Here is a 226,498-nt window from a genome sequence, read left to right as displayed (position 1 = left end):
CTTCCTGAACCCGGTGCCGCACGCGAGCTACGTCCGCGGCGCCGAACGCGTGGGCTATTTGCGTCGGCGGCGCGAAGCGCTGGCTCACAATCCGCTGTTTGCTCGAACCGAGTTCATCGACGACCCGGACGAGTTCGCCCGCCGACTGCCGCTCATGGCCGCCGAACGCGACTTCGCCGAGCCGGTGGCGCTCAACTGGGCCGCCGACGGCACCGATGTCGACTTCGGTGCCTTGTCTCGACAACTCATCGGCTATGGCGTGCGCCACGGCACCACCGCGCTGTTCGGTCACGAGGTCCGCGACCTGTCCCGTCGGCCCGACGGCAGTTGGGCGCTGACCGTCAGCAACCGTCGTACCGGCAGGAAGCACAAGGTGAATGCCAAATTCGTGTTCGTCGGGGCCGGCGGTGAGACGCTGCCGCTGCTGCAGAGGTCCGGCATCTCGGAGGTCAAGGGCTTCGCCGGCTTTCCGATCGGCGGCCGGTTTCTGCGCGCCCGCAACCCAGGGCTCACCGCCGGGCATCGGGCCAAGGTGTACGGCGTTCCGTCGCCGGGTGCCCCGCCGTTGGGGGCGCTGCACCTGGATCTGCGGTTCGTCAACGGCAAGTCATGGCTGGTGTTCGGGCCATACGCCAGCTGGTCGCCGAAGTTCCTGAAACACGGTCACGTCAGCGATCTGCTCCGGTCGGTCAAGCCCGATAACCTGCTGTCACTGCTCGGCGTCGGTGTCGCCGAAACAACTCTGCTCAATTACCTGATCGGCCAGCTGCGGCTCTCCAGAGCCGACCGGCTGGACGCGCTGCGCGAATTCGCCCCCAGCGCAGTGGATTCGGACTGGGAGCTGACGGTGGCCGGTCAGCGGGTGCAGGTGATCCGGCGTGACAAGCGCAAGGGTGGGGTGCTCGAATTCGACACCACGATCGTGAGCGCCGCCGACGGCAGCATCGCCGGCCTGCTCGGCGGCTCGCCGGGGGCATCGACCGCGGTGCCGGCCATGCTGGCCGTGCTGGAACGCTGCTTTGCCGGCCGATACCAGTCCTGGCTGCCCGTGCTCAAGGAGATGGTGCCATCACTGGGGGCCACGCTGTCCGATGAACCGGCACTCTTCGACGAAGTGTGGTCCTGGGGCACCAAGGCATTGCAGCTGGCGGAGCGTCGCGGATGACCGAGGCGCTACGCCGTGTCTGGGCCAAAGATCTTGACGCGCAAACACTGTACAAACTGCTCAAGTTGCGGGTGGAGGTGTTTGTGGTCGAGCAGGCGTGCCCGTACCCGGAGCTGGACGGTCGCGACCTGCTCGCCGAGACCCGGCATTTCTGGCTGGAAACACCCGACGGTGAGGTGATCTGCACGCTGCGGCTGATGGAGGAACACGCCGGAGGTGAAAAGGCATTCCGGCTGGGGCGGCTGTGCACCAAGCGCAGCGCGCGCGGCCAGGGCCACACCACCCGGCTGCTGCGCGCCGCCCTGGCCGAAGTGGGTGACTATCCGTGCCGGATCAACGCGCAGACCTATCTCGCGGACATGTACGGCCAGCACGGGTTTGTCCGTGACGGAGACGATTTCCTCGACGACGGTATTCCGCACGTGCCGATGCTGCGGCCCGGCTCGGGTCAGGCGGCCCAGCGGTGAAGCCCCGTTGTCGGGCACCAGCGGCTGCGGCGAGCGGTGCGCGGCCCGGCCGGGCCCCCGTTGTCCCCGCGAGCGCGCGTGTTTGACAGCGACACGCCGCATTGCGCGTCATTTCGCGGACGCTCGCGGATCCGGGGCATCACGGTGACGCGCACGCCGCGGCGCACGCCGTAGCACACCACTGAAGCCCCTTGGTGGCGACCCACGGCGCCCGGCTCCGCCGCGCTTGCGACCGTCACTAAGCTTGGCCGGTGACCGAGAACCCCTATCTGGTCGGACTGCGGCTGGCCGGCAAGAAGGTCGTCGTGGTTGGCGGGGGTACGGTCGCCCAGCGTCGCTTGCCCCTGCTGATCGCCAGCGGCGCGGACGTGCACGTCATCGCCCGTACCGTCACCCCGGCCGTCGAGGCGATGCAACACCTCACCCTGGCGCTGCGCGACTATCGTGACGGTGACCTCGACGGCGCCTGGTATGCGATCGCGGCCACCGACGACGCTCAGGTGAACGTGGCCGTCGTCGCCGAGGCCGAGCGCCGCCGCATCTTCTGCGTCCGCGCCGACGTGGCCGTCGAGGGAACCGCCGTCACCCCGGCAACGTTCGGCTACGCCGGGCTGTCGGTGGGGGTGTTGGCCGGCGGTGAGCACCGCCGGTCCGCGGCGATCCGCTCAGCCATCCGGGAAGCGTTGCAGCAAGGTCTGATCGCTGCCGACATCACCGAGAACTCCGACGTCGTGCGCGGCGGCGTGGCGCTGGTGGGCGGCGGCCCCGGCGACCCCGAACTGATCACCGTCCGCGGCCGCCGGCTGCTCGCCCAGGCCGACGTCGTGGTCGCCGACCGGCTCGCGCCGCCGGAATTGCTCGCCGAGTTGCCGCCCCAGGTGGAAGTCATCGACGCCGCCAAGATCCCCTACGGCCGCGCCATGGCCCAGGACGCGATCAACGCCGTCATGATCGAGCGCGCCAGGGCCGGGAAGTTTGTCGTCCGCCTCAAAGGGGGAGACCCCTTCGTGTTCGCCCGGGGTTATGAGGAGCTGTTGGCATGCGCCGACGCCGGAATTCCGGTGACCGTGGTGCCGGGTGTGACCAGCGCCATAGCCGTGCCCGCGTTGGCGGGTGTTCCGGTCACCCATCGGGCCACGAATCACGAATTTGTGGTGGTCAGCGGCCATGTCCCGCCCGATCACCCCGAATCGTTAGTGAATTGGAATGCACTCGCAGCACTGTCGGGCACCATTGTTTTGCTGATGGCGGTCGAACGCATCGAACTTTTCGTCGACGTCCTGCTGAAAGGCGGCCGACCTGCGAATACTCCGGTGCTGGTGGTGCAGCACGGAACGACGGCCGCGCAGCGGACGTTGCGGGCCACCCTCGCCGACACGCCGGAGAAGGTCCGTTCGGAGGGGATTCGACCTCCCGCGATCGTCGTCATCGGGGCCGTAGCAGGCCTGAGCGAGGCTCGGGGTTTAAACAATTCTTAAGAATACTGTAAGGTAGCCCGCTATGACGGCTCTCAACGACACAGAGCGGGCAGTGCGCGACTGGACGTCCGAACGCCCGCACGGTCCGGCCCCGATGCGCCCGACGCGCTCGGTGGAGGCCGCCTCCGAGCGCACGAGCAGGCATTACCCCACCTGGCTGCCGTCTCGCAGCTTCATCGCCGCGGTTATCGCGATCGGCGGGATGCAACTGCTGGCCACCATGGACAGCACGGTCGCCATTGTCGCGCTTCCTAAGATTCAGAACGAGTTGAGCCTGTCCGATGCCGGCCGTAGCTGGGTAATAACGGCCTACGTGCTGACGTTCGGCGGGTTGATGCTGCTCGGCGGCCGGCTCGGCGACACCATCGGGCGCAAGCGCACCTTCATCGTCGGCGTCGCGTTGTTCACCATTTCCTCGGTGCTGTGCGCGGTTGCCTGGGACGAAGCGACCATGGTCATCGCACGGCTATCCCAGGGGGTGGGGTCGGCCATCGCCTCGCCCACCGGATTGGCCTTGGTCGCGACCACGTTCCCCAAGGGGCCGGCGCGTAACGCCGCGACCGCGGTGTTTGCCGCGATGACGGCGATCGGCTCGGTGATGGGCCTGGTGGTCGGCGGAGCGCTGACCGAGGTGTCGTGGCGGTGGGCGTTCCTGGTGAACGTGCCGATCGGGCTGGTGATGATCTACCTGGCCCGCACCGCGCTGCGGGAAACCAGCCGGGAACGGATGAAGCTGGACGCGACCGGGGCCATGTTGGCCACGCTGGCATGCACCGCGGCCGTCTTCGCCTTCTCGATCGGCCCGGAAAGGGGCTGGATGTCCGGCATCACCATCGGCTCGGGCCTGGTGGCGCTGGCGGCCGCCATCGCGTTCGTCGTGGTGGAGCGCACCGCCGAAAATCCGGTCGTCCCGTTCCACCTGTTCCGCGACCGCAACCGGCTGGTCACCTTCAACGCGATCCTGTTGGCCGGCGGCGTGATGTTCAGCCTGACCGTCTGCATCGGCCTGTACGTGCAGGACATCCTGGGCTACAGCGCGCTGCGCGCGGGCGTTGGCTTTATCCCGTTCGTCATCGCAATGGGCATCGGCCTGGGCGTGTCCTCACAGCTGGTGTCACGGTTTTCGCCGCGGGTGTTGACCATCGGCGGTGGCTGGCTGCTGCTGGGCGCCATGCTGTACGGCTCGGTATGCATGCACCGCGGGGTGCCCTACTTTCCCAACCTGGTCGTGCCCATCGTCGTCGGCGGCATCGGCATCGGCATGGTGGTCGTCCCGCTGACGCTGTCGGCGATCGCCGGTGTCGGCTTCGACCAGATCGGCCCGGTGTCGGCGATCGCGCTGATGCTGCAGAGCTTGGGCGGACCGCTGGTGTTGGCCGTGATCCAGGCGGTGATCACCTCGCGCACGTTGTATCTGGGCGGCACCACTGGCCCGGTGAAGTTCATGAACGACTTGCAGTTGCAGGCCCTTGACCACGGCTACACCTACGGCCTGCTGTGGGTGGCCGGAGCGGCCGTCATTGTCGGCTGCGCGGCGCTGTTCATCGGCTACACCCCGGAGCAGGTTGCCCACGCGCAGGAGGTCAAGGAAGCCCTGGACGCCGGCGAGCTGTAAGTCTTCCGCCGAGCTGGGGGCACCTCCCGCTTGCGGGGGAACATAAAAGCCCCCTTTTTCGGGCAGACCTGGGAGCTTTTGCGTCTGCTCGGCGAATTAGGCTTGCCGGCTGTGATCACCCGGATGTCCGAGCTGTTTTTGCGCACCCTGCGCGACGACCCCGCCGACGCCGAGGTGGCCAGCCACAAACTGTTGATCCGGGCCGGATACATCCGACCCGTTGCGCCCGGGCTGTACAGCTGGTTGCCGCTTGGGTTGCGGGTGCTGCGCAACATCGAGCGCGTCATCCGGGACGAGATGAACGCGATCGGCGGGCAGGAGATCCTGTTTCCGGCGCTGCTGCCGCGGGCGCCGTTCGAGACGACGAACCGGTGGACCGAATACGGCGACGGCGTGTTCCGACTCAAGGACCGTCGCGGCAACGACTACCTGCTGGGCCCGACACACGAAGAGCTGTTCACCCTGACCGTGAAGGGCGAATACAACTCCTACAAGGATTTTCCGCTCACGCTGTACCAAATCCAGACCAAGTACCGCGACGAGGCCCGCCCGCGCGCCGCGATCCTGCGCGCCCGGGAGTTTGTCATGAAGGACTCCTACTCCTTCGACGTCGACGCCGCCGGCCTGAAGACGTCCTACCACGCCCACCGGGAGGCCTACCAGCGCATCTTCGATCGGCTGAAGGTGCGCTACGTCATCGTGTCCGCGTTGTCCGGCGCCATGGGCGGCAGCGCCTCCGAAGAGTTCCTGGCCGAGAGCCCGGTCGGTGAGGACACCTTCGTGCGCTGCCTGGAATCGGGCTACGCCGCCAACGTCGAGGCCGTCATCACCGCCCGCCCTGACGCGCTGCCCATCGACGGCCTGCCCGAGGCCGTCGTGCACGACACCGGCGACACCCCGACCATCGCCACCCTGGTGGCCTGGGCCAACAAGGCTGACCTGGGTCGCAGGGTGACCGCCGCGGACACCCTGAAGAACGTCATGCTCAAAGTCCGCCAGCCCGGTGGTGACTGGGAGCTGCTGGCCGTCGGCGTGCCCGGCGACCGCGAGGTCGATGACAAGCGGCTGGCGGCGGCGCTGGAGCCGGCCGAGTACACGCTTCTCGACGACGACGACTTCGCCAAATACCCTTTCCTGGTCAAGGGTTATATCGGACCGAAAGCATTGCGGGACAACAATATTCGCTATCTCGTCGACCCGCGGATAGTCGACGGCAGCAGCTGGATCACCGGCGCCGACGAGCCCGGCCGGCACGTGGTCGGCCTGGTGGCCGGCCGTGATTTCACCGCCGACGGCACCATCGAGGCCGCCGAGGTGCGCGCCGGGGACCCGTCCCCAGACGGCGCCGGCCCGCTGGTCATGGCCCGCGGTATCGAGATCGGGCACATCTTCTCACTCGGCCGCAAATACACCGACGCCTTCACCGCCGACGTGCTCGGCGAGGACGGCAAGCCGGTGCGGCTGACGATGGGCTCCTACGGCATCGGGGTGTCCCGGCTGGTCGCCGTCATCGCCGAACAGCACCACGACGAGCGGGGCCTGCGCTGGCCGTCGGCGGTCGCGCCCTTCGATGTTCACCTGGTGATCGCCACCAAGGATGCCGCGGCTCGCGCCGGGGCCACCGCGCTGGCCGACGAACTGGATCGGTTGGGTGTGCAGGTGTTGCTCGACGACCGGCAGGCGTCGCCCGGGGTCAAGTTCAACGACGCTGAGCTGCTGGGCATGCCCTGGATCGTGGTGGTGGGGCGGGGGTGGGCCGAAGGGATGGTCGAGCTTCGTGACCGCTTCAGTGGTCAGACCCGAGAGCTGGCCGTGGGCGCCGCGCTGGCCTCGGACATCGCCACGGCCCTCAGCGAGCGAAGTTAGCGATTCGTCCTATTCGTCGCTATTCGTCGCCGCCCGGGAAGGGCGCGGTGATGGGCCAGGCGCCCAGCACCTTGCTCCATCGGGCCGCCATGACGGCACTTTGGGTCAGCGCCGTCGCGGCGAAGGCGCGGTCCTCGGCGCTGTTGGCGCGTTCGACCACCGCGCGCCACGCCGTTGCGCCGTCGTTTTCCATCCGCGCGGCCAGCCGGGCGGCATCGGCCGGGCTGGCGACCAGCATGGGCAGTTGGTAACCGGCGGCCGCGACCGGGGCGGTGACCTGGCGGGCGGCCAGCATCGCGATGACATCGTCGCGGCGCTGGCGGTGTTGGTTCAACGCTTCCACCACCAAGTCGTTGACGCTGGGTGGCGATAACGCCGACACGATGCCGTAGCCGTAGATGGTCGCGTGTTCGACGGCAAGCGCGTCGCTGAGCGCCGCGGTGTCGGAATCCTTCCCGGCGGGGGAGCGCTTCGGGCCGCCACCCAATGCGGGTTCAAACGAGGTCATATCGACGGCCCCCCGGGCACCAGCGCAACCGTGTAGGACGCGGTGCAGGAAGCCGCGATGGAGGCCAGCAGCCCGGCCCGATAGCCCGACGAGGTGGCCACCAGGCGACTGGCGCTTTCCGCCGACGCCCGCAACGCGTCGATCACCTCGGGTAGCGGCGGTGGCGGCGTTGCCGCGGGTTCGGCCGGGTTGGGGCTAGAGCTGACCGTGTCGCTGGTCGCGGATACCAGCTTGCCCGCGGCCCGGGCGATCTCGGTGGCCAGCGCTCGGGCATGCGCGGCGCGTTGGCTGGCGACCACGGTGAGGGCGGCGGCGATCTGCGGGGGGCTGCCGACGGCCCCGGCGGCCGCCGACGCCAGCGCGCTGTCGCGTCGGGCCTGCTCCAACGGCCCTTGTAACTCTTCCACCGCGGGCTGCTTGGGTGTCGACTCGCCGCAGGCGGTAACGACCACCCCGAGGGCGGCAAGAGCGGCACCGCCGGCGAGCACACCCCGCCTGGTGATGACGGGTACTGCTCTGGGCACAGCAACATCCTGCCATCAGGAAACACCACCACGACGGTGGGCACGATGCGGCCGGCCCCACGATCGCGCTGTCTTCGGCAGTTCCTGGCGTATCGTTGATAGCTGGGACTCGCGGAGCGCCGGCGGTTGTGCGCCGGAAGGACGCGGGAGCCGCCGTGGCGGTGACATCCCCAGTGACCGGACAACTCAAGATGAGGAGCTCGCCGTGGCCACCGGGCTACCTTCACAGACGCAGGTGATCGAGCTACTCGGTGGGGAGTTCGCGCGTGCCGGCTACGAGATCGAAGACGTGGTCATCGACACTCGGGCCCGCCCGCCGCGCATCACGGTGATCGCCGACGGCGACACCGCCCTCGACTTGGACGCGATAACCGCATTGTCGCGTTCGGCGTCGGCTTTGCTGGACGGCCTGGACACCATTCGCGAGCGCTACGTGCTCGAGGTCAGTTCCCCCGGGGTGGAACGGCCCCTGACCAAGGCAAAGCACTTCCGCCGCGCGCGCGGGCGCAAGGTCGAACTGGCGCTGCGGGACGGATCGCAACTGACCGGCCGAATCGGCGAGACGCGCGCTGACACCGTGGCGCTGGTCGTCCGCCAGGGTGGGCGCTGGGCGGTGCGCCGGATCCCGCTAGTGGACATCGTGAAAGCTGTTGTCCAGGTTGAGTTTTCGTCGCCAGCCCAATCCGAGCTGGAACTGGCGGAATCAACCGAGATGGGTCGGGCCGGTGGGACGGAGGCCGGAGCATGAACATCGACATGGCCGCACTGCACGCGATCGAGGTGGACCGGGGCATCTCGGTCAACGAATTGCTCGAAACGATCAAATCGGCGCTGCTCACCGCGTATCGGCATACCCAAGGCCACCACGCGGACGCCCGCATCGAGATCGACCGCAAGACCGGGGTCGTCCGGGTGATCGCCCGCGAGACCGATGACGACGGCAATCTCCTCAGGGAATGGGATGACACCCCGGAAGGCTTTGGCCGGATCGCCGCCACCACCGCCCGCCAGGTCATGCTGCAGCGCTTCCGGGACGCCGAGAACGAGCGCACCTACGGCGAGTTCTCCACCCGCGAGGGGGAGATCGTCGCCGGGGTGATCCAGCGCGACAGCCGGGCCAACGCCCGCGGTTTGGTCGTCGTCCGGATAGGCACCGAGACCAAAGCCTCCGAGGGTGTGATCCCGGCGGCCGAGCAGGTGCCCGGGGAAAACTACGAGCACGGCAACCGGCTGCGCTGCTATGTGGTCGGGGTGAGCCGCGGCGCCCGCGAGCCGCTGATCACGTTGTCCCGCACCCATCCCAACCTGGTGCGCAAGCTGTTCTCGTTGGAGGTCCCCGAGATCGCCGACGGCTCGGTGGAGATCGTCGCGGTGGCCCGGGAGGCCGGCCATCGCTCCAAGATCGCGGTGCGGTCCAACGTTCCCGGTCTGAACGCCAAGGGTGCCTGCATCGGTCCGATGGGGCAACGGGTCCGCAATGTGATGAGCGAGCTGTCCGGTGAGAAGATCGACATCATCGATTACGACGAGGATCCGGCGCGTTTCGTGGCCAATGCGTTGTCGCCGGCCAAGGTGGTCTCGGTGTCGGTGGTCGACCAGACCACCCGGGCCGCCCGCGTGGTGGTGCCCGATTTCCAGCTGTCGCTGGCGATCGGCAAGGAGGGCCAGAACGCGAGGCTGGCGGCCCGGCTCACCGGATGGCGTATCGACATCCGCGGTGACTCGCCGGGACATCCGGCGGGCCAGCCAGAACACGGTGCCAGCCGCGGGATGGCGCACGAGCGCTAGCGGGTGGCCTCAGCTTTTGGGGCTAGCCGGGACCAACAGGGAGGTGTGGGCGCCATCCAACCCGGGTCGGTGACCCGAATCGGCCAGGCCGACAAGGGCAAAACCCCTCTCACGGCGTTCCGTGTGGCCGCGGATCGGTAACCGAGACCGACGTCTTCCTCGGCGAACGCTGCCGGCGTTACGGCTCGGCAAGGGTATTCCTGGCCGCGGTCGGCCCGGCAGCTAGGTCAACCCGTCGAGGCCGTTTACGCCCAACAGCAACCCGCCGGTGCCGGCGGTGCCGGCACCGGCCGTTGTTGCGCCGGTCCCGCCGTTGCCGCCGTTGCCGCCGTTGCCGATCAGCACGGCGTTGCCGCCGACCCCGCCAACGCCGCCCTCCCCGGCGCCGGCTTCGCCCTGCCCGCCGGTGCCCCCGGCACCGCCGCTGCCCAACAGTTGCCCGCCGGCGCCGCCGTTCCCGCCGGGGCCCCCGTTCGAGTTCGCGCTGTCTCCACCGGCTGCGCCGGTGCCGCCGAAGCCGAGCAGCCCGGCGGCGCCGCCTGCCCCACCGGCCCCGCCCAGCAAGATGGCGAATCCGCCGGTTCCACCGGCCCCACCGCTGGAGAACAGCAGCCCGGCGGTGCCGCCGTTTCCGCCGACCCCGCCGTTGTCGAGGCCGAACCCGCCGGACCCACCAACTCCGCCGGGTCCGAACAGCAGCCCGGCGGTGCCGCCGTTTCCGCCGGCCCCCCCGCTGCCGCCGTTGGAGCCGATCCCGCCGTCGCCGCCGGCGCCGCCGGGACCGAGCAGCAGGCCGGCGGTGCCGCCAGCGCCACCGCTGCCCCCGCCGGTGAAGCCAAACCCGCCGTTGCCGCCGCCGCCACCGCCGGCGCCGATCAGCCCGGCCAGCGGCCCGCCCGCCCCGCCGGCTCCGCCGTTCCCGCCGGTCGCTTCGCCGGAGGGACCGCCGGTCCCGCCGTTCCCACCGGCGCCCAACAGCCCCCCGGCGCCACCGGCCCCGCCGTTCCCGCCGTCCCCGGTCAGGCCCGCGGCCAACCCGCCGTTCCCGCCGACGCCGCCGTCGCCGAACAGCCATCCGCCCGCTCCGCCGGGCCCACCGGCCCGGCCATCGCCGGTCGAGGAGTTCCCGCCGGACCCCCCGGCACCCCCGGTACCGAATAGCCCGGCGGCCCCGCCGGTCCCCCCGGACATATCCGGCGCGCCGGATCCGCCGGCCCCTCCGTCGCCGAGCAGCCACCCGCCGGGCGTGCCGCTGGCGCTGGATCCGGCCGCGCCGGGTGTGCCGTTGCCGATCAGCGGGCGCCCGGTGAGCGCCTGGATGGGCGCGTTGATCGCGCCCAGTGTCTGTTGTTGGAGGGTGTGCAGCGGCGCCAATGGACCAGACGCGCTCGCCGGAGCGTTGAATCCGTCCAGTCCCAGCAGCAGCCCGCTGGTCCCGCCGGCGCCGGTGGCGCCGGCGGTCCCGCCGGTGCCACCGTCGCCGCCGATGCCGGCGTTCCCGCCGTTGCCAATCAGCACACCGTTGCCTCCGGCCCCACCGGTCCCGCCGGTGCTGCCGTCGGGATCGCCGCTTCCGCCGGCGCCGCCGGCGCCGCCGTTGCCCACCAGCAGGCCGGCTCTGCCGCCGGCCCCGCCGGTCCCCCCATCGCCGGCAAAGCTGCTTCCGCCGACGCCGCCGATCCCGCCGTTGCCGAGCAGCCCGGCGTTGCCGCCCGCCCCGCCCACCCCGCCGTCGACACCGCCGGGCCGCCGGCGCCGCCGGCCCGCCGTTGCCGAGCAGCCCGGCGTTGCCGCCGGCCCCGCCGTCGCCCCCCGCGTTGTTACCGAGCCCGCCGTTTCCGCCGGCGCCGCCGGGACCGGCGAGCAGCCCGGCGGTGCCGCCAGCCCCGCCTGCACCGCCGGCCACGGCGCCGTCGCCACCGGCCCCGCCGATCCCGCCGAGGCCGAGCAGCCAGGCGTTGCCGCCGGCCCGCCGGCGCCGCCGGCCTCACCGAGCCCGCCGACGCCGCCGTCGCCGCCGCCGGCGCCGACCAGCCAGCCAGCGGCCCGCCGGCCCCGCCGGCCCCGCCGGCCCCGCCGGTGCCAAGAAGGCTGACTCCACCGGCCCCGCCGCGCCCGCCGGCGCCCAACAGCCCGCCGGCCCCGCCGACCCCGCCGGCCCCGCCGGTAAAGCCGATCCCGCTGCTGGCCCCGCCGGCCCCGCCGATCCCGCCGTCGCCGAGCAGCCAGCCGCCGGCCCCGCCGGCCCCGCCGTCGCCGGTCGAGGAGTTCCCGCCGGCCCCGCCGGCGCCGCCGGTACCGAACAGCCCGGCGGCCCCGCCGGCGCCGCCGGGCATGCCCGCCGCCCCGGACCCGCCGGCCCCGCCGTTGCCGAGCAACCACCCACCCGGCGCCCCGTTTTGCCCCGTCCCCGGCGCTCCGTTGGCGCCGTTGCCGATCAGCGGTCGCCCGGTCAACGCCACACTGTGCGCGTTGACCGCGCCCAGCAGGTCCTGCGGCAGAGCTTGGGCCGAGGCCACCATCGACGCCCCGTTGGCGGCCTCGGCTTCGCCGTAGGAGTCCGCGGCGGCGGTCAACGCCCGCACGAACCGGGCGTGAAACGCCGCCGCCTGCGCGCTGATCGCCTGATACTGCTGGCCGTGGGCACCGAACAGCGCCGCGATCGCCGCCGACACCTCGTCGGCGGCGGCGGCCGCCACCGTGGTGGTCGAACGTGCCACGGCCGCGTTGGCCGCACCGACCGCCGACCCGATCCACGTCGCATCGGCTACCGCTGCGGCCATCAGCTGTGGGGAGACGCGCACAAAAGACATCGGTTACCTCCTTGCGACCAACACGTCCCCGCCCGCGGCTTGGCAACGGGCCGACCGGTCGTGGCGATCCAGCAAACGGCCGCAGGCACACGGGCGCGGGGCAATTTTGGGCACCGCCGGCACCCCAGGCCAAGGGCAAATTCCCCCAACCAGCGCGACCACGCTATGCACAGTGCACACCCGTTGCCGAAAGATCGGGTCCACCGACCGACCGGTGAGCGCCACAGGATCGCGCGCAGTAAACCGGTGAAGTTGCGCGGTCGGCCAGCGCTGGCGTCCACGGGCTGCACGACCCGTGGCCAGGATCGGCGAGGGATCTCCGCGCACGTGGATCCCTCGTCGGGGCCGGCGCGCTCGGCACGTGGGCCAAGCATCACCCGCCAACACACAGATATCGGGATGCTGGCTAGACTGAGCCGTGATCCAGCGCGAGCCTTCGGCCTCGGCGCACAGAGATACCGATGGACCGGTGCGGACGTGTGTCGGGTGTCGGAAGCGAGAGTTGGCCGTCGGACTGCTTCGAGTGGTGGCTGAGTCGACCGGGAACGGCAGCTACGCCGTGATCGTTGACACAACCAGGAGACTGCCGGGGCGGGGTGCGTGGCTGCATCCCGAGCGGCGGTGCGTACAACAAGCGATCCGGCGGCGAGCTTTCACCAGGGCGCTGCGCATCGCCGGTACGCCGGATACGTCCGCGGTGGTCGAGCACATTGGTGGCTTGAGTGAGCTCGCGTCACCGAGCAACAGAACAGGTAGCAACGAATATGAGCACACCGTGAAGTCCCGATGACAATGCGTCATAGCTAAACCCGAGGCGCGGCCCACGACTGTCGCCTCATGGACAGGAGATGTAGTGGCAGGTAAGGCCCGCGTACACGAGTTGGCTAAGGAACTCGGTGTAACCAGCAAGGAAGTCCTCGCCCGGCTCAGTGAACAGGGCGAATTCGTCAAATCGGCATCCTCGACGGTGGAGGCGCCGGTCGCCCGGCGGCTGCGTGAATCGTTTGGTGGCGGCAAACCCGCCCCGGAGAAAGGGCCGGGGCAGGGGGCCGGCAAGGGCGCTGCCAAGGCCCCGGGCAGAGGTCCCGACACGGCGCTCGACCAGGCCCTCGACCAGGCGATCGCCAAGGCCGCGGGCAACGGTGGCCCGACCGGCGCGCCCGCCCGCGCCGACTCGGGCGGGGTGGCCACCCGCACCCCGGCCGCCCCGGGGCCCACGCCTCCGGCGGCGCCGGCGCCCGGCCAGCCGTTGCCGCCCGGGCAGCAGGCGCCCCATCCGGGCATGGCTCCGGGGGCGCGTCCGGGCCCGACGCCCAAGCCGGGGATTCGCACCCCGCGCGTCGGGAACAACCCGTTCTCCTCGGCGCAACCGGTCGATCGGCCCATTCCGCGTCCGCCCGCTCCGCGCCCCGGCGCGGCCCGGCCGGGGGTGCCGCGCCCGGGTGCCTCGCCGGGCAGCATGCCACCCCGTCCGGGAGGCGGTGTCGGTGCCCCCCGCCCGCCGCGCACCGGCGTTCCCCGCCCCGGTGGCCGTCCCGGTGCGCCCGGCGCCGGCCGCGCCGATGTGGGTGGCGGCGGCTACCGCGGCGGTGGCGGTGGTGTGGGGGCCGCCCCGGGCACCGGCTTCCGCGGCCGTCCCGGTGGCGGTGGCGGCGGCGGCCGTCCCGGGCAGCGTGGCGGTGCCGCCGGCGCGTTCGGCCGTCCCGGCGGTGCGCCCCGGCGCGGCCGCAAGTCCAAGCGGCAGAAGCGTCAGGAATTCGACTCGATGCAGGCCCCGGTCGTCGGCGGCGTGCGGCTGCCGCACGGCAACGGCGAGACGATCCGGTTGGCCCGCGGGGCGTCGCTGTCAGACTTCGCCGAAAAGATCGACGCCAACCCCGCCGCGCTGGTGCAGGCGCTGTTCAACCTCGGCGAGATGGTGACGGCCACCCAGTCGGTCGGCGACGAGACGCTGGAGCTGCTGGGCAGCGAGATGAACTACAACGTCCAGGTCGTCAGCCCCGAGGACGAGGACCGCGAGCTGCTGGAATCCTTCGACCTGACCTACGGCGAAGACGAGGGCACCGAGGAAGACCTGCAGACCCGCCCGCCGGTGGTGACGGTGATGGGTCACGTCGACCACGGCAAGACCCGGCTGCTGGACACCATCCGCAAGGCCAACGTCCGCGAGGCCGAGGCCGGCGGGATCACCCAGCACATCGGCGCCTACCAGGTCGCCGTCGACCTCGACGGCGCCCAGCGGCTAATCACCTTCATCGACACCCCGGGGCACGAGGCGTTCACCGCCATGCGTGCCCGCGGCGCCAAGGCCACCGACATCGCCATCCTGGTGGTCGCCGCCGACGACGGCGTGATGCCGCAGACGGTGGAGGCCATCAACCACGCGCAGGCCGCCGACGTGCCGATCGTGGTGGCGGTCAACAAGATCGACAAGGAGGGCGCCGACCCGGCCAAGATTCGCGGGCAGCTCACCGAATATGGTTTGGTGGCTGAGGATTTCGGTGGCGACACGATGTTCGTCGACATCTCGGCGAAGGTGGGCACCAACATCGATCAGCTGCTGGAGGCGGTGCTGCTGACCGCCGACGCCGCCTTGGACCTGCGGGCCAACCCCGACATGGAGGCCCAAGGGGTGGCGATCGAGGCGCACCTGGACCGCGGGCGCGGGCCGGTGGCCACGGTGTTGGTGCAGCGTGGCACGCTGCGGGTGGGCGATTCGGTGGTGGCCGGCGACGCCTACGGCCGGGTTCGCCGCATGGTCGACGAGTACGGCGAGGACGTCGAGGCCGCGCTGCCGTCCCGGCCGGTTCAGGTCATCGGGTTCACCTCGGTGCCCGGCGCCGGTGACAACTTCCTGGTTGTCGACGAGGATCGCATTGCCCGACAGATCGCCGACCGGCGCAGCGCCCGCAAGCGCAACGCGCTGGCGGCGCGTGCCCGCAAGCGGATCAGCCTGGAGGACCTGGACTCGGCGCTGAAGGAAACCAGCCAGTTGAACCTGATCCTCAAGGGCGACAACGCCGGCACCGTCGAGGCGCTGGAGGAGGCCCTGATGGGCATCCAGGTCGACGACGAGGTGGCCCTGCGGGTGATCGACCGCGGCGTCGGCGGCATCACCGAGACCAACGTCAACCTGGCGTCGGCCTCGGACGCGATCATCATCGGGTTCAACGTGCGCGCCGAGGGCAAGGCCACCGAGCTGGCCAACCGCGAAGGCGTGGAGATCCGCTACTACTCGGTCATCTACCAGGCGATCGACGAGATCGAGCAGGCGCTGCGCGGCCTGCTCAAGCCGATCTTCGAGGAAACCCAGCTGGGTCGTGCCGAGATCCGCGCGTTGTTCCGGTCGTCGAAGGTTGGCCTCATCGCCGGCTGCCTGGTCACCTCGGGTGTGATGCGGCGCAACGCCAAGGCGCGGCTGTTGCGGGACAACATCGTCGTCGCCGAGAACCTCTCGATCGCTTCGTTGCGACGGGAGAAGGACGACGTCACCGAGGTGCGCGAGGGCTTCGAGTGCGGGCTGACGCTGGGCTACTCCGACATCAAGGAGGGCGACGTCATCGAGTCCTACGAGCTGGTGCAAAAGGAACGCGGCTGATGGGGCGCGGTCATGGCTGACCCCGCCCGGGCGCGGCGGCTGGCCAAGCGGATCTGCACCATCGTCGCCTCGGCGATCGAGTACGAGATCAAGGATCCCGGGCTGGCCGGGGTGACCGTCACCGAGGCCAAGGTGACCGCCGACCTGCACGATGCGACGGTGTACTACACGGTGATGGGTCGCACGCTGGACGACGAGCCCGACTACGCCGGCGCCGCGGCCGCGCTGGAACGGGCCAAGGGCGTGCTGCGCACCAAGGTCGGGGCGGGCACCGGGGTGCGCTTCACGCCCACCCTGACGTTCGCCCGCGACACCACGTCCGACAGCGTGCACCGGATGGAGGAGTTGCTGGCCCGCGCGCGCGCCGCGGACGCCGATCTGGCCCGGGTTCGGGTGGGCGCCAAGCCGGCGGGGGAGGCCGATCCCTATCGGGTGAGCTGGCCCGGCGACGATGCGGGCCGTGAAGCGGCCCGAGGAGGAGACGGGCAATCGGCCGGGGAACCCGGTGACGATGCCGGCCGGGCAGTTAAGGACACCGGTGACGGCGATCGATCCGAAGGCTGAGCTGGCCGGTAGCCGGCGCCTCGCGGGATCCCGCGTGGACGCCGTCGGCGCCGCCGAGCTGTTGTCGGCCTCGACGTCGATCGCGGTGGTCTGCCATGTCCGTCCCGACGCCGACACCGTTGGCGCCGGGTTGGCGCTGGCTTTGGTGCTGGACGGGTGTGGCAAGCGGGTCGAGGTCAGCTTCGCCGAGCCGGCGACCCTGCCGGAGTCGCTGCAATCGCTGCCGGGCTGCCACCTGTTGGTCGGCCCCGAGGAGATCCGCCGCGATGTGGATCTGGTTGTGACCGTTGATGTTCCGAGTCTCAACCGGCTCGGCGGCCTGAGCGACCTGGCCGGCTCGGGCCGGCAGGTGCTGGTGATCGACCATCACGCCTCCAACGAGCTGTTCGGCTCGGCGAATTTCATCGACCTGTCGGCGGATTCCACCACGATGATGGTCGCCGACATCCTCGACGCGTGGGGGAAACCGATCGACACCGACGTGGCGCACTGCATCTACGCCGGGTTGACCACCGACACGGGATCCTTCCGCTGGGCCAGCGCGCGGGGGTATCGGCTGGCCGCGCGGCTGGTCGAGATCGGTGTGGACAATGCCGCCGTCAGCAGGATTTTGATGGATACCCACCCGTTTGCGTGGCTGCCGATGCTGTCGCGGGTGTTGGGTTCGGCGCGATTGGTGCCCGAGGCGGTCGGCGGCCGCGGTCTGGTCTACGTGGTCGTGGACAACCGGGACTGGGTCCGGTCCCGCTCCGAGGAGGTCGAAAGCATCGTCGATATCGTGCGGACCACGCAGCAGGCCGAGGTGGCGGCGGTGTTCAAGGAGGTCGAGCCGCGGCTGTGGTCGGTGTCGATGCGGGCCAAGGCCGACGTGGATGTGGCGGCGGTCGCGGCCGGGTTCGGCGGGGGCGGGCACCGCCTGGCGGCGGGATACACCACCACCGGTTCGATCGACTCCGCCGTGGCGGCGCTGCGCGCGGCATTGGGTTGATCGCCGTTGAGCGACGCGGGGCCTGACGCGGGCCGACCCGCCGCCGGTGGCCGGCAGATCGCGTCGCTGGCGCTGCCCGCGTTGGGTGCGCTGGTCGCCGAGCCGGTGTACTTGTTGTTCGACACCGCCGTGGTCGGCCGGCTTGGGGCGGTGTCGTTGGCGGGTCTGGCCATCGGCGGCCTGGTGCTGGGCCTGGTCGGTTCGCAAGCGACGTTCCTGGCCTACGGCACGACGGCGCGCGCGGCGCGCCACTTCGGGGCCGGCGACCGGGCGGCGGCGGTCACCGAAGGGGTGCAGGCCAGTTGGCTGGCGTTGGGTCTGGGTGGCCTCGTGATCGTGGTGGTGGAGGCTTCCGCGACGCCGCTGGTGGCGGTCATCGCGTCCGGTCGTGACATCACGGCGGCGGCCTTGCCGTGGCTGCGGATCGCGATTCTGGGCACCCCGGCGATCCTGGTTTCGCTGGCCGGGAACGGCTGGATGCGTGGGGTGCAGGACACCGTGCGGCCGCTGCGTTTCGTGGTTGCCGGCTTCGGGTTGTCGGCGCTGCTGTGTCCCTCGCTGGTCTACGGCTGGCTGGGCTTGCCGCGCCTGGGGTTGGCCGGCTCGGCGGTGGCCAATCTGGTCGGTCAGTGGCTGGCGGCGTTGCTGTTCGGCGGCGCGCTGGTGGCCGAGCGGACGCCGCTGCGGCTCGACCGCGCCGTGCTGGCCGACCAGCTGGTGATGGCCCGTGACCTGATCGTGCGGACGCTGTCCTTCCAGGTCTGCTATGTCTCGGCCGCGGCGGTGGCCGCCCGGTTCGGGGCGGCCGCGCTGGCGGCCCACCAGGTCGTGGTTCAGCTGTGGGGCTGTCTCGCCCTGACGCTTGACTCGCTGGCCATCGCGGCGCAGTCGCTGGTCGGTGCCGCGCTGGGCGCCGGTGACGTGCGGCACGCGAAGTGGGTCGCGCGGCGGGTGACGGTGTTTTCCGGGCTGGCGGCGGGGATGCTGGCCGCCGGGCTGGGGGTCGGCGCTTCGGTGGTGCCTCGCCTGTTCACCGATGATCGAAGCGTGCTGGCCGCCATCGATGTGCCGTGGTGGTTTCTGGTGGCCCAGTTGCCGGCGGCCGGGATCGTGTTTGCGCTCGACGGGGTGCTGCTGGGCGCGGGCGACGCCGCGTTCATGCGCACCGCCACCGTGGTCAGCGCCCTGATCGGATTCTTGCCGCTGATCTGGCTGTCGCTGGCGTTCGGCTGGGGGCTGGCGGGCATCTGGTCGGGACTGAGCACGTTTGTCGCGCTGCGGTTGCTGTTCGTCGGCTGGCGGACGCTGTCCGGACGGTGGGCGGTGATCGGGACGGCGTGACGCGACGGCGATTTCGTCGGAAAACCGGAGCTACACTGCGCCGGTGACGACGACGCGGCCCGCACCGCACCGGCCCTCGCGGCACCGGGTGCGCGATTACGCGCTGTTCGTCGGCCTGGTGGGCCCCAATGTGGCGTTGTTGCTGGTGTTCATCTATCGCCCGCTGGCCGACAACATCCGGCTGTCGTTCTTCGACTGGAACATCTCCGACCCCACGGCCCACTTCGTGGGGTTCTCCAACTACACCGAGTGGTTCACCCGGTCGGATACCCGGCAGATCGTGTCCAACACGGCGGTTTTCACCGGTGCCGCGGTGGTCGGCTCGATGGTGCTGGGGTTGGCGCTGGCCATGCTGCTCGTTCGACCGTTGCGCGGACGAAACCTGGTGCGTTCCACTGTTTTCGCGCCGTTCGTGATCTCCGGGGCCGCCGTCGGCCTGGCGGCCCAGTTCGTCTTCGACCCGCATTTCGGTCTGATTCAAGACCTGTTGCGCCGCATCGGGGTCGGGGTGCCCGACTTCTACCAGGATGCCCGTTGGGCGATGGTCATGGTGACCATCACCTACATCTGGAAGAACCTCGGCTATACCTTCGTCATCTACCTCGCCGCGCTGCAGGGCGTGCGCCGAGACCTATTGGAGGCGGCCGAAATCGACGGCGCCAGCCGCTGGGCCGTGTTCCGTCGAGTGCTGTTGCCCCAGCTGCGGCCCACCACCTTCTTCTTGTCGATCACCGTGCTGATCAACTCGCTGCAGGTGTTCGACGTGATCAACGTGATGACCCGGGGCGGGCCGGAGGGCACCGGCACCACCACCATGGTGTACCAGGTGTATGTGGAGACCTTCCGCAATTTTCGGGCCGGCTATGGCGCTACGGTGGCCACGATCATGTTCCTGGTGCTGCTCGCGGTGACGTATTACCAGGTGCGGGTGATGGATCGGGAGCAACGGTAGTGACGACGGATCGGCTCCGTAGCACGGTTGGCTACGCCGCGATGGTGGTGGTGGTCGCGCTGGTCGCCGGGCCGTTGCTGTTCGTGTTCTTCACCTCGTTCAAGGATCAGCCCGACATCTATGCGCAGCCCACCAGTTGGTGGCCGCCGCGCTGGTACCCGCAGAACTACCGCACGGCCACCGGGCAGATTCCGTTCTGGACGTTTCTGCGCAACTCGCTGATCATCACGTCCGTGCTGGCCGTGGTGAAGTTTGCTCTGGGGGTGCTCAGCGCCTTCGGCTTGGTGTTTGTCCGGTTCCCGGGCCGCACGGCGGTGTTTGTGGTGATCATCGCCGCGTTGATGGTGCCCAACCAGATCACCGTGATTTCCAATTACGCGTTGATCTCACACCTGGGTCTGCGCAACACCTTTGCCGGCATCATCTTGCCCCTTGCTGGGGTGGCGTTCGGAACCTTCTTGATGCGCAACCACTTTCTGTCGCTGCCCGCCGAGATCATCGAGGCGGCCCGGATGGATGGCGCGCGCTGGTGGCAACTGCTGCTGCGGGTGGTGTTGCCGATGTCGCGGCCCACCATGGTGGCCTTCGGCATCATCACCGTCGTCAACGAATGGAACGAATACCTGTGGCCGTTCTTGATGTCCGACGACGAATCGGTGGCGCCGCTGCCGATAGGTCTGACCTTTCTGCAGCAGGCCGAGGGTGTGACGAACTGGGGGCCGGTGATGGCGGTGACGCTGTTGGCGATGCTGCCCATCCTGGTGATCTTCATCGTCTTGCAGCGGCAGATGATCAAGGGCCTCACCTCGGGCGCGGTCAAGGGATAGGCATGGAGCCGTTGAACCGTCGGAAATTCCTGTCCCTGGTGGGCGCGGCGACGGCCGGGGTGGCGGCCGGCTGTGCCGGGATGGGCGGCAGCGTGGCTGTGAAGTCGGGGTCGGGGCCGATGACGTTCTGGTCCAACCATCCCGGCCAGTCCACCACGGTGGAACGCGAGCTGATCAGCCGTTTCGGCAGCCAGTTCCCCGACCTGCCGGTACGGCTGATCGACGCGGGGATGGACTACGACGAGGTGGCGCAGAAGTTCAACGCGGCGCTCATCGGCGCCGACGTGCCCGACGTCGTTGTGCTGGACGACATTTGGTGGTTCCATTTCGCCCTCAGCGGTGTCCTCACCCCCCTTGAAGACCTGTTCGGCCAGGTCGGCGTGGACACAGCGGATTACGTCGACTCGCTGTTGGCCGACTACGAGTTCGACGGCCGACATTACGCTTTGCCGTATGCCCGCTCGACGCCGCTGTTCTACTACAACAAGGCGGTCTGGGAACAGGCCGGCCTGCCCGACCGCGGACCGCGATCCTGGCAAGAGTTCGACGAGTGGGGTCCGCGGCTGCAGCGCGTCGTCGGCGCCGGGAGGTGGGCGCACGGCTGGGCCAATGCCACCCTGATCTCCTGGACGTTCCAAGGGCCCGACTGGGCATTCGGCGGCGCCTACTCGGACGAGTGGACCTTGGCGTTCACCGACCCGGCCACCATCGCGGCCGGCAACTTCTACCGCGACTCCATCCACCGCAAGGGGTACGCCGCGGTCGCCAACGATGTCGCCAACGAGTTCGCCACAGGCATCCTGGCCTCCGCGGTGGCATCGACCGGCTCCCTGGCCGGCATTACCACGTCCGCCCGATTCGACGTCGGGGCGGCGCCGCTGCCCACCGGTCCGAACGGGGCGCCCGCGTGCCCCACCGGTGGGGCCGGGCTGGCGATTCCCAGCAGGCTCTCCGAGGAGCGAAAGCGCAACGCGCTCAAGTTCATCGAGTTCGTCACCAACCCGAGGAACACCGCCTACTTCAGCCAGCAAACCGGCTATCTGCCGGTGCGCAAGTCCGCCGTCGACGACCCCAGCGAACGGCACTACCTGGCCGACAATCCGCGCGCCAAGGTGGCGCTCGACCAGCTGCCCCACACCCGACCGCAGGACTACGCGCGGGTATTCCTGCCCGGCGGTGATCGGATCATCTCCGCCGGCCTGGAATCGATCGGACTGCGGGGAGCCGACGTGACCAAGACGTTCACGAACGTCCACAAGCAGTTGCAGGTCATCCTCGACCGTCAGATCAAACGGAAGCTGCCCGGTCATGGCTAACGTTCAGTACCTTGCGGTCACCCATCGCTATCCCGGTGCCGACGCGCCGGCCGTCGACAACTTGGACCTGGAGATCGCCGACGGCGAATTCCTGGTCCTCGTCGGCCCTTCCGGTTGCGGCAAGTCCACCATGCTGCGCGTGCTGGCCGGGCTGGAATCGGTGGAGAGCGGGCGCATCACCATCGGCGACGTGGATGTGACGCATCTGCCGCCGCGCGAGCGTGACGTGGCGATGGTGTTCCAGAACTACGCGCTGTACCCGAACATGACGGTGGCCGCCAACATGGGGTTCGCGCTGCGAAACGCCGGGATGTCGCGCGCGGACACCCGCCGGCGCGTGCTGGAAGTCGCCGACATGCTGGAGCTGACGGATCTGCTGGACCGCAAGCCCGCCAAGCTCTCCGGCGGGCAGCGGCAGCGGGTGGCGATGGGCCGGGCGATCGTGCGCCGGCCCCGGGTGTTCTGCATGGACGAGCCGCTGTCGAATCTGGACGCCAAGCTGCGGGTGAGCACCCGCTCGCAGATCTCCGGATTGCAGCGTCGGTTGGGCACCACCACCGTCTACGTCACCCACGATCAGGTGGAGGCGATGACGATGGGCGACCGGGTGGCGGTGCTCAAAGACGGTGTGCTGCAACAGGTTGACACGCCGAGGGCGCTGTATGACGACCCGGTCAACACGTTTGTCGCCACGTTCATCGGGGCGCCGGCGATGAACCTCATCGATGCCGCTGTCAGCTACGGAGTGGTGCAGGCACCGGATTTGGCGATACCGGTTCCGGACCCGGCGGCCGACCGGGTGCTGGTCGGCGTGCGGCCGGAGTCCTGGGACGTGGCATCGATCGGCACCCCGGGATCGTTGACCGTGCACGTCGAGTTGGTCGAGGAGCTCGGCTTCGAATCCTTCGTCTACGCAACGCCGGTCGACCAGCGGGGCTGGTCGTCACGCGCGCCGCGCATCGTGTTCCGCACCGACCGGCGCACCGCGGTGCGGGTGGGTGAGTCGTTGGCGATCGTGCCGCACTCGCAGGAGGTGCGCCTTTTCGACAGCCGCACCGAGACCCGGCTTCGCTGAAGGACTTTTGGCGCTAACGGATTTGGGAGCGGCCGCGCTGCAGCACGGCCTCGCGGTTGGCGGCGATGGTATCGCCGCTAGTGCGAAATTGCTTGGCCGCGCAGGCTTCCAGCCACAGCCCGGCGGCGGTCTGAGACTCGTCGATGCGGTGGTAGGACGCCAGCAATGCCCGCACCGCGTTCTGGTTGTTGCCGACGATCGACGCCGCCACCCGGCGGGCGGTGGGCAGCAGCTGGTCGTGGGCCACCACCTCGGTGACCAGGCCGGCCCGCAACGCGTCGGTCGCGGACAGGTAGTCGCCGGTCAGGCTCATCCGCCGGGCCAGGCCGATGCCGACCTTTTGCGGCAAGCGCACGCTGAGTCCCCAGGTGGGCAGCAGGCCCACCCGGGCGTGGGTGTCGGCGAAGCGGGCGTGCTCGGAGGCGATCAGGATGTCGCAGTACAGCGCCAGCTCCAGCCCGCCGGTGACCGCGGCGCCGTTGATCGCGCCGATCACCGGCTTGGTCATGGCCGGCCACCGCGGTGAGATGTCCGGCAGCGCGGTCTGCCCGGCCAGCTCCTTGAGGTCCAGTCCGGCGCAGAACACCGGATCGGCGCCGGTGAGGATGACGACGTCGATGTCGTCGTCGGCCTCGGCGTCGGCCAACGCCGCGAAAAACCGATCCCGTAGCGCCGCCGAGAGCGCGTTGCGGGACTGCGGCCGGTTGAGGGTGAGGGTTCGCACCCGTTCGTCGGTGTCGATCAGCAGGATGTCGTCGGTCATTCGATCACCGTAACAGGACCGGTAGACTGTCCTGATGACCAGAAAAATGACCGCTACGGAGGTGAAGGCGAAGATCCTCTCCTTGCTTGATGAAGTGGCCCAGGGCGAGGAGATCGAGATCACCAAACACGGCCGCACCGTGGCCCGGCTGGTGGCAGCGACGGGGCCGCACGCGCTGAAGGGTCGATTCTCGGGTGTGGCGATGACCGCGGTGGATGACGACGAACTCTTCACCACCGGGGTTTCGTGGAACGTTTCATGACGACGGTGCTGCTCGACTCGCATGTGGCCTACTGGTGGTCGGCCGAGCCGCAGCGTCTCAGCATGGCGGCGAGCCAGGCCATCGAACACGCCGACGAGCTCGCCGTCGCCGCGATTTCGTGGTTCGAGCTGGCTTGGCTTGCCGAACAGGAACGCATCCAACTGGCGATTCCGGTGTTGTCCTGGCTTCAGCAGCTGGCCGAGCACGTTCGCACCGTCGGTATCACGCCCTCGGTCGCCGCCACGACGGTGGCGCTGCCCTCGTCGTTCCCCGGCGATCCGGCCGACCGGTTGATCTACGCCACCGCGATCGAACACGGCTGGCGGCTGGTGACCAAGGACCGGCGGCTACGCAGTCATCGGCACCCACGACCGGTCACCGTCTGGTAGCCGCGCCTATCGTTGAGGGCATGTGCCGCAACATCACCGAACTGCGCGGGCTGCAACCCCCGGCCACGCCCGTCGAGATCGCGGCGGCGGCGCGCCAGTATGTGCGCAAGGTCAGTGGCATCACGCTCCCGTCGGCGGCCACCGCCGAGGCGTTTGAGGCCGCCGTCGCCGAGGTGACCGCGGCGACGACGCGGTTGCTGGACGCCCTGCCGCCCCGGCGGCTGCCGCCGAAGACCGTCCCGCCGTTGCGCCGACCCGACGTGGCGGCCCGGCTCGCGGGATCGCGGTGACGCCAGCGCTGAAGGAGTGGAGCGCGGCGGTGCACGCGCTGCTGGACGGCCGGCAGACGGTGCTGCTGCGCAAGGGCGGGATCGGCGAGAAGCGCTTCGAGGTGGCGGCCCACGAGTTCTTGTTGTTCCCGACGGTCGCGCACAGCCACGCCGAGCGGGTTCGTCCCGAGCACCGCGACCTGCTGGGCCCGGCGGCCGCCGACAGCACCGACGAGTGTGTGCTACTGCGGGCCGCAGCGAAAGTTGTTGCGGCGGTGCCGGTTAACCGGCCAGAGGGTCTGGACGCCATCGAGGATCTGCACATCTGGACCGCCGAGTCGGTGCGCGCCGACCGGCTCGACTTTCGGCCCAAGCACAGGCTGGCCGTGCTGGTGGTCTGCGCGATCCCGCTGGCCGAGCCGGTCTCGCTGACCCGCACCCCCGAGTACGGCGGTTGCACCAGCTGGGTGCGGCTGCCGGTGACGCCGACGTTGGCGGCGCCGGTGCACGACGAGGCCGCGCTGGCCGAGGTCGCCGCCCGGGTCCGCGAGGCCGTGGGTTGAGTTTTGGAGCCGGCCGAGGCGCATCGCCTGGGTGACTGGTCCGAGCAACGCGTCAGTGCATCCTGGTCCCACTTGATTTCAGGGGTGACGTTCGTGGCAACTCTCCGGTGCGCCGTCCGGTCATCCGCGAAGCGCGTTTTGTGCTCTCGCCGTTGCACCGCATCGCCGCCAGCCCGTACAGGGCACTTGAGTTTGGAACGGGTTTCATACTGTCACCGACCGAAGCCCGTTCCTAAATCAAGTGATTTCTTGAGTTTGAACATTGTTGCGTACAGATATAGTATAGTTTCCGGTGTGAATTCAAGTTCGGTGGTGAGCCCAGCCGGCGCCGATCGGCGCATCCCCACGTGGGCGTCACGGGTGGTGTCCGGCCTCGCTCGCGATCGGCCCGTAGTCGTCACGAAAGAGGATCTGACGCAACGGCTTACAGAGGCTGGGTGTGGACGCGACCCCGACTCCGCCATCCGCGAACTGCGCCGCATTGGGTGGCTGGTCCAACTGCCGGTGAAAGGCACCTGGGCATTCATTCCCCCCGGCGAGGCCGCCATCTCGGACCCGTATCTACCGCTGCGGTCGTGGCTGGCCCGTGACCAGAACGCGGGCTTCATGCTGGCCGGCGCATCCGCAGCGTGGCACCTCGGATACCTGGACCGCCAACCCGACGGCCGCATCCCGATCTGGCTGCCGCCGGCCAAAAGGCTGCCCGACGGCCTAGCATCGTATGTGTCCGTCGTGCGCATCCCCTGGAACGCGGCGGACACCGCACTGCTGGCTCCGCGTCCCGCGTTGCTGGTCCGGCGGCGGCTCGACCTCGTCGCGTGGGCGACCGGGTTACCGGCGCTAGGCCCAGAAGCATTACTTGTGCAAATCGCCACGCGCCCGGCCTCGTTCGGGCCGTGGGCCGACCTTGTCCCCCACCTTGACGACCTCGTCGCCGACTGCAGTGACGAGCGCCTGGAGCGTCTACTGTCGGGCCGGCCGACATCGGCCTGGCAGCGTGCAAGCTACCTGCTGGACTCGGGCGGTGAACCGGCACGAGGCCAGGCGCTGCTGGCCAAGCGGCACACCGAAGTGATGCCGGTGACTCGATTCACCACCGCGCACAGCCGCGACCGTGGCGAGAGTGTCTGGGCTCCCGAGTATCAGCTTGTCGACGAGCTCGTCGTACCGCTGCTGCGCGTGATCGGCAAGGCGTGACTGTGGCCGGTCTGACCCGTGCGCTCGTTGCGCGTCACGCTCTTGGTCGGGCCGAGGCATACGACGCCGCTCTGCTCGACGTCGCCCAGGACCACCTGCTGTACCTGCTGTCGCAGACCGTCCAGTTCGGCGATAACCGCCTGGTGTTCAAAGGCGGTACCAGCTTACGGAAGTGCCGGCTGGGCAACGTCGGGCGGTTCTCCACTGATCTGGACTTCAGCGCGCCCGACGATGAGGTCGTGCTGGAGGTGTGCGAGCTGATCGACGGCGCCCGTGTCGGCGGCTTCGAATTCGGCGTGCAGAGCACACGAGGCGACGGCCGGCATTGGCAGTTGCGGGTGCGGCACACGGAATTGGGCGAGCCCCGGATCGTCGCCAGCGTCGAGTTCGCACGGCGGCCGTTGGCTTTGCCGTCTGAGCTGCTCGCATTCATCCAGTTGCCGATCCATAAGGCTTACGGTTTTGGGCTGCCGACACTGCCGGTCGTGGCAGAAGCGGAAGCCTGCGCAGAGAAACTCGCGCGGTACCGCCGCGTTGCGCTGGCACGGGACCTGTACGACCTGAACCACTTCGCCTCGCGAACGATTGACGAACCGCTCGTGCGGCGGCTGTGGGTGCTCAAGGTGTGGGGTGATGTCGTCGATGACCGGCGCGGCACCCGGCCACTACGCGTCGAAGACGTCCTCGCCGCCCGCAGCGAGCACGACTTCCAGCCCGACTCGATCGGCGTGCTGACTCGTCCTGTCGCTATGGCTGCCTGGGAAGCTCGCGTTCGGAAGCGATTTGCGTTCCTCACCGACCTCGACGCCGACGAGCAGCGGTGGGCCGCCTGCGACGAACGGCACCGCCGCGAAGTGGAGAACGCGCTGGCGGTGCTGCGGTCCTGATCAACCTGCCGGCGATCGTGCCGTTCCGCTGGCACGGTTGCGGCTGGACGCGGCTGAATCGACTAGATGAGAGCAGTTGGGCACGAATGCGGCTGTGGTGGTGAGCAAGACACGAGTGTTGACCGGCATTCAGGATGAGCATGATGGCGGCGTTGGCGATGAGAACGTGTGGGCATGAAATGACCCCGCCGGGAGGTGTCCGGCGGGGTCGGTGGTGGTTAGGGTGTCGGTGTGGTGTTCAGTCTGCCGTGACTTCGGCGATGGCTGTGCGGGTGGAGGATTCATCCACGATGGCCTTATCGGCGGCGAACGCGGCAACGAGGGCTTGTAGTGCGAGGTTGTTGACCGCGCGTGGATAGCCTCGGCTTGTCTGATGCACGAGGGTGACCGCGTCGTCGGAGAACAGCGTGTCGTCACGCCCGGCCAGGGCCAGGTGGTGGCGCAGGTAGCTTGCGGTCTCCTTGTCGGTCATGGGCGGCATTGCGTAGCGCAGGCCGATGCGCTGGTCGAGCGCGGCGAGCACGCCAAGTTTCATCCGGCGCCGTAGCGTGGGCTGGCCGATGAGCAGGCACGCGAAGGGGCTCGACGAGTCGAGGTCGTGATTTGTCAAGAGCCGCAACGCTTCCAACTGGTCATAGTCGAGCAGGTGTGCTTCCTCGACGACCACGACAGGGGGTGCGTCCGCGCTCGGCTTGTTCGGCGGCCAGGGCGTCGGCGGCTTGGGGAGCCAAAGTTGCGTGGTGGGTAAGGGGTTGTCCGCCCAACGAGGCGACGATGCGGTGGTGGATGCCGCGCACCCCGACGGTGGGGTCGGGCAGGTAGATGACGGCGTGGCGGCTTCGGTCCAGGGCGGTCAGCGCGGCGCGCACGGCTACCGTCTTGCCGGCGCCGACCTCGCCGGTGACCACACCGATGCGGCGGTCGGCGACACACCAGCCGATGCGAGCGACCGCTTCGTTGTGCGCGCCGTGGCGGTGCAGCATGGAAGGGGGCCAGATCGCGGCCGAAGGGGATGCGCGAAAACCCGTAGTAGGAGATCAGTTTGTCCATCATTTCGGTTGGGCCTCCTGGCCGGTGAGTAGGTCGAGTTGCCCGGGGATCTGGTCGGTGTTGGCGGTGAGGGCGGCGTAGTTGACCCCGCGGGCGAGCTCGGCGGCGTGGGCGGTTTCGATCAACTGCGCGTAGTCGATGCCCGACGGTCGGGGTGGTGCGGAGGGGGGGTTTCGGGTTTGGCCTTGGGGTGTGCATGGCGTCCGATGTGATGCGGGATGGCCAGACCCATCGGTACGCCGCCGGCACGGACCTGGATGCGGGTCAAATCGAACGGGTCGAACACCAGCTCTACCTTGCGCCCGACCAGCGCCGGGTCGACCTCGTAGCTGTTGCCGTGCAGCGAGACGGTGGCGGTCTTGGTGACCCGGCGGTGCTCCTCCCACAGGAATGCCTCGGTGAGCGCCTCTGGGGCGGGCAGCGCGACGGGGCCGGCAGCGCACCAGCGGGCCAGCGGGGTCTGCCCGGTTTCGGAATGCACCTGCCGGTGGTAGACGGTTTCGACCCCGGCCGCGAACAGCCGATTCAATTCGTTCAGGTCGGTCACGTGGTGGCGGCCGACGGTGTCGGGTTCGCCGCTGATCTCAACCAGGAACTGCTCGCGCACCGTCCTGAAGAACCTCTCGATCTTGCCCCGCCCTTCGGGCCGACCTGGTGTGGAATGAACAAGACGCACACCGAGTTTCGCGCATGCCCGCAACAGCCACGTGTCGACGAACGCCGAGCCGCAGTCGACGTAGATCGCCTTGGGGACACCGCGGGACGCCAGCGCCGGGCGCAGCGCGGCGGCCAGCCGCACGGTGTCCTCGGCGTAGCCCCACCGGTAGCCGGGCAGCAGCCGGGAATGGTCGTCTAAGAACGCGAACAGATACGTCTTGTGGACAGTAATTCGTATGCCGTGCAACGCATCTCCAGTCCACAGGTCGTTCGGGTGCTCGGCCTGGAACCGGCCGAACACCGCGGGCGCCGACCCGGTGGCGGCGCCGGTCAGGCCGAGCCAGTGAAAGTTGCGCTGCAGGGTGCGTTCATCGGGCGCCCAGCCCAGCTGGGTGCACAAGATCCGCCGGATCGCCGCCGCGGTGCGCTGCGGGTTTTCCCGACGCAGCGCCACCGCCAACTCCAGCACCTCGACCGGAGTGCGCGGGGTGCACTGGCGGGGGTTGGGCACCAGCGCGTCAAACCCGCCGGCCCGCCAGTCGCGGATCCAGCGGTCGATGGTTTGACGGCTCATCCGCACCCGCCGCCCGAACGGGTCGACGTGCTCCCGGGAAGCCAACTCGCGCACCATCTTCCCGCGCTCCTTGGTAGAAAGCGCCGCATCGGCGGCCTCCCGGATCAACTGGTACCGAAACAACCCGATCGCCCGCGCACGCTCCGCGCGCACCTTCTCCTCATCGCCGCCGACCGCCACCGGGCCGCTCCCTTCTGTTTGCTGTCGTTGAAAAACACACAACAGCGCACAGATTTACGGCGTGATTCGCGCCGCCGGCAGGGTCGACTCGTGTTGCACCGGCTCACCGGGCCAGCCCGGCGCCAACAACCGGCCACCCGAAACCGCTACCGCCACCTCGGCCAGCGACACCCTGGGCAGCGAAAAACGACGCCCGATGGCCGCCGCGAGCGCAACCATCGCACTCACCGCATCGATGAACACCCCGCCGGCCGCATCGGGCATCACCGGATCGGCAGCCACCGCGGCTAGCCACACGGTGAACACCCAACGCACCGCCTCGGCCCGCTCGGCGAAGCGCCGTAGCCAGCCCCGCACCGTCTCGGCCGGCCGCGCCACATCCGCAGCGATCCGGCGAAACCCCACCCGGCTGGCGCCCTTGGCCACCAGCGCCGACACGACCACCGCCGCGGTGTCCGCACGGCGCAGCAACGCCGTCACCGGCAACAACACATGCGTCACCCGCACCCGGTGCACCGCGACCGGCGTGGATGCAGCTCCACCGGCCCATCCACGCCGCGCAACTGCCGCGCCCGCGCCCGCCCCACCCGCCAGCACACCCCGCAGAACGGACAGCTCAGCTCACCAGCCGCCAACCTGCGCTCGACTAGACCGACATCTGCTTCTACGGTGACCACAGCGCCTCCGAGCGCGAAAAGGCGGCCCTCCCGTAGCACTCGGCCAAGAGACGACGGGAGGGCCGTCGCCTACCAATGACTTGATCACCGTGCCGCCCCGGCACCACACACACCAAACCGGGCCCCAACCGGCCGACACGCTCCTCACCGTCAGCGCCGGAACCCTACCCCCGCGTGCTCACCCTGAATGCCCCCGAACACACGAGTACTGTCATCACTATTGGATGCACTGGATGACCGGCCTGATTCAGCAGGACCAATGGAACTGCCCGGGGCAAAACGTCTCGGAGATGATCGGCGTCCCCGTCGGAACCCTGCGGTACTGGCGTCATTCGGACATCGGTCCGGCGAGCTTCACCCTCGGGCGCCGCGTCGTGTACCGGTGCGACGAGGTGTTGCGCTGGATCTCGCAGCGCGAGAGCGTAACCCGATTTAGACGCGGCGACGCCGCGTGAGGCCCGCTCACTAGAAAGACCTCGGGGGCCTAGGCCCAGGCCGTGCTGCGCACTTCGAAAGGCTGCACCGCGGCGAGAACCTAACCGAAGTTCCCCCCTGGTGGGGGTGAATTGTGGGGTTGAGCTGGGGTTTTGTGGTGGTGTACTGCCTACGTGTAGCCCAGTCGGTAAGAGACGTCGAGAAGTTCGAAGGCTCGTCGCTGCACTGCGGTGGGGTTGGTGATCTTGGTGAATGCCGGCAGGTCTTGGGTGGGTTGAATCTGGTTGGCGCAGATGGTGGCTAGGTCGGCCAGCAGGGTGGTGAAGCTGTGCACCGGGTAGTCGTCGCGGGTGCGTTTGCGCGCTGCTTTGCTCAGGGCGGCGTCGGAGCGCTCGGTAGCCGCGACGGGGTTGGCGCGTTTGGCGGCCGCGGCGGGTTTGTCGTGGTCGGCGAACAGGATCGGGGCCAGGGCTTGTTTCATGTGCCAGCTGATGTAGTAGGACAGCATGCGCAAGAGCATGTGGGCGCGCACCCGGTTGGCCAGCCGGCGGCGGATGGGGCGCACGTCCAGTTCGGAATTCATCGCGCGGAAGAACCGCTCGACGTCTTCAAGTCCCTTGTAGCGCAACACCACATCATCGTCGGCGAGGCTGTCCTCGGGCAGGTTGGTGCGCAGCACGTAGATGCCGTCGAGCGCGGCCTCTGCGGCGATCTGATCGGTCTTGCGGGTGTAGGAAAATGACTCGTCAGTGATCTGGAGGTCAAAGTGTTTGGCCATCTTGAACTTGTTGCGCACCGTGCCGACCCGCAGGGCGATCTTGTCTTTGCCGCGCAGTGGGCGGCGGGCGCGGCGGGTGGCCGCGGCGATGGCTTCCAGCTGCTTTTCGGTGGCCGAAAGCAGGTCGTTGCGTTTGCGGGTCCGTTGTTCGGCCAGGACGGGGTTGCGGCAGCACACCAGTCGCTCGCCGGGGTAGTCGGGGTGGGTGATCTGCAACAGGTCGTGCTGGTCGAACAGTGTGAGCTGCAGCGCTTCGGCCTCCACGAGGGCCTTGATGGCCGGGGCGCGCAGCGCGGTGATCCAGTCCAGCGCTGCGGGGCGCACCTCTTTGTCGATGCGCGCGCTGGTGAGCATGCCCCGATCTCCGACCAGCACTACCCGGCCCAAGTTGAACCGGTCTTTGATCTTGGTGATTTGGGTGGCCAGGGTTTTGGGGTCGCCGGTGTTGCCCTCGAACACCTCGATGGCCACCGGCGCTCCGGCGGTGGAACACAGCAGCCCGTAGACGATCTGCAGCCGGCCTTTGACCCCGTCGCGGGCGTGCCCGATCTTGGCTAGCTCGCAGGTACGCCCCTCAAACGCCGCCGAGGACACGTCATAGAGCACCAGGGTGCCATTGGTCAGATGCCGGGCAGCCAAACGATTTTCGATGTCCTCCTTGCGCGTGAGCACCCAGTCCATCGCCGCATACAGGTCGTCCTCGTCGCAGGCTTCGACGCTTAGCACCTGCCCCAGTGAGCTGGTAGCGGTTTCGGTGCGCAGCCCGCAGGCGATCCCCAGTTTGGAGTCTGGATCGATGATCTGCGCTACCAGCATCGCCATCACCAAATCCCGGTTGCGGCACGGTGTTGGGTCGATCAACTCGGCCATGCCCAGCCGTGCCGCGGTGCCCAGCACTGCGGCCACATGCCCGTGCGGCAGGCTGCGGGTGATGTCGAACGCTTGGGCCAAATCCATGTTGGGCGGCAGCCCTTTAAGCACTGCGGCAAGCGCGTCGATTTTGTCGGCGGGCCAGCGGGACAGATTGGCCAGGGTGCGGTTTTTCACTTTGCCGTTCTCGCGGTAGCTTTCCCGCAACAGGATCGCTGGCGGCGACCCCCGGTTGGGCACCCGCGCCACATACATGTCTATAACGATAGCGCATCTTCGTGCTTAAGCCACTCAGAAACACTGATACACGTCTAGATTGTCATCTATTACATGTCTACAGACTGGATGCCCGAACGACATAAACCACCTGTTCACAACGACACCGATCCCTCAGCACCGCCCAACAGGGGGGAACTTCGGACTAATCTGCGGGCCATTGGGCACCGGCAAGACGTTCCTGCTCGAAGTCCCGGACAACAAGGACCAGGATCACCACTGCGTGTGCGAGGAGCAAGGGTGTGGTAGCTGGCGCTGGCCTCGGAGAGCAGGGATCACCCCGGCGTTTGCGGGAGCACGTCGTCGGCGTGAAAATTTGTACCGGCGGTAATTCGCATAATCTTCCGGTGGTGAGGAGGTCCGGAGCGACCGAGACATGCCCTCTGGAGGCTTCGCCTTGTGATAGACCGCCCACGCGACGTAAGAGTGCTCTTGGGTGACCAGGACACGGGTCGGCTCGGCTCGTGGACACGGTGGCGGTCGCCCGTGGTGAAGTGCGCCCACCTCCCCTCTTTGAGGCGTTCAACGTCGATCAATGCTGTCCGCTCGCATAGCGGCGGCGGTCAAGGGATGTGCGATTTCGATTGATCTTGACGCCCGGCGCAGCCGGCGAAATTTGACACATTAGTTGTCGACGAGTCTGGGATGCTGCGGTGCCAAAGCGCGAAGGCGAGCTGCAATTTCATCGCAGGGGACGTGTCGCGTGTTGGCGCCCCAGGACAGTCGAAGCGCTCCAGCGATGCGGTCCTCGGCGAGTCCAGCTGCTGCAAGGACGTGGCTCGGCTCATAGCTCTGGGAGGTGCAGGCGGAGCCATTGGAGAGGGCGACGATGTCCTTGAGAGCGACTATCGCTGCTTCTGAGTCGACTCCTGGTACCGAGAAGTTGAGGGTGCTCGAGATGGTGCGTGCCGGATCACCGTTCAACGCGATGCCGAGTGGTTCGAGAGCTTCTAGCAGTTCGCTCTTCGTAGCTTGGCAAACGCGGGCGCGCTCGGCGGACTCTTCCATTGCTAACCGTGCAGCCGTGCCGAGACCGGCGATGAGAGCCACGGGGAGGGTTCCGGGTCGAAGGCCTCGTTCCTGTCCTCCGCCATGCATCAGTGGTGCCAGCGGCGGGCGCTTGAACCCGCGCCTTCTGGTCAGTAGGGCGCCGATACCTTTGGGTCCGCCGATCTTGTGGCCCGACAGTGCGAGCAGGTCGATGCGCGGCTCACGCAGCAGGTCGATGAGTTTGCCGAAGGCCTGCGCGGCATCGACGTGGAAGAACGTCTCGTGGTCCGCGAGCGCAGCGGCGATCTCCTTGATGGGCTGGATGACACCGGTCTCGTTATTAACAGCCATAACCGACACCAATAGCGTGTCGCGTCGGAGTGCCGCGGCGACGTCATCGGCGGAGACCCAACCACCCTCGTTTGGGGGTATCAACTCGACCTCAAAGCCTCTGTTGCGCAGCACCTCCAGCGGCTCCAGAACGGCCTTGTGCTCGATCTGCGTGGAAATGATGTGGCGTCTACCGGTGGTCTCGCCGTGGGCTGCAAGGCCCAGGATGGCGAGATTGTCGCTTTCGGTGGCGCCGCTGGTGAAGATGACCTCGCCGGGGTTGGCGGCGACGACGCCCGCGACCTCGTCGCGGGCGCGGTTGACGCGATCTTTGGCGATCTGACCGTAGCTGTGGGTGCGGCTGCCGGCGTTGCCGAACTCATACGACATGTAGGTGAGCACCTCGTCTGCTACCCGGGGATCAACTGGCGTGGTGGCGTTGAAGTCCAAGTAAATCGGCCGTGAGAGTGGCCCGAAGGAGGCGTCGTCAGTGCCCATGTCGGTGGGCTTCACTACGTTCATGCGCGGAAGCCTAGCTTCCGGTACGGACGATTGTTCGGAATGAAACCGTGCATTGTTCGGATGTTCCGATCCGTACATGGTAGGACTAGAGACGTGGCGCACAAGGCGACAGGCGAAGCATCTCGGAGCGGTCCGTCCGCCGGTGCCAGTCGTGGCGAGTTCGAGTATGTCTTTCCGGCGATCCGGGGAGTGCAGGCGGGTCGGGAGTACTACGTCACGATGTGTCCGCTGCGGCTCATACCTCGGCTGTTCTTGTTCAATGAGGAGGAGCTGCCGCCAGACATGCGTGCTCAGCGCTTACTCAACAAGGCGCGGGTCCCTGAGATAGCGCGCTACATCGTCGAGAATCCGCAAAGCTATATCTTCTCGGCGCTGACGGCGTCGGTAAATGCTGAGGTGCGGTTCAATTCGCTCGCCGGTGGCGGTGGGCCGTCCGAGCGCATCGGCACGCTTACCATTCCGATGTCTGCCACCTTCGTCATCAACGACGGCCAGCACCGCCGTGCCGCCATCCAGCAGGCGCTCGCGGAGAACCCCGCGCTGGGCGACGAGACCATCGCCATCGTCATGTTTATCGACATTGGCCTGGACCGCTGCCAGCAAATGTTCGCCGACCTGAATCGCTACGCGATCCGTCCGGCCAAGTCGATCGGCGTGCTCTATGACCACCGCGATCCGATGGCTGCGATCTCGCGGCTGGTCGTCTCGCAGAACCCACTCCTGAAGGATCTCACCGACATGGAAACCAGTAACTTGGCGCAGCGGTCGCGCAAGCTGTTCACGTTGTCTGCGCTGCACACCGCAACCACGGCGCTGCTCGAGGAGATCAAGCCGGACTCGCTGACTGACCGCGTCGACCTCGCGACGAAGTTTTGGAGTGTTGTCGCTGACCAGTTCCCTGCCTGGCAGCAGGTCTACCGCGGCGAGATCACCGCAGGTGAGGTGCGGCAGGACTTCATCCATAGCCACAGCATCGCGCTGCACGCACTCGGTAGGGTCGGTAACACGCTGCTGCGAGAAAGTTCCCAACAGTCGGTGTGGCAAAAGCGGCTCAACAAGCTTCGCAGCATCGACTGGCATCGCAACAACGCCGACACCTGGGAAGGCCGCGCAACGACCGCGGGAAAGGTGAACAAGAGCCGCACCAACGTCGAGCTGACGACGGCGTACATCCGACGAACATTGGGCATGCCGCTCCCTCCCGATGAGCAACGCGCCGAGGACCGATTCATCCGGGGAGAGAAATGACGCCCAGCTTGCCTATCCGTCCGCGCTCGGCCTTCGATGACCTCGGATTCGCCGGCACCATCGAGGCGGTGGTAGCCCAGACGCAGCAGCTCTACCTTGCCGACGGGGTGCCGTGGGTGGTCGGATACTCCGGTGGCAAGGACTCGACTGCGGTGTTGCAGATCGTCTGGCTGGCGCTGATGGGTCTGGAGCCGGAGCAGCGGAGCAAACCGGTGCACGTCATCAGCACCGACACCCTTGTGGAGAACCCTGTCGTTGCTGCATGGGTGACGCACTCGCTGGAGGTGATGGCGACGCAGGCGGCAGACCAGGGCATGCCGATCTCGCCGAACCGGCTAACACCCGCGGTGACCGACACGTTTTGGGTGAACCTGATCGGTCGGGGCTACCCAGCGCCTCGGCCGAAGTTCCGTTGGTGCACTGAGCGTTTGAAGATCAAGCCATCGAATGCCTTCATCCGCGAGGTGGTGCGCTCGCACGGTGAGGCGATCCTGGTGCTGGGCATTCGCAAGGCGGAAAGCTCGGTGCGGTCGGCTCGCATGACCGCGCTGCAGTCGCGCCGTGTGCGTGATCTGCTGAGCCCCAATGACTCGCTGCCCAACGCTCTTGTCTACTCGCCGGTCGAGGACTGGTCGAACGATGACGTGTGGACCTTCTTAATGCAGTCGGCGAATCCGTGGGGTTACTCCAACAAGGAGCTGCTCACGATGTACCAGGGCGCCTCGCCGGACGGGGAGTGCCCACTCGTTGTCGATGCGAGCACATCGAGCTGCGGCGACAGTCGGTTTGGCTGCTGGACGTGCACGCTGGTGGACAAGGACAAGTCGATGGCGGCGATGATCCAAAACGACGAGGAGAAGGAGTGGATGCTGCCGCTGCTGGAGCTGCGCAATGCATTGGACATCGGCGATGACCGCCACCTGCGTGATTTTCGGCGGATGAATGGTTCGGTGCAGCTTTTCCATGACAAGCCGATCCCGGGCCCATACACGCAGTCGGCACGTGAGGATTGGTTGAAGCGTCTGCTGGAGGCCCAGGCGTGGATCCGCAACAACGGCCCGGACTACGTCGGCCCGCTGGAGCTGATCACACTCGCTGAACTTGAGGAGATCCGTCGCATCTGGGTGGTCGACAAGCACGAGTTCGAAGACCATCTGCCGGGCATCTATGAGGCAGCCATGGGCGAGCCGTATCCGGGCGGGCCGCTTGACGAGCATCTGCCGCTCGGTGCGGACATGATCGAATCCCTGCACGAGGTCGCCGGCGGGGACCGGCTGCACTTCGAGCTGGTACGCGAGCTGCTTGACGTTGAGCAGCGCTACCGAGCGCAGGTCCGCCGCGCGGGTTTGTTCGAGTCGCTGGAAAAGGCACTCCGCCGCGGCTTCTACGACGACGAGGCCGACGCGACCATGCGAGCCCAGAAGCGCAAAGCTGCGATGGACCGCACGCCGCAGAACTGCGAGCAGCCACCACCGGATCCGCTCGACATCGCCGACGGGTACGTGCATCGGGCGCCGGAGTCGGCATCGTGATCCTCAACAAGCTCGTACTTCACAATGTCGGAACGTTCGCAGGACGTCACGTCATTGACCTGACACCGCCATCCCCGAACAGGCCGATCGTGCTTATCGGCGGACTCAACGGCGCAGGCAAGACCACCATCTTAGAGTCAATTCAACTCGCTTTGTACGGATCGTTGGCGCATACCTCAAAGCGACGCAGCGGCAGCTATGAGAACTATCTGCGGGGTCTCATCCACCGGGGGGTGCCCGCCAGCGAGGGTGCAGCCATCGAGCTGACCTTCACAGTGCACCAAGAGGGCACCGAGCGCACGTTCTGGGTGCGCCGTAGCTGGAAGAACACGGGTGCCTGCATTCGCGAGATCTTGCTCGTCTCGGTCGATGGACGACACAACCAGTCCCTGACCTCAACGTGGAACGAGCAAGTCGAGACCTTCCTGCCACGCGGCATTGCCGGTCTGTTCTTCTTCGACGGTGAGCAGATCGAGGCGCTCGCCGATATGGAACGCTCGCGGAAGGTGCTCGGCTCGGCGCTCGCCGCACTGCTTGGGCTCGATCTCGTCCAGCGATTAACCACCGACCTCGCGGTGCTCAAGCGACGCCATCGAGGCGATCAGGTTCCCGACAGCCTGCGGGTGGCTGTGGAGGAGAAAAAACAGCTTGTGACCGCACACCGTCAAGCAGAAGAAGCAGCTACTGAAGCCGAAGCGGCTCGACGGACCGAGGTTGAGCTTGGCCAGAAGCTGTTCTTCGAAGCGAGCGAGGCGTACCGCGCGGCGGGAGGAGATCTCCTTGAGCAGCGAGAATCCGTCGAGAACAGCGCCGCGACAGCCCGGTCTGGCTTGGCCCAGTGTGACGACGACATCCGGCGTGAGCTGGCTGAGGTGGCGCCGCTTCTTCAACTCGGTGGGCTGCTGGATGCGCTGGCTTCTCGGGTGCGCGACGAAGATAGTGCCAAGCGCAACACCATGCTGGTCGAGGTCCTCATGGGCCGCGATGGCGCTGTGTTGGAGCAGCTGCGCGCTTCGAAGGTGAAGGCCGCAACGGTCAACGGGATCGAGCAGTTCCTTGCGGCAGACCGCGAGTGGCGTCGTACATCGGCTGACACCGAGCAGATCACTGGGTTCGGTGACCCATTGGCGTTGGAAGCCGTTCTGACGACGCTTCCGGATGCGCGTCGCCGGCTGCAAACGGTGGTGGATCGTCGGTCGACATTGATGGCCGAGCTCGACCAGGCCGAGCGAGTGCTGGCGGCCATTCCTGACCCGGATGTGTTGGTACCACTGCGAAAGCAACGCGACAGTGCGCGGGATGCACTTCGTCGCGCCGAGGCAGCGTTGACAGTAGCCACCGAGTTGTTGCAGGCGACGCGCAACGATCGAGCCAAGGCACACGCCGCGTATGAATCAGCGCTAGACAAGACCGCACAAGCCAACCTAGCCGCGGACGATGATAGACGTCTGGTCGAGCATGTTGATCGCGTCAGCACGACCTTGGAACGTCTGCGGGTGGCCGCGACTCGCCGGCACCTGAAGCGCATCTCGCAGTTAATCCTCGAGGCGCTCGGAATACTGCTGCGCAAGGAACAGCTGATCACCGATGTGCAAATCGATCCGGAAACACACACGGTGTCGCTAACCGGTGGTGATGGTTGTCCGCTGCCTGCGACGGATCTGTCGGCGGGGGAGCGCCAGCTGCTTGCTGTGGCGCTGCTGTGGGGGTTGGCACGGGCGGCTGGTCAGCCGCTTCCGGTCGTCATTGACACACCGCTAGGGCGTCTGGACGGTTCGCATCGTGGACACCTGTTGGAGCGCTACTTCCCGCAGGCCAGCCACCAGGTCGTGCTGTTGACGACTGACACCGAGATCGACAAGGACGCCCTCGCGCGGATCGCCCGGTGGCTCGGACGCGCTTACCGCCTCGAGTTCGATCCGATCACGAATGCTACACATGTCGACGACGGCTACTTCTGGGAGTGAGTATGGCGATCGAACACATTCGGTTGTCACAGACGGCGCGCGATCAACTGATCACGCTCAAGCGTCGCACCGGCATCGCCCACTGGAACGTGCTGTGCCGGTGGGCTCTGTGTCGCTCCCTTGCCGAGCCCGCACCGCCGCCGTTGATCAAGCTGAGCCTCGACAGCAATCTCGAGATGACCTGGCGCACCTTCGGCGGCAACCTCGGCGATGTTCTGTGGGCGCTGTTGCGGCTGCGCTGCCACAACGACGGTCTGCCCTTAGACGAGGAGACGTTGGCTCAACAGTTCCGCCTGCACCTCCATCGCGGTATCGGTTATCTCGTCGGAGACCCTCGGGTCACCGACGTCGCCGGGCTGGCCAGCGTCGGACTCAGCGAGTCCCCGGCGGTATGACCCTGCCAGGCGTTGCGCGCCACAAGACTGCGCTCACACGGGCAACGCTCTCGCGCCCGTTGGCCACGGCGGTGGCCGATGGCCTGATGGATCCGGGTTGCGTGGTCTTCGACTACGGCTGCGGCAAAGGCGACGACATCCGTCACCTGCGCGCACTCGGATACAACGTCAACGGTTGGGATCCCACGCACCGGCCGACCGCGCAGCGCAGGCCAGCGCAGATCGTGAACCTCGGCTATGTCATCAACGTCATCGAGCGACCGAGCGAGCGCGCCGACGCACTGCGGGCAGCATGGGACCTGACCGAAGGGCTGCTGGTCGTCTCGGCGCGGATGACCTGGGACGCCCGCGATCTTGCCGGTCGGCCGATGGGAGACGGGCTGGTCACTCGCACCGGCACCTTCCAAAAGTTTTACGAACAAGCGGAACTAGCCGACTGGATCCAACAGACGCTCGGCGTACAGCCGCGTGCCGCCGCACCGGGCATCTTCTACGTGTTCCGGGATGAGGCCGCCGCCCAACGCTTCTTGGCTTCGCGTGTCTATACGTACCGTCCCCGCATCTCGATCGATCCGCAGGCGCGATACGAGGCCCACAAAGAGACACTGGCACCGCTGTTCGACTTCATGCGCGATCACGCCCGCGCCCCTCGTCCCTCGGAGCTGTCGGTTGAGGTGGCGGCGGCGATCCGCGAGGCGCTTGGCAGTCTTGGCCGCGCCCAGCGCCTGATCCGGCAGGTCACCGAGGACAGTTACTGGGACCAGGTCACGATCCAGCGTCGCGCCGAGCTGCTGATCTACGTCGCGTTGTCTCGGTTCGGTCGGCGAGCGCGCTTCTCCGAACTCGATCGCCGACTGGCCACGGATATCCGCGCTCTCTTCGGCACCTACCAGGAAGCATGCCTGCAGGCTGATCGCCTGCTCGTGGCGTGCGGAGATCAGGCTCTGCTGCATGTGAATGCGCGCAGCTCCAAAATCGGCAAGCAGACACCAAGCGCGCTTTATGTCCATCGCTCAGCAATGGCCGAGATTCCGCCGGTGCTGCAGGTCTACGAAGGCTGCGCCCGAGTGCTGGCGGGCACGGTGCAGCACGCGAACATGATAAAAATGTCCGTCGCCGAGCCGCAGGTCTCCTATCTGAGCTACCCGGAGTTCGACCGAGACCCGCATCCCACCCTGCGTTCGGCACTCACGGTCAATTTACGAAAGCTGACAGTCGAATGGCGTGACTACAGCCGATCCGACAATCCTCCGCTTCTGCACCGCAAGGAGGAGTTCCTCGGTGCTGACGATCCCAAACGTCCCCTCTACGAACGGCTTACGCGCGCGGAGACCCGGGCAGGTCTGTACGAGAGCCCCGAGCGGATCGGCACTCTAAAAGGATGGCAGGCGACACTCGCCAAGTCCGGAGTGCGACTGCGGGGCCATCGCCTCGTCCGATCATAAGAATGTGCGTGAACTCCGCGGTCACCTAACCCCAACTGACTCCACGCAGCAATTCATCGACCGACACTGGCATGGCGCCGCCGTCCTTCGCGAACGCGTCGGCCACTAGATCAATTACGACCAGGTTCGCCGGTTTATGCCGGATGTTGACCTGCTCTTGGAGGTACTCTAGCCCGCCGTTGGCGTACTCCTCGAAAATCTTGATGCGCTCCTCGATACGCCGGGCGTCCATGACCTCGGGGTCATCAGCTACTACGTTCGCGGCGATCATATTGATCAGGGTGTCGCTAAAGGCCGGTGCGGTCATGGTCTCGTACCGGATCGGGTCGCCCGACGAGTTCGAGAACGGCACACGGCGCTCCTGGCGGTAACCGACCGCCGCCGCGAATAGCAGGATGTCGCGGTAAGTCGGAAACTTGGCATCTATCTGGAGTTCTCGCATAAGCGCCTCGTGTTGCTGTGGTCGGCGCACGCGGACATCAGCGGGGGCGGTCGTCACTTGATCACCTTCAGCTCGGAGTGGTCGGAGTCACCAGATCGGATGTACGGATATGACATGCCTTCGAGCTCGATATCGTCGGTCACGCTTCCAGGGGCGGTGGTGTGGGTCTCGATCACACCCAGGTGACTCACGTACGGCATGAGCTCGGTGACGACCTTGCCGAGTCCTTGGCTTTTGCTGACCAGGACGACGAGCTGCGGAGCCATCTTCGCCAACGCTCGGGACACCGCCTCCTGGTAGTCCTGGTCCAGCGACCCAAACGCCGCATCCATGACGATCGGATAGGTACCGGCGTCATGGGCCGAGTTGCCATCCGCGCGCCGCTTCTTGTGGATCTCGCGGGCGAGCTTGGACACCGCCGCCACGAAGCTCAGACTCAGGATTTGGTTCTCACCGGTCGACTTGGGAACCGGCAGCTGTATGCCGCCAACATCCTTGTGCAACGTCAGCTCGAACCCTGCGCTTAGGGAGGGGATGTGGTTTTGGTGAGTGATGGTCTTGAACACAGCCTTGAGTTCGGCGTCAAGCCGCCTTCGCATGTCCTCCTCACGGATCGAGAGGATTTCCTCCAACGCGCGCTTCACGGACTGGACAAGATCCGAGCGGGCCCGCGCCTTCGCCGCCAACTCGTCGGTTACCTCTGCACGTGACCGCTCCTTGGTCTTCTGTTCGATCTCCTTGGCGAGAGTCCGTAGCTCCGACTCGAGTGCGCCTTTGCGCTGGTTCTTGATGCCGATCCGGTTCTCCAGATCTAGGCGCTTGGTTTCCAGGGCCTGGACATCCTCCAGGCGGCTGCCCTTGAGCTTGCCGTCCAACTCAGACTTTCGCTCCTCCAAGCGGGCGACACGGTCGCGCTCGGCGTCGATCCGCTTCATCAAAAGGGCGAGAGATTCGCGCAGCTCGTGCCTGGCGCCGGCGAGCGGAGCGATTTGGCCGCTCAACTGCTGCCAGGCGGTCTCGACCGCCTGCAATCCCGACCGCTGACGCCATTGCATGACATTGCCCCAGGGGACGGAGTGCTCTGCGAGCTGCGTACCGCAGATGCACGCACCGTCCTCCAGGAGCTGGTCGACGAATTCCCGCTTGAGTGGCGCTGGCAGCGCCCCCTTCTGATAGAGGCGTTCTGCGATTGCGTGCGTCGTTTCGCCCAGGGTGTCCGTGAAAGCCTGGAATCCACGGGTCGCGACCAATAATGCCCGCTCGGCGAGCGCTGCATCGCGCGCAGCCCGGGTCTCGCTCAGCTTATCGGTGACCGCGTCGCGTTCGGCCTGAATTGGCGCGGCTTCCGCGTGTTGGCGTAGGAGATCAGTGGTGCGGTCACGTTCCTCTGCCAACGTCGCCAGGTCACCTTCGGTGAGCTTGAGATCCTCGCGTGCCTGGATCTGTTGCTCGGTAAGGGCATCTATGGCGTCCTGGATTTCGATGGCCGTCGCGCCACCGTGCTTCTTGAGCTCGGCGGTCAACTTGCGGTCAACCTTCGGCAGGTGGGCTATCGCGCGTTCCACCTGCTCCAGGTCGAGCAGCACCTTGATGTCCTTTTGGACCTCTGCGTAGGCGCCCTTCTTCACGAGGTTCTCGATGCGCTCCCCGTTGAAGAAAAAGAAGCGGCTCACACCGCGGGGCAGGATGCTGAAGATTGTTTCCTGTGGTGCGTGGCTGATCTCCGAGGAACCATCGGACCGCGTCACCCACAGCTGCACCTGGGGCGAGAGCGGACCTTGTGCGTCGGACTCTTTGCGGAGGCTGGCGCTACGCAGCAGACGGTAGTCCTGGCCCTCGTGCTCGAAGCACACCTCGACCGCTATCTCGACGGAATTTCCGATCGGGAGCGCACGCCACACGCTGTCGGTGACCATCCGCTGCTGGTGCTCGACATCTTCGGACATGATGCCGTAGAGCGCCCAGGTGAACGCGTTGAGCAGAGTGGTCTTTCCCGAGCCGTTGGCCCCGAAAAGAAGGATGACCGGCTTGATCGAGTCCGAGGCCAGAGCGAACTTCTGCACGCCCTTGAATTGGCGGAAGTTCGTCAGAGTAACTGACCTCAGCTTCACGGCAGGATCTCCTTCACTGCGGCGAGCAGGTCGTCGGTCGCGTTGTACGCCGTTAGATGGAGCTTGGCCCGCTCGATTTCTAGTACGCGCTTGAGGAGCGCGCGTTCTTCCTCAGTTAGTTCCTCGAGCACCTGCTTCTCGGTGCGCCCCTCGGCCATGACCTACCTCCACTTTCATGATTATGTTTTGATTGACCGCTCTACAAGTCCATCAGCTGGTAGTGCTCTTTGAGCGGTCGAAGCACTGTCAGTGTTGCTTCATAGTTTTCGGACAACTTGCCGAATTCGTTGGCCCGTTGGAGCTCACGGATGAGCAGCGATCGTTCTATGTCGAAGTTGATCGGAGTTCCCGACGGTGGGATCGCCAGGTAGTCGAGGATCTCCGCACGGTCCTTTCCCTCGGCTCGACGCAGCAGCCGCCCGCGCCGCTGGATGAATTGGCGTGGGTTGGAGCTGCTGGCCAGCAGGTACCCGATCCGGGCGTCGGGGATATCGACACCCTCGTCGAGGCAGCGCATCGAGACCAGGACACGAAGATCATTGCCCGCGCCGAAACGGCGGAGTAGGACATTGCGTTCGGCACGCGGTGTCTTGGAGGTGTATGAGTGTGCCGAAAGGTGTAGCTCGTTGCCTACCAGATCCATTATCTGCCGTAGCTGGTTGGGGCCCTGCGGTTCGCCGGGTTCTGTCGGGCGATGTCCTTCGGCGCAGTAAACAAGTTGAAACCAGGTCTCGCGTCGCGCATTAAGGTCCGCACGTAGCGCCGCCAACTTGCCCTTCGCGTGGCCGAGGATCCCGGCACGCTGACGCAGCAAGAATCCGAGTGGCGACTTCGGATCGATGCTCTCTAGATCCTCGCCAGCGGCGATACGCGTGGCAATCTGGGCGGTCAGATCGACGTAGAGCGTGGTCTCAGCCTCGTTGAGTTCCACGAGCCGGGGCGTATACAGATAGCGGGTGAGCGCACCGATCTCGATAGCCCTGCCCAGTCCGAGTTCGAGTACGACCGGCCCGAAGTAGTCGGTGAGCGTATCGGTGCCCTTGTCATCGAACCAGCGCTCTGGAGTCGCGGAAAGCGCTAGCCGATACGTTGCATTGGGGGGCAGCGCGCCGCGGTACCTACGTGATCCGAGGTTGTGGGCTTCGTCAGCGATAACGAGGAGCGGCTGAGTGATCCGCGACAGAACTGACTGAAACTTGTCACCTGCGAACGACTTGTTGGTAGCGACCATCGCAACGACAGGACGCTGCCCCATGCGGGCCTGGTTGAGCTGATCATCGACGACCTGGAGCCACTTGGTGCTGGTCTCGTAGACCGCTACCGGGCGAACACCGAAGTCCTCGACTTCACTAATCCATTGGTCGACCAGGTGCTGCAGCGGGGCAAGGATCAGGACGATGAGCGGCTCTTCGCGATCGCGTAGCGTGTTGCCAAGCATTGTGGCGGCGATCATCGCCGTCTTGGTCTTGCCCGTGCCGGTCGCCATCTTCAGAATGCCGCGACCACGGTTTCGCAGCCAAGATTCGACGGCGTCGCGCTGGTAGTCGCGGACCGTCACATCGACGGGGATGCGCAAGCGAGTCCGTTCGTCGACATTGGCCCTCGGGGGAGTCAGAGCATCGTCTCGTCCGGGCAGCGGGCGGTGGGGGCGATCGTTGCCCAGCTTGATGAGACGTTCCCGCGCCACGTCGGGGAAGCGTTCGACACTGAGGTGTGGCGTTTGGTTCGACCAGAGTGCCTGTAGGTCCGAATCCAACCGCACCGCCCGAGGGCCATCGCCGGCGACCCAACCGCGATATACCTCGACGGACTCGAAGTTGGCGATCAAGCCTCCGTAGGTTTCGTTGCTGCTGCCGGTGAAGCCGACCAGGTCACCGAAGTCGTCGCGGAAGACGCCGATCTTCTCGTGGTAGATGCCGACGCGGTCCTCCCGAATGACGAACGCCAACTTGATATCCAGCTGTCCCTCGGCTATGAGCCGTCCGAGCATGCCCAGACCGTCGAGCACTGTTTCGCGTTGCGCTAATTCCAGTTCGCGTACCGTCGCCCGCTCGATGACCTTCCTGACGTTGTAGCCGCGCTCGATGTCGACGAGATCGTCCTCGTTGAGATGCGGGGAGGCGATGAGCCGCATGGAGCCGCCGCGCTTAGCGAAGACTTCGATGCCGCGGGCGTACAACGCCAGAGTCGTTGACGTGAAGAAGCCCACGGCTCGGCTATAGCTGGAGGCAACCTCAAAGGCAGGCACGAAGAAGTCCGCGACGACATCTTCCTGGTCGCTGCGGTAGCGGTCATTCAGGCCAAGTGTGCGGAGCCCGGCTGCAGATGGGGTCACAGCAAGTCAAGAATCTCGTCGACGTCGGCGCTGTGCTTGGGCTGCTTCGGGGTGTGACCGGTCTCCAGGAAATCACGGACACTAGTGAGCAGATCCGCGATGTCGCTGTCCCCGCGCTCCCGGTACGCGCCGATAACGCTAATGACGGGCGCGGTCTCCGGTAGCCCAACGGCGCCTGCTACGGCGGCGCGTGCGGCCTCGCGGTCGGTGGTCATGGGCGAGCCGATGAGGCTCAACGCATCGGCCAGCGGATCGCCGGTGATTTCCCGGGCAGGCTCGAAGCTGAACGTGCCGTCGTCGTGGATGACCAGGAACGCGTCGGTACCGGCGGCGATGTCCCGGTCCATCAAGAACCGTCGGATGGTGCCGAACGATGGCTGGGTGCCGGTCCAAGCGACTGCCTGCGGGCCGAGGGGCGACTCGAGCTGCCGCGTTTGGCCGAACTGAAGATTGAGAATGTTCGCGATAGCCATCGGTGCGACTGAGCCGCTGCCGCGGAGGTGGTCCTTGGTTATGCGGACTCGATACGCCCACCCGTCCGGGTGCCGAAAAAACCGGCGCGTGTGCTCCGGCGCCTTTCTAACCCGGCGGCCGGTTCCGGCGAAGCGGACGATGCCGTCACGCTGCTCGAACGGCGGCGAGCTCGCGTACGAGATGACGCTGTTGGCGCTCACGCTGTAGCGGCCGGTGATGGATTCGACAAGTTCGTCCAGTTTGACGCGGCCCCCGCATTGTGCCAGCTGCTCGCGGATTAGGGACCGGATCCCCGAGTACGCCTCCATGCCCCATTCGCTGAGCGCCCAGCGATCGCGGTCGACGCGCTGGAATCGATCATCGAGGCCCATCGCATTGCGAACCGAGCCGGCGCTGCGCTCGAAAACGAACCGATCGACGATCTCCTGGCTGCTCAGGGGCGTCCCATTAAGTGACAGCACTGCGGCAGCGTAGTCCCCGACGGATTGAGTGCGAGTGAGGACGAAGCCGCCGTCGACAACGTAGCCACACTGCGCCAGCCAACGGGTTGTGAGCTCGGGGCGCCGCTCGAGATCGCTGGTCTCGACGAGTGCGAGGTCCTCTATGCGCACGACACCGTACTGGTCAGCCTGCTCTTGAAGCTGTGTTTGCGTCACGGCCTCGGCTGCGGTCATCGTCGGGACGAGGCACCACCCCTCCTCGATCTCATAGGCATCATCGAGCCGGTCAAGCACGCGCCAGGCAGGCTGCCCGACGGACTCGACGAGCTCGCCAAGGGCGGGTATCAACGTCAGCAGCTCGTCGAGGGGGCGGATCGTCCCGATCAGCCCTCGTGCTGCCTCGGCGATGCTGGCCAGCGGTCCGCCCCCGGAGATCGAGCTCAGCATGGTGCCGCGTGCCTTGCCCTCGATCTGGCGGATCCGCTCGGGGGTGACGCTGTGCTGACGGGCGAGCTCGTCGAGAGTTAGCGGATCGTCGGCGAAAAGGCGGTTGCAGAGGACGTGGACCGCTCGGGGGTCGAGGAACCCGAGCGCGACATCGAACAACTTCGCGACGTCCAGTTCAAGCTCATTCTCGCCCAGAATGTGGTGTGCGCTGAGGGCCTCTAGATGCTGGCGAGCTTTCACGACCTCATCCGGCGTACCGGGCGGAAGCGCTTCGCCGAGCAGAGTTTGACTCGGCAGCCCAACGGTGGCATACCAGGTGGCGATATGGATGAGGTCGTCAATCACCGACGCCATCCACCGGGGCAGGCTTACGGGTTCGAACGGCGGCAAACGCGCGCCGTCGGAGGGCAGCTGCCTTGTCGTCACTATCGGTGTGGCGACCGACGTCGATGCGTCGGCAAGAGCCTGGAGAATAGTGTCGACCAAGCCGATACCGACGTACCACCAATCCATCATCGATTCGACGGTGACAGCGCTCAGGTCGGCAGCAACGATGCAACCCTCACGGACCAGGGCGTTTCGCCCACGGGTCGGCAACCGGAGGCTACGCAGTTCGAGGTCGGCGGGAAGGCCCGGCAGGATCTGGCCAATCGTCCAGTGCGACAACCGCTCGATTGCCAGCTCCGAGATCGCGGCCAGGCGCCGCCGCCTCGTCTCGGTACCGACGGCGTCGATCGGATCATTCCACCACGGCGCTGATCCCGGCTCGGCCGCCCCCTTCAGCCACGGAAACGCGTCGAGCCAGCAGCGTGGGCTCAGGTCGTCGAACGCGATGTCCTCGGTCATACGGCGGTTCCTTCAACCGGTGCGTTACTAGCAGCAAGTCCCCAAAAGAGCATTCTGCTACAACCAGCCGTGTCAAGGGACACAGCCGCGGCTCGATCGCCGTTACCGACGCCATGACGATTCACTCGTGGCGACCCCTACGCATCGGCGCCAGTGCTCCGATGGCGGCACGCCGAGGAAGTGGTGAAATACATAGCGTGAGAGCTCGGCAACGCGGGCAACCGCACCTACGAGTACGGCAGGACGGCGAAGGATCGGGTTGCACGGGCGCGGGTCGAGGTCGCGGCGGTGGTTGGGGTGCAAGCCGGACGAGATGATCTTCACGAGTGGTGCGACAGTTTAGCTACGCCGGGCATGTTCGGTGGTCGCGAGTGGGCAGATCTCGTGGCCACTACCGGGCAGTTTTCGTCGACTGCGACTGGGCAGTTTCCTCCCTTGACACCGCCGCGACACGGTTGTCAACGGCACGTGAAAACTGACCCCCTAGCGGCACTCGGGTTCAACTTCGGATTCGCGCGGTCGTCGCAACACAGGACGAATTTCATGGTGCCAGTTCGGATTCGAAGACCTCTGCCGGGGTGCGCCAGCCGAGGACTTTCCGCGGGCGGGTGTTGAGCAGTTGCTCGATGCGGCGCAATTCGTCGGGTCCATGCACGGGCGGGTCGCTGCCCTTGGGGAAGTACTGGCGGAGCGGACCGTTGGTGTTCTCGTTGGTTCCGCGCAGCCGTGCGCAACCACGGCGACGCCGGCGGGGCGAAGTAAATCCCCTCGGCGAACAACTCGGCCAGCAGATCGTGGCGCGCCATCTGCGCGCCCTGGTCCCAGGTGAGCGTCAGCCGTGCAGCGTCCGGGATCGAGGTGAGCAGGTGAGTGGCCGCGGCGGCGAACGCTTCGCCGGTATGCCCGGCCGGGAGGTGTACCAGGCGCACGAGTCGGCTGCGGCGTTCCACGATGGTGCCGATCGCCGAGCGGGTGTGGCGGCCGACGATTGTGTCGCCTTCCCCGTCGCCGATACTTGGGTGACGCCAGCCCGGCCACCAGGGAGTGTCCCCGCGACGCGGCGCGGCATGCGATTCTCCCCTGGTAGGGCTGTCGCCTTCAACTCGGCCACCGACGCCTCGGTAACGAGCGGCTTGTCAAGATCACCGGCAGCGGTCAACAGCGGCAACCACAGGTCAGGCATGACCACCAGGTACTTGCCGCACGGCATGCCCATCAAGGCCCACAAGTGCTCCAGCAGCGCCCTGGCGTCGTCGCTGAAGCCTCGAGGCCGAAGGCTACGCTCGTCTACCTGCTCGGCCGGGTCCGGCAACCTCGGGCCGGTCACATCTGCCGCGCCGTCGAGCGGCCCATCCCCGTGGTGGCCACCACCGGATCCAAAATCTTGCCGTTGTCCCTCCCCATCACTGACGACAACAACGAGGCCATTGGAGGCGACCGATCGGCAGCACGTCGCCAAGCGACGATGGCGCGTCATACTCCCAGCGCCTGCGCGATGTCGCTGATCCGCCGGTAGAGGCGTCGACCCTCGAGGGGCAAGAAGCCGTGGTGACCGTAGAACTCGGCGGCGCGGTCGTCGATGGCGTCGACGACTAGGGCGCGGGCGCCATACTGCCGGGCACCGGCCACGGATCGGATGAGGGCATCGAGGAGAAGATCGCCACCGAGACCGGTGCCCTGCTCCTGCCGGTCGAGCGCTAGGCGAGCGAGGACGAGCACCGGGACCGGGTCGGGTTGGCCCCGGCCCAGCCGCGATGGCACCCGGATCCGCTCGATGCTCCCCATGGCGAGCGCGTAGAACCCAACTACCCGCCGGCCCCGACAGAGCACCCACGTAGCGGCCGTGCCGGCCGCAGCCGCGACGGGCGCGACTCGGCGCAGCCAGTGGTCGAGCACCTCAACACCGCTGGAGAAGCGCGCCGTGTCGTGCCGGTCCGGGTCCAACAGCTCGACGGGGCCGAGCGCGGGGGTGCTCAATGGGCGGGAATGCGGCTCTTCCGTCTGGCGAGACGCACCAATTCGGGAGCCGCCTCGCCGGGCTCGTCGAGCGCGGCGACGAAGCGGCGGAAAGCGGCCTCGGACAGCTCGATCCGGTTGGCCCGGGCCAAGAGATCGTGGGCGTGGTCGACCGCCGCGGACAATACGAACCCCGACAGGCTCTGGCCGGTGAGCGCGGCGGCGCGGCGAAGGGCCTGCTCCTGTTCAGGAGACAGGCGGAAGTTGAGGCGACCAGTCAGAGTCTCGGGCATGTACGTATTGTAGACGTACTTCGTCGACGTCTGATCCTGGCTATGAAATCGGTACCGCTCACTGAGGCCAAAGACAAGCTTTCGGCGCTGGTCGATGAGGCCGACACCACACACGAGATCATCCGGATCACTCGACACGGCCGCGCTGCCGCCGTGTTGATGTCTGCCGACGACTTGGATTCCCTACACGAAACCCTGCATGCGCTGCGGACGCCCGGCCTTGCCGATGAGCTGGCCGATGCAGACGCCGCCTACGCAGCCGGCGCCACGGTTAGTGGTGAAGAACTGCGGCGCCGCTACGGCCTGCCGTGACTGACGAGACCATGTGGTCCGTAGAGCGTTCGCCAACAGCAATGTTACCGACGGCCGCGCATCGCCACTCCGAGCGCGTCCGGCTGGTCGGAGTAACTCAGTTCCGCGGCCTCGGTGCGCAGTCCGACTAGGCTCGGGCAGGTCATGGCACGTCAACCACTGGAGCAGCGGGTGGCCCGGGCGGCGGAGGCCGCGCTGGCCCGACAGCGGTTCGTCAGCGCGATCGACGTGCTGCTCGGCCTGGGCTGGCTGGCGCCCTCGCATGTTGACCAGTGGCGGCAGGGCCGCGTCGACTCGCTGGAACAAGTCGTACAGGCCAACCTCAGCAAGATCACCGCCGCGATGGCCGCGTTGCGGCGCTGGGCCCGCGACCGGGGGCTCAACCCGTCGGAGACCGATTACGTCGCTCGCACTCGGGACCGCCGTCGGCTGCGGTTCAGCCTCAGCGGCGACGACGCCATCGAGCGCGCGTATCGCACGCATTGGGTGTCGCCGGAGCTCTCGGAGCGTGCGGTCGAGCGGCAGAGCCGGCCCCCCGATTTGGTCGTGATCATGCCGGTCAACGACTGGTCATGCGCGTCGTGTGGCGGCAGCGGTGACCTGATGTTCCTTGAGGACGCGGGGCCGTTGTGCCTGGACTGCGCGGACCTTGGCCACCTGGTCTTCTTGCCGTCCGGGGACGCCGCGCTTACCCGCCGGGCCAAGCGGGCGAGCCGGCTTTCGGCGGTGGTGGTGCGGTGGAGCCGGGCGCGTAAGCGATACGAGCGTCAGGGCATCCTGGTCGAGGCGGAGGCGCTGGAGCGCGCCGAAAACGAGTGCCTCGCCGATGCGGAGGTGCGCGCCCGCCGCCGGGAGCGCGACGAGGCGCGACGGGCCAACGAGGACCTGCGTCTGCAAGCCGAATTCGGCGCCGCGATTCGCACGCTGTTCCCGAACTGCCCGGCCGGCCGGGCCGAGGCGATCGCCCGCCACGCGGCCACCCGCGGCAGCGGCAGGATCGGACGTAGCGCGGCCGGGCGGGCGCTCGATCCCGAAGCGGTGACGCTGGCCGTCGCGGCGTCGGTGCGGCATATCGACACTTCGTACGACGAACTGCTGATGTCGGGTGTCGACCGGGAAACGGCGCGGCACCGGGTGGGTGAGCACGTCGAGGAAGTGCTGCGCGACTGGCGCGCGACCAGCCGCTGAACCTATTACTACCTAGGTACGACCCTGGTAGCATCTTAGGTTGTGAAGTTGAGCGTGAGCCTGTCCGATGACGACGTCGCGATCCTGGACGCATATGTGAAACGAGCGGGATTACCATCCCGCTCCGCCGGCCTGCAGCATGCGATCCGCGTGCTTCGCTACCCCACGCTCGAAGATGACTATGCCAACGCATGGCAAGAATGGTCGGCAGCCGGCGACACGGACGCGTGGGAGCAGACCGTCGGCGACGGAGTCGGTGATGCGCCGCGGTGAGATTTGGCAGGTCGATCTCGACCCCGCTCGAGGTAGCGAAGCGAACAACCAGCGCCCCGCCGTCGTCGTCAGCAACGACCGGGCCAACGCGACCGCCACGCGTCTTGGGCGCGGCGTCATCACCGTCGTGCCGGTGACGAGCAACATCGCCAAGGTCTATCCGTTTCAGGTGTTGTTGTCGGCCACCACTACTGGTCTCCAGGTCGACTGCAAGGCGCAGGCCGAGCAAATCAGATCGATTGCTACCGAGCGGTTGCTCCGGCCAATCGGCCGAGTTTCAGCCGCCGAACTTGCCCAGCTCGATGAGGCTTTGAAACTTCATCTCGACTTATGGTCGTAACTCTCGCAGGTTCCGCGTCGGGGAGACCACTGGGCACGCGCTGCTGGACGGGCTCGGGTTATCGGCCGGGTCGCCGCCCGGGTCCGCCGCACCACCAGCCGTTAGCCGACGGGCAGCAGCAGCCGGGAGCGCCCGAAATGCACCGCGTGGGTAGCCGGCTTGAGCTGCCGTCCGGTGAGTATCGGTTCCGGGGTGCCGAGGTTTCGCGCATAGCGGGGAAACCAACTACCGGCGATCAGCACCCGGATGCGGGAGTCGGCGCGGAATCGGTGGGCGATGGCGTCCAGCTCGACGCGGACCAGCTCCGGCGCGTCACCAAGTCGCCGGTAGCCGTCGCTGACATTGCGGGACCGGCCCTTCGGGTCCACCTCGCTGACCCGAACGAACACGTCGACGTAGGGGTTGTCCGAGCTGTGCACCAGCTCGACGACGGGGTTTCCGTGCACGCAGAGGTCGTGGGTGAGGGGCGCCCCGGTGAAGCACAGCACATCGGCGCGCGTGGCCAGCCGGCTGTCGTCGCGGTAACCGCCGTTGGATGACAGCAGCGGACCACCGGTGGTCGGTGTCGGGTCGGCGGGGTGGTAGCGAAACGTCGCCGGTGGCGTGCCGGAAGCCGGAGCGCTCTCACCCAGGCCGCCACCGGGCTGCAGGTACCACGCCCGCTCGGTGGTCGCCGGAGGCCAGTCCGGCAGGTGCCGCCAGCCCTGGCCGGTGACGAAGACCCGCACCGGGCTGGGGCGCAGCGCCGGCGCCCGGCCGAGGTGGGCGTCCAACCAGTCCAACGATTCCCGAGCGCTGGTGGCCAGCCCCTTGGTGAGCATCTGGGTGTGTGTCCAGGGACCGACCGTCAGCGCGACGTGCACACCCCGGTCGCGCAGGTGCCGGTACTGCTGCAGCGTCTGCCGCAGGAAGATGTCCTGCCAGCCGCCGACGAGCAGCACCGGGACCTGGACGCGGTCCAATGCGGCGGGAAACTGCAGTCGGTCCCAGAACGGATCGTCGCGGTCGGTGTGTTCCACCCAGGATTCGAACCACGGCGCACCCGTGCCGAGCAGCGTCCGGGCCGACTCACCCAGCGGCAACGTGGCGGCCGCCCGCGCCACCCGGCGTGGCGCGGTGAGCTGGCGGATTCCGGCCCGGATGCGACCGGGGTCTTCCTGGTGGGAAACCAGATCGCTCCAGCCCAGGAAGTCGTTGACCGTAAACGATCCGGTGCCCCACACCGAGGCCCGGAAGTCGTGCGGCCCCACCGTGATCACGGCCGCGGCCAGCTCCGGGGGCGGATCGTGCAGCAACGCCCACTGGGTGAAACCCAGATAAGACAGGCCGATGGTGCCGAACCGGCCGGTGAACCAGGGCTGTTCACGCAGCCACGCCACCGTATCGGCGCCGTCGGCGGCCTCGTTGACCATGGGCTCGAACACCCCACCGGACCCGAACGTCCCGCGCACGCTCTGCAGCACGACGTGATAACCGCGGGCGGCGTAAATCCTGGCAAACACCAGCGAAAACGGAAACCGGCGCCCGTATGGCCCACGCACCAGCAGGGTGCCGACGGGCTGCGACGTGGCGGGTGCGTAGTGGTCGGCCACCAGCTGGATGCCGTCGCGCATCGGGACTCGGACGGGGCTCACGGTGTAGCGGGTGGTCGCCCGTCGCAGCCCCAACACTCCACCCACAGCGTTGCTGCCTACTTGTGTGGTCAGAGCGCGACGCTTGGGCAACTCTGGCCGGGTGGATGTCGTGCTCACATCCCCAGGTTAGGAAATCCCAGGTTAGAACTTGTAGTAGGGAACGAGGTCGTTTGCCCGTTGCAGGTTGGTGGAAGGGCAGTCGACGTCGGGCTCGGAGTAGACCGTCGAGTAGAACAGCGACTGCTGGATCACTCCATAGCTGGTCTTGAAGGTCACCATGCAGGAGGAGTACCAGAAGCTGTTGTGATACGTCGGCTTCAGCACCCAGTACTGCGCGGCGCGGTGGCCGGCGATCGTGGTCTCGATCGCGTCGGGGGGCAGGGTCTGGGCGTAGGTGCGCCAGATGATCGGCTCGACGGCCATCTGATAGTTACCCGCGTCGAAGTGGCAGCGCAGCCCCTCCTCGGCTTCCGGTGGCGTGTAGGCCAATCCGAGCCGCTGGATGACGTCGAACGGGATGTCTCGGCACGGGTCAAACGGGCTGGGGTCGGTGGTCGCCACGATCGGGCTCTTCATCGTGGTGGACATGGGCGCCGCGGTCGATCGCAGCTGGACCGCGTCGCCGCCGGTCGGCGCTGGGGGGATGCCCTGCCAGCCCACCGTGCCCACCACCACCGCTGCCGTCAGCGCACCGAGCCCTCCGATCAGCCGCACCCTGGTGAACACGACACCCCCTGCCCTCGGCGGTCCCTTGCCGGGAGTGTACAAGTCGGCTCCGCGTCGTCACAGTCAAACGAGAACTTGTTCTAACCCGGGCCACCTTTGATGCGGTGAATTCTGCGGTAGTTCCCGCTGACGCATAATGTGATGCACTTCGATGGACGCAAGGAGGCAACGGGTGTTTCAGATCAGTCCGGAGCAGTGGATGCACTCGGCGGCGCAGGTGACCACGCAGGGTGAGGGTCTGGCCGTCGGACATTTGTCGTCGGACTATCGGATGCAGGCCGCCCAGTTCGGCTGGCAGGGCGCCTCGGCGATGGCGCTCAACGCCAAGATGGACGACTGGTTGGACGCGTCGAGGGCGCTGCTGACCAGGATCGGTGATCACGCATACGGGCTGCAGGAGGCCGCCATCGGGCATGCGGCGGCGGAGGCGGAGCGGGCGCAGGCGCTCGCCCAGGTGGGTGTTTCCGCCGACGTCGTAGCCGGCCCGCGTGGGGTGTGATTCGTGCCACTGACCGTGGCCGATATCGATCGGTGGAACGCGCAAGCGGTCCGGGAGGTGTTTCATGCGGCCAGTGCCCGAGCGGAGGTGACGTTCGAGGTGTCGCGTCAGTTGGCGGCGCTGTCGATTTTTGCGAACTCGGGTGGCAAGACCGCTGAGGCGGCGGCACACCACAACGCGGGCATTCGCCGAGACCTCGACGCCCACGGCAACGAAGCGTTGGCGGTTGCCCGGGCGGCCGACAGGGCCGCCGACGGGATTGTGAAGGTCCAATCCGAGCTGGCCGCACTACGCCAAGCCGCCGCGGCCGCCGAGCTGACGATCGATGCGCTGACCAACCAGGTAGTGCCGATCCCCGGGCTGCGATACACCGAGGCGGAGTGGGCACGGATGCTGGCCAAGCAAGCGGAGCTGCAGGCTGATTTGGATGCGATTATGGCTGAGGCCAATGCCGTCGACGAGGAGCTGGCCTCAGCGGTCAACATGGCCGACGGTGATGCGCCCATCCCGGCCGATGCCGGCCCGCCGGTCGGCCCCGAGGGGCTGACCCCGACCCAGCTCGCCAGCGATGCCAATGAGGAGCGGCTGCGCGAGGAGCGCGCCCGGCTGCAGGCCCACATCGGGCGGTTGCAGGCGCAGTATGACCAACTGGCGGCGCAGGCTGCCCGTGACTACCACAACGGCATCCTCGACAGCGACGCGGTCGGCCAACTCGCAGCCCTGGATGATCAGCTGACCGCCGCCAGGGGCCGGCTGGGCGACCTCGATGCGGTCGACGAGGCATTGAGCCGAGCACCAGAGACGTACTTGACCCAGCTGCAGCTTCCCGAGGACCCACACCAGCAGGTGCTGGCGGCCGTGGCCGTCGGCAATCCCGACACCGCCGCCAATGTATCGGTGACTGTGCCCGGCGTCGGGTCCACCACCCGGGGCACCCTGCCCGGCATGGTGACCGAAGCCCGCGACCTGCGGTCGGAGGTAATCCGGCAACTGAAGAATGCTGGCAAACCGACATCCGTCGCCACCATCGCCTGGATGGGTTACAGCCCGCCCCCGAACCCGCTCGACAGCGGCAGTGCGGGCGACCTATGGCAGACGATGACCGATGGGCAGGCACACGCGGGCGCGGCCGATCTGTCGAGGTATTTGCAGCAGGTTCGGACCAATAACCCCGGTGGCCATCTGACCGTGTTGGGGCACTCGTATGGGTCGTTGACGGCGTCGCTGGCGTTGCAGGACCTCAACGCCCAGGGTGCCCATCCGGTCAACGACGTCGTGTTTTACGGCTCACCCGGCCTGGAACTGTACAGCCCGGCGCAGCTCGGGCTCGATCACGGGCACGCTTATGTCATGCAGGCTCCCCACGACCCCATCACCAATCTGGTGGCACCGGTGGCGCCGCTGCACGGCTGGGGCCTGGACCCCTATCTGACCCCTGGGTTAGTGGAGCTGTCGTCGCAGGCGGGTTTTGATCCGGGCGGGATATGGCGGGACGGGGTGTATGCCCACGGCGACTACCCGCGGGTCTTCCTAGATGCCGCCGGCCAGCCGCAGCTGCGGATGTCGGGCTATAACCTGGCGGCGATCGCCGCTGGGCTGCCGGACAACACGGTGGGCGCGCCGCTGCTTCCGCCGATCCTGGGTGGCGGCATGCCGGGAGCGCCCAACCCAGTACCCGGAGGGGGACATTGATGCGGTGGTCGATGGCGTGGCTGCTGGCCCTGCTGTGTGTGGTGGTGCTCGGATGCGGCCGCGGTGGTCACGGCAGCGGTAGTGCTGAGGAGGGTCCGTTGAGCCCGGAGAAGGTCGCCGAGCTGGAGAACGCGTTGCGTTCCAAGCCTCCGCTGGAGGCCGCGAAGGACCAGTACCGGGCGGCGGTCATCCAGATGGCCAACGCCATCACTGCCCTGGTGCCCGGGTTGACCTGGTCGATGGATATGGACACCTGGACAGGCTGCGGCGGCGAGTATGAATGGACCAGGGCCAAAGCGGCGTATTTCATGGTTGGATTCAGCGGGCCGATCCCCGACGACAAGTGGCCGCAGGCTGTGCAGATCGTCAAGGACGGCGTTGAACAATTCGGCGCCACCAGCTTTGGGGTGATGAAGAACAAGCCGGGCGACCACGACGTCTACTTCGCCGGTCATGGCGGTGTCGAATTCAAGTTGGGTACCCAGGTCGCTTCATCGCTCACCGCACAGTCGGACTGCCGGATCAGCCAAACCGACACTCCGAAACCCTCGCCGACCCCGTAGCGGTTAGCCTGGGTTGGCCGAGCAGACGCAAAAGCCCCCATTTCGGGCCCGAAATGGGGGCTTTTGCGTCTGCTCACGCCGGGGACGTTGGTCGAACCGGCTGGATTTCGTTCCCACTTCGCCGGGTCGTTAGGGTGGTAAGTCGTGACGAGGCAGGAGACGGTCGGGGCGGAGCCGACGCTGTGGGCGGTCTCCGACCTGCACACCGGTCACCTCGGTAACAAGCCGGTCACCGAATCGCTGCACCCGTCCTCGCCGGATGACTGGCTGATCGTGGCCGGGGACATCGGCGAACGCACCGACGAGATCCGCTGGGCGCTGGATCTGCTGCGGCGCCGGTTCGCCAAGGTGATCTGGGTGCCCGGCAACCACGAGTTGTGGACCACCAACCGGGATCCGATGCAGATCTTCGGCCGCGCACGTTATGACTACCTGGTCAACATGTGCGACGAGATGGGCGTCGTCACGCCGGAGCACCCGTTTCCGGTGTGGACCGAGCGGGGCGGCCCGGCCACCATCGTGCCGATGTTTCTGCTGTACGACTACACCTTTCTGCCGGCGGGGGCGAGCAGCAAAGCCGAGGGTGTGGCCATCGCGAAGGAACGCAACGTGGTGGCCACCGACGAGTTCCTGCTCTCACCGGAGCCCTACCCCACTCGCGATGCCTGGTGCCGCGAGCGGGTCGCCGCCACCCGGGCCCGCCTCGAACAGCTCGACTGGATGCAACCGACCGTTCTGGTCAACCATTTTCCGCTGCTGCGGGAGCCCTGCGACGCGTTGTTCTACCCGGAATTCGCGTTGTGGTGCGGAACCACCCAGACCGCCGACTGGCACACCCGCTACAACGCCGTGTGCTCCGTCTACGGGCATTTGCACATTCCGCGCACCACTTGGTACGACGGCGTGCGGTTCGAGGAGGTTTCGGTGGGCTATCCGCGGGAGTGGCGGCGCCGCAAGCCCTACACCTGGCTGCGTCAGGTGTTGCCGGATCCGCAGTACGCACCGGGCTACCTCAACGACTTCGGCGGTCATTTCGTGATCACTCCCGAGATGCGCGCGCAGGCCGCGGCATTCCGGGAACGATTGCGCCAGCGGCAGTCACGGTGACCGCGAGCATGCTGGTGTCGTCGGTGTTGCCCGGCGCGGTGGCCGGCGATCTGGCGTATGCCGAGTTGTATTCCGATCCGCCGGGTCTGGCCGCGCTGCCCGAGGAAGAGCCGTTGATCGCCAGATCGGTTGCCAAGCGGCGCAACGAATTCATCACCGTTCGTCACTGTGCCCGCATGGCATTGGGTGAGCTCGGCGTGCCGCCGGCGCCGATCCTCAAGGGCGATAAGGGCGAACCCTGTTGGCCGGACGGCGTGGTGGGTAGCCTCACCCATTGCGCCGGCTATCGCGGTGCGGTGGTGGGGCGCACCGCTGCGGTGCGTTCCGTGGGCATCGACGCCGAACCGCACGACGTGTTGCCCACCGGTGTGCTGGATGCGATCAGCCTGCCGGCCGAGCGCGCCGAGATGCCCCGCAGCATGCCGGTCGGATTGCATTGGGACCGGATTCTGTTCTGCGCCAAGGAGGCAACCTACAAGGCGTGGTATCCGCTGACCAAGAGGTGGCTGGGTTTCGAGGACGCGCACATCACGTTCGAAACCGACCCGCCGGGCAACGCGGGCCGCTTCGTGTCTCGCGTCCTGATCGACGCGTCCGCCCTGTCGGGTCCGCCGCTGACGGCGCTGAGGGGCCGATGGTCGGTCGAGCGCGGGCTGGTGCTGACGGCGATCGTGCTGTGAGCGGCGGCCGCACCGGCCCGGGAATCGTCGTGGTCGACAAGCCGGCCGGAATGACCAGTCATGACGTGGTGGCGCGGTGCCGCCGCATCTTCGCCACCCGCAGGGTCGGCCATGCCGGCACCCTGGACCCGATGGCCACCGGCGTCTTGGTGATCGGAATAGATCGCGCCACCAAGATCCTCGGTCTGCTGACGGCGGCCTCAAAGTCCTACGCGGCCACCATCCGCTTGGGTCAGTCCACTTCCACCGAGGACGCCGAAGGTGTAGTGCTGCAATCGGTTCCGGCTGAGCACCTGACGGCCGAGGCGATCACCGCCGCGGTCGCCGGGCTGCGCGGTGACCTCAGGCAGGTGCCGTCGGCGGTCAGCGCGATCAAGGTCGACGGCCGTCGTGCCTATCGGCTGGCCCGCCAGGGGCACGCCGTCCAACTCGAAGCCCGGCCGATCCGCATCGACCGGTTCGAGCTGCTGGCCGCGCGCCGCCACGACCAGCTCATCGATATCGATGTGGCGATCGACTGCTCCTCGGGAACCTATATCCGCGCGTTGGCCCGCGATCTTGGCGACGCGCTTGGGGTTGGCGGCCATGTGACGGCGTTGCGGCGCACCCGCGTCGGCCGCTTCAACCTGGACCGGGCGGCCTCCCTCGACGATCTGGCCGAGCGGCCCAGGGTGAGCCTGAGCCTCGACGACGCCTGCCTGCTGATGTTTGCCCGTCGCGACCTGACCGCCGAGGAGGCCTCCGCGGCCGCCAACGGCCGATCCCTGCCGGCGGCCGGTATCGACGGCGTGTACGCCGCCTGCGACGCCGACGGCCGGGTGATCGCGCTGCTGCGTGACGACGGTGCGCGGACCAAGTCGGTGGTGGTGCTCCGCCCGGCCTCAATGTAGGGGGATGCAGCCCGCGCAGCGGGGTTGGGTGCCTCGGGTCGAGCGGAGGCGCACCCGGTCGCCGCGACTGTAGATACCGCTCCCTCTGGTCTCACCCGCCTCACGCATTCCAGCACGGCAGGGATATGCGATGTGCCCGCCTACCAGCGACAACCGTGGCTGTCGCTGTGAGGCGGGCACTTTGCATATCGGTCAGTTCCGGGTACACGTGGGGCAGATGAGAAAGGTGCGACGCCTGGAGCGGCCTGTCGGAACGCCGAGACCCCGACAAACTTACCAGCGAGGTTCACTAGGTAGCAGACTGGGGGACAGGTCTCCGGCAAAGCCACTTGGAAGGGGCAACGATGCCTAACAAGACGCCCAACAAAGTTTTTGTCGTCGGCGTCGGCATGACGAAGTTCGAAAAGCCGGGGAGCCGCCAAGGCTGGGACTACCCGGACATGGCCCGCGAGGCCGGCGGCCACGCGCTGCGCGACGCCGGCATCGACTACCGCCAGGTCGAGCAGGGCTACGTCGGCTACGTCTACGGCGAATCGACCTCGGGCCAGCGGGCGCTCTACGAACTGGGCCTGACCGGCATCCCCATCGTCAACGTCAACAACAACTGCTCGACCGGCTCCACGGCGCTGTTCTTGGCGGCGCAGGCCATCCGCGGTGGGCTGGCCGACTGCACCATGGCGCTGGGCTTCGAAAAGATGAAACCCGGATCGCTCGCGGCGGCATACGACGACCGCACCCAGCCGATGGACAAGCACGTCAAGGCGATGGTCGAGATCACCGAGCTGGCCTTTCCGGTGGCGCCCTGGATGTTCGGGGCTGCCGGGCGCGAGCACATGCGGCAATACGGCAGCACCGCCGAGCATTTCGCCAAGATCGGCTACAAAAACCACAAGCATTCGGTGAACAACCCGTATGCGCAATTCCAGCAGGCCTACACCCTCGACGACATCCTGGCGTCGCGGATGATCTACCACCCGCTGACCAAGCTGCAGTGTTCGCCGACGTCGGACGGTTCGGGTGCGGCAATCCTGGCTTCCGAAGCGTTCGTCGACCGCCACGGGCTGGCCACCCAAGCGGTGGAGATCGTCGGCCAGGCCATGACCACCGACTTCGCGTCCACCTTTGACGGCAGCGCCAAGAACCTCATCGGCTACGACATGAACGTGCAAGCGGCGCAACGGGTTTATCAACAATGCGGGCTTGGTCCCGAAGACTTCGAAGTGATCGAGCTGCACGACTGCTTCTCGGCCAACGAGCTGCTGCTCTACGAGGCGCTGGGGCTGTGCAGTCCGGGTGAGGCGCCCAAGCTGATCGACGACAACGACACCACCTACGGCGGACGCTGGGTGGTGAATCCCTCCGGTGGTCTGATCTCCAAGGGCCACCCGCTGGGTGCCACCGGGCTGGCGCAGTGCGCCGAGCTGACCTGGCAGCTGCGTGGCACCGCCGAGGCACGCCAGGTCGAAAACGTCACCGCCGCACTGCAACACAACATCGGGTTGGGCGGCGCCGTCGTTGTCACCGCCTACCAGCGGGCCGAACGCTAAACCGCAAACCCAAGGGGGCACGCTTTGATCGAATGGTCCGACACCGACCTGATGGTGCGCGACGCTGTTCGCCAATTCATCGACAAGGAGATCCGGCCGCATCGGGACGAATTGGAGACCGGCGCCCTGTCGCCCTATCCGATCATGCGCAAGCTTTCGCCAGTTCGGCCTTGATGTGCTGCTTGCCGAATCGGTCAAGTCGATGCTGGACCGTGAGCGCGCCAACCGCGAAAGGAGCGACGGCGCAGGAGGCCCGCGCCAATTTCGCCGTCGAACGCCTCGGGGTTGCGCTGATGGCGCTGGGCATCATCAACGTCATCGGCTGTGCGTCGATTACGCGAAGACCCGCACGTTGTGGGGCAAGAATATCGGGCAGTTCCAACTGATCCAGCTCAAGCTTGCCAAGATGGAAGTCGCCCGGATCAACGTGCAGAACATGGTATTTCAGACCCTCGAGCGACTTCGGGCCGGCAAGGAGCCGACGCTGGCCGAAGCCTCGGCGATCAAGCTGTACTCCTCGGAGGCCGCCACCGACGTCGCGATGGAGGCCGTCCAGCTGTTCGGCGGCAACGGCTACATGGCCGAGTACCGGGTGGAACAGCTGGCTCGCGACGCCAAGTCACTGATGATCTACGCCGGCAGCAACGAGGTCCAGGTGACCCACATCGCCAAGGGCCTGCTGTCGAGCTGAAGGCGGCGACCCGCGCCACTGCGGGGCGAGGCAAGGCGTGTTCGCACACCCCCTCGCGTCGCGCCGTAGGCTTGCGGTCGTGCGGCGCTGGCGCGGGCAGGACGAGATCCCCACGGATTGGGGCAGATGTGTGCTCACGATCGGGGTGTTCGACGGCGTCCACCGGGGCCACGCCGAACTGATCGCGCACGCGGTGAAGGCCGCCCGCGCGCGTGAGGTGCCGTCGGTGCTGATGACGTTTGACCCGCACCCCATGGAGGTGGTGTATCCAGGCAGTCACCCGGCGCAGCTGACCACGCTGACCCGCCGGGCCGAGCTGGTCGAGGACCTGGGCATCGACGTGTTCTTGGTGATCCCGTTCACCACCGATTTCATGAAGCTCACCCCGGACCGCTTCATCCACGAGCTGCTGGTCGAGCACCTGCACGTGCTGGAGGTGGTGGTCGGCGAGAACTTCACCTTCGGCAAAAAGGCGGCCGGCAACGTCGACACCCTGCGCCGGGCCGGCGAGCGGTTCGGGTTCGCGGTGGAGTCGATGTCGCTGGTGTCCGAACACCACAGCAACGAGACCGTGACCTTCTCCTCGACCTACATCCGGTCCTGCGTGGACGCCGGCGACATGGCGGCGGCCACCGAGGCGCTGGGCCGGCCCCATCGCGTCGAGGGCGTCGTCGTCCGAGGCTACGGGCGGGGCGCCGAGCTGGGCTTTCCCACCGCGAACGTGGCGCCGCCGATGTACTCGGCGATTCCGGCCGACGGCGTGTACGCCGCCTGGTTCACCGTGCTCGGGCACGGACCGGTGACCGGAACCGTCGTCCCGGGTGAGCGCTACCGCGCCGCGGTGTCCGTCGGGACCAACCCCACCTTCTCCGGACGTACCCGCACCGTCGAGGCGTACGTGCTCGACACCTGCGCCGACTTGTACGGCCAGCATGTGGCCCTGGACTTCGTCGCCCGTATCCGCGGCCAGCAGAAGTTTGCCTCGGTGCGCGACCTGGTCGCCGAGATAGGCGCCGACACGCAGCGGACACGTGCCCTGTTGCCAGCGGATTGACGAGTGGCTGCCCGTCTGCGACACCGCTGCTAGACTGCCCGACGACAGCGGCGCGTGCTGCGGTTCGCGGTGGCCGCGTCGGCACATCCTTGATCGCGGACCAATCGATGGAGATATCTTTGTGGCGCTGACAGCCGAGCAGAAAAAGGAGATTCTGCGCTCCTACGGCCTGCATGAGACCGACACCGGATCCCCCGAGGCGCAGATCGCGCTGCTGACCAAGCGGATCGCGGACCTGACCGAGCACCTGAAGGTGCACAAGCACGACCACCACTCGCGGCGCGGGTTGCTGCTGCTGGTGGGCCGCCGCAAGCGGTTGGTCAAGTACCTCACGCAGGTCGACGTCGAGCGGTATCGCTCGCTCATCGAGCGGCTGGGTCTGCGTCGCTGACACTCGGCGCGTTGCGCGCCTTGCTCCCGGCGCTGGTCCCGGCCGCTGCCCTGGCGGTGTGCTGGGCGCTGGCGGGATGCTCGTCGCGGCCCGACATCGCCGATCTCCAGGTCGGCGACTGTGTCCAACTTGGCGGCACCCCGGACCGGCCGCAGGCCAGCAAGGCGGCGTGCGGGAGCCCGCAGTCCAACTTCAAGGTCGTCGCCGCGGTGGCCGACCGCGCGCAATGCCCGGCCGACGTCGACTCGTCCTATTCGAGGCTCGACGCCGTCAGCGGCACCACCACCACCGTCTGCCTGGACATCGATTGGGTGATCGGCGGTTGCATGAGCATCGACCCGCGGCACGCCGCCAACCCGTTGCGGGTGGACTGCAACGATGCGTCGGTGCCCAACCGGCAACGGGCTACCCAGATCCTGGAGAACCTCGACGCTCCGGTCAGCGTCGACCAGTGCGCCAGCGGCGTGGGCTACACCTACAACCAGCGGCGGTTCGCGGTGTGCGTGGAGGACGTCTCCGGCGGGCCCCCGCCCTGACCGACCCGGGGGATTGCGAGCGGGCCGGCGGGGCGCGCAGCGCAGCCGGTTAGAGCCAGTCCCGCTCGGTACGATGAGTTAGCCGTGTAGAGTGAGGTCGTTCTAGGCCGCTTCGGCCCAAGAAAGTGGTGCGGTTCGCGCAGATCCGCGCGTGCCGCTCCAGCGCGTCACGACGGGAGCAACCCGGCCTGCATCGGGCGGTCTTCGGTAGTGGCTGCCGGGCTCCCCGGATCTGGGTAGGTCGGCCGCTTCGATCGATGGCCGTAGCCGCATTCAGGCCCTTGCTGACGGGAAGCTCTCGGGCTGGCTCGCAGGCCCGTGTGGGCCGGTGGGCCGTCCCGCGAACCCGCTGGGTTGCGCGTGACGACGCGAAACAGCTCAACAAATCCAGAGAGGCCGCACGGACGTCATGTCTGTAGCTGAAATTGAACAGGGCGTGTTCGAAGCGACCGCCACCATCGACAACGGGAGTTTCGGCACCCGCACCATCCGTTTCGAAACCGGCCGGTTGGCCCTGCAGGCCGCCGGCGCGGTGGTCGCCTACCTCGACGAGGACAACATGCTGTTGTCGGCGACCACCGCCAGCAAAAACCCCAAGGAGCAGTTCGACTTTTTCCCGCTGACGGTCGATGTCGAGGAGCGGATGTATGCCGCCGGGCGCATTCCCGGTTCCTTCTTCCGTCGGGAGGGCCGCCCGTCCACCGACGCGATCCTGACCTGCCGGCTCATCGACCGCCCGCTGCGCCCGTCGTTCGTCGACGGCCTGCGCAACGAGATCCAGATCGTGGTGACCATCCTGAGCCTGGATCCCAACGACCTCTACGACGTGCTGGCGATCAACGCCGCGTCGGCGTCCACCCAACTGGGCGGGCTGCCGTTCTCCGGCCCCGTCGGGGGTGTCCGGGTCGCACTCCTCGACGGCACCTGGGTCGCGTTCCCCACCGTCGAGCAGATCGAACGGGCCGTGTTCGACATGGTGGTGGCGGGCCGCATCGTCGGTGAACATGACGGCAAGCCGGATGTCGCCATCATGATGGTCGAAGCCGAGGCCACCGAAAACGTCATCGAACTCATCGACGGCGGCGCCCAGGCGCCGACGGAAAGCGTGGTGGCCCAGGGCCTGGAGGCGGCCAAGCCGTTCATCGCCGCGCTGTGCGCCGCGCAGCAGGAGCTGGCCAATGCGGTGTCTGCTCGCAACGCGAAGGAACCAGTCGAGTATCCGGTGTTCCCCGACTACGGCGAGGACGTGTACTACTCGGTGGCCTCGGTGGCCACCGACGAGCTGGCCACCGCCCTGACCATCGGCGGCAAGGCCGAGCGCGAGCAGCGCATCGACGAGATCAAGGCCCAGCTGCTGGAGCGCCTCGCCGACACCTACGGGGGACGGGACAAGGAGGTCGGCGCCGCGTTTCGCGCGCTGACCAAAAAGCTGGTCCGGCAGCGCATCCTCACCGACCACTTCCGCATCGACGGCCGCGGGATCACCGACATCCGGGCGTTGTCGGCCGAGGTCGCCGTGGTGCCGCGGGCGCACGGCAGCGCGCTGTTCGAGCGCGGCGAAACCCAGATCCTGGGCGTGACCACACTCGACATGGTCAAGATGGCCCAACAGATCGACTCGCTGGGACCGGAGACCACCAAGCGCTACATGCATCACTACAACTTCCCGCCGTTCTCCACCGGCGAGACCGGTCGGGTCGGCTCGCCCAAACGCCGGGAGATCGGGCACGGCGCGCTGGCCGAGCGGGCCCTGGTGCCGGTGCTGCCCAGCGTCGAGGAATTCCCCTACGCCATCCGCCAGGTGTCGGAGGCGTTGGGATCCAACGGCTCGACCTCGATGGGCTCGGTGTGCGCGTCCACGCTGGCGTTGCTCAACGCCGGGGTGCCGCTGAAGGCGCCGGTGGCCGGCATCGCGATGGGCCTGGTGTCCGACGACGTCGAGGTTGACGGCGGCGGCACCGAGCGCCGCTTCGTCACGCTGACCGACATCCTGGGCGCCGAAGACGCGTTCGGCGACATGGACTTCAAGGTCGCCGGAACCAAGGACTTCGTCACCGCGCTGCAACTGGACACCAAGCTCGACGGGATCCCCTCACAGGTGCTCGCGGGCGCGTTGGAGCAGGCCCGAGACGCCCGGCTGACCATCTTGGAGGTCATGGCCGAGGCCATCGACTCACCCGACGAGATGAGTCCGTACGCCCCGCGGGTGACCACCATCAGGGTGCCGGTGGACAAGATCGGTGAGGTCATCGGCCCCAAGGGCAAGGTCATCAACGCCATCACCGAGGAGACCGGCGCGCAGATCTCCATCGAAGACGACGGCACGGTGTTCGTCGGGGCCACCGACGGCGCCTCGGCGCAGGCCGCGATCGACCGGATCAACGCGATCGCCAACCCGCAGCTGCCCACCGTCGGGGAGCGGTTCCTCGGAACGGTCGTCAAGACAACCGATTTCGGTGCGTTCGTCTCGCTGCTGCCCGGGCGTGACGGTCTGGTGCACATCTCCAAACTGGGCAAGGGCAAGCGCATCGCGCGGGTCGAGGACGTCGTCAACGTCGGCGACAAGCTGCGGGTCGAGATCGCCGATATCGACAAGCGGGGCAAGATCTCCCTGGTTCTGGTGGCTGACGAAGACAGCACCGCCGCCGCTACCGATGCCGCGACGGTCAGCGGCTGACCCGGCGGCGGCCCAGGCGGTGCGCCGCAGCACCCTGCCGGGCGGGCTGCGAGTGGTCACCGAATACCTGCCCGCGGTGCGATCCGCCTCGGTGGGGGTGTGGGTCGCGGTGGGTTCGCGCGACGAGGGCGCCACGGTGGCCGGGGCGGCGCACTTCCTCGAGCACCTGCTGTTCAAGTCGACCCCGACCCGCACCGCCGCCGACATCGCGCAGGCGATGGACGCCGTGGGCGGCGAGCTGAACGCGTTCACCGCCAAGGAGCACACCTGCTACTACGCCCACGTGCTCGATGCCGACCTGCCGCTGGCCGTCGACCTGGTCGCCGACGTGGTGCTCAACGGGCGCTGCGCCGTCGACGACGTGGAGCTGGAACGCGACGTGGTCCTCGAGGAGATCGCGATGCGCGACGACGACCCCGAGGACGCGCTGGCGGACATGTTCTTGACGGCGTTGTTCGGCGATCACCCGGTGGGCCGCCCGGTGATCGGCAGCGTGCAATCGGTATCGGCGATGACCCGGACGCAGTTGCACTCGTTTCACGTGCGGCGCTACACCCCGGATCGGATGGTGGTGGCGGTGGCCGGCAACGTCGACCACGACGAGGTGGTCGCGTTGGTGCGGGAGCACTTCGGGCCACACCTGGTCCGCGGGCGGCGGCCGGTCGCGCCGCGCAAGGGAACCGGCCGGGTGAACGGCCAGCCCAAGTTGAGGCTGGGCAATCGGGATGCCGAGCAGACCCACGTGTCGCTGGGCGTGCGCACGCCCGGGCGCAACTGGGAGCATCGCTGGGCGCTGTCGGTGTTGCACACCGCTTTGGGCGGGGGCTTGAGTTCCCGGCTGTTCCAGGAGGTCCGCGAGACCCGCGGGCTGGCCTACTCGATCTACTCCGCGTTGGACATCTTCGCTGACAGCGGCGCGCTCTCGGTGTATGCCGCCTGCCTGCCCGAACGGTTCGCCGACGTGATGGCGGTGACCACCGAGGTGCTGGAATCGGTGGCCCGCGACGGCATCACCGAGGCCGAGTGCCGCATCGCCAAGGGATCGTTGCGCGGCGGGCTGGTGCTCGGACTGGAGGACGCCAGCTCACGGATGAGCCGTCTGGGCCGCAGCGAGTTGAACTACGGCACGCACCGCGGCATCGAGCACACCCTGCGGCAGATCGAGCGGGTCACCGTCGATGAGGTCAACGCGGTGGCCCGCCGGCTGCTGGGCAACCGCTACGGCGCCGCCGTGCTCGGTCCCTATGGCTCGAAACGATCGCTGCCGCAACAACTTCGAGCGATGGTAAATTAGCGCGATGGTACTGGGGTTCTGGGACATCGAGGTGCCCATTGTGGGCGCGCCGATGGCGGGCGGCCCCGGTACCCCGGCGCTGGCCGCGGCGGTGTCCAACGCCGGCGGGCTGGGCTTCGTCGCCGGAGGCTATCTGAGCGCGGACCGGTTCGCCGAGGACATCGCCGCCGCTCGTGCCGCCACCACGGGCCCCATCGGGGCGAACCTGTTTGTGCCCCAACCCAGCGTCGCCGACTGGGTGCAGCTGGAGTACTACGCCGAAGAGCTTGAAGAGGTCGCCGAGCATTACCGGGTCGAGGTGGGCCAGCCGATCTACGGTGACGACGACGACTGGCTGCGCAAGCTCGAGGTGGTGGCCGACATGCGGCCCGAGGTGGTGTCCTTCACCTTCGGGGCGCCGCCGCCCGACGTCATCCGTCGGCTGAGCGCGCTGGGGCTGCTGGTGTCGATCACCGTGACGTCGGCCTACGAGGCCGGGGTGGCGATCGCGGCCGGCGCGGACAGCTTGGTGGTTCAGGGTCCGGCCGCCGGTGGGCACCGCGGCACGTTCGCGCCCGACATGGAGCCCGGCGCGGAATCGCTGCACCAGCTGCTCGACCGGATCGGCCACGCACACGACATCCCCCTCATCGCGGCCGGTGGTTTGGGCACCGCCGAGGACGTCGCGGCCGCGTTGCGCAGGGGAGCGGTCGCCGCCCAGGTCGGCACCGCGCTGCTGCTGGCCGACGAAGCCGGCACCAACACCGCACACCGTGCCGCCCTGAAAAACCCGGAGTTCGACACCACCCTGGTGACCCGGGCGTTCTCCGGTCGGTACGCGCGCGGTCTGGCCAACAACTTCACCCGTCTGCTCGACCACGTGGCGCCACTGGGCTATCCCGAGGTCAACCAGATGACCAAGCCGATCCGGGCGGCGGCGATCGCGGCCGAAGACCCGCACGGGATAAACCTGTGGGCGGGTACCGCGTACCGGCAGGCCCGCCCCGGGCCGGCGGCCGACATCATCGCCGCCCTCACCCCCGACCCGCGGGCGCTGTAGCGTCAGGCCAGCAGGCCGGCCGGATCGGTGAACGGCAAGCCCAGGTCGGCGGCCACATGCTTGGCCAGCAGCGCGCCGGCATGCGTCGAAAGGCCTTTGGCCAGCGCGGGATCCGACCGGCATGCCGCCCGCCAGCCCTGGTCGGCGAGCTTGAGCACATACGGCATGGTGGCGTTGGTCAGCGCGTAGGTCGACGTCTTGGGCACCGCGCTGGGCATGTTCGCCACGCAGTAGAACAGCGTGTCGTGCACGGCGAACGTCGGGTCGTCGTGTGTGGTTGGCCGCGAATCTTGGCAGCAACCGCCCTGATCGATGGAGATGTCCACCAGCACAGCACCCGGTTTCATCTGCGCGACAAGCGAATTCGAGATCAGCTTGGGCGCCTTGGCGCCGGGCACCAGGACGGCTCCGATCACCAGGTCGGCGCGTTTGACCGCCCCGGTGAGTTCGTAGGTCGACGAGTGGCGGGTGCTGATGCGGCCGCCGAACTCCGCGTCGAGCAGCCGAAGCCTGGTGAGGTTGATGTCGAGCACCCGGACGGCGGCCCCCATGCCGCTGGCCACCCGGGCGGCGTTGTAGCCGGCGGTGCCGGCGCCGATCACCACGACGTCGGCGGGCTTGACCCCGGGCACCCCGCCCATCAGCACCCCGCGCCCGCCCTGGGTGCGCATCAGAAGGTAGGCCCCGACCTGTGCCGACAGCCGACCGGCGACCTCGCTCATCGGGGCCAGCAGGGGCAATGCGCCGTCGCCGGTCTGGACGGTTTCGTAGGCGATTGACGTTGTGCCGGAAGCCAACAGCGCATCGGTGCAGGCTCGTGAGGCGGCGAGGTGCAAGTAGGTGAACAGGATCTGCCCGGACCGCAGGTAGCGGTACTCGGCCGGCAGCGGCTCCTTGACCTTGAGCACCAGCTCGGCGCCGGCCCAAACCTCGTCGGGGGTGCCGATCAGTTGGGCGCCGGCCGCCTTGAACTTCGCGTCGGTGATCGCCGAGCCTTCCCCGGCACCCGCCTCGATCAGCACCTCGTGGCCGCGATGGGTTAGCTCGGCAACGCCCGCCGGGGTGATGGCCACCCGGAATTCGCAGCTCTTGGTCTCGGCTGGTACGCCGACTCGCATGCCATCAAGTGTGAAGAACATTCGGGTAGACCGCAAACATGCTGTTGATAATTCTGTAGGATAGCGATATGGCTGTTAAGTCGCCGAAACCTGCGGGCCGGCCGGGGGAGCCGTCGAAGGATGTTCGGCCCGCCGACCTTGATGACCTGGATCGCAGCATTCTGAGCCTGCTGCATGGCGATGCCCGGATCACCAACAGCGCGCTCGCGGAGGCGGTGGGCGTGGCGCCGTCAACGTGCCACGGCAGGGTCCGGCGATTGCTGGAGCTCGGCGTGATCCGCGGGTTCTACACCGACATCGACCCGGCCGCGGTCGGTTTGCCGCTGCAGGCGATGATCGCGGTCAACCTGCAGTCCAACGCCCGCGGGAAGATCCGCAGCTTCATCCAGCAGGTCCGCCGGATGCGTCAGGTGATGGACGTCTATTTCCTGGCCGGCGCCGACGATTTCATCCTGCACGTCGCCGCCCGCGACACCGAGGACCTGCGCTCGTTCGTGGTGGAAAACCTCAACGCCGACGCCGACGTCGCGGGCACCCAGACGTCGCTGATCTTCGAGCATCTGCGTGGGGCCGCGCCCATCTAGGCTCGTTTGGGCCTGGCTATGATCAGACAATGACCGAGCCGTCCGCGACCGCTACGGTGGAGATCAACGCCAGTCCCGATCGGGTGTATGAGCTCATCACCGACCTGTCGACGTTGGCGTCGCTGGCCGAGGAAGCCGTGGCGATGGAGTTGCGCACCGGCGAGGCGATCCGTCCGGGGGCGGTGTTCGTCGGCCACAACGAGAACAACGGCAAGCGCTGGCGGACGAAATGCACCGTCACCGACGCGGAACCGGGCCGCATGTTCGCGTTCGAGGTGCGCAGCGGGGTCATCCCGATCTCGCGTTGGCAATACGACATCGTCGCGGCCGACGGGGGCTGCCGGGTCACCGAGAGCACCTGGGATCGGCGCCCCGGCTGGTTCCGCACCATCGCCGCCAGGGCCACCGGCGTCGCCGATCGCGCGGCCGCCAACGCCGACCACATCCGGCTCACCCTGCAGCGCCTCAAACAGCGCGTCGAGACCGGATAGCGAACAGACCCGCGGCGCGCATGACCACACGTGACCCAGCCGTGGCGGTGGTGGGGGCCGGCATGTCCGGCTTGTGCGTCGCAATCGCGCTGCTGCGCAATGGCATTGACGATGTCACCATCTACGAGAAGGCGCACGAGGTGGGCGGGACGTGGCGGGAGAACACCTATCCCGGCCTGAGTTGTGACGTTCCGTCGCGGTTCTATCAGTACAGCTTCGCCACCAACCCGGACTGGACGCATCTGTTCTCGCCCGGCGGTGAAATCCAGGCCTACCTGTGCGACGTGGCGGACCGTTTCGCGCTGCGCGACCGGATTCGGTTCGGCACCGAAATCGTCAGCGCCCGATTCGAGGATGGTCGTTGGGTGTTGCGCAGCGACGCGGGCACCCAGGCGTCGGTCGACTTTCTCATCTCGGCGACCGGGGTGCTGCATCATCCCCGGGTGCCATCGATCGCCGGGTTGGACGACTTCGGCGGCGACGTCTTTCACTCTGCGCGTTGGGACCACGGCGTGCGGCTGCGGGGGCGGCGCATCGCGGTGATCGGCACCGGATCCACCGGCATCCAGCTGGTGTGTGGTCTCGTCGACGTGGCGGGCACGGTCATGCTGTTTCAGCGCACCGCTCAGTGGGTGCTGCGGCTGCCCAACCCGCGGTACTCGCGATTCACCCGCCTCACCCATCGGGCCGTTCCGTGGCTTGATCGGTTGGCCTACCGGGTGTACGGCCACATGTTTGAGACCTTCGCGGCCGCGGTGACCCAGCCCGGCTTGCGGCGAAAGCTGATGGGCGCGCTGTGTCGCGCCGGGCTGCGCAAGGTGCGCGACCCGGCGTTGCGGCGGGCGCTGACCCCCGACTACACGCCGATGTGCAAACGGCTGGTGATGTCCGGCGGGTTTTACCGGGCGATCCAGCGCGACAACGCCGAGCTGGTCACCGCCGGCATCGACCACGTGGAACGCCGGGGCATCGTGACCGCGGACGGCGTGTTGCACGAGGCGGACGTCATCGTGCTGGCCACCGGCTTCGACAGCCACGCGTTCTTTCGGCCGATGCAACTGATCGGCCGCGACGGCATCGTGGCCGAGGACGTGTGGCGCGACGGTCCACGCGCTCACCAGACCGTCGCGATGCCGGGGTTTCCGAACTTCTTTATGATGCTGGGCCCGCACAGCCCGGTGGGCAATTTCGCGCTCACGGCGGTCGCCGAATCGCAGGCCGAGCACATCCTGCGGTGGATCCAACGGTGGCGCCGACGCGAATTCGACACGGTGGAGCCGACAACGGCGGCGACCGAGACGTTCAACGCCGAACTGCGCGCCGCGATGCCCAACACCGTGTGGACCACCGGCTGCGACAGCTGGTATCTGGGTAAGGACGGGGTGCCCGAGGTGTGGCCGTTCACGCCGGCCAAGCACCGCGCCATGCTGGCCAACCCCGATCCCGGGCATTACCACCTGCGTGTGCGCACCGCGGCCGGCTGAGCGGCCGACGGCGTTCCCGTCGAGCTGGAACTCGCGCGATCGAGGCGGGTGCTGCACGTCTGGATCGTCGCGGGCGCATCGCCGAGGGTGACGACGAGATGCTGGTCTGTGTATCGCGGGCGAAGGGCGGGCGGGTGGTCATCGACGCCTAAGCCGGTAGCCCACGTGGGCCACACTGACGCCGGGCAGGGGTTTCCACGCGAAGGTGCGGCCGTCAAGTTCGAAGTTCTTCTTCTCGTAGAAGCTGCGGGCTTTGTGATTTTTCTCCGCGCACCACAGGATCACGTCGTCTGAGGGATTCGAGCGCAGGGCTTTGGTGAGCAGGCGGCCACCGATGCCGTGTCGTTGGCTGTGCTCTGCGATGTAGAGCGCGTCGATTTGAATTTCGTCAAGCCTTGCCGGGTCCGGCCCGAACATGGTCATGCCGAGTGTCTGGCCGCCCGACTCGGCGATCCACATGGCCCACCCGCGGCGGTTGAGGGTTTGCGGGTAGAGCTCTGTGGCCCAGCGATTCGGCTGCGCGAGCATGTCGAGGACATGCGCTTCCAGGATTCCGGTCCAGGACTGTCGCCACACCGGATAGTGCATCTTCGCGACCTTGGCGAAATCGGCCGGTTTGGCCTCCCGGATCCGGATGTCGCCGGGTTTCACCTGAGCACCTCCGCCGGTTGCGCCTGGAATCATCCAAGCCTAGATACGCGGTGGTGCGGGCGCAGCGTTACGGGCCAGCTCGTTCCTCGTCGTTGAACAGGCGTTCGGGGTGGTGGTAATCGTTGGTGCGGGGTTGGCCGTGGTCGAGTCGGGTTGGGGGGATCCATTCGGTGCGGCCGTCGGGGCGTTTGGTGGTCCGCCATCCTTGTCCGGCGAGTTGGTGGTTGGGTGTGCAGGCGAAGGTGAGCTTGTCGATGTCGGTGCGGCCGCCGGTGGCCCAGTCGTCGGTGTGGTGGACTTGGCACCAGTAGCCGGGGACGTCACAGCCGGGGTGGGTGCAGCCGCGATCCTGGGCGTAGAGCACCACCCGCTGGTCGGGTGAGGCAATGCGGCGGGTTCGGCCCAGATACAGTGGGCGACTTTGGTGTTCGTCGAAAATGGCCAGATAGTGGTAGGCGTGGCTGGCCATGCGGATCAGGTCGGCCATGGGCAGTAGAGTGCCGCCGCCGGTGACCGCGCGCCCGGCGGCGGAGGTCAGCTCGGCCAGCGTGGTGGAGACGATGACGGTGACCGGTAGTCCGTTGTGGGCGCCGAGTTTGGGGTCGCCGAGCTGGCCGCGGACCAGCGCGTTGAGGGCGTCGTGTTGGCGCTGGGCGGGGCTGCGCCGGTCACTGCGGGCGGCGTCGTCGGCGGGTTGGCCGTCGACGCAGGGCTTCTGGTCGTCGGGGTTGCACATGCCGGGGGCGGCGAAGCGCGCCAGCCAGGCATCGAGGTTGGCGCGCAGCTCGGGGGTGGCGATTAGCTTGCCAATGCTCATGCCATCGGGTCGCTGAGCGCACCAGCTGAAGCCGCGCTGGCGAGCGCGGTCGGCGTCGGAGAACTTCCCGTCCGGGTTGATCAGCAACGCGCACCGGTGGGCGACTTTTTCCAGCTGGTCGGGGCGGAGTTGGGTAGCGTGGTGGGCCAGGAAACGTTCGGCGCGCGCGACGGTGTCGGCGGGTGTGGCCTCGGGCAGGTCGTGAACAAAGGTCTGGATCACCCGCAGGTGCTGCCCGTCGAGCAGGCCCGCGCGCCAGGCCTGTGCGGTGGCCGGCAGGTGCGGGGGCAGCTGTTGACCGGTCAGCGTCACCCGCGGGGACAGCTCGGTGACGTCGCGCAGCCGGCGGCGGGCCTCCGCACAGCTGATGCGCAGCCAGTCGGCGATCACCTTGTGGGCCGGGCCGCCGATGTCAGCGGGATCCTCGCGTTCCAGGCTGGCGATCATGTCGTGGCTGACCGCGATCTGGCGTCGGCGCGAGGTTTCCAGGCGTTCCAGCGCGCGCAGCCGCACCGCGGGCTCAAGGACATCAAGGTGCAGTTGCCCGATTGCGGCCACGGCCGCATCCAGGGCGTCGAACGCGGCGGCCACCTGCGGCGGCGCGGCTACCGTCATCGAACTCATGTTCGAACAATAGCGCGGCCAGCCCGCAGACATCACCGCGCAGCGACCGGCTGTGGATAGACACCCAACTGTGGATAAACCTGGCCGCGCCCGCCCGGCGCGACGGGATGACGCGTGCCGTCGAACCCGCGACGAACGGGCGACGTCGAACCCGCGACGAACGCGCGACCAGAAGGCGCCCGCCGCCGACGATGGGGGACCCGGATCGGCCCCGCGACCGGTGAGCGGTGGCCCGACGGCCCGCGGTCCGGCAAGGACGGTGTGGACGAGGACGGGCATCGCTGGCTCCTTACGGAGCACGCCGCCATCGTCGATGGCCCACAATTGCGCCCAAAGTGCCAGCTACAGCCCGAAACTGCGGTCGCAGTAGGCTTCACCCATGCGGGTAGGCGTGCTGGGAGCCAAGGGCAAAGTCGGGACGACGATGGTCGCGGCTGTGCAAGCCGCCGAGGATCTGACCCTGTCCGCGGAGGTGGACGCCGGTGATCCGCTGAGCCTGCTGACCGACGCCCACACCGAGGTCGTCATCGACTTCACCCATCCCGACGTGGTGATGGGCAATCTGAAGTTCTTGATCGACAACGGGATTCATGCCGTGGTGGGTACCACGGGCTTCACCGAGGAGCGCCTGCGCCAGGTGGAGTGCTGGCTAGCCGAAAAGCCCAACACCGCAGTGCTGATCGCGCCCAACTTCGCGATCGGGGCGGTGCTGTGCATGCATTTCGCCAAACGGGCCGCGCCGTTTTTCGACTCGGCCGAGGTCATCGAGCTACATCACCCGTACAAGGCCGACGCCCCATCCGGCACCGCTGCGCGGACCGCGAAACTGATCGCGGAGGCCCGAAAGGGCTTGCCGCCCAACCCCGATGCCACCAGCACCAGCCTGCCCGGGGCCCGTGGCGCCGACGTCGACGGCATCCCGGTGCACGCCGTGCGGCTGGCCGGACTGGTGGCTCACCAGGAGGTGCTGTTCGGCACCACGGGAGAGACGCTGACCATCCGCCACGACAGCCTCGACCGCACCTCGTTTGTGCCCGGTGTGCTGTTGGCGGTGCGCCGCATCCGCGAACGACCCGGCCTGACCGTCGGCCTCGAGCCCCTGCTCGATCTGCGATGAGCGTGCGCATCCAATTGCTCACCGCGTTCATGTGCGCGGCGATGCTGGTCTACTTCGTCATGCTGGGCCGGCTCGCCGTCGCCATGATCGCCTCGGGCCGGGGGGCGGCCATCGGCCTGGGGCTGGCCCTGCTGATCATGCCCGGCATCGGGCTATGGGCCATGATCGCCACCCTGCGCGCCGGGTTCGCCCACCAGAGGCTGGCCCAGCTGATCGCAAAGGATGGCATGGAACTCGACGTCAGCGCGCTGCCGCGGCGCCCGTCGGGCCGCATCGAGCGGCACGCGGCCGACGCGCTGTTCGGCACCGTGCGCACCGAGTTGGAACGTGACCCAAATGACTGGCGCCGCTGGTACCGGCTGGCGCGGGCCTACGACTACGCGGGGGATCGCCGGCGCGCGCGGGAAGCCATGAAGACGGCCGTCGAGCTGCAGGCGCGCCAATGACCACGCTGCTGGTGGTGCACCACACCCCGTCGCCGCATTGCCAGGAGATGTTCGAGGCGGTGATCGCCGGGGCGACCGACCCCGAGATCGAGGGCGTGCAGGTCGTGCGACGGCCGGCGCTGACGGTCTCGCCGGTCGAGATGCTGGAGGCCGACGGCTACATTTTGGGCACCCCGGCCAACCTCGGGTACCTCAGCGGTGCCCTGAAACACGCCTTCGACTGCGCCTATTACCAGCTGCTCGACTCGACGCGCGGGCGTCCGTTCGGTGTCTACCTGCACGGCAATGAGGGCACCGAGGGAGCCGAGCGCGCCATCGACGGCATCACCGCTGGGCTGGGCTGGGTGAAGGCGGCGGAAACGGTTGTGGTGATGGGCAAGCCGACCAAGGCGGATGTCGAGGCGTGCTGGAACCTCGGCGCGACGGTCGCCGCGACGTTGATGGGCTGATATGCCCGCCCGGTCAGCCGTCCTCGTCGTTGGGGCGGTTTAGTTGCTCGGTGAACTCGGCCCAGGGGTTGGGATGGGCGTGCGGCAGAACCATCGTGTGCGGGGCTTGCACGCTGTCATCACTGCCCGCGGTACCCGACGCCTTCATTAACTCGACGGTCTCGGCGTTGCCCTGCCAGGCGTGAACGGCGGTGTCGTACAGAACCTTTGCGCAGGCCAGTTCCTCCTCGGCGAGGATCGGGAGAGATCGCGCCCCTCTGGGTGAGTCGTTGTTCGGGAGAACGTGCGCGTCATCGATTAGCGCCAGAACCTTGGCCATCGGCGCCCGCCAGTCAGCGCGGGAGTTCTACACCGTCAGCCGCAACGTCATGCCACCATGATCCGGCACCGGCACGATAGCCCCGACACAAATGCGCCAGTTCGACCCGCGGCATAGCTATCATCCGCGTTGTGACTCAATGGGAAATCTCGGCGGCGGGCCACCTGTGGCTGAACGGTGGCCGTCGTTGCGCGGGTCAAGGCTGGCGCGCATTATCGAGAAGCATTGCGGGTCACCTATCCACAGGTCAGGCAGCCACCGGCAGTATCGAGGACGGAACAGAGAATTCACATTCGCATACCATGACAATGCCGACGTTAGCGGGAGTAACGTCCGGCGTGTCTTAATTGAAGACATCGGTCTCACCGAGGCCGAAGCGCGAAGTGAGGTGAGCTGATGACGCTGCCGGCGCAAACCGTCATCTACCGCCTCGACCCTGCCCATGACCCAGAGTGGCAGTTCTACTCAATGCCAGAGAGCATCATCGGCGGGGGCAAGTGTCTGGACGAAGCGCGCGCTGAGTACCGCGACGCGCTGGCGTTCTCACTCGACACCGATGTCTTGCCTGAGGTTCGTGAGTACGTCGAACGCGAGATTGGCAACCTGGGCATCTGGATGCGCCTGCCGATCGACCATCCCAACTTTAATGGAGTTCTCAGCGACGTGCGGCGTCAGATCACCTCCTACCCCGAGGACCGTGACTGGTTCTTCGCCAACACGACGGCTGGTGGCGATCCGGTGATCGTCACTGCCTCCCCCGACGCACCGCTGAGCAGCATCTTGGACCAGATGACGATCTACGATTCGCTGATCTTGGCCATGCTCTATCGTGCGCCGGGGAAGTCCCAAAATGATTGGTTGTCGCTCGTCGGGGCCGAGGCCGTCGACGAGACCGAGGAAGCCGCCACCAGTTTCGAGGCGATGGGGCTTACGCCCGATTCGCCGTTGCGTGACCTCTTGGCGGCGGCGATGGAACGCCAGGTGAACAAGATCAGCGCACTCGCCCATTGCTGACATCAAGTCGGGCCGGACCTACGAGGAGGCCGCTCCCGACTCCGCAAACAGGTCCGGTGGGGGTCCCGCCGCGCGATGACGGCAATGACCGTCCGATAGCGCAGTGCCCGTAGACCCCGCGGCGTGCCCACGCGCGCATTCCTGGCAGCTTCCATCACATGCACACAAAACCGTGTTAAAACCACCCACGCCGACGTAAATAAGCCGTAAATGGATTTAGTACTGGCGCCTCTCGATCGGCGGTGGGCGGGTGCGGATCGCTAACCTGATCTCAATCCACAGGGTCTAATCAGCAAACACACAGGAACTGATTAGCAACCACACAGTTATCGTTCCGCCAGTGCAGGTGGGCACATTCGCAACGCGAGGAGCAATCGATGTCATTCCTGACCACACAGCCCGAAGAGCTGGCCGCCGCGGCGGGCAAGCTGGCCGCCATCGGCTCGGCGATGACCGCCCAGAACGCGGCCTCGGCGGCCCCGACCACCACAGGAGTGTTTCCCGCGGCCGCCGACGAGGTATCCGCGCTGCAGGCGTCGCTCTTCACCGCGTACGGCACCCTGTACCAACAGGTCAGCGCCGAAGCCACGGCCCTGTACGAGATGTTCGTCAACACCCTGCAGGTCAGCGCCGGGACATACGCCGCCACCGAAGCAGCGAACTCGTCGGCGGCCGCGTCCCCCTTGTCTGGCCTCTCGAGCATCCTCGCCGCCGCCCCTGGGCAGATCCCCAGTTGGCTGTCCAATCTCGCCAACATTGTCAACATCGGGGTTGGGAACTGGGGCTCGGCCGCGTCGGACCTGCTCGCGTTGACGGGCGGCGGTCTTGTTGCCACCGAGGTCGGTAACGAGGTGGCTGCCGTCGAAGCCGTCGAAGGAGCGGCGACCGCGGCGGGTGGGGCGGCAGCGCTCGGCCAGGCGCCGTTCGCGGCTGGCCTGGGCCAGGCATCGTCGATCGGCGCAGTGGCGGCGCCGCCCAGTTGGGTCGGACCGGCGGCGTCGGGCACCGGCGCGGGCGTGCTGCAGGGCGCGGGCTGGACCGCTGCCGCACCGGAAGCCGGCCGGGTCACGGCCCTTCCCGGGGCGCCGGCGCTGGCCTCGGGCACACGCACCCGCGCGGGCTTCGGCGCGCCGCGCTATGGCATCAAGCCCATCGTCATGCCAAAACCCGCGGCCGTCTAAGCACCCGGCGAACCATCTCAAGAAAAGGGATAACAATGGATTTCGGAGCATTACCCCCGGAGATCAACTCCGCGCGCATGTACATCGGCGCGGGCGCGGCGCCGATGATGGCCGCGGCGGCCGCGTGGAACGCCATTGCCGTCGAGTTGAGCGCCACGGCATCCTCCTTCGAGTCGGTGATCACGCAGCTGACCACCGAGCAGTGGTTGGGTCCCGCGTCGTTGGCGATGGCCGCCGCGGCCCAGCCGTTCTTGGCCTGGTTGACCTACACCGCCGAGGCCGCGGCGCACGCGGGTTCGCAGGCCCTGGCATCGGCGGCCGCCTACGAGACGGCGTTCGCCTTGACTGTGCCCCCGGCCGAGGTCGCGGCCAACCGGGCCCTGCTGGCCGCACTGGTGGCGACCAACGTGCTGGGTCAAAACACGCCGGCGATCATGGCCACCGAGGCCCACTACGCCGAGATGTGGGCCCAAGACGCGCTGGCGATGTACGGCTACGCGGCCTCCTCGGCGGCCGCTGGAATGTTGAACCCGTTGACCACGCCGTGGCAGACCATCAACCCGGCCGGGCTGGCCGGCCAAGCCGCCGCGGTCAGCCAGGCCGTCGCGGCCAGCACCGTCCAGCAGGTGGGCCTGGGGAACCTGATCGCCAACCTGCCCAACGCGGTGATGGGGCTCGCATCCCCGGTCGCGTCGGCCGCCCAGGCGACGGGGTTGGGCGGAATCATCCAGGACATCGAAGCCCTGCTTGGGATTCCGTTTGTGCAAAACGCCATCAACGGCGCGGTCAACACCGCGGCCTGGTTTGTCATGGCCGGCATCGCGAACGCCGTGCTCCTTCACCACGTCCTTGCCGGCGCCGCACCGGCATCCGCCGAGGCCGCCGCCGCTGCTGTAGCACCGGCGGCTGCGGGAGCGGCGGGATTGGCACCCACGGTGACGCCAGCCGGCTTGGGCGGAGCCGCGGTGTCGGCGGGTCTGGGCGAGGCCGCCTCGGTCGGCGGCCTGTCGGTCCCGGCGAGTTGGTCAACGGCCGCACCCGCAATGACCTCCGGTGCCACGGCGTTGGAGGGCAGCGGATGGGCCGTTCCCGAGGATGCCGGGGTGATCGCGGGGATGCCTGGGATGGCCGCGGCCGCCAAGGGCGCGGGTGCCTACGCCGGGCCGCGCTATGGCTTCAAGCCCATCGTGATGCCCAAACAGGTCGTCGTCTGATGGCGACAACGAGGCATCGGCGGCGACGCCGGCACCGTCACAAACGGCGCAAGTCATCGCCACCGGCACCATAATCGGGTGTCCAGACGGCTGTGGTCTACGCGGAAGCCGACGGTGTCGGCGGCCGCGGAGACGGCCTCGGTGACGACGGCCGCCGCCGGTGGTTTCATCGCGGTCGCCCTCGCTAACATTCGCATGCCAGGTGGATGCGTGCCCTGCGGGTCCGGCCACGAACGCGACAGAAGGCGTACCACAATGTCCTCACGGGATCTGACCGGCCGTACCGCGATAATCACCGGCGCCTCGAGGGGAATCGGGCTGGCGATCTCGCAACGCCTGGCCGAGGCGGGTGCCCACGTGGTGCTCACCGCCCGCAAGCAGGAGGCTGCCGAAAACGCCGCCGCCCAAGTCGGCGAAGGGGCGGTGGGCGTCGGCGCACACGCGGTCGACGAGGATGCCGCCCGGGCTTGCGTCGACCTCGCGCTGCAGCGTTTCGGCAGCGTGGACATCCTGATCAACAACGCGGGGACCAACCCCGCATACGGTCCGCTGATCGAGCAGGACCACGCTCGCTTCGCCAAGATCTTCGACGTCAACCTGTGGGCGCCGCTGATGTGGACCTCGCTCGTGGTCAAGGCATGGATGGGCGAACACGGCGGCGCGGTGGTCAACACCGCATCGATCGGCGGCATGCATCAAGCGCCCGCCATGGGCCTGTACAACGCGACCAAGGCCGCGTTGATTCACGTCACCAAACAACTGGCGCTGGAACTTTCACCGCGCATCCGGGTCAACGCGATCTGCCCCGGCGTGGTGCGCACCAGACTCGCCGAGGCGCTCTGGAAGGACCACGAGGATCCGCTGGCGGCGACCATCGCGATGGGACGCATCGGTGAACCCGTCGACGTGGCCAAAGCGGTGGCGTTCCTGGTGTCCGACGACGCGAGCTGGATCACCGGCGAGACGATGGTGATCGACGGCGGTCTGCTACTGGGCAGCGCGGCGGGTTTTCGCGCCCAACCGGAAAGCGCACGGTGAGCACTTCGCACAACGCCCCGACGGCACCGGCGCGGAGCTGAACGCGCGGGTGCGGGCGCTGCTCGCCGAACACGACCCGGCGACCACCGGGACGCGGGTCTTCCTCGGAGAACGGTTCGACGCGGGGGGGCTGGCGTGGGTACACTTTCCGCTGGGCAGCGGCGGGCTCGGGCTGCCGCGTTCATTGCAGGCGCAGGTTGAGGCGCAACTGTCCGCCGCGGGTGCGCCGCCGGCCGGCGGCCGTGTCGGGCCTGCGCAGCGTCCAGTCGTCGTAGTGCAGGCCGGTTTCCGGGTGCAGTTCCAGTTCGATACCCGAGATCTGTTGTGCCAGACGGGCGAAGGCCACCTTCATGCCGGCGCCTTCCGCAGCCGGGCTGACCGGTGGCGGCCTGCTAGCGCAACCGTTCACCGGTGAGCCGCAGCACCTCGGCTTCGACCCACAGCCGCGGCGATGGCCAGGCGCTCGTTGTTGAGGGTGGTGGCCGCAACCCGCCAGCCGCCCCCCTCCGGGCCGGGCCGGTTCGCGTCGGGCACCCGGACGTCTGTGAGGAACACCTCGTTGAACTCCGCCTCACCGGTTATCTGGTGTAGCGGCCGAATCTCGATACCCGGTTGCGTCATGTCGTACAAGAAGTGCGTCACGCTAGCGTGCTTGGGCACGTTCGGATCGGTGCGTTGCGACCAGGATCGCCAACTGCGCGTGTTGCGCCATGGACGTCCACACCTTCTGGCCGCTGACGATCCAGTCCTCCGGGTGATGCGCATCGCGGACCGCGCGGCCGTGGCGGCGGCTCTGGCGCAGGCCTACTGCGGTGGTGTCGCGGTCCACGCCGGGCTAACGGGCCAGCGCCGCACCGAAGACCTCCGTCATCGCCGCCCAATGCCGTTCGTCGGCGGCCTCGTCATAGGGCGGGTTGTCCGGGACCGCGAAACCGTGGTCGGCTTGATACCACTCGATCCGATGCGGCACATCGGCCGCCGTCAGCGCCTTCTCCACCTGTTCGGCGTGGTCGGCGGTGAACGACGGGTCGTTCTGGGCGCCGCCGATGTACACCGTGGCCCTCATCCGGTCTGCCAGCAGATGCGGGCTGTCCGGGCTGTCGGTCACCAGGCCGCCGCCGTGAAAGGACGCCACGGCGGCCACGCGTTCCGGCAGACGGCCCGCCAGCCGGACCGAGATCCGCCCGCCCATGCAATAGCCGCACACGCCGAAGCGGTCGCCGGCCACCTCCGGGCGAGCGGCCAGGTAGTCGAAGTAGGCGTCGGCGTCGCGGGTGATCCGGTCCGGCGTCAGCGTGCCGATCATGAACATCAGCCGCGCCCGCTCGTGCGGGTCGCCGAACGCGGTTGCCATGTCGAACGGCTGCCAGTGGCCCTGGCGGTAATACACGTCGGGAAGCAGCACCGCATAACCGAACCCGGCCAGTTTGGCGGCCATCCGGTCGAAGGTGTCGCGCACCCCGCCCGCGTCGGGAAACATGACCACACCGGGCCACGGCCCCGGGCCGTCGGGGGTGAAGAACCGCACGGCACAGCTGCCGTCGGGAGTGGTGACGCGGTCGGTGATGTTCGGCATGGCCTCCGTTGTACTCCTGTGGCCGCGAGATTTGTTGGCGTCGACCCGCCGCGCCCGGCTTCGCCGCGCTTGCGATCGCCGCGAGATTTGTTGGCGTCGACCCGCCGCGCCCGGCTTCGCCGCGCTTGCGATCGCCGCGAGATTTGTTGGCGTCGACCCGCCGCGCCCGGCTTCGCCGCGCTTGCGATCGCCGCGAGATTTGTTGGCGTCGACCCGCCGCGCCCGGCTTCGCCGCGCTTGCGATCGCCGCTAAGCTGGCCGCGTGCCGATCGCGACGCCCTACGAAGACCTGCTGCGCCTGGTACTCGAAACGGGTGCGACCAAATCCGATCGCACCGGCACCGGGACCCGCAGCCTGTTCGGCCAGCAGATCCGCTACGACCTCTCGGCTGGCTTCCCGTTGCTGACCACCAAGAAGGTTCATTTCAAGTCCGTGGTGTATGAGTTGCTGTGGTTTTTGCGCGGCGACTCCAACGTCGGCTGGCTACGGCAGCATGGCGTCAGCATCTGGGACGAATGGGCCAGTGACACCGGCGATCTCGGTCCGATTTACGGGGTGCAATGGCGATCGTGGCCAACCCCGTCGGGTGAGCACATCGACCAGATCAGCGCCGCGCTGGAATTGCTGCGCACCGACCCGGATTCCCGGCGCATCATCGTGTCGGCCTGGAACGTCGGCGACATCCCGCGGATGGCGCTGCCGCCGTGTCACGCCTTCTTCCAGTTCTATGTCGCCGACGGCCGGCTGAGCTGCCAGCTCTACCAGCGCAGCGCCGACCTGTTTCTGGGCGTGCCGTTCAACATCGCCAGCTACGCCGTGCTCACCCACATGATGGCCGCCCAGGCAGGTCTTGATGTCGGCGAGTTCGTCTGGACCGGCGGGGATTGCCACATCTACGACAACCACGTCGAGCAGGTGCGGCTCCAGCTCAGCCGCGAACCGCGGCCGTATCCGAAACTGTTTCTCGCGCAGAGGGATTCCCTCTTCGACTACACGTACGAGGACATCGTCGTGAAGAACTACGACCCACACCCGGCGATCAAAGCCCCCGTCGCCGTATGACGCGTGCCGACGACGACGCCGGCTCGGACAGCTTTCAAGCCGGGATCAAACAGGGGCGCATATGACAGAGCTGGGCCTGATCTGGGCCCAGTCGACGTCCGGTGTCATCGGCCGCGGCGGCGACATCCCCTGGCGGGTGCCCGAAGACCTGGCCCACTTCAAACGGGTCACCATGGGTCACACCGTGGTGATGGGCCGGCGGACCTGGGACTCCTTGCCGCCCGGCGCCCGGCCGCTGTCCGGACGGCGAAATGTCGTACTGAGCCGCCAAACTGACTTCGTGGCACCCGGGGCCCAGGTGGTCGGTTCACTTGAGGCGGCCCTGACCGGGCCGGAGACCTGGGTGATCGGCGGGGCGCAAATCTATGCGCTGGCCCTGCCGCGGGCCAGCAGATGTGAGGTCACCGAGGTCGACATCGACCTGCCCCGAGACGACGGCGACGCGTTGGCCCCGGTACTCGACGACACCTGGCTGGCCGAGACGGGGGAGTGGCTGATCAGTCGGTCCGGGTTGCGATACCGGTTGCACAGCTACTACCGCTCATGAGCGCCGCTCCTCCTCATCGCTTTGCTCTGCATCGTCGCGGCGCCTGCTCATGAGCGCCGCTCCTCCTCATCGCTTTGCTCTGCATCGTCGCGGCGCCTGCTCATGAGCGCCGCTCCTCCTCATCGCTTTGCTCTGCATCGTCGCGGCGCCTGCTCATGAGCGCCGCTCCTCCTCATCGCTTTGCTCTGCATCGTCGCGGCGCCTGCTCATGAGCGCCGCTCCTCCTCATCGCTTCGCTCTGCATCGTCGCGGCGCCCCGCTCATGAGCGCCGCGCAGGCCCGCCGGGTGGCCGTCGCGCTGGCCGGTGGGCTGGCGTCGATGGCGTCCTGGTTGGAGCTGTGTGGAATCAGCGTCGGCACCCGGGGCGATCTGGCCGGGGAGCGCCGCTCGGCCGCCAAGCGGGTCAGCTGATGACTGGCGTCGAAAGAGTCGAAAAGGTAAGGCTGGGGGATCATCTCGATTTCTCCAATGGACGTGCTTCGCCAGTGCGGGAGTCCGGCGGTCGCTACCCCGTCTACGGCGCCAACGGGGTCATCGGATACGCGGCCGAACACAACGCCCGTGGCCCGCTGATCGTCGTCGGCCGCGTCGGTTCGTATTGCGGTAGCTTGCGCTATTGCGATTCCGCTGCGTGGGTAACCGACAACGCGCTGGTGTGTCGGGCCAAGAAGCCCGAGGAGACGCGATATTGGTATTACGCGCTCCTGGGTCTCGGGCTCAATCGACATCGCGCCGGATCGGGACAGCCGCTGCTGAGTCAGAGCGTTCTGCGCAACGTGTCAATCCCGGCCGTCGCCGCGCCTGACCGCCCTCGTGTCGGCGAGGTTCTGGGCGCCTTCGACGACAAGATAGCCGCTAACGACCGGGTCATCGAAGCCGCCGAGGCGTTGATGCTTGCGATCGTCGGGCAGCTCTCTGAGCACGTGCCGTTGTCCAGCCTGGCAAAGAGGTCAACCGCGTGTCTTGATCCGGAGAAGTTCGCTGACCGCGTCGCTCATTACAGTTTTTCGGCATTCGATGGCGGCGCCCAGCCCAGTCGCGTCGCCGGGCGAACGATCAGGAGCGCAAAGTTCGTCCTGTCGGAGCCGTGTGTGTTGTTTCCGAAGTTGAATCCGCGCATCCCGCGAGTCTGGAACGTCACCAGCCTGCCGTCGGAAATGGCGTTGGCAAGTACGGAGTTCGTCGTGCTGCGGCCACTTGGCGTCGACACCTCAGCCGTGTGGGCGGCGTTGCGACAACCCGATGTCCTGGCAACACTGCGGCAACTGGTCGCGGGCATGACGGGAAGCCGCCAACGAATCCAGCCGCGCGAACTCCTGCGGGTTCGGGTGCGCGATGTGCGTCGGTTGACCGCCGGACAAGCAGCCGTGATAGCGAGCCTGGGTGCGCTGTGTCATGGGCGGCGGATCGAATCCGCGCGCCTGGCGTCGTGCCGCGATGCGCTGCTTCCACTGTTGATGTCCGGGATGGATGGTCTACCCGCTAGCCGGTAGCAACATCAAGAGCCAGCGCACCGTTGCGCTGGTACGTGAACTGGCCGCGCGCACGGCACCAACCAGACGGCGACGATCGAGGACGCCGTCGCGCGCCGCCTCTCGGAATTGGACCGCGAGGACATTGCACGCGCCGAGTCCCGGCGTGCCGCGGCGGACGAGACCCTGCGTGACCTCGACAAGCTGCTCAGCGACGACGACAAGCGCGCGCTTCGGCGATACGAAGTCGACCTCTACGATGACAGCGGTTTACCGCGGTGATCGTCGACACGTCGGCCATCGTCGCCATCGTGAGCGGTGAATCGGGCGCGCCGGCGCTCAAGGATGCGCTGGAGCGCTCACCGAACTCCCGAATGTCCGCGCCCAACTACGTCGAACTGTGCGCGATCATGCAGCGGCGGGACCGGCCGGAGATCTCTCGACTGGTGGACCGTTTGCTGGGCGACTACGGAATCCATATCGAAGCCGTCGACGCCGACCAGGCCCGCGTGGCCGCGCAGGCGTTTCGCGACTACGGCCGTGGCAGCGGCCATCCGGCCCGTCTCAACCTCGGCGATACCTACAGCTACGCCCTGGCCCAGGTCACCGGGGAGCCGCTGCTCTTTCGCGGTGATGACTTCACCCACACCGACATCCGACCGGCGTGCGCCTGAGTCCCCGCGGACACATCCGATATATGCATTAATGATATGTGTTCTTGGTATGCTCTCTAGGTGTGACTCGAACCATGATCGACATCGATGACGACCTGCTTGCTCGGGCCGCCAAGGAACTCGGTACCACGACAAAGAAAGACACCGTGCATGCCGCCCTAAGGGCCGCGCTGCGAGCCAGCGCCGCCCGCTCGCTCATGAACCGGATGGCCGAGAACGCAACCGGAATCGAGGACGAAGCCCTGGTCGACACAATGTGGCGAGACGGCCACCCAGCGAACACGGCATGACCACTCGCTTTTTGCTCGACAAATCAGCGGTGTACCGCGCTCACATCCCCGCGGTCCGACATCGCTTGGAACCGTTGATGGAACGCGGTCTACTGGCCCGGTGTGGCATTACCGATCTCGAGTTCGGAGTCTCGGCGCGCTCCCGCGAGGACCATCGAACACTGGGCACCTACCGGCGTGACGCGCTCGAATACGTCAACACCCCCGACGCGGTGTGGGATCGCGCATGGGAGATCCAAGAAGCATTGACCGACAAGGGATTTCATCGCTCGGTCAAGATCCCGGACTTGATTATCGCGGCGGTCGCCGAGCATCACGGCATATCGGTCATGCACTACGATCAAGACTTCGAACGCATCGCTGGCATCACACGGCAACCCGTGGAATGGGTGGTGCCCCCAGGAACGGCATGAGTCGCCCGCGATCGTTTTCTCGCAGGCACGCATCGGCGGGTCGGGCGATATGGCCGAGTCCGTCGCCCAATGTGCTGGCGGCAGTGATCAACGAGCTGGCTGCCGCTGGACTCGAACGGTAGCGATGGAGCATGCCGGTGATGGTGTGTGATGAAGCCCAACGGCTCGCAGCTGCAGGGCGAGTGCGAGGTGAGCCGACGAGCCACGGCATGCGACCTCGAGAAGGCGTTGGCCCACGGGGTCGCCGCTGGGCCTTGATGCTCGACGCGAAACCCGCCATGTCGGGCATCGCGCGGGGCACCGATAGGAAGGATCCGGGGATGTCGCCGAGGAAGAAGCGGGGGCCGCAGGCCCCGTCGACGAGGAAGGAGCTCAAGGATACTCTGTGGAAGGCCGCCGACAAGCTGCGTGGGTCGCTGTCGGCCAGCCAATACAAGGACGTGGTCCTCGGCCTGGTGTTCCTCAAGTACGTTTCCGACGCCTACGACGAACGGCGTGCAGCGATCCGTGCGGAAATGGCGGCCAACAGCCCGGGCGAGTCTCAGATCGAAGATCCGGTCGACGACCCTGAGGAATGCTTTGGACACGGTGCGTTCGTGGTTCCACCTAACGCTCGCTGGAAGTACTTGGCGCAGAATGCGAACGGCAAGCCGGCGGTCGGTGATGAGCCGGCGAAGAACATCGGTCAGCTCATCGACGAAGCGATGGACGCGGTGATGGCGGCCAACCCGACACTGGCTGGCACGCTGCCGCGGATCTACCACAAAGACAACATCGACCAGCGCCGGCTGGGCGAGCTGATCGACCTGTTCAGCGGCGCGCGCTTTTGCCGGCAGGGTGAGCACCGCGCACGGGATCTGATGGGTGAGGTGTACGAGTACTTCCTCGCCAATTTCGCTCATGCGGAAGGAAAGCGGGGTGGGGAGTTCTTTACGCCGCCAAGTGTGGTCAAGGTGATCGTCGAGGTACTGGCGCCGGCCCGAGGTCGGGTGTATGACCCGTGCTGTGGATCCGGCGGCATGTTCGTGCAGACCGAGAAGTTCATTGATGAGCACAATGGCGACCCCAACCACATTTCGATCTACGGCCAGGAAAGCGTCGAACAGACCTGGCGGATGGCAAAGATGAACCTTGCCATCCATGGGATCGACAACACAGGGCTTGGCCCGCGGTGGGCTGACACGTTCATCTGCGACCAGCACCCGAACGTGCCGATGGACTACGTGATGGCCAATCCTCCGTTCAACATCAAGGACTGGGCCCGCAACGAAGTGGACCCACGTTGGCGCTTCGGTATCCCGCCGGCCAACAACGCAAACTATGCGTGGATCCAGCACATCTTGTCCAAATTGGCGCCCGGAGGCCAGGCTGGGGTGGTGATGGCAAACGGTTCGATGTCCTCGAACTCCAACGGAGAGAGTGACATTCGTGCCAAGATCGTTGAAGCAGATCTAGTTTCGTGCATGGTTGCACTTCCTACTCAGCTATTCCGTAGCACCGGAATTCCGGTGTGTCTATGGTTCTTCGCCAAAGACAAGACGGCAGGCGCGCAGGGGTCGGTTGACCGATCCGGGCAGGTGTTGTTTGTCGATGCACGCGAATTCGGCTACATGGTTGACCGGGCCGAGCGGGCGCTGTCCACCGAAGAGATCCTGCGCATCGGCGAGACCTACCATGCGTGGCGCGGATCAACGTCGGCTGCTGTGAAGGGCCTGACCTATGAGGATGTTACGGGCTTTTGTAGGTCAGTCACGCTGACGGATATCAAGGCAGAGGATTATGCGCTAACACCAGGGAGATATGTGGGTGCACCTGATGTCAAGGACGACGAAGAGCCCGCAGATCGGAAGATTGCGCGGCTAACGACGCAGCTCAGGGCGGCATTCGACGAGTCGGCGCGGCTGGAAAAGGTTGTGCGAGAACAGCTGAAGCGAATCGACTGGTGAATACGGCCGGAATATTGATTCGTAGCCAAGCGGGAGGGAACTTCGGGCTTAAAGAAGAGTCGCCGCGCTACGCGGAACAAGCGCGCCGATCGATCAGCTGACCAACGGATTTCGCACGAGCAGCGTAGAACTGAAGCGTCCGAAATCCCGGTCGGCCGACCATAATTCACGCACACCGTGGGATGCGCAGAGTGCGGCGATCCTGGCGTCGTGCACCATGGACCCGACGATCCTGCCGGCCGTGAGCATCGTCTTCAGTTGGTCCCAATAGCCAGTCGGCTCACCCAGCACGGACAGCGTTGGCGAAGCAAGCCACGCATCGATTTGGGCGATCGCTTGGCTTCGGGTGCTGGGCGGGTTGTAGATCTTTGGGTGCGTGCAGATCGCGAAGAACTCGTGCAGGCATGGCCACGGTATCGCCCAGGCCGGTCTTCCCTCGGCGAGCGCCTTCACGGTGGGCGCCGCCACGGCGTGGAATTCGGCGTCGCGCCGGTGTGCGTACACCAGGATGTTGGTATCGACGGCGATCATGCCGGGTCTTGGTAGATCGTGTTCCGAATCTTTTCCCAGGACGCCCCGCGAAACGATGGCTGTAAGCCCTCGCCGTCGACGCTTGCGTCGGCAAGTGCGAACCGTGAGTCGCCGCAGCGTTGCTCGACGACGCCGCGCAGCCCAGTTTCGATCAACTCCCGCAAGGTGGTCCGTTCACGGCGCGCAAGTTCCTGAGCCGCTCGGACGAGCTCGTCGGGAAGATTCACGGTGGTCTTCATACTGCGAACCATATCAACAAAACCATACAACCATATCAGCGCCGCGGACCTGGCTCTAGACCGGCGGTGCACCGGCGGTGAACGACGACGTTATCGACGACGTCGGCGCTGGTGCTGGCCTTGGTCGGCAAGACCGCGGAGGCCGACCTGTTGCGGGCACGGCTGCCCGGGATGCGATGGCACGCACCACATGTGATCGACGCCGAGTTTGGCAACCTGCTGCCGCGCTGCGCGTCGGCGGCCTGCTTGTCAACGACCGCTATCCACCCGCCGGCGCGCATGCTCGACGAGCCTGGACCCTGCGGCACAACCTCACGCATTACGACGCGCTCGACGTGGCACTGGTCAGCCACCTCGACATCCCCCTGCTCACCGCGGACCCGCGCCTGCGCCGCGCGTCGGTCCTGACCTGCCACACCGAACTCGTCTCATTGCGGCCAGTTCACCCGCGTTAAGGTGAGCGCCGTGGCCGAGACCGCGCCGCTGCGCGTGCAACTGATCGCCAAGACCGACTTCTTGGCCCCACCGGACGTGCCCTGGACCACCGACGCCGACGGTGGAGAGGCGCTGGTCGAGTTCGCCGGCCGGGCCTGCTATCAGAGCTGGTCCAAGCCCAATCCGAAGACCGCGACCAACGCCGGCTACATCCGGCACATCATCGACGTCGGACATTTCTCGGTGCTCGAGCACGCCAGCGTGTCGTTCTACATCACCGGCATCTCGCGATCGTGCACCCACGAGCTGGTCCGCCACCGCCATTTCTCCTACTCGCAGCTGTCCCAGCGCTACGTGCCCGAGAAAGACTCGCGGGTCGTCGTGCCGCCCGGTATGGAGGACGACGCCGACTTGCGCCACATCCTGACCGAGGCCGCCGACTCCGCCCGCGCCACCTACACCGAGCTGCTGACCAAGCTGCAAGCCAAGTTCGCCGAGCAGCCCAACGCCGTTTTGCGCCGCAAGCAGGCCCGCCAGGCCGCCCGCGCGGTGCTGCCCAACGCCACCGAAACCCGCATCGTGGTGACCGGCAACTACCGGGCCTGGCGGCATTTCATCGCCATGCGGGCCAGTGAGCACGCCGACGTGGAAATCCGGCGACTGGCCATCGAGTGCCTGCGCCAGCTCGCCGGCGTGGCCCCCGCGGTGTTCGCCGACTTCGAGGTCACCACGCTGGCCGACGGCACCGAGGTCGCGACGAGTCCTTTCGCTACCGAAGCCTGAAAGCCTGAGCCAGGCGCGCCTGCAAATGTGCAGTCCGCGCGGCGTGTCACCGGACAAACACACGCGCTCGCGGCGGTAGCAGAAAGCGTGGTGCCGCCAGGTAACCTTGAACACCGTGAGCACCGTCGGATTCGACGTTCCCGCCCGCCTGGGAACGCTGCTGACCGCGATGGTGACACCGTTTGGCGCCGACGGCTCCCTGGACACCGTTGCCGCGGCGCGGCTGGCGAACCACCTGGTGGACCAGGGGTGCGACGGCCTGGTGGTCTCGGGTACCACCGGCGAGTCGCCGACCACCTCCGACGACGAGAAGATCGAGCTGCTGCGAACCGTCCTGGACGCGGTCGGCGACCGGGCCCGCGTCATCGCCGGCGCGGGCAGCTACGACACCGCGCACAGCGTCCGGCTGGCCAAGGCCTGCGCGGCCGAGGGCGCGCACGGGCTGCTGGTGGTCACGCCCTACTACTCCAAGCCGCCACAGCGGGGGCTGCAAGCACACTTCACCGCCGTCGCCGATGCGACCGAGTTGCCGATGCTGCTCTACGACATCCCCGGGCGGTCGGGGGTGCCCATCGAGCCGGACACCATTCGCGCGTTGGCGGCGCACCCCAACATCGTCGGGGTCAAGGACGCCAAAGCCGACCTGCCCAGCGCCGCCCAGATCATGGCCGACACCGGACTGGCCTATTACTCCGGCGACGACGCGCTCAACCTGGCCTGGCTGGCCATGGGCGCCGTCGGCTTCATCAGCGTGATCGGTCATCTGGCGGCCGGTCAGCTTCGAGAGCTGTTGTCCGCCTTCGGTTGCGGAGACATCGCCACCGCGCGCAAGATCAACGTCGCGCTGGGCCCGCTGCACAACGCGATGAGCCGCCTGGGTGGGGTGACATTGGCCAAGGCGGGTCTGCGGCTGCAGGGCATCGACGTCGGCGATCCCCGGCTGCCGCAGGTGGGTGCGACACGGGAGCAGATCGACGCGTTGGCCGCCGACATGCGTGCGGCCTCGGTGCTGCGGTGAGCCAGAGGGCGAGCCTGTGAACGAGGACCTCGCCCCGCCCGGTCCGTTGGCCACGGGCGGGTTGCGGGTCACCGCGCTCGGCGGTATCGGCGAAATCGGCCGCAACATGACGGTTTTCGAACACCTGGGCCGGCTGCTGATCGTCGACTGCGGAGTGTTGTTCCCCACGCACGACGAGCCCGGCGTCGACCTGATCCTGCCGGACCTGCGCCATATCGAAGACCGGCTCGACGACATCGAAGCGCTGGTGCTGACCCACGGGCACGAGGACCACATCGGGGCGATTCCGTTCCTGCTCAAGCTGCGGCCGGACATCCCGATCGTCGGCTCCAGGTTCACCCTGGCGCTGGTCACCGCCAAATGCCGCGAGTTCCGCATCAAACCGGTGGTGGTCGAGGTCGGCGAGGGGCACAGCAGCAGGCACGGTGTGTTCGAGTGTGAGTACTTCGCCGTCAACCATTCCACGCCGGATGCGTTGGCCATCGCGGTGTACACCGGCGCGGGAACCATCCTGCACACGGGCGACATCAAGTTCGACCAATTGCCATCGGACGGCCGCCCCACCGACCTGCCGGGCATGTCGCGGCTCGGCGACGCCGGTGTGGACCTGTTGCTGTGCGACTCGACCAACGCCGAGCTACCCGGCGTCGGCCCGTCGGAGAGCGAGGTGGGCCCGACCCTGCACCGGCTGATCCGGGGCGCGGAGGGCCGGGTGATCGTGGCGTGCTTCGCCTCCAACGTGGACCGGGTGCAGCAGATCATCGACGCCGCGGTGGCCCTGGGTCGACGGGTGTCTTTCGTCGGGCGATCGATGGTGCGCAACATGGGAATCGCGCGTGAGCTAGGCTTTTTGCGGGTGGCCGAGTCCGACCTGATCGACATCGGCGCGGCCGAGATGATGGCGCCCGATCAGGTGGTGCTGATCACCACCGGCACCCAGGGGGAACCGATGTCGGCGCTGTCGCGCATGTCGCGTGGCGAGCATCGCAGCATCACGCTGACCTCGGGTGATCTCATCGTGCTGTCGTCGTCGCTGATCCCCGGCAACGAGGAGGCGGTCTACGGCGTCATCGACGCTCTAGCCAAGATCGGTGCCCGAGTCGTCACCAACGCCCAAGCCCGGGTGCATGTTTCCGGCCACGCCTACGCCGGTGAGCTGCTGTTCCTCTACAACGGGGTGCGGCCCCGCCACGTGATGCCGGTGCATGGGACCTGGCGGATGCTGCGGGCCAACGCCAAGCTCGCTGCCCGCACCGGGGTGCCGGAAGAGTCGATCCTGTTGGCCGAGAACGGTGTCAGCGTCGACCTGGTCGCCGGCAAGGCCAGCATCGCCGGGGCGGTTCCGGTCGGCAAGATGTTCGTCGACGGTCTGATCACCGGCGACGTCGGCGACATCACCCTGGGCGAACGGCTCATCCTGTCGTCGGGCTTCGTCGCGGTGACCGTGGTGGTCAAGCGCGGCACCGGCCGCCCGGTGGCCACGCCGCACCTGCATTCACGCGGCTTCTCCGAGGACCCCAAGGCGTTGGAACCCGCGGTGCGCAAGGTCGAGGCCGAGCTGGAATCACTGGTCGCCGCCAACGTCACCGATCCGATCCGGATCGCCCAGGGCGTGCGCCGCACCGTCGGCAAGTGGGTCGGCGAAACGTATCGCCGGCAGCCGATGATCGTGCCGACGGTCATCGAGGTGTGACGCTTGGCCCTAGGTCTTTTCCGCGTAGGCCGACCATTCGATCTGTGACGCCTCGAGCGCGCGGCCGGTGGGCTGGACATAGCGCTGGACGAGCTCGTCGGGTCCGGCCTGCTCCACCAGCCGCCAACCGTATTCGGCGATAAAACCCGTCACCTCTTCGGGCGCCAGGCCGAAGTGCCACAGTTGACGTCGTTGCCTTACCGAGCGGTACAGCGTCCGGGCGCCATACCGATTGGCGCCGTCGATGAAATCCCTGCGCACGTAGGTGAACACCATGCGACTGCCCGGCGCGGCCGCGCGCAGCCCCTCCAAGACCCTGCGTACGGCGTGTTCGGTGAGGTATTGGGTCACGCCCTCGCAGATGAAGAAGACGCGGTAGTCGGTGCGATAGCCATGCTCGGCCAGGGCGGTCAGCAGGTCGTCGTGCTCGAAATCCAGCGCCACCAAGCGGACCGACAGCGGCAACTCGCCCAGCACTCGTCGAACCGTTTTGGCCTTGCGGGCGATGTTGACCGGCAGGTCTACCTCGAACACCGGGATGCGGACCCGCCGGGTCAACCGGTAGGCGCGGGTGTCCAATCCGGCGCCCAGGATGACGACGGCGTCGATATCGTCGAGCGCTTCGTCGAGCTTGTCGCCGATGAAACGCTTGCGGCAGGCAAGATTTGCCCACAGACCGCGGCCGGTCCACTCCGACGCCCCGACGAGTAGCCGGCGCAGCGGGGCCAGCCGGGTGGCACCGACCAGCCAGCGCAGCGGTGCGGGCAGGAACAGATCGGCGAGGTCGTCGTCCACCAGCCGTCGGCCGGGCGGCTCGTTGTGCTCCACCGCCGCCAGCACCATGGGGCCAAAAGCGGTCTGTGCAGCGGGATTTCGGGCCATCGGCTACCGATTGGTCACCCAGCCCGCATCGACCGGCAAGGCGACGCCGGTGATAAAACGAGCCTGATCCGACACCAGCCATGCCACGGCGTCGGCGATGTCTTTGGCCTGCAGGATCTGCACCGGCGGCGCGTTGCCGATACCCGGCGTCGAGCCGGGCTCTCCGACCAGATCGGCCAGCCACTGCTGGGTGAACGGGTTGTTGAACATCGGCGTGTCGACCCCGGATGGATGCACCGAGTTGACGCGAATGTTGTGCTGGGCGAGCAGCTTGGCGTAGAGCCGCATCAACCCCACCACCCCGTGCTTGGCGGCGGTGTAGCCGATGGAGCCGGCATCGGCGGTGCCGATGCCGGCCAGTCCCGCCGCCGAACCGATCAGCACGATCGACCCGCCGGCGCCCTGCTCGACCATCGTCGGTATCGCGACTTCAACCGTGTGGTAGGCGCCGGTGAGGTTGACGTCGATGACGTCGTACCAGCCGTCACCACCCGCCTGCAGCGGCGCGATACCGGCATTGGCGATAACGATGTCGAGCCGGCCGAACTCCTCCAGGCCGGCCTGCAACGCGGCGGACAGCGACGCGCGATCGCGGACATCGCTCCGCCGGGCCACCACTCGGGCGCCGGTGTCCTCGACGAGCTGGGCGGTGGTCTGCAGGTCCTCCCAGGTGCCCAGCGGATAGGGCACGCTGGCGATCTGCCCGCACAGGTCAACCGCGATCACGTTGGCACCATCGGCCGCCAGCCGAACCGCGTAGGCGCGGCCCTGGCCGCGCGCGGCGCCGGTGATGAAGGCTACCCGCCCGTGCAGCGGGCCGTGCGTCGACGGGTTCATCAGCAGCGGAGCTGCCGTGTGCTCGCGTCGCCGGCCGGCATCGCCGGCAGCATCGTCACATCGGGCTGCCTGGCCAGGTGCTCGCCGGCCGCCTTGAACGTCTTGGCCACCGGGGGGGCGGTGCGGTGGGCGTGCTGCGCCTCGCCGTCGGCCCATTGCTCGACGACGACGACCGTCTCACCCGTTTGGTGCGGCGCGTTCCGCTGGCGGCCGGGCTCGTCCTGGACCTCCGCGACCGTGGTGGCGCGGACGTCGCGGACGGCGTCCACCGATTCGGGTTTGGCGGTCAGCGTGGCGACGACGACAGGCATGGCGGGGCCTCCTGGGAACGGATTATGGCGTGACGCGGCACGACCGTTGTCACCAATGTGTCACCCTACCCAGGCCTTTCGGTACCCGGGTGAGCACACCGGGTAGACACTGACGTTACCAGTGTGGCGGGTGGTGCAGATGGTGTGTTTGCGACTAGGCTTGCGGGCATGGCTAGTAAGACCGCCGCCCGCTCCGCGGCCCGAACGAGCAGGTCAAAGGCCACGTCGCGGGCCGCGGCCCGAGGTGGGCGGGCAGGTGCGCCCCGAAGGCGTGCGACCCAGCCCGTCGGCCGGGTTGGTCGGCCCGCCCGGCGGCGACATCGGTCCGTGCTGGTCTCGGCCGGACTGACCTGCGGGCGGGTGGTACGCGCGACCTGGATGATGGCGGCCAAGGGCACCGGCGGCGCGGCCCGCTCGATCGGCCGAGCCCGCGACATCGACCCCGGACATCGCCGCGACGGACTCGCGCTGGTGCTGCTGGGTCTTGCCGTGGTGGTCGCCGCGAGCTCGTGGTTCGACGCCGCCCGGCCGGTCGGCGCGTGGGTCGACGCGGTGCTACGGACGTTCATCGGATCGGCCGTCATCGTGGCGCCGCTGGTCGCCACCGGCGTGGCGGTGGTGTTGATGCGCACCCCGCCCAACCCCGACACGCGGCCCAGGCTGATCCTCGGCGCCAGCCTGATCGCGCTGTCCTTTCTCGGCCTGTGCCACCTGTGGGCGGGTTCCCCCGAGGCCCCCGAGCTGCGTCGGCGCGCGGCGGGGTTCGTCGGTTTCGCCATCGGGGGGCCGCTGTCGGACGGTCTGACCGCCTGGATCGCGGCGCCGCTGCTGTTCATCGGTGCGCTGTTCGGGCTGCTGCTGCTGACCGGTATCACCTTGCGCGAGGTGCCCGACGCGGTGCGCGGCATGTTCGGCACCCGGATGTTCCAGCACGACTACACCGACGACTACCAGGACCGCGATTTCGCCGGCGACGACGCCGACACGGTCGAGGTGGCCCCGGACGACTTCTCCGACGGGTACGACGACATGGCGCGTGACGACCAGCCACCGGCCTGGCCGTCGGCCAACCCACCGCAGCACGGGGACGGTCTCCCGACGACCCCGGAACCCGCCGTGGCGCGGACTCGCCGGCGTGGGTCCCGACAACACGACACCCAAGCACTGGACCGGGTCGTCGAAGGTCCCTACACGCTGCCGTCGCTAGATCTGCTGATCGCCGGCGATCCGCCCAAGAAGCGCAGTGCCGCCAACAACCACATGGCCGGCGCCATCGCAGAGGTGCTGACCCAGTTCAAGGTCGACGCGGCGGTCACCGGTTGCACCCGCGGGCCCACCGTCACCCGGTACGAGGTCGAGCTGGGGCCCGGGGTCAAGGTGGAGAAGATCACCGCGCTGCAGCGCAACATCGCCTACGCGGTGGCCACCGAAAGCGTGCGCATGCTGGCCCCGATCCCGGGCAAGTCCGCGGTCGGCATCGAGGTGCCCAACACCGATCGGGAAATGGTGCGGCTGGCCGACGTGCTCACCGCGCCGTCGACCCGCCGCGACCACCATCCGCTGGTGATCGGGCTGGGCAAGGACATCGAAGGCGACTTCATCTCGGCGAATCTGGCCAAGATGCCGCACCTGTTGGTCGCCGGGTCCACCGGGTCCGGCAAGTCCAGCTTCGTCAACTCCATGCTGGTGTCGCTGCTGACCCGGGCCACCCCGGAAGAGGTCAGGATGATCCTGATCGACCCGAAGATGGTGGAACTGACGCCGTATGAAGGCATTCCGCATCTGATCACGCCGATCATCACCCAGCCGAAAAAGGCGGCGGCCGCGCTGGCCTGGCTGGTGGACGAGATGGAGCAGCGCTACCAGGACATGCAGGCGTCCCGGGTGCGGCACATCGACGACTTCAACGACAAGGTCAGATCCGGCGCCATCACCGCGCCGCTGGGCAGCCAGCGGGTGTACCAAACCTACCCGTACGTGGTGGCGATCGTCGACGAGCTGGCCGACCTGATGATGACCGCGCCGCGCGACGTCGAGGACGCCATCGTGCGGATCACCCAGAAGGCCCGAGCCGCCGGCATCCACCTGGTGCTGGCCACCCAGCGCCCGTCGGTGGACGTGGTCACCGGGCTGATCAAGACCAACGTGCCGTCCCGGCTGGCGTTTGCGACCTCCTCGCTCACCGACAGCCGGGTGATCCTGGATCAGGCGGGCGCCGAAAAGCTGATCGGCATGGGCGACGGCCTGTTCCTGCCGATGGGTGCCAGCAAACCCCTCCGGCTGCAGGGCGCCTACGTCTCCGATGACGAGATCCACGCCGTCGTCACCGCCTGTAAGGAACAAGCCGAGCCCGAATACACCGAGGGCGTCACCACCGCAAAACCCACCGGCGAGCGCGCCGATGTCGACCCCGACATCGGCGACGACATGGATGTCTTCCTGCAGGCCGTGGAGCTGGTGGTGTCCAGCCAGTTCGGCTCCACCTCGATGCTGCAGCGCAAGCTGCGGGTGGGCTTCGCCAAGGCCGGCCGGCTGATGGATCTGATGGAGACCCGCGGCATCGTCGGGCCCAGCGAAGGCTCCAAGGCCCGCGAGGTGCTCGTCAAGCCCGACGAGTTGGCGGCGACGCTGGCCGCGATCCGGGGCCTTTGTGTTGGGCCAGACGGCGGCGAGTAGCCCGGCGAGCAGACGCAAAATCCCCCAAAACCGCACGGTTTGGGGATTTTGCGTCTGCTCGGCGCACTACAGCACCAGCAGCATCCGGGAGTTGCCCAGGATGTTGGGCTTGACATAGCTCAGGTCCAGGAATTCGGCGACCCCGATGTCGTAGGACCGGCACATCTCGTCGAACACCTCCGCGGTCACCGGTGTGCCCTCGATCTCGGTGAACCCGTGCTTTCCGAAGAACTCGGTCTCGAAGGTCAACACGAACACGCGCCGCAGCTGCAGGTCCCGGGCGACCTGCAGAAGCCGGTCGACGATCGCGTGTCCGATACCGCGGCCGGTCATCGCCGGGTCCACCGCGACGGTACGGATTTCGCCGAGGTCGGACCACAACACGTGCAGCGCCCCGCAACCGACCACATTGCCCTCGTGTTCGGCCACCCAGAATTCCTGAACCGCTTCATAGAGGGTCACCAGATTCTTTTCCAGCAAGATTTTTCCCGCATAGGTGTCGACGAGTTGTTTGATCGCGGGCACATCGGAGGTTCGCGCGCGCCGTACCACCGGCCGGCAATCCCGTGGACTTTGGGTCACGTCTGAAACAGTATCGACATCGAGAGCCAGTCGAGCTGGTCAGCCGTTATTCTGTTTGCCGTGTCGGGGCAGCCTCAAACCGATCAGATGCCAGGGCGCGCCAGTATCGCCAACCTCGCCAATATCCTCACCCTCGTGCGTCTCGCGCTGGTCCCAATTTTCTTGTTTGCCTTGTTCTATGGGGGCGGCCACCACTCGACCGCCCGCGTGGTGGCCTGGGCGATATTCGCGGTCGCCTGCATTACCGATCGATTCGACGGCCTGTTGGCCCGCAACTACGGAATGGCAACCGAATTCGGTGCGTTTATCGATCCGATTGCGGACAAGACCCTGATCGGCTCGGCGCTGATCGGGTTGTCGATGCTGGGCGACCTGCCATGGTGGGTGACGGTCGTCATCATGACCCGCGAGTTCGGGGTGACGGTGTTGCGCTTGGCCGTGATTCGTCGCGGCGTCATTCCGGCCAGCTGGGGCGGCAAACTCAAAACCGTGGTGCAGGCGGTGGCGATCGGGTTGTTCGTCTTGCCGCTGTCTGGTCCGCTGCACGTGGGGGCGCAGATCGTGATGGCCGCGGCGATCGTGCTCACCGTGGTCACCGGCGTCGACTATGTCGCGTCCACCATCAGGGAGATGGGCCGGGAGATGGGCCGGCTGAACCGCGGATCGTAGGTCCACCGGGAACCAACGCCACCGGCACCGGCGTTCACCTGATGACAACTGCTTGCTGCGCTGCCGGTGTGGTGTCGACCAAGCGGGACCGGACGAAGGAGACCACCATGGCGTCATTGGTGCGCGAGGTCATTGGCGAGGTGCTGCGCGGGGCCCGCACGTCGCAGGGCCGAACATTACGCGAGGTGTCCGATGCGGCACGAGTGAGCCTCGGGTACCTGTCGGAGGTCGAGCGCGGCCGCAAGGAGCCCTCGAGCGAGCTGCTCAACGCGATTTGCGACGCGCTGCGGGTGCCGTTGTCGGAGGTGCTGCTGGATGCCGGCGAACGGATGGCGCGCGAAGAACGCGCGGCCCACACCGCCACCACGATCGACGCCAGCACCAAGATCGTCATACCCCCGGTCGTGTCGTTGGCGGTGGCCTGAGTGCCCTCGCCTCGCGAGTCGACCACAAGTGCGCCACCTTGGGTGGGGCGATCCGCGCTGAACCGTTAAATTGAGCGGCAGGGTAGCGCCGGGCACATCCGGGGCCCATCCGGCACACAACAAAGCGAAGGCGGAGCTAACTGATGGCCAATCCGTTCGTCAAAGCGTGGAAGTACCTGATGGCGCTGTTCAGTTCCAAGATCGACGAGTACGCCGACCCCAAGGTGCAGATCCAGCAGGCCATCGAGGAAGCCCAGCGCACCCACCAGGCGCTGACTCAACAGGCGGCACAGGTGATCGGCAACCAGCGCCAACTGGAGATGCGGCTCAACCGCCAGCTGGCCGACATCGAGAAGCTCCAGGTCAACGTGCGTCAGGCGCTGACGTTGGCGGACCAGGCCACCGCCGCCGGGGATGCCGCCAAGGCGACCGAGTACACCAACGCCGCCGAGGCGTTCGCCGCCCAGCTGGTGACGGCCGAGCAGAGCGTCGAAGACCTCAAGGCGCTGCACGACCAGGCGCTCGCCGCGGCGGCTCAGGCCAAAAAGGCCGTCGAGCAGAACTCGATGGTGCTGCAGCAGAAAATCGCCGAGCGCACCAAGCTGCTCAGCCAGCTCGAACAGGCCAAGATGCAGGAGCAGGTGAGCGCCTCGCTGCGGTCGATGAGTGAGCTCGCCGCACCGGGCACCACCCCGAGCCTCGACGAGGTGCGCGAAAAGATCGAACGCCGGTACGCCAACGCGCTCGGTGCGGCCGAACTCGCGCAGAGCTCGGTGCAGGGCCGCATGTTGGAAGTCCAGCAGGCCGGCATCCAGATGGCCGGTCACTCACGGCTGGAGCAGATCCGCGCGTCGATGCGCGGGGAAGCCTTGCCGGCTGGCGGTACCCCCGCCCCGGCCCCTCCGACCCCGGCCACCGACACCCGCGGCACGATCGCCGAGCAGCCGTTCGGCCAGCAGTAGACGGTTTCCGATGGCGGTGAGGTCGACGCAGCGCCCGCGGGTGTTGCTGCAGCGCGGATTCGACGCCGTCGCCGAGTTATCCGACCTCATCGCCAGCAAGATCAGCGCCGCGACCGATCCGCGGGCGCGGTTGCTTCGTCGTCGCCGCCGCGCGCTGCGGTGGGCCGTGATCTTCAGCGCCGGGTGCCTGTTTTGGGCGGCGCTGACGGCGGTGCTGGCGGCCTGGGGCTGGTTTGTGTTGCTGCTGCAGATCACCGGGGCGATCGCGGTTGTGCAGGCCATTCCCGCGACGTTGTTGTTCTTTCGCTACTTCTGGCTGCGGTCGGAGCCGCTGCCGGCGCAGCGGCCGGCCATCACCCGCCGGCTGCCCCCACCTGGCTCGGCCGCGCGACCCGCGATGTCCGCGCTGGGCGCCTCCGAACGCGGCTTCTTCTCGCTGTTGGGCGTGATCGAGCGCGGCGCGATGTTGCCGGCCGCCGAGATCGGGGACTTGGCGGCCGCGGCCCACCAGACTTCGGCCGCGATGGCGGCCACCGCCGCCGAGGTGGTCTCGATGGAGCGGGCCGCGCACGATTCCGCGAGTTCCCGGCCGTATCTGGTGCCCACCATCAACGCCTTCACCGCGCAGCTGGGCGCAGGTGTCCGTCAGTACAACGGAATGGTCACCGCCGCAGCGCAATTGGTCTCGTCAGCGAACGGTGAGACCGGGGCCGGCCGGACGCAGCAGCGCTACCGCGAAGAGCTGGCCGACGCCACCGATCGGTTGATGGGTTGGGCGCAAGCGTTCGACGAGCTCGGCGGGCTGCCGGGCCACTAGTCCGGCCGTGGCCCGTAGCGTTCGATATACGCCCGGTGGACATGGGCGTCGCGTTGGCGGGCGCGTTCGTCGACGAGGCCGGGGTCGAGGTTGTGCACGCGCAGCATGTGCCGGCGCCAGATCTTGTTGAGCGCGTGCGAGAAATACACGAACGGGATGAGGATCGGCAGCGTCATGCTCAGGTGGACGTCCAGCGTCGTCGGGATCAGCCAGAACGGGGCCAGCACCAGCACGGCCGGAACCGCGACGCGGATCATCATCCGGGCGGCCGCGCCCTTGCCGGCCAGGTCGTTGCGCACCCAGTCGCGCATCGAGTCGGGTAGCCGCCCGCCGTAGCAATAGCGGATGTACTGCAGCGGGTTTGGCTTGGTGCCGCTGGCGTCGCCGCTCATTGCAGCGTCGCCTTCAGTGACGGGATCAGCAGCCCGGCCAGACCGCGCAGGGACCCCTTGAGCATGTCGTAGACGTCGAAGTAGTCCCGCCACAAGGTGATTCGCCCGTCGCGCACCTCGAACACGCCGCAGACCCAGAACTGCACCCGCAGCGGACCGACGATCAGCGCGTCGGTGCGTTCGGTGAGCACCGCGGCGCCGTCGGCGCCGATGCGGTGGATCTTGACCTCGAAGCCGATGCGGCCTTGCATCCGGCGCAACAGCTTCGCCGTGCGGCGGCCGCCGCGGATGGTGGAAAACCCGACGTTCTGGTAGACCAGGTCGTCGCTCAGTGCGGCGTCGACGGTGTCGAAGTCTTCGTCCTGCAGGGCGTTGAGGAATCCTTTGACGGTGTGAATGTTGTCGGTGGTTTCGGGGGTTTCCGGCGATGTCTCGGTCAGCTCGGCCATGGCTGCCAGCCTACGGCCGGGCGGTGTGGCAGGGTAAGGCCGATGCGCGTTGCCGTGGTTGCCGGGCCGGATCCGGGGCACTCGTTTCCCGCCATAGCGCTGTGCCAGCGCTTCTGCGAAGCGGGCGACAGGCCGACCCTGTTCACCGGGGTCGAGTGGCTGCACGCCGCCCGCGCGGCCGGCATCGACGCCGTCGAACTGGACGGGCTGGTGGCCACCGACGAGGACTTGGACGCCGGGGCCAGGATCCACCGGCGGGCGGCGCGGATGGCCGTGCTCAACATCCCGGCGCTGCGCGAGTTGACGCCGGATCTGGTGGTGTCCGACGTCATCACGGCGTGCGGCGGCATGGCCGCCGAACTGCTGGGTATCCCGTGGATCGAACTCAACCCGCATCCGCTGTACCTGCCGTCGAAATGGCTGCCGCCGATCGGCAGTGGGCTGGCCCCGGGCACCGGGATCGCCGGCCGGCTGCGCGATGCCACCATGCGGGCGCTGACGGGGCGGTCCTGGCGTGCCGGCCTGCGGCAGCGCGCGGCCGCCCGGGTCGAGATCGGGCTGCCGGCCCGCGATCCCGGGCCGCTGCGGCGGCTGATCGCCACGCTGCCGGCGCTGGAGGTTCCCCGCCCGGACTGGCCGGTCGAGGCCGTCGTGGTGGGCCCGCTGCACTTCGAGCCGACCGATCGGGTGCTGCCGGTCCCCGCCGGTTGCGGACCGGTGGTGGTCGTGGCGCCGTCCACCGCATTGACCGGGACCGCCGGATTGGCCGAGGTCGCGCTGCAGTGCTTGCGGCCGGGAGACACGTTGCCCCCGGGATCGCGGCTGGTGGTGTCGCGGCTGGGCGGAGCGGATTTGACGGTGCCGCCCTGGGCGGTGGCCGGGCTGGGCAGCCAGGCCGAGCTGCTCAGGCATGCCGACCTGGTGATTTGCGGTGGTGGCCACGGCATGGTGGCCAAGACGCTGCTGGCCGGGGTGCCGCTGGTGGTGGTGCCCGGCGGCGGGGACCAGTGGGAGATGGCCAACCGGGTGGTGCGTCAGGGCAGCGCGCGGCTGGTCCGGCCGTTGACCGCCGACGCGCTGGTGGCGGCGGTCGGCGAGGTGTTGTCGTCGCCGGGGTTCCGGGAGGCCGCGCGGCGGGCGGCCGCCAGCATCGCCGGGGTGGCCGATCCGGTGCGGGTCTGCCACGATGCGCTCGCGTTGACGGGGTAGCTCGCTGGGTATGTTGGCTGGCGTGCGGCTGACGGAGTTCCACGAGCGGGTCGTCCTGCACTTCGGGGCGGCTTATGGCTCATCGGTGCTGCTCGATCACGTGCTGACCGGCTTCGACGGTCGTACCCCTGCCCAGGCCATCGAGGACGGTGTTGACCCCCGCGATGTCTGGCGGGCTTTATGCGCCGACTTCGACGTTCCCCGCGATCGGTGGTGAGGTTGCTCCGGTGACCACAGCCGGGCGGCTGGCCGAGGTGCACCAGGGAGGCGCCGACCCGCAACTGGGTGGTGTGGTAGCGCTGGGCGGTGGCCTCGACCAGATCGGCGCGGCCGTTAGCGTAGGACCGATCGACCGGATGCCATCCCGCCGGGTCCCCGCCCACCGTCAGCGCGAAGAACCCGCCATAAGAGCAGACTTCGGACAGCGCCGCGGAGATGTTCATTGCCGGTTTCGGTAGCCGATATTGCCACACCCGGCGTGTCACACTTGAATCGAACAGGTGTTCGGCTACTGTGGTGATCATTCGGAGCAGTCGACTTGTCGGTGGCCTTCTCTAGTGTCACGGCCAACCGACCGATACCGGTCAATCGAACACCGACCACAGGAGAGGCACCATGACGCAAACCCCCGACCGGGAGAAAGCGCTCGAGCTGGCAGTGGCCCAGATCGAGAAGAGTTACGGCAAAGGTTCGGTGATGCGCCTCGGTGACGAGGCGCGTCAGCCGATCTCGGTCATTCCGACTGGATCCATCGCACTCGACGTTGCCCTGGGCATCGGCGGCCTGCCGCGTGGCCGCGTGGTGGAGATATACGGCCCGGAGTCCTCGGGTAAAACCACCGTGGCCCTGCACGCGGTGGCTAACGCCCAAGCCGCCGGTGGTGTCGCGGCGTTCATCGACGCCGAACACGCGCTGGATCCGGAGTATGCCAAGAAGCTCGGTGTCGACACCGATTCCCTGCTGGTCAGCCAGCCGGACACCGGGGAACAGGCACTCGAGATCGCCGACATGCTGATCCGCTCGGGAGCGCTGGACATCGTGGTCATCGACTCGGTGGCGGCGCTGGTGCCGCGCGCGGAACTCGAAGGTGAGATGGGCGACAGCCATGTCGGGCTGCAAGCCCGGCTGATGAGCCAGGCGTTGCGGAAAATGACTGGCGCACTGAATAATTCGGGCACTACGGCGATCTTCATCAACCAGCTCCGGGACAAGATCGGAGTGATGTTCGGGTGCGGATCCTGGTACACCAATGTCACGCTGGCCGACGGATCGATTGAGAAGCTCGGCAAGATTGTGAACCAGAAGATGGACGTCGAGGTCATGTCATACGACTTCGAGTCCGGGAAAATTGTGCCGCGCAGGGTAACCAATTGGTTTAACAACGGAAGAACGGAAGAGTTTCTGCACTTCAAGGTCGATCGAGCGGGAAGCGGGACGGGGCGTGGGCACGCCAGCTTGGCGATGACTCGCAACCATCTCATCCGAACCCCTGCTGGCTGGCGCGAAGCTGAAGACATACGTGTCGGCGATCGAGTGATGATGGCACAGCCATGCCTGCTCAGTGATCAGCAGTGGGAAGTCGTGTTGGGTTCGTTGATGGGTGATGGATGCCTATCCCCGCCAGTTCGACAGGATTCCGAGAGCGCGCGGCTCCGTATAGGACACGGAGCCCAGCAATCGGCATATCTTGATTGGAAAGTCTCGCTGCTGGAGAACATCCCACACAGTCGCACTGTTAATAGCAAGGGCGCAGTGTTTGTTGACTTTTCCCCGCTTGCGGAACTTCACGAGTTGCGAAGCGCGGTGTATTTGGGTGATGGAAAGAAGTTCCTCTCCGAGGAGTACCTCAAGGGGCTCACCCCATTGTCGCTAGCGATCTGGTACATGGACGACGGTTCGTTTAGCCTCCGCTCTAAGGGCCTGCAGCAGCGCACACAAGGCGGAAGCGGGCGAATCGAGATCTGCGTTGAGGCGATGAGCGAGGGTTCGCAAGCGCGCCTTCGTGACTATCTGCACGACACTTACGGCCTGGATGTACGACTGCGGAAGGCTGGTGCGGCCGCCAAGGCGGTGTTGGTGTTCTCTACTGCGGCCACCGCGAAGTTTCAGGAACTAGTGGCTCCGTATATTGCGCCATGCATGGAGTACAAGTTGTTGCCGCGGTTCCGTGGCCGCAGCATAGTGACGCCACAGTTCGTCGAACCAACTATGGAGCTGATGCCGGCACGTGTCACCGAAATTGAATCAAAGACTGATTACCCCATCATGAGTCGCTTCGATATCGAAGTCGAGGACTCGCACAACTATTTCGCCGACGGTGTCATGGTGCACAATTCGCCCGAGACGACAACGGGCGGAAAGGCGTTGAAGTTCTACGCGTCGGTGCGCATGGACGTGCGGCGGGTCGAGACAATCAAGGACGGTACCAACGCGGTCGGCAACCGCACCCGGGTCAAGGTCGTCAAGAACAAGTGCAGCCCGCCGTTCAAGCAGGCCGAGTTCGACATCCTCTACGGCAAGGGAATCAGCAGGGAGGGCTCGCTGATCGACATGGGTGTGGATCAGGGCCTCATCCGCAAGTCGGGTGCCTGGTTCACCTACGAGGGCGAGCAGCTCGGCCAGGGCAAGGAAAATGCCCGCAACTTCTTGGTGGAGAACGTCGACGTGGCTAACGAGATCGAGAAGAAGATCAAGGAAAAGCTTGGCATTGGTGCAGTGGTGACCGATGACCCCTCAAATGACGGTGTCCTGCCCGCCCCCGTCGACTTCTGAGCGCGAAAAGCAGGCGCGGGCACTGTGCCTGCGCCTGCTCACCGCGCGATCACGGACCCGCGCCGAGTTAGCCGGCCAGCTGGCCAAGCGCGGCTACCCCGAAGACATCAGCAACCGGGTATTGGATCGGCTGGCCGCCGTTGGCCTGGTGGATGACACCGACTTCGCCGAACAATGGGTTCAGTCCAGGCGCGCGAACGCGGGAAAGAGCAAGCGCGCGTTGGCTGCCGAGCTGCACGCCAAGGGCGTCGACGACGACGTGATCACCACGGTGCTCGGGGGCATCGACGCCGGTGCCGAACGGGGGCGGGCGGAAAAGCTGGTACGGGCCAGGCTGCGGCGGGAGGCGCTGATCGGCGACGGCACCGACGACGTACGCGTGAGCCGCAGGCTGGTGGCGATGTTGGCCCGCCGCGGGTATGGCCAGACCTTGGCGTGCGAGGTGGTTATCGCCGAGCTGGCCGCCGAGCGGGAACGCCGGCGCGTCTAAAGGGATTCGATGGCTAGAGAATGGTCATATTGGACGCGAAACAAACTGGAGATACTTGCCGGATACCTCCCGGCCTTCAACAGGGCTAGTCAGACTTCCCGTGAACGAATCTACCTCGACTTGATGGCGGGCCAGCCCGAGAACATAGACCGCGACACGGGAGAGAAATTTGATGGCTCTTCTCTTATCGCTATGAAAGCTGATCCACCTTTCACGCGGCTCCGGTTTTGCGAGCTTAACCCGCTTGCCTCTGAATTGGACGTCGCCCTTCGGACCCGCTTTCCCGGTGACGGTAGGTACCGCGTTGTAGCCGGCGATTCCAACGTAACAATCGATGAAACACTCGCCGAACTAGGCCCTTGGCGGTGGGCGCCCACATTCGCTTTCATCGACCAACAGGCCGCTGAAGTCCATTGGGAAACGATCAATAAGATCGCCGCCTTTCGCCAGAACCCTCGTAACCTCAAGACCGAACTATGGATGTTGATGTCACCCACTATGATCGCGCGGGGCGTGAAGGGCACGAACGCGGAACTGTTTATCGAGCAGGTCACCCGCATGTACGGAGACGCGGATTGGAAGCGGATACAGGCAGCGCGATGGCGCCATCATCTAACTGCGCCTGCCTACCGTGCCGAGATGGTTAATCTAATGCGCGTCAAACTGGAGTATGAGCTGGGATACAAGTATTCGCATCGTATTCCCATGCAGATGCACAATAAGGTCACAATCTTTGACATGGTGTTCGCGACCGATCACTGGGCCGGCGATGCGATCATGCGTCACCTGTACAACCGGGCGGCTCAAAAGGAGCCAGAGATGATGCGGCAAGCCAAGAGCGCGAAACAGCAGAAGGAGTCCGAGGACCGTGGCGAGATGGGATTATTCAGCGTTGACGAACTAGCTGTCCAGGATTCGAACGCTGGGCAGATTCTGTGGGTGCCGTCGCCAACATGGGATCCGCGTACAAGCGGCTGGTGGTCCGAGGATCCGGGTTTCTAATCTCAATCAGCGGCATTTCATCCCAACAACGTCCGTCCAGTTCGCGCCCAAATGCCTTTGGCGTTCTACCACCCCATTGCTTGAAGAAGAATGGGACATCAGCGGCAGCGCAGGCATCGCGAATATGACGAACCCATTGTGGATCGATCGGGCGGAAATTCGGACCCGATTCGCCTCCGGCGATAACCCAATCAATCGAACCTAGATTTATTCCGTCCAGGGGCCCGAGTAATGGCTCGCAGGAGAGGAACCTTACTGCTGCGGGCACCTGTCGTAGGTCCTCGATACGGCGGAAGGCGTCGACATTTTCCACCGACACCCCCATCCAAACATTCGACGGCCACTCCAACTTGTGAGCGAGGCGACGCAGTCGCAGGCTGCGCTTGGTCAAGATCTGGTAAGTGTGCTGTGGTGTAGCTCGCATCACGTCGAACACTTCCCTAATGAACGAGAGCTCCACCCTGGCGTGAAATAGATCCGCCATCGAGTTCACGAACACCTTGCGGGGGCTTCGCCACCGGAACGGCTCGTCAAGACTCCGGGGATGGATGGTGACGCCAAATCCCGGACCGGAGGTTCTGGGGTCACCATCGGTTTGATACTTGTGGGAGCCCATCGCCTTTAGCCGCTTCGCTAACGTCATTGCGTAGCAGTGGTCGCATCCCGGCGATACACGGTCGCATCCGGTGACCGGGTTCCAAGTTGCCTCTGTCCATTCGATCGCTGAGCGATCCGACATTATCGATTCCCTTCATGACGTTTGTCCGTGCTGAGCACCCGGTCCCAGATGCTAGACAGCGGCTCTGACAAGCCTGGTCCAATCAGCGGTGCACGCCGATGGTGAAACGTGTCCGCAGGGGCGTGGCATAAGCGATGTTTCAGAGGCAAGCGAGCCACAGTGTCGGTGATGACGCGATTACCCCTCGTGCGTCGCGGACCTCATCGAGCTGGTGTGCAGTGAAACCACCACGATCGGCCACCGTGTCCAGGGCGTCCCCGCCGCCCTAGCCGTCGGGCAGCAGGACAACGCCTGGCCGAGCAAGACCATACCGCGAAACACCATAAGGCCCGTGGAGGCGATCCCCTCCGATGAGCCGCGCACCCCCCGGTCGCCGTACCATGGCCCCGTGACTTCGATGGTGGCGCAAGACGCCGCGGCCGCGGGCGTGACCGGCGACGGCGCCGCCGCGCCCGCGCGGCGGGCATCGGCGCGCACCTATCGGGTCCGCACCTTCGGCTGCCAGATGAACGTCCACGACTCCGAGCGGCTGGCGGGCCTGCTGGAAGCGGCGGGCTACCGGCGGGCGGCCGAGGGCGCCGAGGCCGATGTGGTGGTGTTCAACACCTGCGCGGTCCGCGAGAACGCCGACAACAAGCTGTACGGCAACCTCAGCCACTTGGCCCCCCGCAAGCGCAGCAATCCGGACATGCAGATCGCCGTCGGTGGCTGCCTGGCTCAAAAGGACCGCGACGCCGTGCTGCGCAGGGCGCCGTGGGTCGACGTCGTCTTCGGCACCCACAACATCGGGTCGCTGCCCACGTTGCTGGAGCGGGCCCGGCACAACAAGGTTGCCCAGATCGAAATCGCCGAAGCGCTGCAGCAGTTTCCGTCGTCGCTGCCCAGCGCACGCGAATCTGCTTATGCCGCTTGGGTTTCCATCTCCGTGGGCTGTAACAACAGCTGCACCTTCTGCATCGTTCCGTCGTTGCGGGGCAAAGAGGTCGATCGTGCTCCGGCCGACATCCTGGCCGAGGTCCGGTCACTGGTGGATGCCGGTGTGCTCGAAGTCACCCTGCTGGGCCAAAACGTCAACTCCTACGGGGTCTCCTTCGCCGACCCCGAATTGCCCCGCAACCGGGGCGCTTTCGCCGAGCTGCTGCGGGCCTGCGGACGCATCGACGGGCTGGAGCGGGTGCGGTTCACCTCCCCGCACCCGGCCGAGTTCACCGACGACGTCATCGACGCGATGGCGCAGACGCCCAACGTCTGCCCCGCGCTGCACATGCCGCTACAGTCCGGATCCGACCGGGTGCTGCGCGCGATGCGGCGGTCCTACCGCGCCGAGCGCTATCTCGGCATCATCAAGCGGGTGCGGGCGGCCATGCCGCACGCCGCCATCACCACCGACCTGATCGTGGGCTTCCCCGGGGAGACCGAAAAGGACTTCGAGGCCACCCTGGACGTGGTGCGGCAGGCCCGCTTCGCGGCCGCATTCACCTTCCAATACTCCAAACGGCCCGGGACACCGGCCGCCAAATTCGACGGACAACTGCCGAAAGCCGTTGTGCAGGAACGCTATGAACGCCTCGTCGCGCTGCAGGAACGAATCTCCCTGGAGGCCAACCGCGCCCTGGTCGGGCACACCGTCGAGGTGCTGGTGGCCACCGGCGAGGGACGCAAGGACACCGCCACCGCGCGAATGAGCGGGCGGGCGCGCGACGGTCGCCTGGTGCACTTCACGGCCGGCGAACAGCGGGTGCGTCCCGGTGACGTCATCACCACGGCGGTCACCGGCGCCGCGCCGCACCATCTGATCGCCGACGCCGGCGTGCTGACCCACCGCCGCACCCGCGCCGGGGACGCATACCGTGCCGGGCAGCGCGGTGTCGGCTTGGGAATGCCGGGCATCGGACGGCCCGTCGGCGCTGCGCACGCCGTCGGATGCCCCGCCGGATGCGGTCAGTGAACGGAGAGCACATCGTGGCGGATTTCGAAGCCTATCGGTCGGAAATCGAGGCCGCGGAGCGCCGCGTCGCCCGTGAGATCGATCCCGGCGCCAGGGCTTTGGTGGTGGCGGTGCTGGTTTGCGTGCTGCTGGGATCGTTCATCCTGCCGCACACCGGCACCGTGCGGGGCTGGGACGTGCTGTTCGGCAGCAACGGCGCCGGCGCGGCCGCGGTGGCCCTACCCTCGCGGGTCTTCACCTGGTTGGCGCTGGTGTTCGGCGTGGGCTTTTCGATGCTGGCGCTGATGACCCGGCGTTGGGCACTGGCCTGGGTGGCGTTGACGGGTTCGGCGCTGGCCGGCGGCACCGGGCTGTTGGCCGTCTGGTCACGTCAGACGGTGGCCGCGGGTCATCCCGGTCCCGGGGTCGGGCTCTTCGTCTCGTGGATCACCGTGATCGTGTTGACCTTTCACTGGGCCCGGGTGGTGTGGCAGCGCACCCTCGTCCAGCTCGCCGCTGAGGAGCAGCGTCGCCGCGTCGCCGCCCAGCGACAGCCCAAGACGCTGTTGGACACCCTGGACAGTCCCGACGAACCCCACAACCCCGAACCGGGCGGCGCCGCGAGCACCGACGACCGTTAGGGTCGGCGGGTCAGCGCGTCGGCGGCCGCCTCAGCCCACTGCCGCCACTGCTCGGCGCTGGCCCTGGCCTCTTCGGCCTCCTTGGTGCGGCCGGCGGCGGTGGCCTTTGCGGCTTGCCGCTCGAACTGTTCGGCCCGGATGCGAAATTGCTCGGCACGGGCTTGGGCCTGCGGGTCGGCCCAATCGGATTCGCAGGCGTCGCGCACTTTCTTCTCGACCGCGCGCAACCGCCGCTCCAGCTCGGCGGACCGCTCCCGCGGAACCCTGCCGATCGCCTCCCACTTCTCGGCGATCGAGCGCAGCGCCGCCCTGGCGGCGTCGTGATTGCTGGTGTCGAGCTTCTCCGCTTCGGCCAGCAGCTCCTCCTTGGCCGCGGCATTGGCCCGCAACTCCGCGTCCTTTTCCGCGGTGGCGGCATTGCGCGCGGTGAAGAAGGCGTCCTGCGCGGCTTTGAACCGGCGCCACAGCGCGTCGTCGACATCCTTGCTCGCCCGACCGGCCGCTTTCCATTCGGTGAGCAGCTTGCGGAATTCCGCGCTGGTGGCCGCCCAATCGGTCGATCCGGACAGCTCTTCGGCCCGCGCGCAGAGCCGCTCCTTGGACTGCCGGATGCCCGATCGCTCCCGGTCCAGTTCGGCGAAGTGAGATCCTCGCCGCCGGTTGAAGGTGTCCCGGGCCGCCGAGTAGCGCTTCCACAGGGCGTCGTCGACCTTGCGGTCCAGGCCGCCGATCGTCTTCCATTCGTCGAGGATGGCCCGCAGCCGGTCGCCGGCCATCTTCCAGTGCGTCGAGTTGGCGGCCAGGTCCTCGGCCTCGGCGGCCAGCGCCTCTTTGCGGGCGGTCTGGGCGGCCCGATGCTCGTCGCGTCTGGAGCGATCCGCGGCCACGATGACCTCGGCGCGCGCACGGATGTCGGCCAACCGGTCCGCGAGCGCGTCCACATCGCCCAGCACGCAGGCCGTGGACAGCGATTCGGCCAGCGCGATGGCGTTGGCTTTGATCTTGCGGGGATCGCCGGTCCCGGACGCGAGCCGTTCTTCCATCAGGGTGGCCTCGGTGGCCAGGTCATCGAATCGGCGACCGAAATAGGCAAACGCCGCTTCGGGGTCGCCGGCCTGCCAGGATCCGACCACGCGTTCGCCGGCCGCGCTGATCAACCACACCGTCCCGTCATCGTCGACACGTCCGAACTGGTGCGGATCGGAGCGCGGCGGCGCCGCCACCGGGTGGAAGGGGGGTCGTGGCATCGGTCGGGGACCAGGACGCGGTCCCGGACGTGGCGCCGGCCCTGACACCGGTCCCGGCACCGGCCCCGATACCGGCGATTCGTCGCTACCGGGCTCGTCAGCCGTCATGCGCTCGTCACCTACCCCTTGTGGAACCCTTCGCGCGGTCGATTTCCCGCGCACCTGCCGCGCGCAGCGGCACCGATACCGGCTTGCTCTGCTCACCGGTCCCAACAGTATTGAAGCAGCTTGGCGGGAGCTGTGCGGCCACCTTCACCCGCCCCGGTGGCCGTGCCGTTGGCTTCGCCGCTGACGTGCCGCCCCGACCGACCCGCCGTGCGCCACCACCGCCGCGGCAACCACCACGCGAAAAGTTTGGTCTGTGGTGCTCATCCGAACACGAGTAATTTAACAACTGCTCAACCCGAGTTTTGACAGCTGCCGGGTGTCCGTGGGAGGTCACGCATGGGCAACGTCGGGATCGCGACCGTGCTGGCGCTGGGTGCCGCGCTGCTGGCCGGGATCGGGTACGTCATCCTGCAGCGGTCCGCTCAGCAGGTCACCACCGAAGACGTCGGCCACTTCACGCTGTTCCATCTGTCATTGCGGCACGCCCAGTGGTGGCTGGGCAGTGTCGCGGCCCTGGGCAGTTTCGCCCTGCAAGCGATCGCGCTGACGATGGGTTCGGTGGTGTTGGTGCAGGCGGTGCAGGCCACGGCGCTGCTCTTCGCGTTGCCGATCGACTCCCGGCTTACCCACCACCGCTGCACCGCCAAGGAGTGGATGTGGGCGGTGTTGCTGGCCGGTGGGGTGGCCGTCATCGTGATGGCCGGCGACCCGACCGCCGGCCATGCGCGGGCCCCGCTGTCGACCTGGGCGGTGGTTGCCGTGGTGATGATTCCGGCCGTGCTGGCCTGTGTGGTGGGGGCGCGGATCGCTTCCGGTCCGCTGTCCGCGGTGCTGCTGGCGCTGGCGTCGGCGGCAACGCTGGCGGTGTTCACCGTGCTGACCAAGGGCGTGGTGGCCGCAATCGGCATGGGATTTGCGCCGATGCTGCGGACCGCGGAGTTTTACGCGTGGCTGCTGGTCCTGCCGATCGGGCTGATGCTGCAGCAATCGTCGCTGCGCGCCGGCGCGCTGACCGCCTCACTGCCGACGATCACCGTGGCCCGGCCGGTGATCGCGTCGGTGCTGGGCATTACCGTGCTCGACGAGGTGTTGCACACCGGTGACGTGGCGGTGGTCGCGTTGGTGGCCGCGGTGGCGGTGGTGGTGGCGGCGACCGTGGCGCTGGCCCGCGACGAGGTCGAAATGATGGCGGCGCCACCCGCCAGCACAATCAGGGCCGCCGGCCAGCTCGCGGTGCCGTAGCGGGGGTTCGATAACGATTCGGGCGCCCGCGCGGCGGGCGAGGCAGGGCAATCAAGCGCCGCCGCCGTCGAGTTCGGCGTGTGCGGACCCCACCGGCCCACCGGCCCGCTACCGTGGCCGAAGTCGTTGACATGACTCGGCGGCATGAGGGTTGGCGTCTCCAGGGCATGGCCGACCGACACGCGCAGCGGCGTCGAGCCGATCGGGCATGTGCGGCGCCTTAGAGTTGTCAATGAACTGCCAGCTAACAGCAGGTGGACATCCAGCCGCCGGGGGAACGCTGGTGGGCGAGCTGCGAAGTCGAGAGGGTCGTCGATGTCCAAGGTTGAGATCGCCGTGCTGATCGCGCTGTGCGCGGCGCTGGCATCCGCGATCGGCGACGTGGTCCGTCAGCGTTCCGCCCAGGAGATCACCGACAAACAGGTCGGCCACCTGACGCTGTTCGGCCTGTCGTTGCGCGACACCCGGTGGTGGTTGGGTGGGATGGCGGCCGTGCTCAATTACAGCCTGCAGGCGCTGGCGCTGTCCCTGGCGTCGGTGATGCTGGTGACCGCGCTTCAGGTCACCGCGCTGCTGTTCGCCCTGCCGATCTACGCCCGGCTTGCCCATCACCGGATCACCCGCTGGGAGTGGATGTGGGCGGTCGTGCTGGCCGGCGCGTTGGCGGTGGTCCTCATCGTCGGCGACCCGAGGGCCGGGCACCAACGCGCGCCGCTGCACACCTGGATCATCGTCGCGGTGGTGATGGGCCCGGCGTTGCTGTTGTGTGTGCTGGCGGCGAGGGTGTATGCCGGTCGTCCGCAAGCGGCGGTGCTGCTGGCAGTGGTGGCGGGTTCCTCGCTGGCGCTGTTCGCGGTGCTGACCAAGGGAGTCGTCCAGGTGGTCGAAGAGGGCTTCACCGGTGTGCTGCGGGCGCCGGAGTTCTATCCGTGGGTAGCGGTTGCCTTGGCCGGGATGATTTTCCAGCAGTCGGCCTTCCGCGCGGGTGCGCTGACCGCCTCGTTGCCGACGATGACGGTGGCCAAGCCCGTGGTGGCCACGGTGCTCGGGGTCACTGTGCTCGACGAGACGCTGGAAGCGGCCGGCCCGGAGGCGGTTGTGCTGGTCGCGGCCGTCGCGGTGGTCATCACCGCGACCGTGGCGCTAGCCCGCGGCGAGGCGGCCACCATGGTCGCCCAGGCCGGCCGCGACCGGATGAAAATCGACCGGCCGGTGAGAAGCTCGCCGGGGGAACGGGTCGGTCCGTCCCGGGATGCTGTCGCCGCGGCCGACGGCCCGGCGCGGGAGTCTTCCGCGGCGTCCTGACCGCGGACGCGCCGTCTTGCCGAGACGTTAGTTTTGGTGGTGTGTTGAGCGCCATCGCAATCGTTCCGTCGGCGCCGGTGCTTGTTCCCGAACTGGCCGGAGCGGCCGCCGCGGAGGTGACGGAGCTGAGCCTGGCGGTGATGGCGGCGGCCGCCTTGCTGCCGCCGCGCTGGATCGTCGTAGGAGTGGGCGACGCGGACGAGGTGGTAGGCCCCGACGGCGTCGGCACCTTCGCGGGTTTTGGCGCCGACGTGCGGGTGCGGCTGTCGTCGCCGGCGCGTGCCGGGCCGGCGCCGCCCCGGGAGCTGCCGTTGTGCGCGCTGTTGGCGGCCTGGGTGCGGGGCCAGGCCCGGCCCGAGGCCAGCGCACAGGTACGCGTCTACGCCGGCGACCAGGAGCGCGACGTGGCCCTGGCCCGGGGCGGGCGGCTGCGCGTCGAGATCGACCGGTCCCCGGATCCGATCGGTGTGCTCGTCGTCGCCGACGGCGTGAACACCCTGACACCGGACGCCCCCGGCGGATATGACCCCCGCGGCGCCGGCCCGCAGCTGGCCCTCGACGACGCGCTGGCCGCCGGCGACGTCGCCGCCTTGACCCGGTTGCCCGGGCAGGTTCTGGGCCGGGTGGCCTTCCAGGTGCTGGCGGGCCTTGCCGCGCCGGGGCCGCGATCGGCCAAGGAGCTCTACCGGGGAGCGCCCTACGGTGTGGGGTACTTCGCCGGGGTCTGGCAGCCATGAGACCGCTGGCGATCATCGGCCCGACGGGCACCGGCAAATCGCGGCTGGCGCTCGACGTCGCCGAGCGGCTTGCCGACGAGGTGACCGTGGAGATCGTCAACGCCGACGCGATGCAGCTCTATCGCGGCATGGACATCGGCACCGCGAAGCTGCCCGTCGCGCAGCGGCGCGGCATCGCCCATCATCAACTCGACGTCCTCGACGTCACCGAAACCGCGACCGTCGCCCGCTACCAGCGGGCCGCCGCCGCCGACATCGAGGCGATCGCGGCCCGGGGCGCGCTGCCGATCGTGGTGGGCGGCTCGATGCTCTACATCCAATCGCTGCTCGACGACTGGTCGTTTCCGGCGACCGATCCGGCGGTGCGTGCCCGATGGGAGCGGCGGCTCGCCGAGATCGGGGTGGGCGCGTTGCACGCCGAGCTGGCCCGCCGCGACCCGGCCGCGGCGGCGGCCATCTTGCCCAGCGACGGCCGGCGAACGGTGCGCGCGCTCGAGGTGGTCGAGCTCACCGGTCAGCCGTTCACCGCGTCGGCGCCGCGCATCGGCGTCGCCCGGTGGGACACCGTTATCGTCGGGTTGGATTGCGAGACAACGATTCTCGATGAAAGGTTGGCGAGGCGCACCGATGCCATGTTCGAGGGCGGGCTGGTTGCGGAGGTGCGCACGCTGCTGGGCGCGGGCCTGCGCGACGGGGTCACCGCGGCACGCGCGCTGGGCTATGCCCAGGTGATCGCGGCGCTCGACGCCGGTGGCGGCGCCGACCGGCTGCGCGCCGCGCGGGAGCAGACCTACGCGGGCACCCGCCGCTATGTGCGTCGGCAGCGGTCCTGGTTCCGCCGGGACCATCGGGTGCGTTGGCTGGACGCCACGGCGGAGCGCGTTGTCGACGACGCGGTGCGGGCCTGGCGGCACGTATCCTGATCTGGTGATCCGCGCCGACGACGAAGATGCCGACGCGGTCGGCTCGAGCCGGGCATGAGGAGTGGCGCACATGATCTTCGCCAAGGGCCACGGCACCGAGAATGACTTCGTGCTGCTGCCCGACGTCGAGGCCGAGCTGAGGCTCACCCCAGGCCGGGTTGCCGCGCTGTGCGACCGGCGGCGGGGGCTGGGTGCCGACGGGGTGCTCCGGCTTACCACCGCGGGTGCCGCCCTGACCGCCGGTGTCCTCGAGCGGTTACCCGACGGTGTGAGCAGCCACGACTGGTATATGGACTACCGCAACGCCGACGGATCGACCGCGCAGATGTGCGGAAACGGTGTTCGGGTGTTCGCCCACTACCTGCGCGCCAGCGGCTTGGAACGGCGTGACGAGTTCGTCGTGGGGTCACTGGCCGGACCGCGACCGGTCACCGTGCACCACATCGACCAGACCCACGCCGACGTCACCGTCGACATGGGCAAGGCCAACAGGGTAGGCGTTGGGGAGGCCGTCGTCGGCGGCAGGCGGTTTCACGGCGTGGCCGTCGACGTGGGCAACCCGCACCTGGCGTGCGTGGATCCCCTGCTGGATAGTGACGACCTGGCGGCCCTGGACGTCGCGGCGCCGGTGCAGTTCGACCATGCCCAGTTTCCCGACGGTGTCAACATCGAGGTGCTGACGGCACCGAGCGGTGGGGTGGTCTGCATGCGTGTCCATGAACGCGGTGTGGGTGAAACCCGCTCGTGCGGCACGGGAACGGTCGCGGCCGCGGTCGCCGCGTTGGCTGGCATGGGCGCAGAGACCGGCGCGCTGACGGTGCGCGTGCCGGGCGGCGACGTGCTGGTCACCGTCACCGATGCCACCAGCTTCCTGCGGGGGCCGTCGGTGCTGGTGGCCCGCGGCGAACTCGGCGACGACTGGTGGAACGCGCCGGGGTGATCGCGGTACGGAGATTATTCGGATGCGCGCCTTCCAGCGCCATGCCACCATCGGATACTGGCTATGACACATCCCGATTCGCCTGACCCGGGCGCTTCAGACTCCACACCGAGCGTTGGGGAACTCGCGCTCGACGATCGCTCGGCGCTGCGCCGGGTCGCCGGGCTGTCCACCGAGCTCGCCGACGTCTCCGAGGTCGAATACCGCCGGCTGCGGCTGGAGCGGGTGGTCTTGGTGGGCGTGTGGACCGAGGGCAGCGCGGCGGACAACCAGGCCAGCATGGCCGAGCTGGCCGCGTTGGCCGAAACCGCGGGTTCCCAGGTGCTCGAGGGGCTCATCCAGCGCCGTGACCGCCCCGACCCGTCGACCTACATCGGCTCGGGCAAGGCGGCCGAACTCCGCGACGTGGTGGTGGCGACCGGGGCCGACACCGTCATCTGTGACGGCGAACTCTCCCCGGCACAGCTGACCGCGCTGGAGAAGGCCGTCAAGGTCAAGGTGATCGACCGTACCGCGCTGATCCTGGACATCTTTGCCCAGCATGCCACCAGCAGGGAAGGCAAGGCCCAGGTGTCGCTGGCCCAGATGGAGTACATGCTGCCGCGGCTGCGTGGCTGGGGCGAGTCGATGTCGCGGCAGGCCGGTGGCCGCGCCGGCGGCAGCGGTGGCGGGGTGGGCCTGCGCGGACCGGGTGAGACCAAGATCGAGACCGACCGGCGCCGCATCCGTGAGCGGATGGCCAAGCTGCGGCGGGAGATCAAGGCGATGAAACAGGTGCGCGACACCCAGCGCAGTCGCCGGCTGGAGAGCGACATGCCGTCGATCGCCATCGTCGGCTACACCAACGCGGGCAAGTCCAGCCTGCTCAACGCGCTGACCGGGGCCGGGGTGCTGGTCGAGGACGCGTTGTTCGCCACCCTGGAGCCCACCACCCGGCGCGCGGAGTTCGAGGACGGCCGTTCGTTCGTGCTCACCGACACCGTCGGGTTTGTGCGGCACCTGCCCACCCAGTTGGTCGAGGCGTTTCGCTCCACGTTGGAGGAGGTTGTCGATGCCGACCTGCTGGTGCATGTGGTCGACGCGTCCGACGTCAACCCGCTGGCCCAGATCGACGCGGTCCGTCAGGTGATCTCCGAGGTGATCGCCGACCACGGGGTCAACGGCGCGGACGCGCCGCAGGAGCTGCTGGTGGTGAACAAGGTCGACGTGGCCAGCGATCTGATGTTGGCCAGGCTGCGGCACGCGCTGCCCGGCGCGGTATTCGTCTCCGCCCGCACCGGCAACGGCATCGACACGTTGCGCCGGCGGATGGCCGAGCTCGCCGTTCCCACCGACGCCGCCGTGGACGTGCTGATCCCGTACGACCGTGGCGATCTGGTGGCCCGCGTGCACGCCGACGGGCGGGTGCAGAGGGCCGAGCACAACCGGGACGGCACCCGGATCAGGGCCCGGGTTCCGGTGGCGCTCGCCGCCAGCCTGCGGGAGTTCTCGGCGGCACCGCGCGGGTAAGGCCGCGCCGCAGAAGCGAGCCGCGGCGGCGGCAGACCCGATTCGCCGCCGACCAACCGTCCGGTTGGTATATCTTGGGCGGCAACGTTTCTTCGCCGGAGGTCATCCATGGGCAGTGCCATCAAATACCAGCGCACGCTGTTCGGACCGGAGCACGACCTGTTTCGCGAGTCCTACCGGAGCTTTCTGGAGCGCCACGTCGCGCCGTACCACCAGGACTGGGAGAAGGCCAAGATCGTCGACCGCGGGGTCTGGCTGGAGGCCGGCAAGCAGGGCTTTCTCGGCATGGCGGTGCCCGAGGAGTACGGCGGCGGGGGTAACCCCGATTTCCGGTACAACGCGATCGTCACCGAGGAGACCAGCGCGGGCCGCTACAGCGGGATCGGCTTCGGGTTGCACAACGACATCGTGGCGCCATACCTGCTGGGCCTAGCCAACGAAGAGCAAAAACAGCGTTGGCTACCCAAGTTCTGCACCGGGGAACTGATCACCGCCATCGCGATGACCGAACCGGGCACCGGCAGCGATCTGCAGGGCATCAAGACCCGCGCGGTCAGGCACGGTGATCACTACCTGCTGAACGGGGCGAAGACGTTCATCACCAACGGGATCAACTCAGACCTGGTGATCGTGGTGGCGCAGACCGATCCGGACAAGGGCGCGCAGGGCTTTTCGCTGCTGGTCGTCGAACGCGGCATGCCGGGCTTCGAACGCGGCCGCCACCTGGACAAGATCGGGTTGGACGCGCAGGACACCGCCGAGCTGTCGTTCACCGACGTGGAGGTTCCGGTCGAAAACCTGCTCGGCGAGGAGGGCATGGGGTTCATCTACCTGATGCAGAACCTGCCGCAGGAACGGATCTCGATCGCCATCATGGCGGCCGCGGGGATGGAGGCGGTGCTGGAGCAGACGCTGCAGTACACCAAGGAGCGCCAGGCCTTCGGTAGGCCGATCGGCAGCTTCCAGAACAGCCGGTTCTTGCTGGCCGAGCTGGCCACCGAGGCGACCGCGGTGCGCATCATGGTCGACCAGTTCATCGCGCTGCATCTGGACGGCAAGCTGACCGCCGAGCAGGCCGCCATGGTCAAGTGGTATTCCACCGAGAAGCAGGTCTACCTCAACGACCGCTGCCTGCAGTTGCACGGCGGGTACGGCTACATGCGGGAGTACTCGGTGGCGCGGTCCTACCTCGATTCGCGCGTGCAGACCATTTACGGCGGCACCACCGAGATCATGAAGGAGATCGTCGGCCGCAGCCTGGGCGTTTAGCCCGCGGTCCCACCGTGCGCCCGGTGCGCGTCGTGAGCCCGCTGCAGCAGCGCCCTCAGCTCGTGTTCTTGGCCGACTTCCGCACGGAATTTCGCCGGAAGCGAGTCGAGCCGGCGTTCGGCGGCCCGCAGCGCGTCGAAGATCTTCGCGCGTTCGGTGGCATCCCCGCGGTAGCAGAGGTCGAGATATTCCAGCGCGCGCCGACGGGCCCGGGAGACGGCGTTGTGCTTGCGTCCGCGCGCCGAGCATAACGACACCACGGTCGTGCCCAGCAGGATGATCACGATCGCCGCCAGCGACGTCGCGGTGCTGATCGGCACGATCGGGACCGGTTTGCCGCGATTGATGAACGGAATCTTGTTGTCGTGCAGCGCCTGCAGCACCAGCTTGACGCCGATGAAACCAAGAATGGCCGCCAGCCCGTAGGACAGATAGACCAGGCGATCCAGCATGTTGTCGATGAGGAAGTACAGCTGGCGCAGGCCCAACAGCGAGAACGCGGTTGCGGCGAACACCAGGTAGACGTTTTCGGTCAGGCCGAACAGCGCGGGCATCGAATCGAACGCGAACAGCACGTCGCTGCCACCGACGGCGATCATCACCAGCACCATCGGGGTCATCACCCGCTTGCCCCGCTCCCGGGTGAACAAACGGTCGCCGTCGTAGTGCTGGGAGGTTCGCAGCAACCGGTTGGCCAGCCGGATGACGACGTTGTCGGCGGTGCGGCCTTCGGTCTCTGCGGATGTGACCAGGTTGCCCGCCATGGCCAACAGCGCCACACCAAGCAGGTAGAACGCCCAGTTGAAGTTCTCGATGAGGGCCGCGCCGAGCAGGATGAGTCCGGTGCGTGCGACCAGCGCGAACACGACACCGAACAACAGCACCTTCTGCTGGGCAACCCGGGGCACCCCGAAGCCGCTGATGATCACCACGAAGACGAACAGGTTGTCCACCGACAACGCCTTGTTGCTCAGGTAGCCCGCGAAGTATTCGGTCGCCATCTCCGGGCTGCCCAAGACGAATACGCCGATCCCGAACACAATGGCGATCCCGACGTAGGTCGCCGACCAGATCGCGGCCTCGCGTAGCGTCGGCACGTGAGTCTGGCGTACGTGGAAGACGTAGTCGAACAGCAACAGGCCGGCGATCACGCCGACGGTCAGGGCCCAGACAAGTCCGGAAACACCCATCTCGGCCGAGCTTCCTCTCACCGCGTCAGTCGGGTTGTCCCCCGCGAGTGGGTGGTGCCCGCGGTCTCCGGCACAGTAACCTACCCGCAGCGCTGGTCGCGGTACGGATTTTCGCGGCGCGAGCGCTGCCCGGCATCATTTCGACATCGGCGAGATATCCGTTTTCGTAATATTTGCGGAATTGACTTCGCATTTGTCGTTCGCTAGAGCAGAGTTATGCGAGCCCGGCGACGATGCGGACCGTAGCTGGGAGACGGCCCACCCCGGGAAAATTCCACCGGATCGCGGGCGGGCAGGGCATCGGCTGGGAGGCTTGGTGAACAGGCAGAGAGGTCAAGTGAACACGCTGGTCCGGCGTGCGCTGGTCGGCATCGCGGCGGCATCGGTGGCCGCGTTGCTGGTGGCGCCGACCGCGGCGGCATCTCCGATTGGCGACGCGGAGAACGCCATGATGGCCGCGTGGGAAAAGGCCGGCGGCGACACGTCACCGCTGGGCGCCCGCAAGGGCGACGTCTACCCCGTCGGCGACGGGTTCGCGCTGGACTTCGACGGCGGCAGGATGTTCTTCACCCCGGCCACCGGTGCCAAATACATGTACGGGCCGATCCTGGACAAATACGAGTCTCTCGGCGGTCCGGCCGGCAGCGATCTGGGGTTCCCGACCATCAACGAAGTTCCCGGCCTCGCCGGACCCGACAGTCGGGTGAGCACCTTCGCCGCCAGCGACAACCCGGTGATTTTCTGGACGCCCGACCACGGTGCGTTCGTCGTGCGCGGCGCGTTGAACGCCGCGTGGGACAAGCTCGGCAGCTCGGGCGGCGTGCTGGGTGCTCCGATCGGGGATGAAACCTACGATGGCGAGGTCGCTTCCCAGAAGTTCAGCGGCGGTGAGATCTCTTGGAACAGGAAGACCAAGGAATTCACCACCGTCCCGCCGGGATTGGCCGACCAGTTGACGGACTTGCAGGTGGCCATCGATCCCACCGCCGCCATCAACATGGCCTGGCGCGCTGCGGGCGGGGCCGCCGGCCCGTTGGGCGCCAAGAAGGGGGACCCGTACCCGATCGGGGGTGACGGCATCGCCCAGGACTTCGTTGGTGGCAAGGTGTTTTTCAGCCCGGCCACCGGTGCCAACGCCGTCGAGGGTGACATCCTGCAGAAGTATGAGTCGCTGGGTGGGCCGGTTGGCAGCGACCTGGGATTCCCGATCGCCAACGAGTCTGACGGCGGCATCACCCCGGCCAGCCGGATTGCCGCGTTCTCCGCGGCCGACAAGCCGGTGATCTTCTGGACGCCCGACCATGGCGCGTTTGTGGTGCGCGGCGCGATCAAGGCCGCGTGGGACAAGCTCAAAGGTCCCGTCGGTAAGCTCGGTGCGCCGGTCGGGGACCAAACCGTGGACGGCGACGTGGTCTCGCAGAAGTTCACCGGCGGCACAATCTCGTGGAACCGCGCGAAGAACACGTTCACCACCGAACCGGCGAACCTGGCGCCCCTGCTGTCGGGGCTGCAGGTGCCCGGGCAGAACCAGCCCAGCACCACGGCGGCGGCCCCGCCCGCCACGAAGTTCACCTGGCATTGGTGGTGGCTGGCGGCGGCCGGTGCGGCGGTGCTGCTGGTCGTGCTGGCCGTGCTGGCCGTGGTTGGGTTGCGGAGGCGTCGCGCCGCCCAGCCGGCCGCCGCCCACGAGCCCACCCATGATGACCTGGGCGGCTATGAGGAGGGCGCCGAGGGGCACTGGCCGCCCCACGACGACGTCGATTTCGGCGCGGAAAACTTTCCCCCCAGCCAGTCGCGTCCGGTTGAGCGGGCGGCGCCGGATGTCGGTGCCGCTGCGCGGGTCAGCTGGCCGCGAGGTGCCGGGACCGCCATCGGTGTGGCCGAAGAGGTCTCCGGTGGTGGCGCCAGCGACCTACTGTCCGGGTTCGACCAGGGCTTCGGGTTGGAGGCGGAAGACTCCGATGCGGTGGACACCACGCCCATCGGGTGGCGCGCCGATATTTCCGAGGCCGTGGCCGCGGAACCCTTTGTTCCCGAATCGGTGGCACCCGAAGAATTCGCGCCGGAAGCCTTCGCGCCCGAAGCCGTCGGACCAGAGGCCGTTCCGGAATCAGCGGGCCTGGAGACCGCGTTTCCGGACACCTTCTACCCCGGTGGCGTCCCGTCGGAAGCCGCTGGTGGGGACGTCGTCATTGCGGATGCGGCCGTTCCGGAGGTGCGGACTACTGGGCGCCACGCCGCCGCCGAGCCGGCGACGTACGGCGAAGCGGCGGCCGCAGTGCCCGGCCATGAGGCGGTCCCGGAAGCCGCTCCACCTCCCGCGGCCGCACCGGGGCGGCGCCCGGCCGCGCGCCCGACGATCCACCTGCCGCTGGCCGACGACCCGTACCGGGCGCCGGCCGGATATCCGATCAAGGCCAGTGCCCGGTACGGCTTGTACTACACGCCCGGCAGTGCGCTCTACCACGACACGCTCGCCGAAATTTGGTTCGCCAGCGAAGAAGCCGCGCAAGCCAACGGTTTCGTCAAAGCGGACTAGCCGCGACCCCAGGGCGCGTCACACCTTGCGGATCACCGTGACGACCTTGCCCAGCACCGTCGCCTCATTGCCGGGGATCGGATCGAAGGCCGGGTTGTGCGGCATCAGCCACACCTGACCGCCCGCCCGTTTGAACGTCTTGACGGTGGCCTCGCCGTCGATCAGGGCTGCCACGATGTCGCCGTTGTCGGCGACGTTCTGCTGTCGCACGACCACCCAGTCGCCGTCGCAGATCGCGGCCTCGACCATCGAGTCGCCGACCACCTTGAGCAGGAACAGCGTCCCCTCGCCGACCAGCTCACGCGGCAGCGGGAACACGTCTTCGACGGCCTCCTCGGCAAGGATCGGGCCGCCGGCGGCGATGCGCCCGAGGACGGGAACATAGGTGGGTTCCGGCAACGCATCCGAGCCGGCCACGTCGGTGAGCACGGCGGCCGCGGCCGCCGTGCCGCCCTCGGCGCCGCGCACGTCGACGGCCCGGGGCCGGTTGGGGTCCCGACGCAGGTAGCCCTTGCGCTCCAGGGTGCGCAGCTGGTGAGCCACCGAGGACGTCGATGTCAACCCGACAGCGTCGCCGATCTCCCGGATGCTCGGCGGGTAGCCGCGGGTGGTGACCGAGGTGCGGATGACGTTCAGGATGGTGCGCTGCCGCTCGGTCAGTGAGGAATCCGCGCGGCCGGCCGGTTGCGCGCCAGCGGCCGCCGCGTCAGGGGCCGCCCCGTGAGGGGCTGAGGTGTCCTTGCCGTCGCTCATGGCATTGACTGTAGCCCCATCGCGGCCAAGAATCAAACATGTGTTCGACGGCGTGTCGCGCCGGCGGGGCGTGTCGGTGGCGCGGTTTAGCGTGGTGACCGTGCGACACACGTCGATCAAATGTTCGGCTATCGAACGCATGGTCGACTATGGTCGAACACACGAGCGATCGACCGAAGGGACCGTCATGACACTCATCCACGCAGCGCCGTCGCGCGCCGGGCGCGCGTCACACCCCAACCGCGCGCCGCGCGCTGGCCGATTCGGCCAGCCCGGCTCGCGAAGGCCGCATCCGTCTCGGCCGGGCGGCGGCCCGCTGTGCCACCGCGGCACCGGTGTGCCGATGTCGGCCGGTTGTCATCGCCGGCATCCCGTCAGCGCGCTGACCACCCTTGGACTGGCCCTGCTCGCCGCGCTGATCACCCTCTGGCTCGGGTTGGTGTCGCACCTCGGCGCGGTGATCGACGGCGGTTCCTCCGATTCGTTCACCGGGCTACCCGACAGGCTTGCCGTGGTGCGGGTGGACGCGGGGGAGTCCCTGCAAGACGTGGCGGCCCGGGTGGCGCCCGAGGCCCCGGTCGGTCGGGTGGCCGAGCGCATCCGCGAGCTCAACGCGCTGGATTCCACGACGCTGGTCGCGGGTCAGACGCTGATCGCCCCGGTCGGCTGAAGGTGGGGCGGTGTCCGGCGAAAACCGCGCTACCGCACCGTTCCTCGGTGATCATGGCGTCGAGCGCGGATGGATCGCGACAGCGTTGGCCCTGCGGCGCCGCGTCCAGGTACCCTCGGAGGCGTCTGCGATACCGGGATGTCGACATGGCAAAGGAGCGGCGATGCACTGTCCGTTCTGCCGGCATCCCGATTCCCGGGTGGTCGACTCGCGGGAAACGGATGAGGGCCAGGCCATTCGGCGCCGCCGGTCGTGCCCCGAGTGTGGACGCCGGTTCACCACGGTGGAGACCGCGGTGCTGGCCGTGGTCAAGCGCAGCGGGGTCACCGAGCCGTTCAGCCGGGACAAGGTCATCAGCGGCGTGCGCCGGGCATGCCAAGGACGCCAGGTCGACGACGACGCGCTGAACCTGCTGGCCCAGCAGGTCGAGGACACCGTGCGGGCCACCGGATCCCCAGAAGTCCCCAGTCACGACGTCGGCCTGGCGATCCTTGGGCCGCTGCGTGACCTCGACGAGGTGGCTTACCTGAGGTTCGCGTCGGTATACCGGTCGTTTTCCTCGGCCGACGATTTCGAGCGCGAGATCGAGGCGCTGCGCGCGCACCGCAAGGTATCGACGTCCGGCTGAGCGACCGCCGTCATGCGCCCCGACCTGCACCCCGACCTGGCGGCATTGGCGCCGCTCCTGGGTACCTGGGCGGGTCGGGGCAAGGGCGAGTATCCAACCATCCAGCCGTTCGACTACTTGGAAGAGGTCGTGTTCTCCCATGTGGGCAAGCCGTTTCTGGTCTACGGGCAAAGGACCATGGCGGTTGCCGATGGGACGCCGCTGCACGCCGAGACGGGGTATCTGCGGGTGCCGCAACCCGGTCGGGTTGAGCTGGTGCTGGCTCATCCCAGCGGCATCACCGAGATCGAGGTGGGCACGTACGCGGCGGGCGGCGGCGTCATCGAGGTCGAGTTGACCGCCACCGACATCGGCTTGACCCCGACGGCCAAAGAGGTGACCGCGCTGGGCCGGTCCATCCGAATCGACGGTGACCAACTCCGATATTCGCTGCGGATGGGCGCGGTCGGCCAACCCCTGCAGCATCATCTCAGCGCCGTCCTGAACCGCAAGCACTGAGCCTTGCCGACGTCAGTCCTGTCGTGTGACAGCGTCTTTGGTGACACGGCCGGCGATGCGCACCCAGCCCTCAGGGCTCCAGGTGGTTTCGATGATCGATCCCTTGCCTTGGGTGATGGTGAGGTCGCGGCTCAGGTAGTCGGTCATCCGGATGGCGGCAAAACCGGTTGCTTCGTCTTCCTCCACACCCAGGTTGCCGGCAAACATGCGCGCCCGCAGCGACCCGGCCGGCCGGTCGATCCAGGTCCACAGGTAGTGGGCGATGTCGTCGGGAAAATCGGCGGGATCGGCCGCCGCAAGGGCATCCAGTGTGTCGACGTCGTGGATGGCAAACTCGGGCGCCCATTCGGCGCGCGCGCTGATCGCGGTGAGATCGCCCGCCGCGCCGACGCCGTAGCTCACCTGCACCAGACCGGCCGGCACCTGCAGCGTTTTGATCGGCGTGCCACGCTCCCGCAGCCACCAGGCCGCCCCGACGGTCGGGTGGCCGGCGAAGGCAAGCTCGGTGCGGGGGGTGTAGATGGTGGCGTGCGCGGTGGTCGAGCCGGCGGCCGGAAGATCGACGAATACGGTTTCGCTGTAACCCAATTGGGCGGCGAGGCGTTGCCGGTCGCGCGGCCCCACCAGGCCGGCGCCGATCACGGCGAGCGGGTTACCGAAATTCCCGTCGGGATCGGTGAAAACCCGCAACACGGTGACGTCGACGCCCATGGCCCGACTTTACGACCGACCCGACGATCGAGCGCGAGACGGGGTGGCTCAGGTGGCGCTGCGTTCGTCGGCACCCATGGCGGTCAACACCGCGACGCGGGTGTCGGCCGGGCCGGAGACCGTTCGTTCGCCGCCCCCTTTGCGCAGCAGTGCGCGCAGCGCCGCCTGGTCGTATTCGGCGGGCTGAGTGCTGTCGATGAAGCGCTGAACGATGTCGATGAAGCGGGCCGGGTCGTCGTGAAACGGGAAATGCCCCGAGCCCTCGAAGATTTCCAGTCGCGAGCCCGGCATCGCGGCATGTGCCATGTGGGCGTGGCGGACGGGGACCACCACGTCCCGGTTTCCCCAGATGATCTGCACCGGGATGGCCTCGGTCAAATAACATCGGTCCAGCATCGTGACGATCTGCCCGCGCCAGTCCACCACGGCCCGCAGCGTGCGACCAAACGCCGCCGAGGCCGTCGGCTCCGGCAGGTCGTTGAGCACCCGCAGCACGTTCGGCAGGTCGTGCCCCAGACTGGTGGTGCCGATCGCCTTACCCAGCACCCGTCCGGCGATCTGCACGGCCGGAAGCACGAGGGGTAACCGCAGCACCGCCATGGCTTCGCTGCCCAACGGCAGCGAGGCCAACCGGAAGACAAAGTTGACATCCCTGGTGACCCCACCGGTGCTGACCAGGATCAGCCGTTCGACCAGCTGCGGGAACTGGTAGGCGAATTGCATCGCGACCCCGCCGCCGAGCGAATGACCCACAATGGTCACCTGCTCGATATCGAGCACGCTGAGTAGGTCGCGCATGCCGTTGGCGTACGCCGCGACCGAGTAGTCGGCGCGCGGCTTGTCGGACTTGCCGTGCCCCAAAAGATCCGGGGCGACGACGGTGAACCGCTGGGCGAGCTTGGCGTGGACGCCGGTCCAGGTGGTCGAATTGTCCCCGATGCCGTGGATCAGCAGGATCGCGGGACCGGAGCCGGCGATCCGAAACGCCCGCTTGTAGCCGTGGATGGTGCGGAATTGCAGCGAAGGCGCGGTCACTTCCCGCACCGGGCGAAGATTGCGCGTCCGCTCGGTCATCTCGGCAACCTCGTTGTCGGGCCGACTAGGGGCGATGTGGGGCGTTAAGCCTGGTCGTCGTCGAGCTGCTTTTTTTCCGCTTGCTGGGCGAGGAACCGCTCGAACTCCGCGCCCAGCTCATCGCCGCTAGGCAGATCCTCGTCACGGGTGAGCAACGATCTGTTTTCCTGAGCGTCGATGAACGCATCGTACTGACGCTCCAGGGCCGCCACCACTTGAGCGACCTCCACGCTTGCCTGGACTTGCTCGTCGATCTTGGCCCGGACTTCCGCCGCCGCTTCGGCCAACGCCGTCAGCGGCAGCTCGAGGGATCCCGCCTTGGCCACCTGCTCCAGCAGCGCCTGGGCGGCCGCGGGGTAGTCGGTCTGGGTCAGGTAGTGCGGGACGTGCACGGTGAAGCCCACGACCTCGTGACCGTGTTGCGCCATCCGATACTCCAGCAGGTTGGACGCGCTGGCGGGAACCTGGATTTCGGCGATCCACGGCTGAAAGTCGGCGATCAGGTCCTTGTTGTTGGAGTGCGCGGTCATCGTGATCGGTCGGGTGTGCGGAACGGCCATCGGGACGGTGCCCAGGCCGATGGTTTGCCGCACCCCGAGGCGCTCGGCCAGCAGTCGCACCGCGGTGATGAACCGTTCCCACTTCAGATCCGGTTCCATGCCGGCAAGCAGCAAAAACGGGTTACCGGCGCTGTCGCGCAGCGCATACAGGCTGAGCTCGGGATCGTCGTAGCGGGTGAAGTGATCGGTCTTGAAGGTCATCAGCGGCCGACGTGAGCGGTAGTCAAGCAGCTCATCGATCGCAAAGGACGCGACCAGCTCGGTGTCCAGCGCCGCCTTGAGGTGGGCGGCCGCCAGCCGGATCGCATGACCGGCGTCGGAGAATCCCTCCAACGCGTGCACCAATACCGGACCGCGCCCGTCGGACGTCGACAGCTGCGGCGCCGGGAGCTCAAGCTCGTACATCCCGGATTGCCCGGGTTGGTACTCGCGGGCCTCGTCCGCGTCGTGATCGTGGTCCATGGCGTTGCCTCCTCTCGGGGTGTTCTCTCCGGGGGTGACCTCACCAGTGTCCCTCAAAATCGACGGACACCGATAATTGAAACAGCTCAACCGGCCGCCTTTGTTGCCGCCGCGCCACCGGCCGGTGTGTGCGACGAACGATTGGAACGATTGGTTTGCTGGCGCGTTTCATGAGTGTGCGGCGCTCGCCGCGCGCGCTTAGCGCAGGAACTGGTTGAGCGCGCGCATCTTGTTCGTCACGTCCAGCGCCGCGACCTTGTAGGCCTCGGAGAACGTCGGGTAGTTGAACACGGCGTCGACCAGGTAATCCACGGTGCCGCCGCAGCCCATCACGGCCTGACCGATGTGCACCATCTCGGTGGCGCTGGTGCCGAAGATGTGCACCCCGAGCAGCGTGCGGTCCCGGGTGGACACCAGCAGCTTGAGCATGCCGTAGGAGTCGCCGGCGATCTGGCCGCGGGCGAGCTCGCGGTACCGGGCCACCCCCACCTCGTAGGGGATCGAGTCCTTGGTCAGCTCGACCTCGGTGGCGCCGACGTAGGAGATCTCCGGGATCGAATAGATCCCGATCGGTTGCAGTGCGGTCATGCCGTCGGTCGGTTCGCCGAACGCGTGGTAGGCGGCCAGCCGGCCCTGGTCCATCGAGGTCGCCGCCAGCGCCGGGAAGCCGATGACGTCGCCGACGGCGTAGATGTGGTCGACCTTGGTCTGGAATTGCTCGTCGACGAACAGCCGTCCGCGGTGGTCGGTCTCCAAGCCCGTGTTCTCCAGGCCGAGGTGCTCGGTCTGTCCTTCCCGGCCGGCGGAGTACATCACCGTCTCGGCGGGAATCTGCTTGCCGCTGGCCAGGGTGGTGACGGTGCCCGCGGAGCCGACGTCGACCGCGGTCACCTCCTCGCCGAAGCGGAACGTTACCGCCAGGTCGCGCAGGTGGAATTTCAGTGCCTCGACGATCTCGGGGTCGCAGAAGTCCAGCATTGTGTCGCGCTTCTCGACGACGGTCACCTTGGTGCCCAGGGCGGCGAACATCGACGCGTACTCGATCCCGATGACCCCGGCGCCCACCACGACCATCGACGTCGGAAGCGACCGCAGGTCCAGGATGCCGTCGGAGTCCAGCACCCGCCTCTCGTCGAACTCCACCCCGGACGGCCGCACCGGCTTGGTGCCGGTGGCGATGACGATGAAGTCGCCGCTGACGGTGACCCGCTCGCCATGCGCGTCCTCCTCGACCAAGATGGTGTGCGGGTCGATGAACCGGCCGTGCCCCAGGACCAGGTCGATCCGGTTGCGCATCAGTTGCGAGCGCACCACGTCGACCTGCTTGCCGATCACGTGCTGGGTTCGGGCAAGCAGGTCGGCCGGGGTGATCTTGTCCTTGACGCGGTAGCTGGCGCCGTACAGCTCGCGTTGGCTCATGCCGGTGAGATAGACCACCGCCTCGCGCAACGTTTTGGACGGGATGGTGCCCGTGTTCACGCACACGCCGCCGAGCATGCGGCCGCGTTCGATGATCGCGACGGACTTGCCCAGCTTGGCCGCGGCGATGGCGGCCTTCTGGCCGCCCGGCCCCGAGCCGATGACGACCATGTCGTACTCCCGCATCGAACCCATGGAATAGACGATAGAGCCCACAGTCGCGACTTTCTCCACAGACGGGTGGCTGGATCACGCCGCGTGCGTACCGGCCGACGGTGCCGGTTGCCAGCGTTGGGTCCATGACACGCCATCGACCCGACTTTGAACTGAACCGCCCCGCGGCGCTGATTGCCGCGCTACCCGCCGTGTTGGGCTTCGTGCCGGAGAAATCGCTGGTCCTGGTGACCGTGCGGGACGGGGAGCTCGGGTCGGTGATGCGCGCGGACCTGTCCGGGGAGCTGCCCGACCGGGTTGAGCAGCTCGCGGGGATCGCCGCCGCGGCAGATCCTGACGCCGCGATCGCGGTGATCGTCGACGCCGACGGAGCGCAGTGCCCGATCTGTCAGGACGACTACCGGCGGCTGTGCGCGGCGCTCACGGCGGCGCTTTCGCACCGCCAGGTCACCCTGTGGGCGGCGCACGTGGTGGACCGGGTCGCGCTCGGCGGCCGGTGGCATTGCGTCGACGGCTGCGGCTCCAGCGGCGCGATCGACGATCCGGCGTCGTCGCCGCTGGCGGTGGCGGCGGTGCTGGACGGCCGGCGACTTTACCCCCGACGCGCCGACCTGCAGGCGGTCATCGCGGTCGACGACCCGGCGCGCAGCGCCGAACTCGCCGACGCGGTAGGCGAACGGGCGGCCGCACGCGAGCTCGCCCACCGCGCCGACCCCGTGGCCTGTCGCCGGCGCGACGTGGAAAACGCGATGGCCGCTGCCGCCCGTGTCGCCGACGGGCAACCGTTGTCCGACGCGGACGTGGCCGAGCTGGGCTGCGCCCTGCGCGACGTGTCGGTGCGTGACACGCTGTACGCCCTTGCCGTCGGCGAGAACGCCGATGAGGCCGAGTCGTTGTGGGTGGTCCTGGCACGTGTGCTACCGCCGCCGTGGCGGGTGGAGGCGTTGGTGTTGCTGGCGTTCAGCGCCTACGTCCGCGGTGACGGGCCGCTGGCGGGGGTTTCGCTGGAGGCCGCGCTGCGCTGTGAGCCAGGGCACCGGCTGGCGGGCATGCTGGACAGGGCACTGCAGTCGGGTCTGCGGCCCGAACACATCCGTGAACTCGCGACCACTGGGTACCGACTGGCTCGACAACTCGGGGTGCGGCTGCCGCCGCGGCGGGCGTTCGGCCGGCGTGCGGGCTAGGGCCACGGATGCGCCGGTGTGGCCGGTCAGACCTTCTCGACCTTGACGGCGTGCGCCATCTGGTGGGGCAGGGTGACGTTCTCGTGACCGGGGATGAGGATGGTCACCCCGCCGTCCGGGCTGGCCTCGACGGTCACTCGCGCGTTGGGCACCACGCCGGCGTCTTTCAGCCGCGTGATCAGCGCGATGTCGCCCTGAACGTGCTCGGTGAGCTGGCGTACAACGACGGCCACCGCTGATCCGGCCGGTAACTCGGTCAGCCGCACCAGGTTAGCGTCGGCCGCGTCCAGCTCGGACCCCACGCCGAGTTCCTGCAGGCCGGGGATCGGGTTGCCGAACGGCGACGTGGTCGGGTTGTTGAGCACCTTGACCAGCCGGCGCTCGACGTCCTCGCTCATCACATGCTCCCACCGGCACGCCTCGGCGTGCACCTCTTCCCACGGCAACCCGATGACGTCGACGAGCAGCCGTTCGGCTAGGCGGTGCTTGCGCATGACGGCGATGGCCAGTGCCCGGCCCTTGTCGGTGAGCTCCAGGTGGCGATCGCCGGCCACCCGGAGCAACCCGTCGCGCTCCATCCGGGATACGGTCTGGCTGACGGTGGGTCCGCTCTGCTCAAGCCGTTCGGCGATGCGGGCACGCAACGGCGTCACGCCCTCTTCCTCGAGGTCGTATATCGTCCGCAGATACATCTCGGTGGTATCAACCAACTCGTTCATTCAGCACCCTCCGTCACCGCCGAGTCTACTTGGCCGGTCGCCCGGGTGGTTCAACCAAAACGCCTCACCGCAGCGGTGTGCCCGCCGCTTGCGGCGGCGGGCACACCGGCTGGTATCACGCTGCTCGGGCCGAGCCGATTGCCGACCTCAGCTGGCGTAGGACCGCAGCCGATCGGCCCGCTCGCCGTGGCGCAGCTTGGACATCACGTCCCGCTCGATCTGGCGGACCCGCTCCCGGGACAGCCCGAACAGTTTGCCGATCTGATCCAGGGTGCGCGGCTGGCCATCGTCGAGGCCGAAGCGCAGCCGGATCACCTGATGCTCACGTTCGTCGAGCGTGGCCAGCACGCTGCGGATGTCGGTGTGCAACAGTTCGGCGATGACCGCGTTCTCCGCGGACATGGCTTCGGCGTCCTCGATGAAATCACCCAGCGGGGCTTCCTCTTCCGAGCCGACCGGCATGTCCAGGCTCACCGGGTCGCGGCTGTGCTCCAGCAGGTCATTGATCTTGTCGACGGGAATGCCGGATTCGGCGGCGAGCTCTTCGTCGGTGGCTTCCCGGCCCAGGTTCTGGTGCATCTCCCGCTTGATCCGGGCCAGCTTGTTGACCTGCTCGACCAGGTGAACCGGCAGTCGGATGGTGCGGCTCTGGTCGGCCATGCCGCGCGTGATGGCTTGACGGATCCACCAGGTGGCATACGTCGAAAACTTGAATCCCTTTGTGTAGTCGAACTTCTCCATCGCGCGGATGAGGCCCAGGTTGCCTTCCTGAATGAGGTCCAGCAGAGGCATTCCCCGACCCGTGTACCGCTTGGCGAGCGACACCACCAGGCGCAGGTTCGCTTCCAGCAGGTGACGGCGGGCCGCCTCGCCGTCGCGGACCACGGCCGCCAGATCGCGTTTGCGGTTCTCGCCCAGGCGCTTTCGGGTCTCCAGCAGATGCTCGGCGTACAGCCCGGCCTCGATGCGCTTGGCCAACTCGACCTCGTCGGCGGCGTTGAGCAACGCCGTCTTGCCGATGCCGTTGAGATACACGCGCACCAAGTCCGCTGCGGGGCTTTGAGCATCCAGATCGCTATCGATCTGGCCTGTGGTAGCCCTTGTGGTGGCTTCGGCCATAGCGCCCTCCCGATCGGCGTGTGCTGTTGTGTGATTCAACGACAGACCCGCGCTCAGAGTTCCCGCTCGCGCGCCGTCTCACACCGTGTGACGTGCAGCAATGTGCCAACGACCTGAGAATGTCCTGAGAAGTCCGTCGGGCGGACGGCTACCGGAACCCCGGATCCTGGAAGCCTTCCGAATCGGCGTGCGGCGGCGTCGAGTGGCGCCGAGCCTCGAGTGCCGGCCGCTCGGCCGTCGGGAACAGCGGGGTGCGCCGGGCATGGAACCGTCGCGGTTCGTCGGCGCGCCGCGGAGGCCGATCGTTGGCGATCAGCACGGCCATCCATGGCAATGGCACGGAGATGGCCACGATCAGCAGCGAGATCAGGCCGTTGTGCCAGGCGCCGTAAGCGATCGCGGCAAGGATGAGCGCGGGAACGCGGCACGCCATCAGGGTCAGGTACTTGCGCACCCGCGCGCGGTGCTGCTCCTCATACGAGGGAGCGGCGGCGGTGATGAGCACTGGCCGGCGCTTCTCGTCGAAGTCGTCCAATCCGTCATCGAATGTGCCGCGAAACCCCGGCTCGGAGCCGCGCTTCATCCCTCTACTGTCCCACACCGAGGCGGTTCCCGTTGGGCCAAGCCAGGAGGCACAATGTGGGATATGCAGACCCAGACGATCGAACGCACCGACACCGACGAACGCGTCGACGACGGGACCGGCAGCGACACCCCCAAGTACTTCCACTACGTCAGGAAGGACAAGATCGCCGAGAGTGCGGTCATGGGCAGTCACGTGGTCGCGCTGTGCGGTGAGGTGTTTCCCGTCACCCGGGCGCCCAAGCCGGGGTCGCCGGTTTGCCCGGACTGCAAGCGAATCTACGAGCGGCTCAGGAAGGACTGATCAGGGCGGCGGGTCCGCGGTGGCGGGGTCGGGTTGCAGCGACGCCGGGTGGGCGGTCCGGGTGGCAAGACGTGCGCGCCTGCGCAGCCAGCTGCGGAGCCGGTGGGTATGGGTCGCCGGCGCCGGGAATTCCTCTTGGACGGCCGCATTGAGTTCGGCGCCCAGCATGATCGCAAAACCGCCCAGGTAGGCAAACAACAAGAATGCGATCGGCGTGGCCAGCGCGCCGTAGGTGTAGCCGGTGCTGGTGATCCATTTCAAATAGAAACGCAGGCCCAGGGTGGCGGTCAGGAAGACCGAAATCGCCAGCACGGCGCCGAGCACCAACCGGTGCGTGGGCAGTGGTATCGGCAACGCCACGCGGTACAGGATGATCACCCCGATCGTCAGGCCGAGAATCAACGCGGGGTAGTAGCCGTAGTGCAGCAGATTCGCCAAGCTGTCGGGGATGTGTTCACTGACCTTGCGCGGGCCCACCACCGCCACCGGAGCGGTGGTCACCACGAACACCAGCATCACCACGTAGAGAAAGAGAGCGAAGAATCGCTGGCGCACCGGATGGCGCAACGGGGTCTGGTCGTGCGCCTCCACCACGGCGTCGACGAAAGCCGAGATCGCCGACGATCCCGCCCACAGGGAGATCAAGAAACCCAGCGACACCACCTCGCCGCGTGCGTTGTTGGCGATGTCGCGGATGGTGGGTTCGATGATCTCGTTGACCACACTGGGGGAGAAAAAGCTGCTGGCCGTGGCGATCACGCTTTTTTGAACGGCTGGCAGGGTCTCCGGGCCGAACAGCGGAGCCACGTAGGCCAAGCTTCCCAGCATTCCCAACAGCAGCGGTGGCAGCGACAGGCACGACCAAAAACCCGCCTGCGCCGACTCCGAGAAAATCGAGTCGTCCCAACTCTTGGACAGGGTCCTTCGGCTGATCCGCCAGATGTGGTGGCGGGACGGCTTGGGGACCTGCTCGCTCATACCCGTCCAGCATTACCGAAAACTGCCTGGCCTGCCGGCATTGCGGCGGGTGAGTTTCGGCGCGATTACTGGCCGCTTGCCTCCAGCACGGCCGCAAGCTCGGTCAGTTTCGCCTCGTGCTTGTTGGCGTGATGCTGGCAGAACAGCAGTTCAGCCCCCGAAGGCAGCTTGGCCCGCACCCGGGCCGCTGCCCCGCAGCGATCGCAGCGGTCTGCTCTGGTCAGCTGGGGACCGGTCAGAGTTGCGTTCATGGCTTCTCCGTTCTGCCGTGCATTCACTGTCTCAGACGTTCGTGGTTTTCGCCTTGTTCCGGGGCCGTTCTCGGGTGTGTCGTTTCTCACCGACGTTCGTTCCGCCGAATCGGGCAGAGTGGCGAGCATGCCTGGCCAAGTCCTGCTGCATGTGTGCGGCGCGCGGGAGTGGGCCGGGGCCCGTCACCGTGGTGCAATCCACCCCCGAGCCGGTGCCCGGTTCGTGCACCTGTCAACGCCCGAGCAGGTACACCTGCCGGCGAACCGGCTCTTCCGGGGCCGTGGCGACTTGGTGTTGTTGCACATCGACCCGGCGGCGCTGGACTCACCGGTGCGCTGGGAGCCGGGTGTGCCGGCGGACCCGCAGACGATGCTGTTCCCGCACCTGTACGGCCCGCTGCCGGCGCGCGCCGTGGTCAGGGTAACTGCCTACCGGCCGGCGGCAGACGGCAGCTTCCCGCCGTGTTCGGTGCCCGGGAAAGCGGGGTACCGGCTTGGCCGTGTCACCAATCTGTGGGCCCGATAGGGTGCGCCGTCGTGGCCTGGGTCACCGCAATCGCGGTCGCCGTGCCGTGCGGGTTGGTCGAGGCATGGCTTTCCGGGCCAACGCCGTTTCGGATACTCACCTCACTTGCGCAACCGAAGTGGGCACTTCCGAGGTGGGGTTGGATGCTCGTCGGTGGCGTCTGCTACCTGATCATGGCCTATGCTGCTGCAACGGCGTTACGGTTGGGCGCGCCGGGCAAACCCGGCATCACGTTTGTCGTGGCGGTGCTTCTCACCGACGGTATCTGGAACTACCTGCTGTATCGTCGCCGACGAATCGACCTGGCCTATGCCTACCTTTCCCCCTATCCCACGCTGGTGGTCGTGACCACCTGGGCAATCGTCGCGCTCGATTCGCTGGTTGGCACGCTCGTCGCGCTGTATCTGGCGTTTCTGCCCTACGAGCGAGCGATCAAGGTTGAACCGCGTACCGCCGCGGCGGCAGCGGTCTGCGGCTGCTTCGGTCGCGGTGGCGGTAGAGCGCACGGGCGGCGCGAACGGGCGCTTCGCGTCGGCTGGCTCAGTCCAGGTAGTCGCGCAACACCTGAGAGCGGCTGGGGTGGCGCAATTTCGACATCGTCTTGGATTCGATCTGGCGGATGCGTTCGCGGGTGACGCCGTAGACCTGGCCGATCTCGTCGAGGGTGCGAGGCTGGCCGTCGGTGAGGCCGAAACGCAGCCGTACCACACCGGCCTCGCGCTCGGAGAGCGTGTCCAGCACCGACTGCAGTTGGTCTTGCAGCAACGTGAAGGACACCGCGTCGACGGCCACCACCGCCTCGCTGTCCTCGATGAAGTCGCCCAGCTGACTGTCACCCTCGTCGCCGATGGTCTGGTCCAACGAGATGGGCTCGCGGGCGTATTGCTGGATCTCCAGCACCTTCTCCGGGGTGATGTCCATCTCCTTGGCCAGCTCCTCGGGCGTGGGCTCGCGGCCCAGGTCCTGCAGCAGCTCGCGCTGAATGCGGCCCAGCTTGTTGATCACCTCGACCATGTGCACCGGGATGCGGATGGTGCGGGCCTGGTCGGCCATGGCGCGGGTGATGGCTTGGCGAATCCACCACGTCGCATAGGTGGAGAACTTGTACCCCTTGGTGTAGTCGAATTTCTCGACCGCGCGGATCAAGCCCAGGTTGCCCTCCTGGATCAGGTCCAGGAACGCCATCCCGCGGCCGGTGTAGCGCTTGGCCAGCGACACCACCAGCCGCAGATTGGCTTCCAGCAGATGGTTTTTCGCACGGTCGCCGTCGCGGCAAATCCACATCATGTCGCGGCGTTGGGCCGCGGGCAGCTTCTCGCCGCGCTCGGCCATCTCGGCCATCAGCTGGGTCGCATACAAGCCGGCTTCGATCCGCTTGGCCAGCTCGACCTCTTCCTCGGCGTTGAGCAGCGCCACCTTGCCGATCTGCTTCAAGTAGGCGCGAACCGAGTCGGCGGATGCGGTCAGTTCGGCGTCCTTGCGGGCCTGACGGAGCGCCTCGGATTCGTCTTCGTCCCAGACGAAATCCCCGGAAGCCTTGTCCTTTTCGGTGGGCTCGGCGATCTCCTCGTCGTCCTCGGCGGGAAGCTCCTCCGCCGCGGCGACCGACACGGTGTCCTCGTCGTCGCCCGGCACGAGGTCGACGTCCTCGACGTCAGCCGTCACGTCCTCGAGATCGTCGAGGTTGAGGTCGGCGGCGTCGATGTCGAGATCCTCTCCGGGCTCGACTTCGAGGTCGGGTTCGCTGTCGAGGTCCTCGACGATGTCCAGCGTGACATCGAGATCCGTCGAGACGTCTTTCGGGGCGTCCTTGACGCTGGCTGATCTGGTCGTGTGGGTGCGTGCGGCGGACGACTGTGCGCCGGCCTTGGCGGGGGTGCGGGATTTCTTCGGGGTGTCCTTGGTGGCGGTGCCTCGGGCGGCAGCCGCCGACTTGGTGACCCGGGCTGCCGCCTTCGTGGCCCGCTTTGCAGGAGACGAGCCATTGGCGGACTTCGCCGCCGCCTTCTTGGCGGGGGCTTTGGCCGGGGACTTGGTGGCGGTGCGTTTCACCGGCTCATCGGTCGCCGGGCCTGCCTTCGTCGCTGCCACTTACACCCCTTCGGTCGTACTCACTTCCGGTGGGTCTGGGCGTGCTTAACCGAAAGTGTCTGCTATGTCGAATGTTGGCGTTGATATCAGCGTGAGTACTCGCGCGCTATCGGTTGGGCGGTCGCCGACGCCCATTGTAACTTCACCGCGCACTCGTGCCGCCCGACCGGACGAATTCAGCGCGTCACCTCGGCGGCAGCGGCCATCGCGGCACCCACTATCCCGGCGGTGTTCTGCAGCGCGGCGGGCACCACCGGGGTGCGGTTCTGTAGCAGATGAATCCATTTGTCGGCCTTGCGGCTGATGCCGCCGCCGGCGATGAACAGATCCGGCCAGATCGCGTTTTCGATGGTGACCAGCACCCTGGTCACCTGCTTCGCCCACCTCGGGTAGCTCCACTCGTTCCGCTCTTTGACCGAAGAAGCGGCCCGTTCCTCGGCCTCCTTACCGCCGACCTCGAGATGCCCGAACTCGGTGTTGGGTATCAGCGTCCCGTTGTGGATGAGCGCGGACCCGATTCCGGTTCCGAAGGTGAGCAGCACAACCAAGCCTGATTGGTTCCTGCCGGCGCCGTAGCGCTCTTCGGCAAGCCCGGCGGCATCGGCATCGTTGAGAATCGTCACCGGCTGGCCGTCCAGCTCGGCGCTGATGACATCGCGCGCGTTGGTCCCGATCCATGACTTGTCCACGTTGGCCGCTGTGCGGGCGACGCCGTGGGTGACAACGCCGGGATAGGTCACCCCGAGCGGACCGGTCCATCCGAATCCGTTGACGACCTCGGCGATGGTCTTGGCCACCGCCGACGGGGTGGCCGGTTGAGGGGTCAGCAGCTTGATCCGGTCGCCGATCAACTGTCCGGTCTCCAGGTCGACGATTCCGCCCTTGATCCCGCTGCCGCCGACATCGATGCCGAATCCGCAACGCTGCGGCGCCCCGGTTGTGCGTGATGCGGGTTTGGTCTCGGGGCCGGCGCTGGTCATCGGAATCTCCTCGGCGAGACGTGGGTGTGGGCCTACCTTAGCCCCGGCGACGAGTCGGGATGTGCCCGCTGAGCAATTGGGTGGACCGCGTCGTGCCCAACGCCGTGGTGAGCGAGCTGTGGCCGCCGAGTGTGTGATGCGATAGGGCGGTGATACGACCTGACAACGACCCTGCGGGGCTGCGTTCCGTGGCCGAATCGCTGGCCGGCGAGGCCGCCGCGTACGTGCGCTGTCGACGCACCGAGGTGTTCGGCCCCGATCGGGGCGCCGCAAGCCGCGCGGTCCGCGCCAAGAGCACCCCGACCGATCCGGTGACTGTGGTCGACACCGAAACCGAACGGCTGCTGCGGGCTCGGTTGGCTCAACTTCGGCCAGCGGACCCGATCCTCGGGGAGGAGGGTGGCGGGCCCGCCGATGCTGCCCACCGTGGGGCCGCCCCCGATGGCACGGTCACCTGGGTGCTCGACCCCATCGACGGCACGGTGAATTTCGTCTACGGCATCCCGGCCTACGCGGTGTCGGTAGCGGCCCAGGTGGGCGGGGTGTCGGTGGCCGGCGCGGTCGCCGACGTGGTCGCCGGCAGGCTCTATTCGGCCGCCGCCGGCCTGGGTGCGCACGTCACCGACGGGCAGGGGACCCATTCATTGCGGTGTAGCGGCGTCCACGTGCTGTCGATGGCGCTGCTGGGAACCGGTTTCGGGTACTCGACACGGCGCCGCACCACCCAGGCCGCGCTGTTGGCCGGGCTGCTGCCGGTGGTCCGCGACGTACGTCGGATCGGTTCGGCGGCATTGGATTTGTGCATGGTCGCGGGTGGGCAGCTGGACGCCTACTACGAACACGGGCTGCAGGTGTGGGATTGCGCCGCGGGCGCGTTGATCGCCGCCGAGGCTGGGGCCCGGGTGGTGTTGCCCGCGCCGACCGCCAGCGGCGCCGGCTTGGTGGTTGCCGCCGCCCCCGGAATCGCCGACGAGCTGCTGGCGGCCCTGCAACGACTCGACGGCCTGGAACCGATCCCCGACTGAGTATCAGCAGGAGTTGGCGTGCACCTTGGACACCAGCGCGGGGTCTGTGGGCGCGGTGGCACCGGGGCGCAGGCTGGCGAGCACGGCGTCGATGTCGTCGTTGTGCGCCAGCGTGGTGAAGTCTGCGCCCAGCGCCAGGTCCACGGAGTCATCGGCGCGGCCGTCGTGGTACAGCTCGGTGCACGGCGCCACCAGCCACACCGCGGCCGCGGTGGCCTGCCCGGCGGTACCGAAGCGGATCTGGCCTTGGCAGTTCAATCGGGTGCCGGCATAGATCGGGTCGTTGGCGGCGGTGGGCTGGGCGAAGCCCAGATCCTGCAGCGCGCCGGCGATGTCGGCGGCTTGACCGCCCCGGCCGCTGGCGTTGAGGACGTGGATTTTGGTGTCGCCGAGTTTGGCGGGTATGACGTCGGTCATTTCGCCGCGCGACACCTTCTCGCCAAGCGTGGTCGGCACCGATCCGGCCAGCTGTGGTGGCGGGTTGCATGTCGCCACCTCGCGGACATCCGCCGGGCGGGTCAGCGCAACGGTCCACACCACGCCGGTCACCACCGACAAGAGGATCGCAACGATGATGGCGGGGCGCGGGTTGCGTCGCCGAAATGGCCTGCCGTGCTTGTCAAAGGCGGTGCCCTCGGTGATGTGTGCGACCACACGTGCACTCTAGTCCGCTGACGATGCGTGCCGGTGCGGAACGTTGAGGGGGCGGACCATCGGGCGTAGCCGCGCCGAATCCACCGGTTGAGGCTGACGATGAGGCGCCCTCTACTAGTGTGATGTAAATCACACTTGAATCGACCGAGATACGGGCACGAATCGTTTGGTCGATGCGTTCGACGCTGGTACAAAGCGTTGCTTGAAGATGAGGGCATATGAGGGGACGGGACGATGCCTACCGACTATGACGCTCCACGGCGCTCCGAGGCGGATGACGTCTCGGAGGATTCGCTGGAGGAGCTCAAAGCGCGACGGAACGAGGCGGCGTCGGCCGTGGTCGACGTGGACGAATCCGAATCCGCTGAGTCTTTCGAACTGCCCGGCGCCGACTTGTCCGGCGAAGAGCTGTCAGTGCGCGTGATTCCCAAGCAGGCCGATGAGTTCACCTGCTCGAGCTGTTTTCTGGTGCACCACCGCAGCAGGCTGGCCAGCGAGAAAAACGGCGTGATGATCTGTACCGATTGCGCGGCCTGACGCGGTCTGATGCGCCCGGCTGCGCTCGGGGGTTCCGGCGCCTGGCGGCCGCACCGCTCCGGGCGGGTCAGTTGCGCAAAGCCGACAGCGCTCGCTCCGGGTGACGGCAGCTCACCAGCCAGTACGGCGTCGGATCGTCGGGGTCGTCGAGGACGACCAGGATCATGGGCCCGACCCAGGCGCGGTGCAGGACAAAGGCCGCCGGGTCAAGCTGGCGGCCCAGCGCCGCGGACTTGGCGGTGCGCGCGATTTCGGCGGATCGAGCGATCACGGTGACCGGTAGATGGGCATCGGCGGCCCAGAGTTCGACGACGCCCCCGACGGCGACGACCCGGATTTCGACACGGCCCAGCCACAGCAGGGTCGCGGCCGCGACGATGAACAGCGTGGCGAATGGTAGCCAATCGGGTAAGGCGGGAACACCCTGGTTGACTTCCATCGCGATGAGCGCCGCCAGCGCTAAGCCCAGTGGCCACCACCACCATGGCACCCACAGTCGCTCGCGGTATCGCACGCTGTGCGGCGCGACGTGCGTACCGGACATCCGGTCAAGGGTAGTCTGTGGCCCCGTGTCGACCACTATGGCCGTTGTCCGCCTCGACCCCGGGCTGCCACTGCCCAGCCGCGCTCACCACGGCGACGCCGGGGTTGATCTCTACAGCGCCGAAGACGTCGAACTGGCACCCGGCCAGCGTGCCCTGGTACCCACGGGCCTTGCCGTCGCCATCCCGTTCGGCATGGTCGGGCTGGTGCACCCGCGCTCGGGATTGGCCGCGCGGGTTGGACTTTCGATCGTCAACAGTCCGGGCACCATCGACGCCGGCTATCGCGGCGAGATCAAGGTCGCGCTGATCAACCTCGACCCGAGCACGCCGATCACGGTGCACCGCGGCGACCGTATCGCCCAGTTGCTGGTGCAGCGGGTGGAGCTGGTCGAGCTGATCGAGGTCTCGTCCTTCGACGAGGCGGGGCTGGCAGAGACATCCCGTGGCGACGGTGGTCACGGTTCCTCCGGCGGACATGCGTGTCTGTGACCGCCGGCGATGATGCAGCGCGGGACGAAGCGATGAGAAGGAGCGGCGCTCATGGTGGCATTCGGCAGGCGTACCCGCAATAAAGACGCCGCGTCCGCGAAGGACCAGGCGGCCCCGGAACAGGCCGCCGAGGAAGCCCCGGAACAAGCCGAGGAGCTGCAGGGCCCGTTCGACATCGAGGACTTTGACGATCCCGCGGACGCCGAACTGGCGCGACTCGACCTGGGCTCGGTGTTGATCCCGATGCCGGCGGGGGGCCAGGTGCAGGTCGAGTTGACCGAGACCGGGGTTCCCAGCGCGGTGTGGGTGGTCACGGCCAACGGTCGTTTCACGATCGCGGCCTATGCGGCGCCGAAGACCACAGGGCTCTGGCGTGAGGTTGCCGGTGAGCTGGCCGAATCGCTGCGCAAGGACTCGGCCCAGGTCTCCATCAAGGATGGCCCGTGGGGTCGCGAAGTGATCGGTGTCGCCTCCGGCGTGGTGCGCTTCATCGGGGTCGACGGTTATCGGTGGATGGTCCGCTGCGTCGCAAACGGCCCGCAGGAGACCATCGACGCGCTGACCGAGGAGGCCCGAGAGGCGTTGGCAGACACCGTGGTTCGCCGTGGCGACACGCCGCTGCCGGTGCGGACGCCGTTGCCGGTGCAGCTGCCCGAGCCGATGGTGCAGCAGCTGCGGGAGGCCGCGGCCGGGCGTCAAGCCGAGGTGCAACGCCAAGCCAATGAGCCGGCCGCGCGCCGCGGCGCCCAAGGATCGGCGATGCAGCAGTTGCGCAGCACCACCGGCGGCTAGCGCGACGACGATGCGCGCCGGGTAGCGGCGCGCCCGAGGGGGTACCGCCCGCGTGCGGGGGAGAGTCGGGCAATCAGGACGGGCCCGAGCTGCAGACGTCCGCGAGAGCGGCCAGGCAGGCGGTGCCCAGCGCGGCCGCGTCGGCGCCGAACTCGGCGAGGGTTACCGTCCGCAGCGCCGCGCGCGGCGCCGCGTTCACCCAGTCCACCCCGACCTGCAGCGGGTGAATCGGATCGTCGACCGCGGCGGCCACTGCCAGCGGCGCGCTGAGCCGCCGCAATTGGGCGCGGCTCGGGGCGATATAGGCCGCCGCTTCCTCCATGGCGTCGGGTAACTGCGGCCACTGAACCTGCCACGACCGGGCGAGCTCCTCGGCTAACCAGGGCGGGCTCGACGCGCGCATCCGTGCGGTCGTCGCCACCAGACCGTCACAGCGCAACCGGGCCGCGGTATCCCGGGCCGCCTGCGCGGCCGGTGCCGATCGGGGAGCTCCGGTCCACGGTGGCAGTGCGGCCAGCACGGCGACCGCATGGGCGGGATGCTCCAATGCCCACGCGGCCGCCACCGCGGCCCCGATCGAGACCCCCCCAACGCCGATCGGGCCGGTGCGTGCGGCCTCGTCCAAGGCGGCCCGATAGCCGTCGATCAGGTGATCGGGCTGCGGGGCGGGTGTCACCAGTACCGCGCCGACCGCCCGCAACGGGCCGGAAAATGCCCGGTAGACGTAGTCGTCGTCGGAGCCGGTTCCGGGCAACAACACGGTGGTGACACCGCGCAAATCGACAGCCACTCCTTGATCGTGCCCTGCGTTGTTGAGGCGCTGAAAGGACACCGGTGGCGCCCGGGAACCAACAGGTCTACGGTGACCGTTGGCATAGATGGAACGCCCGCTGGCCAGCAGGGCTTCCATAACGACAGTGAAATGTCAGGAGTGGCCATGGGGGCCCAGGGCTATCTGCGCCGGCTCACCCGTCGGTTGACGGAGGACCCGGAGCAACGCGACGCCGAGGAGTTGTCCGACGAAGTCGTGAACACCGGCGCCCAGCGTGCCATCGACTGCCAGCGCGGCCAGGAGGTCACCATGATCGGCACCCTGCGCAGCGTGGAAACTAACGGCAAGGGTTGTTCCGGCGGTGTGCGCGCCGAACTGTTCGACGGCAGTGACACGGTCACGCTGGTGTGGCTGGGCCAACGCCGGATACCGGGCATCGACTCGGGTCGTACGCTGCGGGTCCGGGGCCGGCTCGGCAAGCTGGACAACGGGGCCAAGGCCATCTACAACCCGCACTACGAAATTCAGCGGTGAGCGGCCCCCCGGGGGCGACGGACACCGGCGGGCGAGCCCGCCGCGGTCCCGGCAACGCTCGACGAGTCAGCCCCGAGCGGTTGCTGGCGCAGGTGGGTGGGGTTGGTGGCCTGGTCTACTCGTCGCTGCCGGTGGTGACCTTCGTTGTCGCCTCCGGGATCGCGGGATTGCTGCCCGCGATCGGATTTGCGCTGGCCATGGCCGCGTCGGTGTTGCTGTGGCGGCTGCTGCGACGCGACTCGGTGCATCCGGCGGTGGCCGGATTCTTCGGGGTGGCCGTGTGCGCGCTGGTGGCCTACATCGTGGGGGAGTCGAAAGGCTACTTCCTGCTGGGCATCTGGATGTCGTTGGTGTGGGCGGTGGTCTTCGCGCTGTCCATCCTGATTCGCCGGCCGGTCGTCGGGGTCCTGTGGACCTGGGCGAGCGGGCGTGATCGCGGGTGGCGCGCCGTGCCGCGGGCGGTGTACGCGTTCGACATCGCCACCCTTGCTTGGACGCTGCTGTTCAGCGCCCGGTTCGTGGTCCAACGGCTGCTGTATGACGCGGATCAAACCGGCTGGCTGGGGGTGGCGCGGATCGGGATGGGCTGGCCGCTCACCGCGCTGGCCGCCCTGGCTACCTACGCGGCGATCAAGTCCGCTCAGCGCGCCGTCGCGGAACACGCCGCGGCCGAGGTCGACCCGGCTACGCGGGCAGCAGCAACCGGCGCAGCTCCTCCTCCACCTCGGCGACCGCCACGAAAAGCAGTTCGTCGCCGCCTTCCAGCGGCTCGTCGGATTCGGGCACGATGACCCGTGGACCGCGCAGGATGGTCACCAGCGCGGCATCGCGCGGCAGCGCTAGCTTGCGCACCGGTTTGCCACCCCAGGGCGTGTCGTCGGGCAGGGTGATCTCGACCAGGTTGGCCTGACCCCTGCGGAACTCCATCAGTCGCACCAGATCGCCGACGGCGACCGCCTCCTCGATCAACGACGCCAGCATGCGCGGCGTGGACACCGCCACGTCCACTCCCCACGCATCGGTGAACAGCCACTCGTTGCGCGGATCGTTGACCCGCGCCACCACCCGCGGCACCGCGAATTCGGTCTTGGCCAGCAGGCTGAGCACCACGTTGGCCTTGTCGTCACCGGTGGCGGCGACCACCACGTCGAACCCCTCGAGGTGTAACGACTCCAGCAGGCTCAGCTCGCAGGCGTCCCCCAGCCGCCAATGCGCGGCCGGGATGGCGTCGGGGTCGAGGTGGTCGGGATTGCGCTCGATCAGGGTGACGTCATGCCCGTTCTCCACGAGCTCACGGGTGACCGACCGGCCCACTGCGCCGGCCCCGGCCACAGCTACCTTCATGTGCGTCGCTCCTTAATCCCGACGGGAAACCCCGTCGAGCCGGGATGGGCCTCGCCGCTGGTTCATCGGCGACCCGCCGGCTCGAAGTCCTCACTGGGGGGCAGGGCGGCGATGGCCACCGCCTCGGCGGCCCGGCCGGAGATGGCGGCCACGTAGACCTGATCACCGGCCTGCAGGACGGTCTTCGGTTCCGGCAACACACCGGTTCCGAATCGGATCAGGAACGCCACCCGGGCCCCGGTGGCCTGCTCCAAAGCGGTGACCCGGTGTCCGACCCAGTCCTCGTGCAGCACGACCTCGCAGACGGCGACGGTGCCGGTGGGATCACGCCACTTGGCGGTCTCGGTCTCCTTGAGCAGCGCGTTGAGCAGGCGATCGGTGGTCCAGGGCACGGTGGCGATGGTGGGGATGCCCAGGCGTTCGTAGACCTCGGCGCGCTTGGCGTCGTAGATGCGTGCGACGACGCGCTTGACGCCAAAGGTTTCCCGCGCCAACCGTGCCGAGATGATGTTGGAGTTGTCCCCGGACGACACCGCGGCGAACGCGTCGGCCTGCTCGATGCCCGCGCGCAACAGCACATCTCGGTCGAATCCCATGCCCAGCACCCGCTCGCCGGCGAACTCCGGGCTGAGCCGATTGAAGGCGGCGCTGTCGCGGTCGATGATCGCGACATCGTGGCCGATCCGGGACAGCCCGTCCGCCACCGACGATCCCACCCGGCCGCACCCCATCACCACCACTCGCACCTGCGGTCCTCTCGGCTGTGTCTTGCGTGCCGCGACTCGATCGGCTGCCCACATCGGACCGTCGAATTCGGTCGTTCACATTCTCGCCTAGGGAACGCTACCGCCCAACCCACGCGGGCTTACTCTTGGCTCTCGTGTCCAAATTTTCCACCGCGGCGCGCCGGCTGCTGATCGGTCGGCCGTTTCGCAGCGATCGGCTCAGTCACACGCTGTTGCCCAAGCGGATCGCGTTGCCAGTTTTCGCCTCCGATGCGATGTCCTCGGTCGCCTACGCGCCCGAGGAGATCTTCCTGGTGCTGTCGGTGGCCGGCCTGGCGGCCTACTCCATGGCGCCGCTGATCGGGCTGGCGGTTGCCGCGGTGCTGCTCGTCGTGGTGTCCAGCTACCGGCAAAACGTCCATGCCTACCCCTCGGGCGGTGGTGACTACGAGGTCGTCACCACCAACCTGGGCGACACCGCCGGGCTGGTCGTGGCCAGTGCCCTGATGGTGGATTACGTTCTCACCGTCGCGGTTTCGATCGCCTCGGCGATGTCGAACATCGGTTCTGTGGTCCCGTTCGTCTACGAGCACAAAGTGTTGTGTGCGGTCGGCGCGATCGTGCTGATCACGGCGATGAACCTGCGTGGGGTTCGGGAATCCGGGGTGGCGTTCGCCATCCCGACCTACGCGTTCATCGCCGGAATTGGCATTATGCTCGGGTGGGGGTTGTTCCGGATCGTCGTGTTGGGAAATCCGTTGCGGGCCGAGTCCGCGGGTTTCGAGATGCACGCCGAACACGGCAAGGTGGTCGGTTTTGCGCTGGCGTTCCTGGTGGCACGCTCGTTCTCCTCGGGGTGCGCGGCCCTGACCGGTGTCGAGGCGATCAGCAACGGGGTGCCGGCGTTTCAGAAGCCCAAATCGCGTAACGCGGCAACCACGCTGCTGATGCTGGGCATCATCGCGGTGAGCATGTTCATGGGCATGATCGTGCTGGCCGTGCAGACCGGGGCCCAAGTCGTCGACGATCCCGACACCCAGCTAACCGGCGCCCCGCCGGGTTATCAGCAAAAAACCTTGGTCGCCCAGCTGGCGCAGGCCGTGTTCGGCGGCTTTCACGTTGGTGTCATGCTGATCGCCGGGGTGACCGCGCTGATCCTGGTGTTGGCCGCCAACACGGCATTCAACGGCTTCCCGGTGCTCGGCTCGGTCTTGGCGCAGCACAGCTACCTGCCCCGCCAACTGCACACCCGCGGGGACCGGCTGGCGTTCTCCAATGGGATCCTGTTCCTCTCGGCGTCGGCGGTCGCGGCGGTCGTCGCGTTCCGGGCCGAGCTCACCGCGTTGATCCAGCTCTACATCGTCGGGGTGTTCATCTCGTTCACGCTCAGCCAGATCGGCATGGTGCGGCACTGGACCAGGCTGCTGCGCACCGAGACCGATCCGTCGGTGCGGCGCAGGATGATCCGTTCGCGGGTGGTCAACACGGTCGGCTTCATCGCCACCGGCGCGGTGTTGTTGGTGGTGATGATTACCAAGTTTGTGGTGGGCGCGTGGATCGCGGTGGTCACCATGGCCGGGCTGTTCATGCTGATGAAGCTGATCCGCCGGCACTACGAGGGGGTCACCCGGGAATTGCAGGAACAGGCCGCTGCGCACGGGGATGAGGTGGTGCTGCCCAGCCGCAATCACGCCTTGGTGCTGGTGTCGAAGCTGCATCTGCCCACGCTGCGCGCCCTGGCCTATGCGCGGGCTACCCGACCGGACGTGTTGGAGGCCGTCACCGTCAGCGTCGACGACGCGGAAACCCGTGAGCTGGTGCACCAATGGGAGGAAAGCGATATCAGCGTGCCGCTCAAAGTCATCGCGTCGCCCTACCGTGAGATCACCCGACCCGTACTGGATTACGTCAAACGGGTCAGCAAGGAATCCGCGCGCACCGTGGTCACGGTGTTCATCCCGGAGTACGTGGTGGGACGCTGGTGGGAGCAGCTGCTGCACAACCAGAGCGCGTTGCGACTCAAGGGTCGGTTGCTGTTCATGCCCGGGGTGATGGTGACTTCGGTTCCCTGGCAACTGAATTCGTCGGAGCGGGTGAAGACGCTGGAGCCGCGTGCCGCCCCGGGGGACACCAGGCGAGGCATCTTCGATTGACCCCCACATCCGAGCGCGCGGAGTTGACGTTGGTCGCCGGTGCCCCCGCGAATGGCGGCAGCTGCGTGGCGCACCATGACGGCCGGGTGGTCTTCGTGCGCTATGCGTTGCCCGGCGAACGGGTGCGGGTGCGGGTCACCGCGGACCGCGGCTCCTACTGGCACGCGGAGGCCATCGACGTGCTCGACGCGTCCCCCCACCGGATCGAGTCGCTGTGCCCGATCGCCGGGGTGGGTGGCGCCGGGTGTTGCGATCTGGCGTTCGCCGACCCGGAGGCGGCCCGGGCGCTCAAGGGCCGGGTGGTGGCCAATCAGCTGCAACGGCTCGGTGGCCACACCTGGCGGGGCGAGGCCCAGCCATTGTCGGATGCCGGCCTGGGTTGGCGCACCCGGGTCCGGCTCGACGTGGGGGCTGCGGGCCGTGTGGGCTTTCACCGCTACCACAGCGACGAGCTGGTGACCGACCTGCGCTGTGGGCAGTTGCCCGCCGGCATGCTGGCTGGCCTGGCAGCGGCCGACTGGCCGCCGGGCGCACGGCTTCACGTGGCCGTCGACGACGACGGCCGGCGCCACGTGGTGTGCGGCGTGCGGCGCGGCAAACGGGCCGCGACCACGGTCGTGGAGGGTAACTATCACGCGGTCCAGCGGGTGGGCCGGCGCACCTGGCGGGTGCCGGTCACCGCGTTCTGGCAGGCGCACCGCGACGCGGCGGCGGCCTACAGCGGCCTGGTCGCCGACTGGGCAGCGCCGGCGGTCGGCATGACCGCCTGGGATCTGTACGGCGGTGCCGGCGTTTTGGCCGCGGTGCTGGGGGAGGCGGTCGGGGAGTCCGGTCGGGTGCTGAGCGTCGACACCGCGCGCGCGGCCTCCGGGGCCGCGCGCGTTGCGCTGGCCGATCTGCCGCAGGTCGACATCGTCACCGATTCGGTGCGACGGGTGCTGGCGGCGCAACGAGCCGGGGCGCAGGTGGCGGTGCTGGATCCGCCGCGGTCGGGCGCCGGGCGCGAGGTCATCGACTTGCTGGCATCCGCGGGGGTGCCGCGGGTGGTGCACATCGGTTGTGAAGCAGCGTCTTTCGCCCGCGATATCGGCCTCTACCTCGGGCATGGTTACGCCGTCGAAAAGATCAAGGTGTTCGACGCGTTCCCGCTGACTCATCACGTGGAGTGCGTTGCGTTGTTGACGCGTTAGAACCGTCGGCGCCCGCACCGGGCCTTGATTAAGCTGACGATGGCGCTCCGGGAAGTCTGGTCGGAACTGAGTCTCCCACCTGGAGGAAAGCGCGAGTCATGCGGAATCTGGAGCCGGCCTCGGCGCGCGTCGGGACCGAGGTGATCCGCGTGCGCGGGCTCACCTTTAGCTACCCAAAGGCGGCCGAGCCGGCGGTGCGTGGCATGGACTTCACCGTCGGCCGGGGTGAGATCTTCGGGTTTCTCGGTCGGATTCACCTGCTCGCTGCCGTTCGCCTCGGTGACCGATTGGTTCCTGGCGGCGACCATCCCGCTCGCGGTCATGCTGGTGCCGCCGATCGTGCACTACTGCGGCCTGTGGCCGAACCCGGTGCTCTACCTCGTCCCCACCCAGGGGCCGCTGCTCTTGCTCGGCGCCGCGTTCGATCAGGTGAGCCTGGCGCCGTGGCAAGTTGGCTACTCGATGCTGTATCCGATCGTGTGTGCGGCCGGCTTGTGCCGGGCGGCCAAGGCGCTGTTCGGGCGTTATGTCGTCGAAAGGTCGGGTGTGCTGTGATGGCCGCCACCGTGGCGAGGTCGGGCTGTGCGCGTATGCGGGCGTTGGTCGCCTTCGGCCGCAACGACATTCGCGGCAGCTACCGTGATCCGCTGCTGGTCATGATCGTCGTTGCACGAGTCATCTGGACCACCGGGGTCGCGCTGCTCACGCCGTTGTTCACCGAAATGCTCGCGCAGCGTTACGGATTCGACCTGGTTCCCTACTACCCGCTGGTTCTCACCGCGTTCCTGTTGCTGACCAGCATCATCATCGCCGGGGCGCTGGCCGCGTTCCTGGTACTCGATGAGGTGGACGCGGGCACCATGACGGCGCTGCGGGTCACCCCGGTGCCGCTGACGATCTTTTTCGGCTATCGCGCGGCGACGGTGATGACGCTGACCACGGTGTGCGTCGTCGCGACGATGTCGTGCAGCGGGATTCTCCAACCGGGCCTGCCGGGTTCGCTGATCCCCATTGGTCTGCTGGCCGGGATGTCGGCGGTGGTGACGCTGCTGCTGATCGTTGTGGTGGCGAACAACAAGATCCAGGGTTTGGCTATGGTCCGCGCGTTGGGCATGCTGATCGCCGGGCTGCCCTGCCTGCCGTGGTTCATCCACTCCGGCTGGAACCTGGCCTTCGGGATCCTGCCGCCGTACTGGGCCGCCAAGGCGTTCTGGGTCGCCAGCGATCACGGCACGTGGTGGCCGTACCTCGTCGCGGGCGCCGTCTACAACCTGGCCATCGCCTGGCCGCTGGTCCGGCGCTTTCGCGCAAAGCACGCGTGAGCGCCGGCGCTCAGCTCAACACGAAATACCGCAGCCACAAGTAGATTGCCGAGAGCGCGACCGAGATCAGCGTTACCACCATGCCTTTGCGGGTGAAATCCCAGAAGGAGATGGGAGTGCCTGCGCGCCACGCGATTCCGAGCATGACGACGTTGGCGCTGGCGCCGACCGCGGTCAGGTTGCCGCCGAAGTCGGCGCCCAGCGCCAGTGCCCACCACAGGGTGTCGGGGTTGATGCGACCCGCAATGGCGCCGACCAGTTCACCGACGATCGGTGTCATCGTGGCGACGTAGGGAATGTTGTCGATGATCCCGGAAATCGGCGCTGAGACACCGAGGATCAAGAAGCTGGCGGCGAGCGCGTGGCCGCCGGTCAAGTGGGTCGCCGCCCGCGCGAGCTCGGCGACCACGCCGGTCTTGACCAGGGCCCCGACCATGATGAACAGCCCGGCGAAAAACAGCAAGGTGTCCCACTCCACGCTGGACAGGTAGTCGGACCGTCCCAGCCTGGAGATCACGATGAGGACACCGGCGCCCAGCAGCGCCACCAGCGACGGCTGCAGGTGCAGCACCGGGTGGGCGACGAAGGCCCCGAACACCGCCAGCAACACGACGCCACACTTGACGAGCAGCCCGCGATCGCGGATGGCTTCGCGCTCGTTGAGCGACATGATGTCGGCCGTTCGCTCGGGATCGACCGTGATCGAGCCGAACAGGCGGGGCAACACGGCGATGAAGGCGAGCATCACGATGAGCACGATCGGTGCCGTGTGCAGCAGAAAGTCGTTGAACGTCAATCCCGCCCGGCTGGCGATGATGATGTTGGGCGGGTCGCCGACCAGCGTCGCCGCGCCGCCGATGTTGGAGGCGAAGACCTCGGCCATCAAAAACGGCGCCGCGTTGATCTCCAGCCGGTCACACACCAGCAGCGTGACCGGCGCCACCAACAGCACCGTGGTGACATTGTCCAGCAGGGCCGAGGCGAACGCGGTCACCAGCACCAGCAGGATCATGATGCGCAGCGGTGAGCCGCGGGCCCGCTTGGCGGCCCAGATCGCGGTGTACTCGAACACCCCGGTTTGTCGCAGCACACCGACGATGATCATCATGCCCATCAGCAAAAAGATGACGTCCCAGTCGATTCCGGTGTCGCGGGAATAGAAGACGTCGTCAGAATTGATCACTGGCAGGGCAACCACGATCGCCGCGCCGGCCAGCGCCACCAGCGTCTTGTTGACCCGATCGCTGGCAATCAGCGCATAGGCCACCACGAAGATGGTGACCGCGACGACGCTCATCGGGTCAGGTCTTCAGGGCCGCGGCCAGCAGGCGCGATGCCGTGATCACCCCGTGCAACCTACCGTTTTTGACGACGGCGATGAGCGGGCTGCGCAGCCGAGCCATCAGCGCGGCCACCTCGATGATGGTGTCGTCGGCATTGACCGGGGGCACGTCGATCAAGTGGTCTGGCAGCACATCGCGCACCTTCTTGCCGCTCAACTTTTCCGCGCAGCGGTCGGCCATGGACTCGTTGAGCACACCGGCGAGCGAGGGGTCGTCTTGCACGTAGCGCGGCACGATGAACCGCACCACCTGGGAGGCGGGCAGCACCGCGTACGGGCGTCCCGACGTGTCGGTGACCACGAGGCCCGGCAGGCCGTGCTGGGCGAGCGTCCGGGCGGCGTCCAACGCGTTGGAGTCGATGCTGATTACCGGAAACTCTTCGGCCATGTCCTCGGCGCGCATAGCACGACGATACGACTCCATCGCGGCGGCGTGGTCGATGTCTAGGCTCACGGCAAACTCCAGGATCACGCGACTTTGGCTGCCGACCAGGCTTCCCGGCACACCGGCGATTGACGCTACCAAAGAGGGCGTGTCGTCAGCGCCGCGCGGCGCCCACCCTTGCGGTGACTGCGTAGACTATCGGGATGCTGGAACAGATCCGCGGCCCCGCCGATCTGCAGCACCTTTCCCAACAGCAGCTGCGGGACCTGGCTGCCGAGATCCGGGAATTCCTGGTCCACAAGGTGGCCGCTACGGGCGGACATCTGGGGCCGAACCTGGGCGTTGTCGAGCTGACGCTGGCGCTGCATCGGGTGTTCGACTCGCCACACGACCCGATCATCTTCGACACCGGCCACCAGGCATACGTCCACAAGATGCTGACCGGACGCAGCCGGGATTTCGAAACCCTGCGCAGCAAGGGTGGACTGTCGGGCTATCCGTGCCGCGCCGAAAGCGAACACGACTGGGTGGAGTCCAGCCATGCCAGTGCGGCATTGTCGTATGCCGACGGCTTGGCCAAGGCGTTCGAGCTGACCGGACACCGCAACCGGCACGTGGTCGCGGTGGTCGGCGACGGCGCGCTCACCGGCGGCATGTGCTGGGAGGCGCTGAACAATATCGCCGCGTCCCGCCGGCCGGTGATCGTCGTCGTCAACGACAACGGTCGCAGCTACGCGCCGACCATCGGGGGGGTCGCCGACCACCTGGCCACCTTGCGCCTGCAGCCGGCCTACGAACAATTGCTGGAAAAGGGCCGCAGCGTGATCCGCGCCGTGCCGCTTGTCGGCGAGGTCTGCTACCACTTCCTGCACAGCGTCAAGGCCGGCCTCAAGGATTCCTTGTCGCCACAGCTGCTGTTCACCGATCTCGGGTTGAAATACGTCGGCCCGGTCGACGGCCACGATGAGCGGGCGGTGGAGGTCGCGCTGCGCAGCGCCCGCGGCTTCGGCGCCCCGGTGATCGTGCATGTCGTCACCCGCAAGGGCATGGGCTACCCCCCGGCCGAGGCGGACGAGGCCGAGCAGATGCACTCCACCGTCCCGATCAACCCGGCCACCGGGCAAGCCACCACGGTGGCCGGCCCGGGCTGGACGGCCACCTTCTCCGATGCGCTGATCGGCTACGGACACCAGCGCCGCGACGTCGTGGCCATCACCGCGGCCATGCCCGGCCCCACCGGACTCACGGCGTTCGGGCGGCGGTTTCCGGATCGGCTGTTCGACGTCGGCATCGCCGAGCAACACGCATTGACGTCAGCGGCCGGGCTGGCCATGGGCGGGATGCACCCGGTGGTGGCGATCTATTCGACGTTCCTCAACCGGGCGTTCGACCAGATCATGATGGACGTGGCGCTGCACAAGCTGCCGGTCACCATGGTGCTCGACCGGGCCGGAATCACCGGTTCCGACGGTCCCAGCCACAACGGCATGTGGGATTTGTCGATGCTGGGCATCGTGCCCGGCATCCGGGTGGCCGCACCCCGCGACGCTACCCGATTGCGCGAGGAACTCGGCGAGGCGCTCGACATCGACGACGGCCCGACGGCGTTGCGGTTCCCCAAAGGCGATGTGGGTGAAGATATTCCGGCTTTGCAGCGGCGTGACGGAGTGGATGTGCTCGCGGTGCCGGCCGGCGGTTTGGGCCACGACGTGCTGCTGGTGGCGGTTGGCGCGTTCGCCGCGATGGCGTTGGCCGTGGCCAAGCGGCTGCACAACCAGGGGATCGGCGTGACGGTGATCGACCCGCGCTGGGTGTTGCCGGTGTCCGACGTCGTTCGTGAACTGGCGGTGCAGCACAAGCTGCTGGTCACGCTGGAGGACAACGGGGTCAACGGGGGTGTGGGCTCGGCGGTGTCGGCCGCGCTGCGGCGCGCGGAGATCGACGTCCCGTGCCGTGACGTCGGGTTGCCGCAGGAGTTCTTCGATCACGCGTCTCGCAGCGAGGTGCTGGCCGACCTGGGGCTCACTGACCAGGACGTGGCACGCCGGATCACCGGTTGGGTGGCGGCACTGGGCACGTTCGCGGCTGATGCGGTGGCTGATTCTGGGGCCGAAATCCCGGAACGCTTCGACTAACGCTCGTCGGAGCCGGCGTCGGCGGCCCGCGTCATCGCCGCGGCCAGCACCGGGACCACGAGTTCACGCTGCCACACCCGCGCCTGGCCGGCACGCAAGTACTCGTCGACGGCGCGGACCGGGTCGATCCCGCCCTGCCAGTCCCAGCACAGCCGCCGCACCAAGTCCGGCGAGACCAGGTTCTCCACCGGCACCCCCACCCGGTGCGTCACCGCGGCCAGCGCTGCGCGGGCGGCGGTCAGCCGCGCGGCGGCGTCGGGTTTGCGCTTGCCCCACCGCCCCGGTGGTGGCGGCCCGTTGGGCGCCTCGATGATCTCCGGCGGATCCGGGGTTTTCCGGGCGGTTTCCAGCGCGGCCAGCCACGTCGGGGCCTGGCGGCGCTGGTTTCGCCCGCCGAACACCGGCAACGCGATGAGGTCGTCGATGGACTTCGGGTCCTTGACGGCGGCGTCGATGATGGCCGAGTCGGGCAGAATACGGCGGGGCGCGATGTCGCGGCGCTGGGCGATCAGGTCGCGCGTCGTCCACAACTCGCGGACCGCGGCGAGGGCGCGCCGGTCTTGCACTCTGTGGATACCCGAGGTTCGCCGCCACCGATCCGGCCGGGCAGCCACCGGCGGGGCCGTTCGCAGATGCTCGAATTCCTGTGCGGCCCAGTCTGTTTTGCCTTGCGCGGCGAGCACTTCCGAGATCGCCGCGCGCAGTTCGATGAGCAGCTCCACGTCCAGGGCCGCATAGTTGAGCCAGGCCGGCGGCAGTGGGCGCTTGGACCAGTCGGCCGCGCCGTGCCCCTTGGCCAGTCCCAGACCCAGCAGCCGCTGGACCATGGCCGCCAGGTTCACCCGGTCGAACCCGGCCAGCCGTCCGGCAAGCTCGGTGTCATACAGCGCCGACGGCCGCATTCCGACCTCGGCCAAGCAGGGCAGATCCTGATCGGCGGAGTGCAGGATCCATTCGTCTGCGCCGAGCACTTCGGCGACCGGCCGCAGCACGGTCAGTGCGTCGCCGCCATGGCTGACCGGGTCGATGAGCACGGTGCCGGCGTCGGCCCGCCGGATCTGGATCAGGTAGGCCCGGTTGGAATAGCGGAAACCCGACGCCCGCTCGGCGTCGACCGCAAAGGGCCCGCTACCGCGGTCCAAGAGTTCCGCGGCCGCCTCGATCTGGCGGGCGGTCACCGCCAGCTCCGGAACCCCGTCGGCCGGGTGCAGCAGCGGGGTGGGTTCGACTTCAGTGCCGCCGGGCTGCTCGGCCCCCGGGTCGCTCATGTCAGGCGCGCGACCGCGAGCCCAGGTCGGTGACCCCAGCCGGCGGCAGACCCGCGGCGTGCTCCAAGACGGCGCAGAACGCCTGCACGTGGCTGCCCAGCTCGAGGTTGGTCGCCGTCCACGACGCCCGCAGCTCCAGCTGGTGGGCCCGTGGAGGCCCGGAGATGTCGCCGTAACGCACCGACGTGGTGGCGGTGACGGTGCCGCCCAGGGCGGCCACCTGCTCGGTGCGCGCCTCCAGCGCCTCCACCAGCCAGCTCCAGGCCACTTCCGGCAGCAGCGGGTCGATGGCCTCGTGCGAATCCAGGTCGGCCTGAATGTACGCGACCAAGCGGAGGGTGCCGTTCCACGCATCGGAGCCGTCCGGGTCGTACAACAGGATCAGCCGGCCGAAGGCGTCGCCCTCGGATTGCTCGGGGATGGTGTCGGGCTCGGGATGCTTGACCTCGGCACCCAGCGCGTAGCTATATGGCGCCAGCCGCTGTGGGGGTCGGATGGGGCCAAGCTCGATCTCCGGCCGGACGGTGACCGCGTTCATCGCTGCCACCGCCTCGTGGAATGGGGCCGGTTCGGCTGAGGCCATCTGCGCCGCTCCTCCTCATCGCTTCGCTCTGCATCGTCGCCGGCGCGGGCCATCTGCGCCGCTCCTCCTCATCGCTTCGCTCTGCATCGTCGCCGGCGCGGGCCATCTGCGCCGCTCCTCCTCATCGCTTCGCTCTGCATCGTCGCCGGCGCGGGCCATCTGCGCCGCTCCTCCTCATCGCTTCGCTCTGCATCGTCGCCGGCGGGGCCACAGTTTCCGACGGTAGACCCATCGACCGACACGTGGGAACAGGCGCGCCGAATCGCGCTCAGCCGTCGGCGCCGGCGTCGAATCGCGCTGGCCGCTTCTCGCGCTGCGCGGCCAGACCTTCCCGCACGTCGGGGCCGGCGAAGCCGAGGAATTCCAGGCCGAGCGATGCTTCGAAGGTGGGCGCGAACATGCGGTACCAGTGATTGAGGCTGCGTTTGGTCCAGCGGATCGCGTTGTGAGCGCCCTTGGCGAGGTCGTCGGCCACCCGGGTCGCGGTGGGCAGTACTTGGTCGTCGTCGACGCAGGTCGACACCAGGCCGATGCGCTCGGCCTCCTCGCCGCGCAGCGTCTCGCAGGTAAGCAGGTAGTACTTGGCCTTGGCCATGCCGACCAGCAGGGGCCAGCAGATCGCGGCGTGATCCCCCGCGGCGACCCCGAGTTTGGTGTGCCCGTCGATGATTCTGGCGGTGCGGCCCGCCACCGAGATGTCGGCGAGCAACGCCACCACCAGACCCGCCCCGACCGCCGGGCCGCGGATGGCCGAGACCACCGGCTTGTCGAAGTTGACCAGGTTGAGTACCAGGTCGCGGGCCTCGCGCATGATGCGCAGCCGGCCCTGATAGTCGCCGATGGTTTCGGCGATCAGGTCGAAGCTGCCGCCGGAGGAAAACGCATTGCCTGCGCCGCGGACCAAGACCACCTTGACGGCCGGGTCGCGTTCGATCACCGGCCAGATGTCGGCAAGATCGCGGTGCATCTCGGGCCCGACCGAGTTGAGCCCGGGCGCGTCCAGAACCAGGTGCAGCACGCCGTGGTCGGTGGGTTCGAACCGAAGGGTGGGGAAGTCGTCGTAGGTGGCGGGCATCGGCGCTCCTGAGGGTCGCTGGTGGCGCTGGATTGCGCGGGTCGATGGTACGCAGCGGCGGTCTCAACCCGTTCGCAACCGGCCCCGTGGCAGCATTGAGGCCAGTGAACAGTCCTGCGCGTACCCGTCGCGACCTTCCGGCGTCGCCCTACCTGGCCGCGATCGCCGGCCGCAAGCCCAGCCGGGTGCCGGTGTGGTTCATGCGGCAGGCCGGCCGGTCGCTGCCCGAATACCGGGCGCTGCGCGAACGGCACAGCATGCTGGCGGCCTGCTTCGAGCCTGAAGTGGCCTGCGAGATCACCCTGCAGCCGATCCGCCGCTACGACGTCGACGCGGCCATCCTGTTCTCCGACATCGTGGTGCCGCTACGCGCCGCCGGCGTCGAGGTGGACATCGTGGCCGACGTCGGACCGGTGATCGCGGACCCGGTGCGCACCACAGCCGATATCGACGCCATGAAACCCCTTGACCCACAAGCGATTCAGCCGGTGCTACGGACGGTTGAGCTGTTGGTCGCCGCGCTGGGCGAGGTTCCACTGATCGGCTTCGCCGGTGCGCCGTTCACGCTGGCGTGCTACTTGGTTGAGGGCGGACCGAGCCGCCACCACCCCCGCACCAAGGCGATGATGCTGGCCGAACCGGCCAGCTGGCACGCGCTGATGACCAAGCTGACCGACCTGACCATCGCGTTTCTGCGCGGCCAGGTCGACGCCGGGGTGGACGCGATCCAGGTATTCGATTCGTGGGCGGGAACGCTGTCGCTGGCCGACTACCGGCAGTACGTGCTGCCGCACAGCGCGCGGGTATTCGGCGCGCTGGCCGAACACGGCGTGCCGATGACGCACTTCGGGGTCGGTACCGCCGAACTGTTGGGCGCGATGTCGGAGGCGCTCAAACCGGCAACGGCGACGGCCGTCGGGGTGGACTGGCGAACGTCGCTGACCGATGCCGCCGCCCGGGTGGTCCCCGGCACCGCGCTGCAGGGCAACCTCGATCCGGCGGCGGTGCTGGCGGGCTGGCCGGTGGTGGAACGCGCCGCACGCGCCGTCGTCGACGACGGACGTCGAGCCGTCGACGCCGGCGCGGCCGGGCACGTCTTCAACCTCGGTCACGGGGTGCTCCCGGACACCGATCCGGGCGTGCTGGCCGAGCTGGTGTCGCTGGTCCACTCGCTATGACCGGCTCGTATTGCGTGGTCGGCGGCGGAATCTCGGGTCTGACGGCGGCGTACCGGTTGCGGTTGGCCGTCGGTGACGACGCCACCATCACACTGTTCGAGCCCGGCGACCGGCTCGGCGGGATTCTGCGTACCGAGCGGGTGGGCGGCCAGCCGATGGACCTGGGCGCCGAGGCGTTCGTGCTGCGCCGGCCCGAGATGCCGGCGCTGCTGGCCGAACTGGGACTGTCCGGTCGCCAACTGGCCGCGACCGGCGCCCGACCGCTGATCTACAGCCAGCAACGGCTGCACCCGCTGCCGGCGGACACCGTGGCGGGCATTCCGTCCTCGGCGGCATCGCTGGCGGGGCTGGTCGATGAGGACACACTCGCCCGCATCGAGGCCGAACCCCGCCGCGCGCTGCACTGGAAAGCGGGCAGCGACCCGGCGGTGGCCGAGTTGGTGGCCGACCGGTTCGGTGAGCAAACCGTGGCCCGATTGGTGGACCCGCTGCTGGGTGGGGTGTATGCGGGCTCGGCGGCAACGATCGGCCTGCGCGCGGCCGCTCCCAGCGTGGCGGCGGCCCTGGACGGCGGTGCCACCAGTTTGACCGCCGCCGTCCGGCAGGGCTTGCCGCCGGTAGGCGACGCGCCGGTGTTCGGAGCGCTGGATGGTGGCTACCAGGTGCTGGTCGACGAGCTCGTCCGGCGCAGTCGCCTGCGGTGGGTGCGGGCCGCGGTGGTCAAGCTCGAGCCCGGCTGGGAGGTGCACGACGACACCGGCGCCCGCTGGCACGCCGACGCGGTGATCGTGGCGCTGCCGGCCCCGCGGCTGCGCCACCTCGACGGCCTGGCCGACCTGGCCCCCCGCAGCTTCGCCGCGGCCAGCCGGATCACCAGCGCCTCGGCGGCGGTGGTGGCGCTGGCGGTGCCGGGCGACACCCCGTTTCCGCACTGTTCCGGCGTGCTGGTGGCCAGCGGCGAGCCGCTGCGCGCCAAGGCGATCACCCTGTCGTCACGCAAATGGGGCCCGCGCGGTGACGTTGCCCTACTGCGGCTGTCGTTCGGGCGGTTCGGTGACGACGTGGCTGCTTCGAGCTCCGATGACGACCTGCTGGCCTGGGCGCGCGACGACCTGGCCACCGTGTTCGGTGTGGCCGTCGACCCGGTCGATGCGCGTGTGCAGCGCTGGATCGACGCGATGCCGCAGTACGGCCCCGGCCATGGGCAGCTGGTTGCCGAGGTGCGTTCCGGCCTGCCGCCGACCCTGGGCGTGGCGGGCAGCTACCTCGACGGCATCGGCGTCCCGGCCTGCGTCGGCGCCGCCGGTCGCGCGGTCACCGGCGTCATCGAGGCCCTCGACGCACAAGTGGCACGATAGGTGCCATGGCACGCCTCGACTTCGACGCCCTGAATGCGACCCTGCGCTACCTGATGTTCTCGGTGTTTTCGGTGCGGCCAGGCGAGCTCGGCGACCGGCGCGAGGCGGTCATCGACGACGCGGTCACGTTTTTCAAGCAGCAGGAGGAGCGCGGCGTCGTGGTGCGCGGCCTCTACGACGTCGCGGGCCTGCGGGCCGACGCCGACTTCATGATCTGGACCCATGCCGAGCGTGTCGAAGCGCTGCAAGCCGCCTACGCCGATTTCCGCCGCACCACCATCGTGGGGCGGGCCTGCACCCCGGTGTGGAGCAGCGTGGGGCTGCACCGGCCGGCCGAGTTCAACAAGAGCCATATCCCGGCGTTTCTGGCCGGCGAGGAGCCCGGCGCCTACATCTGCGTGTATCCGTTCGTGCGGTCCCACGAGTGGTACCTGCTGCCCGACGAGGAACGCCGCCGCATGCTCGCCGAGCACGGCATGGCCGCCCGCGGATACAAGGACGTGCGGGCCAACACGGTGTCGGCGTTCGCGCTGGGCGACTACGAATGGATCCTGGCCTTCGAAGCCCCGGAGTTGGACCGCATCGTCGACCTGATGCGTGAGCTGCGCGCCACCGACGCCAGGCGGCACGCCCGCGCGGAGACCCCGTTTTTCACCGGGCCGCGAGTGTCGGTCGAGCAGCTGGTGAACTCGCTGCCGTGATCCGGCTGGACTAGGTCTCGCCGAAGCTGTAGTTGGCGTGCGAAAGCACGAGTGCAGACCGCGCTAACTACAGGCTGGGCGCTATACGGCGCCCGGAACCAGGCGCAGCGCGATGGAGTTGATGCAATACCGCTTGTCGGTCGGCGTGGGGTAGCCCTCACCCTCGAACACGTGGCCCAGGTGGCTGTAGCAGCTCGCGCACAACACCTCGGTTCGCTTCATCCCCAGCGAGTAGTCGGTGCGCAGGAACACCGCGTTGGGGCTTTTCGGGTCGAAGAACGACGGCCAGCCGCAGTGTGAGTCGAATTTCTCTGTGCTGCGGAACAATTCGGCACCACAGGCCCGACACTGGTAGATGCCCTGGGTCTTGGTGTCGGTGTATTCACCGGTGAACGGCCGCTCGGTGCCAGCCTGGCGCAGCACCGCGAATTCCTCCGGGGTGAGCCTCTTACGCCACTCGTCGTCGGACAGTTCCAGCTTCGGGGTCATGCGTCTACGCTAGCGCGCTTCGCGGCCAGCCACGCCGGGTCAATGCCGCTAGCCAGCCGGTTTTCCGCCTTGGCGTCCAGATAGCGGAAGTACAGCACGGTGAACGTGACGATCAGCAGCAGCGACCAGCCGTAGGTGATCTTCAGGTACTCGAGGGCTCGTCCCCACCGCATCCAGTTGAACAGCAGCCAGCGGTCCAGCGTCATAAAGCCGTAGATCCCCAGCCACGCCGGCCAGTTGCGGATCACCGAGTTGGGCAGCGTCACCGTCATCAGGAACGGGAACAGCATCATCGAGTAGTAGCCCTGGGCCAGCGACATCACCAGCCACGACCACAGCAGCAGCACCCCCGACGAGGTGGCAAACCAGAACAGCGGATCGCGGGTGCGGTAGTAGCGGTACAGCAGCCACAGGGCGCCGAAGGTGATCGCGGTGAACAGGATCCGCAGACCCAGGATGAGCCATGTGGGCAGGCCGAAGTAGACGCCGTTGCCCTGGATCGAGCTGTTGAAATAGTCCCGGGTGCCCAGGATGTAGGGCAGCGTGCGGGTGAAGAAGTCCATCGGGTGGCTGACCAGCGGCAGCGCGGCCAGGTTGATGACGACGGGGACCACGACGGCGGCCGCCAGAGCCCGCCACTGGCGATTCAACAGCGGCAGCAACAACAGCGGACCGAGCAGGGGCTTGAGCACCAGCGTCAGCCCGATGGCCACGCCGGCCCACCACTGTCGGCTGATGCTCCCGTCCAGCAGCCAGCGGAGGAACAGCACCTCCAGCAACAGGATGCAGCCGTTGATGTTGGTGAACACCAGCGTGTTGGTCACCGTCTCGGTGCAGAACATGGCCAGGATCAGCGCGGGGGCCGCCACCGAGCTCAGCGTGAAGTTGAACATCCGCAGCAGCAAGTAGGCGGCGATGAGGATGGCCACGGTGTTGATCGAGATGAACAGATACCGCGACGGCGCGAACGGCAGATATCCGAAGGGCGCCATCAACAGGGTGCCGCCGGGTGGGTACAGGTAGTGCGGGTCGACGTAGTCGAAGTGTTCGTTGTAGATGTCCCAGCCGTGCCGGAAGTTGAGCACCGCGCGGTAGACCGGTTTGAAATCGTCGGTGATGTTGCCGTTCGTGGTCAGCACGATGCTGCGGTGCAGCACCGACAGGATGGCCGCGGGCCAGAGCACCGACCGCAGGACGGTGGCCGTGCCGGGTGCGCCGGTGGGGGGACGAAACGCGGCCAGCAGGGATTCCCGCAGGCCAGGTCTCCTCGAGTCAGCTGCCGTCACCAGCGCACCGTACACCGGGCCCATCCGGCCCGGAATATCAGGCGGGACAGTAGGTGTCGGTGTCGGGCAGCTTGCCGCTGTCCAGATAGCCGAGCAGCGGCGGCAGCGCGCACGACGAGTAGATGCTGGCGCCGTGGCCGATGCCCTGCCACATCACCCGCTTGCTGGCGGCATTGGCATTGATCACGGTGGCTGCGGTCGCGGCGACGCCTTCGTTGCCCACGATCGGGTCGTTCTGCACACCCAGCAACAGGACGTCGATCTTGAGGTTTTTGGGCGGTTGCGCCGGCGACCCGCTGGGCCAGTGCACGCACTTGACCAGGTTGAGCGCGGCCACCGCGCCGAATTGGGGATACAGCTTCGGCCAGGCGACCACCAGTTCGCGCACCCGATCCGGGGTCGGGCGGTTGATCGCGTCGCTGCAGGAGCTGACGAACTGGCCGTCGGTGTCCCGGGTGGCATCGGCGCGGTTGATCAAGTTGGTCAGCGAGTTGACGTCGCCGGAGCGGGCCGCCGCCAGCGCATTGGCCACAGTGGTAGTGGTGGTGACGCGGTCGCCGGTGGGGAAGCCCAGCGCGGCGGTGATGGCGTTGGCGACGGCCGCCACCGACGCGCCGCCGGGCCCCCTGCCGGAGCGGGCAGCGGACAGCAACGCGGTGACGGCCCCCTTCGGGTCGGGGCCCAGTGCGCAGTTCACCGCGACGCACTGGGCGGCGAACGCGTCGAGCGCGGCCTGCTGGCCCTTGACCTGTTGCTCGGCGGCCGCTTCGGCGTTGACCCCCAACGCAACCGGGGAGTCGAGAATCAGCCTGGCGACCTTGTCGGGGCGCGATCCGGCGTAGGTCAACGCCACCTGGGCGCCGTTGCCGATTCCGACCAGCGCCAGGGCGGGGACATCCCAGAGGTTGCGCAGCCGCTCGATATCGGAGGCCGCGTGCGCGTTGTCGTAGGCGGATTCGCCGGGCGAGATGGCATCGGTGCAACTGGTGGTGGCGGTGTTCGAGATGTCGGACAGGTTGGCCACCGGATCGTCGCCGGACTGGAACTGGGCCTGATCGCGCATCTGTTCGCGGTCGAAGTGATCACGGCAGTCGATCGGGGTCGACATGCCCATGCCGCGCCGGTCGACGGCGACAATCGGGTGGTTTCGCAGCACGTCGGCGCCCGCGTGCGACAACCAGACCGGCAACTGTGTGGACGACGGGAGGTCGGAGCCGGTGGTGAACACCAGGGGCCCGGCGTCGTGCGGCGTCTGGTTCGAGCGGGCCCGGACGACACCGATGCTCACCGTCGCGGATCCGCCGTTGACCGGGTCGAGGTCGGCGTCATAGCTCGCGCATTCCAGCCTGATGCCAGGCGCGGCCGGAACGCCCGCGTCGGCGCTGACCCGTGACGTGCAGTCACGCCACGACACGTCGTTCTTGGGAGCGGCGATCGGTGGTGGACCGCTGGGCGGCGGTGTCGTGGTGGCCGCACCTTGCGGCCGGGCGCCGGAGTCGGTGGCGAAGCGCGGGTCGGCGCCGAAGGCCGGGACACAGCCGGCCAGCACTGTGGTCGCCGAGAAGGCCACCGCGACCAGAATCGTGGCGGGCGTGACGTGCCGGCTCATGCCGACCACAGTAGCCACGGTCAGGCTTTGACGTAGCGGGTGTACAGGTAGCCGGCGTCGTCAGTGAGCAGGTGGGCACAGCGCATCCGGGTCTGCAGCTGGCCCGGGCCTGTCGCGATGCGGCGGGCCGGGCCGCCAACGACACAGGGTGCGATCGTCAGACAGAGCTCGTCGAGCAGGTCGTGCTCGATAAACGAGCCGAGCAGCGTGGGCCCACCCTCGGTCAGCACGCGCCGCAGACCACGATCCGCCAGCCGTGACAGCAGCACCTTCTCGTCGACCTTGCCCGGATCGTCACCGGAGCACGCCAGCACCTCGGCTCGGCCGGCGAGCCGCCGGCGCAGGTCATCGGCGACGGTCGCGCCGGTGAGCAGCACCGGCGGCACCTCGGTCCGGGTGAATACCGCCAGATCACGGTCAACGCGCCCGGAGTTGGTGACGATCGCCAGCTGCGGGACTTCGCTTTGGCCCCGGGCCTGCCGCCGTTGGCGTTGCGCGACACTCAGGTGTGCGCCGGAGTACCCCTCGATCCGCACGGTGCCCGCGCCGACCACGATGACGTCGGCCAGTTCACGCAGCACGATGAAGACAGCCCGGTCGCCGGGTCCGCCCAAGGCGCCGCTGGTGCCCTGGACGGTGGCCGCGCCGTCGAGGCTGCTAATGACGTTCGCCCGAAGCCAGGTGCCGTCCGGTTCGCCCGGATAGCGGTAAAGCCGGGGGAGTTCACCGTCGTCGAGCTCGCGTTCCGATCCGAGCAGCCGCAGGCGCGTTTCGGTGGATCGGCCGGCGGCTAGCTCGGGCATCGGCCGGCCTGGCGTTCGGGCATGGGTTTGATTGCAGCACGCCGCTACAGTGCCAGCATGCACGGGTCCACGGAGGCCAGCCGAGAAGCCGCCCCGGCGGTGGGTCACCTGGTGGATCGGCATCCGTCGGTGTCGCCGCAGCGGCTGATCGCCCAATTGCGGCCGCCCCCGACGTTCGCCGACGTGCGGTTCGCCACGTATCGCCCGGATCCGGCCGAGCCGACCCAGGCCGCCGCCGTCGTCGCCTGCCAGCAGTTCTGCCGGCAGGCCGTCGAGCGCCGAGCCGGCCGCAAGAAACTGTTCGGCAAACGACAGGTGTTGCCCGGTGTCGGGCTGTACCTGGACGGCGGGTTCGGCGTGGGCAAGACCCACCTGCTGGCGTCGGCCTACTACCAGCTGCCCGGAACCGGCCCGGACGTTGTGGCTTCGTCCACCGATCAGCCCAAGGCGTTTGCGACCTTCGGCGAGCTGACCCAGCTGGCCGGGGTGTTCGGTTTCGCCGAATGCATCGAGCTGCTGGCCAACTACACCGCGGTGTGCATCGACGAGTTCGAGCTGGACGATCCCGGCAACACCACGCTGATCTCGCGGATGCTGTCGTGCCTGGTCGAGCGGGGCGTGTCGGTGGCCGCCACCTCCAACACGCTGCCCGAGCAGCTCGGCGAGGGCCGCTTCGCCGCCCAGGATTTTCTGCGCGAGATCAACACGCTGGCAAGGATTTTCACCACGGTACGGATCGAGGGACCGGACTACCGCCACCGCGACCTGCCGCCGGCGCCCCCGCCGCTGTCCGATGAGGAGGTGGCCGCGCGCGCGGCGCGCGTCGACGGGGCGACCCTCGACGACTTCGACGCGCTGTGCGCGCACCTGGCCACCATGCATCCGTCGCGGTATCTGACCCTGATCGAGGGGGTGACCGCGGTGTTCCTGACGGGCGTGCACGGCATCGACGACCAGAACGTTGCGCTGCGGCTGGTGGCGCTCACCGACCGGCTCTACGACGCCGGCATCCCGGTGGTGGCTTCTGGTGCGAAGCTGGACACCATTTTCAGCGCGGAGATGCTGGCCGGTGGTTACCGGAAGAAATACCTGCGGGCGACGTCGCGGCTGGTGGCGCTGACGGCCGGGGTCATGCAAGCTCGCGAACCATGATGTAGTCGTCTTCTTGATGGGCGCCCAGTTGAAACGTTCTGGTGCCGTTGATCGTAAAGCCGCATTTGGCGTAGAAGCGTTGTGCGCGTTGGTTTTTCTGGTTGACACCCAGCCACACCCGGCGTGCGCCCCACTCGGCGGCGGTGGCTAGGGCCTTGTCCATCAACGCGGTCGCGGCTCCAGTGCCGTGTTGATCCGGCAACAGGTACAGCTTGGACAGCTCGACGTCGGCGTCGTCGCAAACGTCGCGAATGAGCATGGCGTAACCGACGATTCGGCCGTGGTGGCCGGCCGTTAGGATGGCGCGGCGCGGATCGGTCAGATACTCGGCGAACCGGGCCGCCGACAGGTTGGCGTCGACGAACGACGCGATGTGCTCCGGGGCCACCGCCGGCGGGCACGCCAGCGGAAAGGTGCGTGCGGCGACGGCGGCCAACTCGTCGGCGTCGATCGAATCCGTCGTGGCGGTGTCGACGTGCAGTTCAGAGGTTCCACTGCGCGAGGTGCTGGCCGCTCTTCCTGTCCAGCAGCACGACCACCGACACCGGATCCCGATAGGCGTCCCAGTACACCCCGCCGCGCACGATCGAGCCCTGCGGGGCGTTGCCCAGCGCGGCGTCCAGCCAATCGGGCGCGTCGCAGGGCCGCGGCTTGTACGCGTCGGCGAACGGTGTCACTCCGGTGAAGCTGAAATCGGTTGCCATGATGAAGGAATTGGGCACCCGGACCGCGTGGACCGTGACGTCGGCGCGGGCGACCGAGCTGCCTGGGAAGCTTTTGACCGGCACGCCGCTGCGGGTGTAGCCGAATCCAGGCGGCGGATCGACCGGGACCACGCTGCTGACGGTGACGTCCGCGACGTAGCTGCCGGTGTCCACCCGCAGCGTGTCGCCGATGTGGCCGATCGGCGCATCCCCGGCCCAGGCACGTGGGCCGGCGACGACGCCCGCCGCGGTCACCAGAAGGGTGGAAAGGGCGATCAGCCAGCGACGCATCTTCGCATGATCGCACACACGGTCATGCGGAGGGGAGGGGTTGGCTGTCGGAGGGATCGCCGGGGCCGGTCGGGTGCTGGCACGCAAGGTCGCTGACGGTGCCGCCCTGGTTCGTCCGGCGAGATGCGCGGTCGACGTCGGTTTGGGACAATCAGCCGGTTATGAGACTGCTACTGGTGCTGGCAGGCATTGCCGTCGCGATTGGCCTGGCCGCGCCGGCCTACGCCGATCGCAGCGACGACGAATTCCTGGTCTCCCTCCGAGCGGCCGGCCTCACCTATCCGGACGCGACCCTGGCCATAGCGGCCGGACGATCGGTGTGTCAGGCGGTCGCCCAGGGTAAGCCGGCGGCCGACGTCGTCAAGGACGTCCAAACCGCCAACCCTGGGCTGCTGGGTGAGAGCGCCGCCACATTCACCGCGATCGCGGCCCACATTTACTGTCCGAAGGTGCTGAAGGGCGGCGGCTCCTAACGTCAGCGGCGGTGTCGTCCTGGGCGCCGTGCCGGGGTGTCATTCGACGTTCATGCCCGGTTCACACCGGGTGGTCGGCCTCTCTGGGAAGATCAAACGGATGTGAAGTGGCTGCTGGTTTTGACAAGCATCGTCGCGGCGATCGGAACGGCCGCACCGGCATTCCCCGATTCCAACGATGACCAATTCCTGGCCGAACTGCGGGCGGCCGGTATCACCTATCGGGATCCGGATCGCGCGATCGTGGCAGCCAAATCGGTCTGCCAGTTGGCCGGTCAGCGGATGACGACCACGCAGATCGTTACCGAACTGCAGAACCGCAACCCGGCATTCCGCGGGACCGGCGCCGCCGCTTTCACGGCACTCGCGGCCGCCGCCTACTGCCCCAAGTATCTGACCGGCGAACGTCGGGCCCCGGCCCCGAGTGGAGGCGGCTGACCCCGGCCCGGGTGTCAGCTCTGCGTCGGTACGCGGGCGTCCCGGCGGGCGGGCGGGTCGTCGCACCGGTCACGACCAGTCCCTGCGGGAGGTCGTGGGCCGTTTTCGAAAGCGATGTCGGATGCGATAGTCACGTGCAAAACCCTTGGCCGGCGCTTTTTGTCGGTCAGCCGGGTCGAGTACCAGAGCGGAGCCTCCGGAAATGCGTGCGCACCGCTACCGCGCCGCTGGAATCCGGGCGCCAACACCAACGTTCCTTGCCCACGACCTCGACCACGTCGGTGCCAACATCGGACCCGGGCTGGCGGCGCCCCAGCGTAAACCGTCGAATCGTCTTCAGCGCGGCAGGATGGGGGACTAGGGTGCCAGCATGGCTGCCGGCGAGCGGTACTTCGATCTCGGCTCCTATCATCGGCCGGTCGAAACCCCTGCCCCACAAGCACAGATCTGGTTCGACCGCGGACTGGTGTGGGCGTATGCCTTCAACCACGAAGAGGCGATCGGCTGCTTCGAGCGGGCCCTGGAACTTGACCCTGGCCTGGCGATTGCGCGTTGGGGAATCGCCTATTCGGTTGGGCCCAACTACAACAAGGCGTGGCAGGCATTCGACCCGATCGAGTTGAGCGCGTCGCTGGCCCGCGCGCGCATGGAGCTTCAACTGGCCGCTCGGGGTCGGGCCAGTCCGGTCGAGCGCGGCCTCATCGTCGCGCTGCGGGCCCGCTTTCCCACCGGCGACCCGCACGACACCGATGCGCTGCACGCCGGTTGCGCCGCCTACGCCGACGCGATGACCGCGCTGGCCGCCGCCCATCCGGCAGATCTTGACGTGCAAGCATTGGCCGCCGATGCGCTGGTCAACGTCACGGCGTGGGCGCTGTGGGACACCGCCACCGGCGAGCCGGCCGCGGGCTCGCGGGTGCTCGAGGCCAAGCGAATCCTCGAAGACGCGCTCGCCACACCCGAGGGCCGTCAACACCCAGGGATCCTGCACCTCTATCTGCACACCATGGAGATGTCGGCGGCCCCGGAGCAGGCCCTACCCGCGGCGGACTTGTTGCGCGGCTTGGTGCCCGACGCCGGGCACCTGCAGCACATGCCGAGCCACATCGACGTGCTCTGTGGTGACTACCGCAGCGCGGTGGTTGCCAATATTGCTGCGGTGCAAGCCGATCGGCGCTTCGTCAGGCGGCGTGGCCCGCTGAACTTCTACTCGCTGTACCGTGCGCACGACCTGCACTTCGTGGTGTATTCGGCGATGTTCGAAGGACAATCGCAGATCGCGTTGCGCGCTGCCGACGAGCTTGCCGGTCAGTTGACCGCCGAGCTGCTGTCGATCGAGTCCCCACCGATGGCCGACTGGCTGGAGGCGTTCGTGCCGCTGCGCACCCACGTGCTGGTGCGGTTCGGCCGGTGGGCCGAGCTGATCGCGCAACCACTGCCGGACGACCAAGGGCTCTACTGCACCACCACGGCAACGATTCACTACGGGCGCGCAGTGGCGTTGGCCGCCACCGGCCAACTCGCCCGGGCGCGCGCCGCGCGCGCCGCGTTCACCGAGGCATACCAGCGGGTACCGGAGTCCCGGTGGCTGTTCAACAACACCTGCCGGGACATCCTTGCCGTCGCCGCCGCCCTGCTCGACGGTGAGATCGCCTACCGCGAAGGGCGTTTCGACGAGGCGTTCGCCCATCTGAGGCGCGCGGTCGAGCTTGACGACGGGTTGCCCTACGACGAGCCGTGGGGCTGGATGCAGCCCACCCGGCACGCGTACGGCGCGTTGCTGCTCGAACAGGGCCACGTCGAAGAGGCCGCGGCCGTATATGCCGCCGACCTCGGACTGGACCACACGTTGGCCAGGCCCTGTCAGCACCCCGGGAACGTGTGGAGCCTGCATGGGTATCACGAATGCTTGCAGCGGCTCGGACGCAGCGCCGAAGCCACCATCATCGGCCAGCAGCTCGCGCTGGCCGCCGCGCGTGCCGACGTGCCTATTCGCGCGTCCTGCGCATGCCGGCTCGACGTCTCGTCGTGCTGTGACGGGTGACGGTGGCCGTGGTCGCCACCACTCAAGCCCGCGAAGATCAAAGCCACTGCGCCGCAGCACGATCCACGCGGCCCGCGAGGGCGGGCGCTTCGATGTGGCCGAATGTGACCTGGCGGAACATGACGGGTTAGCGGGCAGGGGCCATGGCGCAGGTGTGACAAGCGGCCGGCGCTACCGATAGTGAATCCGCGTGGGTAACGGCGCTGTGAGGCGATCGCCGGGCGCCCTGTGCAAATGGCCGGGCTTACCCGCAGCTTATTTTGGCTATCCAACTAGACTAGAAATTGTCTAGCACAATAGACTATTTTTGTGGTCAAAGAGGAACCTACCCGGTCGGTGACGAAGCGGCTCAAGGAGGCGGGATTCGTCCGCACCAGCACGGACGGACGCCACTCGAAGTGGATCCATCCGTCTGGCGCCTGGGTGGCGGTCCCAGACAGCCACCGAACCATCAGCCCCGGCGTGGTTCGCAAGATCAACAAGGCCATCGACGACAGCAAGGGGAAGTGATGCACGAATTTAGAGTTGAGGTCACCCGCGACGGTCGCTGGTGGATGATCAATGTCCCCGAAATCGACGGACTCACCCAGGCCCGCCGCGTCGATGAAATCGAAGACATGGCGCGTAGCCTTATCGCCGTCAGCACCGACACGCCCCTAACCGAGGTCGGGGTGCATGTGGTGAGCATCGTGGTGCCTGGCGTCGGCGAGATCCTGGGCGCCGCGCACCATGTTGCGAATCTGCGGCGAAGGGCAGAACAGGCCGCGTCCGATGCGGCGGAGGCGGTGCGGCAATACGCCAAACAGCTCACCCACGAGGGCATTCCGATGCGTGACACCGCAGCACTAATCGGTATCTCACCGCAGCGCGTGAGCCAGGTTGCCAACGCCTCCTAGCTGAGGGGCTCCAACGTTGCATTGCCTGACCGGGACAACCGCCAGGGTAGAAGCGTTACTCGGGACCGACGCCAACACGTTCCGGTTCTCCACCGTCACCGCCCACCCCTGCATCATCCGCAGCGTCAGTATCCAACCACAAACCCGGGCCGAATCCGCGGCGTCGCTGTCCCTTATGGACCGCCTTCAACCCCAGTCATGGTCGCCGGCACCGTCCTCGCGATCGAGCAGTTCGACCGCGACTCGTTCACCCCGCTACCGCCCAGCGTGCCCTTCCGTATCGAACACGACGAAACAACCTCACTCGGGTCATCGAAATCCGACACAAGACCGCCGGCCTCACCATCGAAGCCAGCATCGACACCGTAGACCGGCAGATGTGGGCTATCCGCTGGCTGCGAGGCCAATAGTTCTCACTCTCAATCGGCTTCGCCGGCGGTGCCGTCTTCGACGACTGGTCAGCCACCCCAGAGGGCTATCCACTCCGAACCGTCCGCGGCGCCCACCTCCTCGAAGTCAGCGTCTGCCGCGAGCCCGCCTACTCGAACGCCCGAATCACGGAAGTGCTCGTCGCATGAACAGGGGGCGTCGGGGGGCCGTCAAGTCCTCACACTCCGGGGTGAGGTGAAGCCAAGACGGCCATGTGCACGAAGCCCGAGCTAGACCTACCGCAACCCGGCGCATCCGAAACGCACTGCAATACAACAAGAATCACCCATCCAAAGTTGTTGCGGGCCCGGGCACACAACGTTTTTGAGGCACCGCTTAGAGGGCACCTTCGCTGCCCCCGCGGTGCGTACGGGGTCTGAGCCAAATGTACGGACCCTGGGCCGCAACACAATTCAGATGTTTGGAACTATACCCGATGGTCCCATTCTGTTTGTGTTTGCTGGCTTAGCGGACGCTCCGCTGTCCGCTGATATACCCACCGCTTTTCCACCCCCAAACTCATTGGAACACAAGGGACTTTATACGAATGAATGTTGTTGTACCACAACCGAATTCGAAGAACCGATAGCTATGACAACAACCAGCGGATCCGGCGTCGGTGCCGGTACTAGGCAGTTCGGGTCACGCCGTATGTGTGGTGCCGCTGTGAGCCCCAAGGGCCAGAAACTCGCCTGGCCAGGGTCAAAGGAGCTGAGCGAGGTAGGCGTTCAAGCCGGGCCCTTCGGTGAGGTTGTGAGGCCAACTGAACGTGGGGTCAGCCAGCAAGTTGGTGGCTGCGGTATGGAGGTCACTGAATGGCTGTTTCCACTTGCTTCCAGTCGTGCTCGCTTGGTTGCTGGCATCCTGTAAAGCGTCCAGCAACAGCTGGACGAGCCGGGTGTTATCGGCATTCCAATCCGGCCGTGTGTGTGTGTCATTGCCTTTGCGATGCGTAGAATCTCTCCATTCAGTGAGGTGAAGGACGTGTACCTCTACGGGCTTCTTATAACGCTCCAACTCGCTCAGCCTGTCGTTGTCGATGGCAAGTCTGTCAAATTTCCACAGCGTGATATCTGTGCTCCGCCCCGCGGATCCCTTGGTGTAGAACTCGATCAGCGCACGAGCATGGAGTAAAACACTGTCCTGGAGGATTGCGCCAATCCCGGGGAGCACGGCATTAGCCCGCTCCTGTGCCTTGTCGGTGCCGTCGGGCCCATACAAGGCCCAGCCGGCGCCAGCAAGTGACAGATATCGGTGGTCATAGATGACGTGTACAAACGCATCCTTGGGATCAATCACCACGCACCCCATTCTGAAGATTTTCAGAATTCGTCCGCACAGAGGGGCTACTCGGGCAGCTTGAGCCGGTCAATCGCCTCGACTCGGTTGGGGTCGACACCTGTATGTAGATCGCTGTCGTGTTGAGGTTGGCGTGGCGCAGCAGGGTATGAGCGGTCCGCAGGTCGGTGCCGTCGGCCACCAGTTTGGTTTCGTACCAGTGCTGAAGTCGGTGGGCGGTGCCGCCGGGGATGCCGCGCGGACCATCGCCTGGTCGGTGACGTCGGCGACACCGCGAGACCGGATCGGCTGACCGGGCCGACGTGGGTTGCCGGGGAACCACCAACCGCGCCGGGGCATGCCCTTGGCCGCTTCGATGAGCGGCGGGTGCAGGGGCAGCGTCGCGGTGACGTGCCCCTGCCGGTGACCCGCAGCGTGCGGGCCATCGGGTCGACGTCCTCGGCGCGGATCTTGGCGATCTCGCGCCGAGCGTCTCGCTGATGATGCGATTTGAGCGGCCAGCGCCGCGCATGTACAACTCTCACCTCTCCGACGCGGCCAGCCCGCTGTCGTCGCCCCCGGCGTCGCCAGCGTCGGGCGCCACCCGCAGCACGGCCCTGATGTCCCGGCTCATAGCACCAGCAGGGTTGCGGTGACGGTGAACGCGCGGGCCGTCGCGGCCGGGTCGTCCCAGGTGATGGCGTCGCTGCCGGCGAGTGCCCGATCGGCCCGGCCGCGCAGGAACCCGGCCGGGTGGCCGCGGTTGGTGGCGTCGCACAGGATCGCCGCCGCGGCGTGGCGGGCGTCGTGCCAGGACATGCCGGCGAACGCGTCCTCGGCGGACAGCAGGGCGGCGAACCCCTGCAATGTTTCGCGGGTGGGCCAGTCGCGGCCGAGGAGATCGGGTGTCAGCCGGACTAGCAGCTCCAACGCCGCCCACTCCGGGTCGGCCGGGCGCTCGGGCGCCGTGTGGCGGCATCCGCAGCGGGCCGGGTCGCCGTCTGCGTCGGTGTGGGCGCAGAACAGGGGTTCGCGGGGCGTGGTGGTCATTTAGCAAACTCCTCCGTGGGGCGTACCCAACGGCGGCACGATTGCGCGTTTATTGCGCGAAGATGGTGAAGGCCCGGTAAAATCGGGCTTGACCTGCAACAACTCTGGTGCGCGATACTGGGATTGAACCAGTGACCTCTTCCGTGTCAGGGAAGCGCTCTCCCGCTGAGCTAATCGCGCTGGGGGTTGAATCAGGAGGTGGAGACGGGAATCGAACCCGTGTGCACGGCTTTGCAGGCCGTTGCCTCACCACTCGGCCACTCCACCGCGGGGATTGATGCCACTTGCACCTTCGAGCGGATGACGGGATTCGAACCCGCGACCCTCACCTTGGCAAGGTGATGCGCTACCAACTGCGCTACATCCGCGCGCAACGGACGAGATCGTCGCCCGGTGCGAAGCACGACGATAGTCCACGTGAGCGGGCACACACAAATTTCTTGGTCTTTTGGGGCGCTTCAGCGATCGGTTGCCCTGCTCGCGCGTTCTGCGAAGGCGCGCCGCGTGCTAGTCTTCGACCTCGTTCGCCTCTCGGCGCGGGTCCCGTGGCTCAGTGGAAGAGCGTCCGCTTCACACGCGGAAGGTCGCTGGTTCGATCCCAGCCGGGACCACGCGAAAGGTTGCGAGTTGGCGATGGCGCCAGCCGGGCTGATAACCCCAGAGGTCGCGGTGGCGCGACCGCTTACCCGATCAGCATCTGCGCCAGCACCCGACGCACGTCGTTCAGTTCATCTGCTGAGAGCGTGATTTCGGGTGCGTACCGCCGGAATCGATTGGCCGAGACCGTACGAACCTGTTCGGTGATCACCCAGCCCGGATCCGACCCTACGCGTACCCGATGGACCCAGCCGGGACGTTCGACGCTGGTCAACGGCAGCACACTGACGAGCTGATTTGCGGTCAAGTCGAGGTGGAAGCGTGACGAAACCACCAGGGCCGGTCGGTCTTTGCCCTGCTCCCGGCCGCGCACGGGATCGAAGTCGACGAACCATACTTGTCCGGGCTCGATCAGCGGGTGCCGCCTCACCCGTGGTCGCCTGCCCACTCGTCAGTGATCGGCGCCTCGGCACTCGCCAGCTCCTCGGCCTCGGCAAGATACTGCGCCCAGCCTTGTGGATCGGTCTCGCGATAGCGGCGCATCGCGGCGATGGCTTTCGCCTGCCAGTGTTCGTCGATGAGCCGTCGCACGGTCTCGTCGGCCGACGCACCACCAAACTCCTCGCGGCCGATCCGTAGCACCCGCTCGCGGGTCTCATCGCTCACTCGCAACATGGAATCCATGATACAGTCGCGTAAACTAATCTGTAAACATTGCCGTTTACCGCCGACCCTGCGCAATTGTCGATCACCGTGTCGGGCGTTGAATTCGTCTGGTTGCTGATCCAGCTCGTTCGGTCTGACCAGTACGATCGGGCTTGTCCCGCAATAATTTCCGCTTCACGCGGAAGGCTGCTGGATGATTACAGCCGGACCATTAGCTCCGAGCCGAACGGACACCGCGCCGAAACGCGATGGCGGATTCTGTCTGTCCCGCGCATGTCCGGTTAGGTCGGGCGCCTGGAGCCCGTCGCCAACCCAGCCGTCATCCCCATCGTCGGCGACAGGATCAGCCAGGCGCCCTGCTGTTGCGCCGCGCCCGCATGGGCCGCGCCGGGTGCGATGTCCCAAGACCCCCACTTGTCCCCGGCGCTGCCCGTCCCGCCTTCCGGACTAGTGATCCGCGCGATCCGAAGTAGTGACCGGTTCGGCCAACAGTTCGGCGATCAGCGCGCGCACGCGGGTGGCGATATCGTCGCGGATGACGCGCACGGTGTCGAGGGGTTGGCCGGCAGGGTCGGGCAGTGTCCAATCGCGGTAGCTGACCCCGGGGAAATAGGGGCAGGTGTCGCCGCAGCCCATGGTGATGACGACGTCGCTCGCTTGAACCTGCTCACCGGTGAGCACGGTGGGTGCATTGGCAGTGATGTCGATGCCCAGTTCGGCCATCGCCGCCACGGCCTCCGGGTTGACCTGGTCGGCGGGTTCGGTTCCGGCGGAACGGACTTCGATGCGATCACCGGCCAGATGCGCGACCAGTGCTGCGGCCATCTGCGACCGGCCGGCGTTGTGAACGCAGACGAACAAGACGCTGGGTTTGTCAGGCATTGGCGGGCACCCGCCGCCGAAAACGCGCACCGGGAAGCCGGCTGCGCAGCGCCAGCGACACATAGACCAACCCCACCAGCACCGGTACTTCGATCAGGGGTCCGACGACGCCGGCCAGGGCTTGGCCAGAGGATGCGCCGTAGGTGGCGATGGCCACCGCGATGGCCAGCTCGAAGTTGTTGCTGGCGGCGGTGAACGCCAACGTGGTGGTGCGCTGATACCCCAGTCGCAGGGCCGCTCCCAGCAGGTAACCGCCGACCCACATGATGGCGAAGTAGGCCAGCAGCGGCAGCGCGATGCGCGCCACATCCAGCGGCCGGTTGGTGATCTGATCCCCTTGCAGCGCAAACAGAATCACGATGGTGAACAGCAGCCCATAGAGCGCCCACGGGCCCACCTTGGGCAAAAAGCGGGCTTCATACCAGCTGCGGCCCTTGGTCTTTTCCCCGATCCGTCGCGACAGGTATCCGGCCAGCAGAGGGATGCCGAGGAAGATCAGCACCGATTTGGCGATCTGCCACGCGGAGGTGGAGATGGTGGTCTGCTCGAGATCCAGCCAACCCGGGAGCACCGACAGGTAGAACCAGCCGAGCACGGCGAACATGGCCACCTGGAAGAGCGAGTTCAACGCCACGAGCACGGCGGCGGCTTCGCGATCCCCGCAGGCCAGGTCGTTCCAGATGATCACCATGGCGATGCAGCGCGCCAACCCCACGATGATCAGGCCGGTGCGGTACGCCGGCAGATCCGGCAGCAACAGCCACGCCAGCGCGAACATCAACGCCGGGCCCAGCACCCAGTTCAGCAGCAGCGAGCCGATCAGCAGCTTGCGGTCACCGGTCACGGTGTCGAGGCGGTCGTAGCGCACCTTGGCCAACACCGGATACATCATGATCAGCAAGCCCAGCGCGATCGGCAACGAAATGCCGTCAATCTGAACCTTTTCCATGGCGGCATGCAGTCCGGGGATCCATCGACCCAGCAGCAGCCCGGCGGCCATCGCCAACCCGATCCACACCGGCAAGAACCGGTCGAGGGTAGACAGCTTGCCCGCCACCGCCGGTGCGGTGCCGCGGGCGAGGGTATCCGTCATGCGCCCACCCCGGCCATGGGCGCGGCATCGGCAGAAGCATCAAGCAGCATCGACAGCGCGCTCAGCGCCTCGGGAACCACGGCGTAATACACCCACGAGCCGCGGCGCTGCGAGGTGAGTAAACCCGCGTCACGCAGCACCTTGAGGTGATGCGATATCGTCGGCTGGCTCACCTCGACTCCGGCGGAGATGTCGCAAACGCAGGCCTCGCCGCCGGCGTGACTGGCCACCGAGCTCAGCAGCTGCAGTCGCACCGGGTCGGCCAACGCCTTGAAACGGGCCGCCAATTCGGCCGCGGCCCGGGCGTTGAGCGGTTCGCGCACCAACGGCGCCGCCGCGCAGTACGCCAGATCTGGGTGTGGGATCGGATTCGACATAGATCGATATTGACAGTCATCGAATCCGAGCGCAAGCGTGGACCGATCGAAGGGCATCTCCGCATGGGAGCACCACGACAAGGGGTGGGGCACCCGCTGGGGATGCCCCGCCCTGCTCGGCCGTCAACCGCGCGCGGGCACGGCGGACTGACTCGCGCAGCACACCGCGGATTCGCCGTCACCGTTGCCGCTGTGTCCGGGGCCGGTGCCGAAGGTGTCCGAGTCGGCCAGCACGGTATAGACCTCCCAGCGTTCACCGCCGGGGCCGGTGACCCATACCTTGTCCTGGGTGGCAAAACAACACGTCGTGCCGATCTCCTCCTCGGTGAATAGCCCGGCCGCTGTCAACCGGGCGATCTCGGCGTGCACGGTGTCGCTGGAGCCGACCTCCACGCCGAGATGGTTGAGGGTGCCCCCGGAGCCGGGGTTTTCCAACAGCACCAGCTTCAGCGGCGGATCGGCGATCGCGAAGTTGGCGTACCCCGGCTTGCGCTTGGCCGGTTCGGTGTTGAACAACCTGGAGTAGAACGTGATTGCGGCATCCAGATCATCGACGTTAAGCGCGAGCTGGACTCGGGACATCGGGAACTCCTCCCACTAGTTTGACTTATATCAAAGTGGCGCCGTCGCCCAGTGTCCCCACCTTTTTGATATATGTCAAGAGATGTGGCAGGGTGGATCCATGCCCAAGACGTTGCCCGTGATCGACATCTCCGCTCCGGTGTGCTGCGCCCCGGTGGCCGCCGGACCCATGAGCGACGACGACGCCCTGGCGGTGGCGCTGCGGCTCAAGGCCCTGGCCGACCCGGCCCGGGTCAAGATCATGTCCCACTTGTTCAGCTCCTCGGACGGGGAGGCGATCAGCGGGGAGCTGGCCGCGGCGCTGCACCTCAGTGACGGCACCGTCAGCCATCACCTGGCCCAGCTGCGCAGGGCCGGCCTGGTCATTTCCGACCGCCGCGGCATGAACGTCTTCCACCGGGTAAACCCGGTGGCCCTGCAAGCGCTGTGTGCGGTGCTCAGCCCCAACCTGTGCACCTGAATTACCCGGGACGTGGGTGCCAAGCCGGCGGCGGGCCGGATCACAGCTCTGGCCTCCCTCAAGGTCCACAGCATCGCGGTGTAATGTCCCGACGACTAGCGAAAATGCCAGGGCTGCAGCTCTTTTGAATGTGGTTTGTGGGCGCCGAGCCTGATTCGCCCCGCTGGTGTGTTGGTTTCATGACGCGGATAGGGAAACGTCTACGAAAGCGCACCTGCGCGCGTCGCATCGGCGTGGCCGCCACGTTCGGTTGAGGGCTGCCCGCCCACCCGACCTCGTTGCCGGCGCCAACGGGCAAAACGCCGCGACGGCCCTGTTCCAACAAGAAGCCGGCCCCATGCCATCGCTGGCAAGCCTGCCCAGCCATGCCAACGTGTATCCGGGAACGGGATAGCGGCACGGCCGCGAAGTCGACCACCATCTTATGCCAACGACGGTGACCCGCAACGGTATTGCGAGGAACATCGGTGTGCCACCAACCCGGCCCGGCCTACGGTCGTGCTTGCTGGCGCCGCCCAAATCGGTCCCGCGTGTCGGCGTTCCCCGGCCCGATGGCATACCTTCTGGCTTGATCCTGATCTGTCCGACAACACACATAGGGGCGACGAAACGATGAGCAACAACGAAGGAATCGGCTACTTGAAACTCGAATGCCCGCAGAGCCATCCCGTGGGCAGGATCCTCAAAGAGGTGCCGCATCAGGCCGTCCAATACGACCCTGGAGCCCAGGTTGGCCCCCGGCGTTTCTGGCCGCAGGAAGACGACCAACCGCAATTTCAAGCACATTGTCGTTTTTGCGATCGGCCCGTGGCAGCCGACACCGCTACGCTGCAAAGGAAATTCCGTGCCGTGATCGAAGACGCATCCGCGACCCACGGCGCCGCCACGCTGCCCTACGCGTAGCGGCGGTGGCGAGTCCCGAATTGCTCGTGGTTCACCGTGATTGGAGGCTCGCGCACTGACGCGGCGCCGTCGCATTTGGCGGGGACGCGCCAATGGCCGAAGCCCCGCTCTGCTGGACGTATGCTACCTACCGCCAGGTGCGTTCGCTGCGGTGCTGCGGAGAGGGTTTGCTGGATGGCGGTGGAGTTCAGTGTGCTCGGCGACGTCGAGGTCCGAATCGGCGGGCGGCGGCTGGAGATCGGTCATGCTCGCCAGCGTTGCGTCCTGGTGGCGTTGCTGATCGATGTGAACCGCCCGATTCCGGTTGATCAGCTGGTTGATCGGGTGTGGTCGGACCGGCCGCCGCATCATGCCCGAAATTCACTTGCGGGGTATATCTCCCGGCTGCGGAGTCTGTTTGCTGATGTCGAGGATGTGGCGATTTCGCGGGAGCCGGGTGGATATCTGCTTGCCGCGGATCCGCTGTCGGTGGACCTGCACCGCTTCCGGGCTGTGGTGTCCAAGGCGCGCGCCTGCGCCGATCCGTATGAGGCCGCGGGCTTGTTCGACCGGGCGTTGGAGATTTGGTCGGGTGAGCCGTTGGTGTCGTTGGACACTCCGTGGATCAACGATGTGCGCACCGCCCTGCAGGCCGAGCGGTTTTCGGTGTGCCTGGATCGCAACGACGCCGGGTTGCGTGTCGGCAGGCACGCCGAATTGCTGGTGGAGATCTCCGCGGCGCAGGCCGCCCACCCGCTGGACGAACGCCTGGCCGGGCAGTTGATGTTGGCCCAGTTCCGCAGTGGCCGGCAGGCCGACGCGTTGGACACCTACCGCCGGATTCGCCGGCAACTGGTCGAGGAGCTCGGCGTCGACCCCGGTTCGGCGCTGCGCCAGGTGCATCAGCAGATTCTCACCGGTGAGGCCGAGTGCCAGGTGGTCGAGGTTTCGGGGCCGGTGGGGGCGGCCCGGGGTGGTCTGACGCCGGCTCACCCGCTGGTCTTCGACCGGCCGCGTCCGGGGCTGTCGCGGCGCGCGACCAGTTTTGTGGGGCACGAGCAGGAAGTGGCGTTGGTCATTGACGCGCTGCGGGCCGGGCCGCTGGTGACGCTGGCCGGGGTGGGTGGGGTCGGTAAGACGAGGCTGGCTCTTGAGGTCGCCCGGCGTGAGCAGCAGCGCTTCGCCGAGGGTGTGTGGGTTTGCGAATTGGGACCGTTGGAGCACGGGGATGCGGTGGTGCACACCGTGGCGGCCAGTGTGTGGTTGCGCCAGCAGCCGGGCATGGACATCGAGACAAGCGTGATCGAGTACTTGCGGTCGCGCGAGGTGTTGTTGGTGATCGACAACTGTGAGCACGTGCTGGAGGCCGTTGCCCGGTTGGTCGATCAGATCGTGCAGCAGTGCCCGCGGGTGTCGGTCCTGGCCACCAGCAGGCAGCCGTTGGGCATCGAGGGTGAGCGGATCGTCGACGTTCCGCCGCTGCGGGTGGACGACGCCACTCGCTTGTTTGTCGACCGGGCGCGGGCTAGCCGGGCGGACTTCACGTTGGACGACCAGCCGATGGGTACGGTGGTTGAGATTTGCCGCCGGGTCGACTGCCTGCCGCTGGGGGTGGAGCTGGCGGCGGCGCGGATGCGGGTGATGGGCAGCCTGGACGTGGCCCGGCGTCCGGACTACTTGGGGCTGCTGCGGGGCGCTGTGCGTGGGGTTTTACCCCGCCAACAAAGTTTGGCCGAGACGATAGCGTGGTCCTACCGCTTGCTCACCGAACCCGAGCAAGCGTTGTTTGCCCGAATCTCGGTATTTGCGGGTGGTTTCGATCTGGAGGCCGCGCACGGGGTGTGCGGTGCCGACGGGGCCGGCGAGCACGACACGTTGGAACTGCTGACGTGTCTGGTCGACAAGTCCATGCTGGTGGTGCGCACCGTCGGTGAGCGCACGCGCTACTCGCTGTTGGAAACGCTGCGTTCCTATGGGCGAGAGCGTTTGGCGGAGAAGGGCATTAGCGGGCAGGTCGCGATGCGGCATGTGGCGTATTTCACCGAGCTCGCCGAGCGTGCCGGGGCGGGTATGCAGAGTCCGCAGGAGGGGGAGTGGGTTGAGCGGATGCTGCCCGACTACGACAACCTGCGCGCGGCGTTCGAGCACGCGATGGACCAGCACACCATCGATCTTGGGCTGCGGCTGGTCGCGGCGGTGCCGGAGCTGATCGGCTGGCGCATCTACGAGGTGGCCGGGTGGGCCGAGCGCGTCATCGAGGTCGCCGACCCCGACCACCCGCTGTTTCCCGCGGTGGTCGGGACGGCCGCCCGGGTCGCCTGGAATCACGGTGACTACACCCATGCGCGATCGTTGGCGACGTTGGCGCAGGGCCGGGTTCCCGGCCGGGGCAGTGCCCGCGTGGCCTACCCCGCCGACGTGCTGGCCGACGTCGCACTGTTCGAGGGCCAGCCGATGAAAGCCCTGGCGTACTGGGAGGCCGAGGTGGGGCGCGCCCGCCGCGACGACGACCCCATCAGGCTGGTGTGGGCGCTCGATGTCATCGCAGTCTGTCACGGCGTGCTCGGTACCCCCCAGGTCGCGGTGCCCGCCGCGGAGGAAGGCGTGGCCGTCGCCGAGCGCACGGGCAATCCGACGGCGCAGTCGATGGCCTACTTCGCGCTGGGCTACCTGCTGAAGAAGTCCGAACCGGAGCGCGCGCTGGCGCTGTTCGACGATGCGGCGCGGCTGGCCGCGGAGGTGCAAAACTTCTGGTCCTACGGAACCGCGTTGATGGAAGCGGCGGCAACTCGTGCGGTACACGGTGATCCCGCGGCCGCGGCTCAGATGTTCATCGCGGTGCTTGAGCATTGGGACCGGGTCGGAGACTGGACCGCCCAGTGGGTCACGCTGCGCTACGTTACGCGGTTGCTGATCCGGCTCGGTGGTCACGAGGATGCCGCCTTCCTCTACTGGTCGTTTATGAACGCCGACAAGCCCTCGCCGCTGACCCCGCACCAACTGGAGACCATTGCCGACTGCCTGGGCCCAGCTCGACTCGACGCTTTCAAGGCGTCGGCCGTCGGCGTTGCCGCAGTCGAGCGGGCGCGCTCTAGCCTTCAGCGGTTCGTCGGGCAGTTGGCCGCGATGTGAAGTCCACGGTTGCCCCCGGTCGCTCCTGCCGAACAGTATGGTCGCAGTTTGGCCTCGCGACCCCAACCAATCCTTGACCCGATGGTGGACGCCTTGCTGGCAGGCGGCGAAACACCCTTGCCGCGAAGGGCGATACGGGTTGCGCCGAGCGAGAGGCAAATAGCCGAAGGCAAAAACCACAGGCCTGTTGTCGCCACGGCTCGGCATGCATTGGTGGGAAGCAGACGCGCCAATGGCCGAAGCCCCGCTCTGCTGGACGTATGCTACCTACCGCCAGGTGCGTTCGCTGCGGTGCTGCGGAGAGGGTTTGCTGGATGGCGGTGGAGTTCAGTGTGCTCGGCGACGTCGAGGTCCGAATCGGCGGGCGGCGGCTGGAGATCGGTCATGCTCGCCAGCGTTGCGTCCTGGTGGCGTTGCTGATCGATGTGAACCGCCCGATTCCGGTTGATCAGCTGGTTGATCGGGTGTGGTCGGACCGGCCGCCGCATCATGCCCGAAATTCACTTGCGGGGTATATCTCCCGGCTGCGGAGTCTGTTTGCTGATGTCGAGGATGTGGCGATTTCGCGGGAGCCGGGTGGATATCTGCTTGCCGCGGATCCGCTGTCGGTGGACCTGCACCGCTTCCGGGCTGTGGTGTCCAAGGCGCGCGCCTGCGCCGATCCGTATGAGGCCGCGGGCTTGTTCGACCGGGCGTTGGAGATTTGGTCGGGTGAGCCGTTGGTGTCGTTGGACACTCCGTGGATCAACGATGTGCGCACCGCCCTGCAGGCCGAGCGGTTTCGGTGTGCCTGGATCGCAACGACGCCGGGTTGCGTGTCGGCAGGCACGCCGAATTGCTGGTGGAGATCTCCGCGGCGCAGGCCGCCCACCCGCTGGACGAACGCCTGGCCGGGCAGTTGATGTTGGCCCAGTTCCGCAGTGGCCGGCAGGCCGACGCGTTGGACACCTACCGCCGGATTCGCCGGCAACTGGTCGAGGAGCTCGGCGTCGACCCCGGTTCGGCGCTGCGCCAGGTGCATCAGCAGATTCTCACCGGTGAGGCCGAGTGCCAGGTGGTCGAGGTTTCGGGGCCGGTGGGGGCGGCCCGGGGTGGTCTGACGCCGGCTCACCCGCTGGTCTTCGACCGGCCGCGTCCGGGGCTGTCGCGGCGCGCGACCAGTTTTGTGGGGCACGAGCAGGAAGTGGCGTTGGTCATTGACGCGCTGCGGGCCGGGCCGCTGGTGACGCTGGCCGGGGTGGGTGGGGTCGGTAAGACGAGGCTGGCTCTTGAGGTCGCCCGGCGTGAGCAGCAGCGCTTCGCCGAGGGTGTGTGGGTTTGCGAATTGGGACCGTTGGAGCACGGGGATGCGGTGGTGCACACCGTGGCGGCCAGTGTGTGGTTGCGCCAGCAGCCGGGCATGGACATCGAGACAAGCGTGATCGAGTACTTGCGGTCGCGCGAGGTGTTGTTGGTGATCGACAACTGTGAGCACGTGCTGGAGGCCGTTGCCCGGTTGGTCGATCAGATCGTGCAGCAGTGCCCGCGGGTGTCGGTCCTGGCCACCAGCAGGCAGCCGTTGGGCATCGAGGGTGAGCGGATCGTCGACGTTCCGCCGCTGCGGGTGGACGACGCCACTCGCTTGTTTGTCGACCGGGCGCGGGCTAGCCGGGCGGACTTCACGTTGGACGACCAGCCGATGGGTACGGTGGTTGAGATTTGCCGCCGGGTCGACTGCCTGCCGCTGGGGGTGGAGCTGGCGGCGGCGCGGATGCGGGTGATGGGCAGCCTGGACGTGGCCCGGCGTCCGGACTACTTGGGGCTGCTGCGGGGCGCTGTGCGTGGGGTTTTACCCCGCCAACAAAGTTTGGCCGAGACGATAGCGTGGTCCTACCGCTTGCTCACCGAACCCGAGCAAGCGTTGTTTGCCCGAATCTCGGTATTTGCGGGTGGTTTCGATCTGGAGGCCGCGCACGGGGTGTGCGGTGCCGACGGGGCCGGCGAGCACGACACGTTGGAACTGCTGACGTGTCTGGTCGACAAGTCCATGCTGGTGGTGCGCACCGTCGGTGAGCGCACGCGCTACTCGCTGTTGGAAACGCTGCGTTCCTATGGGCGAGAGCGTTTGGCGGAGAAGGGCATTAGCGGGCAGGTCGCGATGCGGCATGTGGCGTATTTCACCGAGCTCGCCGAGCGTGCCGGGGCGGGTATGCAGAGTCCGCAGGAGGGGGAGTGGGTTGAGCGGATGCTGCCCGACTACGACAACCTGCGCGCGGCGTTCGAGCACGCGATGGACCAGCACACCATCGATCTTGGGCTGCGGCTGGTCGCGGCGGTGCCGGAGCTGATCGGCTGGCGCATCGGCTACGAGGTGGCCGGGTGGGCCGAGCGCGTCATCGAGGTCGCCGACCCCGACCACCCGCTGTTTCCCGCGGTGGTCGGGACGGCCGCCCGGGTCGCCTGGACCCACGCCGAATTTGCCCGCGCCAAATCGTTGGCTGCCCTAGCGCAGGGCCGGGTTCCCGGCCGGGGCAGTGCCCGCGTGGCCTACCCCGCCGACGTGCTGGCCGACGTCGCACTGTTCGAGGGCCAGCCGATGAAAGCCCTGGCGTACTGGGAGGCCGAGGTGGGGCGCGCCCGCCGCGACGACGACCCCATCAGGCTGGGGTGGGCGCATTTCGTGAGCGCCATCTGCCAGGGCGTCATGCGCAACGACGCCATCGCGGTGCCCGCCGCGGAGGAAGGCGTGGCCGTCGCCGAGCGCACGGGCAATCCGACGGCGCAGTCGATGGCCTACTTTGCGCTGGGCTACCTGCTCAGAAAATCCGAACCGGAGCGCGCGCTGGCGCTGTTCGACGATGCGGCGCGGCTGGCCGCCGATGTACAGAACTTCTGGGTGTACGGCAGCGCGTTGATGCAAGCCGCGTCAATTCGTGCCGTGTATGGCGACCCGGTGGCCGCGGCTCAGATGTTCATCACGGTGCTTGAACACTGGGACCGCTTCGGTGATACGACGGAACAGTGGCTCGCCCTGCGTTACGTAGCGCGGTTGCTGATCCGGCTCGGTGGTCACGAGGATGCCGCCTTCCTCTACTGGTCGGTGGTGGACGCCGGCAAGCCGTGTCCCCTCACCACGGCCCAGCTCGATGTCCTGGTCGACTGTTTGGGCCCGGCCCGCCTGGACGCGCTGCGGGCGCCGCCACTCAGCTTTGCCGCCGTCGTTGGACGGGCGCGTTCCAGCCTGCAATGGCACTACGAGCACGCTGCCGTGCCCGCGAAAGCCGGTGCCCCTGCCCGGTGACGTCCGGTTATCGAGCCCGCCGGGCTGCGACGCGGCGCGGCACCAGCCACGACCCATAGATCGGGCCGCTACCAGCACATTTCACAATCTGTGCAGGCTTTCCCAAGGCCTGTCCGCCACCGTCTGGCATGTCCGTGATCCCAAATCGGGCATTTCGTTGCGTTGACGTGCGCCGCACATCCGCAGGTAAGGAGCAATCAGTGTCAAATCCCCGGCTGCGCGATCTCGATCATGTCCTCGATGCTGCGGAAAAACTCGTCGCGCAAGACGGGATCGAAGCGCTGACGATCCGCGCGCTCACCAAGGCCTGCGGCGTTTCCAACGGCGCCATCTACCGCACCTTCGACTCGCGCGCGGGGCTGGTTGGGCGCGCGTGGATTCGCGCGGAGCGCCGCTTTCTTCAGCTGCTGACCCGCCTGGTCGACGACGCCTGGCGCCACCCGTCCGGTGATCCACTGGATGCGGTGCATGCGGCGGCGGAGACGTCGCTGCTTTACCCCCAGCTGTATCCGGCATCGTCGGCGTTGCTCATGGCGCTGCGCCGCGCCGAGGTGATGAGTCAGCCGATGCCGCGCGAGGTTGCCGATCAACTACACGCTCTGCAGCGTGAGCTCGCGGACATGATGGCTCAGTTAGCGACGGGACTGTGGGATCGCCGCGATGCCGGCGCGGTCGACCTGATCGCGACCTGCATTGTCGATCTACCGAAGTGGATCGCGCCGCGGGCACAGCGTTACGGCATGCCTCGCGTGCGCGACTACCTTCGCGCAGCCGTGCGATCGGTGCTGGCGGTGGGGCCGCCGCCGGTGATGGCGGGCCATGATGGCGCGCCGCCGCTGCGGCCGGGCGATCATCGGCGGGCCGTAGCCGTGGGCGCGTCGTCCGCCGTCGGGTAGACGGGCAGCAGGTCGCTCACCCCGGCAGGCTGCCACAATTCGGGCGACGATCGCCGGGCGGCTCACCGCACGCATCTCGACGTCACGACGGCGACACTGTGCGCCTTGTGCAGGCCGTCAGTCAGGCGGGCGTGCCCGTTGTGCGGTAGTGCTCGGCCTCGAGTTCGGCGATCGCGCGGGATGTGCGTTCACGCAGCAGTATCGCGGCGGTGATGCCGCAGATGACGGCGATCACCAGCGCGATCCACGAGAAGCGCTGCAGCCAGCGTTCCGCGGCCATCCCGGCGAAGTAGATCAACGCGGTGGTGCCGCCGGCCCAGCAGATGCCACCGGACACGTTGGCCGCCAGGAAGCGCGGGTAGGGCATCTTCAACGCGCCCGCCAGTGGCCCCGCGAGGATCCGCAGCAGCGCGATGAAGCGACCGAAGAACACTGCCCGGACACCCCAGCGGTTGAACGTTCGTTGGGCGAGCGCGACGTGCCCCGGACCAAAGTGTTTCGGAAATCGTCGACCCAGCCGGTCGAACAGCGGCATGCCGAACCGGCGGCCGATCGAATAGCCGATCGAGTCGCCGATGACCGCCCCGATCACCGCGGCGGCGCCGACACCGACCGGGTTGACGGCGAGGTCGTGATGCGACGACATCAACGCCGCGCTGACCAGCACGATCTCCCCGGGGAGGGGGATGCCCAGGCTCTCCATCCCGACCACACCGCCCACCACGAGGTACACCGCGAGCGGCGGGATCGACTGCAGCAGGGCCTCCACATCCATGGGTCAAGCATGCCTGAAGCATGCTGACCGCGCGTCGTTTGCGGCCAGCCCAGCGGAGGTCGCCGCGTCGAACACGACCGTCGTCGGCGGGCCACTTTCCGGCAAGGGCGCCAACCCCCAAGGCCGAAAGCTCAGGTGGCACGGCGGCGTTGAATCGCTGGGGTCAGGGCAGGAAGCGCTGCCGCAGCCGCTGGAATGCCTGCGGTTCCCGACAGAGCCGGTAGCGACGGTACAACTCCCGCGCCAGCACCGGGACGGGGGTGGTGGTGGTGTCCAGCTCGAAGTCGTATTCGGCATCGGCATGGGCGGCGCGGGCGCTTCCCCGGTTCCACCCGGGATGGCGGTCGCCGCGTTCCGCCTCCCGGCGAGCGCCCTCCTCGTCGGAGACGTGCACCCCCACCATCCAGACCTGACAACCATCGAAGATTCGCAGGGCATCCACCAGCCACTGGCGCTTCCAGATCACGTCATCGGCGATCACGTTCATGCCGTTGTCCAGGTATGCCCTGATGGCGCGGTAGCGGGCATGCATGGCCCGGTCCAACAGAGGGCCAGGGTGTACGGTGAACCACTCCAAGCCGTCGGCCTCGACCACGCTCTCCCAGGTGTAGTACTCCGGCCGCACCCGGGCCAGATCGAGCTGCTCGGGCGGCAGCGCGAACCAGAACAGATCGATGCCGATATGCATCCAACATTCCGCGGCCAGGTCCTGAAACGCCTGGGCGACCGATGTCTTGCCGGCGCTGGATCCGCCGTTGAGGATGATGAGCTTACCGCGTGCCACGCCCGTCATAGCCGCCCGAGAGTATCGCACCGGCACCGGCATCCCGGCGCGCCCGGCGGAGTCGGCCATACGTGCTGTCACGGCACATCCGTCCCGTTCGCTTCGCTGTTTGCTGCGGAATTGCGGCGATCCACACCGGTGGCCGCCTCGGCCGCGGCGGCGTCAGCAAAAACCGGGACGTCAACCCTGGGATTTGCCGGCAGCATCGGAAAGCGACACGCGGTTGCCAAAATTACCTTCGAGGCATTCGCTGCGGGGATAGGATTTGGTGCCGCGAGTGCGCTTCGCGGCAGACGATTGGATTGCCCCGCGTGGGAGGTCGCAGATGTCGTTTATGTTTGCGGTGCCGGACTTGATGACGACGGCGGCCTCGGAGTTGGCGGGGATCGGGTCGATGATCAGCGCGGCCAATGCGGCGGCGGCGTTGTCGACGACGGCTGTGCTGGCCCCCGCCGCCGACGACGTGTCGGCGGCGGTTACGGCCTTGTTCGGGTCGTATGCCCAGAAATACCAGTCTCTCAGCGCGCAGGCCGCGGCCTTCCACGAGCGGCTTGTGCGGGCGCTCACCGCCGGGGCGGGCGCGTATGCCGCCGCCGAAGCCGCCAGCGCGTCGTCGTTGCAGGATCCGCTGGCCGCGGTCAACGCCCCCGCCCAGGCGTTGTTCGGTCGCCCACTGATCGGCAATGGCGCCAACGGGGCCGACGGGACCGGGGCACCCGGTGGGCCGGGCGGGTTGCTGCTGGGCAACGGCGGCAATGGCGGTTCGGGTGCGCCCGGTCAGCCCGGTGGTGCGGGCGGCCCGGCGGGGCTGATCGGCAACGGCGGGACCGGCGGGAAAGGCGGGGACGGGCTGGCGGTTTCCGGCGCTCCCGGCGGTGCCGGTGGTCAGGGCGGGTGGTTGCTGGGTAGTGGCGGGGCCGGCGGCGCCGGCGGGGCCGCGGGGGTCACCCCCGTCGGGGGTGTGGGGGGCGTCGGTGGCGCCACGGGGTTGTTCGGCAACGGGGGAGCCGGTGGCGCCGGCGGGGCAGCCGCCGGGATGGGTACCACCGGCGGCCCCGGTGGCGCGGGCGGGGTGGGCGGCGTGTTCGGCAATGGCGGGTTCGGAGGGGCCGGCGGTCCCGGCGCCGCCGGTGGCGTCGGCGGGGCGGGCGGCTATGTCGGCAATGGTGGTGTTGGTGGTGTCGGTGGGGTTGGGGCGCCCGGCGGGAACGGCGGCGCGGGCCCGTTGCTGATCGGCAATGGTGGTGGCGGTGGACAGGGTGGGGCCGGCGCGGCCGGCGGTAACGGCGGCACTGGTGGCATGTTGTTCGGCGATGGCGGGACCGGTGGGCGGGGCGGGCCGGCCATGGCCGGCGTCCTCGGCGGGCTCCCCGGCAACGGCGGCAACGGGGGCGACGCCCTCTGGTTCGGTTCCGGCGGGGCCGGTGGGCAGGGTGGTACCGGTCTGGCTGGGGCAAACGGCACCAACCCCGCCCCGGGGACCACGGCCAATGCCGGCACCGACGGCACCACGAACTCTGGCGCGGGCGATCGAACGGGCGGCACCGGGAATCAGGGCGACGCCGGCACCACCAACCAGATCGGTGGCACCGGCGGGAAAGGTGGGCTCGGGGAGTCCACCGACGGCTTTGACGGCACCGGCGGTTCGGGTGGTGCCGGGGGCACCGCCGGCCCCGACGGTGGCAACGGCGGCCAGGGCGGCATCGGCGGCGAAGGCCGCACCGACGGTTCCAATGGCGGCACCGCGACCGGCGGTGCCGGCGGCAGCGGTGCCACCGGTGGAACCGGCGGCGGTGACGGCGGTGACGGCGGCGCGGGCGGCTTCGGTAACAACACCGGCGCCGGCGCCAGCAAAGGGGGCGACGGCGGTAACGGCGGTGCCGCGAGCACGGTGGCGGGCGGAGATGGCAAGAGTGGCGGCACCGGCGGCGCCGGCGGCAACGGCGGCAACGGCGGACTGTTCCTCGGCAATGGCGGCGCCGGCGGCGCCGGCGGGACCGGCGGCACCGGCGGCACCGGCGCCGCCGGCTTCGCGGGCGGTGACGGCGGCGCCGGCGGGACGGCCTTCAGCGGCGGCGGCGCCGCCACTGGAGGCACCGGCGGCCTGGGTGGCATCGGCGGTGTCGGCGGGAACGGCGGAGCGGGCGGCACCGGGGGTGTCGGCGGCAACGGCGGCGCGGCTTCTCCGTTCATCGGCATCGGTGGCGCCGGCGGTGCGGGCGGCCTCGGCGGCACCGGCGGCATCGGCGGCATCGGTGGCGCCGGCGGCAACGGCGGGGCCGGTGGCGCGGCCACCACCATGTCGGGGGGGACCACGGGCGGCAACGGTAACAACGGCGCAGTCGGCGGCAAGGGTGGCGACGGCGGCGCCGGGGGCGCCGGCGGCACCACCGGTGGCAGCGGCGGAGCCGGCGGCCTGATCGGGTGGGCCGGCGCCGACGGCGGCACCGGCGCTGGCGGCACCGGAGGCAACGGCGGCCAGGGCGGCAGCGGGGGCAACGGCGGCAACGGCGGCAACGCCCAGACCGGCGGCACGGTCGGCAAGGGTGGCGATTTGGCGTTGGGCGGTGCCGGTGGCAGCGGCGGCCCGGGCGGGTCGCCGGGCGGCGGCTCCGGAATCGATGGCCTGCTGGGTGTGCCCGGCAGCAACGGGGCCTCAGGACAAATCGTTCCCTGAGCGGGCGGACTGGGTCATCGCGCACCCAGGCACAAGTGACTTCCGGCCCTACTTGCCGCGGGTTTGTGATGCTGGCATGTAAGCGTGTGCCGAAGGAGGTCACAATGACAGCCAATGAGAAAACATGCCAGATCGACGTGCAGATCGAAGAGCAGGACGAGCGCACCCGGGCCAAGGCCCGATTCTCCTGGGCGGGCAAGACGTTGGTTGGCGTTGGTTTGGCGCGGCTGGATCCGGCCGACGAACCGGTGGCCCAGATCGGCGACGAACTCGCCATCGCCCGAGCGTTGTCGGACTTGGCCAATCAGTTATTCGCCTTGACATCGGCTGACATCGAAGTCAGCACTCACGAGCCGGTCACCCGGCTACACCATTGACCCAGGACGCGATTCCGCGGCGGTCCCAGAGGTTCCCCGGACTTCTGGGACCGCCACTCTTATCGGCTTATCGGCCCGTGGCACCGAGGTGTTCGACAAACCAGTCGCGCGCCAGCATCGCCGCTTGCTGCAGCGTGCCCGGTTCTTCGAAAAGGTGGGTGGCGCCGGGGATAACGGCAAGCTCGCATGGGGCCGGGATCGCCGACCGCGCCTGCCGATTCAGCTCGAGCACCACCTCGTCGCGGCCACCCACGATCAGCAGGGTGGGAGCATGCACCGCGCGCAGCGCTTCGCCCGCGAGGTCGGGCCGGCCGCCGCGGGACACCACCGCGGCGACCTTGACTCCGGGATGGGCGGCCGCGGCCAGGGCCGCACCGGCACCGGTGCTGGCGCCGAAATAACCGATCGGCAACGACGCCGTATCAACCTGGGCGGCAACCCAATGCGTGACGTCCACCAACCGGCCGGCGAGCAATCCGATGTCGAAAACGTTGGCGCGGTTGCGTTCTTCCTCGGGTGTCAGCAGGTCAAACAGCAGGGTGGCCAGCCCGGCGTTGTTCAAGACCCCGGCGACGTACCGATTGCGTGGGCTGTGCCTGCTGCTTCCGCTGCCGTGGGCGAACACGACCACCCCCGTCGGGCGCTCAGGAATGGTCAGCTGGCCGGCCAGCGACACCGGGCCGGCGCCCACCCAGACCTCCTCGTCGCGCACCGGTGCGCCGTCGCTTGCGGTGTCGCTGGCCATCGCCGGAAAGCCTGTGCGGGCGCGGGCGAGCAGCGCGATCACCTCCTCGTCGGAGGTTTGCGCAAAGTTGCGATAACCCTGGCCGACGGCGAAGTACGGCACCGGCGTGTGCAGGCACACCACCTCATCCGCATGCTCGGCGAACCTTTCGGCGATGTCGGTTGCCCCGATGGGCACCGCCAACACCACCCTGCGGGCGCCCTGGGCACGCGCGACCTGGCAGGCGGCCTGCGCGGTGGCCCCGGTGGCGACACCGTCGTCGACGATCACCGCGATGCGCCCGCTGAGCGGAATCCGGCCGTAGTCGCCGCGAAAGCGGTGCGACCGGCGGGCCAGCTCGCCCCACTCCCGGGTTTCCACGGCGGCCATGGCACGGTCGGTGAGGCCGACCTCGCGCACGACGGCGTCGTTGACTACCCGCACCCCGCCCTCGCCGATCGCGCCGAACGCAAGCTCGCAGTGCTCGGGCACGCCGAGCTTGCGCACCAGCAGCACGTCGAGGGGCACCCCCAGCGACTCGGCGACTTCGAAGGCCACGGGAACCCCACCGCGCGGCAAGCCCAGGACCACGACATCGTGACCGCGCAGATGCTGCAGACGGTGTGCCAGTTGCCGACCGGCGTCGGCACGATCCGTGAACTGCCCCATGGTTTCAGTGTGGCTCCCACGATGACCCGTCGCTATGGCCACAAGTCCCTTCACCAAGCGACCAAGCTCCCCAAACCGCCGGCGCCCCGGCTAACGCCGGCTGACCAGCCGGTCGGTGACGACGTAGCGCAGCAACGCGCCCACGCCGTCTGCGGGGGCGATCCGGTTGTCGGCGCGGACCAACACGGCGCCCACCGCGATGGCGGCCAACGGCAACGCCTCATCGGCCCTGGCCACCCGTTCCACCGGTTCCCCCAGTTCGGACAGCGTGTCGGCGTCGGTCGCGACCGTCGTTCGCGCCTTGCCGGTGACCACCGTGGCGTCGCCCAGCTCCCCGACGATCAGGGTGTCGACGTCGCCGTCCCGCAGCGCCGCACACACCGCGGCCAACCCTTCGGCGGCCAGCCCCGATGCGCGCCCGATTTCGGCTTCGAATCGCTCCCCGATGTCGGTCATCTCGGCGGACCGCCGCCGAGCGAACTCCGCGGACGTCAGGTCGCGGATCTCGTCCTCGTCGATGCCGCTGGTGCGCGCCCCGGCATGCAATTGCAGCACCCGGTCCGCCACGCGCTGCGGCAGCGCGGAAACCACGTCGGTACGCGACCGCACCTCGCCACACACGAACACCACCTCGGGATCCGCTTCGTCCACGAGTCGGGTGAGGTGGTTGGCGATCGCGCGGCAGTTCATCCGGATGGCCTCCTCGGTGGTGCGTTGCAGGTCGCCGTAGCCGTGCCAGCCCGCGGTGACCGGTTTATGCACCGGGAAGCCACCGCCGTCGATGCTGGTCGAACTGATGGTGTCGCCTTGATAGAGCTTGACGTCGGCGCCGGTGTGATCAACCGCGGCAAACACATACGTCGGTCGGCGCATCTCCAGGTCGATCAACGGCACCACGTACGGATAATCCGACAAACGAATCACCGTAGCCGGTGGTGGGGCGATCAGATGCTCGTTGACCAGCACTTGCTGGCTGGTCACGATGAGCGCACGGCCGCGTCGACCCACTGCGGGCCGAAAATGCAGCACGGCATCTTCGAGTCTGCCGACGAGTTCCGCGCTCGCGCCGTGGTCCCTGAGATGTTTCCGGATGTCGCCCCACGTAGCCTCGAGTCTTTCGGCGGCATCAAACGTGTCGTGCGAGTCGTCGAAATACACCGAGGCGAACGGAGCCCCCGCGTCCACCAGCCACCGCAGGCGTTCTGATCGCATGTCATCCCTCTCCGCCGTTGTTGGGGTCCCCGCCTTTCGTCAACCGTATGAAGGCCGGACGTGGCCGCGCGAGAGTCGTTAGCCCTTCGTTAGCCCAGATGTGGGTCTGTGGCCCTAGTCGTCGTGCTGGCACGTGCCCTAGAGCCTTTCGGCACTCCGCTCGCCAGGCAATGCGCAACCGCGACCGTGGTGACCAACGCCCCGGCGCATATGTGGCTTTGCGCCCCTACCCGACGGCGGGATGTGCGCGCAGCATGGACGCGTGGGCCGTGCTGACAGGGAGGCTGGGCTATGAATCACTTGTCAACTGTGCATCGGCGTCGCACGGCAAAACTCGGCGCGTGGCCGATCGGATGGCTGAGGTCCTCGGCGCCGAGGTCGTCGAACCCGAGTCGGTTGACCTCGAAACGCTCCGCGACTATGACCTAGTCGGCTTTGGGTCCGGCATGTATTTCACGTCCGTGGACGCCAGGTCGCGCAGGTTGCTGCGCCGGCTGCCAGTAGTCGACGGGGTGCCGGCGTTCACGTTCTTCACCAGCGATGCCCCGCAGATCCCGCTGGCGGGCTATACTATGCCGATCCGGAAACTACTTGCCTCCAAGGGTTTTCGTGTGCTCGGATCGTTTTCGTGCCGCCGGTGGGACACGGTTGGGCCGTTCGGGCTGGTCGGCGGCATCAACAAGGGACGGCCGGACGAGCACGACCTGCATCGGGCCGCCGCATTCGTCGGGCGGCTGTGCGCCCGGGTTGTGCTCTCCCAGACCGCGTCCGGACCGATGGCAACCGACGAGCGCACCGTCCTTGCAATGGTGCGGGGCCTCGTCGCCGAGGTCAGCCCGCGTGCCAGGCCGTTTGCGGTGAGGCTGGACACTACGTTTGAGGACCTGGGGATCGGCAGCCTTGAGGTGGCGGAGCTGCTGCTGCGCGTCCAGGACAAAGTCGGGGTGGCGCTACCCCCGGGTTGCGGCCGTTTCACATCGGCGCGTTTGTGATAGCGGCCCAGGCCGGCGTGCTCGCCATATCCGTGGCCATCCGCGGGACGCCGGCAATACTGCGGCCGGGCAGCACTTCCCACGCCGGGGGCCGTCCACATCGTCATTGGCGAGCCGATCCGGCCCGCGGGCTCGGACCGGGCCGCCGCGGTCGAGTTGCAGCGCGCCGCACGCGACGCCGTCTTGCGCCTTTCGGGTGAGCCGGATGTGGACTGACAAGGCATTGGACCGCCCATGCCAACACCGTGCGCGGATGACTTTCGGCGCGACGTAAGTCCCTAACCCGTCGTTTCCGGTGCTGTTAGCTTTGCCGCCATGGCAATGTCGGGCAGCGATGGCGGGCACCGGCCGGGAGTTCTTCATCGGAGCCCGGCGGGTATCGCCGGCTTGAGCAGCGTGGCCAGACCCTTCGTGCGCGCCGGCCGATCATGGCGTGACTATCGCGATCGAGGGCCAGATGCGCTGCCGATCGCACGACCCACCCTTGCCCTGGCGGCGCACGCGTTTCGGGACGAAATTGTCCTGATGGGCTTGAAGGCGCGCCGCCCGATCAGCAATCCCGCGGTGTTCGAGCGAATCAGCGACGAAGTGGTCGCCGGCTTGAAGTTCTACCGGACTCGAGGATGGCTGCAGAAGCCGCGGGAATTCTTTGCCGATCCGCCGCCACTCTCAGATGTCACGGTCCGAAAGGTCAAGGGACGCAGAAGCTCCTTTTATCGCATCGTCTTCGACAGCGGGTACGCTCCGCATCCGGGTGAGCCGGGTAGGCAACGGTGGCTGGGATACACCGCGAACGATCGTGAGTACGCACTGTTGTTGCGTCACCCGAAACCGCGTCCCTGGCTGGTGTGTGTGCATGGCGCCGAAATGGGCCGGGCTTCACTGGATCTCGCTGTGTTCCGCGCCTGGAAACTGCATGACGACCTCGGTCTGAACATCGCCATGCCCGTCCTTCCGATGCACGGGCCCCGTGCGCGGGGCCTGCCGAAAGGGGCGGTTTTTCCGGGAGAAGATGTCTTCGACGACGTGCACGCGACCGCTCAGGCGGTGTGGGATATCCGTCGGTTGTTGTCCTGGATTCGGCTGCAGGAGCCCGAATCGCCGATCGGGCTAAACGGCATCTCGCTCGGCGGGTACATCGTGTCGCTGGTCGCCAGCCTCGAAGAGGGTCTCAGCTGCGCGATCCTGGGTGTCCCCGTGGCCGACCTAGTCGAGCTGCTAGGCCGCCACTCTGGACTTCGTCGCAACGATCCCCGCCGCCACACGGTGACGATCGCCGAACCGATCGGCCGAATGGTGTCGCCGCTCTCACTTACCCCGCTGGTACCCATGCCTGGCCGTTTCATCTACGCCGGTGTCGCTGACCGGCTCGTGCATCCACGCGAGCAGGTGACCCGCCTCTGGGAGCATTGGGGCAGACCCGAAATCGTGTGGTACCCAGGTGGTCATACGGGGTTCTTCCACTCGCGGCCGGTGCGGCAGTTCGTTTGCGATGCGCTGCGGCAGTCAGGGCTCCTGGACGCGCCAGCGACCCAGCACGACCGCCCTGCCTAGCCTGAATCTGTGGTGGATGCCAACCATTGAGTCGCCGCGCACCATGATCGTCGCGTCCGGGTTGATCGCTATCGCGGGGGTGATCGCCTGCGTGAGCTGGGATGCGGCACCGCGCCCAGAGGCGGCTTTGCCGCTGCGTAGCCGCTCCTGGGCGTTCACCGGCGGCGCGGTCGCCGTGGACAGGGTGGTGGTCTGCGGGGGCGGGCCCAGCCGCGGCAGCGCGCGGCCTACCGCGGCGAGCTGGTTGGTGTGCCCGAAGGTGAACTCGCCCAGCAAGATTACCAGCGTCGACGGGCATACGCCTCGTTGAACGCCCGGGGCGTGCGGCCGGCGTGCAGCACGTTGGCGTCGGCGAGGCTGTCCGCGCCACACATCATCCCGGCGACGATCGAGTCAGCTTGCCGGCCGGATTGACCGCCCCGGAGGCCACCCGCGTCGACGGCAGGTGCGCGTGCTCGTGTCGATCAGCCGCGAAAGACCGGTCTGCGCAGCCGGTTCCAGCCGGTGGTGCACGTATACCATGAGTGCATCGGAAACGCCTTCTCGGCCTGTGGCCAACTGCGATCTCAGGACTCGTGTTGTCGTAGCGTAAGTCGCCGGCCCGGCCACGGATTTGGGCTATGGGTCGTCGTCCTCGTCGTCCCCGTCGCGGAGCAGCTTTTCGGGGTGGTGGAACGGTTGATGCGAGGATGGCCGCGGTCCAGGTGGCGCGGTGGTTTCCATTCGGTGTCGCCGTGGGTGTTGGTGCGGGTGCTCCAGCCGCCGGGTTGCAGCATGCGGTGGTGGGCGCCGCAGGCAAATGTCAACGCGTTGGCGTCGGTGGTGCGGCACTGGGCATACGGGGTGACATGATGGACCTCACAGTAATAGCCGCCCACCGTACAGCCCGGGGCGCTGCACCCACGATCGTTGGCGTATAAGACTATTCGCTGTGCCGGGGAGGCCAGGCGTTTGCTGTGATAGAGCGCCAGCGCCTTGCCGTGATCGAAGATCGCCAGGTAGTGCCGGGCGTGGCGGGCCAGCCGGATCACATCGCTCATCGGCAGCAGGGTGCCCCCGCCGGTGAGTCCGGTGCCGGCGGCGGCCTCCGCCTCGGCCAGCGTGGTGGTCACGATGATGCTGGCCGGCAGGCCGTTGTGTTGGCCCAGCTTGCCGCAGGCCAGCAGCGCGCGCAGCCCGGCGTTGAGGCCATCGTGCTGGCGTTGGGCCGTGCTGCGGGTATCAGACTCGATGCCCTGCTGGCTGGGTGTGCCGTCCACGCACGGGGTTTCGTCGGCGGGGTTTGCCCATGCCGGGGGCGGCCAGCTTGGCCCACACCGCCTCCACGGTGGCCCGGGCCTTGCGGGGTGAGCCAGCCACGCAGCCCCGACATGCCATCGGCCTGTTGTTTGCCCAGGGTGATGCCGCGCCGGCGGGCCCGGTCCTTGTCGCGGTAATTCCCGTCGGGGTTGCGGCAGTCGGCGAGTTTGTCGGCCAGCCCGGCCAGTTGTTCGGGGCGAAACCGGGTGCCTTCCTTGGCCAGCGTGGCCTCGGCGCAGTCGCGGGTGGGCGCATCCACCCAGCCGGGCAGCCGGTGGGAGAACCGGCGGATCACCCCGATCTGGCCGCCGCCCAGCTGCCCGGCGCGTTGGGCGGCGGCGCTGGCCGCCAACACCGGCGCCAGCGGCTGGCCGGTCAGTGCGCGCCGCGGCCCCAACTCGGCGGCCTCGGCGATGCGGCGGGTGGCCTCGGCGCGGCTGATCAGCGTCCACTCGGCGATCGCATGCGCCAGTTTGCCGCCCAACTCTTCGGCGCTGGCCTGACGTGCTAGTTGGTTGATCAGCGGATGCTCGGCGGCGGGCAGCCGCCGGCGTACCCGCTCCACCCGTTCTAGCAACACCAGCCGCTCCTGGGTGCTCAACGCCTCACAATCCAACCCCAGCACGGCATCCACGCCGGCATCGAGGGCGTCGAACGCCGCGGTGATCACCTCCCGATCCATACGCCCAAACTATCGGAGGGCACCGACAACAATCCCCGCCCAGAGACCACTGAAACCAGAGTGACACAAGAGATTTCACGCCGACGGGTGAGGGCTTGCGGAGGCGCGACACCACTCGGCCGATTTGTGTGCTTGGCGCGTAGTCTAGGCGGCCTCGTCGATGACGGCGATCGCGGCGGTGATGCGCTTATGCGGCTCTCCGATAGGCGGAGGCAGGACATTCGCGGCGCCCACGTGCCCGTCGATCAGTCGCGAAAAACCAATCTGCTCAGCCAGTTCCAGCACCGGCACCAACCCGGCCGACGACCGTTGGCTTCGTGTACTTCTGCTTTCGTGCCAGAGCGCGGGCCAGTAGGCGCGCGACCCCGAGTTCGATGCCGCGCGCGAGCTCGTCGACATCGGGCGTGGCGTCGTAGTCGGCGGTGATGCCGAACACCAGCGTGTCCACATAGCTGAGCATGCCGACGACGGTGCGTAGGTGCATCGCGATGGGCGGTATTGGCAGCAGCTCCTCGATGGGACGACCCAAGATTTGCAACCGTTGACGGGGCCCTGGCACATTGGTCGCCAGCGTGACCACGCTGCGCTGCGGCAGCCGCGTCAGCAGTCGAACCGTCCACGCGCTCACCACGAACGGCACGAAATTGGTCAGCGAGACAAAGGTACTCGCCGCTTGTTGCTCGCCGCTGCCTTTCAGCCTCTCCAAGCGGGTGTGCACCAGCCGCAACCGCTTCACCGGATCGTCCTGCTCGACCGGCAGGTAGGGAAGCATCGCCGACACGCGAATATCGGTGCGGTTCATGGCATCCGGTGAGCGCACCGATACCGGGACCAACGTGCGCAACGAGTTGCGTCGGGGCTTCTCGCCGCGATGCAGCAGGACCGCGCGATAGCTATCGGTGATCGCGGCGAGGGCGACGTCGTTGAGCGTCACGCCGAAGGCCTCGCATACCGCGTCGACGTCTTTGAGGGACACCCGCGCGGCGCTGTACCGGCGCATCTTGGTCACCGAGCCGTGCAGGGAGGACTCCGCCGCCGGGGTGAGCAAGCCGGTGACGAATTCGGCCGCACCCCGCGCGGTGTGAGCGGCCAGTCGGGCGGTGGCCAGCGAAGCGCGCCACGCGCCGCCGACCCAGGTCAGCGGATTGATGCTGAGCCCGGCCGGGCTAGCGATCGCCAATGGCGGCTCCTTGGCGGCGCGGATGTCGCTGGCGAACGTCGCACCCGCACCCGCGTCGGAGAGATTCGCCAACATGCGCATGGCCGCAATCCCGTCGGCGATGCAGTGGTGGATCTTTATCAGCGCCGCCCACCGCCGGTCCGGTAGCCCTTCGATGACCCAGCATTCCCACAACGGGTGATCACGATCCAGCCTGCGTTCCATGAGATCGGCGATCGCGCGGAACAGCGCGGCGTCATCGCCGGGCTCCGGCAGCGCCGTCCACCGCACGTGGTGGGTGATGTCGAAGGTGGCGTCGTCCACCCATTCCGGCGCTGAGATTTCGAACGGGTGCTGGTGGACCACCTGCGTCAACCGGGGCACGGTTCGCAGCCGTTCCGAGAGGGCGGTGATGAGCTCATCGCGCCCGGGGCTTGGTCCATCGATGACCGCCAGCGCACCGATGGCCAAACTCAGGTGCCTGTCGGCGTCCTCGGCCTCCAGAAAACTAGCCTCCACGGTTGTTAGCTGTTCCATCTCCGGCACCTCCGATCCGCGTGGGCATCACTATCGGCGCTGTGGCGCCGGCGTTGCTAGTGCCGTTGGTCCCGAACGGGTGGTGCCAGACTTCCCACGCTGGTTATCACGCCCGGCGAGCCGACGGCATAGGCGACCGAGCCCAACGTCCGGTCCACCGGGGACCATGGACCCTGGTGAGCGGCGCGTTGCCCACGCAGACTGACGTCATGGCCAAGACGACGAAACGCATTGCCGAGACCGCGGCCTGGCTGGCAGTGCTCTACGGGGCCCGTCGGTACTACCGTGACTGGGGGGCAACCAAGCAGGAGGCCCGGATGCGGCTGCCCGGCGACGCCTTGGTGGGCGATCCGGCCGTTCAGACCACCGAGGCGCTGTGCGTCGACGCACCCGCGGCCGCGGTGTGGCCCTGGTTGGTGCAGATGGGTCAGGACCGGGCCGGCCTCTACGGTTGCGAAACACTGAAAAGCCTTGCGGGACTTCGCTACCACGACACCTATCGGGTTCACCCGGAATGGCAACACCGTGCGGTGGGCGACGTCGTTCGCCTGGCTCCCGAGGGCTGGATGGGGTTGGCCGACGGGGTGACGATGAGCGTCGCCGAGATCGTGCCCGAAAAACTTCTGGTGCTTCATGCGACGCGACCGGACCTGCGGTGGAACGCGGTGTGGTCGTTTCACCTGCTGCCGCACTGGGAGGATCGTGTCCGGCTGCTTACCCGCGCCCGGATCGCGCTGCGTCACCCCGGTGAAGTGTTCGCACTGGAACTGGTCAGGCCGTTGATCGCTTTGGGTACACGGGGATTGCTGCTGGGAATCAAGCGCCGGGTCGAGCGACTGGACGCGACCAGCCCGAGCCAGTCGTGCCCGGCAGTGATGGTCTGACGGCTTCGACGGCAGCCCCGTGCCTGACCGGCCAACCCGATGCGGCGTGGAAGTCCACTTGACCCGCGACCAGAAGGCCAAACGACCCTAGTGCCCGCCATGGCGTCGCCCTACCTTCGGTGGCAGGTGAATCGACTTGAAGGAGGATCCGATGACCACCGCACGTGACGTCATGAACGCCGGTGTGACCTGTGTCGGCGAACACGAGACGCTAACCGCAGCGGCCCAGCACATGCGTGAGCACGACATCGGCGCCTTGCCGATCTGCGGCGACGACGACCGCCTGCACGGAATGTTGACCGATCGCGACATCGTGATCAAAGGCATTGCGGCGGGCCTGGATCCGAACACCACCACAGTCGCGGAGCTGGTCCACGATCACATCTACTACGTCGACGTGAATGCAAGCATCCCGGAGATGCTCAACGTCATGGAAGAGCACCAGGTCCGCCGGCTGCCGGTGATCGAAGAGCACCGCTTGGTTGGCATCGTCACCGAGGCCGACATCGCCCGGCATCTGCCCGAGCACTCCATCGCGCAGTTTGTCAAGGCGATCTGCTCGCCGATCGCCATCGCCAGCTAGCAATGTTGGCCGGTCGGGACGGGCTTAGCCGCCAGCTTCGGAGGTAGTGGGGTGGGCGACGAAATCCCACTGGGACGCATCGCCGGGTTTTCGGTGAAGGTGCACTGGAGCGTCCTGGTCATCCTGTGGTTGTTCACCTGGAGCCTGGCGACGAGCTTGCCGGGCGCCGTCAAAGGCTATGCACCCATTGCCTATTGGCTGGCCGGTGCCGGGGGTGCGCTGGTGCTGTTGGCGTCGCTGTTGGCCCACGAGCTCGCGCACGCCGTGGTCGCTCGTCGCTCCGGAGTGCCGGTCGCAAGCGTGACGCTGTGGCTGTTCGGCGGGGTGACCAGGCTGGGCGGCGAAGCCAAGACACCCAGGGCCGCTTTCCGCATCGCGTTCGCGGGCCCGGCCACCAGCCTGGCCCTGTCGGCGGTGTTCGGTGCGCTGGCCGTTGCGTTCGCCGTCGCGCGGGCCCCTGCCCTGGTGGTCAGCGTCGCGTGGTGGTTGGCCGCCGTCAACGCGGTGCTGGGGGTGTTCAATCTGCTGCCGGGCGCGCCGCTGGACGGCGGCCGGCTCGTCCGGGCCTACCTGTGGCGCCGCCACGGCGATATCGTGCGCGCCGGGATCGGCGCGGCGCGTGCCGGCCGGGCGGTTGCGCTGGTGTTGATCACGTTGGGGTTGGCCGAATTCGTGGCCGGCGGCCTGGTCGGCGGCGTGTGGTTGGCCTTTATCGGCTGGTTCATCTTCTCCGCCGCCCGCGAGGAGGAGACCCGGATTTCGGCCCAGCAGCTGTTTGCCGGGGTGCGGGTGGCGGACGCGATGACCGCCCGGCCGCACACCGCTCCGGGATCGATCACCGTCGAGGACTTCATTCAGCGTTATCTGCTCGGTGACCGGCACTCGGCCTACCCGGTTGCCGAGCGGGACGGATCGGTCATCGGCCTGGTCACGCTGGAACAGCTGCGTGAGCTGGCACCCAGCCGGCGCGGCACGACCAGCGTGCGCGACATCGCCGTACCACTGCACGACGTGCCGACCGCGACCGCGCAGGAGCCGCTGAACGCGCTGCTCGAGCGGATGGCCCCGGCCGGTCCCGGCAGCCGCGCCCTCGTCGTGGATGGCGGCGCGGTGGTCGGCATTGTCACCGCCCGCGATATCGCGCGACTTGTTGATGTCTACCGGCTCACCCGGGCCGACTCTCCCCACTGAGTGATTCGCAACGGTGCTCGTCGAGAGAGGAGTAAGGACATGAAACCGGTCATTGTCGGTATCGACGGTTCGCCAGCGGCGCTCGCGGCCGCGCTGTGGGGTACCGACGAGGCCGTCGGCAAAGGTGTGCCGCTGCGCCTGCTGTCGGTCATCAAGACCACCCATCCATCGCCGCAGGACTACGAACGTGACCTGCGGCATGCCGAGGCTTCGCTGCGGGCGGCGCACGCCGCCGTCGAGGCCACCGGGAAGCCGGTCAAGATCGAAAGCGACACGCCGCGCGGGCCGGCCGGCGCCGTTTTGGTCGAGGAGTCCCGCGATGCCGAGCTGATCTGCGTGGGCGCCCCTGCTATCGGACGCTACGCACGCGCCATCCTGGGTTCGACCGCGACCGAGCTCGCCGAAAAGGCGCATTGCCCGGTCGCGGTCATCCGCCCGAACGAGGATCAGCCGCCGTCGGGCATCAACTGGATCGTGGTGCGCCTGACGGATGCGCCCGACGACGATGCCATCCTGGAATACGCCGCCGGGGAGGCGGTCCTGCGGCACGCGCCCATACTCGCCCTGGGAGGCGGGCCGGAGCAGCTCACCGAGACCCCGGACGGGGAATTCGAGCGCCGCGTGCAGCGGTGGCGCCGCCGTCATCCCGAGCTGCATATCTACCCGATCACCACCAACGCGGACATTGCCCGCTTCCTGGCCGACCACGACGAGCGTGTGCAGCTCGCGGTGATCGGCGCCGGCGAGGCCGCTCAGCTGACACGGTTTGTCGGACCGTCCGGGCACCCGGTCCTGCGGCACGCCGAATGTTCGGTGCTCGTGGTGCGCGGCTGAGCGCGCGCGGGCTCACCGGATCCGGAACTCGGCGCCGTCGGCGCCCCACCGCCCGAACGGGGGATGTTCGCCCCGGTCGATGGCCCGGATGCTCGGCCGGCCGATGTAGGCAAAGACCAAGCAGCAGCAGCCGTGGCATCACGCGCTACAGCCGCGCGGGTGCCACGATCACACCGCCGGCTTAGATGCGACGATGGCGACGGCGGCCAGACGCTGGCGGTATTTGCGAAATGTGCGTCGCATCAACAGGACTCGTCGGCGTGCGGCGGGTTGCGTGAGCAGGTTCTTGGCGAACCGCAGCGCACCGAAGAGGCCTTCGTCGGCGATCACTCGCCGCGGCTGCAGCAACGCCATCGGCCCGGTCGCGACGTGCTCAACCACCAGTCCATGGCCGGCCAGCAGGTGTGACCATTCCGCAACGGTCAGCGGACGCGCGTTGACCTTGATCGCCCGGGCGAGCGACTGCCGGATCTCGGTGCTGACATCGTCGGGGACATCGTCCGGCGTCAGTGCCAGTTCATGGATCGCGTAGCGGCCTTGGGGCCGCAGCACCCGCGCCGCCTCGGCGACTATGGCGTGCTTGGCCGTGTCGCCCTGCATGGTCAGCATGGCCTCTCCGATGACGACATCGGCGCTGGCGTCGGGCAATCCGGTGTCGGCGGCGTCGGTGACCCGGACCTCGCCGCGGCTGGCCCCATGGTTTTGCAGGACGCCGCGAACCAGGTTGGCCGCGTCCGGGTCGCGTTCGGCTCCCACGTAGGACCGGGGCCGTCGGGCAAGGATCTCGGTGGCGGTGCGGCCCAGGCCCGGGGCCAGCTCGAGCACGTCGGCGTCGGTCACCTCGGCCCGGGCCACCAACGCGCGGGTGAGCTCGACACCACCGGGGCGGAGCACCCGTTTGCCCAGCCGGGCCAGCAGCCAGTGCCCCTGCACGTGGTCATCGTCGCGATTCGACAACGGCAGGGGCCGCCCGGTTTCGCCCGCACTGGCGGCCATCAGCGCGCGTGCCGCGCGGGGGTCAACAGCGGCAACCGGGGCGGGCCGCCGCGGGAGGGGCCGATTGTGCCCGCAAAGTCGTTGCCGGCCATGAAACTTCCCCACCTTCGCTCGAGTTTTTACAACCCAGTTTGTGTAAACTTTACTGCATGGTGTGGGGGATCGGGAAGCCACGTGTCGACGTGCCGGACCGCAACGACGCGCCCCGGCCGGCTAACCAACCAAGGCCAAACGTATCAAGGGTCCAGCGACCGTGAACGCCACGTTGGTCGAGGAGCCGGCCGATCGCCGGCGCGCGGTGCTGCGGTTATTGCGGGCGTCCGGCGCCCCGCTAACCGTTGTCGCGATCGCCGACCAGCTGGGCATACATCCCAACACCGTGCGCTTCCACCTGGACAGCCTGGTCCGCGCCGGCCAGGTGGAGCGCGTCCGGCCCGCCCGGCGCGGCCCGGGGCGCCCGCCGCTGATGTTCGGCGCCGTCCGGCAGATGGATCGCGGCGGACCGCGGCACTACCGGCTGCTGGCCGAGATCCTCAGCAATGGCCTTGCCGCCGAACCGAATCCAAGCGCCCGCGCGCTAGCCGCGGGCCGCGCGTGGGGTAAGCGGCTGGACCCGAGACCGGCTGGTTTCGCGAGCGCCGAGAAGTCGATCGACCACCTGGTCGGGGTGCTGGACGAGCTGGGCTTCGCCCCCGAACGCCGGCAAGCCGACGGCGAGCAGCAGGTGGGCCTGCGGCACTGCCCGTTTCTGGAACTGGCCGAATCCCGAGCCAGCGTGGTCTGCTCGATCCACCTGGGGATCATGCAGGGCGCCCTGGAAAGCTGGTCGGCGCCAGTCACCGTCGACCGGCTGGAAGCATTCGTCGAACCGGACCTGTGTCTGGCCCACCTCACCGCGAAAGGAGCCGCCACGTGAGCACCGGACCCGCGATCGAGGTCGCCGTCACCTTCGTCTGGCTCGGCATGGTGCTGGCCATCTCCTTTCTGGAGGCCCCGCTGAAGTTCCGAGCGCCCAACGTGACCCTGCAGATCGGACTCGGCATCGGCCGCTTGGTCTTTCGTGCGCTCAACACCGTGGAGGTGGCGTTCGCCCTCGTCCTGCTGGCGCTGTTGGCGTCCGGCCCGGCACCGGCGCGGATCATGGCGGCGTTCGGCGTCGTGTTCGCCGCGCTGGCCGGCCAGCTGATCGCGGTGCGTCCGGGCCTGACCCGGCGTTCCGACCAGGTACTGGCCGGACGGGATCTGCCACGCTCCCGCGCGCACTACGCCTACGTCGGGTTGGAGGTGGTCAAGGCGGTGGCCCTGGCGGTGGCGGGCATACTTCTACTGAACGGCTAGTTCGGACACCAAATCGCCGATAAGGACGCACCGATGGAATCCGTCTCGCTCACCAGCCTGGCCTCCGAGAAGTTGGCCGAGGCACACGAGTCGCACAGCGGCCGGGCCGCGCACACCATCCATGGCGGGCACACCCACGAACTTCGCCAGACGGTGCTGGCCCTGCTCGCCGGGCGCGACCTGTCCGAACACGAAAGTCCGGGGGAGGCGACCTTGCAGGTTTTGCAGGGCCGCGTGCGTCTCACCACCGGCGACGACGCCTGGGAGGGCAAGGCCGGCGACTACGTCGCGATCCCGCGGGAGCGGCATGCCCTCCACGCGATCGAGGATTCGGTGATCATGCTGACCGTCTTGAAATCCCTGCCCACGGCCACCTAGTTCTTCCAGGGAGCTACACGCCGCATGTGCAACCACGGCGGCCTCCTGGCGTGTCCCCGCCACCTATGCACGCTCGATGGGGCCCGGTGCACGCTCCGCGCGTAATCAGTCCCCCGTGCGGGTGGTCGCCGCACGGCGCCGGAGAACGACACAACACCGGCCCGGTCCGGGGTCGAGCCGGGCTTCTGGGCCGTACGGCGCCAGCGCAGCGGCCACGCCGGTGACCAATGCGTGGTTCATGGTGCAGGCCAGCTCGGTCTGTTCCTGGGCCAGGGCGTGGAACGGGCAGTTGGCCAGCTGAACTTCGCCGTCGGTTTGGCGGGGTTCATACCCGTACCTGCGCAGCAGGCCGAGCGTCAGCTGTAGCGCCGTCGCGGCATCGGCGGGTGGCCGGTTGGCGGCGGTGGCGCTGATCGTCTGGCCGTAGTCGTGGGCGACCCGGTTGAGCACCTCATCCGCGGGCTCCCCGGTGGCGGCCGACCGCGCGATGGCCGTGGCCATGAGCCGTCCGGCCAGTTCGTACTCCCGCGGCGGAAGGCTGACCGCGATGTCGCGGCCGGCCCGGCGATACAGTTTGGCGGTGCGCCCGGCGCCGGGGCCCGACCGGCCGGTCAGGCGCGCGTAGTCGCTGTCGAGCAAGCCCTCGGCGGTGAGCCGGTCCAGGTGGAATTTCGCCTGGTGGTGCGGCACGCCGACGGCGTCGGCCGCCTGATCACGACTCACCGGTCCGGGTTGCGAACACACGAACTGATAGAGCCGGTAACGCACCGGGTCGGCCAGCGCTCCGATCCCGGCGGCGGCGCGCTCCAGGTCCATGCCGGCGCCCCATTTCTAACGGACAAAGTTCTTGACGCTACAGTCTACAGGTTCTAACGTTCGAATTATTATCTGTTAGAAGCTGGGAGGTAAATCATGAGCACCAGGCAGGCCACCGCCACACCGGCCCTCGTCGACCGCCTGCAGGATCCCGCCTACTCGGCGTATCTGCTGCTGCGCACCGTGTTCACGATCGCGCCCATCGCGTTCGGGCTGGACAAGTTCTTCAATCTGCTGACCCACCCGCATCACTGGAGCCGGTATCTGGCGGGCTGGATCAACGACGTCGTTCCCGGGACGGCCGACCACTGCATGTACCTGGTCGGGGTGATCGAGATCGTCGCCGGCATCCTGGTTGCGGTGGCCCCGCGCGTCGGAGCCTGGCTGGTTGCGGCCTGGCTGGCCGCGATCATCGTCGACCTGGTCACCGTGCCGGGCTTCTATGATGTCGCGCTGCGTGACTTCGGTTTGCTGGCCGGCGCGGTCGCGCTTGCCCGGCTGGCGCAGGGTGTGCACGACGGGAGCATCGGGCGCCGCTAGCGGTATCGCTCGTATGTTTTGGGGGGGTTGGAACCAGGGTGACCCCGCGTGCCGCGGCTGCTGGCGACCCAGTGCGCAAACTGCACGTTCCCCGTTGTCTCACCCGTCTCATGCGTTCAGCACGACGGGGATATCTGCGATGTGCCCGCCTCGCAGCGACAACCGTGGCTGTCGCTGCGAGGCGGGCACTTTGTATATCGGTCAGTTCCGGGTACACGTGGGGCAGATGAGGAAGGTGCGCCGCCTGGAGCAGCCTGTCAGAACACCGAGATGCCCGACGAACATACATACAAGGCGCTCCACTGGCGAGGCCAGGCTCGGACCGCCGAGGTGGGCGGCCGGGTTGGGCGGGATCGTTTCGGTTGGCTGCTGGTGATGCGGCCGTATCTGGCGGGGCCGGCGGCGCCCGTTGGGGTGGTTGCGATCGGGGTGGCCCAGCAGCCGGTGGCGATATCGGACGCGCCATCACGTTGGGGAGCACACCATCGTCTTGCCCGGCGACTCACGTGATTGCTGAGGCTGGTGAGATCTGATCGTGGTCGCGTGTTGCCACCACGCGATCGGCTTCCCGAGGGTGCGGGCCGCCGAACCCGCCGGGTCACACTCCACGCAGGTAGCGCTTGGCGATGACGCGCTGCACCACCGACACGACTGGCCCACCACCCTTGCTCCACCAGGTCGCGGGCCGGGAGAACGACGACACTTCCGCATACACCGCCGAGGTGCTCGGGTCGCGGCGCACGGCGAACCGTTCCTCGCCAGACTGCGGGTGCCCGGGCAGTGTGCCGTAGGCGAACCCGCGCAGATCCGGTTCGTCGATGACATACACCACGCGGCAGGGCGCGCGCAGGAAGCCCATCAGCCTGACCACCACCACCGCGGAGACCACGGCGATATCGGAGCTGGCCTGCACCCGCAGGCCGGCTCCGCGCTGCATACCCCAATGCATGACCGCGTCGCCGGCCTCATCGAATCGCTGCTGGCCGGTACCGATTTGGGTCGTCACGCTGAGGTGGCCATATCCCGGGGGCAGCTGGCCGGCTGCGGTCGCGCCCACCTCGGGGTAGGTCAAGGGCAGCTCGGCAAGCGCCTCGAGGTCCACCTGCTCAGCTTGCCACGCCTGGCGGCGTAGCTGGGTTCCGGGCGCACGGTCATAGGGGTGACGACTCCCGCCTCTGCAGCGGCATCCGGCACGTTCACGCTCGGCGGCGACCTGACCGTCAACCGGCTCGGCTTCGGCGCGATGCGCCTGACCGGCACGGGGGTCTGGGGCTCGCCCGAGCACCACCCGGAAGCCGTCCGGGTGTTGCGGCGCGCCGTCGAACTGGGTGTGAACTTCATCGACACCGCCGACTCTTACGGGCCCTACGTCTCCGAGGAGATCATCCGCGAGGCGCTGCATCCCTATGCCGGGCCGGTCATTGCCACCAAGGCGGGTTTGCTGCGCACCGGCCCGAATGTGTGGATCCCCCTGGGCCATCCGAGCTACCTGCGGCAGGAATGCGAGATGAGCCTGCGCCGGCTGGGGGTGGAGGCCATCGACCCATTCCAGCTGCACCGCATCGACCGCAACGTCCCGCTGGCCGATCAGGTGGGCGAGCCGGCGGCGCTGAAAAACGAAGGCAAGATCCGCCACATCGGGCTGTGCGAGGTGGACGTCGAGCAGCTCAGAGCTGCCCAGCAAATCACGCCGATCGTGTCGGTGCAGAACAGGTACAACCTCACCACGCGCGCCGCCGAGCCGCTGCTGGATGTCGCGACCGGTCTGGCCGCCGGGCCGGCCGGTGATGGTGCCGATTCCGGGCACGTCGCGGGTGGCGCACCTGGAGGAGAACGTCGCCGCCGCCGAGATCACCCTTTCCGACGAGGAGTTCGCGACCCTGGCCGCGGCCGGCGCCCGGCATGGCGGCTAAGCCGCGGGCGTGCCGAACCCGTTGCGCGCCGGCCGAATAAGGCCGGTGAAAAGCGCTGACACCGCGCTGGCGCCGCGTTAGCCTGACCTGACGAATGTCCTGATGCCTCGGGAGGTGGGCCGTGTCGTTTGTGATCGCGACACCGGAAGCATTGGCCGCGGCGACAACGGAATTGCGCAGTATTGGCGCCGCACTCGGTGCGGCCAACCTGGCGGCGGCCGGCCCGACCGCCGCGGTGCTGGCGGCCGGGGCCGATGAGGTGTCCGCCGCCGTCGCGGCGCTGTTCGGCGGGCACGCCCAGGCATACCAGACGGTGAGCGCACAGGCCGCGGCGTTTCATGCGCAGTTCGTGCGGGCATTGAGCGCCGCCGCAGGGTCGTACGCCAGCGCCGAGGCCGCCAACGCGTCGCCGTTGCAGACCCTGGAGCAAAATGTCTTGGGCGTGGTCAACGCGCCCACCCAGGCGCTGCTGGGCCGCCCGCTGATCGGCAACGGCGCCGATGGCGGCCCCGGCCAGGCCGGCGGGCCCGGTGGGTTGTTGTACGGCAACGGTGGCAATGGCGGAAACGGCTTGCCCGGTCAGGTCGGCGGCAACGGCGGCAGCGCGGGCCTGATCGGCAACGGCGGGTCCGGCGGCATGGGCGGGGCCGGCGCCGCCGGCGGCAACGGCGGCGCGGGCGGGTGGCTCTACGGCAACGGCGGGCCCGGCGGTATGGGTGGGGTCGGGCTGGCCGGCATCAACGGCGGCGCGCCCGGGCCGGGCGGCAACGGCGGCAATGCCATCCTGTTCGGCGACGGCGGCGCGGGCGGCCCAGGCGGCACCGGTCTCGCCGGCGCCAACGCTGTCAACCCCACCTTCGGCGGCATCGCCGCGACCGGGAGCCCCGGCATCAATGACACCGTTGCCGCTGGCGCCAACAACGCCATCGCAACCAGCGGCGGCGATGGAGCCGACGGCGGGCTCAGTGCCACCGGCGGCAGTGGGGGGCGGGGTGGGGAGGCTATTGCCTTGGGCACCGGCACGGCCCGGGGCGGTAACGGCGGAACCGGCGGCGCGGGCGCCAACGGCGGCGCCGGCGGTTTCGGCGGGAACGCCTCTGCCAACTCGAATTCGTTCGGCGGTGCGGGCGGCAACGGGACCGTCGCCGAGGGCGCCGGCGGCGCGGGGGGCGCCGGCGGCGATGGCGGTCTGGCCAGCGCCCCCTCTGCCGTTGCGACTGGCGGGCCGGGCGGCCATGGAGGCGGCGGCGGGCTGGGCGCCTCCGGTGGCAACGGTGGCGCCGGAGGCACCGGCGGTGACGGTGGCCGCGGTGGGCTGTTGGTCGGCACCGGCGGCGCCGGCGGCGCGGGCGGCACCGGTGGTGCCGGCGGGGCCGGCGCCGCCGGCGGGATCGGCGGCAGCGGAGGGGGCGGCGGAAACGCTGCCGGCGCCAGCGCCTCGGCCGGTGCGGGCGGCGGTGGCGGTGCCGGCGGCATGGGCGGAGCCGGTGGCAACGGTGGCACCGGCGGAAACGGCGGCGATGGCGGTGCCGGCGGGCTGTTGGTCGGCAACGGCGGCGCCGGCGGCATCGCCGGCCTCGGCGGCGCGGGCGGCGTCGGCGGCGTGGGCGGCGTGGGTGGTGCCGGCGGCACCGGCGGCATCGGCTCCGGCGTCGGCCAGGGCGTCGGCGGTAACGGTGGCAATGGCGGCACCGGCGGCATCGGCGGCACCGGCGGCAATGGCGGCGGCAGTGGCATCGGCGGCGCGGGCGGTTCCGCGGGGCTGTTGATCGGCCAGGTCGGCGTCAACGGCACCGCCGGCCAGGGCGGCCTCGGCGGTGGCGGCGGCCAGGGCGGCGCCGGCGGCGCCGCCGGGGCCGGTGGCTTTGGGAGCACCAAAACCGGCAACCCGGGTGCCGCGGGCCTGACCGGCGGCACGGGCACGTCCGGCCAAAACGGGTAGTTAGCCGCGGTCGCCACCCGGCCGGTCGGTGCTCACCGGCCGCCCGCCTCAACAAGTCGCTGACGACCTGGTCCTGAACGGGCGCCGCCGTAGCGACCTTTGGTCGCTAGGGTCGCCGGAAGCGAGTCTCCACGGTCCGAATCAGACACTCCGACCAATATTGCAGTAGCATAACATTGCAATAACACACTATTGTGTAGGTGGTTGGTCGGAGGCATGAGCGCAGATATCAACGGGTTCGGGCGCGTCGTGCGCACCGATTGCCGACAACCGTCGGTGGCCATCGTCATCCCAGCCCACAACGAGGAACATTTCATCGGGAAATGCCTCGAATCATGCATCGACCAGACGTCGACACCGGACGAGATCATCGTCGTCAACAACAGGTCGACCGACGCTACCGCGTCGATCGTGCGCCGATATCAAACGCAGCACCCCGAAATCGACATCCGCCTGCTGGACCAACACGATCATCTCGGCATCGCTCCGACCCGCAACCGTGGGTTCGACGATGCGCACAGCGACGTGATCGGGCGGATCGACGCCGATTCCATCATTGCCCATGACTGGGTCGAGACGATTCGGCGCCGCTTTCGGGATCCGGCCATCGGCGCGGCGACCGGCCCGGTCGTGTATTACGACATGCCGCTGCGGGGCGTGTTCTTCCGGCTGGACCGGGCGGTACGCGCCGCGCTGCATCGGCACGCCACCGATCAACGGTTCCTTCTCGGGGCGAACATGGCGATCCGCGGCTCAGCCTGGCGGGCGATCGGTCACCTGACGCGTCTGGATTTGGAAGATCAGCTGCATGAGGATATCGACCTGGCCCTGACGCTGGTCAAGAACAACGTCCAGGTCGACTACGAGCCCACGCTGATCGCCGGCATGTCCGGTCGCCGGGTGGAATGCGCGCCGCGGGATTTCTACCGGTATGCCACCCGTTACCTCAGGACGACACGAGCCCACGGAGTCACCAGCGGTCCCGCGCTTGTGACGATATTCATCCTTTTGTTGGGGTATTTCCCGGCCCGCGTGCTGCGATTCTTTTATGACACCGAAAACCATCGGTTCACCGTGACCAAGCTGCGCGCCACGGTGTGCGGGGTGACCGGCCGGATTGCACGTGACAAGCAAGCGAAGGTCATCAGGCCGTGGGCGCCGGACCCGCCGTGGGCGCCGGATACCGCGTGGGCGCAGCGCAACCGGCATCCGCGTCCGTTGCCCGATCAAGCGGCGTGACGCTCCGCCGGCCTGGGTTCGTCGAGGCCTGCCCCGATAGCATGGTCGCGATCGTTTCGACACGCCCAGCACATGGAGACCGACCCGATGAGCGCCCCCGCACGCCCCGCCCCAGGAGCCGACGGCGGCGACCCGCGGCACCCGGCTGCACCGGGTTTGCCATCGCCGCAAGCCCCGATCCGGGTTCCCGCCGGGACCACCGCGGCGGCCGCGGTCGCCGCGGCGGGGTTGCCCAGGCGCGGCGCGCCCGACGCGGTCGTGGTGGTGCGCGACGCCGACGGCACGCTGCGCGACCTGAGCTGGGTGCCTGACGTCGACGTCGAGGTCACCCCGGTGGCCGCCAACACCGACGACGGTCGCAGCGTCATCCGGCATTCCACCGCGCACGTCTTGGCGCAAGCCGTCCAGGAGCTGTTCCCGCACGCCAAGCTGGGCATCGGGCCACCCATCACCGACGGCTTCTATTACGACTTCGACGTGCCCGAGCCGTTCACCCCCGAAGACCTGGCGACGCTGGAAAGGCGGATGCGCCAGATCGTCAAGGACGGACAACTGTTCTGCCGGCGGGTCTACGAATCCACGGAGCAGGCCCGCGCGGAGCTGGCCAACGAGCCCTACAAGTTGGAGCTGGTCGACGACAAGTCCGGGGATGCCGAAATCATGGAGGTCGGCGGCGACGAGCTCACCGCCTATGACAACCTCGATCCGCGCACCCGCGAGCGCCTCTGGGGCGACCTGTGCCGCGGCCCGCACATCCCGACCACCAAGCACATCCCGGCGTTCAAGCTCACCCGCAGCTCGGCGGCCTATTGGCGGGGCGACCAGAACAACGCCAGCCTGCAGCGCATCTACGGCACCGCATGGGAATCGCAGGAGGCGCTCGACCGTCACCTGGCGCTGATCGCCGAGGCCCAACGTCGCGACCACCGCAAGCTGGGCGTCGAGCTGGACCTGTTCAGCTTTCCCGACGAAATCGGTTCCGGTCTGGCGGTTTTCCACCCCAAGGGCGGCGTCGTGCGGCGCGAGCTGGAGGACTACTCGCGGCGCAAGCACACCGAAGCCGGGTACGAGTTCGTCAACACCCCGCACATCACCAAGGCGCAGCTGTTCCACACCTCGGGCCACCTGGACTGGTACGCCGACGGCATGTTCCCGCCGATGCACATCGACGCCGAGCACAACCCCGACGGCTCGGTGCGCAAACCCGGCCAGGACTACTACCTCAAGCCGATGAACTGCCCGATGCACTGCCTGATCTTCCGGGCCCGCGGGCGGTCGTATCGGGAACTGCCGTTGCGGCTCTTCGAGTTCGGCACCGTGTACCGCTACGAGAAGTCCGGGGTGGTGCACGGCCTGACCCGGGTCCGCGGGCTGACGATGGACGACGCGCACATCTTCTGCGCCCGCGACCAGATGCGCGACGAGTTGCGTTCGCTGCTGCGGTTCGTGCTCGACCTGCTCGGTGACTACGGCCTGACCGACTTCTACCTCGAACTGTCCACCAAGGACCCGGACAAGTCCGTCGGCTCCGACGAGGCCTGGGAGGAAGCCACCAACGTGCTGGCCGAGGTGGGTGCCGACTCCGGCCTGGAGCTGGTGCCCGACCCCGGCGGTGCGGCGTTCTACGGGCCCAAGATCTCGGTGCAGGTCAAGGACGCGCTGGGCCGCACCTGGCAGATGTCGACCATCCAGCTGGACTTCAACTTCCCGGAACGTTTTGAGCTGGAATACACCGCCGCCGACGGGACCCGCCAACGTCCGGTGATGATCCACCGCGCGCTGTTCGGGTCGATCGAGCGGTTCTTCGGCATCCTCACCGAGCACTACGCGGGGGCGTTCCCGGCGTGGCTGGCACCCGTCCAGGTGGTCGGCATCCCGGTCGCCGACGAGCACGTTTCCTATCTGGAAGATGTTGCCGCGCAACTGAAGTCGCACGGGGTGCGGGCGGAGGTGGACGCCAGCGACGACCGGATGGCCAAGAAGATCGTGCACCACACCAACCACAAGGTGCCGTTCATGCTGCTGGCCGGCGACCGCGACGTCGCGGCCGGAGCGGTCAGCTTCCGGTTCGGTGACCGCTCGCAAATCAACGGCGTGGCCCGCGACAACGCGGTGGCCGCTATCGTCTCCTGGATCACCGACCGTGAAAACGCCGCGCCGACAGCCGAACTGCTGAAAGTGGCCGGCGGTGAGTGACCAGGACAAGGCCGCGGGGCCCGACCAGCGCGCCGACGACACCATCCTCGACCGAGGGGTCGGCCAGGACGACCAGCTGCAGCGGCTGTGGACGCCGTATCGGATGAACTACCTGGCCGAAGCGCCGGTGAAACGCGACAACGGCAACCCCGAGCAGCCGTTCACCGACATCCCGCAACTGTCCGACGAAGAGGGCCTGGTGGTCGCCCGCGGCAACCTGGTCTATGCCGTGCTCAACCTCTACCCGTACAACCCCGGGCACCTGATGGTGGTGCCCTATCGGCGGGTATCGGAGCTGGAGGACCTGACCGAGGCGGAGAGCGCCGAACTGATGGCGTTCACCCAGAAGGCGATTCGCGTCATCAAAAACGTGTCGCGGCCACACGGCTTCAACGTCGGCCTGAATCTGGGGACCTCGGCCGGCGGGTCGCTGGCCGAGCATCTGCACGTGCATGTGGTGCCGCGGTGGGGTGGCGACGCCAACTTCATCACCATCATCGGCGGCTCCAAGGTGATTCCGCAGCTGCTGCGCGACACCCGCCGGCTGCTGGCCGCGGAATGGGCCAGGCAACCGTGAGTCGCGTCGGTAACGATGCGGTGGGGGCACGCCCCCATACGTGGGCGGTACCCCCACCCGCTTGCGGGGGACGCGGCGATCGGGAGAGGCGAAGCCGATGAGCAAGTTGCCCTTCCTGTCCCGGGCGGCGTTCGCCCGCATCATCGACCCGGTCGCGCGAGGGTTGCTGCGGGCCGGCCTCACCCCGGACAGCGTCACCATCCTGGGCACCGTCGCCTCGGTGGCGGGGGCGCTGGTGCTGTTCCCGATCGGCAAACTGTTTGCCGGGGCGTGTGTGGTCTGGTTCTTTGTGCTCTTCGACATGCTCGACGGGGCGATGGCACGCCAACGCGGCGGGGGCACCCGCTTTGGCGCGGTGCTGGACGCCGCCTGCGACCGCATCAGCGACGGCGCGGTGTTCTGCGGGCTGCTGTGGTGGATAGCGTTTCACCTGCGCGACCAACTGCTGGTGATCGCGACCTTGATCTGCCTGGTCACCTCCCAGGTGATCTCCTACATCAAGGCCCGGGCGGAGGCCAGCGGGTTGCGCGGCGACGGCGGATTCATCGAACGGCCGGAACGGTTGATCATCGTGCTGACCGGGGCGGGCGTGTCGGACTTTCCGTTCGTCGCCTGGCCGCCGGCGCTGCCCGTGGCGATGTGGGTGCTGGCGGTGGCCAGCCTGATCACTTGCGCCCAGCGGTTGTACACGGTGCGCACCTCGCCGGGTGCCACCGATCGCATTGCGCCCATGCCCGGGCCCGGCGGAAAGGGTGAGCGGTGATCGCCACGCCGGCCGGCTGGACAGTGATCCAGTCCCCGCGTCAACTGGTGCTGGGCAGAGTGACCGACTGGGCGTATGCCGCCGGCTGGATGGCCGTGCGGGCGATGCCGGAATTCGCCGCGCGCAACGCGTTCGACGCTGGTGCGCGGTATGCTGCCCGCAACGGCGGACCGGAGCAGCTGCGCAAGAACCTGGCCCGCGTCATCGGTGTGCCGCCGGACGACGTGCCGGACTCGCTGATGCTCGCCTCGCTGCGGTCCTACGGCCGGTATTGGCGGGAGGCGTTTCGGTTGCCGACGATGGACCACCGCGCCATCGCCCGTCGGCTCGACCATGTGATCCAGGGGCTGGACCACGTGGATGCGGGGCTGGCCGCCGGCCGGGGCGTGGTGCTGGCATTGCCGCACAGCGGCAACTGGGACATGGCCGGGGTGTGGCTGGTGCAGCGGCACGGCACGTTCACCACCGTCGCGGAACGGCTCAAGCCCGAATCGCTGTACCGGCGTTTCATCGACTATCGCCAGGGCCTCGGCTTTGAGGTGCTGCCGCTGTCCGGCGGTGCGAAACCACCCTTTGAGGTGCTCTGTGAGCGGCTGCGACGCAACCGGGTGGTGTGTCTGCTGGCCGAGCGGGACCTCACCCGCACCGGTGTCGAGGTCGAATTCTTCGGCGAACCCACCCGGATGCCGTCGGGGCCGGCCAAGCTGGCGATCGAGACCGGGGCGGCACTGCTGCCGGTGCACTGCTGGTTCGAGGACGACGGCTGGGGGTTTTCGGCGCATCAGGCGCTGGACTGCACCGGCGCGGACGTCGGCGCCATCACCCAGGCCCTGGCCGACCAGTTCGCCCGCAACATCGCCGCCCATCCCGCGGACTGGCACATGCTGCAGCCCCTGTGGCTGGCCGATCAGGCCGCTGCCCGGCGACGATGCGGGCCGGAGCGGCCTGAGGAGGAGCCGGGCGATCAGGCCGCTGCCCGGCGACGATGCGGGCCGGAACGGCCTGAGGAGGAGCCGGGCGATCAGGCCGCTGCCCGGCGACGATGCGGGCCGGGTTGAGGGGCGGCTGATGCGCATCGGGATGATTTGCCCGTACTCGTTCGACGTGCCCGGCGGGGTGCAGGCGCACGTGTTGCAGCTGGCCGAGGTGATGCACGCCCGCGGCCACCAGGTCGGCGTGCTGGCGCCGGCGTCGCCGCACACCTCTCTACCGGAGTACGTCGTCTCGGCCGGCAAGGCCGTGCCGATCCCCTACAACGGCTCGGTGGCCCGGCTGCGGTTCGGCCCGGCGACCCATCGCAAGGTCAAAAAGTGGCTGGCCGAAGGCGATTTCGACGTGCTGCACCTGCACGAGCCCAACGCGCCCAGCCTGTCGATGCTGGCCCTGAACATCGCCGAGGGCCCGATCGTGGCGACGTTTCACACCTCGACCACCAAATCGCTGACCCTGACCGTCTTTCAGGGCATCCTGCGACCGATGCACGAAAAGATCGTCGGCCGGATCGCGGTGTCGGATCTGGCCCGGCGCTGGCAGATGGAGGCGCTGGGGTCCGACGCGGTGGAGATTCCCAACGGCGTGGACGTGGACGCCTTTGCCTCGGCGCCGCCGCTGGACGGCTACCCGCGGCCGGGTAAGACGGTGCTTTTCCTGGGGCGTTACGACGAGCCCCGCAAGGGCATGGCGGTGCTGCTCGACGCGCTGCCCAGGGTGGTGCAGCGCTTCGGCGACGTGCAGCTGCTGGTCGTCGGCCGCGGCGACGAGCAGCAGCTGCGCGCCCAGGCCGGGAACGTGGAGCGCCACCTCCGCTTTCTCGGCCAGGTGGACGACGCCGGGAAGGCGTCGGCGATGCGCAGCGCCGACGTCTACTGCGCACCCAACACCGGCGGCGAAAGTTTCGGCATCGTGCTGGTCGAGGCGATGGCCGCGGGCACCGCGGTGGTGGCCAGCGACCTGGACGCGTTCCGGCGGGTGCTGCACGACGGTGAGGTGGGTCGGCTGGTGCCGGTCGACCCCCCGGAGCTGCAGGCGGCGGCGTTGGGTGATGCGCTGGTTTCGGTGCTGCAGGACGACACGCTGCGGGAGCGCTACGTGACGGCCGGCCGCGAAGCCGTGCGCCGGTACGACTGGTCGGTGGTGGCCACCCAGATCATGCGGGTGTACGAGACGGTCGCCGGCTCGGGTGGCAAGGTTCAGGTGGCTAGCTAGTGACCTGGCCGGTTGTCGTTGTCGCGGTGCTGTTGGTGCTGCTGATGGCCGTCGCTGCCTGGGGTTATCAGACCGCCAACCGGCTGAACCGGCTCCACGTGCGCTACGACCTGTCCTGGCAGGCGTTGGACGCCGCGCTGGCGCGGCGAGCGGTGGTGGCCCGAGCGGTCGCGGTCGACGCGTACGGCGGCGCGTCCGAGGGCAGACGGTTGGCGGCCCTGGCCGACGCGGCCGAGCGCGCGCCACGGCACGCGCGTGAGGCGCGCGAAAACGAGCTCTCGGCCGCGCTGGCCATGGTGGATCCGGGGTCGCTGCCGACGGCCCTGATCGCCGAATTGGCCGACGCCGAAGCCCGGGTGCTGTTGGCCCGTCGCTTCCACAACGACGCCGTCCGGGACGCTCGGGCGCTAGGTGAACGCCCCGTGGTCCGCGCGTTCCGGCTTGGTGGAACCGCAACGCTGCCAAGCTATTTCGAGATCGCCGAGCGGCCCCAGGTGGTGGCGCACCGGGATCAGGGTGGATTCAACCACCGCACCTCGGCGCGGGTGGTGCTGCTCGACGAGAGCGGCGCCGTGCTGCTGCTGTGCGGCTCGGATCCGGCGATCACCGACGGCACCGCGCCGAAGTGGTGGTTCACCGTGGGCGGCGAAGTGCGCCGCGGCGAGCGGTTGGCCCAGGCCGCCGCCCGTGAGCTGGCCGAAGAAACCGGTCTGCGGGTCGCGCCGGAAGACCTGGTCGGACCGATCTGGCGACGCGCCGAGGTCTTCGAGTTCAACGGCTCGATGATCGACAGCGAGGAGTTCTACCTGGTGCACCGCACGCGCCGGTTCCAGCCGGCGGTCGACGGGCGCACCGAGCTGGAACGCCGCTACATCCACGGCGCCCGCTGGTGCGACGCGGACGACATCGCGGACCTGGTGGCGGCTGGCGAGCTGGTGTACCCGCTGCAACTCAGCGAGTTGCTGCCCGCGGCCAACCGGCTGGCGGACGGTGCCCTCGGCGCCGAGGCTGCGCGGGACGCCGGCGGTCCGCTGGCGATCCGCTGATCAAAGGAGGCGCAGAGCCGGCGGCGGCGGCAACCCCAGTCCGGACAGTGCGTCGTTGATGCCTTGCAGGGTCCCCTGCTGCAGCTCGGCGCCGACCGCGGCCCAATCGACGTCCGGGAACAGCCCAAACCCGGTTGGCACATCTTGGTAGGCGGTGCGGTCATAGCCGAGCTCGACGAGCACCCGCAAATCCGGCTCGATGAGGTCGGCCAACGGGTCACCCAGCACGGGGATCGCGCGCAGCGGGACCAGCAGCGGCAGATCCTCGCTGGGAATCAGGATGTAGGTGGTCAGGACTTCCGCCGAGGACACCGGCTGGATCACACCCGACGCAACATCGGTCGGCACGGCAACGAGCCCGGAGTGCAGGAAAACGATGCCAGCGATCGCGTTGGCGGTCGCGAAGAAATTCAGCGGGTATCTGGGGAAGTCGTTGACGCCGTCGTATTGGCCCGCGTAATCCACGGTCGGGTAGGCGTTGGCGGGCGTCGCGCCATAGATCGTGGAAGCCAAACCCGGTATGAGAGCGCTATAACGCGTGAAGAGTCCGCCGTCGGGCCGGTTGGGATTGCCGCTCAACGTAAAGAACAACTCGTCGATGCCCGGACGTAGGTTTTCGGGCAGGGTTTGTAGATAGCGCATTTCGAGACTGGCGATCGTGGCGCTTTGGGAGGTGCCGAAGACGACGATCTGGTTTCCCGCCACCAGTTCCGCCATGATCGCGGTGTGCAGATTCGCGACGCCCTGGGCCACGGAGGCGTCAAAGGTGAGGCTGTTCAGCCCGGTGAATGGAAAAAACTGCGATGGCGTTTCCAGGAACTGAGCGGTATACCCGGGATGGAACGGGGTGATGAGCTGCGCGGCATACTCCAGCAGGCTGACGTTGGGTAGCGGCAGCGGGCTGTCGGTGCCGCCCATGACCAACGCCGTTACCGCCGGGCCGCCGTCCCCCACCACCAGGACGTCGAGGTCGCCATCGCCGGGATTCCCGAAGCCGATCTGTCCATTGCCGGTGATGCCGATGCCGATATTCCAATTGCCGGTGTTGCCGATGCCGATGTTGCCGACGCCGGTGTTCCCGACGCCGATGTTGCGGTCGCCGATGTTTCCGTTGCCGATGTTCCCGTTGCCGATGTTCCCATTGCCGATGTTGTTGACGCCGACGTTTCCGTTGCCCACGTTGAAAGTGCCGGTGGTCAAATCCACGTTGATTGCCGGCAGCCCCGCGGCGGCGTAGGCGCTGGCCAACCGGCCGGGCAGGGTTCCCAGCAGCCGCTGAAAATCCTCGTGGAACGGCACCAGCTGGGCGGCCGCCGCCGATGCGCCGGCATGATAGCCGCACAACGCGGCCACGTCCTGGGCCCACATCTGCTCGTATTCGGCTTCGGCGGCCGCGATCGCCGGGGCGTTCTGGCCCAGCACGTTGGAGCCCACCAGCGACACCAGCCGAATCCGGTTGGCCGCGACCATCGCCGGATGCACGATGGCCGCCCGCGCCGCCTCGAACGCGCTCGCCGCCACCCGGGCCTGGGTGGCCGCCTGCTCGGCCTGACCGGCCGCCGTGCTCAACCATCCGGCATAAGGGCCGGCCGTGCGCATCATCGACAGCGACGCCGGGCCCTGCCACGCCTGGGCCGTCAGCCCCGAGGTCACCGATGTGAACGACGCCGCCGCGGCGTGCAACTGCTCGGCCAGCCCGTCCCAGGCTGCCGCCGCGCCCAGCAGCGGGCCCAGGCCCGCACCGGCGAACATGCGCGCCGAATTCATTTCCGGGGGCAACACGGCGAAATTCATCGCTATGTTTCTTTCCCAGTCCGCCTTTCTCGGTAAGCCGCACTCCGGTAGCACAAGACCCTATGACACGAACGGCAGGACCATCAGGTTTCCAAGAAACTTTTCCGGTGCGATGGCCAAGACGCCGCCGCGAGCAGCGCCTTCATCACCGCAAGAGCTGGAAGCTGGTTTGTAGGTCAGCACTAGACTGGTGTCGGCACCGAAGCAACGAAGGAGACCAGTGGACACCGCCGCCCAGTCAAACGAGGCCCAGTCGGGTAGGCCGGCTTCCGGCCAGACCGGCACCGCCCGGGTCAAGCGTGGCATGGCCGAGATGCTTAAGGGCGGCGTCATCATGGACGTCGTCACCCCCGAGCAGGCCCGCATCGCCGAGGGCGCCGGTGCCGTCGCGGTGATGGCGCTGGAACGGGTGCCCGCCGACATCCGGGCCCAGGGCGGGGTGTCGCGGATGAGCGACCCCGACATCATCGAGGGCATCATCGCCGCGGTCACCATCCCGGTGATGGCCAAGGTCCGCATCGGGCATTTCGTCGAGGCGCAGATCCTGCAGAGCCTTGGGGTGGATTACATCGACGAGTCCGAGGTGTTGACGCCCGCCGACTACACCCATCACATCGACAAGTGGAAATTCACCGTGCCGTTCGTGTGCGGGGCCACCAACCTCGGCGAGGCGCTGCGCCGCATCAGCGAGGGCGCCGCGATGATCCGGTCCAAGGGCGAGGCCGGCACCGGTGACGTCTCCAACGCGACCACCCATATGCGGGCCATCACCGGCGAGATCCGCCGGCTGACATCGCTGTCTGAAGACGAATTGTTCGTCGCGGCAAAGGAATTGCAGGCGCCTTACGAGCTCGTCGTCGAGGTGGCCCGGGCCGGCAAGCTGCCGGTCACGCTGTTCACCGCTGGGGGTATCGCCACGCCCGCAGACGCCGCGATGATGATGCAGCTGGGCGCGGAGGGCATCTTCGTTGGCTCGGGCATCTTCAAGTCCGGTGCCCCCGAGCATCGGGCCGCGGCGATCGTCAAGGCCACCACCTTCTACGACGACCCGGACGTGCTGGCGAAGGTGTCGCGGGGGCTGGGCGAGGCGATGGTGGGCATCAACGTGGAGGAGATCGCTCAGCCGCATCGGCTGGCTCGGCGCGGTTGGTAAGAACGTTTCGTGGCGATCGAGCAGATCCTTGACCTCGAGCAACTCGAGGTCAACATCTACCGCGGCAGCGTGTTCAGCCCGGAATCGGGTTTCCTGCAGCGCACCTTTGGCGGACATGTGGCCGGCCAGTCGCTGGTGTCAGCGGTGCGCACCGTCGACCCGCGCTACCTGGTCCACTCGCTGCACGGCTACTTTCTGCGGCCCGGGGATGCCAAGGCGCCCACGGTCTTTCTCGTCGAGCGACTCCGGGACGGCGGTTCGTTCTGCACCAGGCGGGTCAGCGCCGTCCAGCACGGTCAGACCATCTTCAGCATGTCGGCGTCTTTTCAAACCGAGCAGGACGGCATCACCCACCAGGACGTCATGCCGGTGGCACCACCGCCGGACGAACTGCCGGGCCTGCGGTCGGTGCGGGTGTTCGACGAAGCCGGGTTCCGGCAGTTCGAGGAGTGGGACGTGCGCATGGTGCCGCGAGACGAGCTGCAACGTCTGCCCGGCAAGGCCTCCCAGCAGCAGGTGTGGTTTCGCCACCGCGATCGGTTGCCCGATGACCCGGTGCTGCACATCTGCGCGTTGGCGTATATGAGTGACCTGACGTTGCTGGGCTCGGCGCAGGTCAATCATCTCGAGGTGCGGGACCGGCTGCAGGTGGCGTCGCTGGATCATGCGATGTGGTTCATGCGGGTGTTTCGGGCCGACGAATGGCTGCTGTACGACCAGTCGTCGCCGTCGGCCTGCGGTGGTCGTGCGCTCACCCAGGGCAAGATCTTCAACCGGCGAGGCGAGTTGGTGGCGGCGGTGATGCAGGAGGGGCTGACTCGCTTCACACGCGGACACCGGTCGTGAGCCGACCATGAGCATTCCAAGGGTGGGTGTGCTGGCGCTGCAGGGCGACGCCAGGGAGCATCTGACGGCACTGCGCGAGTCTGGTGCCGCGCCGATGACCGTGCGGCGCCGTGATGAGCTGGATGCGGTGGACGGGTTGGTGATTCCCGGCGGGGAATCCACCACGATGAGCCACCTGCTGCGGGACTGTGACTTGCTGGAACCGTTGCGGGCGCGGCTGGCCGACGGGCTTCCGGCCTACGGCGCCTGTGCGGGCATGATCCTGTTGGCCAGTGAGATCCTGGACGCCGGTGCCGGCGGACGCGCGGCGCTGCCGCTGCGTGCTATCGATATGACGGTGCGGCGCAACGCTTTTGGACGTCAGGTCGACTCGTTCGAGGGCGATATCGCGTTCGCCGGGTTCGATGAGCCGGTGCGGGCGGTGTTCATCCGGGCGCCCTGGGTGGAGCGGGCCGGCGACGGCGTACAGGTGCTGGCCCGAACCGCGGGCCACATCGTGGCGGTGCGCCAGGGCGCGGTGCTGGCGACGGCGTTTCATCCGGAGATGACCGGCGACCGCCGGATCCACCAGCTGTTCGTCGACATGGTCAACGGCCGGCGCTGACGT

At 67.8% G+C, this 226,498-nt stretch carries 215 protein-coding genes, 4 tRNA genes and 19 pseudogenes (1 of these 238 only partly in view); 151 read left to right on the top strand and 87 right to left on the bottom strand.

Translation table 11 applies throughout. The features are described from left to right. The 5 genes from mqo to G6N20_RS10810 all read left to right on the top strand — a co-directional run. Nucleotides 1–1,165, top strand: partial view of a malate dehydrogenase (quinone) gene (gene mqo / locus G6N20_RS10830; RefSeq protein WP_408632565.1) — the 3' portion only. It extends 275 nt beyond the left edge of the window; the window shows 1,165 of its 1,440 coding nt (coding positions 276–1,440); the start codon falls outside the window, past its left edge; the stop codon is at nt 1,163–1,165. Then, nucleotides 1,162–1,632 (top strand): GNAT family N-acetyltransferase, encoded by a 471-nt coding sequence (locus tag G6N20_RS10825; RefSeq protein ID WP_083046225.1) that lies wholly within the window; start codon nt 1,162–1,164, stop codon nt 1,630–1,632. Before mqo ends, G6N20_RS10825 begins: the two co-directional genes overlap by 4 nt. A gap of 251 nt (nt 1,633–1,883) precedes the next feature. After that, nucleotides 1,884–3,110, top strand: a complete 1,227-nt coding sequence (cobA, locus tag G6N20_RS10820) for a uroporphyrinogen-III C-methyltransferase (protein ID WP_083046226.1) — start codon at nt 1,884–1,886, stop codon at nt 3,108–3,110. Nucleotides 3,111–3,132: 22 nt separating this feature from the next. Further along, entirely contained in the window at nt 3,133–4,725 is a 1,593-nt protein-coding gene (efpA, locus tag G6N20_RS10815; RefSeq protein ID WP_083046227.1) for a multidrug efflux MFS transporter EfpA, read from the top strand. Nucleotides 4,726–4,836: 111 nt separating this feature from the next. Then, complete coding sequence (locus tag G6N20_RS10810) at nt 4,837–6,591, top strand: proline--tRNA ligase (RefSeq protein WP_163662938.1); 1,755 nt, start codon at nt 4,837–4,839, stop codon at nt 6,589–6,591. 19 nt (nt 6,592–6,610) lie between these two features. Here the strand turns inward: G6N20_RS10810 and G6N20_RS10805 are convergent, their stop codons facing one another. Together G6N20_RS10805 and G6N20_RS10800 are read right to left on the bottom strand one after the other, a co-directional pair. Then, on the bottom strand, nt 6,611–7,099 hold the full coding sequence (locus tag G6N20_RS10805; RefSeq protein ID WP_083052618.1) for a ferritin-like domain-containing protein: 489 nt from the start codon (nt 7,097–7,099) through the stop codon (nt 6,611–6,613). Next, a complete protein-coding gene (locus G6N20_RS10800; RefSeq protein WP_083052621.1) occupies nt 7,096–7,623 on the bottom strand; it encodes a hypothetical protein in 528 nt (175 codons plus the stop codon). Before G6N20_RS10800 ends, G6N20_RS10805 begins: the two co-directional genes overlap by 4 nt. Nucleotides 7,624–7,828: 205 nt before the next feature. On the opposite strand from G6N20_RS10800, the gene rimP reads away from it, so the two are divergent. Both rimP and nusA read left to right on the top strand, forming a co-directional pair. Then, nucleotides 7,829–8,371 (top strand): ribosome maturation factor RimP, encoded by a 543-nt coding sequence (gene rimP / locus G6N20_RS10795; RefSeq protein WP_083052624.1) that lies wholly within the window; start codon nt 7,829–7,831, stop codon nt 8,369–8,371. Further along, the gene (gene nusA, locus G6N20_RS10790) at nt 8,368–9,411 is read left to right on the top strand and encodes a transcription termination factor NusA (RefSeq protein ID WP_083052627.1); all 1,044 of its coding nucleotides are present in this window, start codon (nt 8,368–8,370) and stop codon (nt 9,409–9,411) included. Before rimP ends, nusA begins: the two co-directional genes overlap by 4 nt. A gap of 222 nt (nt 9,412–9,633) precedes the next feature. On the opposite strand, the pseudogene G6N20_RS10785 reads toward nusA, so the two are convergent. Then, nucleotides 9,634–12,224: pseudogene (locus G6N20_RS10785) on the bottom strand (hypothetical protein); the annotation flags it as partial. Nucleotides 12,225–12,642: 418 nt separating this feature from the next. On the opposite strand from G6N20_RS10785, the gene G6N20_RS10780 reads away from it, so the two are divergent. From G6N20_RS10780 to G6N20_RS10740, 9 genes are all read left to right on the top strand, one after another. Next, complete coding sequence (locus tag G6N20_RS10780; protein ID WP_179961465.1) at nt 12,643–13,014, top strand: YlxR family protein; 372 nt, start codon at nt 12,643–12,645, stop codon at nt 13,012–13,014. A 63-nt stretch (nt 13,015–13,077) separates the two neighbouring features. Beyond that, entirely contained in the window at nt 13,078–15,822 is a 2,745-nt protein-coding gene (gene infB / locus G6N20_RS10775; RefSeq protein WP_083052122.1) for a translation initiation factor IF-2, read from the top strand. Between the two features lie 12 nt (nt 15,823–15,834). Then, complete coding sequence (gene rbfA / locus G6N20_RS10770) at nt 15,835–16,386, top strand: 30S ribosome-binding factor RbfA (protein WP_083052125.1); 552 nt, start codon at nt 15,835–15,837, stop codon at nt 16,384–16,386. Then, the gene (locus tag G6N20_RS10765) at nt 16,361–17,374 is read left to right on the top strand and encodes a DHH family phosphoesterase (RefSeq protein ID WP_142272209.1); all 1,014 of its coding nucleotides are present in this window, start codon (nt 16,361–16,363) and stop codon (nt 17,372–17,374) included. Before rbfA ends, G6N20_RS10765 begins: the two co-directional genes overlap by 26 nt. Before the next feature lie 6 nt (nt 17,375–17,380). Beyond that, nucleotides 17,381–18,715 (top strand): MATE family efflux transporter, encoded by a 1,335-nt coding sequence (locus tag G6N20_RS10760; protein WP_083052131.1) that lies wholly within the window; start codon nt 17,381–17,383, stop codon nt 18,713–18,715. A 43-nt stretch (nt 18,716–18,758) separates the two neighbouring features. After that, entirely contained in the window at nt 18,759–19,667 is a 909-nt protein-coding gene (locus G6N20_RS10755; protein ID WP_142272210.1) for a carbohydrate ABC transporter permease, read from the top strand. Next, nucleotides 19,667–20,494: a carbohydrate ABC transporter permease gene (locus G6N20_RS10750; protein WP_083052136.1), complete on the top strand. Its 828-nt coding sequence runs from the start codon at nt 19,667–19,669 to the stop codon at nt 20,492–20,494. The genes G6N20_RS10755 and G6N20_RS10750 overlap by 1 nt, the downstream gene beginning before the upstream one ends. A 2-nt stretch (nt 20,495–20,496) precedes the next feature. Next, the gene (locus G6N20_RS10745) at nt 20,497–21,810 is read left to right on the top strand and encodes an ABC transporter substrate-binding protein (protein ID WP_083052139.1); all 1,314 of its coding nucleotides are present in this window, start codon (nt 20,497–20,499) and stop codon (nt 21,808–21,810) included. Further along, nucleotides 21,803–22,885 carry an ABC transporter ATP-binding protein gene (locus G6N20_RS10740; protein WP_083052142.1) on the top strand — a complete coding sequence of 361 codons (1,083 nt, stop codon included), beginning with the start codon at nt 21,803–21,805 and terminating at the stop codon, nt 22,883–22,885. The genes G6N20_RS10745 and G6N20_RS10740 overlap by 8 nt, the downstream gene beginning before the upstream one ends. Before the next feature lie 13 nt (nt 22,886–22,898). Here G6N20_RS10740 and G6N20_RS10735 read toward each other — a convergent pair whose 3' ends face one another. Then, a complete protein-coding gene (locus G6N20_RS10735) occupies nt 22,899–23,648 on the bottom strand; it encodes an enoyl-CoA hydratase (protein ID WP_083052145.1) in 750 nt (249 codons plus the stop codon). A 46-nt stretch (nt 23,649–23,694) separates the two neighbouring features. Between G6N20_RS10735 and G6N20_RS10730 the strand changes: the two genes are divergently transcribed. The 6 genes from G6N20_RS10730 (at nt 23,695) to G6N20_RS10705 (ending at nt 27,215) form a co-directional block, all read left to right on the top strand. Continuing rightward, the gene (locus G6N20_RS10730; RefSeq protein WP_042915533.1) at nt 23,695–23,910 is read left to right on the top strand and encodes a type II toxin-antitoxin system Phd/YefM family antitoxin; all 216 of its coding nucleotides are present in this window, start codon (nt 23,695–23,697) and stop codon (nt 23,908–23,910) included. Further along, entirely contained in the window at nt 23,907–24,299 is a 393-nt protein-coding gene (locus G6N20_RS10725) for a type II toxin-antitoxin system VapC family toxin (RefSeq protein ID WP_083052148.1), read from the top strand. Before G6N20_RS10730 ends, G6N20_RS10725 begins: the two co-directional genes overlap by 4 nt. A 20-nt stretch (nt 24,300–24,319) precedes the next feature. Continuing rightward, nucleotides 24,320–24,589, top strand: a complete 270-nt coding sequence (locus G6N20_RS10720) for a DUF2277 domain-containing protein (RefSeq protein ID WP_083052150.1) — start codon at nt 24,320–24,322, stop codon at nt 24,587–24,589. Continuing rightward, entirely contained in the window at nt 24,586–25,131 is a 546-nt protein-coding gene (locus G6N20_RS10715) for a DUF1802 family protein (protein WP_083052151.1), read from the top strand. Before G6N20_RS10720 ends, G6N20_RS10715 begins: the two co-directional genes overlap by 4 nt. A gap of 309 nt (nt 25,132–25,440) precedes the next feature. Then, a complete protein-coding gene (locus G6N20_RS10710) occupies nt 25,441–26,328 on the top strand; it encodes a type IV toxin-antitoxin system AbiEi family antitoxin (protein ID WP_003414414.1) in 888 nt (295 codons plus the stop codon). A 2-nt stretch (nt 26,329–26,330) separates the two neighbouring features. Continuing rightward, a complete protein-coding gene (locus G6N20_RS10705) occupies nt 26,331–27,215 on the top strand; it encodes a nucleotidyl transferase AbiEii/AbiGii toxin family protein (protein ID WP_003414409.1) in 885 nt (294 codons plus the stop codon). A gap of 238 nt (nt 27,216–27,453) precedes the next feature. Here the strand turns inward: G6N20_RS10705 and G6N20_RS10700 are convergent. From G6N20_RS10700 to G6N20_RS21230, 3 pseudogenes are all read right to left on the bottom strand, one after another. Continuing rightward, nucleotides 27,454–28,268: pseudogene (locus G6N20_RS10700) on the bottom strand (ExeA family protein). Beyond that, nucleotides 28,265–29,676: pseudogene (locus tag G6N20_RS10695) on the bottom strand (DDE-type integrase/transposase/recombinase). Before G6N20_RS10695 ends, G6N20_RS10700 begins: the two co-directional pseudogenes overlap by 4 nt. 54 nt (nt 29,677–29,730) lie before the next feature. After that, nucleotides 29,731–30,353, bottom strand: a pseudogene (locus G6N20_RS21230) (hypothetical protein). A 233-nt stretch (nt 30,354–30,586) separates the two neighbouring features. On the opposite strand from G6N20_RS21230, the gene G6N20_RS10685 reads away from it, so the two are divergent. Further along, the gene (locus tag G6N20_RS10685; RefSeq protein ID WP_179961464.1) at nt 30,587–30,808 is read left to right on the top strand and encodes a helix-turn-helix transcriptional regulator; all 222 of its coding nucleotides are present in this window, start codon (nt 30,587–30,589) and stop codon (nt 30,806–30,808) included. A gap of 149 nt (nt 30,809–30,957) precedes the next feature. On the opposite strand, the gene G6N20_RS10680 is transcribed toward G6N20_RS10685, so the two are convergent. Further along, complete coding sequence (locus G6N20_RS10680; protein ID WP_083051370.1) at nt 30,958–32,691, bottom strand: IS1634 family transposase; 1,734 nt, start codon at nt 32,689–32,691, stop codon at nt 30,958–30,960. A gap of 645 nt (nt 32,692–33,336) precedes the next feature. Beyond that, nucleotides 33,337–34,554 carry a cysteine desulfurase DndA gene (gene dndA / locus G6N20_RS10675; protein WP_083051373.1) on the bottom strand — a complete coding sequence of 406 codons (1,218 nt, stop codon included), beginning with the start codon at nt 34,552–34,554 and terminating at the stop codon, nt 33,337–33,339. A gap of 189 nt (nt 34,555–34,743) precedes the next feature. Here dndA and dndB point away from each other — a divergent pair, with 189 nt between their 5' ends. Genes dndB through G6N20_RS10650 form a run of 5 tightly spaced genes read left to right on the top strand, consistent with a single transcriptional unit; the run spans nt 34,744 to nt 41,141 of the window. After that, on the top strand, nt 34,744–35,802 hold the full coding sequence (dndB, locus tag G6N20_RS10670; protein ID WP_332102939.1) for a DNA sulfur modification protein DndB: 1,059 nt from the start codon (nt 34,744–34,746) through the stop codon (nt 35,800–35,802). Further along, entirely contained in the window at nt 35,799–37,334 is a 1,536-nt protein-coding gene (dndC, locus tag G6N20_RS10665) for a DNA phosphorothioation system sulfurtransferase DndC (protein WP_083051379.1), read from the top strand. The genes dndB and dndC overlap by 4 nt, the downstream gene beginning before the upstream one ends. Beyond that, nucleotides 37,331–39,301, top strand: coding sequence for a DNA sulfur modification protein DndD (dndD, locus tag G6N20_RS10660; RefSeq protein WP_083051381.1), 1,971 nt, complete (start codon nt 37,331–37,333; stop codon nt 39,299–39,301). Before dndC ends, dndD begins: the two co-directional genes overlap by 4 nt. Before the next feature lie 2 nt (nt 39,302–39,303). Beyond that, nucleotides 39,304–39,696 carry a DNA sulfur modification protein DndE gene (gene dndE, locus G6N20_RS10655; protein ID WP_083051384.1) on the top strand — a complete coding sequence of 131 codons (393 nt, stop codon included), beginning with the start codon at nt 39,304–39,306 and terminating at the stop codon, nt 39,694–39,696. Between the two features lie 59 nt (nt 39,697–39,755). Continuing rightward, nucleotides 39,756–41,141 carry a DNA phosphorothioation-associated putative methyltransferase gene (locus G6N20_RS10650; protein ID WP_232065329.1) on the top strand — a complete coding sequence of 462 codons (1,386 nt, stop codon included), beginning with the start codon at nt 39,756–39,758 and terminating at the stop codon, nt 41,139–41,141. A 25-nt stretch (nt 41,142–41,166) separates the two neighbouring features. Here the strand turns inward: G6N20_RS10650 and G6N20_RS10645 are convergent, their stop codons facing one another. The 9 genes and pseudogenes from G6N20_RS10645 to G6N20_RS10610 all read right to left on the bottom strand — a co-directional run bounded on the left by G6N20_RS10645 (nt 41,167) and on the right by G6N20_RS10610 (nt 50,485). Then, nucleotides 41,167–41,640, bottom strand: a complete 474-nt coding sequence (locus G6N20_RS10645; protein WP_083051389.1) for a DNA phosphorothioation-associated protein 4 — start codon at nt 41,638–41,640, stop codon at nt 41,167–41,169. Next, a complete protein-coding gene (locus G6N20_RS10640; RefSeq protein WP_083051391.1) occupies nt 41,637–43,694 on the bottom strand; it encodes an AAA family ATPase in 2,058 nt (685 codons plus the stop codon). The genes G6N20_RS10645 and G6N20_RS10640 overlap by 4 nt, the downstream gene beginning before the upstream one ends. After that, nucleotides 43,691–43,852 carry a hypothetical protein gene (locus G6N20_RS10635; protein ID WP_158084795.1) on the bottom strand — a complete coding sequence of 54 codons (162 nt, stop codon included), beginning with the start codon at nt 43,850–43,852 and terminating at the stop codon, nt 43,691–43,693. The genes G6N20_RS10640 and G6N20_RS10635 overlap by 4 nt, the downstream gene beginning before the upstream one ends. A 41-nt stretch (nt 43,853–43,893) precedes the next feature. Further along, nucleotides 43,894–46,029, bottom strand: a complete 2,136-nt coding sequence (locus G6N20_RS10630; RefSeq protein ID WP_083051394.1) for a DEAD/DEAH box helicase family protein — start codon at nt 46,027–46,029, stop codon at nt 43,894–43,896. After that, entirely contained in the window at nt 46,026–48,236 is a 2,211-nt protein-coding gene (locus G6N20_RS10625) for a sigma factor-like helix-turn-helix DNA-binding protein (protein ID WP_083051396.1), read from the bottom strand. Before G6N20_RS10625 ends, G6N20_RS10630 begins: the two co-directional genes overlap by 4 nt. 541 nt (nt 48,237–48,777) lie before the next feature. Continuing rightward, nucleotides 48,778–49,249 (bottom strand): annotated as a pseudogene (locus G6N20_RS22420) (IS30 family transposase); the annotation flags it as partial. A 20-nt stretch (nt 49,250–49,269) separates the two neighbouring features. Then, nucleotides 49,270–49,640, bottom strand: a pseudogene (locus G6N20_RS10620) (hypothetical protein); the annotation flags it as partial. A 69-nt stretch (nt 49,641–49,709) separates the two neighbouring features. Then, nucleotides 49,710–50,213 carry a GNAT family N-acetyltransferase gene (locus G6N20_RS21225; RefSeq protein WP_232065328.1) on the bottom strand — a complete coding sequence of 168 codons (504 nt, stop codon included), beginning with the start codon at nt 50,211–50,213 and terminating at the stop codon, nt 49,710–49,712. Next, the gene (locus G6N20_RS10610; protein ID WP_042915503.1) at nt 50,210–50,485 is read right to left on the bottom strand and encodes a type II toxin-antitoxin system TacA family antitoxin; all 276 of its coding nucleotides are present in this window, start codon (nt 50,483–50,485) and stop codon (nt 50,210–50,212) included. The genes G6N20_RS21225 and G6N20_RS10610 overlap by 4 nt, the downstream gene beginning before the upstream one ends. Before the next feature lie 42 nt (nt 50,486–50,527). Here G6N20_RS10610 and G6N20_RS10605 point away from each other — a divergent pair, with 42 nt between their 5' ends. The 4 genes from G6N20_RS10605 to mazF9 all read left to right on the top strand — a co-directional run bounded on the left by G6N20_RS10605 (nt 50,528) and on the right by mazF9 (nt 52,598). Further along, complete coding sequence (locus tag G6N20_RS10605; protein ID WP_083051399.1) at nt 50,528–50,797, top strand: type II toxin-antitoxin system Phd/YefM family antitoxin; 270 nt, start codon at nt 50,528–50,530, stop codon at nt 50,795–50,797. 144 nt (nt 50,798–50,941) lie between these two features. Next, nucleotides 50,942–51,985 carry a DUF2293 domain-containing protein gene (locus tag G6N20_RS10600; RefSeq protein WP_083051402.1) on the top strand — a complete coding sequence of 348 codons (1,044 nt, stop codon included), beginning with the start codon at nt 50,942–50,944 and terminating at the stop codon, nt 51,983–51,985. A 42-nt stretch (nt 51,986–52,027) separates the two neighbouring features. Continuing rightward, nucleotides 52,028–52,258 (top strand): type II toxin-antitoxin system antitoxin MazE9, encoded by a 231-nt coding sequence (mazE9, locus tag G6N20_RS10595; protein ID WP_003901465.1) that lies wholly within the window; start codon nt 52,028–52,030, stop codon nt 52,256–52,258. Then, complete coding sequence (mazF9, locus tag G6N20_RS10590) at nt 52,242–52,598, top strand: type II toxin-antitoxin system toxin endoribonuclease MazF9 (RefSeq protein WP_003414166.1); 357 nt, start codon at nt 52,242–52,244, stop codon at nt 52,596–52,598. The genes mazE9 and mazF9 overlap by 17 nt, the downstream gene beginning before the upstream one ends. Nucleotides 52,599–52,699: 101 nt before the next feature. Here mazF9 and G6N20_RS10585 read toward each other — a convergent pair whose 3' ends face one another. Together G6N20_RS10585 and G6N20_RS10580 are read right to left on the bottom strand one after the other, a co-directional pair. Beyond that, a complete protein-coding gene (locus G6N20_RS10585) occupies nt 52,700–54,349 on the bottom strand; it encodes a CocE/NonD family hydrolase (RefSeq protein ID WP_083051404.1) in 1,650 nt (549 codons plus the stop codon). 24 nt (nt 54,350–54,373) lie between these two features. Then, nucleotides 54,374–54,958 (bottom strand): DUF3558 domain-containing protein, encoded by a 585-nt coding sequence (locus G6N20_RS10580; RefSeq protein WP_083051406.1) that lies wholly within the window; start codon nt 54,956–54,958, stop codon nt 54,374–54,376. Between the two features lie 172 nt (nt 54,959–55,130). Between G6N20_RS10580 and G6N20_RS10575 the strand changes: the two genes are divergently transcribed. The 14 genes and pseudogenes from G6N20_RS10575 to G6N20_RS10510 all read left to right on the top strand — a co-directional run bounded on the left by G6N20_RS10575 (nt 55,131) and on the right by G6N20_RS10510 (nt 69,618). Next, nucleotides 55,131–55,457, top strand: a complete 327-nt coding sequence (locus G6N20_RS10575) for a hypothetical protein (protein WP_083051408.1) — start codon at nt 55,131–55,133, stop codon at nt 55,455–55,457. A 3-nt stretch (nt 55,458–55,460) separates the two neighbouring features. Then, nucleotides 55,461–57,149 carry an alpha/beta hydrolase family protein gene (locus tag G6N20_RS10570; protein WP_083051410.1) on the top strand — a complete coding sequence of 563 codons (1,689 nt, stop codon included), beginning with the start codon at nt 55,461–55,463 and terminating at the stop codon, nt 57,147–57,149. Next, nucleotides 57,149–57,712, top strand: a complete 564-nt coding sequence (locus G6N20_RS10565) for an LppA family lipoprotein (protein ID WP_083051413.1) — start codon at nt 57,149–57,151, stop codon at nt 57,710–57,712. Before G6N20_RS10570 ends, G6N20_RS10565 begins: the two co-directional genes overlap by 1 nt. 144 nt (nt 57,713–57,856) lie before the next feature. After that, a complete protein-coding gene (locus tag G6N20_RS10560) occupies nt 57,857–58,819 on the top strand; it encodes a metallophosphoesterase family protein (protein WP_083050101.1) in 963 nt (320 codons plus the stop codon). Then, entirely contained in the window at nt 58,816–59,499 is a 684-nt protein-coding gene (pptT, locus tag G6N20_RS10555; RefSeq protein WP_142272117.1) for a 4'-phosphopantetheinyl transferase PptT, read from the top strand. Before G6N20_RS10560 ends, pptT begins: the two co-directional genes overlap by 4 nt. Before the next feature lie 50 nt (nt 59,500–59,549). Then, nucleotides 59,550–60,389, top strand: a complete 840-nt coding sequence (truB, locus tag G6N20_RS10550) for a tRNA pseudouridine(55) synthase TruB (RefSeq protein ID WP_233432174.1) — start codon at nt 59,550–59,552, stop codon at nt 60,387–60,389. 344 nt (nt 60,390–60,733) lie between these two features. After that, nucleotides 60,734–61,936: a lipid-transfer protein gene (locus G6N20_RS10545; RefSeq protein ID WP_083050105.1), complete on the top strand. Its 1,203-nt coding sequence runs from the start codon at nt 60,734–60,736 to the stop codon at nt 61,934–61,936. Nucleotides 61,937–61,960: 24 nt separating this feature from the next. Continuing rightward, nucleotides 61,961–62,627, top strand: a pseudogene (locus G6N20_RS10540) (acyl-CoA dehydrogenase family protein). A gap of 79 nt (nt 62,628–62,706) precedes the next feature. Beyond that, the gene (locus tag G6N20_RS10535) at nt 62,707–63,681 is read left to right on the top strand and encodes a bifunctional riboflavin kinase/FAD synthetase (protein WP_083050107.1); all 975 of its coding nucleotides are present in this window, start codon (nt 62,707–62,709) and stop codon (nt 63,679–63,681) included. A 121-nt stretch (nt 63,682–63,802) separates the two neighbouring features. Then, nucleotides 63,803–64,072: a 30S ribosomal protein S15 gene (gene rpsO / locus G6N20_RS10530; protein ID WP_083050109.1), complete on the top strand. Its 270-nt coding sequence runs from the start codon at nt 63,803–63,805 to the stop codon at nt 64,070–64,072. An 11-nt stretch (nt 64,073–64,083) separates the two neighbouring features. Then, nucleotides 64,084–64,608, top strand: a complete 525-nt coding sequence (lppU, locus tag G6N20_RS10525) for an LppU family putative lipoprotein (RefSeq protein WP_083050111.1) — start codon at nt 64,084–64,086, stop codon at nt 64,606–64,608. 409 nt (nt 64,609–65,017) lie between these two features. Next, complete coding sequence (locus G6N20_RS10520; RefSeq protein WP_083050114.1) at nt 65,018–67,285, top strand: polyribonucleotide nucleotidyltransferase; 2,268 nt, start codon at nt 65,018–65,020, stop codon at nt 67,283–67,285. After that, nucleotides 67,263–68,579 (top strand): M16 family metallopeptidase, encoded by a 1,317-nt coding sequence (locus G6N20_RS10515; protein ID WP_083050117.1) that lies wholly within the window; start codon nt 67,263–67,265, stop codon nt 68,577–68,579. Before G6N20_RS10520 ends, G6N20_RS10515 begins: the two co-directional genes overlap by 23 nt. Nucleotides 68,580–68,583: 4 nt before the next feature. Beyond that, entirely contained in the window at nt 68,584–69,618 is a 1,035-nt protein-coding gene (locus G6N20_RS10510) for a nitronate monooxygenase (protein WP_083050119.1), read from the top strand. 2 nt (nt 69,619–69,620) lie between these two features. Here G6N20_RS10510 and ald read toward each other — a convergent pair whose 3' ends face one another. Continuing rightward, entirely contained in the window at nt 69,621–70,736 is a 1,116-nt protein-coding gene (gene ald, locus G6N20_RS10505) for an alanine dehydrogenase (RefSeq protein ID WP_083050174.1), read from the bottom strand. Between the two features lie 68 nt (nt 70,737–70,804). On the opposite strand from ald, the gene aldR reads away from it, so the two are divergent. The 3 genes from aldR to G6N20_RS10490 are packed head-to-tail and all read left to right on the top strand — an operon-like array spanning nt 70,805 to nt 73,295. Then, nucleotides 70,805–71,320, top strand: coding sequence for an HTH-type transcriptional regulator AldR (aldR, locus tag G6N20_RS10500; protein WP_083050121.1), 516 nt, complete (start codon nt 70,805–70,807; stop codon nt 71,318–71,320). 29 nt (nt 71,321–71,349) lie between these two features. After that, nucleotides 71,350–71,811, top strand: a complete 462-nt coding sequence (locus tag G6N20_RS10495; protein ID WP_083050124.1) for an SRPBCC family protein — start codon at nt 71,350–71,352, stop codon at nt 71,809–71,811. A 20-nt stretch (nt 71,812–71,831) separates the two neighbouring features. Further along, nucleotides 71,832–73,295, top strand: a complete 1,464-nt coding sequence (locus tag G6N20_RS10490) for a flavin-containing monooxygenase (RefSeq protein ID WP_083050126.1) — start codon at nt 71,832–71,834, stop codon at nt 73,293–73,295. 138 nt (nt 73,296–73,433) lie between these two features. Here the strand turns inward: G6N20_RS10490 and G6N20_RS10480 are convergent, their stop codons facing one another. Together G6N20_RS10480 and G6N20_RS10475 are read right to left on the bottom strand one after the other, a co-directional pair. Beyond that, nucleotides 73,434–73,979 (bottom strand): GNAT family N-acetyltransferase, encoded by a 546-nt coding sequence (locus G6N20_RS10480; protein ID WP_083050128.1) that lies wholly within the window; start codon nt 73,977–73,979, stop codon nt 73,434–73,436. 34 nt (nt 73,980–74,013) lie between these two features. Next, entirely contained in the window at nt 74,014–75,387 is a 1,374-nt protein-coding gene (locus G6N20_RS10475) for an HNH endonuclease signature motif containing protein (protein ID WP_083050131.1), read from the bottom strand. Between the two features lie 379 nt (nt 75,388–75,766). On the opposite strand from G6N20_RS10475, the gene dapB reads away from it, so the two are divergent. From dapB to G6N20_RS10460, 3 genes are read left to right on the top strand one after another with little or no spacing between them, the layout of a single operon-like run. Next, nucleotides 75,767–76,504, top strand: coding sequence for a 4-hydroxy-tetrahydrodipicolinate reductase (dapB, locus tag G6N20_RS10470; protein ID WP_083050133.1), 738 nt, complete (start codon nt 75,767–75,769; stop codon nt 76,502–76,504). Next, nucleotides 76,501–76,950, top strand: coding sequence for a tetratricopeptide repeat protein (locus tag G6N20_RS10465; RefSeq protein WP_083050135.1), 450 nt, complete (start codon nt 76,501–76,503; stop codon nt 76,948–76,950). Before dapB ends, G6N20_RS10465 begins: the two co-directional genes overlap by 4 nt. Beyond that, nucleotides 76,947–77,399 carry a flavodoxin family protein gene (locus tag G6N20_RS10460; RefSeq protein WP_083050138.1) on the top strand — a complete coding sequence of 151 codons (453 nt, stop codon included), beginning with the start codon at nt 76,947–76,949 and terminating at the stop codon, nt 77,397–77,399. Before G6N20_RS10465 ends, G6N20_RS10460 begins: the two co-directional genes overlap by 4 nt. 13 nt (nt 77,400–77,412) lie before the next feature. Here the strand turns inward: G6N20_RS10460 and G6N20_RS10455 are convergent, their stop codons facing one another. After that, the gene (locus G6N20_RS10455; RefSeq protein ID WP_083050140.1) at nt 77,413–77,718 is read right to left on the bottom strand and encodes a hypothetical protein; all 306 of its coding nucleotides are present in this window, start codon (nt 77,716–77,718) and stop codon (nt 77,413–77,415) included. A 396-nt stretch (nt 77,719–78,114) separates the two neighbouring features. On the opposite strand from G6N20_RS10455, the gene G6N20_RS10450 reads away from it, so the two are divergent. The 5 genes and pseudogenes from G6N20_RS10450 to G6N20_RS21215 form a co-directional block, all read left to right on the top strand. Then, nucleotides 78,115–78,732, top strand: a complete 618-nt coding sequence (locus G6N20_RS10450; RefSeq protein ID WP_083050142.1) for a hypothetical protein — start codon at nt 78,115–78,117, stop codon at nt 78,730–78,732. 377 nt (nt 78,733–79,109) lie between these two features. Further along, nucleotides 79,110–79,913, top strand: coding sequence for a PPE family protein, SVP subgroup (locus tag G6N20_RS10445; protein ID WP_083050145.1), 804 nt, complete (start codon nt 79,110–79,112; stop codon nt 79,911–79,913). Between the two features lie 35 nt (nt 79,914–79,948). Then, a complete protein-coding gene (locus G6N20_RS10440; protein ID WP_083050147.1) occupies nt 79,949–81,127 on the top strand; it encodes a PPE family protein in 1,179 nt (392 codons plus the stop codon). Nucleotides 81,128–81,382: 255 nt separating this feature from the next. After that, nucleotides 81,383–82,165, top strand: a complete 783-nt coding sequence (locus G6N20_RS10435) for an SDR family oxidoreductase (RefSeq protein WP_083050175.1) — start codon at nt 81,383–81,385, stop codon at nt 82,163–82,165. Nucleotides 82,166–82,202: 37 nt separating this feature from the next. Continuing rightward, nucleotides 82,203–82,415, top strand: a pseudogene (locus G6N20_RS21215) (acyl-CoA dehydrogenase family protein); the annotation flags it as partial. Here the strand turns inward: G6N20_RS21215 and G6N20_RS10430 are convergent. Both G6N20_RS10430 and G6N20_RS10425 read right to left on the bottom strand, forming a co-directional pair. Beyond that, nucleotides 82,407–83,000, bottom strand: a pseudogene (locus tag G6N20_RS10430) (acyl-CoA dehydrogenase family protein); the annotation flags it as partial. The pseudogenes G6N20_RS21215 and G6N20_RS10430 overlap by 9 nt on opposite strands. Continuing rightward, nucleotides 83,001–83,741, bottom strand: a complete 741-nt coding sequence (locus G6N20_RS10425) for a dienelactone hydrolase family protein (RefSeq protein WP_083050149.1) — start codon at nt 83,739–83,741, stop codon at nt 83,001–83,003. 262 nt (nt 83,742–84,003) lie between these two features. On the opposite strand from G6N20_RS10425, the gene G6N20_RS10420 reads away from it, so the two are divergent. From G6N20_RS10420 to G6N20_RS10380, 9 genes and pseudogenes are all read left to right on the top strand, one after another. Then, nucleotides 84,004–84,804, top strand: a complete 801-nt coding sequence (locus G6N20_RS10420; protein WP_083050153.1) for a thymidylate synthase — start codon at nt 84,004–84,006, stop codon at nt 84,802–84,804. A gap of 61 nt (nt 84,805–84,865) precedes the next feature. Continuing rightward, nucleotides 84,866–85,351 (top strand): dihydrofolate reductase, encoded by a 486-nt coding sequence (locus G6N20_RS10415; protein WP_083050156.1) that lies wholly within the window; start codon nt 84,866–84,868, stop codon nt 85,349–85,351. 262 nt (nt 85,352–85,613) lie between these two features. Continuing rightward, nucleotides 85,614–85,763: a hypothetical protein gene (locus tag G6N20_RS10410; protein ID WP_232065326.1), complete on the top strand. Its 150-nt coding sequence runs from the start codon at nt 85,614–85,616 to the stop codon at nt 85,761–85,763. Next, nucleotides 85,763–86,845, top strand: coding sequence for a restriction endonuclease subunit S (locus tag G6N20_RS10405; RefSeq protein WP_083050178.1), 1,083 nt, complete (start codon nt 85,763–85,765; stop codon nt 86,843–86,845). Before G6N20_RS10410 ends, G6N20_RS10405 begins: the two co-directional genes overlap by 1 nt. Beyond that, nucleotides 86,823–87,106, top strand: a pseudogene (locus G6N20_RS10400) (type II toxin-antitoxin system VapB family antitoxin). Before G6N20_RS10405 ends, G6N20_RS10400 begins: the two are co-directional and overlap by 23 nt. Continuing rightward, a complete protein-coding gene (locus tag G6N20_RS10395) occupies nt 87,103–87,498 on the top strand; it encodes a type II toxin-antitoxin system VapC family toxin (RefSeq protein ID WP_083050159.1) in 396 nt (131 codons plus the stop codon). Before G6N20_RS10400 ends, G6N20_RS10395 begins: the two are co-directional and overlap by 4 nt. 74 nt (nt 87,499–87,572) lie before the next feature. Continuing rightward, on the top strand, nt 87,573–87,788 hold the full coding sequence (locus G6N20_RS10390; protein ID WP_083050180.1) for a type II toxin-antitoxin system VapB family antitoxin: 216 nt from the start codon (nt 87,573–87,575) through the stop codon (nt 87,786–87,788). After that, entirely contained in the window at nt 87,785–88,201 is a 417-nt protein-coding gene (gene vapC21, locus G6N20_RS10385) for a type II toxin-antitoxin system toxin ribonuclease C21 (protein WP_083050160.1), read from the top strand. Before G6N20_RS10390 ends, vapC21 begins: the two co-directional genes overlap by 4 nt. A 320-nt stretch (nt 88,202–88,521) precedes the next feature. Continuing rightward, a complete protein-coding gene (locus G6N20_RS10380; protein ID WP_083050181.1) occupies nt 88,522–90,147 on the top strand; it encodes a class I SAM-dependent DNA methyltransferase in 1,626 nt (541 codons plus the stop codon). A 93-nt stretch (nt 90,148–90,240) separates the two neighbouring features. On the opposite strand, the gene G6N20_RS10375 is transcribed toward G6N20_RS10380, so the two are convergent. Genes G6N20_RS10375 through G6N20_RS10365 form a run of 3 tightly spaced genes read right to left on the bottom strand, consistent with a single transcriptional unit; the run spans nt 90,241 to nt 91,333 of the window. Beyond that, nucleotides 90,241–90,678: a TA system VapC family ribonuclease toxin gene (locus G6N20_RS10375; RefSeq protein WP_083050163.1), complete on the bottom strand. Its 438-nt coding sequence runs from the start codon at nt 90,676–90,678 to the stop codon at nt 90,241–90,243. Further along, the gene (locus G6N20_RS10370) at nt 90,675–90,917 is read right to left on the bottom strand and encodes a hypothetical protein (protein WP_197745473.1); all 243 of its coding nucleotides are present in this window, start codon (nt 90,915–90,917) and stop codon (nt 90,675–90,677) included. The genes G6N20_RS10375 and G6N20_RS10370 overlap by 4 nt, the downstream gene beginning before the upstream one ends. 35 nt (nt 90,918–90,952) lie before the next feature. Continuing rightward, the gene (locus G6N20_RS10365) at nt 90,953–91,333 is read right to left on the bottom strand and encodes a hypothetical protein (protein ID WP_158084776.1); all 381 of its coding nucleotides are present in this window, start codon (nt 91,331–91,333) and stop codon (nt 90,953–90,955) included. Nucleotides 91,334–91,382: 49 nt separating this feature from the next. Here G6N20_RS10365 and thyX point away from each other — a divergent pair, with 49 nt between their 5' ends. The 3 genes from thyX to G6N20_RS10350 all read left to right on the top strand — a co-directional run bounded on the left by thyX (nt 91,383) and on the right by G6N20_RS10350 (nt 94,846). Further along, nucleotides 91,383–92,135, top strand: a complete 753-nt coding sequence (gene thyX, locus G6N20_RS10360; RefSeq protein WP_083050182.1) for an FAD-dependent thymidylate synthase — start codon at nt 91,383–91,385, stop codon at nt 92,133–92,135. A gap of 115 nt (nt 92,136–92,250) precedes the next feature. After that, a complete protein-coding gene (gene dapA / locus G6N20_RS10355; protein ID WP_083050184.1) occupies nt 92,251–93,153 on the top strand; it encodes a 4-hydroxy-tetrahydrodipicolinate synthase in 903 nt (300 codons plus the stop codon). Between the two features lie 16 nt (nt 93,154–93,169). After that, nucleotides 93,170–94,846: a ribonuclease J gene (locus G6N20_RS10350; RefSeq protein ID WP_083050169.1), complete on the top strand. Its 1,677-nt coding sequence runs from the start codon at nt 93,170–93,172 to the stop codon at nt 94,844–94,846. 9 nt (nt 94,847–94,855) lie between these two features. On the opposite strand, the gene G6N20_RS10345 is transcribed toward G6N20_RS10350, so the two are convergent. The 3 genes from G6N20_RS10345 to G6N20_RS10335 are packed head-to-tail and all read right to left on the bottom strand — an operon-like array spanning nt 94,856 to nt 96,876. Next, nucleotides 94,856–95,728 (bottom strand): SAM-dependent methyltransferase, encoded by an 873-nt coding sequence (locus G6N20_RS10345; RefSeq protein WP_083050170.1) that lies wholly within the window; start codon nt 95,726–95,728, stop codon nt 94,856–94,858. A 3-nt stretch (nt 95,729–95,731) separates the two neighbouring features. Further along, nucleotides 95,732–96,565: a mycofactocin-coupled SDR family oxidoreductase gene (locus tag G6N20_RS10340; RefSeq protein WP_083050171.1), complete on the bottom strand. Its 834-nt coding sequence runs from the start codon at nt 96,563–96,565 to the stop codon at nt 95,732–95,734. Beyond that, nucleotides 96,565–96,876: a putative quinol monooxygenase gene (locus tag G6N20_RS10335; protein ID WP_083050172.1), complete on the bottom strand. Its 312-nt coding sequence runs from the start codon at nt 96,874–96,876 to the stop codon at nt 96,565–96,567. Before G6N20_RS10335 ends, G6N20_RS10340 begins: the two co-directional genes overlap by 1 nt. Between G6N20_RS10335 and G6N20_RS10330 the strand changes: the two are divergent. Then, nucleotides 96,875–99,552: pseudogene (locus tag G6N20_RS10330) on the top strand (DNA translocase FtsK). The gene G6N20_RS10335 and the pseudogene G6N20_RS10330 overlap by 2 nt on opposite strands. Nucleotides 99,553–99,618: 66 nt before the next feature. On the opposite strand, the gene G6N20_RS10325 reads toward G6N20_RS10330, so the two are convergent. Beyond that, nucleotides 99,619–100,134, bottom strand: coding sequence for an amino-acid N-acetyltransferase (locus G6N20_RS10325; RefSeq protein ID WP_083046931.1), 516 nt, complete (start codon nt 100,132–100,134; stop codon nt 99,619–99,621). A gap of 87 nt (nt 100,135–100,221) precedes the next feature. Between G6N20_RS10325 and pgsA (G6N20_RS10320) the strand changes: the two genes are divergently transcribed. The 4 genes from pgsA (G6N20_RS10320) to pspM all read left to right on the top strand — a co-directional run bounded on the left by pgsA (G6N20_RS10320) (nt 100,222) and on the right by pspM (nt 103,007). Next, nucleotides 100,222–100,803 (top strand): CDP-diacylglycerol--glycerol-3-phosphate 3-phosphatidyltransferase, encoded by a 582-nt coding sequence (gene pgsA / locus G6N20_RS10320; RefSeq protein WP_083046932.1) that lies wholly within the window; start codon nt 100,222–100,224, stop codon nt 100,801–100,803. A gap of 107 nt (nt 100,804–100,910) precedes the next feature. Next, complete coding sequence (gene clgR / locus G6N20_RS10315) at nt 100,911–101,228, top strand: transcriptional regulator ClgR (RefSeq protein ID WP_083047013.1); 318 nt, start codon at nt 100,911–100,913, stop codon at nt 101,226–101,228. A 143-nt stretch (nt 101,229–101,371) separates the two neighbouring features. After that, nucleotides 101,372–102,190: a phage shock protein PspA gene (pspA, locus tag G6N20_RS10310; protein ID WP_083046933.1), complete on the top strand. Its 819-nt coding sequence runs from the start codon at nt 101,372–101,374 to the stop codon at nt 102,188–102,190. A 10-nt stretch (nt 102,191–102,200) separates the two neighbouring features. Then, nucleotides 102,201–103,007 (top strand): phage shock envelope stress response protein PspM, encoded by an 807-nt coding sequence (gene pspM / locus G6N20_RS10305; RefSeq protein WP_083046934.1) that lies wholly within the window; start codon nt 102,201–102,203, stop codon nt 103,005–103,007. On the opposite strand, the gene G6N20_RS10300 is transcribed toward pspM, so the two are convergent. Together G6N20_RS10300 and G6N20_RS10295 are read right to left on the bottom strand one after the other, a co-directional pair. After that, nucleotides 103,004–103,399: a DUF5313 domain-containing protein gene (locus G6N20_RS10300; protein WP_083046935.1), complete on the bottom strand. Its 396-nt coding sequence runs from the start codon at nt 103,397–103,399 to the stop codon at nt 103,004–103,006. The genes pspM and G6N20_RS10300 overlap by 4 nt on opposite strands. Continuing rightward, nucleotides 103,396–103,848, bottom strand: a complete 453-nt coding sequence (locus G6N20_RS10295) for a limonene-1,2-epoxide hydrolase (protein ID WP_083046936.1) — start codon at nt 103,846–103,848, stop codon at nt 103,396–103,398. Before G6N20_RS10295 ends, G6N20_RS10300 begins: the two co-directional genes overlap by 4 nt. 42 nt (nt 103,849–103,890) lie before the next feature. On the opposite strand from G6N20_RS10295, the gene G6N20_RS10290 reads away from it, so the two are divergent. The 5 genes from G6N20_RS10290 (at nt 103,891) to G6N20_RS10265 (ending at nt 109,321) form a co-directional block, all read left to right on the top strand. Next, nucleotides 103,891–105,057 (top strand): glycosyltransferase, encoded by a 1,167-nt coding sequence (locus G6N20_RS10290; RefSeq protein WP_083046937.1) that lies wholly within the window; start codon nt 103,891–103,893, stop codon nt 105,055–105,057. Between the two features lie 22 nt (nt 105,058–105,079). After that, complete coding sequence (locus G6N20_RS10285; protein ID WP_408632549.1) at nt 105,080–105,274, top strand: DUF3046 domain-containing protein; 195 nt, start codon at nt 105,080–105,082, stop codon at nt 105,272–105,274. Between the two features lie 398 nt (nt 105,275–105,672). Then, nucleotides 105,673–107,829: an intein-containing recombinase RecA gene (recA, locus tag G6N20_RS10275; protein WP_083046939.1), complete on the top strand. Its 2,157-nt coding sequence runs from the start codon at nt 105,673–105,675 to the stop codon at nt 107,827–107,829. Then, the gene (gene recX, locus G6N20_RS10270) at nt 107,795–108,319 is read left to right on the top strand and encodes a recombination regulator RecX (RefSeq protein WP_083046940.1); all 525 of its coding nucleotides are present in this window, start codon (nt 107,795–107,797) and stop codon (nt 108,317–108,319) included. Before recA ends, recX begins: the two co-directional genes overlap by 35 nt. 9 nt (nt 108,320–108,328) lie before the next feature. After that, entirely contained in the window at nt 108,329–109,321 is a 993-nt protein-coding gene (locus tag G6N20_RS10265) for a three-Cys-motif partner protein TcmP (RefSeq protein WP_142271943.1), read from the top strand. On the opposite strand, the gene G6N20_RS10260 is transcribed toward G6N20_RS10265, so the two are convergent. Then, entirely contained in the window at nt 109,206–110,060 is an 855-nt protein-coding gene (locus tag G6N20_RS10260) for a DUF5131 family protein (protein ID WP_083046941.1), read from the bottom strand. The genes G6N20_RS10265 and G6N20_RS10260 overlap by 116 nt on opposite strands. Before the next feature lie 397 nt (nt 110,061–110,457). Here G6N20_RS10260 and miaB point away from each other — a divergent pair, with 397 nt between their 5' ends. Continuing rightward, nucleotides 110,458–112,008, top strand: a complete 1,551-nt coding sequence (miaB, locus tag G6N20_RS10255; protein ID WP_083046942.1) for a tRNA (N6-isopentenyl adenosine(37)-C2)-methylthiotransferase MiaB — start codon at nt 110,458–110,460, stop codon at nt 112,006–112,008. After that, nucleotides 111,996–112,611: pseudogene (locus G6N20_RS10250) on the top strand (Rv2732c family membrane protein); the annotation flags it as partial. The gene miaB and the pseudogene G6N20_RS10250, both read left to right, overlap by 13 nt. Before the next feature lie 13 nt (nt 112,612–112,624). On the opposite strand, the gene G6N20_RS10245 reads toward G6N20_RS10250, so the two are convergent. Beyond that, nucleotides 112,625–113,983: a DUF349 domain-containing protein gene (locus tag G6N20_RS10245; RefSeq protein ID WP_083046943.1), complete on the bottom strand. Its 1,359-nt coding sequence runs from the start codon at nt 113,981–113,983 to the stop codon at nt 112,625–112,627. 336 nt (nt 113,984–114,319) lie between these two features. Here G6N20_RS10245 and G6N20_RS10240 point away from each other — a divergent pair, with 336 nt between their 5' ends. The 7 genes from G6N20_RS10240 (at nt 114,320) to G6N20_RS10210 (ending at nt 121,908) form a co-directional block, all read left to right on the top strand. After that, nucleotides 114,320–115,225: a DMT family transporter gene (locus tag G6N20_RS10240; RefSeq protein WP_083046944.1), complete on the top strand. Its 906-nt coding sequence runs from the start codon at nt 114,320–114,322 to the stop codon at nt 115,223–115,225. 315 nt (nt 115,226–115,540) lie between these two features. After that, nucleotides 115,541–116,530 carry a DMT family transporter gene (locus tag G6N20_RS10235; protein WP_083046945.1) on the top strand — a complete coding sequence of 330 codons (990 nt, stop codon included), beginning with the start codon at nt 115,541–115,543 and terminating at the stop codon, nt 116,528–116,530. Nucleotides 116,531–116,571: 41 nt separating this feature from the next. Continuing rightward, nucleotides 116,572–117,267 (top strand): class III extradiol ring-cleavage dioxygenase family protein, encoded by a 696-nt coding sequence (locus G6N20_RS10230; protein WP_083046946.1) that lies wholly within the window; start codon nt 116,572–116,574, stop codon nt 117,265–117,267. Beyond that, entirely contained in the window at nt 117,264–118,190 is a 927-nt protein-coding gene (gene miaA, locus G6N20_RS10225) for a tRNA (adenosine(37)-N6)-dimethylallyltransferase MiaA (RefSeq protein ID WP_083046947.1), read from the top strand. Before G6N20_RS10230 ends, miaA begins: the two co-directional genes overlap by 4 nt. Before the next feature lie 70 nt (nt 118,191–118,260). Continuing rightward, complete coding sequence (gene dapF, locus G6N20_RS10220) at nt 118,261–119,130, top strand: diaminopimelate epimerase (protein WP_083047015.1); 870 nt, start codon at nt 118,261–118,263, stop codon at nt 119,128–119,130. Nucleotides 119,131–119,193: 63 nt separating this feature from the next. Further along, a complete protein-coding gene (gene hflX, locus G6N20_RS10215) occupies nt 119,194–120,639 on the top strand; it encodes a GTPase HflX (RefSeq protein ID WP_083046948.1) in 1,446 nt (481 codons plus the stop codon). Between the two features lie 108 nt (nt 120,640–120,747). Beyond that, nucleotides 120,748–121,908: an acyl-CoA dehydrogenase family protein gene (locus G6N20_RS10210; RefSeq protein ID WP_083046949.1), complete on the top strand. Its 1,161-nt coding sequence runs from the start codon at nt 120,748–120,750 to the stop codon at nt 121,906–121,908. On the opposite strand, the gene G6N20_RS10205 is transcribed toward G6N20_RS10210, so the two are convergent. Then, the gene (locus G6N20_RS10205; RefSeq protein ID WP_083046950.1) at nt 121,905–123,098 is read right to left on the bottom strand and encodes a TerC/Alx family metal homeostasis membrane protein; all 1,194 of its coding nucleotides are present in this window, start codon (nt 123,096–123,098) and stop codon (nt 121,905–121,907) included. The two genes, G6N20_RS10210 and G6N20_RS10205, sit on opposite strands and share 4 nt — an antisense overlap. Before the next feature lie 316 nt (nt 123,099–123,414). On the opposite strand from G6N20_RS10205, the gene G6N20_RS10200 reads away from it, so the two are divergent. Then, nucleotides 123,415–125,637, top strand: a complete 2,223-nt coding sequence (locus G6N20_RS10200; protein ID WP_083046951.1) for a sunset domain-containing protein — start codon at nt 123,415–123,417, stop codon at nt 125,635–125,637. 18 nt (nt 125,638–125,655) lie between these two features. Here the strand turns inward: G6N20_RS10200 and lexA are convergent, their stop codons facing one another. Beyond that, nucleotides 125,656–126,390: a transcriptional repressor LexA gene (lexA, locus tag G6N20_RS10195; RefSeq protein WP_083046952.1), complete on the bottom strand. Its 735-nt coding sequence runs from the start codon at nt 126,388–126,390 to the stop codon at nt 125,656–125,658. 187 nt (nt 126,391–126,577) lie between these two features. Here lexA and G6N20_RS10190 point away from each other — a divergent pair, with 187 nt between their 5' ends. From G6N20_RS10190 to G6N20_RS10180, 3 genes are all read left to right on the top strand, one after another. Further along, the gene (locus G6N20_RS10190; protein ID WP_083047016.1) at nt 126,578–127,060 is read left to right on the top strand and encodes a LysM peptidoglycan-binding domain-containing protein; all 483 of its coding nucleotides are present in this window, start codon (nt 126,578–126,580) and stop codon (nt 127,058–127,060) included. Nucleotides 127,061–127,223: 163 nt separating this feature from the next. Beyond that, entirely contained in the window at nt 127,224–127,688 is a 465-nt protein-coding gene (gene nrdR, locus G6N20_RS10185) for a transcriptional regulator NrdR (protein ID WP_083046953.1), read from the top strand. A gap of 12 nt (nt 127,689–127,700) precedes the next feature. Further along, the gene (locus G6N20_RS10180; RefSeq protein ID WP_083046954.1) at nt 127,701–128,186 is read left to right on the top strand and encodes a peroxynitrite isomerase; all 486 of its coding nucleotides are present in this window, start codon (nt 127,701–127,703) and stop codon (nt 128,184–128,186) included. A gap of 12 nt (nt 128,187–128,198) precedes the next feature. Here the strand turns inward: G6N20_RS10180 and G6N20_RS10175 are convergent, their stop codons facing one another. The 4 genes from G6N20_RS10175 to sthA all read right to left on the bottom strand — a co-directional run bounded on the left by G6N20_RS10175 (nt 128,199) and on the right by sthA (nt 132,598). After that, nucleotides 128,199–128,897: a PhzF family phenazine biosynthesis protein gene (locus G6N20_RS10175; RefSeq protein WP_083046955.1), complete on the bottom strand. Its 699-nt coding sequence runs from the start codon at nt 128,895–128,897 to the stop codon at nt 128,199–128,201. A 48-nt stretch (nt 128,898–128,945) separates the two neighbouring features. Next, the gene (locus tag G6N20_RS10170) at nt 128,946–129,971 is read right to left on the bottom strand and encodes an alpha/beta fold hydrolase (RefSeq protein WP_083046956.1); all 1,026 of its coding nucleotides are present in this window, start codon (nt 129,969–129,971) and stop codon (nt 128,946–128,948) included. A 44-nt stretch (nt 129,972–130,015) separates the two neighbouring features. After that, on the bottom strand, nt 130,016–130,993 hold the full coding sequence (locus tag G6N20_RS10165) for a proteasome assembly chaperone family protein (RefSeq protein ID WP_083046957.1): 978 nt from the start codon (nt 130,991–130,993) through the stop codon (nt 130,016–130,018). Between the two features lie 198 nt (nt 130,994–131,191). Continuing rightward, nucleotides 131,192–132,598, bottom strand: a complete 1,407-nt coding sequence (gene sthA, locus G6N20_RS10160) for a Si-specific NAD(P)(+) transhydrogenase (RefSeq protein ID WP_142271954.1) — start codon at nt 132,596–132,598, stop codon at nt 131,192–131,194. 113 nt (nt 132,599–132,711) lie between these two features. Between sthA and G6N20_RS10155 the strand changes: the two genes are divergently transcribed. Further along, nucleotides 132,712–133,770 carry a DUF4192 domain-containing protein gene (locus tag G6N20_RS10155; RefSeq protein WP_083046959.1) on the top strand — a complete coding sequence of 353 codons (1,059 nt, stop codon included), beginning with the start codon at nt 132,712–132,714 and terminating at the stop codon, nt 133,768–133,770. A gap of 26 nt (nt 133,771–133,796) precedes the next feature. On the opposite strand, the gene G6N20_RS10150 is transcribed toward G6N20_RS10155, so the two are convergent. From G6N20_RS10150 to G6N20_RS10140, 3 genes are all read right to left on the bottom strand, one after another. Then, nucleotides 133,797–134,489, bottom strand: a complete 693-nt coding sequence (locus G6N20_RS10150; RefSeq protein ID WP_083046960.1) for a metal-dependent transcriptional regulator — start codon at nt 134,487–134,489, stop codon at nt 133,797–133,799. Nucleotides 134,490–134,636: 147 nt separating this feature from the next. Then, the gene (gene sigB / locus G6N20_RS10145; RefSeq protein ID WP_083046961.1) at nt 134,637–135,608 is read right to left on the bottom strand and encodes a sigma-70 family RNA polymerase sigma factor SigB; all 972 of its coding nucleotides are present in this window, start codon (nt 135,606–135,608) and stop codon (nt 134,637–134,639) included. Nucleotides 135,609–135,756: 148 nt separating this feature from the next. Next, complete coding sequence (locus G6N20_RS10140; RefSeq protein WP_083046962.1) at nt 135,757–136,191, bottom strand: DUF3099 domain-containing protein; 435 nt, start codon at nt 136,189–136,191, stop codon at nt 135,757–135,759. A 63-nt stretch (nt 136,192–136,254) separates the two neighbouring features. Here G6N20_RS10140 and G6N20_RS10135 point away from each other — a divergent pair, with 63 nt between their 5' ends. Then, on the top strand, nt 136,255–136,494 hold the full coding sequence (locus tag G6N20_RS10135) for a DUF3039 domain-containing protein (protein ID WP_083046963.1): 240 nt from the start codon (nt 136,255–136,257) through the stop codon (nt 136,492–136,494). Here G6N20_RS10135 and G6N20_RS10130 read toward each other — a convergent pair whose 3' ends face one another. Together G6N20_RS10130 and G6N20_RS10125 are read right to left on the bottom strand one after the other, a co-directional pair. Then, nucleotides 136,495–137,472 (bottom strand): YihY/virulence factor BrkB family protein, encoded by a 978-nt coding sequence (locus G6N20_RS10130; protein WP_083046964.1) that lies wholly within the window; start codon nt 137,470–137,472, stop codon nt 136,495–136,497. 65 nt (nt 137,473–137,537) lie between these two features. Further along, entirely contained in the window at nt 137,538–137,723 is a 186-nt protein-coding gene (locus tag G6N20_RS10125) for a DUF7455 domain-containing protein (protein ID WP_083046965.1), read from the bottom strand. A gap of 127 nt (nt 137,724–137,850) precedes the next feature. Between G6N20_RS10125 and G6N20_RS10120 the strand changes: the two genes are divergently transcribed. Further along, nucleotides 137,851–138,249 carry a DUF952 domain-containing protein gene (locus G6N20_RS10120; RefSeq protein WP_083046966.1) on the top strand — a complete coding sequence of 133 codons (399 nt, stop codon included), beginning with the start codon at nt 137,851–137,853 and terminating at the stop codon, nt 138,247–138,249. Continuing rightward, complete coding sequence (locus tag G6N20_RS10115) at nt 138,186–138,884, top strand: TspO/MBR family protein (RefSeq protein ID WP_083046967.1); 699 nt, start codon at nt 138,186–138,188, stop codon at nt 138,882–138,884. The genes G6N20_RS10120 and G6N20_RS10115 overlap by 64 nt, the downstream gene beginning before the upstream one ends. Here G6N20_RS10115 and G6N20_RS10110 read toward each other — a convergent pair. Both G6N20_RS10110 and ppgK read right to left on the bottom strand, forming a co-directional pair. Beyond that, on the bottom strand, nt 138,790–140,340 hold the full coding sequence (locus tag G6N20_RS10110; protein WP_083046968.1) for an RNA polymerase sigma factor: 1,551 nt from the start codon (nt 140,338–140,340) through the stop codon (nt 138,790–138,792). The two genes, G6N20_RS10115 and G6N20_RS10110, sit on opposite strands and share 95 nt — an antisense overlap. A gap of 176 nt (nt 140,341–140,516) precedes the next feature. Next, entirely contained in the window at nt 140,517–141,320 is an 804-nt protein-coding gene (gene ppgK / locus G6N20_RS10105; protein ID WP_083046969.1) for a polyphosphate--glucose phosphotransferase, read from the bottom strand. A gap of 149 nt (nt 141,321–141,469) precedes the next feature. On the opposite strand from ppgK, the gene G6N20_RS10100 reads away from it, so the two are divergent. Further along, nucleotides 141,470–142,345 carry an inositol monophosphatase family protein gene (locus tag G6N20_RS10100; RefSeq protein ID WP_083046970.1) on the top strand — a complete coding sequence of 292 codons (876 nt, stop codon included), beginning with the start codon at nt 141,470–141,472 and terminating at the stop codon, nt 142,343–142,345. 3 nt (nt 142,346–142,348) lie between these two features. Here G6N20_RS10100 and cei read toward each other — a convergent pair whose 3' ends face one another. Beyond that, nucleotides 142,349–142,999, bottom strand: a complete 651-nt coding sequence (cei, locus tag G6N20_RS10095) for an envelope integrity protein Cei (protein WP_083046971.1) — start codon at nt 142,997–142,999, stop codon at nt 142,349–142,351. Nucleotides 143,000–143,233: 234 nt separating this feature from the next. Between cei and G6N20_RS10090 the strand changes: the two genes are divergently transcribed. Then, nucleotides 143,234–143,536, top strand: a complete 303-nt coding sequence (locus G6N20_RS10090) for a DUF4193 domain-containing protein (RefSeq protein WP_083046972.1) — start codon at nt 143,234–143,236, stop codon at nt 143,534–143,536. A 67-nt stretch (nt 143,537–143,603) separates the two neighbouring features. Here G6N20_RS10090 and G6N20_RS10085 read toward each other — a convergent pair whose 3' ends face one another. Next, a complete protein-coding gene (locus G6N20_RS10085) occupies nt 143,604–144,080 on the bottom strand; it encodes a DUF3093 domain-containing protein (RefSeq protein ID WP_083046973.1) in 477 nt (158 codons plus the stop codon). A 25-nt stretch (nt 144,081–144,105) separates the two neighbouring features. Here G6N20_RS10085 and dut point away from each other — a divergent pair, with 25 nt between their 5' ends. Further along, nucleotides 144,106–144,570 (top strand): dUTP diphosphatase, encoded by a 465-nt coding sequence (gene dut, locus G6N20_RS10080; protein ID WP_083046974.1) that lies wholly within the window; start codon nt 144,106–144,108, stop codon nt 144,568–144,570. Between the two features lie 51 nt (nt 144,571–144,621). After that, the gene (locus G6N20_RS10075; RefSeq protein ID WP_083046975.1) at nt 144,622–145,362 is read left to right on the top strand and encodes a DUF3710 domain-containing protein; all 741 of its coding nucleotides are present in this window, start codon (nt 144,622–144,624) and stop codon (nt 145,360–145,362) included. Between the two features lie 73 nt (nt 145,363–145,435). Here G6N20_RS10075 and G6N20_RS10070 read toward each other — a convergent pair whose 3' ends face one another. Continuing rightward, on the bottom strand, nt 145,436–146,152 hold the full coding sequence (locus G6N20_RS10070; protein ID WP_083047017.1) for a hypothetical protein: 717 nt from the start codon (nt 146,150–146,152) through the stop codon (nt 145,436–145,438). A gap of 147 nt (nt 146,153–146,299) precedes the next feature. On the opposite strand from G6N20_RS10070, the gene G6N20_RS10065 reads away from it, so the two are divergent. Together G6N20_RS10065 and G6N20_RS10060 are read left to right on the top strand one after the other, a co-directional pair. Continuing rightward, complete coding sequence (locus G6N20_RS10065; protein WP_083046976.1) at nt 146,300–146,668, top strand: OB-fold nucleic acid binding domain-containing protein; 369 nt, start codon at nt 146,300–146,302, stop codon at nt 146,666–146,668. After that, on the top strand, nt 146,665–147,459 hold the full coding sequence (locus G6N20_RS10060; protein WP_083046977.1) for a DUF3159 domain-containing protein: 795 nt from the start codon (nt 146,665–146,667) through the stop codon (nt 147,457–147,459). Before G6N20_RS10065 ends, G6N20_RS10060 begins: the two co-directional genes overlap by 4 nt. Here the strand turns inward: G6N20_RS10060 and G6N20_RS10055 are convergent. Continuing rightward, the gene (locus G6N20_RS10055) at nt 147,353–148,012 is read right to left on the bottom strand and encodes a potassium channel family protein (protein ID WP_083046978.1); all 660 of its coding nucleotides are present in this window, start codon (nt 148,010–148,012) and stop codon (nt 147,353–147,355) included. The genes G6N20_RS10060 and G6N20_RS10055 overlap by 107 nt on opposite strands. A gap of 62 nt (nt 148,013–148,074) precedes the next feature. Next, nucleotides 148,075–148,758: a potassium channel family protein gene (locus G6N20_RS10050; protein WP_083047018.1), complete on the bottom strand. Its 684-nt coding sequence runs from the start codon at nt 148,756–148,758 to the stop codon at nt 148,075–148,077. A gap of 134 nt (nt 148,759–148,892) precedes the next feature. Between G6N20_RS10050 and G6N20_RS10045 the strand changes: the two genes are divergently transcribed. From G6N20_RS10045 to G6N20_RS10025, 5 genes and pseudogenes are all read left to right on the top strand, one after another. Then, nucleotides 148,893–150,890, top strand: coding sequence for an APC family permease (locus tag G6N20_RS10045; RefSeq protein ID WP_083046979.1), 1,998 nt, complete (start codon nt 148,893–148,895; stop codon nt 150,888–150,890). Continuing rightward, nucleotides 150,887–152,080, top strand: coding sequence for a class I SAM-dependent RNA methyltransferase (locus G6N20_RS10040; protein WP_083046980.1), 1,194 nt, complete (start codon nt 150,887–150,889; stop codon nt 152,078–152,080). Before G6N20_RS10045 ends, G6N20_RS10040 begins: the two co-directional genes overlap by 4 nt. Nucleotides 152,081–152,178: 98 nt before the next feature. After that, nucleotides 152,179–152,328, top strand: a pseudogene (locus tag G6N20_RS10035) (ABC transporter ATP-binding protein); the annotation flags it as partial. Then, nucleotides 152,327–152,635 (top strand): annotated as a pseudogene (locus tag G6N20_RS10030) (fluoroquinolone export ABC transporter permease subunit); the annotation flags it as partial. The pseudogenes G6N20_RS10035 and G6N20_RS10030, both read left to right, overlap by 2 nt. Further along, nucleotides 152,635–153,402: a fluoroquinolone transporter permease gene (locus G6N20_RS10025; protein WP_083047019.1), complete on the top strand. Its 768-nt coding sequence runs from the start codon at nt 152,635–152,637 to the stop codon at nt 153,400–153,402. The pseudogene G6N20_RS10030 and the gene G6N20_RS10025, both read left to right, overlap by 1 nt. Nucleotides 153,403–153,412: 10 nt before the next feature. Here G6N20_RS10025 and G6N20_RS10020 read toward each other — a convergent pair whose 3' ends face one another. Both G6N20_RS10020 and G6N20_RS10015 read right to left on the bottom strand, forming a co-directional pair. Next, complete coding sequence (locus tag G6N20_RS10020; protein WP_083046981.1) at nt 153,413–154,699, bottom strand: ArsB/NhaD family transporter; 1,287 nt, start codon at nt 154,697–154,699, stop codon at nt 153,413–153,415. Nucleotides 154,700–154,703: 4 nt separating this feature from the next. Then, nucleotides 154,704–155,147, bottom strand: a complete 444-nt coding sequence (locus tag G6N20_RS10015; protein ID WP_083047020.1) for a CBS domain-containing protein — start codon at nt 155,145–155,147, stop codon at nt 154,704–154,706. Between the two features lie 185 nt (nt 155,148–155,332). Between G6N20_RS10015 and dxs the strand changes: the two genes are divergently transcribed. Then, nucleotides 155,333–157,264, top strand: a complete 1,932-nt coding sequence (gene dxs / locus G6N20_RS10010; RefSeq protein WP_083046982.1) for a 1-deoxy-D-xylulose-5-phosphate synthase — start codon at nt 155,333–155,335, stop codon at nt 157,262–157,264. On the opposite strand, the gene G6N20_RS10005 is transcribed toward dxs, so the two are convergent. The 3 genes and pseudogenes from G6N20_RS10005 to G6N20_RS09995 form a co-directional block, all read right to left on the bottom strand. Continuing rightward, nucleotides 157,261–158,532: a ribonuclease D gene (locus G6N20_RS10005; RefSeq protein ID WP_083046983.1), complete on the bottom strand. Its 1,272-nt coding sequence runs from the start codon at nt 158,530–158,532 to the stop codon at nt 157,261–157,263. The genes dxs and G6N20_RS10005 overlap by 4 nt on opposite strands. 1 nt (nt 158,533) lies before the next feature. After that, nucleotides 158,534–159,168 (bottom strand): annotated as a pseudogene (locus G6N20_RS10000) (DUF3000 domain-containing protein). A 215-nt stretch (nt 159,169–159,383) separates the two neighbouring features. Next, nucleotides 159,384–160,190, bottom strand: a complete 807-nt coding sequence (locus G6N20_RS09995) for an enoyl-CoA hydratase/isomerase family protein (RefSeq protein WP_083046985.1) — start codon at nt 160,188–160,190, stop codon at nt 159,384–159,386. 86 nt (nt 160,191–160,276) lie between these two features. Between G6N20_RS09995 and hemE the strand changes: the two genes are divergently transcribed. The 3 genes from hemE to hemQ are packed head-to-tail and all read left to right on the top strand — an operon-like array spanning nt 160,277 to nt 163,427. Next, the gene (gene hemE / locus G6N20_RS09990; RefSeq protein WP_232065325.1) at nt 160,277–161,368 is read left to right on the top strand and encodes a uroporphyrinogen decarboxylase; all 1,092 of its coding nucleotides are present in this window, start codon (nt 160,277–160,279) and stop codon (nt 161,366–161,368) included. After that, nucleotides 161,365–162,726: a protoporphyrinogen oxidase gene (locus G6N20_RS09985; protein WP_083046987.1), complete on the top strand. Its 1,362-nt coding sequence runs from the start codon at nt 161,365–161,367 to the stop codon at nt 162,724–162,726. The genes hemE and G6N20_RS09985 overlap by 4 nt, the downstream gene beginning before the upstream one ends. 5 nt (nt 162,727–162,731) lie before the next feature. Continuing rightward, the gene (hemQ, locus tag G6N20_RS09980; protein WP_083046988.1) at nt 162,732–163,427 is read left to right on the top strand and encodes a hydrogen peroxide-dependent heme synthase; all 696 of its coding nucleotides are present in this window, start codon (nt 162,732–162,734) and stop codon (nt 163,425–163,427) included. An 81-nt stretch (nt 163,428–163,508) separates the two neighbouring features. Here the strand turns inward: hemQ and msrB are convergent, their stop codons facing one another. Genes msrB through G6N20_RS09960 form a run of 4 tightly spaced genes read right to left on the bottom strand, consistent with a single transcriptional unit; the run spans nt 163,509 to nt 167,614 of the window. Continuing rightward, entirely contained in the window at nt 163,509–163,916 is a 408-nt protein-coding gene (msrB, locus tag G6N20_RS09975; RefSeq protein ID WP_083046989.1) for a peptide-methionine (R)-S-oxide reductase MsrB, read from the bottom strand. Beyond that, nucleotides 163,913–165,217: an arabinofuranan 3-O-arabinosyltransferase gene (gene aftC, locus G6N20_RS09970; protein ID WP_083047021.1), complete on the bottom strand. Its 1,305-nt coding sequence runs from the start codon at nt 165,215–165,217 to the stop codon at nt 163,913–163,915. The genes msrB and aftC overlap by 4 nt, the downstream gene beginning before the upstream one ends. A 22-nt stretch (nt 165,218–165,239) precedes the next feature. Further along, nucleotides 165,240–166,829, bottom strand: a complete 1,590-nt coding sequence (locus tag G6N20_RS09965; RefSeq protein ID WP_142271947.1) for an alpha/beta hydrolase — start codon at nt 166,827–166,829, stop codon at nt 165,240–165,242. A 2-nt stretch (nt 166,830–166,831) separates the two neighbouring features. Next, nucleotides 166,832–167,614, bottom strand: coding sequence for a pyrimidine reductase family protein (locus G6N20_RS09960; protein WP_083046991.1), 783 nt, complete (start codon nt 167,612–167,614; stop codon nt 166,832–166,834). 21 nt (nt 167,615–167,635) lie between these two features. Between G6N20_RS09960 and zapE the strand changes: the two genes are divergently transcribed. Next, nucleotides 167,636–168,766: a cell division protein ZapE gene (zapE, locus tag G6N20_RS09955; RefSeq protein ID WP_083046992.1), complete on the top strand. Its 1,131-nt coding sequence runs from the start codon at nt 167,636–167,638 to the stop codon at nt 168,764–168,766. Here the strand turns inward: zapE and G6N20_RS09950 are convergent. After that, complete coding sequence (locus G6N20_RS09950) at nt 168,744–169,217, bottom strand: GNAT family N-acetyltransferase (protein ID WP_142271948.1); 474 nt, start codon at nt 169,215–169,217, stop codon at nt 168,744–168,746. The genes zapE and G6N20_RS09950 overlap by 23 nt on opposite strands. 31 nt (nt 169,218–169,248) lie before the next feature. Further along, the gene (locus tag G6N20_RS09945; protein ID WP_083047022.1) at nt 169,249–169,761 is read right to left on the bottom strand and encodes a hypothetical protein; all 513 of its coding nucleotides are present in this window, start codon (nt 169,759–169,761) and stop codon (nt 169,249–169,251) included. Between the two features lie 161 nt (nt 169,762–169,922). Between G6N20_RS09945 and G6N20_RS09940 the strand changes: the two genes are divergently transcribed. From G6N20_RS09940 to G6N20_RS22210, 6 genes are all read left to right on the top strand, one after another. Next, nucleotides 169,923–170,234, top strand: a complete 312-nt coding sequence (locus tag G6N20_RS09940; protein ID WP_083046994.1) for a DUF732 domain-containing protein — start codon at nt 169,923–169,925, stop codon at nt 170,232–170,234. A 102-nt stretch (nt 170,235–170,336) separates the two neighbouring features. Continuing rightward, nucleotides 170,337–170,672 carry a DUF732 domain-containing protein gene (locus G6N20_RS09935; protein WP_083046995.1) on the top strand — a complete coding sequence of 112 codons (336 nt, stop codon included), beginning with the start codon at nt 170,337–170,339 and terminating at the stop codon, nt 170,670–170,672. A gap of 370 nt (nt 170,673–171,042) precedes the next feature. Then, on the top strand, nt 171,043–172,716 hold the full coding sequence (locus G6N20_RS09930; protein WP_083046996.1) for a tetratricopeptide repeat protein: 1,674 nt from the start codon (nt 171,043–171,045) through the stop codon (nt 172,714–172,716). 309 nt (nt 172,717–173,025) lie between these two features. After that, nucleotides 173,026–173,226 carry a type II toxin-antitoxin system HicA family toxin gene (locus tag G6N20_RS09925; protein ID WP_083046997.1) on the top strand — a complete coding sequence of 67 codons (201 nt, stop codon included), beginning with the start codon at nt 173,026–173,028 and terminating at the stop codon, nt 173,224–173,226. Then, nucleotides 173,226–173,612 carry a hypothetical protein gene (locus G6N20_RS09920; protein ID WP_083046998.1) on the top strand — a complete coding sequence of 129 codons (387 nt, stop codon included), beginning with the start codon at nt 173,226–173,228 and terminating at the stop codon, nt 173,610–173,612. Before G6N20_RS09925 ends, G6N20_RS09920 begins: the two co-directional genes overlap by 1 nt. 422 nt (nt 173,613–174,034) lie before the next feature. After that, nucleotides 174,035–174,190, top strand: a complete 156-nt coding sequence (locus G6N20_RS22210) for an HK97 family phage prohead protease (protein WP_142271956.1) — start codon at nt 174,035–174,037, stop codon at nt 174,188–174,190. Nucleotides 174,191–174,743: 553 nt separating this feature from the next. On the opposite strand, the gene G6N20_RS09910 is transcribed toward G6N20_RS22210, so the two are convergent. Continuing rightward, the gene (locus G6N20_RS09910; RefSeq protein ID WP_142271949.1) at nt 174,744–175,343 is read right to left on the bottom strand and encodes a hypothetical protein; all 600 of its coding nucleotides are present in this window, start codon (nt 175,341–175,343) and stop codon (nt 174,744–174,746) included. A 145-nt stretch (nt 175,344–175,488) separates the two neighbouring features. On the opposite strand from G6N20_RS09910, the gene G6N20_RS09905 reads away from it, so the two are divergent. After that, nucleotides 175,489–175,632: a hypothetical protein gene (locus tag G6N20_RS09905; protein ID WP_158084749.1), complete on the top strand. Its 144-nt coding sequence runs from the start codon at nt 175,489–175,491 to the stop codon at nt 175,630–175,632. 317 nt (nt 175,633–175,949) lie between these two features. On the opposite strand, the gene G6N20_RS09900 is transcribed toward G6N20_RS09905, so the two are convergent. The 4 genes from G6N20_RS09900 to G6N20_RS09885 all read right to left on the bottom strand — a co-directional run bounded on the left by G6N20_RS09900 (nt 175,950) and on the right by G6N20_RS09885 (nt 176,737). Next, nucleotides 175,950–176,369 (bottom strand): hypothetical protein, encoded by a 420-nt coding sequence (locus tag G6N20_RS09900; protein WP_083047000.1) that lies wholly within the window; start codon nt 176,367–176,369, stop codon nt 175,950–175,952. A gap of 105 nt (nt 176,370–176,474) precedes the next feature. Then, nucleotides 176,475–176,549: transfer RNA gene (locus G6N20_RS09895), tRNA-Val, on the bottom strand. Nucleotides 176,550–176,565: 16 nt separating this feature from the next. Further along, nucleotides 176,566–176,636 (bottom strand) — tRNA-Cys (locus G6N20_RS09890). Nucleotides 176,637–176,664: 28 nt separating this feature from the next. Continuing rightward, nucleotides 176,665–176,737 (bottom strand) — tRNA-Gly (locus tag G6N20_RS09885). 171 nt (nt 176,738–176,908) lie between these two features. Between G6N20_RS09885 and G6N20_RS09880 the strand changes: the two genes are divergently transcribed. After that, nucleotides 176,909–176,980: transfer RNA gene (locus tag G6N20_RS09880), tRNA-Val, on the top strand. 71 nt (nt 176,981–177,051) lie between these two features. On the opposite strand, the gene G6N20_RS09875 is transcribed toward G6N20_RS09880, so the two are convergent. From G6N20_RS09875 to cadI, 5 genes and pseudogenes are all read right to left on the bottom strand, one after another. Beyond that, on the bottom strand, nt 177,052–177,396 hold the full coding sequence (locus tag G6N20_RS09875) for a type II toxin-antitoxin system PemK/MazF family toxin (RefSeq protein ID WP_083047001.1): 345 nt from the start codon (nt 177,394–177,396) through the stop codon (nt 177,052–177,054). Further along, entirely contained in the window at nt 177,393–177,632 is a 240-nt protein-coding gene (locus G6N20_RS09870) for a hypothetical protein (RefSeq protein WP_232065480.1), read from the bottom strand. Before G6N20_RS09870 ends, G6N20_RS09875 begins: the two co-directional genes overlap by 4 nt. A gap of 447 nt (nt 177,633–178,079) precedes the next feature. Then, nucleotides 178,080–179,607 (bottom strand): annotated as a pseudogene (arsB, locus tag G6N20_RS09860) (ACR3 family arsenite efflux transporter). Further along, nucleotides 179,604–179,984: an ArsR/SmtB family transcription factor gene (locus tag G6N20_RS09855; protein WP_083047005.1), complete on the bottom strand. Its 381-nt coding sequence runs from the start codon at nt 179,982–179,984 to the stop codon at nt 179,604–179,606. Before G6N20_RS09855 ends, arsB begins: the two are co-directional and overlap by 4 nt. Before the next feature lie 123 nt (nt 179,985–180,107). Continuing rightward, on the bottom strand, nt 180,108–180,566 hold the full coding sequence (cadI, locus tag G6N20_RS09850) for a cadmium-induced metalloenzyme CadI (protein ID WP_083047006.1): 459 nt from the start codon (nt 180,564–180,566) through the stop codon (nt 180,108–180,110). A 100-nt stretch (nt 180,567–180,666) separates the two neighbouring features. Between cadI and G6N20_RS09845 the strand changes: the two genes are divergently transcribed. The 6 genes and pseudogenes from G6N20_RS09845 to G6N20_RS09825 all read left to right on the top strand — a co-directional run bounded on the left by G6N20_RS09845 (nt 180,667) and on the right by G6N20_RS09825 (nt 189,216). Then, entirely contained in the window at nt 180,667–181,026 is a 360-nt protein-coding gene (locus tag G6N20_RS09845; RefSeq protein WP_083047023.1) for an Rv2640c family ArsR-like transcriptional regulator, read from the top strand. Nucleotides 181,027–181,638: 612 nt separating this feature from the next. Further along, complete coding sequence (locus G6N20_RS09840; protein WP_083047007.1) at nt 181,639–181,929, top strand: hypothetical protein; 291 nt, start codon at nt 181,639–181,641, stop codon at nt 181,927–181,929. Between the two features lie 174 nt (nt 181,930–182,103). Next, nucleotides 182,104–185,040: a BTAD domain-containing putative transcriptional regulator gene (locus tag G6N20_RS09835; RefSeq protein ID WP_083047008.1), complete on the top strand. Its 2,937-nt coding sequence runs from the start codon at nt 182,104–182,106 to the stop codon at nt 185,038–185,040. Between the two features lie 260 nt (nt 185,041–185,300). Continuing rightward, nucleotides 185,301–186,013 (top strand): annotated as a pseudogene (locus G6N20_RS21210) (AfsR/SARP family transcriptional regulator); the annotation flags it as partial. A gap of 42 nt (nt 186,014–186,055) precedes the next feature. After that, on the top strand, nt 186,056–188,320 hold the full coding sequence (locus G6N20_RS09830) for an ATP-binding protein (RefSeq protein WP_408632564.1): 2,265 nt from the start codon (nt 186,056–186,058) through the stop codon (nt 188,318–188,320). A gap of 167 nt (nt 188,321–188,487) precedes the next feature. Then, nucleotides 188,488–189,216, top strand: coding sequence for a TetR/AcrR family transcriptional regulator (locus G6N20_RS09825; RefSeq protein WP_232065477.1), 729 nt, complete (start codon nt 188,488–188,490; stop codon nt 189,214–189,216). A gap of 121 nt (nt 189,217–189,337) precedes the next feature. On the opposite strand, the gene G6N20_RS09820 is transcribed toward G6N20_RS09825, so the two are convergent. Together G6N20_RS09820 and G6N20_RS09815 are read right to left on the bottom strand one after the other, a co-directional pair. After that, complete coding sequence (locus G6N20_RS09820) at nt 189,338–189,991, bottom strand: DedA family protein (RefSeq protein ID WP_083047011.1); 654 nt, start codon at nt 189,989–189,991, stop codon at nt 189,338–189,340. A 163-nt stretch (nt 189,992–190,154) separates the two neighbouring features. Beyond that, nucleotides 190,155–190,817 carry a chloramphenicol phosphotransferase CPT family protein gene (locus G6N20_RS09815; RefSeq protein WP_142271958.1) on the bottom strand — a complete coding sequence of 221 codons (663 nt, stop codon included), beginning with the start codon at nt 190,815–190,817 and terminating at the stop codon, nt 190,155–190,157. Between the two features lie 283 nt (nt 190,818–191,100). On the opposite strand from G6N20_RS09815, the gene G6N20_RS09810 reads away from it, so the two are divergent. Next, nucleotides 191,101–193,452: a PE family protein gene (locus G6N20_RS09810; RefSeq protein ID WP_163662930.1), complete on the top strand. Its 2,352-nt coding sequence runs from the start codon at nt 191,101–191,103 to the stop codon at nt 193,450–193,452. 104 nt (nt 193,453–193,556) lie between these two features. Further along, a complete protein-coding gene (locus G6N20_RS09805) occupies nt 193,557–193,829 on the top strand; it encodes a DUF1876 domain-containing protein (RefSeq protein ID WP_083052569.1) in 273 nt (90 codons plus the stop codon). A gap of 67 nt (nt 193,830–193,896) precedes the next feature. On the opposite strand, the gene G6N20_RS09800 is transcribed toward G6N20_RS09805, so the two are convergent. Together G6N20_RS09800 and G6N20_RS09795 are read right to left on the bottom strand one after the other, a co-directional pair. Next, nucleotides 193,897–195,222 (bottom strand): phosphoribosyltransferase, encoded by a 1,326-nt coding sequence (locus G6N20_RS09800; protein ID WP_083052558.1) that lies wholly within the window; start codon nt 195,220–195,222, stop codon nt 193,897–193,899. Nucleotides 195,223–195,312: 90 nt separating this feature from the next. Then, a complete protein-coding gene (locus G6N20_RS09795) occupies nt 195,313–196,434 on the bottom strand; it encodes an Rv2629 family ribosome hibernation factor (RefSeq protein ID WP_083052560.1) in 1,122 nt (373 codons plus the stop codon). Between the two features lie 341 nt (nt 196,435–196,775). Here G6N20_RS09795 and G6N20_RS09790 point away from each other — a divergent pair, with 341 nt between their 5' ends. From G6N20_RS09790 to G6N20_RS09780, 3 genes are all read left to right on the top strand, one after another. Next, entirely contained in the window at nt 196,776–197,426 is a 651-nt protein-coding gene (locus G6N20_RS09790; protein ID WP_179961529.1) for a phosphopantetheine-binding protein, read from the top strand. 315 nt (nt 197,427–197,741) lie between these two features. Next, nucleotides 197,742–198,980: an alpha/beta hydrolase family protein gene (locus tag G6N20_RS09785; protein ID WP_083052565.1), complete on the top strand. Its 1,239-nt coding sequence runs from the start codon at nt 197,742–197,744 to the stop codon at nt 198,978–198,980. Between the two features lie 16 nt (nt 198,981–198,996). Continuing rightward, the gene (locus tag G6N20_RS09780) at nt 198,997–199,290 is read left to right on the top strand and encodes a hypothetical protein (RefSeq protein ID WP_142272249.1); all 294 of its coding nucleotides are present in this window, start codon (nt 198,997–198,999) and stop codon (nt 199,288–199,290) included. A gap of 308 nt (nt 199,291–199,598) precedes the next feature. Here G6N20_RS09780 and G6N20_RS09775 read toward each other — a convergent pair. From G6N20_RS09775 to G6N20_RS09765, 3 genes and pseudogenes are all read right to left on the bottom strand, one after another. Continuing rightward, a pseudogene (locus tag G6N20_RS09775) lies at nt 199,599–200,961 on the bottom strand (HNH endonuclease signature motif containing protein). 144 nt (nt 200,962–201,105) lie between these two features. Next, entirely contained in the window at nt 201,106–201,246 is a 141-nt protein-coding gene (locus G6N20_RS09770) for a hypothetical protein (protein WP_163662632.1), read from the bottom strand. Then, the gene (locus G6N20_RS09765) at nt 201,230–202,657 is read right to left on the bottom strand and encodes a WS/DGAT/MGAT family O-acyltransferase (RefSeq protein WP_083047584.1); all 1,428 of its coding nucleotides are present in this window, start codon (nt 202,655–202,657) and stop codon (nt 201,230–201,232) included. Before G6N20_RS09765 ends, G6N20_RS09770 begins: the two co-directional genes overlap by 17 nt. A 209-nt stretch (nt 202,658–202,866) precedes the next feature. On the opposite strand from G6N20_RS09765, the gene G6N20_RS09760 reads away from it, so the two are divergent. From G6N20_RS09760 to G6N20_RS09745, 4 genes are all read left to right on the top strand, one after another. Continuing rightward, on the top strand, nt 202,867–203,541 hold the full coding sequence (locus tag G6N20_RS09760) for a hypothetical protein (RefSeq protein WP_083047582.1): 675 nt from the start codon (nt 202,867–202,869) through the stop codon (nt 203,539–203,541). A 151-nt stretch (nt 203,542–203,692) separates the two neighbouring features. Next, nucleotides 203,693–204,124: a CBS domain-containing protein gene (locus G6N20_RS09755; protein WP_083047580.1), complete on the top strand. Its 432-nt coding sequence runs from the start codon at nt 203,693–203,695 to the stop codon at nt 204,122–204,124. Nucleotides 204,125–204,175: 51 nt separating this feature from the next. Next, nucleotides 204,176–205,315: a site-2 protease family protein gene (locus tag G6N20_RS09750; RefSeq protein ID WP_083047578.1), complete on the top strand. Its 1,140-nt coding sequence runs from the start codon at nt 204,176–204,178 to the stop codon at nt 205,313–205,315. Between the two features lie 39 nt (nt 205,316–205,354). Then, entirely contained in the window at nt 205,355–206,149 is a 795-nt protein-coding gene (locus G6N20_RS09745; RefSeq protein ID WP_083047576.1) for a universal stress protein, read from the top strand. A 168-nt stretch (nt 206,150–206,317) separates the two neighbouring features. Here the strand turns inward: G6N20_RS09745 and G6N20_RS09740 are convergent, their stop codons facing one another. After that, a complete protein-coding gene (locus G6N20_RS09740; protein WP_083047574.1) occupies nt 206,318–207,145 on the bottom strand; it encodes a class I SAM-dependent methyltransferase in 828 nt (275 codons plus the stop codon). A 253-nt stretch (nt 207,146–207,398) separates the two neighbouring features. On the opposite strand from G6N20_RS09740, the gene G6N20_RS09735 reads away from it, so the two are divergent. Genes G6N20_RS09735 through G6N20_RS09725 form a run of 3 tightly spaced genes read left to right on the top strand, consistent with a single transcriptional unit; the run spans nt 207,399 to nt 208,861 of the window. Next, nucleotides 207,399–208,061, top strand: coding sequence for a helix-turn-helix transcriptional regulator (locus tag G6N20_RS09735; protein ID WP_232065476.1), 663 nt, complete (start codon nt 207,399–207,401; stop codon nt 208,059–208,061). Continuing rightward, a complete protein-coding gene (locus tag G6N20_RS09730) occupies nt 208,058–208,483 on the top strand; it encodes a hypothetical protein (RefSeq protein ID WP_083047572.1) in 426 nt (141 codons plus the stop codon). The genes G6N20_RS09735 and G6N20_RS09730 overlap by 4 nt, the downstream gene beginning before the upstream one ends. Nucleotides 208,484–208,516: 33 nt before the next feature. Continuing rightward, nucleotides 208,517–208,861, top strand: a complete 345-nt coding sequence (locus G6N20_RS09725) for a cupin domain-containing protein (RefSeq protein WP_083047570.1) — start codon at nt 208,517–208,519, stop codon at nt 208,859–208,861. Between the two features lie 105 nt (nt 208,862–208,966). On the opposite strand, the gene G6N20_RS09720 is transcribed toward G6N20_RS09725, so the two are convergent. Further along, nucleotides 208,967–209,677 carry a helix-turn-helix transcriptional regulator gene (locus G6N20_RS09720; RefSeq protein WP_083047568.1) on the bottom strand — a complete coding sequence of 237 codons (711 nt, stop codon included), beginning with the start codon at nt 209,675–209,677 and terminating at the stop codon, nt 208,967–208,969. Between the two features lie 96 nt (nt 209,678–209,773). Between G6N20_RS09720 and G6N20_RS09715 the strand changes: the two genes are divergently transcribed. Then, the gene (locus G6N20_RS09715) at nt 209,774–210,217 is read left to right on the top strand and encodes an Rv2617c family stress response/phage resistance protein (protein WP_083047565.1); all 444 of its coding nucleotides are present in this window, start codon (nt 209,774–209,776) and stop codon (nt 210,215–210,217) included. Nucleotides 210,218–210,815: 598 nt separating this feature from the next. On the opposite strand, the gene G6N20_RS09710 is transcribed toward G6N20_RS09715, so the two are convergent. Then, nucleotides 210,816–211,319, bottom strand: coding sequence for a DUF1990 family protein (locus G6N20_RS09710; protein WP_083047563.1), 504 nt, complete (start codon nt 211,317–211,319; stop codon nt 210,816–210,818). A 57-nt stretch (nt 211,320–211,376) separates the two neighbouring features. Between G6N20_RS09710 and G6N20_RS09705 the strand changes: the two are divergent. From G6N20_RS09705 to G6N20_RS09665, 9 genes and pseudogenes are all read left to right on the top strand, one after another. Then, nucleotides 211,377–212,130 (top strand): annotated as a pseudogene (locus G6N20_RS09705) (aldo/keto reductase). Nucleotides 212,131–212,251: 121 nt separating this feature from the next. Continuing rightward, complete coding sequence (locus tag G6N20_RS09700; protein ID WP_163662928.1) at nt 212,252–214,072, top strand: PE family protein; 1,821 nt, start codon at nt 212,252–212,254, stop codon at nt 214,070–214,072. Between the two features lie 216 nt (nt 214,073–214,288). Then, complete coding sequence (locus G6N20_RS09695) at nt 214,289–215,311, top strand: glycosyltransferase (RefSeq protein ID WP_083047559.1); 1,023 nt, start codon at nt 214,289–214,291, stop codon at nt 215,309–215,311. An 87-nt stretch (nt 215,312–215,398) separates the two neighbouring features. After that, nucleotides 215,399–217,507 (top strand): threonine--tRNA ligase, encoded by a 2,109-nt coding sequence (thrS, locus tag G6N20_RS09690; protein WP_083047598.1) that lies wholly within the window; start codon nt 215,399–215,401, stop codon nt 217,505–217,507. Further along, nucleotides 217,500–218,084: an HIT family protein gene (locus tag G6N20_RS09685; RefSeq protein WP_083047557.1), complete on the top strand. Its 585-nt coding sequence runs from the start codon at nt 217,500–217,502 to the stop codon at nt 218,082–218,084. The genes thrS and G6N20_RS09685 overlap by 8 nt, the downstream gene beginning before the upstream one ends. Before the next feature lie 97 nt (nt 218,085–218,181). Further along, on the top strand, nt 218,182–218,847 hold the full coding sequence (pgsA, locus tag G6N20_RS09680) for a phosphatidylinositol phosphate synthase (RefSeq protein ID WP_083047555.1): 666 nt from the start codon (nt 218,182–218,184) through the stop codon (nt 218,845–218,847). Between the two features lie 89 nt (nt 218,848–218,936). Next, complete coding sequence (locus G6N20_RS09675) at nt 218,937–219,905, top strand: phosphatidylinositol mannoside acyltransferase (protein ID WP_408632563.1); 969 nt, start codon at nt 218,937–218,939, stop codon at nt 219,903–219,905. A 10-nt stretch (nt 219,906–219,915) separates the two neighbouring features. Beyond that, complete coding sequence (locus tag G6N20_RS09670) at nt 219,916–221,052, top strand: glycosyltransferase family 4 protein (RefSeq protein ID WP_083047551.1); 1,137 nt, start codon at nt 219,916–219,918, stop codon at nt 221,050–221,052. Next, entirely contained in the window at nt 221,052–222,098 is a 1,047-nt protein-coding gene (locus G6N20_RS09665; RefSeq protein WP_083047549.1) for an NUDIX hydrolase, read from the top strand. The genes G6N20_RS09670 and G6N20_RS09665 overlap by 1 nt, the downstream gene beginning before the upstream one ends. Here G6N20_RS09665 and G6N20_RS09660 read toward each other — a convergent pair whose 3' ends face one another. Beyond that, nucleotides 222,099–223,892 carry a PE-PPE domain-containing protein gene (locus G6N20_RS09660; RefSeq protein WP_083047547.1) on the bottom strand — a complete coding sequence of 598 codons (1,794 nt, stop codon included), beginning with the start codon at nt 223,890–223,892 and terminating at the stop codon, nt 222,099–222,101. It lies immediately after the preceding gene. Between the two features lie 304 nt (nt 223,893–224,196). Here G6N20_RS09660 and pdxS point away from each other — a divergent pair, with 304 nt between their 5' ends. From pdxS to pdxT, 3 genes are read left to right on the top strand one after another with little or no spacing between them, the layout of a single operon-like run. After that, a complete protein-coding gene (gene pdxS / locus G6N20_RS09655) occupies nt 224,197–225,045 on the top strand; it encodes a pyridoxal 5'-phosphate synthase lyase subunit PdxS (protein WP_232065521.1) in 849 nt (282 codons plus the stop codon). Nucleotides 225,046–225,054: 9 nt separating this feature from the next. Next, a complete protein-coding gene (gene tesB, locus G6N20_RS09650) occupies nt 225,055–225,891 on the top strand; it encodes an acyl-CoA thioesterase II (RefSeq protein ID WP_083047543.1) in 837 nt (278 codons plus the stop codon). Nucleotides 225,892–225,898: 7 nt separating this feature from the next. Beyond that, nucleotides 225,899–226,495, top strand: a complete 597-nt coding sequence (gene pdxT / locus G6N20_RS09645) for a pyridoxal 5'-phosphate synthase glutaminase subunit PdxT (protein ID WP_083047541.1) — start codon at nt 225,899–225,901, stop codon at nt 226,493–226,495. Nucleotides 226,496–226,498: the final 3 nt, after the last annotated feature.

The sequence above is a fragment of the Mycobacterium shinjukuense genome (genome assembly GCF_010730055.1).
In the GTDB taxonomy this organism is placed as follows: Bacteria; Actinomycetota; Actinomycetes; order Mycobacteriales; family Mycobacteriaceae; genus Mycobacterium; species Mycobacterium shinjukuense.
Note: the sequence above shows the minus strand (reverse complement) of the source record. Positions and strands in the feature narration are given on the sequence as shown.

Coding starts and splice junctions, on each gene's coding strand:
- G6N20_RS10825 (WP_083046225.1), top strand. CDS start 1,162: ATGACCGAGGCGCTACGCCGTGTCTGGGCCAAAGATCTTGACGCGCAA.
- efpA (WP_083046227.1), top strand. CDS start 3,133: ATGACGGCTCTCAACGACACAGAGCGGGCAGTGCGCGACTGGACGTCC.
- G6N20_RS10805 (WP_083052618.1), bottom strand. CDS start 7,099: ATGACCTCGTTTGAACCCGCATTGGGTGGCGGCCCGAAGCGCTCCCCC.
- nusA (WP_083052627.1), top strand. CDS start 8,368: ATGAACATCGACATGGCCGCACTGCACGCGATCGAGGTGGACCGGGGC.
- rbfA (WP_083052125.1), top strand. CDS start 15,835: ATGGCTGACCCCGCCCGGGCGCGGCGGCTGGCCAAGCGGATCTGCACC.
- G6N20_RS10745 (WP_083052139.1), top strand. CDS start 20,497: ATGGAGCCGTTGAACCGTCGGAAATTCCTGTCCCTGGTGGGCGCGGCG.
- G6N20_RS10740 (WP_083052142.1), top strand. CDS start 21,803: ATGGCTAACGTTCAGTACCTTGCGGTCACCCATCGCTATCCCGGTGCC.
- G6N20_RS10735 (WP_083052145.1), bottom strand. CDS start 23,648: ATGACCGACGACATCCTGCTGATCGACACCGACGAACGGGTGCGAACC.
- G6N20_RS10730 (WP_042915533.1), top strand. CDS start 23,695: ATGACCGCTACGGAGGTGAAGGCGAAGATCCTCTCCTTGCTTGATGAA.
- G6N20_RS10725 (WP_083052148.1), top strand. CDS start 23,907: ATGACGACGGTGCTGCTCGACTCGCATGTGGCCTACTGGTGGTCGGCC.
- G6N20_RS10720 (WP_083052150.1), top strand. CDS start 24,320: ATGTGCCGCAACATCACCGAACTGCGCGGGCTGCAACCCCCGGCCACG.
- G6N20_RS10685 (WP_179961464.1), top strand. CDS start 30,587: ATGACCGGCCTGATTCAGCAGGACCAATGGAACTGCCCGGGGCAAAAC.
- G6N20_RS10680 (WP_083051370.1), bottom strand. CDS start 32,691: ATGTATGTGGCGCGGGTGCCCAACCGGGGGTCGCCGCCAGCGATCCTG.
- dndA (WP_083051373.1), bottom strand. CDS start 34,554: ATGAACGTAGTGAAGCCCACCGACATGGGCACTGACGACGCCTCCTTC.
- dndC (WP_083051379.1), top strand. CDS start 35,799: ATGACGCCCAGCTTGCCTATCCGTCCGCGCTCGGCCTTCGATGACCTC.
- dndE (WP_083051384.1), top strand. CDS start 39,304: ATGGCGATCGAACACATTCGGTTGTCACAGACGGCGCGCGATCAACTG.
- G6N20_RS10635 (WP_158084795.1), bottom strand. CDS start 43,852: ATGGCCGAGGGGCGCACCGAGAAGCAGGTGCTCGAGGAACTAACTGAG.
- G6N20_RS10625 (WP_083051396.1), bottom strand. CDS start 48,236: ATGACCGAGGACATCGCGTTCGACGACCTGAGCCCACGCTGCTGGCTC.
- G6N20_RS10610 (WP_042915503.1), bottom strand. CDS start 50,485: ATGCCCGAGACTCTGACTGGTCGCCTCAACTTCCGCCTGTCTCCTGAA.
- G6N20_RS10605 (WP_083051399.1), top strand. CDS start 50,528: ATGAAATCGGTACCGCTCACTGAGGCCAAAGACAAGCTTTCGGCGCTG.
- G6N20_RS10600 (WP_083051402.1), top strand. CDS start 50,942: ATGGCACGTCAACCACTGGAGCAGCGGGTGGCCCGGGCGGCGGAGGCC.
- G6N20_RS10565 (WP_083051413.1), top strand. CDS start 57,149: ATGCGGTGGTCGATGGCGTGGCTGCTGGCCCTGCTGTGTGTGGTGGTG.
- truB (WP_233432174.1), top strand. CDS start 59,550: ATGACCAGTCATGACGTGGTGGCGCGGTGCCGCCGCATCTTCGCCACC.
- G6N20_RS10545 (WP_083050105.1), top strand. CDS start 60,734: ATGCCTAACAAGACGCCCAACAAAGTTTTTGTCGTCGGCGTCGGCATG.
- G6N20_RS10520 (WP_083050114.1), top strand. CDS start 65,018: ATGTCTGTAGCTGAAATTGAACAGGGCGTGTTCGAAGCGACCGCCACC.
- G6N20_RS10515 (WP_083050117.1), top strand. CDS start 67,263: ATGCCGCGACGGTCAGCGGCTGACCCGGCGGCGGCCCAGGCGGTGCGC.
- G6N20_RS10510 (WP_083050119.1), top strand. CDS start 68,584: ATGGTACTGGGGTTCTGGGACATCGAGGTGCCCATTGTGGGCGCGCCG.
- ald (WP_083050174.1), bottom strand. CDS start 70,736: ATGCGAGTCGGCGTACCAGCCGAGACCAAGAGCTGCGAATTCCGGGTG.
- aldR (WP_083050121.1), top strand. CDS start 70,805: ATGGCTGTTAAGTCGCCGAAACCTGCGGGCCGGCCGGGGGAGCCGTCG.
- G6N20_RS10495 (WP_083050124.1), top strand. CDS start 71,350: ATGACCGAGCCGTCCGCGACCGCTACGGTGGAGATCAACGCCAGTCCC.
- G6N20_RS10490 (WP_083050126.1), top strand. CDS start 71,832: ATGACCACACGTGACCCAGCCGTGGCGGTGGTGGGGGCCGGCATGTCC.
- G6N20_RS10480 (WP_083050128.1), bottom strand. CDS start 73,979: ATGATTCCAGGCGCAACCGGCGGAGGTGCTCAGGTGAAACCCGGCGAC.
- G6N20_RS10475 (WP_083050131.1), bottom strand. CDS start 75,387: ATGAGTTCGATGACGGTAGCCGCGCCGCCGCAGGTGGCCGCCGCGTTC.
- dapB (WP_083050133.1), top strand. CDS start 75,767: ATGCGGGTAGGCGTGCTGGGAGCCAAGGGCAAAGTCGGGACGACGATG.
- G6N20_RS10465 (WP_083050135.1), top strand. CDS start 76,501: ATGAGCGTGCGCATCCAATTGCTCACCGCGTTCATGTGCGCGGCGATG.
- G6N20_RS10460 (WP_083050138.1), top strand. CDS start 76,947: ATGACCACGCTGCTGGTGGTGCACCACACCCCGTCGCCGCATTGCCAG.
- G6N20_RS10455 (WP_083050140.1), bottom strand. CDS start 77,718: ATGGCCAAGGTTCTGGCGCTAATCGATGACGCGCACGTTCTCCCGAAC.
- G6N20_RS10450 (WP_083050142.1), top strand. CDS start 78,115: ATGACGCTGCCGGCGCAAACCGTCATCTACCGCCTCGACCCTGCCCAT.
- G6N20_RS10445 (WP_083050145.1), top strand. CDS start 79,110: ATGTCATTCCTGACCACACAGCCCGAAGAGCTGGCCGCCGCGGCGGGC.
- G6N20_RS10440 (WP_083050147.1), top strand. CDS start 79,949: ATGGATTTCGGAGCATTACCCCCGGAGATCAACTCCGCGCGCATGTAC.
- G6N20_RS10435 (WP_083050175.1), top strand. CDS start 81,383: ATGTCCTCACGGGATCTGACCGGCCGTACCGCGATAATCACCGGCGCC.
- G6N20_RS10425 (WP_083050149.1), bottom strand. CDS start 83,741: ATGCCGAACATCACCGACCGCGTCACCACTCCCGACGGCAGCTGTGCC.
- G6N20_RS10415 (WP_083050156.1), top strand. CDS start 84,866: ATGACAGAGCTGGGCCTGATCTGGGCCCAGTCGACGTCCGGTGTCATC.
- G6N20_RS10410 (WP_232065326.1), top strand. CDS start 85,614: ATGAGCGCCGCGCAGGCCCGCCGGGTGGCCGTCGCGCTGGCCGGTGGG.
- G6N20_RS10405 (WP_083050178.1), top strand. CDS start 85,763: ATGACTGGCGTCGAAAGAGTCGAAAAGGTAAGGCTGGGGGATCATCTC.
- G6N20_RS10390 (WP_083050180.1), top strand. CDS start 87,573: ATGATCGACATCGATGACGACCTGCTTGCTCGGGCCGCCAAGGAACTC.
- vapC21 (WP_083050160.1), top strand. CDS start 87,785: ATGACCACTCGCTTTTTGCTCGACAAATCAGCGGTGTACCGCGCTCAC.
- G6N20_RS10380 (WP_083050181.1), top strand. CDS start 88,522: ATGTCGCCGAGGAAGAAGCGGGGGCCGCAGGCCCCGTCGACGAGGAAG.
- G6N20_RS10375 (WP_083050163.1), bottom strand. CDS start 90,678: ATGATCGCCGTCGATACCAACATCCTGGTGTACGCACACCGGCGCGAC.
- G6N20_RS10370 (WP_197745473.1), bottom strand. CDS start 90,917: ATGAAGACCACCGTGAATCTTCCCGACGAGCTCGTCCGAGCGGCTCAG.
- G6N20_RS10345 (WP_083050170.1), bottom strand. CDS start 95,728: ATGGCCCGAAATCCCGCTGCACAGACCGCTTTTGGCCCCATGGTGCTG.
- G6N20_RS10340 (WP_083050171.1), bottom strand. CDS start 96,565: ATGAACCCGTCGACGCACGGCCCGCTGCACGGGCGGGTAGCCTTCATC.
- G6N20_RS10335 (WP_083050172.1), bottom strand. CDS start 96,876: ATGCCTGTCGTCGTCGCCACGCTGACCGCCAAACCCGAATCGGTGGAC.
- pgsA (WP_083046932.1), top strand. CDS start 100,222: ATGCCAGGGCGCGCCAGTATCGCCAACCTCGCCAATATCCTCACCCTC.
- clgR (WP_083047013.1), top strand. CDS start 100,911: ATGGCGTCATTGGTGCGCGAGGTCATTGGCGAGGTGCTGCGCGGGGCC.
- pspA (WP_083046933.1), top strand. CDS start 101,372: ATGGCCAATCCGTTCGTCAAAGCGTGGAAGTACCTGATGGCGCTGTTC.
- pspM (WP_083046934.1), top strand. CDS start 102,201: ATGGCGGTGAGGTCGACGCAGCGCCCGCGGGTGTTGCTGCAGCGCGGA.
- G6N20_RS10300 (WP_083046935.1), bottom strand. CDS start 103,399: ATGAGCGGCGACGCCAGCGGCACCAAGCCAAACCCGCTGCAGTACATC.
- G6N20_RS10295 (WP_083046936.1), bottom strand. CDS start 103,848: ATGGCCGAGCTGACCGAGACATCGCCGGAAACCCCCGAAACCACCGAC.
- G6N20_RS10290 (WP_083046937.1), top strand. CDS start 103,891: ATGCGCGTTGCCGTGGTTGCCGGGCCGGATCCGGGGCACTCGTTTCCC.
- recA (WP_083046939.1), top strand. CDS start 105,673: ATGACGCAAACCCCCGACCGGGAGAAAGCGCTCGAGCTGGCAGTGGCC.
- recX (WP_083046940.1), top strand. CDS start 107,795: ATGACGGTGTCCTGCCCGCCCCCGTCGACTTCTGAGCGCGAAAAGCAG.
- G6N20_RS10265 (WP_142271943.1), top strand. CDS start 108,329: ATGGCTAGAGAATGGTCATATTGGACGCGAAACAAACTGGAGATACTT.
- G6N20_RS10260 (WP_083046941.1), bottom strand. CDS start 110,060: ATGTCGGATCGCTCAGCGATCGAATGGACAGAGGCAACTTGGAACCCG.
- miaB (WP_083046942.1), top strand. CDS start 110,458: ATGGTGGCGCAAGACGCCGCGGCCGCGGGCGTGACCGGCGACGGCGCC.
- G6N20_RS10245 (WP_083046943.1), bottom strand. CDS start 113,983: ATGACGGCTGACGAGCCCGGTAGCGACGAATCGCCGGTATCGGGGCCG.
- G6N20_RS10240 (WP_083046944.1), top strand. CDS start 114,320: ATGGGCAACGTCGGGATCGCGACCGTGCTGGCGCTGGGTGCCGCGCTG.
- G6N20_RS10235 (WP_083046945.1), top strand. CDS start 115,541: ATGTCCAAGGTTGAGATCGCCGTGCTGATCGCGCTGTGCGCGGCGCTG.
- miaA (WP_083046947.1), top strand. CDS start 117,264: ATGAGACCGCTGGCGATCATCGGCCCGACGGGCACCGGCAAATCGCGG.
- dapF (WP_083047015.1), top strand. CDS start 118,261: ATGATCTTCGCCAAGGGCCACGGCACCGAGAATGACTTCGTGCTGCTG.
- hflX (WP_083046948.1), top strand. CDS start 119,194: ATGACACATCCCGATTCGCCTGACCCGGGCGCTTCAGACTCCACACCG.
- G6N20_RS10210 (WP_083046949.1), top strand. CDS start 120,748: ATGGGCAGTGCCATCAAATACCAGCGCACGCTGTTCGGACCGGAGCAC.
- G6N20_RS10205 (WP_083046950.1), bottom strand. CDS start 123,098: ATGGGTGTTTCCGGACTTGTCTGGGCCCTGACCGTCGGCGTGATCGCC.
- lexA (WP_083046952.1), bottom strand. CDS start 126,390: ATGAGCGACGGCAAGGACACCTCAGCCCCTCACGGGGCGGCCCCTGAC.
- G6N20_RS10190 (WP_083047016.1), top strand. CDS start 126,578: ATGACACTCATCCACGCAGCGCCGTCGCGCGCCGGGCGCGCGTCACAC.
- nrdR (WP_083046953.1), top strand. CDS start 127,224: ATGCACTGTCCGTTCTGCCGGCATCCCGATTCCCGGGTGGTCGACTCG.
- G6N20_RS10180 (WP_083046954.1), top strand. CDS start 127,701: ATGCGCCCCGACCTGCACCCCGACCTGGCGGCATTGGCGCCGCTCCTG.
- G6N20_RS10175 (WP_083046955.1), bottom strand. CDS start 128,897: ATGGGCGTCGACGTCACCGTGTTGCGGGTTTTCACCGATCCCGACGGG.
- G6N20_RS10170 (WP_083046956.1), bottom strand. CDS start 129,971: ATGACCGAGCGGACGCGCAATCTTCGCCCGGTGCGGGAAGTGACCGCG.
- G6N20_RS10165 (WP_083046957.1), bottom strand. CDS start 130,993: ATGGACCACGATCACGACGCGGACGAGGCCCGCGAGTACCAACCCGGG.
- sthA (WP_142271954.1), bottom strand. CDS start 132,598: ATGCGGGAGTACGACATGGTCGTCATCGGCTCGGGGCCGGGCGGCCAG.
- G6N20_RS10155 (WP_083046959.1), top strand. CDS start 132,712: ATGACACGCCATCGACCCGACTTTGAACTGAACCGCCCCGCGGCGCTG.
- G6N20_RS10150 (WP_083046960.1), bottom strand. CDS start 134,489: ATGAACGAGTTGGTTGATACCACCGAGATGTATCTGCGGACGATATAC.
- sigB (WP_083046961.1), bottom strand. CDS start 135,608: ATGGCCGAAGCCACCACAAGGGCTACCACAGGCCAGATCGATAGCGAT.
- G6N20_RS10140 (WP_083046962.1), bottom strand. CDS start 136,191: ATGAAGCGCGGCTCCGAGCCGGGGTTTCGCGGCACATTCGATGACGGA.
- G6N20_RS10135 (WP_083046963.1), top strand. CDS start 136,255: ATGCAGACCCAGACGATCGAACGCACCGACACCGACGAACGCGTCGAC.
- G6N20_RS10130 (WP_083046964.1), bottom strand. CDS start 137,472: ATGAGCGAGCAGGTCCCCAAGCCGTCCCGCCACCACATCTGGCGGATC.
- G6N20_RS10125 (WP_083046965.1), bottom strand. CDS start 137,723: ATGAACGCAACTCTGACCGGTCCCCAGCTGACCAGAGCAGACCGCTGC.
- G6N20_RS10120 (WP_083046966.1), top strand. CDS start 137,851: ATGCCTGGCCAAGTCCTGCTGCATGTGTGCGGCGCGCGGGAGTGGGCC.
- ppgK (WP_083046969.1), bottom strand. CDS start 141,320: ATGACCAGCGCCGGCCCCGAGACCAAACCCGCATCACGCACAACCGGG.
- G6N20_RS10090 (WP_083046972.1), top strand. CDS start 143,234: ATGCCTACCGACTATGACGCTCCACGGCGCTCCGAGGCGGATGACGTC.
- G6N20_RS10085 (WP_083046973.1), bottom strand. CDS start 144,080: ATGTCCGGTACGCACGTCGCGCCGCACAGCGTGCGATACCGCGAGCGA.
- G6N20_RS10075 (WP_083046975.1), top strand. CDS start 144,622: ATGGTGGCATTCGGCAGGCGTACCCGCAATAAAGACGCCGCGTCCGCG.
- G6N20_RS10065 (WP_083046976.1), top strand. CDS start 146,300: ATGGGGGCCCAGGGCTATCTGCGCCGGCTCACCCGTCGGTTGACGGAG.
- G6N20_RS10055 (WP_083046978.1), bottom strand. CDS start 148,012: ATGAAGGTAGCTGTGGCCGGGGCCGGCGCAGTGGGCCGGTCGGTCACC.
- G6N20_RS10025 (WP_083047019.1), top strand. CDS start 152,635: ATGGCCGCCACCGTGGCGAGGTCGGGCTGTGCGCGTATGCGGGCGTTG.
- G6N20_RS10020 (WP_083046981.1), bottom strand. CDS start 154,699: ATGAGCGTCGTCGCGGTCACCATCTTCGTGGTGGCCTATGCGCTGATT.
- G6N20_RS10015 (WP_083047020.1), bottom strand. CDS start 155,147: ATGCGCGCCGAGGACATGGCCGAAGAGTTTCCGGTAATCAGCATCGAC.
- dxs (WP_083046982.1), top strand. CDS start 155,333: ATGCTGGAACAGATCCGCGGCCCCGCCGATCTGCAGCACCTTTCCCAA.
- G6N20_RS10005 (WP_083046983.1), bottom strand. CDS start 158,532: ATGAGCGACCCGGGGGCCGAGCAGCCCGGCGGCACTGAAGTCGAACCC.
- G6N20_RS09995 (WP_083046985.1), bottom strand. CDS start 160,190: ATGCCCGCCACCTACGACGACTTCCCCACCCTTCGGTTCGAACCCACC.
- G6N20_RS09985 (WP_083046987.1), top strand. CDS start 161,365: ATGACCGGCTCGTATTGCGTGGTCGGCGGCGGAATCTCGGGTCTGACG.
- hemQ (WP_083046988.1), top strand. CDS start 162,732: ATGGCACGCCTCGACTTCGACGCCCTGAATGCGACCCTGCGCTACCTG.
- msrB (WP_083046989.1), bottom strand. CDS start 163,916: ATGACCCCGAAGCTGGAACTGTCCGACGACGAGTGGCGTAAGAGGCTC.
- G6N20_RS09960 (WP_083046991.1), bottom strand. CDS start 167,614: ATGCCCGAGCTAGCCGCCGGCCGATCCACCGAAACGCGCCTGCGGCTG.
- zapE (WP_083046992.1), top strand. CDS start 167,636: ATGGGTTTGATTGCAGCACGCCGCTACAGTGCCAGCATGCACGGGTCC.
- G6N20_RS09945 (WP_083047022.1), bottom strand. CDS start 169,761: ATGCGTCGCTGGCTGATCGCCCTTTCCACCCTTCTGGTGACCGCGGCG.
- G6N20_RS09940 (WP_083046994.1), top strand. CDS start 169,923: ATGAGACTGCTACTGGTGCTGGCAGGCATTGCCGTCGCGATTGGCCTG.
- G6N20_RS09930 (WP_083046996.1), top strand. CDS start 171,043: ATGGCTGCCGGCGAGCGGTACTTCGATCTCGGCTCCTATCATCGGCCG.
- G6N20_RS09920 (WP_083046998.1), top strand. CDS start 173,226: ATGCACGAATTTAGAGTTGAGGTCACCCGCGACGGTCGCTGGTGGATG.
- G6N20_RS09905 (WP_158084749.1), top strand. CDS start 175,489: ATGAGCGGTCCGCAGGTCGGTGCCGTCGGCCACCAGTTTGGTTTCGTA.
- G6N20_RS09900 (WP_083047000.1), bottom strand. CDS start 176,369: ATGACCACCACGCCCCGCGAACCCCTGTTCTGCGCCCACACCGACGCA.
- G6N20_RS09855 (WP_083047005.1), bottom strand. CDS start 179,984: ATGTCGAATCCGATCCCACACCCAGATCTGGCGTACTGCGCGGCGGCG.
- cadI (WP_083047006.1), bottom strand. CDS start 180,566: ATGTCCCGAGTCCAGCTCGCGCTTAACGTCGATGATCTGGATGCCGCA.
- G6N20_RS09845 (WP_083047023.1), top strand. CDS start 180,667: ATGCCCAAGACGTTGCCCGTGATCGACATCTCCGCTCCGGTGTGCTGC.
- G6N20_RS09840 (WP_083047007.1), top strand. CDS start 181,639: ATGAGCAACAACGAAGGAATCGGCTACTTGAAACTCGAATGCCCGCAG.
- G6N20_RS09835 (WP_083047008.1), top strand. CDS start 182,104: ATGGCGGTGGAGTTCAGTGTGCTCGGCGACGTCGAGGTCCGAATCGGC.
- G6N20_RS09820 (WP_083047011.1), bottom strand. CDS start 189,991: ATGGATGTGGAGGCCCTGCTGCAGTCGATCCCGCCGCTCGCGGTGTAC.
- G6N20_RS09815 (WP_142271958.1), bottom strand. CDS start 190,817: ATGCCGGTGCCGGTGCGATACTCTCGGGCGGCTATGACGGGCGTGGCA.
- G6N20_RS09810 (WP_163662930.1), top strand. CDS start 191,101: ATGTCGTTTATGTTTGCGGTGCCGGACTTGATGACGACGGCGGCCTCG.
- G6N20_RS09805 (WP_083052569.1), top strand. CDS start 193,557: ATGACAGCCAATGAGAAAACATGCCAGATCGACGTGCAGATCGAAGAG.
- G6N20_RS09800 (WP_083052558.1), bottom strand. CDS start 195,222: ATGGGGCAGTTCACGGATCGTGCCGACGCCGGTCGGCAACTGGCACAC.
- G6N20_RS09795 (WP_083052560.1), bottom strand. CDS start 196,434: ATGCGATCAGAACGCCTGCGGTGGCTGGTGGACGCGGGGGCTCCGTTC.
- G6N20_RS09785 (WP_083052565.1), top strand. CDS start 197,742: ATGGCAATGTCGGGCAGCGATGGCGGGCACCGGCCGGGAGTTCTTCAT.
- G6N20_RS09780 (WP_142272249.1), top strand. CDS start 198,997: ATGCCAACCATTGAGTCGCCGCGCACCATGATCGTCGCGTCCGGGTTG.
- G6N20_RS09765 (WP_083047584.1), bottom strand. CDS start 202,657: ATGGAACAGCTAACAACCGTGGAGGCTAGTTTTCTGGAGGCCGAGGAC.
- G6N20_RS09760 (WP_083047582.1), top strand. CDS start 202,867: ATGGCCAAGACGACGAAACGCATTGCCGAGACCGCGGCCTGGCTGGCA.
- G6N20_RS09755 (WP_083047580.1), top strand. CDS start 203,693: ATGACCACCGCACGTGACGTCATGAACGCCGGTGTGACCTGTGTCGGC.
- G6N20_RS09745 (WP_083047576.1), top strand. CDS start 205,355: ATGAAACCGGTCATTGTCGGTATCGACGGTTCGCCAGCGGCGCTCGCG.
- G6N20_RS09740 (WP_083047574.1), bottom strand. CDS start 207,145: ATGGCCGCCAGTGCGGGCGAAACCGGGCGGCCCCTGCCGTTGTCGAAT.
- G6N20_RS09725 (WP_083047570.1), top strand. CDS start 208,517: ATGGAATCCGTCTCGCTCACCAGCCTGGCCTCCGAGAAGTTGGCCGAG.
- G6N20_RS09720 (WP_083047568.1), bottom strand. CDS start 209,677: ATGGACCTGGAGCGCGCCGCCGCCGGGATCGGAGCGCTGGCCGACCCG.
- G6N20_RS09715 (WP_083047565.1), top strand. CDS start 209,774: ATGAGCACCAGGCAGGCCACCGCCACACCGGCCCTCGTCGACCGCCTG.
- G6N20_RS09695 (WP_083047559.1), top strand. CDS start 214,289: ATGAGCGCAGATATCAACGGGTTCGGGCGCGTCGTGCGCACCGATTGC.
- thrS (WP_083047598.1), top strand. CDS start 215,399: ATGAGCGCCCCCGCACGCCCCGCCCCAGGAGCCGACGGCGGCGACCCG.
- pgsA (WP_083047555.1), top strand. CDS start 218,182: ATGAGCAAGTTGCCCTTCCTGTCCCGGGCGGCGTTCGCCCGCATCATC.
- G6N20_RS09675 (WP_408632563.1), top strand. CDS start 218,937: ATGGCCGTGCGGGCGATGCCGGAATTCGCCGCGCGCAACGCGTTCGAC.
- G6N20_RS09670 (WP_083047551.1), top strand. CDS start 219,916: ATGCGCATCGGGATGATTTGCCCGTACTCGTTCGACGTGCCCGGCGGG.
- G6N20_RS09660 (WP_083047547.1), bottom strand. CDS start 223,892: ATGAATTTCGCCGTGTTGCCCCCGGAAATGAATTCGGCGCGCATGTTC.
- pdxS (WP_232065521.1), top strand. CDS start 224,197: ATGGCCGAGATGCTTAAGGGCGGCGTCATCATGGACGTCGTCACCCCC.
- pdxT (WP_083047541.1), top strand. CDS start 225,899: ATGAGCATTCCAAGGGTGGGTGTGCTGGCGCTGCAGGGCGACGCCAGG.